The organism is Sphingomonas sp. LR59, from assembly GCF_036855945.1.
Taxonomy (GTDB): Bacteria; Pseudomonadota; Alphaproteobacteria; order Sphingomonadales; family Sphingomonadaceae; genus Sphingomonas.
In genome coordinates this window covers 1033700-1264385 of the sequence record NZ_JASPFL010000001.1, presented here as the reverse complement: position 1 = coordinate 1264385, position 230686 = coordinate 1033700, and the positions used below count along the sequence as shown (strand labels likewise).

Annotated in this window: 159 protein-coding genes, 3 tRNA genes, 20 pseudogenes and 2 riboswitches (2 of these 184 cut by a window edge); of the genes and pseudogenes, 94 read left to right on the top strand and 88 right to left on the bottom strand. The window is 66.4% G+C overall.

Going from position 1 to position 230686, the window contains the following annotated elements:
* The 3 genes from ntrX to hflX form a co-directional block, all read left to right on the top strand.
* A protein-coding gene (gene ntrX, locus QP164_RS05695; protein ID WP_132734059.1) for a nitrogen assimilation response regulator NtrX crosses the window boundary here: on the top strand, positions 1–237 show its final stretch. It extends 1140 nt beyond the left edge of the window; only the last 237 of its 1377 coding nucleotides appear in the window; the start codon falls outside the window, past its left edge; it ends in the stop codon at positions 235–237.
* 87 nt (positions 238–324) lie between these two features.
* On the top strand, positions 325–891 hold the full coding sequence (gene hfq / locus QP164_RS05690; RefSeq protein ID WP_443027477.1) for an RNA chaperone Hfq: 567 nt from the start codon (positions 325–327) through the stop codon (positions 889–891).
* Entirely contained in the window at positions 888–2180 is a 1293-nt protein-coding gene (gene hflX / locus QP164_RS05685) for a GTPase HflX (protein ID WP_333922478.1), read from the top strand. Before hfq ends, hflX begins: the two co-directional genes overlap by 4 nt.
* Here the strand turns inward: hflX and mazG are convergent.
* On the bottom strand, positions 2161–2895 hold the full coding sequence (mazG, locus tag QP164_RS05680; RefSeq protein WP_333922477.1) for a nucleoside triphosphate pyrophosphohydrolase: 735 nt from the start codon (positions 2893–2895) through the stop codon (positions 2161–2163). The two genes, hflX and mazG, sit on opposite strands and share 20 nt — an antisense overlap.
* 290 nt (positions 2896–3185) lie before the next feature.
* Here mazG and QP164_RS05675 point away from each other — a divergent pair, with 290 nt between their 5' ends.
* Genes QP164_RS05675 through QP164_RS05655 form a run of 5 tightly spaced genes read left to right on the top strand, consistent with a single transcriptional unit; the run spans position 3186 to position 7438 of the window.
* Complete coding sequence (locus tag QP164_RS05675; protein ID WP_132734065.1) at positions 3186–3863, top strand: ABC transporter ATP-binding protein; 678 nt, start codon at positions 3186–3188, stop codon at positions 3861–3863.
* The gene (locus tag QP164_RS05670; RefSeq protein WP_333922476.1) at positions 3860–5329 is read left to right on the top strand and encodes an ABC transporter permease; all 1470 of its coding nucleotides are present in this window, start codon (positions 3860–3862) and stop codon (positions 5327–5329) included. Before QP164_RS05675 ends, QP164_RS05670 begins: the two co-directional genes overlap by 4 nt.
* Entirely contained in the window at positions 5329–5901 is a 573-nt protein-coding gene (locus tag QP164_RS05665) for a hypothetical protein (protein WP_333922475.1), read from the top strand. Before QP164_RS05670 ends, QP164_RS05665 begins: the two co-directional genes overlap by 1 nt.
* Positions 5902–5924: 23 nt before the next feature.
* A complete protein-coding gene (locus tag QP164_RS05660; RefSeq protein ID WP_333922474.1) occupies positions 5925–6365 on the top strand; it encodes an ABC transporter permease in 441 nt (146 codons plus the stop codon).
* Complete coding sequence (locus tag QP164_RS05655; RefSeq protein ID WP_333922473.1) at positions 6365–7438, top strand: lipocalin-like domain-containing protein; 1074 nt, start codon at positions 6365–6367, stop codon at positions 7436–7438. Before QP164_RS05660 ends, QP164_RS05655 begins: the two co-directional genes overlap by 1 nt.
* Here the strand turns inward: QP164_RS05655 and QP164_RS05650 are convergent.
* Positions 7414–8631 (bottom strand): MFS transporter, encoded by a 1218-nt coding sequence (locus QP164_RS05650; protein WP_333922472.1) that lies wholly within the window; start codon positions 8629–8631, stop codon positions 7414–7416. The two genes, QP164_RS05655 and QP164_RS05650, sit on opposite strands and share 25 nt — an antisense overlap.
* A gap of 83 nt (positions 8632–8714) precedes the next feature.
* Between QP164_RS05650 and QP164_RS05645 the strand changes: the two are divergent.
* A pseudogene (locus tag QP164_RS05645) lies at positions 8715–10384 on the top strand (formate--tetrahydrofolate ligase).
* A gap of 117 nt (positions 10385–10501) precedes the next feature.
* Here the strand turns inward: QP164_RS05645 and QP164_RS05640 are convergent.
* From QP164_RS05640 to thiS, 3 genes and pseudogenes are all read right to left on the bottom strand, one after another.
* Positions 10502–11155 (bottom strand): HAD-IA family hydrolase, encoded by a 654-nt coding sequence (locus QP164_RS05640; RefSeq protein ID WP_132734075.1) that lies wholly within the window; start codon positions 11153–11155, stop codon positions 10502–10504.
* A gap of 296 nt (positions 11156–11451) precedes the next feature.
* Entirely contained in the window at positions 11452–11634 is a 183-nt protein-coding gene (locus QP164_RS05635) for a CsbD family protein (RefSeq protein ID WP_333922471.1), read from the bottom strand.
* A 111-nt stretch (positions 11635–11745) separates the two neighbouring features.
* Positions 11746–12737 (bottom strand): annotated as a pseudogene (gene thiS / locus QP164_RS05630) (sulfur carrier protein ThiS).
* A gap of 170 nt (positions 12738–12907) precedes the next feature.
* Between thiS and aroQ the strand changes: the two are divergent.
* The 12 genes from aroQ (at position 12908) to QP164_RS05570 (ending at position 25432) form a co-directional block, all read left to right on the top strand.
* Positions 12908–13354, top strand: a complete 447-nt coding sequence (aroQ, locus tag QP164_RS05625) for a type II 3-dehydroquinate dehydratase (protein WP_435368345.1) — start codon at positions 12908–12910, stop codon at positions 13352–13354.
* Between the two features lie 14 nt (positions 13355–13368).
* On the top strand, positions 13369–13857 hold the full coding sequence (accB, locus tag QP164_RS05620; RefSeq protein WP_333922470.1) for an acetyl-CoA carboxylase biotin carboxyl carrier protein: 489 nt from the start codon (positions 13369–13371) through the stop codon (positions 13855–13857).
* Complete coding sequence (accC, locus tag QP164_RS05615) at positions 13857–15209, top strand: acetyl-CoA carboxylase biotin carboxylase subunit (protein WP_333922469.1); 1353 nt, start codon at positions 13857–13859, stop codon at positions 15207–15209. The genes accB and accC overlap by 1 nt, the downstream gene beginning before the upstream one ends.
* 148 nt (positions 15210–15357) lie before the next feature.
* Positions 15358–15693 (top strand): arsenate reductase family protein, encoded by a 336-nt coding sequence (locus QP164_RS05610; RefSeq protein ID WP_333922468.1) that lies wholly within the window; start codon positions 15358–15360, stop codon positions 15691–15693.
* Positions 15694–15895: 202 nt separating this feature from the next.
* Positions 15896–16234, top strand: a complete 339-nt coding sequence (locus QP164_RS05605) for a P-II family nitrogen regulator (RefSeq protein WP_055875939.1) — start codon at positions 15896–15898, stop codon at positions 16232–16234.
* Positions 16235–16377: 143 nt separating this feature from the next.
* Complete coding sequence (gene glnA / locus QP164_RS05600) at positions 16378–17790, top strand: type I glutamate--ammonia ligase (RefSeq protein WP_056490605.1); 1413 nt, start codon at positions 16378–16380, stop codon at positions 17788–17790.
* A 302-nt stretch (positions 17791–18092) separates the two neighbouring features.
* Positions 18093–19688 carry an isocitrate lyase gene (locus QP164_RS05595; RefSeq protein ID WP_333922467.1) on the top strand — a complete coding sequence of 532 codons (1596 nt, stop codon included), beginning with the start codon at positions 18093–18095 and terminating at the stop codon, positions 19686–19688.
* 184 nt (positions 19689–19872) lie between these two features.
* Positions 19873–20841, top strand: coding sequence for a cytochrome c oxidase subunit II (locus QP164_RS05590; RefSeq protein ID WP_333924191.1), 969 nt, complete (start codon positions 19873–19875; stop codon positions 20839–20841).
* The gene (gene ctaD, locus QP164_RS05585) at positions 20838–23732 is read left to right on the top strand and encodes a cytochrome c oxidase subunit I (RefSeq protein WP_333922466.1); all 2895 of its coding nucleotides are present in this window, start codon (positions 20838–20840) and stop codon (positions 23730–23732) included. Before QP164_RS05590 ends, ctaD begins: the two co-directional genes overlap by 4 nt.
* A 55-nt stretch (positions 23733–23787) precedes the next feature.
* Complete coding sequence (locus tag QP164_RS05580) at positions 23788–24408, top strand: cytochrome c oxidase assembly protein (protein ID WP_333922465.1); 621 nt, start codon at positions 23788–23790, stop codon at positions 24406–24408.
* Positions 24405–24878, top strand: a complete 474-nt coding sequence (locus QP164_RS05575; protein WP_333924310.1) for a hypothetical protein — start codon at positions 24405–24407, stop codon at positions 24876–24878. Before QP164_RS05580 ends, QP164_RS05575 begins: the two co-directional genes overlap by 4 nt.
* Entirely contained in the window at positions 24761–25432 is a 672-nt protein-coding gene (locus QP164_RS05570) for a c-type cytochrome (RefSeq protein ID WP_333924190.1), read from the top strand. The genes QP164_RS05575 and QP164_RS05570 overlap by 118 nt, the downstream gene beginning before the upstream one ends.
* Before the next feature lie 4 nt (positions 25433–25436).
* Here QP164_RS05570 and treY read toward each other — a convergent pair whose 3' ends face one another.
* From treY to QP164_RS05555, 3 genes are read right to left on the bottom strand one after another with little or no spacing between them, the layout of a single operon-like run.
* Complete coding sequence (gene treY / locus QP164_RS05565) at positions 25437–27863, bottom strand: malto-oligosyltrehalose synthase (RefSeq protein ID WP_333922464.1); 2427 nt, start codon at positions 27861–27863, stop codon at positions 25437–25439.
* Entirely contained in the window at positions 27860–32395 is a 4536-nt protein-coding gene (treZ, locus tag QP164_RS05560) for a malto-oligosyltrehalose trehalohydrolase (RefSeq protein WP_333922463.1), read from the bottom strand. The genes treY and treZ overlap by 4 nt, the downstream gene beginning before the upstream one ends.
* Positions 32338–33633, bottom strand: coding sequence for a glycogen debranching protein (locus QP164_RS05555; RefSeq protein WP_333922462.1), 1296 nt, complete (start codon positions 33631–33633; stop codon positions 32338–32340). The genes treZ and QP164_RS05555 overlap by 58 nt, the downstream gene beginning before the upstream one ends.
* 172 nt (positions 33634–33805) lie before the next feature.
* On the opposite strand from QP164_RS05555, the pseudogene QP164_RS05550 reads away from it, so the two are divergent.
* Positions 33806–34908: pseudogene (locus QP164_RS05550) on the top strand (NADH:flavin oxidoreductase/NADH oxidase).
* Positions 34909–35087: 179 nt separating this feature from the next.
* On the opposite strand, the gene QP164_RS05545 reads toward QP164_RS05550, so the two are convergent.
* From QP164_RS05545 to QP164_RS05535, 3 genes are read right to left on the bottom strand one after another with little or no spacing between them, the layout of a single operon-like run.
* On the bottom strand, positions 35088–35891 hold the full coding sequence (locus tag QP164_RS05545; protein ID WP_333922461.1) for an SDR family NAD(P)-dependent oxidoreductase: 804 nt from the start codon (positions 35889–35891) through the stop codon (positions 35088–35090).
* Between the two features lie 28 nt (positions 35892–35919).
* On the bottom strand, positions 35920–37761 hold the full coding sequence (locus QP164_RS05540) for a glycoside hydrolase family 15 protein (protein ID WP_333922460.1): 1842 nt from the start codon (positions 37759–37761) through the stop codon (positions 35920–35922).
* Entirely contained in the window at positions 37754–38545 is a 792-nt protein-coding gene (locus tag QP164_RS05535; protein ID WP_333922459.1) for a glucose 1-dehydrogenase, read from the bottom strand. Before QP164_RS05535 ends, QP164_RS05540 begins: the two co-directional genes overlap by 8 nt.
* Before the next feature lie 171 nt (positions 38546–38716).
* On the opposite strand from QP164_RS05535, the gene QP164_RS05530 reads away from it, so the two are divergent.
* A complete protein-coding gene (locus tag QP164_RS05530; protein ID WP_165886423.1) occupies positions 38717–38869 on the top strand; it encodes a hypothetical protein in 153 nt (50 codons plus the stop codon).
* Between the two features lie 18 nt (positions 38870–38887).
* Here QP164_RS05530 and QP164_RS05525 read toward each other — a convergent pair whose 3' ends face one another.
* The gene (locus QP164_RS05525) at positions 38888–39154 is read right to left on the bottom strand and encodes a hypothetical protein (RefSeq protein WP_333922458.1); all 267 of its coding nucleotides are present in this window, start codon (positions 39152–39154) and stop codon (positions 38888–38890) included.
* A gap of 118 nt (positions 39155–39272) precedes the next feature.
* On the opposite strand from QP164_RS05525, the gene QP164_RS05520 reads away from it, so the two are divergent.
* Positions 39273–39362: transfer RNA gene (locus tag QP164_RS05520), tRNA-Ser, on the top strand.
* An 8-nt stretch (positions 39363–39370) separates the two neighbouring features.
* Here the strand turns inward: QP164_RS05520 and QP164_RS05515 are convergent.
* A complete protein-coding gene (locus QP164_RS05515; protein ID WP_333922457.1) occupies positions 39371–40009 on the bottom strand; it encodes a glutathione S-transferase in 639 nt (212 codons plus the stop codon).
* A 121-nt stretch (positions 40010–40130) separates the two neighbouring features.
* Between QP164_RS05515 and QP164_RS05510 the strand changes: the two genes are divergently transcribed.
* Together QP164_RS05510 and QP164_RS05505 are read left to right on the top strand one after the other, a co-directional pair.
* Positions 40131–40334, top strand: coding sequence for a DUF5818 domain-containing protein (locus tag QP164_RS05510; protein ID WP_132734117.1), 204 nt, complete (start codon positions 40131–40133; stop codon positions 40332–40334).
* A gap of 138 nt (positions 40335–40472) precedes the next feature.
* Positions 40473–40988, top strand: a complete 516-nt coding sequence (locus QP164_RS05505) for a MucR family transcriptional regulator (RefSeq protein WP_132734119.1) — start codon at positions 40473–40475, stop codon at positions 40986–40988.
* A 48-nt stretch (positions 40989–41036) separates the two neighbouring features.
* On the opposite strand, the gene poxB is transcribed toward QP164_RS05505, so the two are convergent.
* Positions 41037–42776 (bottom strand): ubiquinone-dependent pyruvate dehydrogenase, encoded by a 1740-nt coding sequence (gene poxB, locus QP164_RS05500; protein WP_333922456.1) that lies wholly within the window; start codon positions 42774–42776, stop codon positions 41037–41039.
* A gap of 328 nt (positions 42777–43104) precedes the next feature.
* Here poxB and QP164_RS05495 point away from each other — a divergent pair, with 328 nt between their 5' ends.
* Positions 43105–45522, top strand: coding sequence for a TonB-dependent receptor domain-containing protein (locus QP164_RS05495; RefSeq protein ID WP_333922455.1), 2418 nt, complete (start codon positions 43105–43107; stop codon positions 45520–45522).
* A gap of 25 nt (positions 45523–45547) precedes the next feature.
* Here QP164_RS05495 and QP164_RS05490 read toward each other — a convergent pair whose 3' ends face one another.
* From QP164_RS05490 to QP164_RS05465, 6 genes and pseudogenes are all read right to left on the bottom strand, one after another.
* Entirely contained in the window at positions 45548–46312 is a 765-nt protein-coding gene (locus QP164_RS05490; RefSeq protein WP_333922454.1) for an MBL fold metallo-hydrolase, read from the bottom strand.
* On the bottom strand, positions 46309–47100 hold the full coding sequence (locus tag QP164_RS05485; RefSeq protein WP_333922453.1) for a TatD family hydrolase: 792 nt from the start codon (positions 47098–47100) through the stop codon (positions 46309–46311). The genes QP164_RS05490 and QP164_RS05485 overlap by 4 nt, the downstream gene beginning before the upstream one ends.
* On the bottom strand, positions 47100–48647 hold the full coding sequence (gene metG / locus QP164_RS05480; RefSeq protein WP_333922452.1) for a methionine--tRNA ligase: 1548 nt from the start codon (positions 48645–48647) through the stop codon (positions 47100–47102). Before metG ends, QP164_RS05485 begins: the two co-directional genes overlap by 1 nt.
* Before the next feature lie 50 nt (positions 48648–48697).
* Positions 48698–49674, bottom strand: a pseudogene (locus tag QP164_RS05475) (AAA family ATPase).
* Between the two features lie 28 nt (positions 49675–49702).
* Complete coding sequence (locus tag QP164_RS05470; RefSeq protein WP_333922451.1) at positions 49703–50866, bottom strand: D-alanyl-D-alanine carboxypeptidase family protein; 1164 nt, start codon at positions 50864–50866, stop codon at positions 49703–49705.
* A 99-nt stretch (positions 50867–50965) separates the two neighbouring features.
* Positions 50966–52009: a lytic murein transglycosylase gene (locus tag QP164_RS05465; protein ID WP_333922450.1), complete on the bottom strand. Its 1044-nt coding sequence runs from the start codon at positions 52007–52009 to the stop codon at positions 50966–50968.
* A gap of 169 nt (positions 52010–52178) precedes the next feature.
* Here QP164_RS05465 and QP164_RS05460 point away from each other — a divergent pair.
* Positions 52179–52255, top strand: a tRNA-Pro gene (locus tag QP164_RS05460).
* 58 nt (positions 52256–52313) lie between these two features.
* On the opposite strand, the pseudogene QP164_RS05455 reads toward QP164_RS05460, so the two are convergent.
* The 6 genes and pseudogenes from QP164_RS05455 to QP164_RS05430 all read right to left on the bottom strand — a co-directional run.
* Positions 52314–53320: pseudogene (locus tag QP164_RS05455) on the bottom strand (zinc-dependent alcohol dehydrogenase family protein).
* A 72-nt stretch (positions 53321–53392) separates the two neighbouring features.
* On the bottom strand, positions 53393–55285 hold the full coding sequence (locus tag QP164_RS05450; protein ID WP_333922449.1) for a S9 family peptidase: 1893 nt from the start codon (positions 55283–55285) through the stop codon (positions 53393–53395).
* Entirely contained in the window at positions 55285–56892 is a 1608-nt protein-coding gene (locus QP164_RS05445) for a M3 family metallopeptidase (protein ID WP_333922448.1), read from the bottom strand. The genes QP164_RS05450 and QP164_RS05445 overlap by 1 nt, the downstream gene beginning before the upstream one ends.
* Before the next feature lie 55 nt (positions 56893–56947).
* Positions 56948–57421: a hypothetical protein gene (locus tag QP164_RS05440; protein WP_333922446.1), complete on the bottom strand. Its 474-nt coding sequence runs from the start codon at positions 57419–57421 to the stop codon at positions 56948–56950.
* 70 nt (positions 57422–57491) lie between these two features.
* Positions 57492–58709 (bottom strand): metallophosphoesterase, encoded by a 1218-nt coding sequence (locus tag QP164_RS05435; RefSeq protein ID WP_333922445.1) that lies wholly within the window; start codon positions 58707–58709, stop codon positions 57492–57494.
* A gap of 947 nt (positions 58710–59656) precedes the next feature.
* Positions 59657–60415: pseudogene (locus tag QP164_RS05430) on the bottom strand (SDR family NAD(P)-dependent oxidoreductase); the annotation flags it as partial.
* A 198-nt stretch (positions 60416–60613) separates the two neighbouring features.
* Between QP164_RS05430 and QP164_RS05425 the strand changes: the two are divergent.
* From QP164_RS05425 to QP164_RS05405, 5 genes are all read left to right on the top strand, one after another.
* The gene (locus tag QP164_RS05425; protein ID WP_333922444.1) at positions 60614–61192 is read left to right on the top strand and encodes a LamG domain-containing protein; all 579 of its coding nucleotides are present in this window, start codon (positions 60614–60616) and stop codon (positions 61190–61192) included.
* A gap of 76 nt (positions 61193–61268) precedes the next feature.
* Positions 61269–64025: a glycoside hydrolase family 2 protein gene (locus tag QP164_RS05420; RefSeq protein WP_333922443.1), complete on the top strand. Its 2757-nt coding sequence runs from the start codon at positions 61269–61271 to the stop codon at positions 64023–64025.
* Positions 64022–65977 (top strand): glycoside hydrolase family 97 protein, encoded by a 1956-nt coding sequence (locus QP164_RS05415; protein WP_333922442.1) that lies wholly within the window; start codon positions 64022–64024, stop codon positions 65975–65977. The genes QP164_RS05420 and QP164_RS05415 overlap by 4 nt, the downstream gene beginning before the upstream one ends.
* The gene (locus QP164_RS05410) at positions 65974–66723 is read left to right on the top strand and encodes an SGNH/GDSL hydrolase family protein (RefSeq protein WP_333922441.1); all 750 of its coding nucleotides are present in this window, start codon (positions 65974–65976) and stop codon (positions 66721–66723) included. The genes QP164_RS05415 and QP164_RS05410 overlap by 4 nt, the downstream gene beginning before the upstream one ends.
* Positions 66720–68216 (top strand): carboxylesterase/lipase family protein, encoded by a 1497-nt coding sequence (locus tag QP164_RS05405; protein WP_333922440.1) that lies wholly within the window; start codon positions 66720–66722, stop codon positions 68214–68216. Before QP164_RS05410 ends, QP164_RS05405 begins: the two co-directional genes overlap by 4 nt.
* A gap of 11 nt (positions 68217–68227) precedes the next feature.
* On the opposite strand, the gene QP164_RS05400 is transcribed toward QP164_RS05405, so the two are convergent.
* The 3 genes from QP164_RS05400 to QP164_RS05390 form a co-directional block, all read right to left on the bottom strand.
* Positions 68228–69466, bottom strand: a complete 1239-nt coding sequence (locus QP164_RS05400; RefSeq protein ID WP_333922439.1) for an ROK family transcriptional regulator — start codon at positions 69464–69466, stop codon at positions 68228–68230.
* 107 nt (positions 69467–69573) lie between these two features.
* On the bottom strand, positions 69574–71388 hold the full coding sequence (locus tag QP164_RS05395; RefSeq protein ID WP_443027476.1) for a DUF885 domain-containing protein: 1815 nt from the start codon (positions 71386–71388) through the stop codon (positions 69574–69576).
* A gap of 81 nt (positions 71389–71469) precedes the next feature.
* Positions 71470–72279, bottom strand: coding sequence for a class I SAM-dependent methyltransferase (locus QP164_RS05390; protein ID WP_333922437.1), 810 nt, complete (start codon positions 72277–72279; stop codon positions 71470–71472).
* A gap of 147 nt (positions 72280–72426) precedes the next feature.
* Here QP164_RS05390 and QP164_RS05385 point away from each other — a divergent pair, with 147 nt between their 5' ends.
* Both QP164_RS05385 and QP164_RS05380 read left to right on the top strand, forming a co-directional pair.
* Complete coding sequence (locus QP164_RS05385; RefSeq protein WP_333922436.1) at positions 72427–72687, top strand: DksA/TraR family C4-type zinc finger protein; 261 nt, start codon at positions 72427–72429, stop codon at positions 72685–72687.
* An 83-nt stretch (positions 72688–72770) separates the two neighbouring features.
* The gene (locus QP164_RS05380) at positions 72771–73652 is read left to right on the top strand and encodes an exonuclease domain-containing protein (protein WP_333922434.1); all 882 of its coding nucleotides are present in this window, start codon (positions 72771–72773) and stop codon (positions 73650–73652) included.
* A 15-nt stretch (positions 73653–73667) separates the two neighbouring features.
* Here QP164_RS05380 and putA read toward each other — a convergent pair.
* A pseudogene (gene putA, locus QP164_RS05375) lies at positions 73668–77272 on the bottom strand (trifunctional transcriptional regulator/proline dehydrogenase/L-glutamate gamma-semialdehyde dehydrogenase).
* A gap of 117 nt (positions 77273–77389) precedes the next feature.
* On the opposite strand from putA, the gene QP164_RS05370 reads away from it, so the two are divergent.
* The gene (locus tag QP164_RS05370; protein WP_132734164.1) at positions 77390–77863 is read left to right on the top strand and encodes an Lrp/AsnC family transcriptional regulator; all 474 of its coding nucleotides are present in this window, start codon (positions 77390–77392) and stop codon (positions 77861–77863) included.
* Positions 77864–77903: 40 nt separating this feature from the next.
* Here the strand turns inward: QP164_RS05370 and QP164_RS05365 are convergent, their stop codons facing one another.
* The 6 genes and pseudogenes from QP164_RS05365 to QP164_RS05340 all read right to left on the bottom strand — a co-directional run bounded on the left by QP164_RS05365 (position 77904) and on the right by QP164_RS05340 (position 86439).
* On the bottom strand, positions 77904–78701 hold the full coding sequence (locus QP164_RS05365) for a formate/nitrite transporter family protein (RefSeq protein ID WP_333922433.1): 798 nt from the start codon (positions 78699–78701) through the stop codon (positions 77904–77906).
* Positions 78698–81069 (bottom strand): annotated as a pseudogene (locus tag QP164_RS05360) (FdhF/YdeP family oxidoreductase). The gene QP164_RS05365 and the pseudogene QP164_RS05360 overlap by 4 nt, the downstream one beginning before the upstream one ends.
* A 170-nt stretch (positions 81070–81239) precedes the next feature.
* A complete protein-coding gene (locus QP164_RS05355; RefSeq protein WP_207894045.1) occupies positions 81240–82283 on the bottom strand; it encodes a rod shape-determining protein in 1044 nt (347 codons plus the stop codon).
* Between the two features lie 430 nt (positions 82284–82713).
* Positions 82714–82932 (bottom strand): hypothetical protein, encoded by a 219-nt coding sequence (locus tag QP164_RS05350; RefSeq protein WP_333922432.1) that lies wholly within the window; start codon positions 82930–82932, stop codon positions 82714–82716.
* Positions 82933–83053: 121 nt separating this feature from the next.
* Positions 83054–85525 carry a TonB-dependent receptor plug domain-containing protein gene (locus QP164_RS05345; protein ID WP_333922431.1) on the bottom strand — a complete coding sequence of 824 codons (2472 nt, stop codon included), beginning with the start codon at positions 85523–85525 and terminating at the stop codon, positions 83054–83056.
* A 65-nt stretch (positions 85526–85590) separates the two neighbouring features.
* Entirely contained in the window at positions 85591–86439 is an 849-nt protein-coding gene (locus QP164_RS05340) for a gamma-glutamyl-gamma-aminobutyrate hydrolase family protein (protein WP_333922430.1), read from the bottom strand.
* A gap of 213 nt (positions 86440–86652) precedes the next feature.
* On the opposite strand from QP164_RS05340, the gene QP164_RS05335 reads away from it, so the two are divergent.
* The 5 genes from QP164_RS05335 to QP164_RS05315 all read left to right on the top strand — a co-directional run bounded on the left by QP164_RS05335 (position 86653) and on the right by QP164_RS05315 (position 94525).
* Entirely contained in the window at positions 86653–87966 is a 1314-nt protein-coding gene (locus QP164_RS05335) for a glycoside hydrolase 5 family protein (RefSeq protein ID WP_333922429.1), read from the top strand.
* A gap of 34 nt (positions 87967–88000) precedes the next feature.
* Entirely contained in the window at positions 88001–89008 is a 1008-nt protein-coding gene (locus QP164_RS05330) for a glycosyl hydrolase (RefSeq protein WP_333922428.1), read from the top strand.
* A gap of 28 nt (positions 89009–89036) precedes the next feature.
* Positions 89037–90098 (top strand): SGNH/GDSL hydrolase family protein, encoded by a 1062-nt coding sequence (locus QP164_RS05325; protein WP_333922427.1) that lies wholly within the window; start codon positions 89037–89039, stop codon positions 90096–90098.
* A gap of 87 nt (positions 90099–90185) precedes the next feature.
* The gene (locus QP164_RS05320) at positions 90186–92711 is read left to right on the top strand and encodes a glycoside hydrolase family 3 protein (protein WP_333922426.1); all 2526 of its coding nucleotides are present in this window, start codon (positions 90186–90188) and stop codon (positions 92709–92711) included.
* A complete protein-coding gene (locus QP164_RS05315) occupies positions 92699–94525 on the top strand; it encodes a glycoside hydrolase family 9 protein (RefSeq protein ID WP_435368343.1) in 1827 nt (608 codons plus the stop codon). The genes QP164_RS05320 and QP164_RS05315 overlap by 13 nt, the downstream gene beginning before the upstream one ends.
* 106 nt (positions 94526–94631) lie before the next feature.
* Here the strand turns inward: QP164_RS05315 and QP164_RS05310 are convergent, their stop codons facing one another.
* From QP164_RS05310 to QP164_RS05300, 3 genes and pseudogenes are all read right to left on the bottom strand, one after another.
* Positions 94632–95243 (bottom strand): cupin-like domain-containing protein, encoded by a 612-nt coding sequence (locus QP164_RS05310; protein ID WP_333922424.1) that lies wholly within the window; start codon positions 95241–95243, stop codon positions 94632–94634.
* A gap of 101 nt (positions 95244–95344) precedes the next feature.
* Positions 95345–95551 (bottom strand): annotated as a pseudogene (locus QP164_RS05305) (cupin-like domain-containing protein); the annotation flags it as partial.
* A gap of 133 nt (positions 95552–95684) precedes the next feature.
* Positions 95685–98984, bottom strand: a complete 3300-nt coding sequence (locus QP164_RS05300) for a TonB-dependent receptor (RefSeq protein ID WP_277982476.1) — start codon at positions 98982–98984, stop codon at positions 95685–95687.
* 361 nt (positions 98985–99345) lie between these two features.
* Here QP164_RS05300 and QP164_RS05295 point away from each other — a divergent pair, with 361 nt between their 5' ends.
* The 3 genes and pseudogenes from QP164_RS05295 (at position 99346) to QP164_RS05280 (ending at position 103863) form a co-directional block, all read left to right on the top strand.
* The gene (locus tag QP164_RS05295) at positions 99346–100866 is read left to right on the top strand and encodes a tryptophan halogenase family protein (RefSeq protein ID WP_435368342.1); all 1521 of its coding nucleotides are present in this window, start codon (positions 99346–99348) and stop codon (positions 100864–100866) included.
* Positions 100863–102164, top strand: a pseudogene (locus QP164_RS19780) (tryptophan 7-halogenase); the annotation flags it as partial. The gene QP164_RS05295 and the pseudogene QP164_RS19780, both read left to right, overlap by 4 nt.
* 166 nt (positions 102165–102330) lie before the next feature.
* Entirely contained in the window at positions 102331–103863 is a 1533-nt protein-coding gene (locus QP164_RS05280; RefSeq protein ID WP_333922420.1) for a tryptophan halogenase family protein, read from the top strand.
* Between the two features lie 73 nt (positions 103864–103936).
* Here the strand turns inward: QP164_RS05280 and QP164_RS05275 are convergent, their stop codons facing one another.
* On the bottom strand, positions 103937–105604 hold the full coding sequence (locus tag QP164_RS05275) for an MFS transporter (RefSeq protein ID WP_132896409.1): 1668 nt from the start codon (positions 105602–105604) through the stop codon (positions 103937–103939).
* A gap of 227 nt (positions 105605–105831) precedes the next feature.
* A complete protein-coding gene (locus QP164_RS05270) occupies positions 105832–107280 on the bottom strand; it encodes a DcaP family trimeric outer membrane transporter (protein ID WP_333922419.1) in 1449 nt (482 codons plus the stop codon).
* Positions 107281–107425: 145 nt separating this feature from the next.
* Between QP164_RS05270 and acs the strand changes: the two are divergent.
* Positions 107426–109380, top strand: a pseudogene (gene acs, locus QP164_RS05265) (acetate--CoA ligase).
* Positions 109377–110000, top strand: a complete 624-nt coding sequence (locus tag QP164_RS05260) for a response regulator transcription factor (protein ID WP_333922418.1) — start codon at positions 109377–109379, stop codon at positions 109998–110000. Before acs ends, QP164_RS05260 begins: the two are co-directional and overlap by 4 nt.
* A 378-nt stretch (positions 110001–110378) precedes the next feature.
* On the opposite strand, the pseudogene QP164_RS05255 reads toward QP164_RS05260, so the two are convergent.
* From QP164_RS05255 to QP164_RS05235, 5 genes and pseudogenes are all read right to left on the bottom strand, one after another.
* A pseudogene (locus tag QP164_RS05255) lies at positions 110379–112097 on the bottom strand (PAS-domain containing protein); the annotation flags it as partial.
* Between the two features lie 1701 nt (positions 112098–113798).
* Positions 113799–116144: a xanthine dehydrogenase family protein molybdopterin-binding subunit gene (locus QP164_RS05250; protein ID WP_333922417.1), complete on the bottom strand. Its 2346-nt coding sequence runs from the start codon at positions 116142–116144 to the stop codon at positions 113799–113801.
* Positions 116141–117127: an FAD binding domain-containing protein gene (locus QP164_RS05245; RefSeq protein ID WP_333922416.1), complete on the bottom strand. Its 987-nt coding sequence runs from the start codon at positions 117125–117127 to the stop codon at positions 116141–116143. The genes QP164_RS05250 and QP164_RS05245 overlap by 4 nt, the downstream gene beginning before the upstream one ends.
* Before the next feature lie 37 nt (positions 117128–117164).
* A pseudogene (locus QP164_RS05240) lies at positions 117165–117647 on the bottom strand (2Fe-2S iron-sulfur cluster-binding protein); the annotation flags it as partial.
* A 168-nt stretch (positions 117648–117815) separates the two neighbouring features.
* Entirely contained in the window at positions 117816–119882 is a 2067-nt protein-coding gene (locus QP164_RS05235; RefSeq protein WP_333922415.1) for a catalase, read from the bottom strand.
* Between the two features lie 169 nt (positions 119883–120051).
* Between QP164_RS05235 and QP164_RS05230 the strand changes: the two genes are divergently transcribed.
* The 10 genes and pseudogenes from QP164_RS05230 to cobJ form a co-directional block, all read left to right on the top strand.
* A complete protein-coding gene (locus QP164_RS05230; RefSeq protein ID WP_333922414.1) occupies positions 120052–120537 on the top strand; it encodes a hypothetical protein in 486 nt (161 codons plus the stop codon).
* A gap of 87 nt (positions 120538–120624) precedes the next feature.
* On the top strand, positions 120625–122679 hold the full coding sequence (locus tag QP164_RS05225) for a TonB-dependent receptor (protein ID WP_333922413.1): 2055 nt from the start codon (positions 120625–120627) through the stop codon (positions 122677–122679).
* Positions 122679–123815: a PepSY-associated TM helix domain-containing protein gene (locus QP164_RS05220; protein WP_333922412.1), complete on the top strand. Its 1137-nt coding sequence runs from the start codon at positions 122679–122681 to the stop codon at positions 123813–123815. The genes QP164_RS05225 and QP164_RS05220 overlap by 1 nt, the downstream gene beginning before the upstream one ends.
* A gap of 30 nt (positions 123816–123845) precedes the next feature.
* A riboswitch (cobalamin riboswitch) is annotated at positions 123846–124063 on the top strand.
* Positions 124064–124272: 209 nt separating this feature from the next.
* The gene (locus QP164_RS05215) at positions 124273–125295 is read left to right on the top strand and encodes a HoxN/HupN/NixA family nickel/cobalt transporter (protein WP_333922411.1); all 1023 of its coding nucleotides are present in this window, start codon (positions 124273–124275) and stop codon (positions 125293–125295) included.
* Positions 125296–125348: 53 nt separating this feature from the next.
* Positions 125349–125562: riboswitch (cobalamin riboswitch) on the top strand.
* Positions 125563–125668: 106 nt separating this feature from the next.
* The gene (cobW, locus tag QP164_RS05210) at positions 125669–126706 is read left to right on the top strand and encodes a cobalamin biosynthesis protein CobW (RefSeq protein ID WP_333922410.1); all 1038 of its coding nucleotides are present in this window, start codon (positions 125669–125671) and stop codon (positions 126704–126706) included.
* An 8-nt stretch (positions 126707–126714) separates the two neighbouring features.
* Positions 126715–129949 (top strand): annotated as a pseudogene (cobN, locus tag QP164_RS05205) (cobaltochelatase subunit CobN).
* A gap of 44 nt (positions 129950–129993) precedes the next feature.
* Complete coding sequence (locus QP164_RS05200; protein WP_333924189.1) at positions 129994–131091, top strand: cobalamin biosynthesis protein CobG; 1098 nt, start codon at positions 129994–129996, stop codon at positions 131089–131091.
* Complete coding sequence (locus QP164_RS05195) at positions 131092–131721, top strand: precorrin-8X methylmutase (protein ID WP_333922409.1); 630 nt, start codon at positions 131092–131094, stop codon at positions 131719–131721. It begins immediately after the preceding gene.
* Positions 131721–132521 (top strand): precorrin-2 C(20)-methyltransferase, encoded by an 801-nt coding sequence (gene cobI, locus QP164_RS05190; protein ID WP_333924188.1) that lies wholly within the window; start codon positions 131721–131723, stop codon positions 132519–132521. The genes QP164_RS05195 and cobI overlap by 1 nt, the downstream gene beginning before the upstream one ends.
* Positions 132439–133182: pseudogene (gene cobJ / locus QP164_RS05185) on the top strand (precorrin-3B C(17)-methyltransferase); the annotation flags it as partial. The gene cobI and the pseudogene cobJ, both read left to right, overlap by 83 nt.
* Here the strand turns inward: cobJ and QP164_RS05180 are convergent.
* A pseudogene (locus QP164_RS05180) lies at positions 133165–133911 on the bottom strand (cobalt-precorrin-6A reductase); the annotation flags it as partial. The pseudogenes cobJ and QP164_RS05180 overlap by 18 nt on opposite strands.
* On the opposite strand from QP164_RS05180, the gene cbiE reads away from it, so the two are divergent.
* From cbiE to bluB, 7 genes are read left to right on the top strand one after another with little or no spacing between them, the layout of a single operon-like run.
* Entirely contained in the window at positions 133901–135109 is a 1209-nt protein-coding gene (gene cbiE, locus QP164_RS05175; protein WP_333922408.1) for a precorrin-6y C5,15-methyltransferase (decarboxylating) subunit CbiE, read from the top strand. The pseudogene QP164_RS05180 and the gene cbiE overlap by 11 nt on opposite strands.
* On the top strand, positions 135106–135471 hold the full coding sequence (locus tag QP164_RS05170) for a cobalamin biosynthesis protein (RefSeq protein ID WP_333922407.1): 366 nt from the start codon (positions 135106–135108) through the stop codon (positions 135469–135471). The genes cbiE and QP164_RS05170 overlap by 4 nt, the downstream gene beginning before the upstream one ends.
* Entirely contained in the window at positions 135468–136253 is a 786-nt protein-coding gene (gene cobM / locus QP164_RS05165) for a precorrin-4 C(11)-methyltransferase (RefSeq protein ID WP_333922406.1), read from the top strand. Before QP164_RS05170 ends, cobM begins: the two co-directional genes overlap by 4 nt.
* A gap of 8 nt (positions 136254–136261) precedes the next feature.
* The gene (locus QP164_RS05160) at positions 136262–137569 is read left to right on the top strand and encodes a cobyrinate a,c-diamide synthase (RefSeq protein WP_333922405.1); all 1308 of its coding nucleotides are present in this window, start codon (positions 136262–136264) and stop codon (positions 137567–137569) included.
* A complete protein-coding gene (gene cobA, locus QP164_RS05155; protein WP_333922404.1) occupies positions 137566–138285 on the top strand; it encodes a uroporphyrinogen-III C-methyltransferase in 720 nt (239 codons plus the stop codon). The genes QP164_RS05160 and cobA overlap by 4 nt, the downstream gene beginning before the upstream one ends.
* Positions 138282–139043 carry a precorrin-6A synthase (deacetylating) gene (gene cobF, locus QP164_RS05150; RefSeq protein ID WP_333922403.1) on the top strand — a complete coding sequence of 254 codons (762 nt, stop codon included), beginning with the start codon at positions 138282–138284 and terminating at the stop codon, positions 139041–139043. The genes cobA and cobF overlap by 4 nt, the downstream gene beginning before the upstream one ends.
* A complete protein-coding gene (gene bluB / locus QP164_RS05145; RefSeq protein ID WP_132734234.1) occupies positions 139040–139690 on the top strand; it encodes a 5,6-dimethylbenzimidazole synthase in 651 nt (216 codons plus the stop codon). The genes cobF and bluB overlap by 4 nt, the downstream gene beginning before the upstream one ends.
* Before the next feature lie 30 nt (positions 139691–139720).
* Here the strand turns inward: bluB and QP164_RS05140 are convergent, their stop codons facing one another.
* Both QP164_RS05140 and QP164_RS05135 read right to left on the bottom strand, forming a co-directional pair.
* Positions 139721–142003 carry a TonB-dependent receptor gene (locus tag QP164_RS05140; RefSeq protein WP_333922402.1) on the bottom strand — a complete coding sequence of 761 codons (2283 nt, stop codon included), beginning with the start codon at positions 142001–142003 and terminating at the stop codon, positions 139721–139723.
* A gap of 205 nt (positions 142004–142208) precedes the next feature.
* Positions 142209–143255 carry a nucleoside hydrolase gene (locus QP164_RS05135; protein WP_333922401.1) on the bottom strand — a complete coding sequence of 349 codons (1047 nt, stop codon included), beginning with the start codon at positions 143253–143255 and terminating at the stop codon, positions 142209–142211.
* A gap of 301 nt (positions 143256–143556) precedes the next feature.
* Here QP164_RS05135 and htpG point away from each other — a divergent pair, with 301 nt between their 5' ends.
* On the top strand, positions 143557–145464 hold the full coding sequence (gene htpG / locus QP164_RS05130) for a molecular chaperone HtpG (RefSeq protein ID WP_333922400.1): 1908 nt from the start codon (positions 143557–143559) through the stop codon (positions 145462–145464).
* Positions 145465–145510: 46 nt separating this feature from the next.
* Here htpG and QP164_RS05125 read toward each other — a convergent pair.
* The 6 genes and pseudogenes from QP164_RS05125 to QP164_RS05105 all read right to left on the bottom strand — a co-directional run bounded on the left by QP164_RS05125 (position 145511) and on the right by QP164_RS05105 (position 153552).
* Positions 145511–146109, bottom strand: a pseudogene (locus QP164_RS05125) (ATP-binding cassette domain-containing protein).
* The gene (gene modB, locus QP164_RS05120) at positions 146099–146788 is read right to left on the bottom strand and encodes a molybdate ABC transporter permease subunit (RefSeq protein ID WP_333922399.1); all 690 of its coding nucleotides are present in this window, start codon (positions 146786–146788) and stop codon (positions 146099–146101) included. Before modB ends, QP164_RS05125 begins: the two are co-directional and overlap by 11 nt.
* A complete protein-coding gene (gene modA, locus QP164_RS05115; RefSeq protein ID WP_333922398.1) occupies positions 146789–147547 on the bottom strand; it encodes a molybdate ABC transporter substrate-binding protein in 759 nt (252 codons plus the stop codon). It abuts the gene before it with no gap.
* A 79-nt stretch (positions 147548–147626) separates the two neighbouring features.
* Positions 147627–149609 carry a polysaccharide deacetylase family protein gene (locus QP164_RS19775; protein ID WP_443027475.1) on the bottom strand — a complete coding sequence of 661 codons (1983 nt, stop codon included), beginning with the start codon at positions 149607–149609 and terminating at the stop codon, positions 147627–147629.
* An 83-nt stretch (positions 149610–149692) separates the two neighbouring features.
* Positions 149693–150994: a glycosyl hydrolase family 18 protein gene (locus tag QP164_RS19770; RefSeq protein ID WP_443027422.1), complete on the bottom strand. Its 1302-nt coding sequence runs from the start codon at positions 150992–150994 to the stop codon at positions 149693–149695.
* A gap of 245 nt (positions 150995–151239) precedes the next feature.
* On the bottom strand, positions 151240–153552 hold the full coding sequence (locus QP164_RS05105) for a TonB-dependent receptor (RefSeq protein ID WP_435368358.1): 2313 nt from the start codon (positions 153550–153552) through the stop codon (positions 151240–151242).
* 294 nt (positions 153553–153846) lie between these two features.
* Between QP164_RS05105 and QP164_RS05100 the strand changes: the two genes are divergently transcribed.
* Positions 153847–154077, top strand: coding sequence for a hypothetical protein (locus QP164_RS05100; RefSeq protein WP_333922396.1), 231 nt, complete (start codon positions 153847–153849; stop codon positions 154075–154077).
* A gap of 289 nt (positions 154078–154366) precedes the next feature.
* On the opposite strand, the gene lepA is transcribed toward QP164_RS05100, so the two are convergent.
* Entirely contained in the window at positions 154367–156187 is a 1821-nt protein-coding gene (gene lepA / locus QP164_RS05095; protein ID WP_056049136.1) for a translation elongation factor 4, read from the bottom strand.
* A 122-nt stretch (positions 156188–156309) separates the two neighbouring features.
* Between lepA and QP164_RS05090 the strand changes: the two genes are divergently transcribed.
* Positions 156310–156386, top strand: a tRNA-Pro gene (locus QP164_RS05090).
* A gap of 176 nt (positions 156387–156562) precedes the next feature.
* On the opposite strand, the gene QP164_RS05085 is transcribed toward QP164_RS05090, so the two are convergent.
* On the bottom strand, positions 156563–158242 hold the full coding sequence (locus QP164_RS05085) for an alkaline phosphatase D family protein (protein ID WP_333922395.1): 1680 nt from the start codon (positions 158240–158242) through the stop codon (positions 156563–156565).
* Between the two features lie 170 nt (positions 158243–158412).
* Between QP164_RS05085 and QP164_RS05080 the strand changes: the two genes are divergently transcribed.
* Together QP164_RS05080 and QP164_RS05075 are read left to right on the top strand one after the other, a co-directional pair.
* A complete protein-coding gene (locus tag QP164_RS05080; protein WP_333922394.1) occupies positions 158413–160812 on the top strand; it encodes a TonB-dependent receptor in 2400 nt (799 codons plus the stop codon).
* Between the two features lie 49 nt (positions 160813–160861).
* Positions 160862–163333 carry a PhoX family protein gene (locus QP164_RS05075; RefSeq protein ID WP_333922393.1) on the top strand — a complete coding sequence of 824 codons (2472 nt, stop codon included), beginning with the start codon at positions 160862–160864 and terminating at the stop codon, positions 163331–163333.
* Between the two features lie 338 nt (positions 163334–163671).
* Here QP164_RS05075 and QP164_RS05070 read toward each other — a convergent pair whose 3' ends face one another.
* On the bottom strand, positions 163672–164064 hold the full coding sequence (locus tag QP164_RS05070) for a MerR family transcriptional regulator (protein ID WP_121885031.1): 393 nt from the start codon (positions 164062–164064) through the stop codon (positions 163672–163674).
* A gap of 13 nt (positions 164065–164077) precedes the next feature.
* The gene (locus tag QP164_RS05065; RefSeq protein ID WP_333922392.1) at positions 164078–165745 is read right to left on the bottom strand and encodes a long-chain-fatty-acid--CoA ligase; all 1668 of its coding nucleotides are present in this window, start codon (positions 165743–165745) and stop codon (positions 164078–164080) included.
* Between the two features lie 131 nt (positions 165746–165876).
* Here QP164_RS05065 and QP164_RS05060 point away from each other — a divergent pair.
* The 5 genes and pseudogenes from QP164_RS05060 (at position 165877) to QP164_RS05040 (ending at position 171995) form a co-directional block, all read left to right on the top strand.
* Positions 165877–167012 (top strand): annotated as a pseudogene (locus QP164_RS05060) (thiolase family protein).
* Complete coding sequence (locus QP164_RS05055; protein WP_333924187.1) at positions 167012–169330, top strand: 3-hydroxyacyl-CoA dehydrogenase/enoyl-CoA hydratase family protein; 2319 nt, start codon at positions 167012–167014, stop codon at positions 169328–169330. The pseudogene QP164_RS05060 and the gene QP164_RS05055 overlap by 1 nt, the downstream one beginning before the upstream one ends.
* 270 nt (positions 169331–169600) lie before the next feature.
* Positions 169601–170011 carry a DUF2147 domain-containing protein gene (locus QP164_RS05050; protein WP_333922391.1) on the top strand — a complete coding sequence of 137 codons (411 nt, stop codon included), beginning with the start codon at positions 169601–169603 and terminating at the stop codon, positions 170009–170011.
* Positions 170012–170066: 55 nt separating this feature from the next.
* Entirely contained in the window at positions 170067–171371 is a 1305-nt protein-coding gene (locus QP164_RS05045) for an OmpP1/FadL family transporter (RefSeq protein ID WP_333922390.1), read from the top strand.
* Between the two features lie 141 nt (positions 171372–171512).
* The gene (locus QP164_RS05040) at positions 171513–171995 is read left to right on the top strand and encodes a DUF2141 domain-containing protein (protein ID WP_333922389.1); all 483 of its coding nucleotides are present in this window, start codon (positions 171513–171515) and stop codon (positions 171993–171995) included.
* Positions 171996–171999: 4 nt separating this feature from the next.
* Here the strand turns inward: QP164_RS05040 and QP164_RS05035 are convergent, their stop codons facing one another.
* From QP164_RS05035 to QP164_RS05020, 4 genes are read right to left on the bottom strand one after another with little or no spacing between them, the layout of a single operon-like run.
* Entirely contained in the window at positions 172000–174336 is a 2337-nt protein-coding gene (locus tag QP164_RS05035) for a TonB-dependent receptor domain-containing protein (RefSeq protein ID WP_333922388.1), read from the bottom strand.
* A 49-nt stretch (positions 174337–174385) separates the two neighbouring features.
* Positions 174386–175384 (bottom strand): FecR family protein, encoded by a 999-nt coding sequence (locus QP164_RS05030; protein WP_333922387.1) that lies wholly within the window; start codon positions 175382–175384, stop codon positions 174386–174388.
* Positions 175374–175931: an RNA polymerase sigma factor gene (locus QP164_RS05025; protein WP_243643157.1), complete on the bottom strand. Its 558-nt coding sequence runs from the start codon at positions 175929–175931 to the stop codon at positions 175374–175376. Before QP164_RS05025 ends, QP164_RS05030 begins: the two co-directional genes overlap by 11 nt.
* Entirely contained in the window at positions 175928–177304 is a 1377-nt protein-coding gene (locus QP164_RS05020; protein ID WP_333922386.1) for a lipopolysaccharide biosynthesis protein, read from the bottom strand. Before QP164_RS05020 ends, QP164_RS05025 begins: the two co-directional genes overlap by 4 nt.
* 111 nt (positions 177305–177415) lie before the next feature.
* On the opposite strand from QP164_RS05020, the gene QP164_RS05015 reads away from it, so the two are divergent.
* A complete protein-coding gene (locus QP164_RS05015) occupies positions 177416–178639 on the top strand; it encodes a hypothetical protein (RefSeq protein WP_333922385.1) in 1224 nt (407 codons plus the stop codon).
* A gap of 64 nt (positions 178640–178703) precedes the next feature.
* Entirely contained in the window at positions 178704–179630 is a 927-nt protein-coding gene (locus tag QP164_RS05010; RefSeq protein ID WP_333922384.1) for a glucosamine inositolphosphorylceramide transferase family protein, read from the top strand.
* On the opposite strand, the gene QP164_RS05005 is transcribed toward QP164_RS05010, so the two are convergent.
* The 7 genes and pseudogenes from QP164_RS05005 to QP164_RS04970 form a co-directional block, all read right to left on the bottom strand.
* Positions 179581–180270 (bottom strand): glycosyltransferase family 4 protein, encoded by a 690-nt coding sequence (locus tag QP164_RS05005; protein WP_333922383.1) that lies wholly within the window; start codon positions 180268–180270, stop codon positions 179581–179583. The two genes, QP164_RS05010 and QP164_RS05005, sit on opposite strands and share 50 nt — an antisense overlap.
* On the bottom strand, positions 180246–180683 hold the full coding sequence (locus tag QP164_RS05000) for a hypothetical protein (protein WP_333922382.1): 438 nt from the start codon (positions 180681–180683) through the stop codon (positions 180246–180248). Before QP164_RS05000 ends, QP164_RS05005 begins: the two co-directional genes overlap by 25 nt.
* Entirely contained in the window at positions 180680–181762 is a 1083-nt protein-coding gene (locus tag QP164_RS04995) for a glycosyltransferase (protein ID WP_333922381.1), read from the bottom strand. Before QP164_RS04995 ends, QP164_RS05000 begins: the two co-directional genes overlap by 4 nt.
* A gap of 43 nt (positions 181763–181805) precedes the next feature.
* Positions 181806–182432, bottom strand: coding sequence for a hypothetical protein (locus QP164_RS04990; RefSeq protein WP_333922380.1), 627 nt, complete (start codon positions 182430–182432; stop codon positions 181806–181808).
* A 3-nt stretch (positions 182433–182435) separates the two neighbouring features.
* Positions 182436–183855: pseudogene (locus QP164_RS19765) on the bottom strand (efflux transporter outer membrane subunit).
* The gene (locus tag QP164_RS04975) at positions 183852–187028 is read right to left on the bottom strand and encodes an efflux RND transporter permease subunit (protein ID WP_333922378.1); all 3177 of its coding nucleotides are present in this window, start codon (positions 187026–187028) and stop codon (positions 183852–183854) included. The pseudogene QP164_RS19765 and the gene QP164_RS04975 overlap by 4 nt, the downstream one beginning before the upstream one ends.
* Positions 187025–188287, bottom strand: a complete 1263-nt coding sequence (locus tag QP164_RS04970) for an efflux RND transporter periplasmic adaptor subunit (protein ID WP_333922377.1) — start codon at positions 188285–188287, stop codon at positions 187025–187027. Before QP164_RS04970 ends, QP164_RS04975 begins: the two co-directional genes overlap by 4 nt.
* Positions 188288–188367: 80 nt before the next feature.
* Here QP164_RS04970 and QP164_RS04955 point away from each other — a divergent pair, with 80 nt between their 5' ends.
* The 6 genes from QP164_RS04955 (at position 188368) to QP164_RS04930 (ending at position 197630) form a co-directional block, all read left to right on the top strand.
* Positions 188368–190371: a hybrid sensor histidine kinase/response regulator gene (locus QP164_RS04955; protein ID WP_443027421.1), complete on the top strand. Its 2004-nt coding sequence runs from the start codon at positions 188368–188370 to the stop codon at positions 190369–190371.
* Between the two features lie 33 nt (positions 190372–190404).
* On the top strand, positions 190405–194430 hold the full coding sequence (locus QP164_RS04950; protein ID WP_333922376.1) for a Pls/PosA family non-ribosomal peptide synthetase: 4026 nt from the start codon (positions 190405–190407) through the stop codon (positions 194428–194430).
* The gene (locus QP164_RS04945) at positions 194427–195026 is read left to right on the top strand and encodes a 4'-phosphopantetheinyl transferase family protein (protein ID WP_333922375.1); all 600 of its coding nucleotides are present in this window, start codon (positions 194427–194429) and stop codon (positions 195024–195026) included. The genes QP164_RS04950 and QP164_RS04945 overlap by 4 nt, the downstream gene beginning before the upstream one ends.
* Positions 195023–195598: a GNAT family N-acetyltransferase gene (locus QP164_RS04940; RefSeq protein ID WP_333922374.1), complete on the top strand. Its 576-nt coding sequence runs from the start codon at positions 195023–195025 to the stop codon at positions 195596–195598. The genes QP164_RS04945 and QP164_RS04940 overlap by 4 nt, the downstream gene beginning before the upstream one ends.
* On the top strand, positions 195595–197082 hold the full coding sequence (locus tag QP164_RS04935; protein ID WP_333922373.1) for a deoxyribodipyrimidine photo-lyase: 1488 nt from the start codon (positions 195595–195597) through the stop codon (positions 197080–197082). The genes QP164_RS04940 and QP164_RS04935 overlap by 4 nt, the downstream gene beginning before the upstream one ends.
* A gap of 101 nt (positions 197083–197183) precedes the next feature.
* Entirely contained in the window at positions 197184–197630 is a 447-nt protein-coding gene (locus tag QP164_RS04930; protein ID WP_277982424.1) for a ferritin-like domain-containing protein, read from the top strand.
* A 120-nt stretch (positions 197631–197750) separates the two neighbouring features.
* Here QP164_RS04930 and QP164_RS04925 read toward each other — a convergent pair whose 3' ends face one another.
* Genes QP164_RS04925 through QP164_RS04910 form a run of 4 tightly spaced genes read right to left on the bottom strand, consistent with a single transcriptional unit; the run spans position 197751 to position 202239 of the window.
* Entirely contained in the window at positions 197751–198032 is a 282-nt protein-coding gene (locus tag QP164_RS04925) for a DUF3325 domain-containing protein (protein ID WP_333922372.1), read from the bottom strand.
* A complete protein-coding gene (locus QP164_RS04920; protein ID WP_333922371.1) occupies positions 198029–199621 on the bottom strand; it encodes a PepSY-associated TM helix domain-containing protein in 1593 nt (530 codons plus the stop codon). Before QP164_RS04920 ends, QP164_RS04925 begins: the two co-directional genes overlap by 4 nt.
* Positions 199618–199932 (bottom strand): hypothetical protein, encoded by a 315-nt coding sequence (locus QP164_RS04915; RefSeq protein WP_132734294.1) that lies wholly within the window; start codon positions 199930–199932, stop codon positions 199618–199620. Before QP164_RS04915 ends, QP164_RS04920 begins: the two co-directional genes overlap by 4 nt.
* 21 nt (positions 199933–199953) lie before the next feature.
* The gene (locus QP164_RS04910) at positions 199954–202239 is read right to left on the bottom strand and encodes a TonB-dependent siderophore receptor (protein ID WP_333922370.1); all 2286 of its coding nucleotides are present in this window, start codon (positions 202237–202239) and stop codon (positions 199954–199956) included.
* A 153-nt stretch (positions 202240–202392) separates the two neighbouring features.
* Here QP164_RS04910 and QP164_RS04905 point away from each other — a divergent pair, with 153 nt between their 5' ends.
* The gene (locus QP164_RS04905) at positions 202393–203274 is read left to right on the top strand and encodes a polysaccharide deacetylase family protein (RefSeq protein WP_333922369.1); all 882 of its coding nucleotides are present in this window, start codon (positions 202393–202395) and stop codon (positions 203272–203274) included.
* 41 nt (positions 203275–203315) lie between these two features.
* Here the strand turns inward: QP164_RS04905 and QP164_RS04900 are convergent, their stop codons facing one another.
* Complete coding sequence (locus tag QP164_RS04900; RefSeq protein ID WP_333922368.1) at positions 203316–205127, bottom strand: DUF885 domain-containing protein; 1812 nt, start codon at positions 205125–205127, stop codon at positions 203316–203318.
* A 220-nt stretch (positions 205128–205347) separates the two neighbouring features.
* On the opposite strand from QP164_RS04900, the gene QP164_RS04895 reads away from it, so the two are divergent.
* A complete protein-coding gene (locus QP164_RS04895) occupies positions 205348–206376 on the top strand; it encodes a YncE family protein (RefSeq protein ID WP_333922367.1) in 1029 nt (342 codons plus the stop codon).
* Positions 206377–206414: 38 nt separating this feature from the next.
* On the opposite strand, the gene QP164_RS04890 is transcribed toward QP164_RS04895, so the two are convergent.
* Genes QP164_RS04890 through QP164_RS04845 form a run of 10 tightly spaced genes read right to left on the bottom strand, consistent with a single transcriptional unit; the run spans position 206415 to position 215182 of the window.
* Positions 206415–208091, bottom strand: a complete 1677-nt coding sequence (locus QP164_RS04890) for a GMC family oxidoreductase (RefSeq protein ID WP_333922366.1) — start codon at positions 208089–208091, stop codon at positions 206415–206417.
* Between the two features lie 50 nt (positions 208092–208141).
* Entirely contained in the window at positions 208142–208975 is an 834-nt protein-coding gene (locus QP164_RS04885; protein WP_333922365.1) for a sugar phosphate isomerase/epimerase family protein, read from the bottom strand.
* Positions 208972–209553, bottom strand: a complete 582-nt coding sequence (locus QP164_RS04880; protein WP_333922364.1) for a gluconate 2-dehydrogenase subunit 3 family protein — start codon at positions 209551–209553, stop codon at positions 208972–208974. The genes QP164_RS04885 and QP164_RS04880 overlap by 4 nt, the downstream gene beginning before the upstream one ends.
* Positions 209550–210179: a 3-keto-disaccharide hydrolase gene (locus QP164_RS04875; protein WP_333922363.1), complete on the bottom strand. Its 630-nt coding sequence runs from the start codon at positions 210177–210179 to the stop codon at positions 209550–209552. The genes QP164_RS04880 and QP164_RS04875 overlap by 4 nt, the downstream gene beginning before the upstream one ends.
* Positions 210104–210379: a hypothetical protein gene (locus QP164_RS04870; RefSeq protein ID WP_333922362.1), complete on the bottom strand. Its 276-nt coding sequence runs from the start codon at positions 210377–210379 to the stop codon at positions 210104–210106. The genes QP164_RS04875 and QP164_RS04870 overlap by 76 nt, the downstream gene beginning before the upstream one ends.
* A gap of 26 nt (positions 210380–210405) precedes the next feature.
* The gene (locus QP164_RS04865; protein WP_333922361.1) at positions 210406–211329 is read right to left on the bottom strand and encodes a hydroxypyruvate isomerase family protein; all 924 of its coding nucleotides are present in this window, start codon (positions 211327–211329) and stop codon (positions 210406–210408) included.
* A gap of 13 nt (positions 211330–211342) precedes the next feature.
* The gene (locus QP164_RS04860) at positions 211343–211729 is read right to left on the bottom strand and encodes a c-type cytochrome (protein WP_333922360.1); all 387 of its coding nucleotides are present in this window, start codon (positions 211727–211729) and stop codon (positions 211343–211345) included.
* Complete coding sequence (locus tag QP164_RS04855; protein WP_333922359.1) at positions 211726–212886, bottom strand: Gfo/Idh/MocA family protein; 1161 nt, start codon at positions 212884–212886, stop codon at positions 211726–211728. The genes QP164_RS04860 and QP164_RS04855 overlap by 4 nt, the downstream gene beginning before the upstream one ends.
* Positions 212883–213947: a sugar phosphate isomerase/epimerase family protein gene (locus QP164_RS04850; RefSeq protein WP_333922358.1), complete on the bottom strand. Its 1065-nt coding sequence runs from the start codon at positions 213945–213947 to the stop codon at positions 212883–212885. Before QP164_RS04850 ends, QP164_RS04855 begins: the two co-directional genes overlap by 4 nt.
* Positions 213944–215182, bottom strand: coding sequence for an MFS transporter (locus QP164_RS04845; protein WP_333922357.1), 1239 nt, complete (start codon positions 215180–215182; stop codon positions 213944–213946). Before QP164_RS04845 ends, QP164_RS04850 begins: the two co-directional genes overlap by 4 nt.
* Before the next feature lie 125 nt (positions 215183–215307).
* Between QP164_RS04845 and QP164_RS04840 the strand changes: the two genes are divergently transcribed.
* The 5 genes from QP164_RS04840 (at position 215308) to QP164_RS04820 (ending at position 220522) form a co-directional block, all read left to right on the top strand.
* The gene (locus QP164_RS04840) at positions 215308–216315 is read left to right on the top strand and encodes a LacI family DNA-binding transcriptional regulator (protein WP_333922356.1); all 1008 of its coding nucleotides are present in this window, start codon (positions 215308–215310) and stop codon (positions 216313–216315) included.
* Positions 216316–216399: 84 nt separating this feature from the next.
* On the top strand, positions 216400–218736 hold the full coding sequence (locus tag QP164_RS04835) for a GH92 family glycosyl hydrolase (protein ID WP_333922355.1): 2337 nt from the start codon (positions 216400–216402) through the stop codon (positions 218734–218736).
* Positions 218737–218863: 127 nt separating this feature from the next.
* Positions 218864–219694, top strand: a complete 831-nt coding sequence (locus QP164_RS04830) for an aldo/keto reductase (RefSeq protein WP_333922354.1) — start codon at positions 218864–218866, stop codon at positions 219692–219694.
* A 7-nt stretch (positions 219695–219701) separates the two neighbouring features.
* Positions 219702–220241, top strand: coding sequence for a metallophosphoesterase family protein (locus tag QP164_RS04825; RefSeq protein ID WP_333922353.1), 540 nt, complete (start codon positions 219702–219704; stop codon positions 220239–220241).
* Positions 220238–220522, top strand: coding sequence for a hypothetical protein (locus tag QP164_RS04820; protein WP_132734328.1), 285 nt, complete (start codon positions 220238–220240; stop codon positions 220520–220522). The genes QP164_RS04825 and QP164_RS04820 overlap by 4 nt, the downstream gene beginning before the upstream one ends.
* Here the strand turns inward: QP164_RS04820 and QP164_RS04815 are convergent.
* Positions 220519–220740, bottom strand: coding sequence for a hypothetical protein (locus QP164_RS04815; RefSeq protein WP_333922352.1), 222 nt, complete (start codon positions 220738–220740; stop codon positions 220519–220521). The genes QP164_RS04820 and QP164_RS04815 overlap by 4 nt on opposite strands.
* A 163-nt stretch (positions 220741–220903) precedes the next feature.
* Between QP164_RS04815 and QP164_RS04810 the strand changes: the two genes are divergently transcribed.
* Both QP164_RS04810 and QP164_RS04805 read left to right on the top strand, forming a co-directional pair.
* Positions 220904–221833: a galactosyltransferase-related protein gene (locus QP164_RS04810; protein WP_332753672.1), complete on the top strand. Its 930-nt coding sequence runs from the start codon at positions 220904–220906 to the stop codon at positions 221831–221833.
* Positions 221830–222915, top strand: a complete 1086-nt coding sequence (locus tag QP164_RS04805) for a glycosyltransferase (RefSeq protein WP_333922351.1) — start codon at positions 221830–221832, stop codon at positions 222913–222915. The genes QP164_RS04810 and QP164_RS04805 overlap by 4 nt, the downstream gene beginning before the upstream one ends.
* On the opposite strand, the gene QP164_RS04800 is transcribed toward QP164_RS04805, so the two are convergent.
* Positions 222875–223945 carry a PepSY-associated TM helix domain-containing protein gene (locus QP164_RS04800; protein ID WP_333922350.1) on the bottom strand — a complete coding sequence of 357 codons (1071 nt, stop codon included), beginning with the start codon at positions 223943–223945 and terminating at the stop codon, positions 222875–222877. The two genes, QP164_RS04805 and QP164_RS04800, sit on opposite strands and share 41 nt — an antisense overlap.
* A gap of 1 nt (position 223946) precedes the next feature.
* On the bottom strand, positions 223947–226094 hold the full coding sequence (locus QP164_RS04795) for a TonB-dependent receptor (RefSeq protein WP_333922349.1): 2148 nt from the start codon (positions 226092–226094) through the stop codon (positions 223947–223949).
* A gap of 169 nt (positions 226095–226263) precedes the next feature.
* On the opposite strand from QP164_RS04795, the pseudogene QP164_RS04790 reads away from it, so the two are divergent.
* The 4 genes and pseudogenes from QP164_RS04790 to QP164_RS04775 form a co-directional block, all read left to right on the top strand.
* Positions 226264–226736, top strand: a pseudogene (locus QP164_RS04790) (nuclear transport factor 2 family protein).
* A 180-nt stretch (positions 226737–226916) separates the two neighbouring features.
* The gene (locus tag QP164_RS04785; RefSeq protein WP_333922348.1) at positions 226917–228368 is read left to right on the top strand and encodes an NAD-dependent succinate-semialdehyde dehydrogenase; all 1452 of its coding nucleotides are present in this window, start codon (positions 226917–226919) and stop codon (positions 228366–228368) included.
* Positions 228369–229025: 657 nt separating this feature from the next.
* Positions 229026–230360: a TonB-dependent receptor plug domain-containing protein gene (locus tag QP164_RS04780; protein ID WP_333922347.1), complete on the top strand. Its 1335-nt coding sequence runs from the start codon at positions 229026–229028 to the stop codon at positions 230358–230360.
* A 65-nt stretch (positions 230361–230425) separates the two neighbouring features.
* Positions 230426–230686: the start of a TonB-dependent receptor plug domain-containing protein gene (locus tag QP164_RS04775; protein ID WP_333922346.1), read on the top strand. Its footprint extends 1044 nt past the window's final position; 261 of the gene's 1305 nt are visible here — the first part of the coding sequence; the start codon lies at positions 230426–230428; its stop codon lies off the right edge, out of view.

Here is a 230686-nt window from a genome sequence, read left to right as displayed (position 1 = left end):
CTTTTGCCCGCCGAAGTGCTTGGCGATCAGGGCGACATGGGCGCGGCGGGCGGCACCGCGATCATGGGATCGCCGCTGCGGGAAGCACGGGAGACGTTCGAACGCGAATATCTCCGCGTCCAGATCCGGCGCTTTTCGGGAAACATCTCGCGGACGGCGAGCTTCATCGGCATGGAGCGATCGGCGCTCCACCGCAAACTGAAGCTCCTCGGCATCACCGAAACACGCGACGAATAAGGCGCCGCAATTTCGCCCCCTCTGGAACTATTGCGGTGGCGATCATAGATCATATACGGTGCCCGGTAACCGGGTGCATCTCCGACGCTGGGAAACAGCGCCTTGCGGGCAAAGTCCCGCCAAAAACAAAGGGTTATCCCATTGGCCGATAAACCAGGCTCGCTTCAGGACCTCTTCCTGAACGCACTCCGGCGTTCCAAGACGCCGGTCACGATGTTCCTCGTCAAGGGCGTGAAGCTCCAGGGCATCGTCACATGGTTCGATAATTTTTCCGTGCTGCTCCGCCGCGACGGCCAGTCGCAGCTGATCTACAAGCACGCCATTTCGACGATCATGCCCGCCGGACCGATGGACGTGTCGGCAATCGTGGACGCGGTCGGAGAGAACCAGAAGAAGCATCCGCTGTTGCAGGACATTTTCCTCAATGCGGTGTGCAAGTCCGAAGACAGCGTGACGATGTTCCTGATCAACGGCGTCATGCTGCAGGGCCAGATCGCCGGCTTCGACCTGTTCTGCATGCTTCTCCAGCGCGAAGGCATGGCACAGCTCGTCTATAAGCACGCGGTCTCGACGATCCAGCCGGCGCGCCCGCTGAACCTCGCCGAGGAACCCACTGATACGGATGATGTCGATGACGCGGACCATGACGATTGAGTAGCGGTTTCGAACGCGATCGGGACGAGTTCACCCGCGGTACGCGCGCGATCGTGGTGTTGCCCGACCAGGGTGACGCATCGCGCGACGTCGATGCTCGCTTGGAGGAGACCGCCGGTCTCGCCGCGGCGATCGGCGTCGAGGTGGTCGAGCGGATCGCTTACCGCGTTCGTCAGCCCAAGCCGGCGACGCTGATAGGCAGCGGTCAGGTCGAACTGCTCGCGACCCAGGTGCGGATGGAAGAGGCGGGGCTCGTCGTGTTCGACGCGAGTCTCAGCCCGGTCCAGCAGCGCAATCTCGAAAAGGCGCTCGAGACCAAGGTCATCGATCGCACCGGGCTGATCCTCGAGATCTTCGGCGAGCGCGCAGCGACCGCCGAGGGCCGCTTGCAGGTCGAACTCGCGCATCTCGATTATCAGGCCGGCCGGCTGGTACGGAGCTGGACCCATCTCGAACGCCAGCGCGGTGGCTTCGGCTTCCTCGGCGGTCCGGGCGAGACCCAGATCGAGGCGGATCGCCGCCTGATCCGCGACCGGATGGCCCGGTTGAAGCGCGAATTGGAGCAGGTCAGCCGCACCCGTGGGCTTCACCGCGAGCGGCGCCAGCGTGCGCCGTGGCCAGTGATCGCGCTGGTCGGCTACACCAATGCGGGCAAGTCGACGCTGTTCAACCGGCTCACGGGCGCCGACGTGATGGCAGAGGATCTGCTGTTCGCCACGCTCGACCCGACGTTGCGGCAGATCCAGTTGCCCGGCATCGACAAGGCGATCCTGTCGGACACGGTGGGATTTGTCTCGGACCTGCCGACGCAGTTAGTCGCCGCGTTCAAGGCGACGCTCGAGGAGGTGGTCTCTGCCGATCTGCTCGTCCATATTCGTGACATCGCGCATCCCGATACCGAAGCGCAGCGCACCGACGTCGAGACCGTGCTGGCCGAGATCGGCGTCGACGAGAACACGCCGCGGTTCGAGGTCTGGAACAAACTCGATCTGCTCGATGCCGATACGCATGACGAGATCGCCGGCCAAGCCGCGCACCGCGACGACGTGGTCGCCATCTCGGCGCTGAGCGGGGAAGGGGTGGATGAGTTGATCCACCAGGTCGCCGCCAAGCTAACCGGCGCGCATCGTCGCTACAGCATTACGCTCGATGCGACCGACGGGGCGGGCGCGGCATGGCTGCATGCGCACGGTGAGGTGCTTGGCAGCTTGGATGACGAACTCGAGACGACCTACGACGTGCGGCTGTCGGAAACCGACTACGACCGGTTCATCCGCCGCGACGCTTGACCGATTGCCACAGGGCTTCCTTCTGATCGAGTGTCATGGCGGCGAAGGCATCGCCGCCATCGGCCTCGATCGCCCGGAACCGCGCCTCGAACTTCGCATTGCCGGCGCGTAACGCCGCCTCCGGATCGATGCCGAGATGACGCGCCCAGTTCGTCACTGCGAACAGCAGGTCGCCGACTTCTTCTGCCACGGTATCTGAGCCAGCTTCGCGAACTTCCTCGATTTCCTCAAAAACCTTCGCGAGCGGCCCTGCCGAATCGGGCCAGTCGAACCCTGTGCGTGCGGCGCGCTTCTGCAGTTTCTCGGCGCGCGACAAGGCGGGCAGGCCGATCGCGACTCCGGCCAAGGCGCTGGGATCGGACTTCTCCGCACGCTCAGCTGCCTTGATCGTTTCCCATCCCGGCGAGATCGCGGCATCGCCGAAGATATGCGGATGGCGGCGCTCCATCTTGTCGCTGATCGCGGCGACAACATCGGCCAATGTGAACGCGCCCGATTCCTCGGCGATGCGGCTGTGGAACACGACCTGGAGCAGCAGGTCGCCCAGTTCGTCCTTCAGATCGGCAGGATCGTCGCGTGCGATGGCATCGGCGACCTCATACGCTTCCTCGATCGTGTACGGCGCGACGGTCGACCAGGTCTGGACGCGATCCCATTCGCATCCGTCGACCGGATCGCGCAACCGCGCCATGATGGACACCAACCGTTCGATCATCGAAATCATCTGCCTGTCATCAACCTATCGTATCGCCATAGCGCGCGACGTCACCAAAGCGCGACGCTCATTGCGCTGCTGACAGGCAATTGGTGGCCGGGGATCACGAACGCTCTGTATCCGGTATCAATCTCACCATCTCTGCAAGATCGATAATATATATTATGTTAAATCAGTTATCGTATTTGGCGGGTGAGGCCCTTGCTCGTCCCGGCATATGCGTCGGAAAAGAAACCTAGCGCACCCTCGCGTCACTGTCGTAAGCTCGGCGCGCATGGCATGAGCGACGTATGATTGACGATAGCCTTCTGCGCGTTTCGGGTCTTGCAAAGTCGGTGCCCGGTGGTCGCGAACTGTTCCGCAATCTCGACCTGGTCGCCCAGCGTGGCCAGTTGATCGCGATCGTCGGCGAGAGCGGCGTGGGAAAATCTACGCTGCTCAATATCCTCGCCGGTCTCGACCGCGCCGATGCCGGGCATGTCGTGGTCGAGGGCGTCGATCTCGGATCGCTCGATGAAGCCGCGTTGACCCGTCTCCGCGCGACGCGGGTCGGCTTCGTCTTCCAGGCGTTTCACGTCCTGCCGTACCTGACGCTGCGTCAAAACGTCGCTTTGCCGCTCGCGCTCGTGTCCGCCGATCGCAAGGCGCTCGCCGCGCGCGCCGACGATATGCTCGATCGCGTCGGTCTCGGCGCTCGCGGCGACGGCTATGCGCGCGATCTGTCGGGTGGCGAATTGCAGCGCGTCGCGATCGCTCGCGCCTTCGTCCATCGCCCAGCAATCATTCTCGCCGACGAGCCGACCGGCAATCTCGATCCCGATACCGCGGCAAGTGTTCTCGACCTGTTCTCAACGGCAGTTCGCGAGGACGGGGCCGCGGCGATCATCGTCACGCATTCCGAAGCCGCCGCGGCGATTGCGGACGTCGTCCTGACACTGACCGCGACGGGTCTGGAACGGCGGCCGTGAGCCTCGTGTCGGCGCGGCTTGCGCTGGGTTGGTTGATCGGCGGGGAATGGCGTGCGCACCCTGCCCGGCTCGCCCTCACCGCGGTTGCGATCGCGATCGGCGTGGCGCTCGGCTTCGCGGTTCATCTCGTCAACGGGTCGGCGCTGACGTCGTTCGAAGGCGCGCTGCGGACCGTCAACGGCAGCGCGGATGTCCAGGTCAACGCGACCACACCGCTGGGCTTTGACGAGGCGCTGTACGCTAGGGTCTCGACTGCGTCCGGCGTCGCCGATGCAAGTCCGGTCGTCGTGCTACGCGCCACAGCCGGCAAGGCGCGCTTCACGCTGCTGGGTCTTGACGTGATTCGCGCGGCTCAGGTTACGCCGTCGCTGGTCGGCATCGCGCCCGCCGGGATCGACCGTCGCACCGACGACGCGTTCGATGAACAAGCGCTGTTCCTCTCGTCAGCGGCGATGCGCGCTATCGGCACCAAGCCGGGCGACAGGCTGACCGTCGCCGCCAACGGTCGGGCCACGCCGTTGCGCATCGCCGGTGCCCTCCCCGGCGTCGCGGAAGGCCAGGCGATCGGCGTCGTCGACATCGCCACTGCGCAGTGGCGGTTCGGCAGGCTCGGGCGGCTCGACCGGATCGACGTCAAGCAGGCCGATGGCGCATCCACAGCCGCGCTCGCCACGATTCTGCCGCGCGACGCGACGATCGGGACCAGCGCGAGCGATGCCTCGCGCAGCGACGCGCTGTCGCGTGCCTATCGCGTCAATCTCGACATGCTCGCGCTCGTCGCATTGCTGACCGGCGGCTTTCTGGTGTTCTCCGCGCAGTCGCTGTCGGTCGCGCGCCGGCTGCGGGCCTTCGCACTGATCCGCACGCTTGGCCTGCCACGCAACGGGATCGTCGCCACCGTCGCGCTCGAAGGTCTCGCGATCGGCGTGATCGGGTCGAGCCTTGGACTGCTGCTCGGTCATGCGCTCGCCTATGCCGCACTGACCCGGTTCGGTGGCGATCTCGGCGCAGGCTATTTCGCCGATGGCAGCGTCCGTCTGACCTTCGCCCCAGCCGCCGCAGTCGGCTTCTTCTCGCTCGGCCTGCTCGCAGCGGTCGCGGGCAGCGTCCTCCCGGCGCGCATCGCCGCCCGCGCCGCGCCAGCTGCGGCGTTGCGCAATGCGGGCGACGTGATCGATCCGCGCACGCCGGTCCCCTGGATCCCTGCCGCGGTCCTGATCGCGGTCGGCGGCGTCGCGGCGCTGCTTCCGGCGGTCGGCGGGCTGCCATTGTTCGGGTTCGCCAGCATGGCGCTGATCCTTGCAGGCGGCATCGCCGGCATGCCCTGGCTCGCGCGGACGTTGCTGAGCCCCTCGCCCGCCGCCCTGACCGCAACGTCGCGACAGGCCTCGCGATTCGTCATCTTCACGGCGCCCCCGGCCAGGCCGCCACCGCGCTGTGCGGGATCGTCGCCAGTACCGCGCTGATGATCGCGATGGCGGTAATGGTCACCAGCTTCCGCGGCGCGGTCGACGAATGGCTCGGCCAGATCCTGTCGGACGACCTGTATCTGCGGGTCGAGGGTGGCAACGGCTATGATCCCGCCGCGCAGGCGGTCCTCCGCGCGACGCCCGGCGTGGCCCGCATCGCGTTCAGCCGTCAGGTGCCGCTTACGCTTCGCGCCGATCGTCCGCCCGTGACTCTGGTCGCCCGTCCGGTCGCTGACGGCGAGGATCCGACGCTGGTATTGCTCGACAAGGCCGAGCGTCTCCCCGCCGGCACGACACCGATCTGGCTCTCCGAACCTGCCGCCCGGCTTTATGGCTGGAAGGTCGGCGCACCTGTCACGCTTCCGCTCGCCGGTCGCTATGCGGTCGCCGGGATCTGGCGGGACTATGCCCGACAGCAGGGAGCGATAGTGATCCGCGACACCGACTATGCGAAGGCGACGGGCGACCTTACCCGCACCGAGGCGGCGATCACGCTTCGCCCCGCCGCCAATTCCCGCGAAGTCCAACGCGCGCTCGCCGCCCGCTCCCTCGCGCGCTCGCCAGCCTGATCTCGATCGCCCAACCGGCGACGTTGCGCCGCTATGCGCTCGAGCTGTTCGACCGCAGCTTCGCTGTCACCTATCTGCTCGAGGCGGTCGCGATCCTCGTCGGGCTGGCCGGGGTCGCTGCGACGATGTCTGCGCAGACCATCGCTCGCACGCGCGAGTTCGGCATGCTCCGCCACATCGGCGTCTCGAAACGCCAGATCATCGCGATGCTGGCGAGCGAAGGCGCGTTGCTCGGGCTGGTCGGTGGGATCGCCGGGATCGCGCTCGGCGGCATCATGGCACAGGTCCTCGTCCACGTTATCAATCCGCAGTCGTTCAACTGGACGATGGCAACGCGGGTGCCCTGGGGTATCGTCGTCAGCGTCGCAGGCGCACTGGTCATTGCCGCCGCCGGCACCGCCACGCTCGCCGGACGCCGCGCGATTGCCGCCGACGCGGTCCGCGTGGTCAGGGAGGATTGGTGATGCGCCGCTCGGTCAAATCCGTTCTCACCGCCGCTGCGCTCGCGCTCACCGCCGCAACGCCCGCCGCGACCGATTATCCCGTCGTCCGCCCCGGCGCGCGCTTCGTCTTCCCCCGCGAGCACGGCGCCCACCCCGCATTCCGTACCGAATGGTGGTACGTCACCGGCCTGCTCAAGACCCGCGAAGGCCGTGATCTCGGCTTCCAGATCACCTTCTTCCGCACCACGCCAAAAACCGACGCCGCCAACCCGAGCCGGTTCGCGCCGAAACAGATCCTGTTCGCGCATGCCGCCCTATCGGACCCGAGCATCGGCCACTTGCTTCACGGCGAGCGCGCGGCCCGCGCCGGCTTCGGCCTAGCTCAGGCGCGGATCGGCGACACCGACATGACCTTGCGTGACTGGCGGATCCGCCGCCTCCCCGACGGTCGCTTCGTCACCAATGTCGCGACGCCCGACTTCGCGCTCGCGCTGACCCTCACCCCACGCCAGCCCCCGCTGCTCGAAGGCCAGGACGGCTACAGCCAGAAGGGCCCCCGCCCCGAACAGGCAAGCTATTATTACTCGGTCCCGCACCTCGCGGTGACGGGAAGCCTCACGCGCGACAGGAAGGCGCAGCCGGTCACCGGCCAGGCTTGGCTCGATCGCGAATGGTCTTCGGATTATCTCGGCGGCGGTGCGGTTGGGTGGGACTGGACCGGGCTGAACCTCGACGATGGCGGCGCGCTGATGGCGTTCCGGATCCGAGGGGCTGGCGGCAAACAGGTGTGGGCGGGCGGCTCGCTCCGTCGCGCAGACGGCCCCGTCGTCCGGTTCGCGCCCGGCGACGTCCGTTTCGATCCGCTCAGGCAGTGGCGCTCGCCGCGCACCGGCGCGCTCTACCCCGTTACGCAACGGCTCAGCATCCGCCTGCCCGAAGGCCTCCGCCGGTTCGACCTGACCCCGCTGTTCGCCGATCAGGAACTCGACGCGCGCCGCAGCGGCATGCCGGTCTATTGGGAGGGCGCGGTCCGCACCGCCGGCGGCAGCGGCTATCTCGAGCTAACCGGTTACGCGGATCCGCTCAGGATGTGATCGCCGCGCGGCTCGGTCAGGAACAGCGCGAACGCCGCCACTGCCAGCCCGCCGCCAACCGCCATCGTCGCGGTCCAGCCGCCATGATACAGGCTGAACGACGCCAGCATCGATCCCGCCGCCCCGCCGAGGAACACGACGGTCATGTAGATCGCATTGATCCGCCCGCGCGCCTCGGGCGCGATCGAATAGATCACGCGCTGGCCGAGCACCTGGTTCAACTGCGTCGCGGCATCGAGCAGCACCGCCGCGAGCGCGAGCACGATCAGCATATGCGCCGCGCCCGCCCAGCCCGCGACCAGGCAGGCGACGATCGCACTCCCCAGCGCGATCCCGGTCCCCATCCGGATATAGCCGCGGTCCCCCAACCGGCCGGCGATCGGCGCGGTCAGCGCACCGCCCGCTCCCGCCAGCGCGAACAGAGCGATACCGACTTGTCCCAGACCGAACTGGCGCGCGAGGACCAGTGGCACCGCGGTCCAGAACAAGTTGAAGATCGCGAACATCGTCGCCTGATACGCCGTCCGCCGCCGGATCGCCGGCGTCCGCGCGAGCAGCCGGAAGCTCGACGCTAGGATCTGGCCATAGCCGAGACCCGGGCTCGGTCGCCGCTCGGGCAGCATCTTGGCCAGCAATAGCGCGAGTGCGACCATCGCAACCGCCGACACCGCGAAGATCGCGCGCCATCCCGCGATCGATGCGAGTCCGCTCGCCAGCGGCCGTGCCAGCATGATCCCGGTGATGAGCCCGGCCATGATGTTGCCGATTACCTGGCCGCGCTTGGCATCCGGCGCCAGGTGCGCGGCGAGCGGCACCATGATCTGCGTTCCGACCGAACAGAAGCCGGTGACGAACGAGAATAGGAGGAAGCTCATGGCGCCGTTGGAGAACACGACGCCGATCAGGCCGACCGTCGTCCCCGCGACCATCATCAGGATAAGCCGGCGATTCTCGACCAGATCGGCGAGCGACACGATCAGCAACAGGCCCGCGCCATAGCCGAGCTGCGTCAGCGTCACGATCAGCCCGGCGGTGCTGCCGTGAAGACCTAGCACCGGCGCAATCTCGCCGATCAGCGCCTGTGCATAATAGAGGTTGGCCACCATCATCCCGCACGCGACCGCAAACACGGTGGTCAAAGCGGGCGTCATTCCGGAGGAAGTCTCGGGCGTCTTGCTGTCGGTATCCGTCATTGCGGTCGCGTTTACGGAAATGCCGTCGCCCGCGCTAGCGTAGCATCTGGAAACCTGTCGCGACCCTCGCTAGGCCGATCCGCATGGACACCGATATCGCCATCGCCCGCAGCGTCGCGCTGCGCCCCATCGCCACCATCGCGGACGGCCTCGGCATCCCCGACGCGGCGATAGAGCCTTACGGCCGCTTCAAGGCAAAGATCGCGCTCGACTGGCTCGAAACGCGGAAGTCGGGCGCCAAGGGCCGGCTGATCCTCGTCACGGCGATCAACCCGACCCCGGCCGGCGAAGGCAAGACGACGACCTCAATCGGTCTCGCTGACGCGCTGCGCCACACCGGGCGCAAAGCGGTTCTCGCGCTCCGCGAACCCTCGCTCGGGCCGTGCTTCGGCACCAAGGGCGGCGCCACCGGTGGCGGCCGCGCGCAGGTCGCGCCGATGGAGGACATCAACCTCCACTTCACCGGCGATTTCCACGCCATCACCGCGGCGCACAACCTGCTCGCGGCGATGATCGACAACCACATCCACTGGGGCAACGCGCTCCAGATCGACGTCCGCCGCGTGGTCTGGCGCCGCGTCCTCGACATGAACGACCGCGCATTGCGCGACATCGTCCAGTCGATCGGCGGCGTCGCCAACGGCTATCCGCGCGAATCGGGCTTCGACATCACCGTCGCCTCCGAAGTCATGGCGATCCTGTGCCTCGCCAGCGACCTCGCCGACATGGAGCGCAGGCTCGGCGATATCGTCGTCGCCTACACCCGCGACCGCAAGCCGATCACCGCGCGTGACCTGAAGGCCGACGGCGCGATGGCGGTTCTGCTGGCCGAGGCGATCAAGCCCAACCTCGTCCAGTCGCTGGAGGGGACCCCGCGTTCCTCCACGGTGGCCCGTTCGCCAACATCGCGCATGGCTGCAACTCGGTGATCGCCACGCGCGCCGCATTGTCGTTGGGTGATTACGTCGTCACCGAAGCCGGCTTCGGCGCGGACCTGGGCGCCGAGAAGTTCTTCGACATCAAGTGCCGCCAGGCGGGTCTCGCCCCCGACGCGGTCGTGATCGTCGCGACCGCGCGCGCGCTGAAGATGAATGGCGGCGTCGCGAAGGCAGACTTGGCGCAGGAAAATGTCGAGGCGGTCCGCAAGGGCGCGGTCAACCTCGTCCGCCACATCGAGAACATCCGCCAGTTCGGCGTCCCCGCGATCGTCGCGATCAACCATTTCTACACCGACAGCGACGCGGAGATCGCCGCGATCGTCGAGGCTGCAGCCCAGCACGGCTCCCGCGCGATCCTGTGCCGGCATTGGGCCGACGGGGGCGCGGGCGCAGTCGAACTGGCCGACGCGGTCGCCGAGATCTGCGAGACGCATGGTGGCGGGTTTGCGCCGATCTATGGCGACGAACTGTCGCTGTTCGACAAGATCGACACCGTGGCGCGGCGGATTTATCGCGCGGAGCATGCGGTCGCGGAGCCGAGCGTGCTCGCGCAACTCAAGCGCTGGGAGGATGCGGGCTACGGCCATCTGCCCGTTTGCCTCGCCAAGACGCAGTATAGCTTCTCGACCGATCCCGCTCTGTTGGGCGCGCCGACCGGTCACATCGTGCCGGTCCGCGAAGTCCGCCTTGCGGCGGGTGCGGGGTTCGTCGTCGCGATCTGCGGCGAGATCATGACGATGCCGGGCCTGCCGCGCGTGCCCGCAGCGGAGGCGATTCATTTGAACGACGAAGGGCTGATCGAGGGGCTGTTCTGAGCCCCAGATGCTACCCTCACCTCCGTCATCCTGACGAAAGTCAGGATCCAGGGTAACCGTCGGTGCGCTTCGTAGCTCTGGATCCTGACTTTCGTCAGGATGACGGCGGGCGGGGCGTCAGTCTCGCGTGACGACCAGACCGTCTGGCCCGACCGCGACCGACAACCCGACATAATCGACCACCGTCGGATGTGACGTCGCGACACCGTGCGAATGCGTGGCGGTAATAACCAGCACATCCGCCCCCGCCGCTTCACCCGCCGCAATCCCTGCGGCGGCGTCCTCGAACACGAGGCAATCGCCCGCCGCAACGCCGAGCCGTTCGGCCGCGACGAGGAAGCAGTCCGGTGCGGGTTTGCCGTTGGGGATGTCGTCGGCGGCGATCATGGTGGCAGGCATCGGCAGGCCGGCAGCCTTCAACCGCACTTCGGCGAGCGCGCGCGGGGCGGACGTGACGATCGTCCAGCGTTCGGGCGGCAGGCTGGCCAGGAACGCGGCAGCCCCGGCGATCGGTTCGATATCGTCGACATCCTCCATTTCGGCGGCAGTGATCGCCGCGGCTTCGGCGACCGGGTCGACGCCGGGGAGGTTCAAGCGGCGGACCGTCTCGACCGACTGCACGCCGTGGATCGTCGGCACGAACGTCGCGGCGTCGAGGCCATGCGCGATCGCCCATTTGGTCCAGGTGCGCTCGGCCGACGCAATCGAGGTGAGGATCGTGCCGTCCATGTCGAACAGGAACGCGGCGTAGGTGCGGGTGGGGAGAGTCATGCGGGTGCTCGTGGGGGAGGTTGGCGAGTTGGGCAAGGCGGTTTGGTTCGGCGCCCGACACGACCTTGGCGAAGGCACTATCTTGGCAAAGGCACCATCCCGGCGAAGGCCGGGGCCCAATTGGCATGGCCGATGTAAGGGCGCGCTGCCCTTAATCAGAACCGTCCCCCAATTGGGCCCCGGCCTTCGCCGGGGTGGTGGCAGTTCTGATGGTGGCAGCAGCCTCAATTGACCGCGCAAAGAAAAGGCCGCTCCGGTTTCCCGAAGCGGCCTGTATTCTCACATCAAGCCAAAGCTTAGATGTCGTCGCCGAGTGCGCCCTTGACGCTGCCCTTGACGTTCTGCGCAGTGCCCTTGGCCTGCTGCGCTTCGCCTTCGGCTACCAGCTTCCCGTTATCGGTCGCCTTGCCGACGGCTTCCTTGACGTTGCCTGCAACCTTGTTGCCTGCTGCTGCGACCTTGTCGGTGAACTCGCCCATCAGAGCCTCCACTTGCTTTTGCGGGCCCGCCAACCGGGCCGCTTGAACTTGCAGAGGTATAACGGCCGTCTTTATCGAGGGTTCCGTGACGTTTGCGTCATGACATATGTTTCAAATCAACCCTGCCAGCGGACTCGACGGATCGGCATAGCGACGCTGCCCCATCCGCCCGGCGCGGTAGGCGAGCCGCCCCGATTCGACCGCGGCCTTCATCGCCGCCGCCATCATCAGCGGGTCCTTCGCCTCGGCGATCGCGGTGTTCATCAGCACGCCGTCGCAGCCAAGCTCCATCGCCACCGCCGCATCGGACGCGGTCCCGACGCCGGCGTCGACCAGCACGGGCACCCCTGCCCCTCGACGATCAGCCGGATCGTCACGCGGTTCTGGATCCCGAGCCCCGAGCCGATCGGCGCCCCCAGCGGCATGATCGCGACCGCGCCGGCATTCTCCAGCCGCTTGGTGGCGATCGGATCGTCGACGCAATAGACCATCGGCTTGAAGCCCTCGTTGGCGAGGATCTCGGTCGCGCGCAGCGTCTCGACCATGTCGGGATAGAGCGTCTTCGCCTCGCCGAGTACTTCGAGCTTCACGAGATCCCAGCCGCCCGCCTCGCGCGCCAGTCGCAGCGTGCGAATCGCCGATTCGGCGTCGAAGCAGCCGGCGGTGTTGGGGAGATAGGTGATCTTCTTTGGGTCGATGAAATCGGTCAGCATCGGTGCGTTGCGGTCCGACACGTTGACGCGGCGGACCGCAACCGTGACGATCTCCGCGCCCGACGCCTCGACCGCGGCGGCGTTCTGCGCGAAGTCCTTGTACTTGCCGGTACCGACGATCAGCCGAGACTTGAACGTCTTGCCCGCGACCGTCCAGCTGTCCTCGTGGTCGCCACCACCGACGAAATGCACGATCTCAAGGTCGTCGCCGTCCTCGACCATCACGTCCGCCAAGGTCGAACGCGGCACGACCTCCATGTTCCGCTCGACCGCGATCTTTTCGGGTACAAGGCCGAGTTCGGTCGCGAGTCCCGCTAGGCTCAACCCGGCCGTCACCCGCTTGTGTTCGCCGTTGACGGTAATGGAGACGGTACCATCGGAGTGGGGCATGCAAAACTTTCCGTTCGTTGCGAGCCCCTCGACATGGCTCGGGACAGGCTGATCGAGAAACCACCCGTCCGCTGCTTGTCTCATGTCTCGACTTCGCTCGACACGAACGGGTAAGGGTGGGACGACGCATATAGGGGGTCGTTCGCAGCCCCCGCAACTAGGAGCTGCCCTTGCCAGATACCGTCACTGCGACAGTGTTCGTCCTGAACGGCCCCAACCTCAACCTGCTGGGAACGCGCGAGCCGGAAATCTATGGCGACGAGACGCTCGACGATATCGCCGGGATGCTGGAGGACCGCGCGCGCGAGCTCAACCTGGAAATCGACATGCGCCAGTCGAATCACGAGGGGCACCTCGTCGACTGGATCCAGGAGGCGCAGGCACGGGGTGCGAAGGCCGTGATCCTCAACGCGGGCGCATTCACGCATACCTCGGTCGCGGTGCACGACGCGATCAAGGGCGTGAAGACTCCAGTGATCGAAGTGCATCTTTCCAATCCCCACAGGCGTGAATCGTTCAGGCATGTGAGCCTGGTCGGCCAAGCCGCAAAGGGCACGATCGCGGGTTTCGGCGCGCTTTCGTATCTGCTCGCGCTTGAAGCCGTCGCACGGTTCTGACAGGAGGCCCCGCCATGAACGATACACCAGAAACCACAGGCGCAATGCAGGTCGACGTGACCCTAGTGCGCCAGCTCGCCGAACTGCTCGACACCACGCAGCTGACCGAGATCGAGGTCGAGGACGGCTCGCGCCGGATTCGCGTCGCGCGCAAGGCCGCGCAGGCCGCACCAGTCGCGCACTACGCGCAGGCGCCCGCCCCGACCCCCGTCTCCGCACCGCTGTCGATCCCGCAGGCCGAGGTCGGCGCGTCCGCTCCCGCGATCAGCGCGAGCGCGGTCAAGTCGCCGATGGTCGGCACGGTCTATCTCGCCGCCAACCCCGAGGCGAAGCCGTTCTCGACCGTCGGCCAGAAGGTCAATGCGGGCGACACGTTGCTTATCATCGAGGCGATGAAGGTGATGAACACGATCGTGGCGCCGTCGGCCGGCACGGTGACCGCGATCCTGGTCGAGAACGGCCAGCCGGTCGAGTTCGACCAGCCGCTGGTCGTGGTGGAATAATGCCGCAAATCAAGAAGCTGCTCATTGCGAATCGCGGCGAGATCGCGCTGCGGATCCATCGTGCCTGCCACGAGATGGGCATCAAGACGGTGGCCGTGCACTCGACCGCCGACGCCGACGCGATGCACGTCCGGCTGGCGGACGAGGCGATCTGCATCGGACCGCCGTCCGCCGCGGACAGCTATCTGAACATCCCGAACATCATCTCGGCCGCCGAAATCTCCGGCGCGGACGCGATCCATCCGGGCTACGGCTTTCTCAGCGAAAACGCACAGTTCGCCGAGATCGTTGAACTCCACAACATCCTGTTCGTCGGCCCGAAGCCCGAGCACATCCGGACGATGGGCGACAAAGTCCAGGCGAAGCGCACCGCGGGCGCGCTCGGCCTGCCGCTCGTCCCCGGGTCGGACGGTGCGATCAGCGACATCGCCGAGGCGAAGCGGATCGCCGAGGACATCGGCTATCCGGTGATCATCAAGGCGGCATCGGGCGGCGGTGGTCGTGGGATGAAGGTCGTCAACGACGCCGAAGACCTCGAAACCCAGATGCAGCAGGCCGGCAGCGAGGCGAAGGCCGCGTTCGGCGATGCCACCGTCTACATGGAAAAATACCTCGGCAATCCGCGGCATATCGAATTCCAGATCTTCGGCGACGGCAACGGCAACGCGATTCACCTCGGCGAACGCGACTGCTCTTTGCAGCGCCGCCACCAGAAAGTGCTCGAGGAAGCGCCCTCGCCGATCATTACCGCCGAAGAGCGCGAGCGGATGGGCGGGATCGTCGCCAAGGCGATGGCCGACATGGGCTATCGCGGCGCGGGGACGATCGAATTCCTGTGGGAAGCGGGCGAATTCTACTTCATCGAGATGAATACCCGGCTCCAGGTCGAGCATCCGGTGACCGAGATGATCACCGGGCTGGACCTGGTGCGCGAGCAGATTCGCGTGGCCGAGGGCCATCCGCTGACGCTCCGCCAGGAAGACGTCCAGTTCCGCGGCCATGCGATCGAATGCCGCATCAACGCCGAGGACCCCCGCACGTTCGCGCCGTCGCCGGGGCTGGTGAAGGTGTATCACGCGCCGGGCGGGATGCATGTCCGCGTCGATAGCGGATTGTATGCGGGGTATCGCGTGCCGCCTTACTACGACTCGATGATCGCCAAGCTGATCGTCTACGGGACGACTCGGCAGGGAGCGCTGCGGCGGTTGCGGCGTGCGCTCGAGGAGATGGTGATCGAGGGCGTCACGACGACGATCCCGCTGCACCGTGCGCTGCTCGACGATCCCGAGTTCCAGGAAGGCGCGTACACGATCAAGTGGCTGGAAGAGTGGCTCGCCAAGCAGGGGGCTTAACGGCCGCCCCACCCCCACCCGTCATCCCAGCAAAAGCTGGGATCTCCCGCTTGGTTTGCGGTGCGACCCGAACGGGGAGATCCCAGCTTTCGCTGGAATGACGGAGGTAGAGCGGGATGACGGGGTGCCAGATGATAACGGAGCATTCGTGAAGGCGACGATCTACCACAACCCGCGTTGCTCGAAGTCCCGCGAGGCGCTCGCGCTGCTGCAAGAGACAGGAGCGGACGTCACGATCGTCGAATACCTCAAGAACCCGCCCTCCCGCGCGGAGCTCGTCCGCCTCTATGACCGGGCGGGCATGACGCCGCGCCAGGGGCTCCGCATGGCCGAGGACGGCGCCAAGGCAGTCAAGCATGGCGACGCCGAGGCGATCCTCGACGCGATGATGATCGATCCGCTGCTGATCGAACGCCCGCTGGTCGAGACCGACAAGGGCGTCCGGCTCGGCCGCCCTATCGCGCGGCTGCACGAGATCCTGTGATCGGCTCCCCTGCCCTTGGATTGCGCACGCACCGCCCAGGTGCCGCAATTTTGGGCAGTGAAATCAACGATATTCCGCGGTTGCCCAAGGGCGCTGCGGCTGGCACGCTTGGTGCAAGGCGCCCTTCAGGGCGTAAACTGGACCCGCAAGGGCGTACAGCTCGTCCGAAAGGGCAAGGGTTTCAACAATCGGGGGCGTACCTGTGAAAAAGATCGAAGCCATCATCAAGCCGTTCAAGCTGGATGAGGTGAAGGAAGCGCTGCACGAGATCGGCGTGAGCGGCATCACCGTGACCGAGGCCAAGGGCTTCGGCCGGCAGAAGGGCCACACCGAGCTGTACCGCGGCGCGGAATATGTCGTCGACTTCCTGCCGAAGGTAAAGCTCGAGGTCGTCGTCGAGGACGGGCTCGCGCAGCGCGTCGTCGAGGCGATCGCGGCAGCCGCGCAGACCGGCCGTATCGGCGACGGCAAGATCTTCGTCATCCCGGTCGAGAGCGCGCTTCGCATCCGCACCGGCGAGCGCGACGACGACGCAATCTAGTTTTGAACCACGCATGAGGCGTTGACGACGAGTGACGACATCGTCATTTGACGCGACGCAACATTGTGTGGAAATCCCGTTCCATACCGCAATTAGATTCCCCGCATGATGCGGCGGAAATCTCAAAACGAAGGGCAAGCATCATGGCGAATTCGGCCTCCGACGTTCTCAATATGATCAAGGACCAGGAGATCGAGTGGGTCGATCTGCGGTTCACCGATCCCAAGGGCAAGTGGCAGCATCTGACGATGGTCGCGAGCCTGATCGGCGAAGACGAGCTAACCGACGGCCTGATGTTCGACGGTTCGTCGATCGAGGGCTGGAAGGCGATCAACGAGAGCGACATGACGCTCAAGCCCGATCTCGACGCGGTCTATGTCGATCCGTTCTCGGCGACGCCGATGATGATCCTGATCTGCGACATCGCCGATCCGTCGACCGGGGAACTGTATTCGCGCGATCCACGCTCGACCGCCAAGCGCGCCGAGGCGTATCTGCTGACCACCGGCGTCGGCGACACCGTGTATGTCGGCCCCGAAGCCGAATTCTTCATGTTCGACGACGTCCGCTTCGAGAACAGCTACTCGACCAGCTACTACAAGATCGACGACATCGAGCTGCCGGGCAATTCGGGTCGCGAATATGAGGGCGGCAACCTCGGCCACCGTCCGCGCGCCAAGGGCGGTTACTTCCCGGTCGCACCGGTCGACAGCGCCGTCGACATCCGCGGCGAGATGGTCTCGACGATGATCGAGATGGGCCTGCCCTGCGACAAGCATCACCACGAGGTCGCCGCCGCGCAGCATGAGCTGGGCCTGACCTTCGGCACGCTGACGCAGACCGCGGATCGCATGCAGATCTACAAGTACGTCGTCCACCAGGTCGCGCATGCGTACGGCAAGACCGCGACGTTCATGCCGAAGCCGATCAAGGAGGACAATGGTTCGGGGATGCACACGCATTTCTCGATCTGGGAAGGCAAGACCCCGCTGTTCGCCGGCAACGGCTATGCGGGCCTGAGCGACATGTGCCTGTATTTCATCGGCGGCATCATCAAGCACGCCAAGGCGGTCAACGCGTTCACCAATCCGTCGACCAACAGCTACAAGCGCCTCGTCCCCGGCTACGAAGCGCCGGTGCTGCTCGCCTATTCGGCACGCAACCGCTCGGCATCGTGCCGCATTCCGTACGGAACTGGCCCCAAGGCGAAGCGCGTCGAAGTGCGTTTCCCCGACGCGCTGGCCAACCCGTATCTCGCGTATGCGGCGCTGATGATGGCCGGCATGGACGGCATTCTCAACAAGATCCATCCGGGCGAAGCGATGGACAAGAACCTGTACGATCTGCCGCCGGCAGAGCTCGCCCAGGTCCCGACCGTCGCGGGGTCGCTTCGCGAGGCGCTCGAATGCCTGCTCGCGGATCACGACTTCCTGCTGAAGGGCGACGTGTTCTCGAAGGACCAGATCGAGAGCTATGTCGAGATCAAGTACGCGGAAGTCGCGCGCTGGGAAATGACGCCTAGCCCGGTCGAGTATGACATGTACTACAGCGGGTGAGGCGCACGGCGCACGCAGCCAGCGTAAGCTGACCGCGAGACGCCGAAGCCCGGCCGGCGTCGCGAAGCGCAACGACCGACGGCGTGGCTTCGCCACGTCGCTAAATAGAGAAAGGGCGCCCGGAGCAATCCAGGCGCCCTTTTTCATATCGGGCCCGCCAATCCTATCCTGTAATCTTCTTTACACAACGACATTGCGCGTCCGCCGCCAGTGACATCCACACCTCATCCCCAACCGCATTCCCAACAAAAACCCTGTCAACAACCCTACACGACGATCAACGCAGCAGCGAAGGATCGCCCGTGACCTACCAGACGCACATCGCCCGGATCACCAACCTCATCGCCGATCAGAACGGCACCTGGGACGCGATCTCGCCCGAATCGGTCGCGCGCATGCGATTGCAGAACCGCTTCGCCACCGGGCTCGACATCGCGCGCTACACCGCCGCGATCATGCGCAAGGACATGGCCGCCTATGACGCCGACCCCGCCAAATACACGCAGTCGCTAGGCTGCTGGCACGGGTTCATCGCGCAACAGAAGATGATCAGCATCAAGAAGCATTTTGGCACGACCGACCGCCGGTATCTCTACCTTTCGGGCTGGATGGTCGCGGCGATGCGCAGCGAGTTCGGCCCCCTGCCCGACCAGTCGATGCACGAAAAGACCAGCGTCCCCGCGCTGATCGAGGAACTCTACACCTTCCTGCGCCAGGCCGACGCGCGCGAACTCGGCATGATGTTCCGTGAGGTCGACGCGGCCCGCGCCGCAGGAAATGCGATCGAGGAACAGCGCCTGCTCAACGCGATCGAGAACCACCAGACGCACGTCGTGCCGATCATCGCCGACATCGACGCAGGCTTTGGCAACGCGGAGGCCACGTATCTGCTCGCGCGGAAAATGATCGAGGCAGGCGCCTGCGCGCTTCAGATCGAGAACCAGGTCAGCGACGAGAAGCAGTGCGGCCACCAGGACGGCAAGGTGACCGTGCCGCACGAGGACTTCCTCGCGAAGGTCCGCGCCTGCCGCTACGCGTTCCTCGAACTCGGCGTCGAGGACGGCATCATCGTCACGCGCACCGACTCGCTCGGCGCCGGTCTCACCAAGCAGATCGCGGTCAGCAAGGAACCCGGCGACCTCGGCGACCAGTATAACTCCTACCTCGACTGCGAGGAGATCGACCCAGCGACCGCGCAGAACGGCGACGTCATCCTCAACCGCGACGGCAAGCTGCTTCGCCCGAAGCGCTTGCCCTCCAACCTGTTCCAGTTCCGCGCCGGCACCGGCGAGGATCGCTGCGTCATGGATTGTGTCGCGTCGCTACAAAACGGCGCCGACCTGCTCTGGATCGAAACGGAGAAGCCGCACATCGAGCAGATCGCCAGCATGGTCGACCGCATCCGCGAAGTCGTGCCGAACGCGAAGCTCGTCTACAACAATTCGCCGAGCTTCAACTGGACGCTGAACTTCCGCCAGCAGGTGTTCGACGCCTGGGGCGAAGAGGGTAAGGACGTCTCCGCCTATGATCGCGCGCGCCTGATGAGCGTCGACTATGACGGCACCGCGCTGGCCGACGAGGCCGACGAGCGCATCCGCACCTTCCAGGCGGATTCGGCCAGACGCGCGGGCATCTTCCACCACCTGATCACGCTGCCGACCTATCATACGGCCGCCCTCTCCACAGACAATCTCGCCAAGGAGTATTTCGGCGAGGCTGGGATGCTCGGTTACGTGAAGGGCGTCCAGCGCAAGGAGATCCGCGAGGGCATCGCCTGCGTGAAGCACCAAAACATGTCCGGCTCGGACCTCGGCGACGACCACAAGGAGTATTTCGCAGGCGAGGCGGCGCTGAAGGCCGGCGGCGCGCATAACACGATGAACCAGTTCGCCGCCTGATCTGGACGCCGGAGCGCAGGCTCCGGCGTCGACTCCGGACGGAGCGAGCCCCGTTCAACGGCGCATCCTGATCGAAGATAAGCGACAGCGCTCCATCCATACATGAAATAATTGTCATTTTCGGGTTTACGCCGCCCCGCCCCCACCGCTAGGGGACGCCCTTCCAAAGGGTGGCAAGGTGATGATGCGGAAGGCTATTTTTCTTTCCGTGGGCGCGTGCCTGCCGCTGTTGGCGGCGTGCAACCGACACCAGTCGACGCTCGCGCCGTTCGGCGAGGAAGCGGACAAGGTCCTCTCGATCACCATCGTTCTGGTCATCGGCGCGATCATCCTCGCGGGTGGGCTCGCGTTGCTGATGCGTCACGCGATGCGCGCACCCGAGGGGCGGCTGACGCACAAGGGCGGGATGAAGCTGGTGCTGTGGCTCGGGGGTATAGGGCCTTCGATCCTGCTGCTAGGCCTGCTGCTCTACGCCCTCCCCGCGATGCGCCCACGTGAAGTTGCGAACAACGATCTGCGGATCGGCGTCGAGGGCGAGCAATTCTGGTGGCGCGTCCGCTATGCCCCGCCGGGCGGATCGGTGGTCGAGACCGCCAACGAACTTCGCCTGCCGGTCGGTCGCACCGTCGAACTGTCGCTGCGGAGTCCCGACGTCATCCACAGCTTCTGGGTGCCCGGTCTCGCCGGCAAGATGGACATGATCCCCGGCCGCACCAACCGCCTCGTCGTCCGCGCGACCAAGGCGGGCACGTACCGCGGCGTCTGTGCCGAGTTCTGCGGGCTCGGCCATGCGCTGATGGCGTTCGATGTCATCGCGATGGAGCCCGCCGCGTTCGCGAGCTGGCTCGCCGCGCAGGCCGGGCCCGCCACCGTCACCGCATCGCCCGGCGCGCGCCTGTTCGCAAGCTACGGCTGTAGCGGTTGTCACAGCGTCCGCGGCGTCGGCCCGGTCGCGAAGATCGGCCCCGACCTCACCCACTTCGGCTCGCGCCCGACACTCGCCGCGGGTGTGCTGCCGATGACTCACGCCAACATTTCCGGCTTCGTACGCGATCCGGGCAAGACCAAGCCCGGCGTGCGGATGCCCGCCTTCCCGCAGATGTCGGCCGCCGAAGCCGACCAAATCGCCAGCTACCTTCAGGGGCTCAAATGACCACCGAGAGCACCCCCTATGTCGCGCCCGATCAGAACGATCCTGCGGTGCGGAAAGGCCAGGAGGATCGCCTGCGTGAAGTGTGGAAGCCGCCGTCGGGCTGGTTCTTCCGCTGGACCGACGTCAACAACAACCGGATCGGCGTGTGGTACACGCTGACCGCGTTCGGCTTCATGCTGTTCGCAGGCGTGCTCGCGCTGATCATGCGCACGCAGCTGGCGGTGCCGAACAACGATCTCGTCACGGCGAACACGTTCAACCAGCTGTTCACGCTGCACGGCTCGATGATGATGTTCCTGTTCGCGGTGCCGATGTTCGAGGCGGTGTCGATCATCCTGTTGCCGCAGCTGCTCGGCGCACGCGACCTGCCGTTTCCGCGGCTGTCGTCGTTCGGATACTGGAGCTTCCTGATTGGCGGCGTGTTCGTGTCGGGCTCGATCTTCTTCGACGCGGCGCCCGATGGCGGCTGGTTCATGTATCCGCCGCTGACGACGCGGACCGACCTGAGCGGGCTCGGCGCGGACATCTGGATGCTGGGGCTGAGCTTCATCGAGGTGTCGTCGGTCGCCGCCGCGGTCGAGCTTATCGTCGGCGTGCTGAAATGCCGTCCGCCCGGCATGCGCCTCAACCTGATGCCGCTCTACGCTTGGTACATCCTGGTCGTCGCGGTGATGATCCTGTTCGCTTTCCCGCCGCTGATCGCGGGCGACGTGCTGTTCGAGATGGAGCGGCTGCTGAACTGGCCGTTCTTCAACGCGGAGAAGGGTGGCGACCCGCTGCTGTGGCAGCACCTGTTCTGGATCTTCGGGCATCCGGAAGTCTACATCGTCTTCCTGCCGTCGATCGCGCTGTTCGCGATGCTGATCCCGACGTTCGCGCAGCGGCATCTGCTCGGCTATCCCTGGATCGTGCTGGCCGCGGTCGGCACGGCGTTCCTGAGCTTCGGGCTGTGGGTCCACCACATGTTCACGACCGGGCTGCCGAAGATCAGCCTCGCCTTCTTCGCGGCGGCCTCGGAAGCTGTGGCGATCCCGACCGGCGTACAGATCTTCGTGTTCATCGCGACGCTCTGGGCAGGCAACGTCAAGAAATCGACGCCTTTGCTCTATGCGACCGGGAGCCTCGCGGTGTTCGTGATCGGCGGGCTGACCGGCGTGATGGTGGCGGTCGCGCCGTTCGACTGGCAAGCGCACGACACCTATTTCATCGTCGCGCATCTCCATTACGTGCTGATCGGTGGCACGCTGCTGCCGCTGTTCGCCGGGCTGTATTATTACTGGCCGCTGATCACCGGCAAGAAGCTCAGCGACAGGCTCGGGCGGATCGCGTTCTGGATCATGTTCGTGGGGATGAACGTGACGTTCTTCCCGATGCATCTCTCGGGCCTGCTCGGGATGCCGCGCCGCGTGTTCACCTATCCCGAGGAACTCGGGATCGGCGGGCTCAACCTCACCTCGACGATCGGGTCGTACATGTTCGCGCTCGGCGTCGTCATCGTCTGCATCGACCTCGCTTTGTCGCCGCGCCGCCCGAAGGCCCCGCGCAATCCGTGGAATGCGGGGACGCTCGAATGGCTCGCGCTGCCCGACGACGAGGACTGGGGTATCCGCTCGGTGCCGCTGATCGAGAGCCGCTATCCGATCTGGGACCAGAAGAATTTCGTCCAGAAGGTCGACGAGGGCCGCTTCTTCCTGCCCGACGCTGAGGAGATGCGGCGCGAGTCCATCGTCACCTCCGTGCTCGACGCGCGTCCGGTGCAGGTGATCCGGCTGGGTACGCCGAGCGTAAAGCCGATGATGACCGCGGTCGCGCTCGCGGGCGTGTTCATCCTGACGACGTACCACCTGTATATCTGGTCGGCGGTCAGCGGCGTCGCGACGCTCGCGTGCGTGCTGTGGTGGCTGTGGACCGGCACCGCCGAGATCCCTGAAAAGCCGACCAAGCATATCGGCCACGGCATCGAAGTGCCGCTCTATACCTCCGGGCCGTCGGCGCCGGGCTGGTGGGCGATGTTCATCACGATGATGGCCGACGCGACCGCGTTCTCGGGGCTGGTGTTCGGCTATTTCTTCTTCTGGACGATCCACAATGATTTCCCGCCGAGCGGGTTCGGGCTTAACGGGCCGGGCGTGTTCTGGCCGATGGTCGCGCTGGCGCTGACCCTGGCCGGCTGGGCCGCGACCGTCGGCGCGCGCGAAGTGCATCGCCGCGGCAACATCGGTGCGGGCCGGGCGCTGCTGGTCGTCGGCATCGTCGCCACGCTGGCGAGCCTGTTCGCCGGGCTTGCCGGGCCTTGGTATTCGGGGCTCGATCCCGAACTCCACGTCTATCCCGCGATGGTCTGGACACTGGCGATCTGGACCGCGGTGCACGCTGCGATCGGGGTCATCATGCAGGGCTATACGTTGGCGCGCAGCCTCGCGGGGAAGATGACGCCGGTCTATGACGCGGACCTGCGCAACATCACCGTGTACCATCATTTCCTCGCGCTGACGGGCATCGTGACGTTCTCCACGATCGGCCTGTTCCCGGGGTCGCATGACGAAGCCCGAGCGCAAGCCCGACGCCGAGCGCAAACACTGGGCACGCGACCTGAAGGTCACGTTGTGGACACTGATTGTCCCGCCGACGATCTGGGCGGTGCATTTCCTGTTCTGCTACCTGTGGGTCGCGGTGACATGCGCGAAATCCTCGGCGCCGGGGACGGCGTTGAACGGCTTCCCGCTGGCGACGCTGATCGCGACGATCGTGGCGCTGCTCGGGATAGTCGCGGCGGGCTATATCGCGCGCGTCCAATCGGAGACACCCGGCGATCCGCCCCCACGAACAGGGCACGGCGATCGACCGCCTCCGTTTTCTCGCGCTGTCGACGCGGTTGCTGGCGGGCCTGAGCTTCGTTGCGGTAATCTTCACGGCGCTCCCGGTCATCATCTTCGGCGATTGCCGATGAGACGCGCGAGCCTCGCACTGGGCGTCGTGCTCGTCCCGCTCGGCTGGGCGTTTGCGGCCGCACCGCTGGGTATGGTCGGGCATATGACCGGACACATGATCGCGGTCGCGGTTGCCGCGCCGTTCCTCGCTTACGGGATCGCCGGCTCGCGCTGGGACCCAGCCGAGCGCTGGCCCGCGATCGTAACCCCGCTCGCGATGTCACTGGCCGAGCTGGTCGTAGTGTGGATCTGGCACCTCCCCGCGCTGAGGCTGCGCGTCGATATGCAGCCACTGGCTTTGTTGATCGAGCAGGCAAGCTTCCTCATCGCCGGCGTCGTCCTCTGGAGCGCCGTACTTGGCACACGCATTGGCGGTGCGACCGACCGTCGCGCATCAGGCGTGGCAGCCTTGCTGCTGACCTCGATGCACATGACCCTGCTCGGAGCGCTGATCGGTCTCGCCCCCCGACCGCTCTACGCGATGATGGCGATGCATCCGGCTACACACGGCCTCGACGCCCTCGAAGACCAGCAACTTGGCGGCGTCGTCATGCTGATGGTCGGCGCGGCAAGCTATTTCATCGGCGGGCTGGCGATGCTCGGCGGACTATTGAAGACACGGAGCGCGACCGCATGACGATCCGGATCACCTGGGCGCGCGCCGCCGCCGCCATCGTCGGGCTGGCGCTTGCCGGGCTGTTGTTCGCCTGGTCGGGCGTGTTCAACATCGCCGCGTCGTCGGGCCATTGGAAGATCACCGACTGGTTTCTCCACTGGACGATGCGCAACTCGGTCCGCACCTACGCCGCCGTCACCGCGCCCGACGATCCCAAGGCGAACGAGGGCCTCGTCAGCGCCGCCGGCCTGTTCAAGGCCAGCTGCGCGTCGTGCCACGGCGCCCCCGGCGTGCGCCCGCTCCCAGTAATGCAGGCGGCGACGCCCCTGCCCCCGACCTGTCGATCAACGCGCGCGAGTGGACCGACAAGCAGATCTTCTGGATCCTCAAGCACGGCGTCAAATACACCGGCATGCCCGGCTGGGCCGCGAAGGACCGCGACGACGAAGTTCGCCGCATGGTCGCCTTCGTCCGCCTGCTCCCCGAAATGACGCCCGCGACCTATCGTTCGCTGACCGAAGTGCCTGACGTTGCAGATGCGAAGATCGCGACCTGCGCCGGCTGCCACGGCGCGGACGGGCGAGGTCGCAACCAGCCCGACATGCCCGTACTCGGCGGCCAGAGCCCGGCGTATCTCCGTGCAGCACTGGAGGCCTATGCGACCGGTAAGCGCCAAAGCGCGGTCATGGCGAACGCCGCCGCGACGCTGACGCCCGCCGAGATGACGCGATTGGCGGATCACTTCGCAGCGATGAAGGGTATCGGCAGCGTCACGCCGTCGGGCTCGACCGAGGCCGCGAAAATCGACCGCGAAGGCCTGCCGAAGGTCCAGCTCCCCGCCTGTGCGAGCTGCCACGCCTCCGGCAAGCCCTACCCCGTCCTCGCCGGCCAGCGCGCCAGCTACATCGCGCAACGCCTCCGTAACTGGCGCGGCGACGAGACGGTGGTCGACGCGCGGAAGTCGCAATCGACGATGCCGGTCATCGCCCGCCGCATTCCCGAGGACATGATCGATCCACTCGCCCACTATCTCGCAAGCCGCTGATCGCTCAGCCTTTTGCGGGCAGCATCTCGATCGACATGGAACGCTCGTCGAGCAGATCGGCGAGCGCTTCGCCGGATGCGAGTGCGGTGTCGCCCCACCAGTCGCGGGCGTCGATCCGGTCGAGATAGCGCTCGGCACAGCGTAGCGGGATCACGCAGCGCAAAATTGCATCCGTACCGATCCGACGAAACGCAATGGCGTGGTCGGCGCGGATACCGCTTAACGCGATGGGCTCGTAACGTCCCTCAGAGAACAATCTCGGATGCGTCCGTCGCAGCCCGAGAAGTTGCCGGATCAGCGCCATCTTTGCTGGCGTTTCACCGTCCAGCGATGCCTGAAGCTGCGTGTAATCGACCGGACGACGGTTGTCGGGATCGACCAGACTCAGATCGGCGATCTCCGTGCCCTGATACAGATCGGGGACGCCGGGAACGGTGTAGCGCAGCGCGACCTGCGCAAGGCCGTTCGCCGCCGCCGCGGGTGCGATCCGCACGACGAACGCGGTCATGTCGGCGAGGAAAGCCTGCGACTGCGCGGGATCGAGCAGCGCGCGTGCCAGATCGTGGCAGCGGCTCTCGTAAGCCTTGTCCGGCGCCTCCCAGGACGAGCGCAGCTTGGCCTCACGCAACGCCTTTTCCTGCCACGCGACGATCCGCTCGGCAAAGTCCGACAATCCTTCTGTATCCGATCCAGTCAGGCGCTCGGGCCAAGCGCCAAACAGCGTCTGGAGCAGCATATACGCGTCGGCGGGATCGACCCCGTCGGCAAACGGCGCGGCGAGTTCGCGCCATCGTTCCACGTGCGCTGGCCAAAGATCGGGCAGTTCGCTCAACACCGCGAGCCGTGCGCGGACGTCTTCGCCGCGCTTGTGGTCATGCGTGGCGGTCGCGAGCATCGCCGCCGGCCAATCGCGGGCGCGCTCGACCATAGCCGCGTGGAAGTCGTCGATATCGAGCGACATGCGAGCGGCGTCGAACCCAACGTCGTTGCGCGAGAGCAGGCGGCCGTACCGATAGAAGGCGGTGTCCTCGACCGCCTTGGCGGCGATAGGCGCGGAGAGTTGCTGGAACTTCCGCACCGCCTCGGCGGCGAGCTTTGCATCCCCAGGCCCCTCGCCTGCCAGCCATGCGAGGATCCGCTCGACCACTGCGTCCTCGCCCGGTGGAACGAACTGAGCCACGCGCTGGCGGACCGTCTCGCGGATCGCGGCGTCCGCTGCTGGGGCGGCATCGCCCGTCCCATAGGTACGATAGACGGGAAAGACGCACAGCAGGCGCTCGATCGCGCGGTCGAGCATACCTCGCGTCAGGCCATCACATTCGGGCGTCGACCGAGCGAGGGCGACAAAGGCGTCGACGCAGCGGCGGTGCTGGCCATCGAACTGCCACGCCAGCAATTCCTGCCGCGCACGCAGTTCCTCGGGCGCGAAGTCGCCAGACCTCTCGCTTATGTCCGCCCAAAGTTTGGCGAGCGGTTCGGCGCCGGCGGGGGCATGGAGCAAGGCCGTGACCTGCTCCATGAAGTCGTACCCGCTGGTGCCGTCGACGCCCCAGTCGGTCGCGAGCGGTTCGCCGTCGGCAAGGATCTTCTCGATGACGATGTAGGCCGAACCGGGCGGCACATCGGCGGGACGTTCGATCGCATCGAACCTCGCACGGAGCTGGCGGCAATAGCCCGCGGGGTCGGTCAGCCCGTCGACGTGATCGACGCGGACGCCGTCGATCAGGCCCTCGGCATACAGGCGGAAATAGAGCGCGTGTGTTGCCTCAAACACGACCGGGTCTTCGGCGCGTAGGCCGGCAAGGTCGTTGATGGTAAAGAACCGCCGCCAGTTCAGTTCGTCATTCGCGACGCGCCAGGAGGCGAGACGGTAATGCTGGCGATCGACCAGCGCAGCGATATCGTCGGTCGCTGCGGTGGGCTGATCTTCGTCGCGGATCGGCAGGCAGTGTTCGCCGTACGCTTCGAGGACATAGCGGCCGTCGACCTGCTCGACCTTGAGCGCGCCGCTGGCCAGCGTTTCGGCGAGCGGATCGCCGAGGATCGGGAGCACGAGCTTCTCACGCCAGTCGATGTCGAAGTAGCGGGCGAATTCGCTGGTTTCACCGTCTGCTAGAACATCATTCCACCACGCATTCTCACCACCGGCAACGCCCATGTGGTTGGGCACGATGTCGATAATGACGCCCATACCGCGCGCGCGGAGTGCTGCGACTAGGTTGCGGAACGCCTCTTCACCGCCGAGTTCGGGATTGATCCGGGTAGGGTCGACGACGTCGTAGCCGTGGGTCGAGCCGCTGCGGGCGGTGGTGATCGGCGAGGTATAGAGGTGGCTGATCCCGAGCGCGTCGAGATACGGCACCAGCGCTTCCGCGTCGGCGAAGGTGAAGTCCTTGTGGAACTGGAAGCGATAGGTTGCGCGGGGGGTCATGATGGTCTCGCGGCGTTGAGCGTGGCGATGCGGGTGGCGACGTCGGGACGTTGCAGGAGCGACTCGGTCGTGCCGGGCATGCGACGGCGCCAATTGGGATGTTCGTCGATCGTGCCGGGGAGGTTCGGTTGCTCGATCAGCCCAGCGAGGTCCTCGATGGGGACGATCGCCAGCGCACACGGGGTCCCGGCGACATGCGCGATCGCCGCGTCAACCACGGGGGCGGTGTCGTCGGCCGCGGGTTGCTCGGTACCGGTGCCAAACGCAGACCAGAGCGCGGCGCGGTCTTCGGCACGAGCGGCGCGGTCGGCGCGTTCGTCTGGCGCGTCGGACTTACGGCCGAGTTCCCACGTCCAGTCGATGTCGCGGCCGCTCCACCACCCAGCGATCGTCGCGAGATCGTGCGTACCGGTCATCGCCACCGCCTCGGGAGACCATTTCGCCGGGGGCACGAAGCCGTCTGTATCGCGCTCGAACCAGAGCACGCGCATCCCGAGCATTGCGCGGACGTCCATCGCCTCGCGGAAGCCGTCGGGGACGGTGCCGAGGTCTTCGCCAATGACGATCGCCTTCGCCCGCTGCGATTCCATGGCGATGATCCGCATCATGTCACCGAACGGCATGTCCAGATACGCGCCCTCTGCGGCTGAGGCGCCTTCGGGGACGATCCAGAGGCGGCGAAGGCCGAACGCGTGGTCAATCCGAATGCCGCCGGCGTGTGTGAGCGCTGAGCGGATCGTAGCAATGAACGGGGCAAAGGCGGTATCCCGCAGCGCTTGCGGATCGAACCCGGTGATGCCCCAGCTTTGTCCATCCGGCCCGAGCGGATCGGGCGGTGCGCCGATCGACAGGCCGGTCAGCAGGTCGCCGCGGCGACTCCAGCCATGACTGCCGCCCGGGTCCATGCCCACGGCAAGATCGGCGATGAGCCCGACCGCCATGCCGGCGTCCTTGGCGGCCGTATGCGCGGCGTCGAGGTCGCGCCGCGCTAGCCATTGGAGGAAAATGTAGAACGTGACATCGTCGGCATGCTCCGCGACGAAGCGGCGGACGGTTGGGCTGGCGGGATCGCGATACTCGGCGGGCCACTGCTGCCATCCGCGTGCTTCCATGGTTGCGAAGAAATGCGCGTGGAGGGCGTCGAACTCGGCGTGGCGTTCGAGGTCGTCGCCACCTTGTCGCCTGAATACCGTTAAGGCTTCTTCAATCTGTGGAAGCACTTGGTCGAAGCTCTTGCGTAGTCGCGCGAGCTTTTCGGGGATCGCGGCGTGCCAGTCGATCAGTTCGGGGCAGTCGCGGCTGTCGAACTTTGCACCAAATGCCGCCGGGTCGCCGTAGAGCCCGTTGAGGAACTGCCGACTTGAGGGTGCGTAGGGGCTGTATCGGCTGGCGTCGGCGGGGAACAACGCGTGCGTCGGACTGATCGCGAGGGCATCGGCGCCGCGCTGGCCAAAGGCTCGGGCGGCGTCTGCGAGCGAAACGAAGTCACCGAACGCCTTCGGCGCATCGGTGCGCAGGCTCGGGATCTGGACGGCGGGCGCCCAGAGTTTGCGGCCAGGTAGCGCATCGGCGATCGTGTAGCAGCGGCGCGGTGCGACGAGAATGTCGATGACTTCGCCATTGATTTCAAGCTTGTGGTAGCCGCACCTGCCTATCGGACTTAACGTGCTGTCATCAACCGTGACGGAGCGCGTCGTACCGTCTTCGAACGTAAGTTCGGCTTTGCCTGATACCTTTGATGCCAGCCGGATCGGGTCTCCGACATCGACGGACAGGAAACGGACACCGTGCGCGTCTCGCGCTTCGATCGCGGCGAGGCTTTCGGCGATCTGCTTTTCGCTTCCGGACGGATGGCCCAGGCAGTCCAGGATCGCCCGCAGCGCATCGTCGGCGACGGTCTGGCGACGACCCGCTGCGTCCTGCCATTCGGGTTGCAGGCCGGCCGCGACAGCGAGTGTTCGGAGGCCGCTCATCGGTCCAGCCAGACTGCCACGCTGGCAGCCCCCCGGTTCGCCCTGGGCGAAGATCGGCGAGGTCTCTAGTGCAGGAAAATCAACGACTTTGTCGCCGAGGTTGAGCGCAATCGTCAGGATTGCGCCGTCGCCCATCTGCCAACGTGCGACGACCGCCCCCTCCCCGATCGCTTCGGCGCCGATCACCGTCGTGCCGCGAAGGCGGGGGATGATCTGCTCGTGTCGGATCTTAAGCAGGGTTCGGTACAGGTCCTGCCACTCGGCCGCATCGGCGCCGGGCCGTGCTCGCGATTGAAGGAAGGTTTCGTGCGCGTTGGGGTCGGGGATCGCCTTGCGTGCTTCGGGATCGGCGAATGCGGCGAACTTGGCGAATTCCTTGCGCCGGCCTTCGCGCACCGCGTCGGCGAGGTCGTCGTGGAAATCGGTGAAGAACAGGAACGGGCTTTCGCTGCCATGCTCGTCGCCCATGAACAGCAGCGGGATCTGCGGTCCGAGTAAGAGCAACGCAGTGGCAGCACGCAGCTTCTGGCGGTCGGCAAGCAGCGTCAGGCGCTCGCCCATCGCGCGATTGCCGATCTGGTCGTGGTTTTGCAGGAACGCGACGAACGCGGTCGGCGACAGGTGTGCGCTGGGCTTGCCGCGCGGCTTGCCGTCGTGGTTGGGGGAACCCTCCCCCTGGTAGATGAAGCCTTCGCCGAGGCAGCGCGCGAGGCGCTCGGCAGGGCGGTCGGCGAAGTCGGCATAATAGGCGCTCGTCTCGCCGGTGAGCAGGACATGGAGGACGTTGTGAAAGTCGTCGTTCCACTGCGCGTCGAACGCGCCAGCGTGGAGCCGGTCGGCGTCGTTGCCCTCGTTTTCGAGGACAAGATGGATGTGGCGGCCTTCGGTCTTCTCGCGCAGTTCGGCGGCCATCGCGTCGAGGAAATGGTCGTTCTCGATCGCGTGGACCGCGTCGAAGCGAAGGCCGTCGAACTTGTAGTCGTTCAGCCACATCAGCGCATTGTCGACGAAATAGCGGTGGACGGGCGCCTGGTCGACCGCGACCGCGCCGCCCCAGGGGGTGTCGACTTCGGGGTGGAAGAAGCCCTTCGCGTAGGCGCCAAGGTAGTTTCCATCGGGGCCGAAGTGATTGTAAACCACGTCGAGGAACACGGCCAAGCCGAGCTCGTGGGCGCGATCGACCAGCGCTTTCAGCTCGTCGGGCGTGCCGTAGCTTTCAGCAGGGGCGTAGGGGAGCACGCCGTCATAGCCCCAGTTGCGGGTGCCGCCGAACGCGTTGACGGGCATGAGTTCGATTCCCGTGATGCCCAGCGTGGCGATCGCCGGGAGGTGGTCCGCGACGCCTGCGAAGCCGCCGAGCGTGCCGACATGGACCTCTTGGATGACCATCTCTTCCCATGGTCGGCCGCGCCAGTCCGGGGTCCGCCAGTCATAGGCGTGTTCGACAACCACGCTCCAACCATGAACGCCGCCGTCCTGTGCACGCGAAGCCGGGTCCGGAACGGTAAGATCGTCCGCAAGTCGGAACCGGTACCGTGCGCCCGCACCGACCGGGGCCTTAGCACTAAACCAGCCCTCCCCCTCGCGGGTCATGGGAACCGCGTTGCCCTCAGCGATCTCCAGCGTCACCGCATCGCGATCGGGTGCCCAGAGGCGGAAGGTCGTCCCGTCCTCGGCGAGTATCGGTCCCCAGGCCGTCATGCTGCTGCGATCGTCCATGTCAGCAACGCCGCACCCTGCGGGGAGCTCATAGCTGTCCTTGATCGGCATGGCGGGCTGGTCGGGCCTGCTGCTGTCGATCAGCACGGTGCGCTCTACCTCGGCCGGGGGTGGCATGTGGAAGGTCAGCGGGCCTTCTGAGGCGTTCAGGAACAGCGAGATCACTTGCACCTCGCCCGAGTCCCGCTCGCACGCGCGGCGCATCACCAGCGCGCGGCCGTTGGTGTTCTCCCAATCTTCCGAAGTCAGTTGCAGACCGCGTTCATCCCACCATTCGATGTCCTTTAGCCCCTCCGCGGGCGTATCTTCACCGTACAGGAAGTTGCCAGCGCGGAGCATCGGATAGTCGCGGCGGAGCGCGATCAGCCGCGCGGTGAAGTCGATCAGTGCGTCGCCCTCGGGGGACTTGGCCTTGTCCCAGTCGAGCCAGCTGATCTCGTTGTCTTGGCAATAGGCGTTGTTGTTGCCGTTTTGCGTGCGGCCGAACTCGTCACCCGCGACCAGCATCGGCGTGCCGAGCGAGGCGAACAGCGTGGTCAGCATTGAGCGCATCACTCGCGACCGGGTCTCTAGGATCGCGGGGTCCTCGGTCGGGCCTTCGACGCCCCAGTTGCGGGAGCAGTTGTTCGAGTGGCCGTCGTTGTTGTCTTCACCGTTCGCTTCGTTGTGGCGTTCCTCGTAGGCGACGGTGTCGGCAAGCGTGTAGCCGTCATGCGCGCCGAGCAGGTTGACGCTGGCCCAGGGGCGGCGGGCGCGGCGGTCGAACAGGTCGGCCGACCCGGTCAGGCGCGCGGCGAGGTCGGCGCGCTGCGCATGATCGCCGCGCCAGAATTTGCGCACGGTGTCGCGGTATTTGTCGTTCCACTCGGCGAAACCGGGAGGAAGTTGCCGAGCTGGTAGCCTCCGGGGCCGATGTCCCACGGCTCGGTGATCAGCTTCAACCGGCCGAGCACGGGATCCTGGCGGAGCACGTCGAAGAAGCCTGCGCCGGGATCGAAGCCGGTATCCGTACGGCCGAGCGTCAAGCCGAGATCGAAGCGGAAGCCGTCGATCCCGAAGCTGGTCGCCCAGTAACGCAGCGAGTCCGCGACCATCTGGATCACCCGCGCCTTGGTCAGGTTGAGCGTGTTGCCCGTGCCGGTGTCGTTGATCGAATAGCGGGGGTCGTCCTTGACCAGGCGGTAGTAGCTCGCGTTGTCGAGACCGCGCCACGACAGCGTCGGGCCCTGTTCCGAGCCTTCGCACGTGTGGTTGTAGACGACGTCGAGGATCACCTCGATCCCGGCCGCGTGGAGGCGGCGGATCGAGCGGCGAAGTTCGTCGTGGCTGTTGGTGGCGAAGAACGAACGCTCGGGCGTAAAGAAATTGAGGGTGTTGTAGCCCCAGTAATTGCGCAGGCCCTTTTCCTGGAGGAAGCGGTCCTGGATGTAGGTGTGGATCGGCAGCAGCTCGATCGCGGTGACGCCGAGGCGCTTGAGGTGATCGATGACCTTGGGGTTGCCGAGCGCCGCGAAGGTGCCGCGTTCGGAGGGCTGGACCTCCTCGAACAGCTTGGTCAGGCCCTTGGTATGCGCCTCGTAGATCACCGTCTCGGACCAGGGCGTGTTCGGGCGCACGTCGCGCGACCAGTCGAAATGGCTGTCGGTCACGACGCCCTTGGGCATCGTCAGCGCGCTGTCGCGCTTGTCGAAGCTCAGGTCCACGCGCGGCGACTTCACCTGGTATCCGTACATCGCGTCGGTCCAGCGGAGTTCGCCGATCATCTGCTTGGCGTACGGGTCGAGCAGCAGCTTGTTCGGGTTGAAGCGGTGGCCCTCTTCCGGCGCATAACGGCCATGCGCGCGGTAGCCGTAGACGAGGCCGGGCTGCGCGTCGGGGAGGTAGCCGTGCCAGACTTCGTCGGTCCATTCGGGCAGCGGATAGCGCTTCAGCTCGCGGCGGCCGGTCTCGTCATAGACGCAGAGTTCGATCTTCTCGGCATTGGCGGAATAGACCGCGAAATTAACGCCGAGACCGTCAAAGGTTGCGCCGAGCGGATAGGCCGAGCCGGCGTCGAGCGTGTCGGGCAGTAGATGCAACGTGAAGACCCCCATCTGTCGTCGCTGCCGCGGCTTTATCGCGGTGCAGCATTCCTTGGCGTGAAACCCGCCCGCCGGTTCCTATGTTCCGCATCGAGCAGCGAGTTTTCGCCGTACTCCTCTACGTATCAAGGGACACGCCCATGCCTTATTCCATCCGATCGATCTTCGCATGAGCGGGCCGAAACTGTTCGAGCCGCTCAAGGTCGGAAATCTCACGCTGGCCAACCGGATCGTGATCGCGCCGATGTGCCAATATTCGGCGAACAATGGCTGCATGAACGACTGGCACCAGATCCATCTCGGCCAGCTCGCGCTGTCCGGCGCGGCGCTGCTGACGATCGAGGCGAGTGCGGTACTGCCCGAGGGGCGGATCACGCATGGCGATGTCGGGCTGTACGACGATGCGACCGAGGCGGCGATGGCGGGGGTGATCGAGAGCGTGCGGCGCTGGTCCGACATGCCGATCGCGATCCAGTTGTCGCACGCCGGGCGGAAAGCGTCGTGCGAGGTGCCGTGGAAGGGCGGACTCCAGATTGCGCCAAGCGAGCCGAATGGCTGGCAGACCGAGGGGCCTTCGACGGTCCCGTTCCTGCCCGAGGAGAACGCGCCGGTCGCGCTCGACGCCGCCGGGCTAGCGCGAGTGCGCGATGCGTTCGTGGCGGCGACGGTGCGCGCCGCGCGGCTCGGCATCGATGCGGTGCAATTGCATGCGGCGCACGGCTATCTGCTGCACGAGTTCCTGTCGCCGCTGTCGAACCGGCGCGAGGACGAGTATGGCGGCAGTCTCGAAAACCGGATGCGCTTCCCGCTCGAAGTGTTCGATGCGGTGCGCGCGGCGTTCCCCGCTGAACGAGCTGTGACGATGCGTGTGTCGGGGACGGACTGGGCCGAGGGCGGCTGGGATTCGGACCAGACTGTGGCGTTTGCCAAGGCGCTCGAAGCGCGCGGGTGCAGTGCGATCCACGTGTCGAGCGGCGGGATCACGCCGGCGCAACAGATCCCCGTCGGGCCGAGCTATCAGGTGCCGCTCGCGCGTGCGGTGAAGCAGACGGTGTCGATCCCGGTCGTTGCGGTTGGACTGATTACCGATTTCGAGCAGGCCGAGGCGATCGTGGGCACAGGTGAAGCGGACATGATCGCGCTGGCCCGGACGATCCTCTACGATCCGCGCTGGCCCTGGCATGCGGCGGCGCATCTTGGGGGAAGGTGAAGGCGCCACGGCAGTATCTGCGGTCGCAGCCTCGGCAGTTTAAGGACTTATTCGAGGGGTAACCCGCCGCCCCTGCAATCCTCCCCCGCCAGGGGGAGGTGGCGCGAAGCGACGGAGGGGGAGGAACACGCACCATCGGTTGCACCTGCCTCCCCCTCCGGCAGGCAAGTGCCTGCCACCTCCCCCTGGCGGGGGAGGATTGCTCGGCTCCGCTCCTGGGGGAGTGGCGATGCCTGAGCGCTCAGCCCGCCACCGTCATCACCGAACCCGAGTCCACGCGGATATTCGCGCCATTGATAAAGCTCGCCCGCTCCGAGCACAGGAACAGGATCGCCGAGGCCACCTCTTCCGCCTTGCCGCGGCGCTTGAGCGTCATCCCGGGACGTTCCTCTTCCAGAAACGTCTCGATCGCCTCGTCGAAGCTCATGCCCTTTTCGTCGGCGCGCTTCCGCATCATCTTATCGGTCATCGGCGTGGCGATGAACGCGGGCGAGACGGTGTTCACCAGCACGTTGTCGCACCCGTAAGCCTTGGAAAGCCCCTTCGACAGGCTCGAAATCCCCGCCTTCGACGCGCAATAGGCGAGCTCGTCGACATAGGGCTGCACCGCGTCCTCTGAACTCATCAGCACGATGCGGCCCCATTTGGCGGCGCGCATCGCCGGGATCGCCTCGCGGCACACCCGCACCGCGCCCATCAGGTTGATGTCGAGCGTCGACTGCCAGCCGGCATCGTCGACGTCGAGAAAGTCGCCGGTCGCGCCGGTCACGCCCGCGCAGCTGACCAGGATGTCGGGCTCGCCGAGCTGCGCGTGTACCTTGGCGAACAACGCCTTAACATCGTCGAGCTTGGTCAGGTCGGCCTCGACCGCGATCACCTCGCCGTGTGCCTTCAGGTCCTCGACACTCGCGTCGAGGTCGCCGCCGGGCTGGTCGGTAATCGCGACGCGGACGCCTTCCTGGAGCAGCATCCGGGCGGTTTCCTTGCCCATGCCGCTGTCCGCGCCGGTGATGAGTGCGATCTTGCCTGCGATATCGAGGTTCATGCTGTCGTCCTTACGTCAGTGAAAATTGTCATGCCCATTCCCGCGGACCGTCGCTGTCGAGCGCACGGTCAAGGTAGAAGGCTGCACTGATGAGCGCCAAATGGCTGAAGCCTTGCGGAAAATTGCCGAGGAAGCTGCCGTCCTGCGCAATCTCCTCGGCGAACAAACCGAGATGATTACCGTGCGCGAGGAGCTTCTCGAAGTTCAGCCGTGCCTCGTCGAGCCGCCCTGCCCGCGCGAGACATTCGACGTACCAGAACGAGCAGGCGACGAACGTCCCCTCCTGCCCCGGCAAACCGTCGTCGATCCGGTAGCGATAGACCTGCCCGTCGTCCGACAGGTCGCTCCCGATCGCCTCCAGCGTCGCGAGCCACTTGGGATCGGTCGCGCCGACGAAGCGGACCAGCGGCATCATCAGCAACGCGCCGTCGACCGCCAGATCCTCGGGCGCATCGCCGATCGCGCGGACGAAGCGGCCGAGATCGTCGTTCCAGAAATTCGCCCAGATATCGTCGTGGATCGCCGTCCGCGTCTCCGACCAGCGGACCAGTGGCGCGGGGAGCGAACGCTTCTGCGCCAGCCGCACCGCGCGATCGACCGCGACCCAACTCATCAGGCGCGAATGGAGATAATGCTTCTTCGGCCCGCGGACTTCCCAGATCCCCGAGTCCGGCGTGTCCCACGTCTCGCAGACCTGATCGACGATCCGCCCGATCGCCACCCAGGAATCATGCGCGATCGGCTCGCCGTATTTGCTGCCGAGATAGGTCGCGTCGAGCAGCGCGCCGTAGATGTCGTGCTGCGTCTGGTCCTTCGCCTCGTTGCCGACGACGATCGGCGTCGCGCCCTCGAACCCGGCGAGGTCCAATTTGCGTTCGTCGGCGATCTCGCCACCGTCGAGCGCGTACATGACGCCGAGATGGCCCTTCGAACACGCCTGCGCGCGATTCATCGCCCAGTGGAGGAAGCCGACCGCCTCGCCTTGGTAGCCGAGCCGGAGCAGCGCGTAGACGGTGAACGACGAGTCGCGGATCCACGTCGCGCGGTAATCCCAGTTGCGGACGCCGCCATGCGCTTCGGGCAGGCCAAAGGTCGCGGCGGCGGCGATCGAGCCGTGCTTGCGCGAGGTCAGCAGCTTCAGCGCCATTGCCGAGCGCTCGACGGTCTCGCGCCAGCGGCCGCGGTAGCGCGACTTGCGGCTCCACGCGCGCCAATAGGCGATGTCCTTCTCGACGATCGCATCGAGCGCGTCGGTGTCGAGCGAGACGTCGTCGGGGTTGCTGAGGATCAGCGAGACGGTGCCGCCTTCGTTAAGGTGGATTTCAGCGGTGAGGTCGCAACCGTCCGCGACGAGCGTCGCGGCGCCATGAACCGCGAGTGCCAGGCCGCTCTCGTGATCGAACCGCCCGCGCGACACGTCCGCGTCGGTGGTCGTGACGGAAGCCTTGCGTCCCATCACGCCATAGTCGAACCGCGGCGCACAGCGGACGCGGACCGTCGCCGACCCACGCGTGCAGGTCAGCCGACGAACGAGCCGCGACGGCGCGTCATCGGCATCGGCATCGTTGCCGACCGGCATCAGGTCGACCAGATCGACGCTCGCCGCGTTCGCCATCCAGCGGGTCAGCAGGATGTTGGTCTCGGGCAGGTACATCTGGACGATGTTCGCATCGGGCAGGTCGGGCTCGACCGAGAAATGGCCGCCCTTCTCGCCGTCGAGCAGCCGCGCGAAGACCGACGCGCTGTCGAGGCACGGCCAGCAGAGGTAGTCGATCGTGCCCGCCGTATCGACCAGCGCGATCGTCTCCAGGTTACCGATCGCGCCGTGATCCGCGATCGATATGGCGGGCTTATCCCCAAGCTCACCCATTATCGCGGAAGCCGGGATACAGGCTCATGCCGCCATCGATCGTCAGCGTCGAGCCGACGATATAGTCCGCGGCATCCGACACCAGGAACAGCGCCGCACGCGCGACGTCCTCGGGATCGCCGATCCGGCCATAGGGGATCAGCTCGAGCAGCTTGTCCTGGTCGGCGGTCGCGTCCTCGTTGATTTCGGTCGCGATCGCGCCGGGAGCGATGCCGTTCACCCGGATGCGGTCGCCGGCGATCTCCTGCGCGAGCGTCCGCATCAGCATCCCGCTGCCGCCCTTCGACGCGGCGTAGTTGGCGTGGCCCGCCCAGGGGATGACCTCGTGCACCGAACTCATGAACAGGATCTTGCCGATCGACCGGCTGACGCCGCGGTCGCCTTGCTTGCGGAACCGCCGCACGGCCTCGCGCGAGACGAGGAACTGCCCGGTCAGATTGACGTCGATGACGCGTTTCCAATCCTCCAGCGTCAGGTCGGCATAGGCCGCATCCTTCTGCATGCCCGCGTTGGCGAAGACGATGTCGACACCGCCGAAGCGCTCGACCGTCTCGTCGAACAGCTTCAGCACCGCGGCCTCGTCCGACGTATCCGCTTCGCACGCAAAGGCTTCGCCGCCCGCCTGCTCGATCGCCTCGACCACCTCGCGCGCCTTGTCCGCGTTGCTGTTGTAATTGACCGCGACCTTCGCGCCGGCCTTGGCAAAGGCGATGGCGGAGGCGCGGCCGAGCCCGGAACTCGCGCCGGTAACGATCGCGGCCTGGCCCGTCAGGTCGATGTGCATGGCTAATCTTTCGCTGGGGGATATCGCTGCTCAACGCGTCCCTGCGAAAGTTTATCCCTCCGCTCCCCATCGACCTGTCGGCGCTATGCCGCTGAACCCGCTCGGCGTTTTGCCGCCAACCTTTGGTTAACGGTTAGCGGGCATGATCGCGGGAGCGAAGGGATCGGACCAATGGCACGCCAACAGGATATTTTCACGCTGGTCGGCAACCGGATGCGCGCGCCTGCGCCCTGCGAGATCGAGTATCCAGCCTTTGAGCGGCCACCGATCGCGGACTTGATCCGGCGTATCGACCAGGCACTCGAGGCTCGTCGAGCAGCCTGACCCCAGTCGTCCGCCTCATCAGTCGTCCGCCTCATCGGACTGGCTCAACATGCTTGCATACATCTCCGCCGCACGTCGCTCGCGTGGATCCTTGAAGGCGAGGTGCGGCGCAGGCGCCTCGCCGGTCGCGCGCAGGACGGCCCATAACGCAAACCGTCGCCCCGGCTCCCGCTCGGTCCCGAATGCGAGCGAGAGGCGGTCCCGCCCTGCCTGCAGTGCATCGGGATCGAGGGTGTCGATATCGGTCGTGCTGAAAAAATGATGCGAGATTGCGTCGAGGTCCATGCGATCGTCATGCAGTCCACGCTGCCTTCGCGCAACACGTGGAGCGGCTTCCTCACCCCGATACCGGAAGTGTTGCGAACCGACCGCGCACCGCCTAGATGCGCTCACCGACTGGCTTGGAAGAGTGTCCGAGTGGTTTAAGGAACTGGTCTTGAAAACCAGCGAGGGTGCAAGCCCTCCGTGGGTTCGAATCCCACCTCTTCCGCCAAGTCAGCATTATTCGGAAGACCGCGCGGGAAACATGGTCGCCGGATGATCGGGTTGCCAGGGCGCAAACCGGACCATCGCGCGCGCGAACAGCGGCGAGCTCAGGAAATCGGTCAGCCAGCGTTGCAGATCGGCAAACGGCAGCGCGTCGAAATACGCCCGGTCGGTTTCGGCGAACTGCCGGACGAACGGGAGTATCGCGAGATCGACGGTCGCCAGCCGTTCCCCGGCCAACGCCGGGCTTTTGCCAAGCCGGGCATCGAGCCGTTGTAGGAACCGGTTCGCCTCGGCCCGGTGGTCGGTCGGATCGTCGGGATACCGATCGGCATATTTGTAGCGATCCAGATGGTGCTTGAACGCCCCGTCGTTGTCGGCAACCAGCGCCGCGTCGTCGGGCGTCATCCCACCGGCATTACCGCTTTCGACCGATGCCCATCGCATGATGTCGAGGCTCTCGTCGATAACCCGGCCGTCTGGCAGCACCAGCACCGGAACCGTAGCCTTGGCCGATACCGCGAGCATTGCCGCCGGCTTGGCCCGCAACGCCACTTCGCGAAGTTCGACTTCCAGCCCGGCGATCAGCAGCGCCAGGCGTGCGCGCATCGCAAAGGGGCAGCGGCGGAAGCTGTACAGGATCGGTGCAGTCATCTGCCGGCGTGTACCTGATCTGGCAGGCATGATCACGGTTGCTCTTTTCCCGCCAGCCGGTCCTGATCGCCGCAGATCGATCGACCAATGATCTTCATGAAAAGCCGCGCGTTGTCGTCGAATGATACAGCCAGGCAACCCGATAGACGAAACAGGAACGCTGATCCGGGAGGGCGGTGCATTCCTATTGCAGCGTGATTCCGGTGGTCGATACCATCTCCAACTCGGCCGTATGCCGGTCGATCATGTCCAGAAACGAGTCCGTATAATCGGGGTCGAAATTGCGCCGGATTTGATCTGCGTCGACGGTGTATCGAGCGCTTGATCGCCACTGATCGAAAGAATTTCACCGCCGAATTTTGTCCCGAATAGTGTCGATTATTTCATAACGTCGTGTCTTTTCATTCTGTTGCGCACGTTGTAGTCACGCCCCCGCCGGGGGCCGTAGAGACAAGGACCGAGTGTGACCGATACATTGAACGCCGTTGAACTGGCCGCGGAACTGACCGCAGCGTGGCTCGCGAATCCGAACACTCGTACGTCGGCTGACGACGTTCCTGCGTTTCTGCTCTCGATGCATGCTGCCGTGGTCAAGCTGACCGATGGCACCGATACCGATGTTGAGGCCGCTCCCGCGCAGAACTACGAGCCCGCCGTCACCGCGCGCAAATCGCTTGCTTCGCCCGATCACATCATCTCGATGCTCGACGGTAAGAAGTACAAGACGCTGCGTCGCCATCTCACCACCAACGGCCTGACGCCCGAGCAGTACCGCGAGCGGTTCAACCTTAAGCCCGACTATCCGATGGTCGCCGCGAACTATTCGGAAGCGCGTCGCGCGATGGCGAAGTCGATCGGTCTGGGCCGCAAGGCTGGCAGCACCGTCGAGAAGGCTGCCGACTCCGCGGTCAAGACGGTCCGCAAGAGCGGCAAGGCTGCGCTCGATGCCGCCAAGAAGACGCTCGGCAACGAAGAGTGATCGTACGCGGGGAAGATCGCTGATCTTCCCCGCATCGTTCCGGATGGCCTACAGGCCGGGCAAAGCCAGCCGCAAGTTGGTCTTGGCCAGTTCGACGACTTCGTCACCGCGCCCGTTTAGTATCGCCTTGGCCATATACAGGCTGAAGCCCTTCGCCTGCTCCGCCTTGATCGATGGCGGCATCAGCAGTTCGTAGGACGCCGTCTTTACCGACACGAGCGCCGGACCGTCATGCGCCAGGGCCTCGCGCAACGCGCTTTCGAGATCCGCCGACTCGGTGACGTTGATACCCAGGATACCCGACGCCTGCGCGATCATCGCGAAATCCGGGTTCTCCAGCTTCACATTCACGTCGAGGAAACCGCCGGCCTTCTGCTCGAGCGCGACGAAACCGAGTTCGCCATTGTCGACGATCACGATCTTCACCGGCAGATTGAGCTGCTTCAGCGTCAGCAGGTCGCCCATCGACATCGCGAACCCGCCATCGCCCGACAGCGAGATAACCTGACGGCCCGGACAGGCCGCCTGCGCGCCGATCGCCTGCGCCAGCGCGTTCGCCATCGACCCGTGATTGGCGGAGAACAACAGCCGACGCTGGCCGTTGACGGTGATGTAGCGACACGCCCAGGCGGTCGGCGTGCCGACATCGGCGGAGATGATCGCGTCGTCCGCCGCCAGATCGCTCAAGACCTTGGCGAGATATTGCGGATGGATCGGGCGCCCCGGCTTGGACGGCGTCGCGAGATCGTCGAGCCCCTTGCGAGCGCTGGCATAATGCTTTCGCGCCGCCTCGATGAAGGTGCGATCGGTCCGTCGCGTCAGCCGCGGCAACAGCGCGGCCAGTGTCTCGCCGACATCGCCGACGATCCCGAGCGTCAGCGGCGCACGCTTGCCGAGCTGCGACGGATCGCGGTCGACCTGGACGATCTTCGCGTCCTTCGGATAGAAATTGCGATACGGAAAGTCGGTGCCGAGCATCAGCAGCAGGTCACCATTCTCCATCGCCTGATAGCCCGATGAGAAGCCGATCAGGCCGGTCATGCCGACGTCGAATGGATTGTCCCACTCGACATGCTCCTTGCCGCGCAGGGCATGGACCACCGGCGCGCCAAGCGTGTCCGCCAATGCGACGACGGCGTCATGCTGCCCCGCACAGCCCGCGCCGGCCAGGATCGTCACCGTCTTGGCCTCGTCGAGCAACGTCACCAGCGTATCGATATCGTCCGCATTGGGCACGATCCGCGGCGGATTGAGCCGTGGGAATGTCCCGGTCGCCCCCTTCGGTGCCTCGAGCAGCGCGACGTCGCCCGGAACGACGATCACCGCGACGCCACGCTTGCCGATCGCCGCGCGCATCGCCCGGTGCATCACCTCCGGCATCTGCGCCGGGTTGGTAACAAGCTCAACGAAGTGGCTGCACTCGCGGAAGAGTTCCTGCGGATGCGTTTCCTGAAAATAGCCGAGACCGATCTCCGACGACGGGATATGCGCGGCGATCGCCAGCACCGGCACGTGGTTCCGGTGGCAGTCGAACAGGCCGTTGATGAGATGCAGGTTGCCCGGCCCGCAACTGCCCGCACATACCGCAAGCTCACCGGTGATCGCGGCTTCGGCGCCCGCGGCGAAGGCGGCCACCTCCTCGTGACGGGTCATCATCCAGTCGATCTTGCCCATCTTCCGAAGCGTCTCGTTGAGCCCGTTGAGGCTGTCCCCGGTAACCCCCCAGATCCGCTTCACGCCGGCATCGGCGAGCGTGAGTGCCATGATATCCGCGATCGTATGAGCCATTGCGCGCTGTTTCCCATGTGATGACCCGCAGGCTTTTCCGTGACCGCTCGTCGACGGGCCTATGCGGTGGTCATCAACGCAAAGCGTCGCCGACGCGATCGGTTCCGTGTGAGCGCGGATCTAACCTAGCGCAAGATCTCCAGCGTCGCCCGGACGACCCTAGGTGTTGCGAAACGGACACGCGGAGATCGTTAAATCGACCTGTCGAAAGGGGCCGACCCGGAATTACCGGCTAGACATCAAACCGTCACTGAAACGTCGCTGCCCGGTAACCTGCCGCGTCGATGGGCGCTGAGAGCGCTGCGTCATGGCAGCGCAGGGGACCATTATGAACCGTCTATCCGGCCTTCTCGCCAGTGTTGCCGTGCTCGCGATCGCCGCACCTGCCGTCGCACAGACCACCGCCGATGCTTCGGCTCCGGTCGCGCAAGCCGATCAGGCGGTGCCGGGCGATAACGCGGGCGCCGACGGTTTGCAGGGCACCCCCGCCGACATCGTCGTGCTCGGCTTCGGCCAGAGTCGCCAGGTGCAGAGCGTCAGCGCGGTCGACCTCGCGCGGCTCACCCCCGGTTCGAGTCCGTTGAAGGCGATTGAGAAGCTCCCCGGCGTCAATTTCCAGGCGTCCGACCCGTTCGGCGCGTATGAATGGGCGGTCCGCATATCGCTGCGCGGATTCAACCAGAACCAGCTTGGCTTCACGCTCGACGGCGTACCGCTCGGCGACATGAGCTACGGCAACGTCAACGGCCTCCACATCAGCCGCGCGATCATCTCCGAGAACGTCGCGCGCACCGAAGTCGCGCAGGGCGCCGGCGCGCTCGGCACCGCCTCGACCAGCAACCTCGGCGGCACGATCCAGTTCTTCAGCGATAAGCCGAGGGACACGCTCAACGTCACGGGCGGCGGCACCTATGGCTCCGACAACACGTATCGCGGCTATGCCCGGCTCGACACCGGCGATCTCGGCGGCGGCCTCAAGGGCTATCTGAGCTATGGCTACCTCACCACCGACAAGTGGAAAGGCGACGGCGTCCAGCGCCAACACCAGGCGAACGGCAAGATCGTCAAGGATCTAGGCAGCTTCGGCAGCCTGTCGGCGTTCGTGAACTTCTCGGATCGTCGCGAGCAGGACTACCAGGATCTGAGCTACGACATCATCCGCCGTCGTGGCCTGCGCAACGACAACATCGCCGATAACTACCCGCTCGCGCTGCAGATCGGCAAGACCTACCAGAACCAGGCGGCACTGGCCTCCTACACCAAGGCGAACAACGGCTCGTCGGTCGGCTTCGTCGCGCCGTGGGCCGGGGTCGGCACGACCTTCCCGACCGGGTTCGGCACGGTCGACGACGCCTATTTCGATGCCGGTGGCGTGCGGCGCGATTATCTCGGTGGCGTGACGCTAAACGCGAACCTGACGCCCGAACTGACGATGGTCACGACCGGCTATTACCACGACAACAAGGGCCAGGGATCGTGGATCACGCCCTATTCGCCAACTGCGGCGGGTGCGCTGAACCAGGACGGCAGCGCGATCACCGCGCCCAGCCCGCTCGGCTTCCGCACGACCGAGTACAGCATCAAGCGCGGCGGGGCGCTCAGCAACATCGCCTATGAGACGGGCGCGAACACCGTCGAGGTCGGCGGCTGGCTCGAGACCAACACCTTCACGCAGGCGCGGCGCTTCTACGGGATGACCGACAGTGCGACCCCGAACCGCGACGTGCTCGAGTTCCAGAAGAACCCCTATGCAACGCAGTGGGACGGCAAATACGGCACCGATACGATGCAGTATCATGTCGAGGATACGCTGAAGCTCGCCGGCGATCGGCTGATCGTCAACGCCGGGTGGAAGGGCGCCTATGTCGTCAACAGCGCGACGATGCTGCCCGACACGACCTCCCCGCTCGCGGTCGGTCGCATCTCGGCGAAGGACTGGTTCCAGCCACAGGCGGGCATCCTGTTCAAGCTGACCCCGGCGGCGGAAATCTTCGCGGACTATACCGAGAACATGCGCGCGTTCGTCTCGTCGGCGACGACCGGGCCCTTCGCCGCGACTCAAGCGGGCTTCAACGCCGTCCGTGGGCGCCTCAAGCCCGAGCGCTCGAAGACCGCGGAAGGCGGCGTCCGCCTGCACAGCGGCCCGTTCCAGGCATCGGCAGTCGGCTATTATGTCGACTTCTCGAACCGCTTGCTCGCGTTTGCGAACGGCGTCGGCATCCTCGGCAACGCGCCGACGCTCAACAACGCGGGTAGCGTGCGGACCTACGGCGCCGAAGTCTCGGCCAATTACCGCGTGTTCCGCCCGCTCTCGTTGTTCGCCAGCTACTCCTACACCAACGCGGAATATCAGGACACGGTCACCGACGCCTCGGGCTCGGTCCAGGTCCGCAAGGGCGATACCGTCGTCGACACCCCCAAGCACATGGTCAAGGGCGAGATCGTGCTCGAACAATCGGGTTTCACCGGCCGGGTCGGCGCAGACTATATGAGCAAGCGCTACTTCACCTACCTCAACGACCAGTCGGTACCGAGCCGCGTGCTGGTCGACGCCAGCATCGGCTATCGGTTCGAGGGCGACGGCCCGCTGCACGGCGTCGCGATCGAGGGCAACGTCACCAACCTGACCAACAAGAAGTATATCGCGACGGTCGGCTCGAACGGCTTCACCGCAAGCGGCGACAACCAGACTTTGCTCGCCGGCGCGCCGCGGCAGTTCTTCGTGTCGCTGAAGAAGGGCTTCTGAGTAGGCGGACGGGCTCGTGCGACCGTCAGGCGGTCAGCACGAGCCCGTCATAGCCGGGCTCGACCCCGCTGGGCAGTTCATCGCGCAACGTCGCGTAATCCATCGTGTTATCCATATGGATTAGTGCGGTCCGCTTCGGCGTGAGGCGGTCAACCCAGCCGAGCACCGCCGACAACTCCATGTGCGTCGGATGCGGTCGCCGGCGAAGTGCATCGACCACCCAGATATCCAGATCTTGATACAGGCCGGCCATATCGTCCGTCATCACGTTGAAATCGGTCGCATATCCGATCGACGTGCCGTCCGCATCGAAGCGCAGGCCGGCAGCGTGGATGCTGCCATGCGGCTGATCGGTCACGCGGATGTCGATCCCGCCGATCCGCAATCGATCCGGCAAGACCTCGGCCGCGATCGTCGGCGGATAGCCGGGGCGACCATGAAAGGCATAGGTGAAGCGCGCATCGAGCGCCGCCAGCGTGAACGGCCGCGCATAGCCGCGGACCGGCGTTCCCATCGCGTGGAAGAGTTGCCGCACGTCGTCGATGCCGTGGCAATGATCGGCATGGTCGTGCGTCCAGAGTATCGCATCGACCCGGTCGATATCAGCCGCCAGCAACTGCTCGCGCATGTCGGGACTGGTGTCGATCAGGATCCGGGTGCCGTCATGCTCGACCAACGCGGACGCACGCGTGCGGCGGTTACGTGGCTCGGTGGGGTCGCACTCGCCCCAGTCGTTGCCGATCCTCGGCACCCCCGAGGATGTGCCCGAACCGAGGATCGTGATCTTCATGCGACCGCCCCGGCCACCCGCGTCTTGACGAACAGCGCGTGGAAGTTCTCGGCCGTACGCCGCGATAATTCCTCGACATTCTCGCCGCGCAGGTCGGCCAGGAATTGCGCAGTATCCGCGACGAAGGCGGGCTCGCCGGTCTTGCCCCGATGCGGTACCGGCGCGAGGAACGGCGCGTCGGTCTCGATCAGCAACCGCTCGATCGGCAGCCGTGCCGCGGTTTCCTGGAGATCACGCGCGTTCTTGAACGTCACGATCCCCGAGATCGAGATATAAAGGCCCATATTCAGCGCCTTGTCGGCAAAAGCTCCGCTCGCCGTGAAGCAGTGGATGACGCCCGGATAGGCTCCCTTCGCCATCTCCTCGGCCATGATCGCCGCGGTATCGTCCTCGGCATCGCGGGTATGAACGACGATCGGCAGGCCCGTCTCGCGCGAGGCCGCGATGTGCGCGCGGAAGCTCGCCTGCTGGCGCGCGCGGTCCGAGGTATCGCGGAAATAGTCGAGCCCGCTCTCGCCCAGCCCGACGACGCGCGGATGCGCCGCACGCGCGATCAGCTTGGCCGCGTCGACGTCGGGATAGGTGTCCGCCTCGTTCGGATGGATGCCGATCGTCGCCCACACGTCCGGCTCGCGCTCGGCGGTGGCGACGATATCGTCCCACTCGCTCTCACGCGTCGAGATGTTGAGCATCGCCGTCACGCCGCGGGCCCGCGCGCGTTCGAGCACCGCCTGCTGGTCCTCGACGAGGCCCTTGTAGTTCAGGTGGCAATGGCTGTCGGCGAGCATCAGGCCTCCGCGGGCATTTCGAGACGGGGAAACACGGGCGATGGCGGCGCGATCCGGAAGTCCGATGCGGCGATCCGGTCGTACCAGCGGTCATCGTCGATCGCGGCGTGGTCGCGCTCGGTCGCGCCGATCTGGTCGAGCACCTTGCCAGCGGACTCGGGCACGACCGGCAGGATCGCGATCGCGAGCATGCGGATCGCGCGGACCAGCGTGCGCAGCACCGCGTTCATCCGCTCGGGATCGGTCTTGCGCAACGCCCAGGGCGCCTGCGCATCGATATACTGGTTGCACGCGAACACGCCGCGCATCCACGCCTCGATGCCTTGCGACAAAGCGAGATCGGTGAAGCCCGACTTGAACCCCGCGCAGGCGACGACGACCTCCTCGATGAGCATGCCGTCGGCATCCTGCACCGTACCCGCGGTGGGAAACTCGCCGCCCAAGTTCTTGGCGATGAACGACAAGGTGCGCTGTGCGAGGTTGCCGAAGCTGTTTGCCAGCTCGGCATTCACGCGCATCACGATCGCCTCGGGCGAGTAGCTGCCATCCTGCCCGAAGCTGACCTCGCGCAGGAAGAAATAGCGCAGCGCATCGACGCCGAACGCATCCGCGAGCGCCATCGGATCGACGACGTTGCCGACCGACTTCGACATTTTCTCGCCGCGGGTCAGCAGGAAGCCGTGGCCGAACACGCTCTTGGGCAGCGGGATGCCCGCCGACAGCAGGAACGCCGGCCAGTAGACCGCGTGGAAACGGACGATGTCCTTGCCGATCATATGGATATCCGCCGGCCAGTATTTCGCCTTGTCGCCGGTCATGTCGGGATAACCGATCCCGGTCAGGTAATTGGTGAGCGCATCGACCCACACATACATGACATGGCCGGGACTGCCCGGCACCGGCACGCCCCAGTCGAAGCTGGTGCGTGAAACCGACAGATCGTTCAGGCCGCCCTCGACGAAGCGCATCACTTCGTTGCGACGGCTCTCGGGGCGGATGAAATCGGGGTTGGCGGCGAACAGATCGAGCAAGGGCTGCTGATATTTCGACAGGCGGAAGAACCACGTCTCCTCCGCGGTCCATTCGACCGGCGTACCCTGCGGCGAGCGGCGATCGTCGCCCTCCCCGGTCAGCTCGGATTCGTCGTAGAACGCCTCATCGCGGACCGAGTACCAGCCCTCGTAGCGGTCGAGATACAGATCACCCGCATCCGCCATCGCCTGCCAGATCGCCGAACTCGCGGCGTAGTGATCCTCGTCGACAGTGCGGATGAAGCGGTCATACGAGATGCCAAGACGGTCGGCCATCGCATGGAAATACGACGACATCTCGTTGGCGAGGTCGCGCACCGGCATGTCGCGGTCACGCGCGGCCTGGACCATCTTGAGACCGTGTTCGTCGGTGCCGGTCTGGAACAGCACGTCGCGGCCCGCCTGGCGCTGGAAGCGCGCGATCGCGTCGGCGGCGACCATCTCGTAGGCGTGACCGATATGCGGACGGCCGTTGGGATAGTGGATTGCGGTGGTGATATAGAAAGGATCGGCCATGCCGCGCTCCTAGAGCATCGCCCCGGTGAGGTGAAGCCTGCTCGGCCCGATCACTGGCGTAATGTCGCGACGATCCCTGCCATCTCGAACACGGTCGCCTGCGCATCGAGCGACAGGCCGATCGCCGCGCCCGCGAGGTCGCGTGCCGCGGCATGCGCGTCGAGCGCGGACCGGAGCGCTGGCCCCGAGCGGGTCCGGGCGGCGTCGGCGATGAATGCTGGCGCACGGTCGAGAAATGCCTCGTACCGCGGTTGCGCTGCCTTGAGCCCAAGCGCCTTGGCGAGCTTCAACCGGCGTCCGTTATCCCGATCGCCGTCCTGCGCGATCGCGGCGATGGCATCGTCGATCGCCGCGATGTCGAGCCCAGCGTAGCGAAGCGCGCGGCCGGGGCCCCGTCGCTCGCGCGAACCAGCGCGACGACCTCACTCTCGTCGGCATTGGGCTGCAACGTCCGGATCGCGGTCGCGACCTCGCCGTCCGAGAGCGCCTCGAACCGCAGCAACCGGCAGCGCGAGCGGATCGTCGGCAGCAACCTTCCCGGCGCATGACTGACCAACAGGAATATCGTCCCGGCTGGCGGTTCCTCGAGGTTCTTGAGCAGCGCATTCGCCCCGCCCCGCTCCAGATCGTCGATCGCGTCGATCACCACGACGCGCCGCGGACTCATCGACGGCGTCGTCGCGAACAGCGGTTGCAGCGTCCGCACCTGTGCGATCGTGATGCTGCGCGCGAGATCCTGATCGGGCTTTTCCGGATCTTTCGGCAGTCGCGCGAGCACGCGGAAATCGGGATGCGACCCGGCCTCCATCAGTGACCGCGTCCGGTTCCCCTCGGGAACCTCCGACCCGGTCGACCCGCCATCGGGATCGGCCGCATCCGCCAGCATCCGCATGGCGGCGGCGCGCGCGAAACTCGCCTTGCCGACACCCTGCGGTCCGGCGATCAGCCATGCGTGATGCAACGACCCGCCGCGCATCGCCGCCATGAAGGCGGCCTGCGCGGCGGAGTTGCCGATGATTGGCGTCATGCCGGCAACGCCGTCGGCGCCGCGGTCATCAGCCGAAAAAGCCGGTCAGTCCTGCCCATGCACGCCCGAAGAAGCCGGCGACCGCAACGTCCTTCTCGGCGACCAGCGGCATTGTCTGCTGGAGACCGTCCGAGGTCGTCACGACGAGATCGGCGACATGCTGGCCCGCCTTGATCGGCGCCTTGATCGGCCCCTGATAGACGACCTTCGCGGTCATGGTCGGCGAGGTGCCGGCGGGCAACGTCACGGTCAGCGCCTTGGGTGCGACGAGGCCGACCGACGCGCTGTCGCCCATCTGGACGGCTGCGGTCTCAACCTTCTTGCCCTTCGCGACGATCGGCTTCGACTGCCACGCACGGAAGCCCCATTCCATGAACCGCACCGACTCTTCCGCACGCTGGCCCGCGCTCGTCAGGCCAGCGACGACCATCACCAGGCGACGGCCGTTCTGGATGGCGGACCCGGTAAAGCCATAGCCGGCTTCCTCGGTGTGACCGGTCTTGAGCCCATCGGCGCCAGCGACGCGGCCGAGGATCGGATCGCGGTTCGCCTGGGTGATGGCGCTGCCGCCCATCGTCTTGCCCCAGGTGAAATCACGCTTCGAATAGAATTGCTTGTAGAGATCGGGATAGTTGGTGATCGTCGCCGCGGCGAGCTGCGCCAGATCATGCGCGGTGACATAGGTGACGCCGTTGTCGGGCCAGCCGTTGGCGGTGCCGAAATGACTGTCCTTGAGGCCGAGTTCGGCGGCCTTGCGGTTCATCCGCTCGGTGAATGCCTGCTCCGACCCCGAAATGCCCTCGGCGAGCACGATGCACGCGTCGTTACCCGACAGCGTGACGATGCCGTAGAGAAGGTTGGCGACGCTGACGTTCTCACCCGACGACAGGAACATCGTCGAACCTGCTGACGGACCATGCCATTTCGCCCAGGTCTCGGGCCGCACCGGCATCATCTGGTCGAGCTTCAGCTCGCCTTTCTTGACCATGTCGAATGCGACATAGACGGTCATCATCTTGGCGAGCGAGGCCGGCGGCATGCGGCGGTTCGCGTCGCGCGCGAACAGCACCGCGCCCGACGACAGATCCTCCATATAGGCGATCGGCGCCGCGGTCTGGAACTGCGGGGCCGCAGCGATGGAGGGATGCGCCAGCGCGAGGGCGACGAGCGGTGCGACGATCAGCTTCTTCATGGGGTATTCCGTGAGCAAAAGGGCGGTCCGTGGGCAGGATGTGATGCAAGTCATAGCCGCGCCCGGCGACCGCGTCACGTATCCGTTGCGCGCAAATTCCTAGCGTTCGACAGCGTCGGCAAGCAGCCCGACCGACAGCGCGTAGAAATTCGAGCAGTTGTAATCGAGGATCACGCGGTAGTTGCTGGTCAGCAGATACGCGGTCGCCCCCTGCCCGTCCGGCTCGAGCAACGTCGCCATCACGCTGTCGGCTGGCAGGCCGCGACCTTGCGGCGAGATCCCCAGCGCGCGCCATTCGGCGATCGTCCGCCAGCCGCTATGCCGCTCGAACACGCGCGGGCAGCGCGGCGACACGAGCCGGTTGCGAACCTGCGACCGGTCGAACCCGGCGGGCACGTTGACCGCGACGCCCCAGGGCTGACCCGCACGCCAGCCCGCATCGACGAAGTAATTGCCGATCGACGCCAGCGTATCCGCCGGGCTGTTCCAGATATCCGCACGGCCATCGCCATCGCCGTCGCGCGCCAGACGCAAATAGATCGACGGCAGGAACTGCGGATTGCCGGTCGCGCCCGCCCAGCTCCCCTTCAACTGGTCGCGCGTCACGCCGCGATCGAGCATCTTCAGCCCAGCGATGAACTCGCCCGCGAACAGCGATCGCCGCCGGCCTTCATACGCCAAGCTGGCAAGCGAGCGGAGCAGATCGAAATTGCCGGTATAGCTACCGTAATTCGTCTCATGCCCCCAGATCGCGACCATGATCGATTCGGGCACGCCCGTCGTCTGCTCGATCCGCTGCAACCGCGAGCGCTGCGCCTGATAGGTCTGGCGACCGCGCGCGATCCGCGCCGCGTCGACATGCTGCGTCCGATACGGTGCGAACGCGGGCACCGCGCTGGGGTTGGAAGCCCCCGGCTGTTGGCGGTCGAGATCGATCACCCGCTGGTTGAGCGTCAGGCCGGGAAACACCGCATCCGCGGTCCGCGTGCTGACCCCCTCGGCAAGCGCCTGCTGCCGGAGCGCGACCATATAGGCCTGAAACCCGGCATCGTCCTGCGCCCGTGCCGGACTGCTGCCGGCCAGCATGGCGACGGCGCCGATCACGAGATTGCGCAGCCGCACGGTTTTCGATGTCCCACCCATCCGAAGGCTCTGCCACAGACGTGCCGCGATCGGAACCTCGCATCGTCGCACCGGGCGCACGCACGACCGTACCGCCCTCGTCGGTGACGTTCTGCCCTCGGTCTTTCATCACGGAGAACACGAAGCCGCTTGCCATCCGGCGAAGGCTGCGGCTAAGGGCCGTCGCAGTCGGGGAGTGGCGCAGGCTGGTAGCGCACCTGGTTTGGGACCAGGGGGTCGCAGGTTCGAATCCTGTCTCCCCGACCATCATCCGGTGCGGTTTCGACCGCACCGGTGTGGATCTCGGGACTTTACACCGACACCCTCACCATTCGACACCGATCTTGCCGAAATGCTCGCCGCTCATCTCGAACGCGAAGGCGTCCGCGAGCCTGTCGAGCGGGAAGCGACGATCGATGATCGGACGGATGCCGGTCGCGTCGAGCGCGCGAACGAACGCCTGTTGATCCGCGCGACTACTGACGATCAGCCCTTGCAGCCGCGCTTGCTTCGCCATCAATGCCGCGGTCGGCACCTCGCCGCCACGCCCCGTCAGCACACCGATCAGCGAGATATGGCCGCCGATGCGTACCGCCGCGATCGATTGCGCCAGCGTTGCGGGTCCACCGACCTCGACCACATGATCGACCCCGCGGCCACCGGTCCACGCGGCTACCTTGTGGCCCCAATCCTGGTTCTCGCGGTAGTTGAGCGTGAAGTCCGCACCGAGCGCCTTGGCACGCGCCAGCTTGGCATCCGACGACGAGGTGATCGCGACGATCGCGCCCATCGCCTTTGCGATCTGCAATGCCCAGATCGAGACGCCGCCGGTGCCGAGCAGCAACACCGTGTCGCCCGCCTTCAACCCGCCATCGACGACCAGCGCGCGCCACGCGGTGAGCCCCGCGGTGGTGATCGTCGCCGCCTCGACCGCATCATCCCGCGCGGCGCGAGCGTAAACGCGGTCGCGGGACGTAGGACATGCTCTTGCGCGAACCCGTCGATCCCGTCCCCCGGCGTGCGGCTGAAATCGCCGATCGTCGGCGGACCGGCCTGCCAGTCGGGAAAGAAGCACGACACGACGTGATCACCGACCGCGAACTCGGTCACGCCGTCGCCGATGCGCTCGACGATGCCGGCCCCGTCGGACAGCGGCACGCGGCCGTCCTCGCTCGGCATCTTGCCGGTAACGACGCCGAGATCGTGAAAATTGAGCGAACTGCCGTGGATCGCCACCCGGATCATGCCGGGGCCGGGATCGCCCGGATCGGCGCGTTCTTCGGGCTGAAGCGTATCGAGGCCCACCGGGGACCGCAGCGTCATGACCTTCATCGCAAACTCCTCATTTGCAGATCACAACGCCCCGGTTCCCCAAACTGTCCCGCCAGTCTGAGTTGGGGCGGCTTACTGCGCCTTCAGATACCGGTCGAACCATCCGACCGATCGCTTGCGGACGTCGGCGGCATTGGCGGGGGCGCGGATGCCGTGGCCTTCGTCGGGATAAATCACCAGGCTGGTCGGTACCCCCAACTCCTTCAGCGCGTGCCAATATTCGATCGACTGGGTCGGTGGCACCTCGATGTCGCGCTCTCCGACATAGATGAAGGTCGGGGTCTTCGCCTGCTTGATGAAGCTGATCGCGGAGACTGCACGATAGGCTTCGGGATCGTCATAGGCGGATTTCCCGAAGAACGGGATCATCCACTGGTCGATGCCGTTGGTGCCGTAATAGCTGATCCAGTTCGACAGCCCGGCGCCCGCGACGATCGCCTTGAAGCGATTGGTCTGGGTGTTTGCCCACATCGACATGAACCCGCCATAGCTGCCGCCGGTGAGTCCGAGGCGCGCGTCGTCGACCGGCGCGATCTTCTCGACCGCGTCGATCCCGGCGAGAATATCGCGCAGATCGCCGCCGCCGAAATCGCGGCGGTTGGCGGCGGTGAACGCCTCGCCCTGGCCATAGCTACCGCGCGGATTGGGCATGAACACGTAATAGCCCGCGTCGAGCAACGCGGCCGGGCCCGATCCGCTGCCGACATAGCTGGGGGTATTCGCCGCCGACGGACCGCCATGGACGATCGTGACCATCGCCGCTTTCCGCGCAGGATCGGCCGATTTGGGGGCGAGCAGCCAGCCCTGGACGTCGAGCCTGTCATTCTTCCACGTCACGCTGCGCGCGGACGCGTTCGCCGGGAGCGCATCATTGTCATGCGTGATCTGGCGGGGTTTCGCGATCGGGCCCGCGAAGATCGCCGGGCCGTGCGTGAAATCCTGCACGGCGGTCGCGACGATCCGGCCGTCCGCGCTATAGGCGGCCTTGCCCTCGCCCGCCGCGAAGCTTGCCGGGCGGCTCCAGCTGACCAATGTCTTGCCGGTCGGATCGAGCGTCGCGATCTCGGCCGCGTCGCCGTGCAGGCGGACCGCACGCAGGCCACCGCCGGTCCAGTCGAGCGAAGTCACCGTCGCCTTCGCGCCCTCGGTCCGGTTGACGGGCACGCCGCCGGCAACCGGCACGGTCCAGACATCGCCGCCGATCGAGCCGAAATCGCTCATGAGGCCGCCGATATACGCAACCGTGCGGCCATCGGGCGAGACGCGCGGCATGTTGAGCTGCGTCGTCGGCTTGGCGATCGTGCGGACGGTGCCGGTGTCCGCGTCGACCGCGTCGAGCGTCGCCACCCACCAATTGTTGTCGCCATTGCCGAGCGCGCTCGTGACGACGAAGCCGCGGCCGTCGGGGGTCCAGTCATATTCGTAGATATAGCGATCGGCCGGCGACACCGGCTTGACCGTGCCGGTTGCGAGATCGACGATCGCCAGGCGCTGTTCGTCGCTGGTCTCGCCGATCTCGCCGACCTGCCGCACGCCAGCCTGCGTCGCACCCGCTTCCTTGGCCGCGCCGAAGGTCGCGAGCAGCGCAAGCCGTTTCCCGTCGGGCGAGAAGCGCGGTGCCTGGGCGATGCCGTCGATCGCCGCGACCTGCCGTGCGCCGCTGGCGTCTGCCAGCATCACCAGCGCGCGGGATTTGCCCGCCTCGCGCGCTAGGAAGGCGATCCGGCCATCAGTCGCAAAGGTCGGCGCGCCGTAGCTGCACGTCGCGCAAACATCGATCGTCTGGACGATGCCGCCGTCCGACACGCGCCGCACGACGATTGCTGCATGCGTGGGCGCGACGGGTTCGATGCTGGCGAGACGGTCCCCCTTCGGCGCGAGCGCGAGCGCACCATATTGATGCACCGACGCCTGCGCGAACGCCGGCGTCGTGACGAGCAGCGCCGCGATGGCAAACCTGCGCATCACTTGGCGTCCGCCGTCAGGCCGCGGTCTTCGAGCATCGGGCCGATATCCGGATCCTTGCCGTAGAACGCCTTGAACATCGGACCGTAATCCTCGGTATGGCCCTTCGACAGGATCATGTCGCGGAAGCGCTGGCCGTTCGCACGGGTGAGGCCACCATGCGCCATGAACCACGCATAGGCGTCGTTATCGAGCATCTGCGTCCACAGATACGCATAGTATCCCGCGGCATAGCCACCCGCCCAGATGTGCGCGAAATAGCTGGTCCGATAGCGCGGCGGCACGTCCTTGGTGTCGAGCCCCATCGAGTTCAGCGCCTTGGTCTCGAACGCATCGACGTCCTGCGGGCCTGCCGAGGCGGGCAGCGAATGCCAGTCCTGATCGAGCGTCGCCGCCGCGACCAGCTCGCCCAGCTCATACCCCTGGTTGAACTTCGCCGCGTTCTTGATCTTCGTGACAAGCGCCTGCGGCATTACCGCGCCGGTGCGATAATCCTTGGCATAGTTCGCGAAAACCTTCGGATCGAGCGCCCAATGCTCGTTGAACTGCGACGGGAACTCGACCCAGTCGCGCGCGGTGTTGGTGCCCGACACCAGCGGATAGGTCTGGTTCGCGAACAGCCCGTGCAACGCATGGCCGAACTCGTGGAACATCGTCGTCACGTCGTCGAACGTGATCAAAGCGGGCTGGCCCGGCGCCGGCTTGGTGAAGTTGCCGACGTTATAGACCACCGGCTTGGTCTTCAGCAGCTTCGACTGGCCGACGAAGTTAGACATCCACGCGCCACCCGCCTTGTTGTCGCGCTTCCAGTAATCGAAATACATCAGGCCCAGCTCGGAGCCGTCCTTGTCGTAGACGGTGAACACGCGGATGTCCGGCTGGTAGGTCGGGATGTCGCGGCGTTCCTTGAAGGTGACGCCGTAGAGCTGGTTGGCGGCGAAGAACACGCCGTCGGTCAGCACGCGGCTGATCTCGAAATACGGCTTGAGCTCGTTCTGATCGAGGTCGTACTTGGCCTTGCGCACCTTGTCCGAATAGAAATCCCAGTCGGAAGGCGCGAGCGGGAACGACGTTCCGGTCGCGTCGATCGTCTTCTGCAACTCGGCCGCCTCGCGACGCTGTTCGGCGGCGGTGGCGGGGACGAGCTGGGTCATGAAGCCCTTTGCCGCCGCCGGGGTCTTCGCCATCTGGTCGTACAGCGAATAGGCGGCATAGTTCGGATAGCCGAGCAACTGCGCCTTCTGCGCGCGCAACTGCGCGATCTTTTGGATCAGCACGCGCGTGTCATTGGCGTCACCACGCTGCGACCGGTTCCAGCTCTTCTCGAACAGCGCGGCGCGGGTCGCACGGTCGCTGAGCGAGGCGAGCGCGGGCTGCTGCGTCGTGTTCTGCAACGACAGCACGTATTTGCCGGGCACTCCCCGCTCCTTCGCGCCCTCCGCCGCTGCCGCGATCTCGGCATCGCTCAGGCCAGCGAGCTTGGCTTTGTCGTCAACCACTAGCGCGCCCGCCTTGGTGCCGGCGAGCAGCTTCTGCTGAAAATCGGTCGTCGCGGTCGAGATCTGCGTGTTGAGCAACCGCAGCTTGGCCTTATCGGCATCGTTCAACTGCGCGCCGGCATGCAGGAAATCGCTGTGATAGATCTCGAGGACTTGGCGTTGCTCAGCATCGAGACCGAGCAGAATCCTTTTTCGCGTACAGCGCCTGGACGCGCGCGAAGAGCTTGGGATCGAGATAGATCGCGTCGCCGTGCTGCGCCATCTTCGGCGCCACCGCGCTGCGGACCTTGTCGAGCGCATCGTTGGTGTTCGCCTGCGACACGCCGAAGAACGCCTGGCTCGCGCGGTCGAGCGTCCGGCCCGAGCGCTCCATCGCCTCGATCGTGTTCGCGAAGGTCGGCGCGGCCGGGTTGTCGGCGATCTTGCGCATTTCGGCGATCTGCTCGGCCATGCCCTGTTCGAGCGCAGGCTGGTAATCGGCGTCGGTGATCTGGTCGAACCGCGGCGCCTGGAACGGCAACGTGCTGGGGACGGTCAGCGGATTGACACGACCGGTATTGGGCGCCGCCTGCGCGGTTGCGGGGCTGGCCAGGCAGCACAGGATGGCGGCGGAACGGAGCAGGCTGGAACGCGGCATCTTCAGACTCACAATGGCAGGAGTGATGACGCTCTTGTTGCATGGAGCGCCAAGGCGTTACAATGTCTCATTATTGATCGTCCGGCAGCGCGCGACGCAGCGTGATCCGCGTCATCTCGGGTGGGCGACCAAGCCGCAGCGCGAAGCCCGGCCACAAGCCGGTGCCGTTGCTGACGTACACCGTCATGCCGTCGACATCATAGCGACCCGAGACGAAGCCGCCATTGGCGAGCGCGAAGATCCGATCGAAGCCGCGGATCATCCCGCCATGCGTGTGCCCCGACAGTTGCAGCGCGACCCCGCGCGACGCCGCCTGTCGCGCCATCTTCGGCTGGTGATCGAGCAGCACGATGGGCGCGGACTTGGGAGCGCCGGCCAATGCAGCGCCAAGATCCGGTCCCGCCTGCCCGACCGCGGGGGCGGACAGATCGGTCACGCCGGCGATCACCAGCCGCGCATCGCCGCGCGCGAGCAGCACATGCGCGTTAGGCAGCATGCGGATACCCATCCCCGCCAGATGCTGCATCCATGCCGCATAATCGAAGAAATACTCGTGGTTGCCAGGGATCGCGTAGACGCCGTCGGGCGCGCGCAGGTCGGCGAGCGGCGCGACGTCCTCCCGCCGCATCGCCACCGATCCGTCGATGAAGTCGCCGGTCACCACGATCAGATCGACGCCCGACGCATTCGCCCGGTCGACGACTTTCCGTGCCCACGCCGCCGGAAACAAGCGGCTGATATGCAGATCGGTGAGCTGCAACAGCCGATAGCCGTCGAACTGCGGCGGCAGGTCGCGGATCGCGACCTCGACATCCACGACCGGCGGCACGCGGATCGCATTGGCGACACCGATCGCCGCAAGCAAAGCCGCCAGCCCAGCGATCGCGTAGCGCACGCTATCCGGGACGACCGTGCCGCGCCGGACGACCAGCATCGCCAGCGTGCCGAGGTCGACGAAGATCTGCAGGATCGCGAGCAACAGGATCGCCCCGAACGCCCAGTTGAACGCGATGACGATCGCGCGCGGAAATTCGGGTGCGAACACCGATCCCGACGAGAGCCGGCTCCACGAATGATATTGCGACGCGAGCAGCAGAAGCACCGAAATGCCGAGCTTGAACGGGATCGCCAGCGACAGCGGCCAGAGCCATCGGCCGATCACGTACAGGCACGGCAGCGAGAAGATCAGCTGGAAGATCGGATTGGTCCTTTGGCGGCGCGCCCCGTCAACCGAGGACAGCGCGCCTCGATAACGCCGGAGCGCCGCCTTCGCTGCAACTTTCGTCATGAAGCCGGTTCGCTCGATCCCCCCGCCAGGGAGAGGATCAAAAACTACCGAGAATACACCCCGATCAGCGCACGCCGCAGCATCCGGTCCTCCAGCGAGAAATACAGCGCGATCCGGTCGCCCTCGATCACCGTCGACGCGGCGAACGCAATATCGGTCGCCTCGCGGCTGAGCGCGGGCGGCGGCACCAGCATCGGCTCGATCCCGCGCCCGGTGACGCGCGTGAACGCCGGATCGAAGCTGATCCAGCCGATCCGCCAGCGCGCATCATGCGTAGCGCCGTTATAGAACATCACCGGGTCGCGGTCGCCGACCTGGATGATCGGCCCGGTCGACAGATGCCAGTTATCCCAGCTGTCCTCGCGGATCCCGAACGGGTCGGGCAGCACGGTCCACGGCCCCTTCGCGGTCGGCGCGCTGGCCATGCCGATCCGCGACGCCTCGTTCGCGGCATATTCGTAGAACAGCCGCCAGTCGCCCGCCGCGGTCTGCGCCAGCGTCGCCTCCTTGATGTTGCCCTCGCCCGGCGGCGCCTTGAGGACCAGATCCTCCTTCGCCAGCGCGGTGAGCTCGCGCCCCGCCGCGAGGATCATCGAGCCCTGCGCCCGCGCCGCATCGACGCCGGTATAATAGACCAGATATTCGCGATCGGTGACGAGCACGGTCGGATCCTCGCACCCGCCGAGATCGGCAGGCCCCGGTCCCGGCACGATCGCCAGCCCCGGATCCATCTGGAAATGCAGCCCGTCCCTGCTCGCCCCGCCGCCGATGATCCCGGTCGGATCATGCGCCCCGAGCGGATGCGGCACGCCGCGGATCATCACGCGGTACAGCTCGCCTTCCTTCCAGACGAACGGACTCATCAGGTCCATCCCGTCGATCGGCGACGCCGCCGAGATCGTCACGGGGTCGAGCTGCTCGACGACATAACTCAGCATCGTATCAGGCCCCTGTGCGACGGTCAGCGACAGCGCGCCGTCGATCGTCACGGTCGTGCCGGTGATATAATCCGCGGCGGGCGACAGCAGGAACACGACCAGCGCAGCGACCTCGTCGGGTCGCCCTGCGCGCTTCCACGGGATCGCCGCTTCCTTCGCCGCCAGTTCCTCCGGATGATCGAGCGCGGACTGATTCATCGGCGTCAGGATCATCCCCGGCGCGACGCCGTTGACCGCGATCCCCTTCGGCGCAAGTTCGAGCGCGAGCGTCGCGGTCAGCTGCGACAGGCCGCCCTTGGCCGAATCATAATCGACCCCGCCGGGACGCGGCGCGCGCTCGTGGATCGACGAGATGTTGGCGATCCGCCCCTTCGCCGCCTTTGCCTCCAGCGCGCGCACCATCCGCCGGCAGGTCAGGAAGGGCCCGTACAGATCCGAGCGGATCACCCGGTCGAACTGCGCCAGTTCCATATCGACGAGGTTGACGCCGGTCATGTTGAGCCCCGCCGAATTCACCAGCAGGTCGACTGTACCGAACGTCTTTTCGGCCGCCGCGAACAGCGCTTCGACCGCGGCTTCGTCGCCGACATTGGTCTGCACTGCGATCGCGCGGCCCTCACCGATCGACGCGCAGACCGCGTTCGCCGCCGCGACATCCTTGAAATAGGTGATGACGACGCGCGCGCCGGCATCGCCCAGCGCCTTGGCGCAGGCCGCGCCGATCCCCGATTCCCCACCCGTGACGATCGCGACCCGTTGCTCGAACATGGCTATTCCTGACGTCTGTTTTCTCAGTCCGTCGCAAGCGCTTAACCGGGGCGCGGTGCAAATGAATTTGCTGTCAGGGCGACGACATGATGCCGCCCTCCGACAATCTGCAATTCAATTTGGCTTTTTCCGACGTCTGTGCTTGATGCGGCGCAGTTCGGCGGGGCGACCAAGATCCCGCTTTCCGGGAGGGTGAGAATGCGCAACCGTCTGTTCGCAAGCACGATTTCGACGCTGGCCTTGTGCGGTGGCACGGCAGCGATGGCGCAGACCTATGGCCCGTTCAACGTCGTCGCGCCTGCTGGCGGCGATAGCGTCAGGACCGCGATCGGCGGGGAGCGCGCGGCAACAATCGACGCGCAGAGCTGGACGATGTCGACCTGGCTCGAACCGAAAGCGATCCCGAACGGTACCGCTCTGGTTGCAGGATTTGGCGACGCCGCGACCGGCGCGCGCCGCTATCTGGCGCTCGATCAGGGTCGCCCGAGCCTCGGCACCGAAGCCGGCATACTGACTGCCAAGAGCCGCATAACGGCAGGCACATGGCATCACGTCGCCGCGACCTTCGACGGCACGCAGGCCCGGCTGTTCGTCGACGGGCGGCAAGTGGCGCAGCGTCGCCTGACGGTTGCGCCGGTCGCCCCGGTCGCGACGATCGCCCCGAGGGAGCCGGTCCGGTCTTCGCAGGCCGCGTCGCCGGGTTCGCGCTGCAGGTCGGCGCGCTTGATGCCGCGGCGGTACGCACGCAGGCGGGCACGGCGCCCGATCCCGCGCTGACGCTGTATCAAAACGGCAGCCCCGACTGGCCGGTGCAGGTCCGCCAGTCGCTCGGCCAAACCGTCCAGCAGGATGCGTGGACGCGCCCCGTTTCGAAGGCCCCTTCCCCGCGCCGGTCGCCAAGCCGCTGCCGACCGGCCCCGCGATCGTCGCGGTCCGTCCCGGCGAATGGACCGTCGCCGGCTGGAAACTGGCCGAGGCGCCCAAGGTGGCCGCGCCGGGCACGACGCTCAGCCGTGCCGGGTTCGATGCCTCGCGCTGGTATGTCGCGACGGTGCCGGGCACGGTGCTGACGACCCTGGTCGACCGCGGCGTCTATGCCGACCCCGCCTACGGTCTCAACAACATGACGATCCCCGAGAATCTCGCGCGGCAGGATTACTGGTACCGTACCGAATTCGACGCGCCGACCGAAACCACGGACAAGCGTCAAATGCTCACCTTCGACGGCGTCAACTACAGCGCCGAGATCTGGCTGAACGGCGCGCCGATCGGCACGATGAAGGGCGCGTTCGTCCGCGGCCGGTTCGACGTCACCGGCAAGCTGCGCCCCGGTCGCAACGCGATCGCGGTGAAGGTCTCGCCGCCGCCGCATCCCGGCATCGCGCACGAGGAGTCGCTGACCGCAGGGGTGGGCGAGAATGGCGGGATGATGATGCTCGACGGCCCGACCTTCGTCGCGACCGAGGGCTGGGACTGGATCCCCAGCATCCGCGATCGGAACACCGGCATGTGGCGCGGCGTGACGCTGACCACGAGCGGCGCGGCGACGCTCGGCGACGCGCAGGTCGTCACGACCTTGCCCAAGCCCGACAACAGCGTCGCGGAGATCGAGATCGGCGTCCCGGTCGCCAATCCCACCGACCGCGCCGTGACCGCGATCGTCCGCGCGGCGTTCGACGGCGTCTCGGTCGAGAAGCCGGTGACGCTCGCACCCGGCCAGACGACGACCGTGGTAATGAAGCCAGCCGACTTCCCGCAGCTGACGGTGCGCAATCCCAAGCTCTGGTGGCCCAACGGGTACGGCGACCCGGCGCTGCACGACCTGACTTTGACCGCAACCGTCGACGGCACGACCAGCGACACCAGGCATGTCCGCTTCGGCATCCGCCAGGTGACCTACGACATCTCGCTGATGGACCAGGACGGCGATCTCGACCGCGTCGGCATCGACCTGTCCAAGGCGCGCCAGCGTGGCGAGCGGATCGTCGACGGCACGCACACCGGCATCCGCAAGGTGTCGAACGGCTGGGCGGCGAGCCTCGTCCCCGGCGCGGAGAAATCGCCCGCGGTGACCCCGATCACGGACCAGGACGGCCTGTCTCCCTATCTCGTGATCCGTGTCAACGGCGTGAAGATCGCGGCGCGCGGCGGCAATATCGGCATGGACGACTTCATGAAGCGCGTCGACCGCGCGCGCCTCGAGCCGTTCTTCCGCCTCCACAAGGACGCGCATCTCAACATTATCCGCAACTGGGTCGGCCAGAATACCGAGGATACTTTCTACGACCTCGCCGACGAATACGGCCTGATGATCCTCAACGATTTCTGGGAATCGACGCAGGATTACAATCTCGAGGCGCAGGATCCGGCGCTGTTCATGACCAACGCGACCGACGTCGTGAAGCGCTATCGCAACCACCCGTCGATCGTCGCGTGGTTCGGCCGCAACGAGGGCGTACCGCAGCCGATTCTGAACGAGGCGCTGGAGACGCTGATCGACACGGAGGACGGCACGCGGCTCTATATGGGCTCGTCCAACCGCGTGAACCTGCAGAATTCGGGCCCGTATAACTGGCGCCCGCCAGTCGAGTATTTCACCGAACACGCCAAGGGCTTCTCGGTCGAAAGCGGCACGCCGTCGCTGCCGACGCTGGAGGCGTGGCAGCGCGCGATCCCTGCGGCGGACCAGTGGCCGATCAGCGACAGCTGGGCGTATCATGACTGGCACCAGACCGGGAACGGCGCGGTGAAGACGTACATGGACGTGCTCGCCACGCGCTTCGGTGCCGGCACCAATCTCGCCGATTTCGAGCGCAAGGCGCAGATGATGCAGTATGAATCGTACCGCGCGATCTTCGAGGGGATGAACGCGCGGTTGTGGACCGAGCATAGCGGCCGGATGCTGTGGATGACACAGCCCGCCTGGCCGTCCTCGGCGTGGCAGATCTTCTCGTCGGACTACGACACGCAGGCCTCGTTCTACGGCGTCAAGACGGCGTCGGAGCCGGTCCATGTCCAGATGAACCTGCCCGACTGGAAGGTCGTGCTGGTCAACAACCGCCTCGCAGATCTGCGAGGCGTCAACGTCACCGCCAAGGTCGTCAGCCTCGACAACCGCACGCTCGCCGATCGCACCGTGACGATCGCCGCGCCTCGCGAGGCGACCACCGACGCGTTCACGCTCGATCTCGCGCCGCTGCTGCAACAGGGCGTCGCGCTGGTCCGGCTCGAAGCCACCGACACTGCGGGCAAGCGGCTGTCGACCAACTTCTACTGGCAGGCGAAGGACGATGCCGCGTTCCAGGCGCTCAACACGCTGGCCGCGGTGACGCTCGGCAGCACCGCAACCACCCGGATCGACGGCGCGGAGACCGTCGCGACGGTGACGCTGACCAACGCCAGCCCGACGCCCGCGATCGAAACCAAGCTGACGGTGATGAACGCCGACGGCACGCAGGTCCTGCCGGCGTATTTCAGCGACAATTACGTCTCGCTGCTCCCCGGCGAGACCCGAAGTATCGAGATCCGCTACCCGACCGCGAAGGCACCGTCCCCCAGCGTCACCCTACGCGGCTGGAACGTCGCCGCGTCGCGCGTGGTGGCACGATGAAGGGCCTGATCCTCGCCGCAGCGTTACTGTCGACTGTCTCGGCCACGGCTTCAGCGCAGTCGCTCGCCTCGCCGGACGGCCGCATCACCGTGACTTTGGGCACCAACGACCAGGACCAGCCGACCTACCGGCTCGATGTCGCCGGGCAGACGCTCCTGTCCCCGTCGACGCTCGGGCTCGAGTTCGAACATTATGCCAAGCTCGCGAACGGACTGAAGGTCGCGACCATCGATCGTCGTTCGGGCGCGGATCGCTACACACTGCCCGCGGGCAAGGTATCGCGCGTCGACGAACGCTATAACGAGATCGTCGTGCATTATGCCGAGGCCGCCGCAACCGGGCGCAAGCTCGATATCGTCCTGCGCGCCTACGACAGCGGGATCGCGTTCCGCTACGCCATCCCGCGCCAGCCGACCCTCACCTCGGTGCGGATCGCCAACGAACTGAGCCAGTTCGTCTTCCCCGCCGATTATGCCTGTCACGGTCTCAATCTCGGCAGCTTCGGCACCAGCCACGAGGGGGAATATGATCCGGTGCGTGCTTCGGCGATCCGCCCGCACAACCTCTACGAACTGCCACTGGTCTGCGCGACCGGGACTGGCGGCCCGGCGCTGGCCTTCGCGGAAGCGGACGTCACCGACTGGCCCGCAATGTACCTGACCGGCACCGAGACCGGCGCGCTCGGCGTCGCCGCCAAGCTCGCCCGCCGCCCCGACGATCCCGATATCGCGGTGAAAGCCGAGGTCGGCGCCGGTCTGCGCTCGCCGTGGCGGGTCGTCATGGTCGGTGCGAACCCGGGTGCGCTCATCGAGAACACATTGCTCACCAGCCTCAACCCCGCGCCAGCCGGCGACTTCTCGTGGGTAAAGCCCGGCAAGACCGCCTGGGACTGGTGGTCCGGCCCGGTCCTCGCGGGCGTCCCCAATGCCGGCACCAACGACGCCACGATCAAGCGCTTCATCGATTTCGCCGCGCAGACGGCGCTGCCGTACATGATGATCGACGATGGCTGGTACGCGAACAGCGGCGACGGCGCGACACTGCGTCCCGGTGCCGATCCGACCAAGCCGATCGCCGCGATCGACCTGCCCGGACTCGTCACCTACGGACGCCAGCGCGGTGTCGGCCTGATCGTCTGGATCCATTGGAAGCTGCTCGACCAGGATATGGACCGGATCCTCGACCAGGTTGCGGCATGGGGCCTCAAGGGGATCAAGGTCGACTTCATGAACCGCGACGACCAGGTCATGATCGGCTTCTACCACCGTCTCGCCGCGGCGACCGCCAGGCGTCACCTGCTGCTCGACCTGCACGGCGCGACGCATCCATGGGGCATGACGCGGACCTGGCCGAACTTCATCACGCAGGAGGGTGTGCTCGGCGCGGAATACAACAAATGGACGCGGCGGATCACCGCGCGGCACAACATCACGCTCGCCTATACGCGGGTGCTCGCCGGGCCGATGGACTATACGCCGGGCGGGTATCGCAACCGCACGCCCGCGACGTTCCGCATCACCGCGACCGCGCCCGAGGTCCAGACGACGCGGGCCGCCGGCCTCGCCATGTACGTAGTCTATGAGAGCCCACTCGGCAGCGTCGCCGACTCGCCCGACGCGTATCGCGGCCAGCCCGGGCTCGATTTCCTCCGCGACGTGCCGGCGACCTGGGACGAGACACGCTTCCTGGCGGGCGACATCGGCGACTATGTCGCGATCGCGCGACGCAAGGGAAAGCGCTGGTATATCGGCGCCATGACCGATGCCGCGCGCACCGTGACGCTCCCGCTCGGCTTCCTCGGCACCGGCAGATATGTCGCGCGTCGCTGGACCGATGGCACCGCGCCGACCGACCTGATAACCGGGCGGACGACCGTGACCAAAGCAGACAGCCTGACCCTCGAACTGGCCGCGTCGGGTGGCGCCGCGGTGATCCTGGAGACCGAACGATGAAGTTCCTGCTCGTTGCATTCTCGCTGATTGCCATGGCCACGCCCGCCGTCGCGCAGACCGAAGACGCCAAGGCCAAGGCGGCGCGCGAAGCCGAAGAGCGGCTGCACACCGACTGGGCCTGGCTCGGCCGCTATCAACAGGCCAATGCGGCGGTCCCCGCCAAGGGCGCACAGCCGCGCGTGGTGTTCATCGGCGATTCGATCACGCAAGGCTGGTTCGACATGGTCCCGGCGTTCTTTGCCGACAACAACCGCTTCGGACGCGGCATCGGCGGGCAGACCACGCCGCAGATGGCGCTGCGCTTTCGCCAGGACGTCATCGACCTGAAGCCGGCGGTGGTACAGATCATGGCGGGCACCAACGACATCGCCGGCAATACCGGGCCGATGACGCCCGATCAGTCGAAGGCGAACATCATGACGATGGCCGAACTCGCGCGCGCGCACGGCATCCGCGTCATCCTCGCCTCGATCCCGCCGGCCGCGAACTTCCCGTGGCGTCCGGGTCTCGAAACCGCCGACAAGATCGCGGCGATGAATGCTTGGCTGAAGACCTACGCCGCGCAGACCAACTCGACCTATGCCGATTACTGGACCGCGCTACATGACGGCAAGGCGTTGCGCGCGAGCCTGACCTATGACGGCGTCCACCCGAACAAGGCGGGGTACGCGGTGATGGGCCCGGTCGCCGAGGCCGCGATCCGCTCAGCGCTTGCCAAGCCTGTACCGAAGGCGATCGCCCGGTGATCCTCGCGCTCGCGCTCGCCGCCGCTGCTGCTCCGACTGCTGCTGGCCCGGTGGTCCGTACCGACGACGGACCGGTCCGCGGTGCCGCGCTCACCGGTGGCGGCGCGGTGTTTCGTGGCATCCGGTTCGCCAAACCGCCGGTCGGCCCGCTGCGCTGGCGTGCGCCCGAGCGCCCCGCCCCCTGGACCAACCCCGTCGACACGATCGCCGAGCATGCTGCGTGCGCGCAGCTCGTCTATGGCGACTGGAATCGCGCTGCCGCCCAGACCAGTGCCGAAGACTGCCTGTTCCTCGACGTCCGCACCCCGAAGCTGGCCGGTGCGGATACGGCGGCCAAGCCCCTCCCCGTCCTCGTCTGGATCCACGGCGGTGCCAACCGCGCCGGCGCCGGCGGCGGCACGGTGGAATCGAAGATCACCGATGCCGGCATCGTCCTGGTCAGCGTCCAGTACCGGCTCGGCGCGCTGGGCTTTCTATCGCACCCTGCGCTCAGCCGCGAACAAGGCGGCCATTCGGGCAATTACGCGCTGATGGACCAGCAGGCCGCACTCGGCTGGGTCCAGCGCAACATCGCGCGGTTCGGTGGCGACCCACGCCGCGTCACGATCGCCGGTGAGTCCGCGGGCGCGCAGGACGTCGCGCTGCACCGCCTCGCCCCAGCCTCGCGCACGCTGTTCGCGCAGGCGATTCAGGAAAGCGGGACGGCCGGCTTCGGTGTCGCGCCCCGGAGCCTTGCACAGAACGAGCGTCTCGGCGCGCTGATCGCCACGACCGCCGGGCTACCCGCGGCGGCGACCGCGGCCCAGCTCCGCACGCTACCGGTGGACTCTATCCTCGCCGCGCAGGACGCGGTCGACGTCCCCAATCTCGACGACGACAGCTTCATCTGGTTGCAGGCGGTGGTCGACGGTCGCGTCCTCACCGATACGCCCGCGCATCTGCTTGCCACCGGGCAGGTCTCGCGCGCGCCGCTGATCGCCGGCGTCAATGCCCGCGAACTGACGCTGCATGGCGGCCTGCCCGCGGCCGCCGCGACCGTTCGCCGCGAATTCGGGGCGTATGGCGCTCGTGCAGCAAGGCTGTACGGGCTCCAGCCAGGCGGCACGCCGGTCGCAGATCCGCGGCTCGGCGACGTCACGATTCAGCTCGCCAACGATCTCACCTTCCGCTGCCCCACCGTCGCGCTCTCGAAGGCTCTCACGCGCGTCGGCGTACCGGTCTGGCACTATCAGTTCGACTATGCCCCGCCCGGCGGGACCGTCAGCCACGCGAGCGAACTCGGCTATGTCTTCAACGCGGCCAAACCCGGCGAGCCGCCGCTCCAGGCCTATTGGGCGAACTTCGTGAAGACGGGCAATCCCAACGGCGCCGGCCTGCCGCACTGGCCCGCCTATTCGGCAGGTGTCCGTGCCTATCTGGCGTTCGATCAGGCCGGCCCGGTCGCCCGCCGCGACCTTCGCGGGCCGATCTGCGATCTACGCGAGACGCCCTGATCAGACCGCGGTCAGGATTTGATCAGGATCGCGTCGGAGGGGAGCATCCGGTCGAGGAACGGCAGGATCGCCGCGCCGACGGCGGGCGCATCGCGCGATAGCGTCGCACGGCGGATCGGTGCCGAGGCCGGGATATTGGGCGCCGCGGCGGTCAATTTGCGCAGCGTTTCGGCCGCCAGACGATCGAGGATCGCATCGGGTAGGCGTCCGCCAAGCAGGATCGCGGCCGGATTGATCAGGCAGTTGATCGCGGTCAGGGCAGGCACGAGCGCGGTCGACGCCTCCTCGATCCAGGTCTCGAGATGCGGCGCGTGGGCCTCGGAGAACATCTGCGTCGGATCGAGTCCGGCGATCGACAGCCCCGCGGTTTCAAGTCGCTCGGCCAACGCCGACAGCGATACGACGTCCTGCAAGACACGCGACGGATCGCCCGCCAGCGGCAGGAAGCCGATCTCGCCGCTGCGTGCATCGGCGCCGCGATAATAGGTGCCGTCGATCACGATCCCGCCGCCGAGGCCGGCGCTGATCAGGATGTAGAAGACGCTGGCGTGATCGAGGCCGCTGCCGAACTGCGCCTCGCCGATCGCGGCGGCGGCGGCGTCGTTGTCGATATGGATCGACCACGGCACGACGTCGGCGAGCAACGCCTGGAGATCGACTTCGCCCCAGCGCTCATACCCCTCGGGCCGGTGCGGCAGGACGACGCGACCGAGGTCGTCGGGCAGCGCGACACCGACTCCGAGCACGCGGTCGGTGCGGATGACGCCGCTCTGCTCGATCTCGGCGAGACCGGTCCGCACGATCGCGACGACGTCTTCGGGCATCGCGAACGCGATCTGCCGCGTGAACCGCGACCGGACCGTGCCCGCCAGATCGAGCGACACCAACGTCACATGGTCGCGGTCGATGTTGAGGCCAATCGCAAAGCAGCCATCGGGATTGATCCGCAACCGTACCGCGGGCTGGCCACGGGCACCGGTGCGGCGGCCGGCATCGACGATCAGCTCGGCGTCGAACAGCCTGGCCGTGATATTGGCGATCGTCGGCGAGGTCAGGTTGGTCATCGCCGCGATTTCGCTGCGGGTGATTTCCGGATTGCGCCGGATCACCTGCAGCACGACGCGCTGGTTATAATCGCCCGCGCGTTCCAGGTTGGTGCCCGACAGGCTCGGCCCAAGCCGCACCGCACGCTCGTCCGCGGTAACCCCGCCTTGGACCGCCGGCTCGAAATCCGAAAAATTCAACCTCATCCCTCCGGCGATCTTGAAAGATCCCATTTTGGTATTGTCGATCGTCCCCCGTCACCGAACCCAAGTCAACATTCAAAAAATCATTTTGGTATTCTTCTGGAATGCCGTCAGCGCGTGGCGCCGCCAGCGGCGATCCAGCGGTCGATCTTCTTCTCCAGCACCGGCATAGGCAGCGCGCCGGTATCGAGCACCTGCGCATGGAAGCCGCGCGGATCGAACTTCGCACCCAGTGCCGCCTTCGCCTTCGCCTTGGTCCGCGCGATCGTCAGCTGGCCGATCTTGTACGCCAGCGCCTGCCCCGGAATCGCGATGTAGCGCTCGACCTCGGCGGTCGCGTCGGTCCGCGCCATCGGCGAGTTGGCGAGCATGTAGGCGATCGCCTGGTCGCGCGTCCAACCCTTGGCGTGGATGCCGCTATCGACCACCAGCCGCATCGCGCGCAGCATCTCGTCGTTTAGCCCGCCCATCCGCTGATACGGATCGGTCTCGACGCCCAGTTCCTTCCACAGGCTCTCCGAATACAGCGCCCAGCCCTCGACATAGGCGGTATTCCCGCCGAACCGCATGAACGCCGGCAGCGCAGTGTTCTCCTGCGCGAGGCTGATCTGGAAATGATGCCCCGGCACGCCCTCGTGCAGGAACAGCGTCTCCATCTCCCAGGTGTAGCGCGACGGCAGATCATAGGTGTTGTAATAGAAAACGCCCGGCCGCGCCCCGTCGGGCGTGCCGCCCTGGTACGAGCCGCCCGCCTCGGTCTTTTCCTTGAACGCCGGCACCGCGCGGATTTCGAGCTTGGTCTTGGGCACCAGCGAGAACTGCTCGGGGATCCGCTTGTAGATCTTCGTCTCGATCGCCTGATAGCCCTCGCGGAGCTTCTCGGCCGACGCAGGCGCGAACTTCGGATCGGTCCGCAGATAGGTGAAGAACTCCGGCAACGTCCCCTTGAAGCCGACCGCCCGCTTCTGCGTTTCCATGTCCTTCAGCAGCCTTGCGACCTCGGACAGACCCAGCGAGTGGACCGCGTCCGCCGACAGCGGCAACGTCGTGTTCTGCTCGATCAGATACGCATACAGCTTCGCCCCGCCCGGGATCGCCGAAAGCCCGACGCTGTCGCGTGCCTTGGCGCGGTATTCGTTGGCGAGGAAATCGCGCATCCGCTGTTCGGCCGGCAGGATCACGTCGCGGATCTGCGTGGCATACGCCGTCCGCAACCGCGCCTGATCCGCCGCGCCGACGCTCGCCGGGAACGTCTTGAGCGGCCCCGCGAAGGTCGAGCGCTCGACACCCTCCTTGATCAGATTGTCGAACTGGCCGATCATGTTGTCGACCACCAGCCGCGGCTGGACGATGCCGTCCTTCATCCCCTCGCGGAACAACCCGATCGCGCGGTCGAGCACCGCGGCGTACTCGGCATTACGCTTCAGATTATTCTCGTAATCGACGAGCGTCTTGAACGGCGCGGCGCCCTGCCCCGACGCGAAATCGGGATAGAAGGTCTGGAACCCCGAGAAATGATCCATCGGCAGGTCGCGCTGGATCTTCAGCAGATCGGGCGCATAGCCGCCCAGCGTGATCCGCGTATTCGTCTCGAACACGTCATACGCGATCTGGTCGACCGCCGAGAGCTTACCGCGATCGATCCGGCCCAGCGCGGCGAGGTCGGCCTCCGCCGCCGTCCGCTCGGCCGCGGTATACGCGTCGGTCAGATAGTCGCCGAGATGATCCGCATAGCGCAGGTCGCCGCGGAAGATCGCCGATACCGGGTTGCGCTTCAGGCTCGCCTCGTCGCTCGCATAGAACAGCGCCTTGAGCTTCGTATCCTCGGCGCTGTCGCCGGCCTGCGCGGTCGGTGGCGGCAACGCCTGTCCGACCGCCGCGCTCGCGCCGGTGGTTGCAAGAAACGCAGCGAGCAGCAGCTTGATCGACACCGGCAAATTCCCCACCGCAAACACGCGGCTATCGGCGAGGATTAGGCCGGGCGTCCAACCGCTGCAAGCAACGCTTTACCGCGGTTTGACGAACTTCAGCGTCATCCGATCGCTCTCGCCGATCGCCGCATATTTCGCGCGGTCGACGTCCTTCAGTGCATAGCTCGGCGGCAGCGTCCAGACGCCGCCCGGCCAGTCCGCGCTGTCCTTCCGATTGGCGTTGACCTCGGACCTGCCCGCCAGCTTGAACCCGGCCGCGGTCGCGAACCCGATCACCGAACTCGGCTTCATATAGCCGCTCTTCTCCTCGGCAGCGACGTCGCGCGTCTCGGGCAGGCGGTGTTCGACGACCCCCAGCGTACCGCCCGGCTTGAGCATCTTGAACATCGCCGCGAACATCGCGCGCGCCTGATCCACGCCGCCGAAGCGCCAGTTGTGGACGTTGCGGAACGTCAGCACGACATCGGCGCTGCCATCGGGCACGCCCGGCTTCCCCGCCTCGGCCGGGAACGCCGCCAGCCGAACCTTGCCATAGGTCGCGGCATTCTTGGCCTGCATCGCGCGCACGCCGTTGAGGCCCTTTTCCCAAGGACCCGCCGCGTAATAGGCACCGCCGCGCGCGGTCAGCGGCGCGAGGATCTCGGTATACCAGCCGCCCGACGGCCAGATCTCGACCACCGTATCGGTCGGCTTCACCCCGAAGAACGCCAGCGTCTGCGCCGGGTGGCGATAGCGATCGCGCGCGACATTGGCCGGCATCCGCGTCGTTGCAGCCACCGCGGCTGTGATCGGCGCAGGCACCCGTTGCGCACTCGCCACGGTCGGTGCGCCCGCGACGAGCAAGGCTGGGGCGGTGCAAAGCATGAGACGGACAGAGCGGTTCATCGTCGACCTTTCGGAATGAGCTGACCCGAGCGTGGCCCGAATGCGGCCGATCCACAAGCCCACAGCCGCAGCCCTGCGCCGTCGACGTCTGGAAAAGGACAGCAGGATTACCCATATTCTTGAAGAGGTTGAACAAAGGACGAGGCAATGGCGGGCGGCTGGACACGCGACGGCGCGGTACAGGATCAGATCGACGACACGGTGATGGACGCCGTGTTGGCCGCGCGTGCACGCATGCCGACCGGCGAAAGCGAGCCGTATTGCGCGGAGTGCGGCGACGACATCCCCGAAGGCCGCCGGTTGGCGATTCCCGGCGTACGCACCTGTGTCGCCTGCCAGAGCGGCCGCGATCGCCCCGCCTCCGCCCTCTTCAACCGCCGCGGCAGCAAGGACAGCCAGCTTCGATAACGTGACGCAAGTCTTCGCCCCCCGATGCCGGGCGAGGATCAGCCCGTCTTTACTTGGCCCAGCTTGATCGTCAGGGCAGACCCATGAGCGACGTGACGCACAGCCCCGCCCCACAAAGCCCCGCCCTACAAAACGACGCCCCCGATTTCGTCGTCATCGACGTCGAGACCGCCTGCTCGCGCGTCAGCAGCATCTGCCAGATCGGCATCGTCGGCTTCAAGAACGGCCGCGAGATCTTCGAATACGAGACGCTGCTCGACCCGCGCGACATATTCGAGGTCTTCAACACCCGGATCCACGGCATCGCCGAGCATCACATCGTCGGCCAGCCGACCTTCGCCGACGTCCACGCCATCGTCCACGGCCATCTGTCGGGCCGGACCACCGTCGCGCACTCCTATTTCGACAAGGGCGCGCTCGCCGCCGCCTGCCGCGTCCACGACCGCGCGATGATCGAGACGACCTGGCTCGACAGCGTCCGCGTCGCCAAGCGCGCCTGGCCCGACCTCGAAAGCCACCGCCTCGGTCTCCTCGCCCGCTATCTCGGGATCACCCACAAGCATCACGACGCGCTCAGCGATGCGCGCGCCGCCGGCTGGGTGATCGTCAAGGCAAGCGAACACACCGGCCTGTCGCTCGACGACTGGCTAGCCCCGCCGCGCGTCGCCGGCCCCGCACCCGCGGCAGCAGCAGACGGACCGCTGAAAGGCGACCGCGTCGTGATCCTCGGCGAACCCCGCGACGGCCGGCTCGCGCACATCGCCGCCGGGCTAGGCGCGCGCGTAATGACCGGGGTCGGCAGTTCGACGACTCTGCTGGTGGTAGCCGGTCGCGAGCCGTTCGGCCGCGCGACCCGGTCGAGCGTCGCCTATTCGAGGGCGCAGGCTCTCCGCGCCGAGGGTTCACCGATCCGGATCATCGCCAGCGACGCGCTGAAAGCGATAGCCGCCAACCGCCGCCCCTGATCCTCCCCAATCGGCTCAGGCCATCGCCATCAGGCTAGCATTGCCCCCCGCCGCGGTCGTATTGATCGAGGTCGACACCTCCTCGACCAGCCAGTCGAGCCGGTAGCCACCCCCGCCTGCGTCAGCACGATCGGCCCCGGCAGCGCGGCAATCGCCTGGTTCAGCGTGCGGACCCGCGCCGCATCCCCCTCGATCAGCGCGCCGGCATAAGGCCCCGCCGCCGCCCAATCCTCGACCCACCGCACGCGAGCGGCAACCGTCTTGGGAAGGTCCAGCGTCAACGCCGCCGCATCGCCGACCACGAGGTCGTTTCCGGAAGCAAGCCCCGCTGCAAGCTGCGCGATCAGGCCCTCCCGCGTTGCCGGAAGTAGCAACACGGTGCCACGCGGATGGATCGCATAGACGTTGGTCTCGCCGACCGGACCAGCCAGTTCCGTCACACCGCCCAGTGGCGACCGCGTTGCGTACTCCCGCACGCTCTGAGCAGCGCCGGCATCACCGCGACCCTCGAGCCAGGACGCAAATTCAGTCGCCACCGGATCGCCCGAACCGCGCGCTCCAACATCCGCCCCCGTCACCAGCCGCCCGAGATACAGCGGCCCGCCCGCCTTAGGCCCGGTCCCCGACAGCCCACGCCCGCCGAACGGCTGCACGCCGACCACCGCGCCGATCACGTTGCGATTGATATACAGATTGCCCGCCTGCACCCGCTGCGTGACGAACGCGATCGTCTCGTCGAGCCGCGTATGCAGCCCGAACGTCAGGCCGTACCCGGTCGCGTTGATCCGATCGATCAGCGTGCCGAGATCGGCACGCTGGAAGCGCACGACGTGCAGCACCGGCCCGAACACCTCGCGCTCCAGATCGGCGAGATCGTCGAGTTCGATGATCGTCGGCGACACGAACGTGCCGTGCGTCGTGTCCCCCGCCGGCGCGATCTGCTCGACCGGGCGTCCGAGCGACCGCATCCGCTCGATATGCCGCTCGATGTTCGTCTTCGCCTCGGCCGAGATCACCGGACCGATATCGGTCGCCAGCGTATCGGTGCGGCCGATCCGCAACTCGCGGAGTGCCCCCTTCAGCATCGCCAGCGTCCGGTCGGCGACATCCTCCTGCAAACACAGGATGCGCAGCGCCGAACACCGCTGGCCCGCGCTGTCGAACGCCGAGGCGACCACGTCCGCGACCACCTGTTCGGCGAGCGCGGAAGAATCGACGATCATCGCGTTCTGCCCGCCAGTCTCGGCGACCAGCGGGATCGGTGCACCGGCAGGCGACACGCGCTTGGCGAGCTCGGCCTGGATCAACCGCGCGACCTCGGTCGATCCGGTGAACATCACGCCCGACGTTTCGGCCGCCGCGACCAGCGCCGCACCGATCGCGCCATCACCCGCCACCAGATGCAACACATCCTCGGGCACGCCCGCCTCATGCAGGATCGCAATCCCTTGCGCGGCGATCAGCGGCGTTTCCTCGGCGGGCTTGGCCAGCACCGCATTGCCCGCGACCAGCGCCGCGGCCACCTGCCCGGCAAAGATCGCGAGCGGGAAGTTCCACGGGCTGATGCACGTCACCACCCCGAGCGGCGTCTGTCCCGCCGGGAGCAGCCGCGCCTGCTGTGCATAATAGCGCAGGAAGTCGATCGCCTCGCGCACCTCGGCCACCGCATTCGCCAGCGACTTGCCCGCCTCGCGCATGACCAGCGGCAGCAATACCGGCATCTGCGCCTGCATCAGATCCGCCGCGCGGTCGAGACACGCCGCGCGCTCGTCGACCGACACCGCCGCCCAACGCGGCGCCGCCTCGGCCGCGGTCCGCGCCATTGCGAGCGCTGCATCCGGCGACAGCTCGCGAACCGTGCCGACGACGTCGCGGTGGTCCGCCGGATTGAGCACCGCCCGCGCGTCACCCTCGGTTCCGGCCTGCACCGGCGCCAGCGCCCCGCGGAACGTCTCGCTCAGCGTCGCCAGCACGCCCTCGTCGCTCGCATCGAGCCCGTCGGAATTGCGTCGCGTCCCGTACAGATCGCGCGGCAAGGCGATCGCCGGATGCGGCTCGCCCGGCACCGGCATCGCGCGCACCGTCGCGACCGGGTCCGCGACCAGCTCGGCGATCTGCACCGCCGGGTCCGCGATCCGGTTGACGAACGACGAATTCGCCCCGTTCTCCAGCAATCGCCGGACCAGATACGCCAGCAACGTCTCATGCGTCCCGACCGGCGCATAGATCCGGCACGGCCGGTTCAGCCGATTGCCCCCGACGACCTCCTCGTACAGCGGCTCGCCCATTCCGTAGAGGCACTGGAACTCGTAATCGCCGATCACGAAGTCGGGCCCCGCCATCGCGTGGATGGTGGCCAGCGTCTGCGCATTGTGCGTCGCGAACTGCGGAAACACCGCATCGCCCGCCGCCAGCAGCTTCCGCGCGCACGCGATATACGCGACGTCGGTATGCACTTTCCGCGTGTAGACCGGGAAGTCGGCCAGCCCGTCGACCTGCGCGCGCTTGATCTCGGCGTCCCAATACGCGCCCTTGACCAGTCGCACCATGATCCGGCGATCGGCGCGCCGCGCGAGATCGACGATCCAGTCGAGCACGAACGGGCAGCGCTTGCCATAGGCCTGCACCACGAAGCCGAGCCCGTTCCAACCGCTCAGATCGGGGTCGGTCGCGAGGCTTTCGAGCAAGTCGAGCGACAGTTCGAGCCGATCCGCCTCCTCCGCATCGATGTTGAGACCGATATCGTAGCGCTTCGCCAGCAGCGCGAGCGCCTTCACGTCGGGCAGCAGTTCGGCCATCACGCGGTCCGCCTGCGACCGGGCATAGCGCGGGTGCAGCGCCGACAGCTTGATCGAGATCCCCGGCCCGCCATAGATCCCGCGCCCGGCGGATGCCTTGCCGATCGCATGGATCGCCGCGACATAATCGCCGTGATAGCGCCGCGCATCCTCCGCGGTCGTCGCCGCCTCGCCGAGCATGTCGTAGCTGTACTGGAACCCCTCCGCCTCGGGGCCACGTGCGTGCTTCAACGCCTCGGCGATCGTCTGGCCGGCGACGAACTGCTCGCCCATCATCCGCATCGCCATCGCCACGCCGCCGCGGATCACGGGTTCGCCCGCGCGCGCGATCAGCCGGGTGAGCGCGGCGCCGAGCCCCTTGTCGTCGACGCTCCCGGTCAGCTTGCCCGTCAGCGCCAGCCCCCAGGTCGCCGCGTTGACGAACAACGACCGCCCCTCGGCGAGATGCGACGTCCAGTCACCACCCGCGATCTTGTCACGGATCAATGCATCACGCGTCTCGGCATCCGGAATCCGCAGCATCGCCTCGGCCAGGCACATCAGCGCGACGCCCTCCTGGCTCGACAGCGCGTATTCCTGGACGATCCCCTCGACCCCGCCGCCGCGCTTTTTAGCCCGCAGCGCGGTGATCAGCGAGGTCGCGGTGCGCGTCGCATCCGCTGCCGTTGCGTCGTCCAGCGTCGCCTGATCGAGCAACGGCGCGAGGCATTCGGCCTCGGGACGTCGATACGCGGCGGTAATCGCATGGCGCAGATCGCTCTGCGCACGGATCGGCGGGGCGAAATCGGCAAACAATGGCGAAAGCGAAGATGTGTGCGGCATGCGGCGAGCCTCGTCTGGAACCTGACCAGACCGTAGCATGGACGCGATTGGCGATCCGCCTTATCGATGGCTTTATATCGGTCGGTTCGACCATTTTGAGAAGGCAGGAGCGGCGGAATGCCCGATAAAGTGGATCACGCCAGTGAGATCGACCAGTTCGACCGCCGCATCATCGACCTACTGCGCGACGACGGCCGGATGTCGGTCGCCGAACTCGCGCGCCGCGTTGGCCTGTCGAAGACGCCCTGCCAGGTCCGCCTGAAACGCCTGCTCGACCAAGGCTATATCCGCGGCTTCCGCGCGGTGCTCGATCCGGTCAAGCTCGGGCTCGATCACATCGCCTTCACCGAGGTGAAGCTATCCGACACGCGCGAGGCGGCGCTCGACGCGTTCCGCCGCGCGGTGCTCGCGATCCGCGAGGTCGAGGAATGCCACATGATCGCCAGCAGCTTCGACTATCTGCTGAAAGTCCGCACCCCCGACATCCGCCGCTACCGCGAGGTGCTGGGCGAGCGCATCTCGAGCCTGCCGCATGTCGCCAGCACCTCGACCTTCGTCGCGATGGAAACGATCCGAGACGGGGCGATGTGATCGAGTTTTAAGATCCTCCCCCGCCAGGGGGAGGATCAGGTCAGCCCCGCTTTGCGGGCGCGACGACCCCATCGGTCTTCGACGCGACCAGATACCCGCCGACGACGAACACCAACGCGCCAATCGTATTCCCGACCGTGACGATAGCCAGATTGCGGACCATACCGGCGAGATCGATCGACGCATGCGGCACCAGCAAGCCAAGCGTCAGTGCAGTCATGTTGGCGACCGAATGCTCGAACCCGGCAGCGACGAACGCCAGCAGGATCCAGGCCATCGCGATGCATTTGGCGGCATCGCCCGTCATCCGCGCCGCGGTCCAGATCGCGAGGCAGACGAGCCAGTTGCACAGGATCGCGCGTGCCAGCAACGCGGTCGCATCGACCGACACCTTGTGCAGCACATAGCCGTGGAACATCGCATCGGCATTGGCGAAGATCGCCCCGCCCCCGCCTGCCGCGAACACCAGCGACAGCACGACGCCGCCGATAAGGTTGCCGATCCACACCACGACCGCCAGCTTTAGCGCGTCCCCGATCGTGATCGTCCGCCGGGCAAGGCCGAAGCCGAGATACATCACATACCCCGTGAACAGTTCCGCGCCGGCAAACACCGTCAGGATCAGCCCGAGCCCAAAGGTCGCGCCCATCACCAGCGGGCGCACGCCGGGCTCGAGCCCCGACGCGGTGCTGAGCGCGAGGATCATCGCGATGCCGATATACGTGCCGGCGAGGATCGCGCCCGCGAAGAATCCCGCAGGCGAGCGCCGCAACGCCTCCGCCTTGGTCGCCGCGAGGGTCGCGTAGGTGTCGATCGTCGACGAATAACCAGTGCTCATGCGGGGACTTTGCTCTCGTGGCCGACGATCCCCGCGCGCACCACGCCGCGATCCGACCCGAGGTCGGCAGCAGCGGGACGGACGGTCACCGGAATGGATTTATAGGAGGGGTGAAGCTCTGCGGATCGTGATCCTCGAGCGCGATCAGCGGCTGCGTCTCGGGGTAATAGGAGGCGACGCAACCATCGGGCAGCGCGTACCGCACCAGCATCAGCTTCTGCACGACCCGGTCGGGCCGCGCGAACTGGAGCGCGGTGGCGATATCGACGACATCGCCTTCCTTGTGGCCAAGCCGCGCCATGTCGCGCTCGTTCATGAACAGGATGTCGCGTCGCCCGAACACGCCACGATAGCGATCGTCGAGGCTGTAGACGGTGGTGTTGTACTGGTCGTGCGCGCGCAGCGTGGTGAGCCGCAACACGGTCGGATCGCCCGCGCCCTCGTCCTCCTCGACGCCCTTGGTCACGAGGAAGTTCGCCTTGCCGCTGTCCGTCTTCCATTCGCGCATCGCCGCAGAATTGGGGAGGTGGAACCCACCCGGCTTGCGGATCCGTGCGTTGTAGTCGGCGAACGCAGGGAACACCGCCTCGATCTTGTCGCGGATCAGGCTGTAGTCGCCGACATACGCGTCCCAGTCGATCTCGACCGGCGCGCGGCCCTTTGCGGCGAAGGTCGCCTTGGCGATCTCGCCGACGATCCAGATCTCCGACTTCACGTTCTCGCCCGGCGGCATCAGGAAGCCGCGCGAGGCGTGGACCATCGACATCGAATCCTCGACCGTCACCGATTGCTGACCGGTCGCCTGCATGTCGAGTTCGGTTCGCCCCAGGCACGGCAACACATAGGTAGCCCTCGCCATCAGCAACTGCGTGCGGTTGAGCTTGGTGGTGATGTGCACCGCCAGATCGAGATTGCGGAACCCTTCCGCGCACGCCTGCGGATCGGACGAGGCAATCGCGAGGTTGCCGCCGAGGCAGACGATCGCCTTGGCCTTGCCGTCGCGCATCGCCGCGATGCTCTCGACCACCGAATGACCGTGATCGCGCGGCGGCTCGAACCCGAACACATCGCGCATATTGTCGAGCAGCAAGGGCATCGGCCGCTCGGTGATACCGACGGTGCGGTCGCCCTGGACGTTGCTGTGGCCGCGCAGAGGACAAATGCCCGCGCCCGGCTTGCCCATGTTGCCGCGCAGCAGCAGCAGATTGGCGATTTGCTGGACGTTGGTCGTGCCCGTGCGATGCTGCGTGACGCCCATGCCGTAGCAGCAGATCGTCGACTTCGACTTGGAGTACGCCAGCGCGACCTCTTCCAAGTCACTGCGCGAGAGCCCGCTGGAACGCTCGATATCCGCCCATTCGGTGGTGGCGAGATCGGCGATATAGTCGTCGAGCCCCGCGGTATGCTCGGCGATGAACGCATGATCGAGCGCGTGCTCGCCACCCGATATCTTGGCCGCCTCGTCGAGCGCGACCAGCGCCTTGGCGATACCCTTCAGCGCGGCCGCATCGCCGCCGACCTTCACCTGGTAATAGCTGCTCGCGATCGGCGTCGCCGACATCGTCGCCATCTCGACCACCGACTGCGGCGATTCGAAGCGTTCGAGCGAGCGTTCCTTGAGCGGGTTGAAGACGATGATCTTGCCGCCGCGCTTCGACACTTCGCGGAGCGTCGCCATCATCCGCGGATGGTTGGTGCCGGGATTGTGGCCGATCGACAGGATCAGGTCGGCGTGATCGAAATCCTCGAGGCTGACGGTGCCCTTGCCGATCCCGATCGACTTCGGCAGCCCGACCGAGGTCGCCTCGTGGCACATGTTCGAGCAGTCGGGGAAGTTGTTGGTGCCGTACAGCCGGACGAACAGCTGGAACAGGAACGCCGCTTCGTTCGAGCAGCGCCCCGAGGTGTAGAACTCCGCCTGGTTCGGATCGGGCACGGCCGCCAGCCCCGCGCCGATCTCGCGCATCGCGTCCGCCCAGCTCACGACCTCATAGTGATCGGTCGCCGCATTGTAGCGGAGCGGTTCGGTGACGCGGCCCTGGTCCTCGATCCAGTGATCGCTCTGCTTCCAGATATCCGACACGCTGTGCTTGGCGAAGAACTCCGCACCGATCGTCTTCGCGGTCGACTCCCACGCGACGGCCTTGGCGCCGTTCTCGCAGAATTCGAACGACGAGGTATGCTTCGGATCGGGCCATGCGCAGCTCGGGCAGTCGAAGCCATCGGGCTGGTTGGACTTCAACAGCGTCTGGCCGCCACGCACGACGATCTGCTGCGCTTTCAGCGAAACCGCGACCGCTTTCAGCGCACCCCAGCCCCCTGCCGGGCCTGTATAGTCGGCAATGCCGTCTGGACGTTTGGTCGCCATGTCGCTTCTCCCGCTGACAGTCGCGCTTCCGACAGCTAGGTCAGCGACGCATACATATCCTGCGCCCTACGAGCTTAGCCAACACGCGCTAAGGCAATAATTCCCCACTCCGTGATCGTGATATTTCGTAAGTGTTATCGCAGGTTACCCCGGCAGCCTGGCACGACGCGTCAGGCCTCGGTCATCACGCCCTGGTAAATCGGCTCTTCCATCGCCCGGCCCGCACCGATCGCGACGCAGGTCAGCGCATTCTCCGCGACGATCACCGGCAGCCCGGTCGCATCCGCCAGCACCTCGTCGATCCGCGCGAGCAACGACCCGCCGCCGGTCATCACGATCCCCTGGTCGCAGATGTCCGCCGCCAGTTCGGGTTCGGTCTTCTCCAGCGCGGTCAGCACGGTCTCGACGATCTGGCCGATCAGATCGCCCAGCGACCCGGCGATGTCGCCTTGCGTCACCTCGATCTCGCGCGGGACCCCAGCGCGCAGGTCGCGCCCCTTGACGCGCATGATCTCGCCGACCCCATCGTCGGGCATCCGCGCCATCCCGACCGCGAGCTTGACGCGTTCGGCGGTCGCCTCGCCGATCATCAGATTATGCTTGCGGCGGATCATCGACGCGATCGCATCGTCCATCTTGTCGCCGCCGACCCGCGCCGACGTGCTGTAGGCGAGCCCCCGAAGCGACAAGACCGCGACTTCGGTCGTGCCGCCGCCGATATCGACGATCATCGCGCCGACCGGCTCGGTCACCGGCAACCCCGCGCCGATCGCCGCCGCCATCGGCTCCTCGATCAGGAACACTTTCCGCGCGCCGGCATTGGACGCCGCCTGACGGATCGCGCGGCGCTCGACCAGGGTCGCGCCCGACGGGATGCAGATCGCGATCTCGGGATAGCGCGGCATCCGGCTATGCCCGCCATGCGCCTTGTCGATGAAGAACTTGATCATCTGCTCGGCGACGTCGAGATCGGCGATCACGCCGTCGCGCATCGGCCGGATCGTCTCGATCCCGTCGGGCGTCTTGCCCATCATCAGCTTGGCCTCGGCGCCGACCGCACGGACCTGTTTCACCCCGCCCCGCGTCTCGATCGCGACCACCGACGGCTCGTTGAGCACGATCCCCTGCCCGCGCAGATAGACGACGGTGTTCACCGTGCCGAGATCGATCGCCATGTCACTGGAAGCACGGCTGAACAGACGAGGAAGACGCATCGGCTTTGACATTCTGCAACAAGGGCGCGCGGTCATGCCGACCGTCGCCATAGAGACCCTCAGCGCTGTGCGTCCGCGCGATCCGCGTCAATCCGCCTGCGCCCGACCGGGCGATCCAGACGACGATTACGAAAAATGGCCCGGCAGAGGGGTTCCGCCGGGCCACGAGGATCCGTCCAGGGAGCTTCACTTCGCCTCGACGTTACTTCGGTGTAATGCATACCAATCAAATAGGAATACAATTCCGCAAAGAGTACGACGAAGCGACCGTAAAATACGATCGAGCAAGTTTCCAATAAACCACTGACATAGACTGTAAACACAAACAGATAACGCCCCCTTTTGATCGGGAGGCATTATCTGTTTGATCCGTTCAGGGCGAAGTCTACGATCTTAGCGCGCACTACGAGAACGCGCTACGACCGGTCGATCAGAACGTGTTTCCGGTCGTGTTGGTCTCGGTGGTGTTGATCAGATCGGTCGAGTTTTCGGTTGCGACGCCATCGACCGCTGAGAAGTTCGCATCCGATTCCTCGACGAACGTGTTGCTGTCGATAGCCGAAACGTTCGACGGCTCGGCAGTCTTCGAGCAGGCCGCAAGGCCAAGTGCCATGACTGCAATCATGGGCACGATCGTGATTTTCTTCATGAACTGGTCTCCGTGGTGACGACGTCAGAACTGCAGTCGCATAGCGCAACATTGGCTCTGGAACCGAAAGCTACCGCCGATGATCGCTCGGCGCAATACCCTATCGCGGAGATAGGATTTATCACCAGCTCAAGCCGGCGCGGGCATACAGATAGCGACCGTTGAACCCGAACGGCGAGTAATAGGGGAAGCCGATCACCCCGGTGCTATTGTTCGCGGGGATGGTCGCGTCGGGATACACGTCGAACAGGTTGCTGACGCCGAACCCCAACTGCGCGCCCTTGGTCGCCTGATAGCGGAGTTCGATATCGGTGATGACGTGCTTGCCGCTATGAACGTCGGCAGCGGCCGTCGTGCCCGGCTGGTTGACGTCGCCGTAATAGGTCACGCGGGCAAGCGCGCCGAACTGTTCGAGCGACCAGTCGATTGATCCGGTCACCTTCTCGCCGGGGGTGCCGTCCTCCAGCGTCAGGATACGACTGCGCGCGAACAGCGTCGGCGCGGGATTGAGCGCCGATGTCGAGGTCGGCACGCGCGTGACTTTCGAATCGTTGATGTTGCCGGCGATCGTCAGGTCGAACGTCCCCACGGAGTCGGTCGGCATGCGGTAATGTGCGACCGCGTCGATGCCCTTGGTGGTCGAGGCAAGACCGTTGAGGAAGAACCGCGCGGCGGTGGCGCCGGATCCCGCCAGAAGGTTGGCGATCTGCGTATTGACCGCGACGGACTGGGTCGGCGACGTCGATATATTCTCCGACAGGCCGATCTGGTTGCGGATGTGGATGCGATACGCATCGACGGTCAGATCGAACCGGCCGGCACGGATGACGGCACCAGCCGACAGGTTGGTCGACTTTTCCGGCTCGAGCGGAAGGCCGCCGAGCCGGCTGGCGACCGGGCTGATCGACGGAAAAGTGCCGGTCTGGATCGGATTGCCGTTCTGGATGACGGTCGCGATCGAGGTGAAATATTGCTGTTGCAGCGCCGGTGCGCGGAACCCGGTCGAGGCGGTGCCGCGCAGCGCGAACCAGCGCGCGAAATCATAGCGTGCGGAAAGCTTGCCGGTCGCGGTCGAGCCGAAATCGGAATAGTCCTCGCCGCGTCCGGCAAGGCCAACCAGGAACTTGTCGGTCACCTGCGCTTCGACATCGAGATAGACGCTGCCGTTGCGCCGGCTGCGCTCGATCGCGTTGGCGGGCGAGAAGCCGCCAAACCCCTGCGCGCCCGGCGCAGCGGTCGCGGCCGCCCCCGTCACCGTGCCGGCCGCGGGATAGCCATAGGAGGCGAGCTCACCCGCCTCGATCTTGAACCCCTCGCGGCGCCCTTCAAGACCGAACGCGACGTTGACGCCCTGCAACAGGTCGAACTTGCGGTCGACATCGAGCCCGACGATGTACTGGTCGTAGATCAACGCGCCGTCGGAAAAGTCCTTCGGCGTGGTGCTGCCGAACGCGTAATTCGCCGAATTGAGCGTGCGGAAGCCGATCTTGTTGCGGCCATAGCTCGCGTTCAGGTCGACGTTCCAGTCGGCGACCACACCCTTGATGCCGACCGCCGAATTGATGTCGCGCGACTTGGTGTTGATCAGCGGCAGGAAGCCATCCAGATAGCCGGCCAGCGCGGTCGTCGCGTTCGCCAGGCGTGGGAACGCCGCGCTGCGCGTATCGCGGTCCTGATAGCCGAGCCAGCCATACAGCTTCCACGTCCCCGTCAGCGTCGTGCCGGCATTGGCGAATATGCTGTATTGCTCGACTGCCGGATCGCCGAACCGACCCGTCACGCGTGTTCCGGGGACGCGCGGATCGAAATCGGCGCGGTTGGTCGCCTGACGGTTCAGATACTCGCCCGACAGCGTCAGAAATCCGTCTTCGCCGAAGCCGAGTCCCTGCCAGCCCGAGACGGTGACGGCATGTTCGCCGGTCCTGCTGCGGCTACCGCGCGCGGTGTCGATGTCGGTGTTGTAGAAGCCGTAATTGACCGTGGCCGCGCCGCCCGACCGCGCCTCGCGCAGGCGGAGGTTGATCACGCCGGCGATCGCATCGGAGCCATATTGCGCCGATGCGCCGTCGCGGAGCACTTCGATCCGGTCGAGCGCGACGGTCGGAATGGTGTTGAGATCGACCGCCGCCGAGCCGCGCCCGACCGAGCCGCCGACGTTGAGCAAGGCCGCGGTATGGCCGCGCACGCCGTTGACCAGCACGAGCGTCTGGTCGGGCGACAGGCCGCGCAGCGTCGCGGGGCGGATCGCATCGGTGCCGTCGACCGCCGAGGGCCGCGGGAAGTCGATCGAGGGTGCGATCGCCGCCAGTGCCGCGCCGAGTTCGGTGGTGCCCTGGCGCTGGATCGCGGCCGAACTCAGCACGTCGACCGGCGACGCGCTGTCGAGTCGCGACCGGCCGACCGCGCGCGTACCGGTGACGATGATGTCGTCCTGCGTGTCGGGCGCAGCCGCGGCGGCAGGATCGGCCGAAGGATCGGCGGCAGTCTGGGCCGGAACGTTTTGGGCCGGAACGTCCTGGGCTAACGCGGCTTGCGCGCCGACGAGAGCGAAGGTCGAGGCGGCGAACGCCAACGCGGTACGGTAAGCAGTCATGTCTTGGTCCCTGATAGTGGATCGTTCTGCGACGACCTCTGCGTGTGTGGTACGAATGAAGGCGATCAACGGTCCCGACAGGTCCCGAGCGATCGCCCGATAAGCGAGAAAAAGGCCTGGCTCGCGGCGCTGGCGGCGACATCCCATTCGGGATGCCACTGCACCGCCAGCACATCGCCGCCGCACGGCCGTGCCGAGAACGCCTCGACCAAGCCGTCCGAGGTCGCCAGCGCCTCGATATTGAGCCCGGACCCGAGCCGATCGATCCCCTGGCGGTGAACCGAGGTGACCGAGAGGCTGCGCCGTTGCGTCACCGTCGCGAGCATCCCGCCCGCCTGCAGGTCGACGTCGTGGACGTGATCGAACAGCGTTTCATACGCGGTCGCGTCTTCGGTCGCCCGGTGGTGTCCCGCGTCGAGCGTATCGGTCAGCGTGCCGCCGAACAGGACGTTGAGTTCCTGCAATCCGCGGCAGATCCCGAACACCGGCCGCCCGCCCTCGATCATCCGCCCTGCGAGCTCCATCGCTACCGCATCGCGGTCGAGATCGAGCGCTTCGTCCGCCGCGCCGGCCGCTGCATCGGTCTTGCCATAGCGCGCGCCCGCGACGTTGGACCGCGACCCGGTCAGCAACAGCCCGTCGAGCCGCCCCGCCAGCGCGCGCGTATCCATCGCGTCCGCGACCGCGGGCACCAGCAGGACGGTCGCGCCGGCATAGCGGACCAGCGGCTCGACGAACCGCGTCGCGACCGCCTGGATCGGGCGATCGGCGATTTCGTTGCAGCACAATACGCCGATCACGGGCTTGATCGGCCCGTCATCGCTACGGCAGCATGCAAAGCGCATCATGCGGCGTGGCCGCACATCGTCGAGCGTCGTTGTTTCCTTTGCATCGCGGTGGCCTTTCGCGATCAATATCCATCGATCGCGTCGGATATTGGAGCGCTATAAGCTTTGGCACGGCCAAAAATTCATTGTCCGCACCGGACCGCTCGTAAGTGCCTACGAATTACCCAAATGAATTTCTATTTTCGCGGATATCCGCATAGACCGCAGCCGTCTGATTCGGCAGATATCGCGATGCGTGCAGCAGACACGGCGTGGGATGGATGGGAGTATGATATGACGATGAACCGGCGCACGGCGCTTTTGACCGGGGCAGCGATCACCAGCGGTGCGCTTCTTTCCGCCTGCGCAACCGTGACGCAGCCGGTTGGTCGGGCCCAGCCATCGGCGTTCGTCACCGTCGTCGGGCATGGCTTCGAACGCAATGGCAAGCCGTATCGGTATGCGGGTGCGAACATCTGGTACGGCGCGTGGCTCGGCGCGGACACCGCCTATGGCAATCGTGCGCGGCTGGCACGCGAACTCGATCGTCTGAAGGCGCTCGGCGTCCGCAACCTCCGCATCCTGGGGTCGGCCGAACTGTCGCCGCTCAAGAACTCGATCACCCCGGGATTTCGCGACCAAAGCGCGACGTACAACGAGGACCTGCTAAAGGGCCTCGACTGGACGCTCGCCGAAATGGCGAAGCGCGACATGACCGGCGTGATCTACCTGACCAACTTCTGGGAATGGTCGGGCGGGATGATGACGTACCTGTCGTGGGTCAACGGCGGCAAGTTCATCAACATGAACGACCCCGCGCACCCCTGGCCCGAGTTCGCCGACTGGAACGCCGCGTTCTATACCAACGGTCAGGCGCAGGCGATGTACCGCGATTACATCCGCGCCGTCGTCTCGCGCACCAACACCGTGACGGGCGTTGCCTATGCCGCGGATCCGACGATCATGGCATGGCAACTCGCGAACGAACCGCGTCCGGCCGGCGGCGACAAGGTCGCGGTGCCTAATCTCTCGCATTTCTATCGCTGGATCGACGAGACCGCGCGCTACATCAAAACGCTCGATCCCCATCACCTCGTCTCGACCGGCTCGGAGGGACTGAAGGGCTCGATCGAGCGCGAGGATGTCGTGCTCGCCGCCCACAAGTCGCCCTCGATCGACTACCTCACCACGCATATCTGGCCGAACAACTGGACCTGGATGGACGCAGGCAATCTCGCCGGCACCTATGACGCCGGTGCAGCGAAGGTGGCCACCTATATCGACGCGCATATCCGGCTCGCCACGACGCTCGGCAAGCCGCTGGTGATCGAGGAGTTCGGCTACCCGCGCGACGGCCAGGCCGCCTATGATCCGTTCATCACGACCGAATATAAGGACCGCTTCTACCGCCAGATCTACGCCGCGATCGAGGCCAATGCGAAGGCCGGCGGGCCGCTTGCAGGCTCCAACTTCTGGGCCTGGAACGGCGAGGCGCGCACGCCGCATGCCGACCACCGGTTCCAGCGCGGCGACCTTGGCTACATGGGCGACCCCCGCATGAACCGCAGGGCTGGTACGGCGTGTTCGACAGCGATGCCTCGACCCAGGCCGTGATCCGCGCGCACGCCGCGGCGATGGCGGCGCTCTGATGCTCAACCGTCGCGAGACGCTCGGCATGACCGCGGCGCTTGGCTTGCTTCACGGCGTGCCGGCGCTGGCGGCGGTCCCGAACCGCAGCTTGAGCAACCCGAAGGCTACCCCGGCCGCGCGCCACCTCTATGCCTATCTGTGGAGCCAATACGGCAGGAAGACGCTGACCGGGCAACAGGAGCAGGGCTCCGCGCCGCCCAATCCGCACGGCGAACTCGACTATCTCCAGCGCGTGACGGGCAAGCTCCCCGCGATCCTCGGGCTCGACTATATCGATCCGCGCGACAACGACGCCGTCAACGACCGGGCGACCGCCTGGGCGCGGTCGGGCGGGATCGTCACCCTGTGCTGGCATTGGGGCGCGCCCGACATCGGCACCGGCTACGAGAATTCGAAGAAGGATTTCGACGTCGCCGCCGCGCTGAAACCGGGGACGCCGCAGAACGTCGCGATGATGCGCCAGATGGCCGAGATCGCGCGGCTGTTGAAGGTCCTGCAAGACCGCGGCGTCGCGGTGTTGTGGCGCCCGTTCCACGAATTCAGCGGCGACTGGTTCTGGTGGGGCAAGCACGGCCCCGCCGCGTTCAAGGCGCTCTGGGCGCTGATGCACGACCAATTTACGCGTGTTTTCGGTCTGAACAACCTGATCTGGGTGCTCGGCTGGGCAGGCCAGAACGTCGACCCAACCTGGTATCCCGGCCGCGCGACGGTCGATGTCGCCGGCGCGGACATCTATGCGAACGACCATAGCGACCTCGCCCCGATGTTCGCGCAGGTGAAGGCCATCGTCGGCGACACGCTGCCGATCTGCCTGCACGAGAACGGCCCCGTTCCCGACCCGGCGTTGCTCGGCCCCACGGCGGACTGGCTCTGGTTCATGACCTGGCACACGCGCTGGCTGACCGGCGCCGACCAGAACACGCCGGAGCAGTTGCGCCGCGACTTCGCCTCGAAGCGCTACGTTACCAAGGATGAACTCCCCGCATGGCTGAAGGTGAAGGCATGAAGACGATCCTCGGCCTGTTCGCGGCAACGTGGCTTTCGACATCGGCGACCGCCGCTCCGCCGACCGTGACTCCGACCACCACGAAAGCCGGCGCCCCCTCCCCGTCCACATCGGCGGCCGCGTCGAGCGGACCGCGGATGGCTATAAGCGACAATGGCCGGGCACCTATTTCGAGGCGGCGTTCCGCGGCCCGAGCGCGCTGTTCCGCATCGGCCAGGGCGACGTCATCCTCCGCGTGTCGGTCGATGGCGCGCTTGCTGCCAAGCTCATCAAGCCGAAGCCCGGCCTCTACCGCATCGCCGGCCTGTCGAACGGTCGCCACACGATCCACGTCGACGTCGCCAGCGAAAGCCAGGCCGCCCCGACCGTCTTCGGCGGCTTCTACGCCGACCGGGGAACGCGTGCCCGCCCCGCGCCCGCCCGCACCCGCCAGATCGAGTTCATCGGCGATTCGCACACCGTCGGCTATGGTAACGTCTCGACCAAGCGCGACTGCACGCAGGACGAAGTCTGGGCGACCACCGACACCGCACAGGCCATGCCCGCGCTGACCGCCCGCCGATACGATGCCGACTACCAAGTCAACGCGATCTCGGGCCGCGGGATCGTCCGCAATTACGACGGCATGGCCGCTGACACCGTGCCCGTCGCCTACCCCTTTACGCTGTTCGACAAGGCAAGGCGCTACGCCGACCCCGCCTGGCACCCCAGCCTGTTCGTGATCGCGCTCGGCACCAACGACTTCACCACAAAGCTCCACCCCGGCGAGCCATGGCAGACACGCGACGCGCTCCACGCCGACTACGAGGCAAAGTACGTCGCCTTCGTCAAACGCCTGCGCGCACGCGACCCCGACGCGCACGTCGTCCTGTGGGCAACCGACCTGGCCGATGGCGAGATAGCCTCCGAAGTCGGCAAAGTCGCCGCGCGCCTCAAAGCCGAGGGCGAGCGCAACATCGCCTTCGTGCCCGTCACCGGCCTCGCTTTCAGCGGCTGCCACGCGCATCCTTCGACCGCGGACGACGCGCGTATCACAACGGCGCTATCGACCTATATCGACGCGCATCCCGAGATCTGGGCGCAGAAATAAGCAAATGATTTGCACATTGTAGCGCTAACCCGGTAGCAAGGATGCCAAGGTGCGGATCACGATCGCGCACCGACCGGGGAGAGTATGATGTCGGCAGGGTTTTCCACGTTCACGATCGCGCTTCTGCTGCAATCCGCAGCGACGCCGGTAGCGCAACCAGCGCCGCTTTCTGCCGTTGCGCATCCGGAAATCTGGCCAACCGCCAACGCGCGTCCGTTGCGCGATCCGAAGGTCGAGGCGCGGATCGACGCGATCATGAAACGCATGACGGTCGCGGACAAGATCGGCCAGCTGATCCAGGTCGACATCGCCAGCATTACGCCCGACGACCTGCGGACCTACAAGCTCGGCTCGATTCTCAACGGCGGCAATGCCGGCCCTGGCGGCAACGACCTTGCCCCACCCGTCGAGTGGCTGAAGCTCGCCGACGCATTCTACGACGCGTCGATGGCGCGCAGCGACGGCCGCCCCGCGATCCCGGTGATCTGGGGCACCGACGCGGTCCACGGCAACAACAACATCCCCGGCGCGACGCTCTTCCCGCATAACATCGGCCTCGGCGCAGCGCGCGACCGCGACCTGATGCGCGAGATCGGCCACGTCACCGCGATCGAGACCGCCGCCGCCGGCATCGACTGGACCTTCGCCCCAACGCTCGCCGTCGTCCGCGACGATCGCTGGGGCCGTACTTACGAGAGCTATTCGGAAGAGCCGACCGTACAGGCGGATTATGCCGGCGCGGTGATCGAAGGCGTCCAGGGTAAGGTCGGCACCAAGGAGTTCCTCGCTCCCGACCACGTCATCGCGACCACCAAGCATTTCCTTGGCGACGGCGGCACCGGCGGACGCGACCAAGGCGACGCGCTCATCCCGGAGACTACCCTGCGCGACATCCATCTCGGCGGTTACCCTGCGGCGATCGAGGCCGGCACGCAGTCGGTGATGGCCAGCTTCTCGAGCTGGAACGGCGCCAAGATGCACGGCAACAAGAGCCTGCTGACCGGCGTGCTCAAGGACCGCCTCCACTTCGATGGCTTCGTGGTCGGCGACTGGAACGGCCACGGCCAGGTTGAGGGTTGTTCGAACGAGAGCTGCGCCGCGGCGATCAACGCCGGCCTAGACATGTTCATGTACTCGGGCAGCGGTTGGAAGACGCTCTACGACAACACGCTGAAGCAGGCGCAGTCGGGCGAAATCCCCGCCGCACGCCTCGACGACGCGGTCCGCCGCATCCTGCGCGTAAAGATCCGCGCCGGCACGTTCGATCGCGGTCGCCCGTCGTCGCGCGCACTTGCCGGCAAGATGAACCTCATCGGTGCCGCCGACCACCGCGCGATCGCCCGCCGTGCAGCACGTGAGTCGATGGTCTTGCTCAAGAACGAGGGCGGCCTGCTCCCGCTGAAACCGTCTGCCAACATCCTCGTTGCGGGCGGCGGTGCGGACAACATCCCGCAACAGGCCGGCGGCTGGTCGCTGACCTGGCAGGGCGGCGGCACCACCAACGCGAACTTCCCCAACGCCGAGACGATCTGGTCGGGCATCAGCGCCGCGGTCAAGGACGCCGGCGGTACCGCGACGCTGTCGGCGGACGGCAGCTTTGCAAAGAAACCCGACGCGGCGATCGTCGTGTTCGGCGAACAGCCCTATGCCGAGTTCAAGGGCGACCGCCCGAACCTCGAATACAGCGCCGAGGACAAGTCCGACCTCGAACTCCTCCGCAAATTGAAGGCCGCAGGCGTGCCGGTCGTCGCGGTGTTCCTGTCGGGCCGCCCGCTTTGGGTGAACGCCGAACTGAACGCCTCCGATGCGTTCGTCGCGGCGTTCCTGCCGGGCAGCGAAGGCGGCGGCGTCGCCGACGTACTGTTCCGCAAGAAGGACGGCAGCGTCGCCAACGACTTCCGCGGCAAACTGAGCTTCTCGTGGCCAAAGCGTCCCGACCAGTATGTCCTCAACCGCTCCGACGCCGGCTACAACCCGCTGTTCGCGTTCGGCTATGGCCTCAGCTACGCCAAGCCGGGCACCGTCCCCAAGCTCGACGAAACCCGCCCTGCCGGCATGGCCGCGTCGTCGAACGGCACGATCTTCGGCAAGGGCCGCGTTCCCGAGGGCTGGTCGCTCACCCTGGTCGAGCAGGACCAGTCGAAGGTTCGCCTGCTCGGCGTCAACGCGACGACCGCAACCAAGCGCCTCACCGCCTCCGCAGTCGATCGCCGTCGCCAGGAGGACGCACGTGCGCTCGTCTGGACCGGTGGCGCTGCGGACGCCCGCGTCGAGGCCTCGGGCCCGCTCGACCTCACGCGCGAGAGCAATGGCGAACTGAGCCTCGTCGTCGACGTCCGCGTTGATCGCGCAGCCAGCGCACCCGTCGGTCTCGGCATGGTCAGCAACGACGGCAAGGCGGTCACCGTCCCGATCGGCAAGACGCTCGCGGCGGGCAAGCCCGGCGACTGGCAACAGGTGATCGTCCCGCTTCAGTGCTTCGCCAAGCGCGGCATCGACATGGCGCACGTCACCGCGCCGTTCGTGATCGCCACCGACGGCAAGCTGGGCCTGTCGATCTCCGACGTGAAGATCGACTCCGCACCCGTGCCGATGGCGAAGTGCGGCGATTGAGCCGGCTCCTGCTCAGTGCGGCGGCCGTCCTGCTGACGACTGCCGCCACGCAAGCCCCGCCCGCACCGATCCGGATCGACCAGACCGGGTTCGAGACGACCGGCCCCAAGCTGGCGGTCCTGCCATCTGCGCAGACGAAACCGCTCGCATGGACGCTCACCGACGCGCGCGGCAAGATCGTCGCGTCGGGGCAGACGATACCGGTCGGTCCCGACGCAGCCTCGGGCGAAAGCGTCCACCGGATCGACTTCGGCACGTTCCACACGCCCGGCACCGGCTATCGCCTCCACGTCGGCGCGGACGCCAGCCACCCGTTCGCGATCGCCGATCGCCCGTTCGCGGCCGTGGCGACCGCGGCGATGGCCTTCTTCTACCAACAGCGCAGCGGCGTCCCCATCCTGCCCGCCTACGTCGAACGCAAAGACCTCGCCCGCCCCGCCGGCCACGCCCCCGACATCGCGACGTGCTTCGGCGGCGTAGACCAGAAGGGCGTCAAATGGCCCGGTTGCGACTACAAGATCGACGCGACCGGCGGCTGGTACGACGCGGGCGACCAGGGCAAATACGTCGTCAACGGCGGCGTCTCGACCTGGACCTTGCTCGACCTCCACGAGCGCCTGGCCGCGTTCGGTGACGCCGGCGCGTTCGCCGACGGTCGGCTCGCGCTGCCCGAACGCATCAACGGCAAGGACGACCTGCTCGACGAAGCGCGCGTCGAAGTCGCCTTCCTGCTCGCAATGCAGATCCCCGACGGCACCAAGCTAGCCGTCGCGCCCGACGCAGGCGTGGCGGGCAAGGCGATCACCCGGTTCGAGACAATCGACGCAGGCGGGTTGGTTCACACCAAGATCGCCGACGAGAATTGGACCGGACTTCCAACCGCCCCCGCCGACGATCGCGAACGCCGGTTCCTCTACCCACCATCGACCGCGGCAACGCTCAACATGGTCGGTGTCGCGGCGCAGTGCGCGCGGATTTGGCGGACGATCGATCCGGCCTTCGCTACCAAGTGCCTCGCCGCAGCCCGACGCGGCTGGGCGGCGGCACTCCGCCATCCGAACCTCCTCACCAGTTCCGACTTCATGGGCAGCGGGGGCTATGGCGACCCGGATGTCCGCGACGAGTTCACCTTCGCCGCCGCGCAACTCTACGCGACCACCAACGAAGCGGCTTTCCTCGATCGCCTGCGCAAGGACGGCATCTTCACCGATCCCGGCACGGATATCGGCTGGGGTTCGCTCAGACTGGCGGGCGCACTGACGCTAGCCACCTTGGGCGACTCGCTACCCGCGGACGACCGTGCCAAACTCCGCACCCGGATCACAGCGCTCGCCGACGGCTTCGTCGCCGAGGGAAAGCGCAGCGGCTACGGCATCCCCTTTGGCGGCACCAACTACCCCTGGGGCTCGAGCAGTTCGATCCTCAACCGCGCGATCGTGCTCGGCGTCGCGTGGCAGATCGACCACAAGCCCGCCTATCGCGACGCGGTGGTATCGAGCCTCGACTACATCCTCGGCCGCAATCCGCTCGACCAATCCTACGTCACCGGTATCGGCACGCGCCCGATGCAGCACCCGCACCACCGCTTCTGGGCGGCCGCGGCGGACAAACGCTATCCCGCGCCACCCACCGGAGTCCTCTCCGGCGGCCCCAACTCGGCCGCCGCGAACGAGCCCGGCCCGATGAAAGGCTGCGCGCCACAAACCTGCTGGATCGACGACTACCGCGCGTTCACCGTCAACGAAGTCGCAATCAACTGGAACGCCCCGCTAGTATGGACCGCCGCCTTCCTAGACGCGACGCGGGGGCGCTAGAAATCATCACAACCGTCATCCTGACGAAAGTCAGGACCCAGGATACCAAGCGGAGCATTCGTGGCTCTGGGTCCTGACTTTCGTCAGGATGACGTATAACGTCGCACTACAGCCGCTCCAACGTTCGCGCGAGGTATCCGCGGATCGCGTCGGTCCGCTCCGGCGACGGGCTTCCGAGCACGCCGCGCATCGCTTCAGGCAGATGCGCGGCCGCGTCCTGCGCCGCGTCTCCAAACACGTATTGATCGAACCAGCCGCGCACCGCTGAGCGCTCGCCCTCGGGCAAGTCGCGGATCGCGAGGATCGCGTGGATTAACGCGGGGAATGGCGAGGCTGCACCCGCCTGCCCCCACCAGTAGTTGACCAGCACGTTGAACCGCCCGAGCGCCTTGACGTCATGCCACCACATCGACGGGATGAAGATCGCATCGCCCGGCTCCAGCACCGTCACCTGCATCTGCGCACGCGCCTCGGCAAATCGCGGATACCGCTCCAGATCGGGCGCTTCGAGATCGACAAGGCTGACCGGCTGTCCGGCGATCGTGACATCGAGCGGACCGACATACAGGTTGGGCCCCTGCTCGGGCGGAAACAGGCAGAACCGCCGCCGCCCCGCCACCACGACAGCGACGTTGCTCGACACGTCGTAATGCGTCGACACCCGGCTCTCGTTTCCAATCCACACCCGCGGCACCGCATCGGGCGTGGGCAGCGGCAACACGTTCGCCTCAGCCCAGCCCGGCAGGAATTCCCCGCCGCCGCCGCCCCGGCATAGATGGCCGGCGCGCCGGGCACCCCCTGCAACGCGATCAACTGGTCGACCAGCGTCGGGATCGGCGCCTTGGCGCGCTCGAAATTGAAGCCGCTCAGGTCGTCATTGTAGAAGAACCGCCCGCGTACGTCACTTTGCGCGACCATGACGTCGGCGGAGCGCCCGCCATCGAACGACACGATATGCTCGCCGATCGCGCGATCGGAGGCGCGGGCGGCGCGTACCGCCGGCCAGTCCGCGGCCAGCCCGCGCATGACGACCGGGCGATACCCGCGTGCGATCTCGGCTTCGAACCGTACTGCGTCGATCGCGCCGGTTTCGGCAACCGGGAGGCCAAGGATCTCACTCATCGCGTGCGTGTAATCCCTGGCCTCGTCTCCCGCTACCTCAGAAGGTCATGCGCGCCGACAGCGTGTACGACCGGTCGTTCTTGAAGAAGCTGCGCGGTGCCTCGAGCCCTGCGCCGTTCAACAGGAAGTTGGTCTTGGTCGTCTCGTCGAGCAGGTTCGACGCGGTCACGCCGAGCTTGAAATGCTCGTTCACCGTCACGAACGCCGAGGCATCGAGCTGTCCGGTCGGCAATGCGTAGACCGGCAGGAACGGGAAGCAGCAATCGCGGTTGGTCAGCAGGAACTTCGAGCGCCAGCTATATGCGACGCGGGCATAGAACGGACCCTTGTCGTAGAAGCCGGCGACGTTGACGGTATGCTTCGACAGGCCCTGGAGTGGGAGGTTGTCGTACAGACCGGCGACGTCCTGCGGCGGACGGCTGCCATCCGCGGCGCCATTGGCGGGCACCGGGTTAGGGATCTTGCCCGCCTTCACATAGGTGTAGTTGGCTTGCAGGCCGAGACCGCCGAGCGCACCGGGCAGGAAGTCGAAGGTCTGCTGGTACGCGATTTCCGCACCCTTGATCCGCGACTTGCCGTCGACATTGGCAGGACCGTTGACCTGCACGTCGAACGTTTGGCCGTTGTTGGTCAGCGTGCGCGTGTAGCCCAGATTGTCGACGATGATGTTCGACAGGGTCTTGTGGAACACCGTCGCGGTCAGCGAGCCGACCTTCGAGAAATACCATTCGCTAGTCAGGTCGAACTGCAACGCCTCGACCGGCCGCAGATACGGGTTCCGCGACGTCGCCGAGAACTGGTAGTTGCCCGCGGTGTTGCCCGACGACACACCGACGCCGACGAAGTTGCGCAGATCGCCGAAGTTCGGACGCGAGATCGCCTTCGATCCGGCGGCGCGGAACAGCAAGGTCGGCGTGACCTGCAGCTTCACGTTGGCGCTCGGCAGCCAGAAGTTGAACTTCTGCCGGGCGACATCCGGGATCGATCCGGAGTTCGCATAGGCGAGAATCGCCGCCTGCTGGGCTGCGGGCACGGTGCAGATCGCGTTGATCGTCCCAGACGCCGGCGGCTTGTCGCGCTGCGACTGGCAGAACCCGGCCAGCGTCTGGGGATACGCGCCGCCGGTCGGGGTTGCCGGCAGGTTGGACGCATCGAAGATGCTGCTCTGGTTCGGGAAGGTGATCGCGCCGTTCGAGCTGTCCTTGGTATTGACGAAGCGCACGCCGACGTTGCCGGTCAGGCTCATGCCGTTGCCGAAATCCTCAACGCCGAAATCGGCGCGGACATAGGCGGACTTGGTCTGCTCGCGGTTACGATAGAGTTCGCTGTTCAGGTACGCGCCATCGTTCAGCGGGCTGCCATCGCCGTTCTTGCGATCTTCGAGCGCGGTATACCCGCCGCCGCCCAGGGTCGTGATCTTGCGCAGCAGATCGGTGAAAGCGTCGTGATCGCGCAAAATGTCTTCGGAGACGAACGTCGCGCTCGGCGGCGTGTTGGTCTGACCACGGAAGAAATTGGTGAAATTGTGCAGGCTCTGCTCGTTCTGACCAAGTGCCGCATAGCTCACCGGCCCCTTTGCCGACCACGTCTCGGACAGATAGCCCCAATTGTTGTAATCCGCCGACCGCACGAGCTGCTTGCGATCCGCATACCGGCCACCGACGCGGACGTTGCGCAGGAACGCGGTGTCGCTGACGTCGAACTGCGCATCGCCGCGGAAGGCCCATTCGTGGCCATCGTTATCCTGGCGACCGTTGAAGGCGTCGCGGAAATAGATCGAGTTGGGGTTGGCGAAATAGCTGGTCGTATCGAAGCCCGGTGTGATCGACGTGATCTGCGGGATGCTGCCGCGCAGGTCGATCGCGGTCTGGCTGAACGTCGCGGTGTCGAGGATGTCGTCGCGAACCTTGACCTTCGAAGTGGCGTATTGCCCGTCGAAATTCAGGTGGAGGCGCTCGATCGGCTCGAACTTGATGTTGAGCGACTGATCCTGCGAGATCGACTTCGAGAAGAAGTGACGGTTGGATTCGGTCGTGAACACGCCGTTCGGCGAAAACTGGCTCAGCACGCCGTACCCGTTCGGGCCGTTGCCCTGCACCGCGCCGGTGCGCTTGCCGAGCGTGCCGCTCGTGAAGACGCCGTTGTCGTCGTAGGTGAAGTCCGAGCCACCGACCGGGAACACCGTGTTGGCATCGCCGTAATAGACGTTGGGCTCGACGGTGTGCTCGAGCCAGTCGTCGGTCGATTCGGCGCGGACGAACTGTGCGGTGACCAGCAGGTTGCCCGACGCGGTCTCATATTGCGCGGCGCCCGAATAGCCGATGCGTGTGCGGTCGAAATCCTGCGAGCGCGAACCGGCGCCCAGCGGTGCGTATACGACGTTGCGACCGGCCGGCAGCGGGAAGGTATCGAACAGCGTCGACTGGAACGGCGTACCCGCGTTCAGCACGCGGCCTTCGCCGGCATCCTGGACGCCGTTGCCGTTCTTGTCGTCGTTATAGCGCGGCAGCATCGACGAGATGAACACCGAGTCCGAACGGCTGTAGAGCTTCTGGTAGGTGCCGCTAGCGAGGATGCCGAACCGGCCTGCGCTGCCCAGGTCGAACTGCTTCGAGACGAGCCCGACGAACTGCGGCGCGCCGCGCTTCTCGAGATCGCCGAGGTTCATGCCCGCCGAGAGGAACAGCAGGTCCTTCTTCGAGTCGAACGGCTTGCGCGTGTTGATGTTGACGGTACCGGCGATGCCGCCCTCGACCAGATCGGCGGTGAGGTTCTTGAACACCTCGACCGAGCCGACGATTTCCGCAGGGATGTCGTTGAAGCCGATCTCGCGACCGCCGCCTGCGGCAAACGCGTCGCGGCCGTTGAACTCGCCGCGGACATAGCTGAGGCCGCGGATGACGACGCCCGAACCCTGTGCCGAGTAATGCGCCGAGTCGCTGGGGGCGGCGAAGCGGCTGATCGACACGCCGGGAACGCGCTGCAGCGCTTCGTTGACCGACCGATCGGGGAGCGCACCGATGTCTTCCGCGGTGATCGCGTCGACGACGGTGTCCGAATTACGCTTGATGTTCTGTGCGTTGGCCAGGCTCTGGCGAATGCCGGTGACGACGATCTCGCCGCGGTCGGTGTCCGGGGTCGGATTACCGGCGTCCTGCGACGCACCCGAGGTGCCGGTGGTGTTGCTAGCCGAGCCGGGGGCCGTACCCGCGGTTGCCGAGTCGAGACTGGCCGAACCCGACGTCGTGCTGGCGACGCCCGAACCGGCCGGCGCCGGCACTGCCTGCGGATCAGCTGCGGCAGGATCGGCGACCTGCGCGAAGGCTGAGGGTGCCATGACGGCAATTGCGATTACCGAAACGCTTGCGCCAATAAGACGCGACGCGCGAGCGATCGCCCGCGATGATGCAACACCAGCCATGATAAACCCCTAAGCATCCTTCAGCGCGATCGCCGCCGCTCTTCGAGCAGACGATCTAATCGCACATCTCCAGATCGACGAACGTCCTTCGCTCGCCTTACCAAGGTGTTAGGCAGCAAAATTACGGATCACAAGACGAATAAGACAATTTGAAAGACAGATGTGTCAGACGTTGCCGAGGTGTGGCCAAAGTGTAACAGGCTCGGAACGGTCCTACTGATAAGAAGCTGTCGGAAGAGACTGTGCAGACAGTGCTGGCGAGAGGATGAAGGCGGGGATGGAGACGGGCGGAACGCGGGTTGTCGTGGTCGGTGGCGGAACGGCGGGATGGATGACGGCCGCAGCGCTGGTCAGGCTGTTGCCGACAGGGTGTAGCGTCCATCTGATCGAGTCGGCAGAGATCGGCATCGTCGGCGTCGGCGAAGCGACGCTGCCCCATATCCGCGCCTTCGTGGAGCGACTGGGTCTCGACGAGGCCGACTTCATGCGGGCTACGCATGCGACCTTCAAACTGGGAATCGACTTCCGCGACTTCGGCGCGATCGGCGACAGTTATATCCACCCGTTCGGCACGTTCGGCCGACCGCTCGACGATGTCGGCTTCCACCATTACTGGCTTCGGCTCGCGGCGGAGGGACGCGCAGGGCCAATCGGCGACTATTCGGTCGCGGTCGCCGCTGCGAAGGCGCACCGCTTCGCGATTCCCGATGGCCCGGCGGACGATCTCGCGGCGAGCTTCGGCTATGCCTATCAGTTCGATGCGACCTTGTTCGGCCCCTATCTCCGCCGCTTTGCCGAAGCGCACGGCGCACGCCGGACCGAAGCGCGGATCGTGTCGGTCGACCAGGATCCGGTGAGCGGCGACGTCCGTGCGGTCCGCCTCGACAATGGGGAGACGGTCGAGGGCGACCTGTTCGTCGATTGCTCCGGCTTCCGCAGCCTGTTGCTCGGCAATGCGATGGCCGAGCCGTGGGAGGACTGGTCGCGCTGGCTGCCGTGCGACCGCGCGGTCGCGATGCCGTGCACCTCGCCCGAGGGACCGATCGAACCCTATACGAGAGCGACCGCGAAACCGGCCGGGTGGCAGTGGCGGATCCCGCTCCAGCACCGCGTCGGCAACGGCTATGTCTATTCCAGCGCGCATATTGCGGATCAGGCCGCTGCGGATGCGCTGGTCGCGTCGGTCGAGGGCACGCCGCTCGCCGATCCCCGCTTCCTCAAATTTCGCGCCGGTCGTCGCAGCAACAGCTGGGTCGGCAACGTCGTCGCGATCGGCCTCGCCTCGGGCTTCCTCGAGCCGCTCGAATCGACCAGCATCTACCTCGCGCAGATGGCGATCACGCAGTTGATCGAACTGTTTCCGCAGCGCGCCGGATCGGAGGGTATTTCCGCGACCGACCGGACCGAGTTCAACCGGATGGTCGACATGGAATATGACCGCATCCGCGACTTCCTGATCCTGCACTACCACGCCACCACCCGCGACGATTCGGACTTCTGGAATCATGTCCGGACGATGGACGTGCCCACGACGCTCGCCGACAAGATGGAGCTGTTCCGCCGCGCCGGTCGCGTGACGCAGTATAGCGAGGGGCTGTTCCTCGAACCGAGCTGGATCGCGGTCTATCTCGGGCAGGGAATCATCCCGCAAGCATGGGACCAGCGTGCCGATCGCCCCGGGCTCGACGGTCTCGACCGCGCGGTCGCCAGCCTGCGCGATCATGTCGCCGCCACCGCGACCGCGATGCCCGACCATGCCGCGTTCATCGCCCGCCGCAACGCGACGATTGCCGCGTGACCAGCCGCACGCCGATCGCGAGCATTGCCGTGCTGGGTGCCGGGGTCGTCGGCCTGTCCGCGGCGATCGCGTTCGCACGCGCGCTGCCGGGGCTGGCGGTGACCCTGATCGAGACGCCGGATGACGCTGCCGCGCTGACCGATCGCCTCTCGGGCACGCTGCCGTCGATCACTGCGTTTCACGATCGGATCGGCCTGCGCGAACGCGATCTGCTCGCGGCGGGCGCGACGCACCGGCTCGGCACGCGGCTGTCGGACTGGAGCGCGGACGGAACGCCGGTCGTGCTGGCGCAGGGCGAGCGCGGCGGGGCGATCGCTCCCGGCGCATTCCACCAGCATTGGCTGAATGCACGCCGCGCCGGGAAGACAGCGGCGTTCGATGCCTTCTCGGTGCCCGCGGTCCTCGCCGCCGCAGAGAAATTCGTCCATCCGTCCGACGATCCGAACTCGCCGATCTCGGGCTTCGGCTATGCGCTACGGCTCGATCCACCCCGCTACCGCGACCTGTTGCGCGCGCTCGCCCGGCATATTGGCATCGTCCCCGTGCCCGGCGCCTTTGCGGGTGTCGAGCGCGGTGAAGACGGGCGGGTATCGGCATTGTTGCTAGCCGATGGGCATCGCGTGGTCGCCGATCTGTATGTTGACTGTTCCGGCCCCGCTGCTCCGTTGCGGTCGGCACTTGATACGCGGTGGGACGATTGGCGACGCTGGCTTCCGGTCGATCGTCTGTTGCTGGGGACGGCGCCGGTGCAGACCCTGACACCGACCGACGATCTGGTCGCCGTGCCGGCCGGCTGGCGGTTCGCAAGCCGGTTGCGCGACCGTACGCTGGTCGGGCTCGCCTACGCGGCGGATCAGACCTCGGATTCCAGCGCGCGGCGGATCCTGCCGGCCGGCGACACCATCGTACCGCTCACGCCGGGCGCGCGACCCGAGCCATGGAAGCACAACGTTCTAGGGCTGGGTGATGCCGCGGTCGTGCTCGATCCGCTTGCCGACGCCAACCTGCACCTCGCCCATGCCGCGATCCTCCGCGCGATCGACCTGCTGCCGGGTCGCGACTGCGCACCGACCGAACTCGCCGAATATAATCAGCGCAGTTACCGCCAGGCCGCTCGGGTCCGCGACTTCCAGGCTGCGCATTACCTGCCGACCGGTCGCACGCGCGGCCCGTTCTGGAAGCATGCGTCCCGCCTCCCCCGCCCCGACAGCCTCGCACACACGCTCGAACATTTCGCGCATCGCGGTCGCCTGCCGTTCTACGAGGATGAAAGCTTCGACAAGGACGACTGGCACGGCTTGCTGCTCGGTCTTGGCATCATCCCCCGCATCGCCGATCCAATCGCATCGGCCAGCCCGCCCGAAACGATCGACGCGACGCTGAAACGGCTCGCCGAGGCAACTGCCGCGTTGCCGGCGCGCCTGCCCCCTATCCCCTGTATCTCGCGCAACTGGAGCGTGGACGATGACCGATTCGAACCCTGGCCCTATCCGCAAAGTCGTCATCGTCGGCGGGGGGACCGCCGGCTGGATGGCCGCCGCCGCGGCTGCCCGCTATCTCGACGATGGCCAGCGCCAGGTCGTCCTGATCGAGTCCGACGCGATCGGTACGGTCGGCGTCGGCGAGGCGACGATCCCGCCGATCCTCGGCTTCAACGCGCTGCTCGGGATCGACGAACGCGACTTCCTCCGTGCGACCGGCGCCACCTTCAAGCTCGGCATCGAGTTCGTCGGCTGGGACACCGGCGACGATCGCTACATGCACGCTTTCGGCGGGCATGGCCGCGACATCCAGGGGCTCGCCTTCCACCAGCTCTGGCTGAAACTGCGCGATCGTCCCGGTATCGGCACGCTCGAGGAATATGCCCCCTCCGCGGTGGCGGCCTATCTACACAAGTTCGGCCAGCCTGGCGGCCAGCCACCGCTCGCCTACGCCTATCATTTCGACGCCGGGCTCTACGCGACGTTCCTCCGCCGCCGTGCCGAGGCCGGTGGCGTCACCCGGATCGAAGGGCGGATCACCGGCACCGATCGCGATCCGCTGACCGGCCATGTCCGCGCCGTTCGCCTCGAAGGTGGCCAATCGGTCGACGGCGACCTGTTCATCGACTGTTCCGGCTTCCGCAGCCTGTTGCTCGGCGAAACGATGGGCGTGGCGTTCGAGGACTGGTCGCACTGGCTCCCCTGCGATCGCGCAGTCGCGGTGCCGACCGAACCGAGCACGCCGCTATTGCCCTATACGCGGGCGACCGCGCGCACCGCCGGCTGGCAATGGCGGATCCCGCTCCAGCATCGCACCGGCAATGGCCATGTCTATTCCAGCGCGCACATCTCGGATGACGAGGCGACCGCTACGTTGCTCGCCAACCTCGACTCGAAACCGACCGCCGAGCCGCGCCAGTTGCGGTTCAAGGCGGGGCGTCGGGAAAGGCTGTGGGAGGGCAACGTCGTCGCGCTTGGCCTCGCCGGAGGGTTTCTCGAGCCACTCGAATCGACCAGCATCCACCTGATCCAGACCGGTATCTCGAAGCTGTTCGCGCTGTTCCCCGACTGCGGTTTTGCCGATGTCGAACGCGACGAATACAACCGCCTGATGGGTGACGCCTATACCTCGGTCCGCGACTTCATCATCCTGCACTATCACGCCACCCGGCGCGACGATTCCGCGTTCTGGCGGCATGTCCGGACGATGCCGATCCCCGATAGCCTGACGCGCAAGCTCACGCTGTTCCGCAAAAACGCCCGCATCTTCCGCTACGACGATGAACTTTTCGGGATTTCGAGCTGGGTGCAGGTGCTGCTCGGGCAGGATGTCGTCCCGGTCGGTTATGATCCGATCGTCGATGCGCTCGATGCCGACCGCGTTGCGGACGCGGTCCGTCAGATCCGCGGGGCGACGTTGCGCACGGCGCAGGCATTGCCCGGCCATGGCGACTTCGTTGCGGCACATGGCCGGTTTGAGGGCGTCCCGCCCATGCGGTCCCCAGTTCGAACCTGACGCCCAAAACATTTCGGCCCCGAGGCGCGCCTAAGCGCCCCGGGGCCGATCAGGTTGTCGGTAACGCAGCAGCTCAGCCGTGCAGCGACCGGCGGAACGTCTCCGGCAGGAACACCAACCCGACCAAGGCCGTCACCGCGCAGGCGACGATCGGATACCAGAGCCCGTAATAGATATCCCCGGTCGCCGCGACCATCGCGAACGCCGCGGTCGGCAAGAACCCGCCGAACCAGCCATTGCCGATATGATAGGGGAGCGACATCGAGGTGTAGCGTATCCGCGTCGGGAACAGCTCGACCAGCAACGCGGCGATCGGCCCGTAAACCATCGTCACGTACAGCACGAGCAGGACGAGGATCGCGACGACCATCGGCTTGTTGATCTGCGCCGGATCAGCCTTTTCGGGGTAACCCACCGCGGTCAGCGCGGTCTTCACCTCGGTCTGGAACGCCTTGATCGCCGCCGCCTTATCAGGCCCAGACACGACCGCCGGGTTGACGACCGGGATGGTCGCGCCGCCGATATGGATCTGCGCGACGGTGCCCGCGGGCGCGATCACATTGGCGTACGAAATGCCGGCCTTCGCCAGATACGCCTTGGCGATGTCGCACGAGCTCTTGTCGAACTTGTTCTTGCCGACCGGGTCGAACTGCACCGAGCATTCGTCGGGATTGGCGACGATGCTCACCGGCGAATTGGCCTGCGCCGCATACAGCGCGGGGTTGGCGGCCTTCGACAGCGCGTGGAACAGCGGCATGTAGGTCAGCGCGGCGAGCGCGCAGCCGGTCAGGATGATGTATTTCCGCCCGATCTTGTCCGACAGCCAGCCGAAGAAGATGAACGCGGGCGTTGCGATCAGCAGCGCGATCGCGATCAGGATGTTGGTGGTCGGCCCATCGACGCGCAGGTTTTTCTCGAGGAAGAACAGCGCGTAGAACTGGCTGGTGTAGAACACGACGCCCTGCCCGACGACCGCACCGAACAGCGCGATCAGCACGACCTTTAAATTGCTCCACTGCCCGAACGCTTCGGTCAGCGGCGCCTTCGAGGTCTTGCCCTCGTCCTTCATCTTCTGGAACACCGGGCTCTCTTCGAGCTGCATGCGGATCCAGAGCGACACTGCCAGCAATGCGATCGAGACGATGAACGGGATACGCCAGCCCCATGCCGCGAACGCCTCTTCGCCGACCAGGGTCCGCACGCCGATGACGATCAACAGCGCCGCGAACAGCCCAAGTGACGCGGTGGTCTGGATAAAGCTGGTGAACAGCCCGCGCTTCTTGTCGGGCGCGTGCTCTGCGACATAGGTCGCAGCCCCGCCATATTCGCCGCCGAGCGCTAGGCCCTGCAACAGCCGCAGCACGACCAGCGCGATCGGCGCGGCGACGCCGACCGAGGCGTAGCTTGGCAGCAGGCCGACCAGGAACGTCGACAGGCCCATGATCGCCATCGTCACGAGGAAGGTGTTCTTGCGCCCAACGACATCGCCGATCCGCCCGAACACCAGCGCACCGAACGGCCGCACCGCGAACCCGGCCGCGAACGCCGCCAGCGCGAAGATGAACCCGGTGGTCTCGTTGACGCCCGAGAAGAACTGCGCGGTGATGATCGTCGCGAGCAGGCCGTAGAGGTAGAAATCATACCATTCGAACACCGCGCCGAGCGACGACGCGATGATAATCAGCGGCTGGCTCTGCTTCACGTGCCCAAGGGGCGAAGCATCCCCGGTTGTCGTCGCCATGGCGGTATCCTCTCAGAAGGGTTGGGTGGAACAGCCGATCGTCGCCGGCTTATAAAAACTGAAGCATCCTCGATGTAACGAGGTGGGCTCGCCATCCTCCCCCACCAGGGGGAGGTGGCTGGCACGTGCCAGACGGAGGGGGCAGTAGGCGATGACGTCGGTGTCGCATCCTCCCCCTCCGTAACCTAGCGTGTCTCCCTGACAGGGACGCATCGTGGCATCATGCCCTAGAACGAATACCGCGCAGCGAGTTCGCCCCGGTCGAGTTTGCCGACCTGCCCATCGACAAGCCGGCGTTCCGCGTGACGGAACTCCACGCCGAGATCGATCGCCTTGACCGGCGAGAAGAACAGATTGGCGGACGTGCTCCACGCCGATGCGCTGGCACCGATCGGCTCGCCGCCGGTCGGATAGTCGATCGACTGCACGCTGCCGATGAACGTCGAGCGCAGCTTGTCGGTCCAGCCCAGCTTTAGCGCGGCGAACCCGGCGGTCAGGCTCGGCGTCTGCAATTCCGCGCCCCGCACCGGCACGAACACCGCGTCGGGCGCAAGGTTCAGGCCGACGTAGCGGCCGATACCGTCGCCGTGCGTCACCATGAAGCGGATGTCGGAATGGCCCGATGCGTCGAGCGGCACCTTGCCCGCGAACGACACGCCCCAGCCCGTCGCACTCTCGTTCAACGGCCCCGTATCGATCGTCAGTTTCCGCGCGAGACCTGCCAGCGAGAACTCGCCGAACGCCGTCTTGTAGTTCAGGCGGGCAGCGACGTCGGGAAGCCGGTCGTCGGCGTTCTCGACGACGGCTGCGGACACCAGGTTGGTCGACGCGGTCTCGGGATTCTCCGCCGCGATCGACAGCGACAGCGTATCGCTCAGTTTCCGCGTGTAGCGAACCTGCGCCTGGCGGACGAATACGCTGCCTTCCGACGGCCCGATAAAGTCGGTCGTCTCGGGTAGCGCGCCGATATACTGAAACGTCGTCCACTCCTGGCCGAAAAGCCAGTTGTCGTAGGTGAAGAACGCGCGACGCAGGCCGGGGTTATACCCGCTGACGACGCGCTGGTTGCCCTGCGTGCCCGGCACCACCTGGAAATCGAGTTCGAGCAGCCCCTTCAGGCTGTGGCCCGCGATCGGCGTATCCGTCGCCAGCACGATCCGCGTCTGCTTGGCGTGCGATTCGAAGCTGTTGCCTTCGTTGCGCCCGCCAACCGGGGTCATGCTTGGGAAATAGAAGTCGCGGCCGACCGATTCCGGCGCGATATTGCCGCCGCTGTACCGGCTGACCGACGCCCAGGTCTTGAAGAAGCCGTTGAGCTTGACCGTCGTCCCCGCGACCTTGAACCCGTCGGTCGGCGCCGCGGCCGGCGCTTTCGCCTCGGCGAGCGCAGTGGGTGCGGTCGGTCCGGCGGGGGCCATCGGATGCAGGTCGTTAGACGCGGAAGCGACCGCCGTCGGTGCCTGCCCGGTGGACGAAGGTTGTGGCGCAGTCGATGCCGTCGCCCGCGCGGCGTTCAGTTCGCCGCGCAGATCCTGCACCGCCGCTTCGAGCGCCTTCAACCGCGTCTCGAGCTCCACTTCGCGCGCCGTCTGTGCCTGCGCCATGCCTGGCACCAGCGCGGCGCCCGCCAGCAAGGCGGTCAACGCCAGCCGTGTCCTGAGTGCCATCCGTGTCATCCCCGTCTCCGCGCTCTCCCACTGGTCTTACGCGTGGAATAAGCCTCATGATCATGGCGCATTGCGTCCCTCCGTACACCCCTTACTTTGGTGAGGGATGATCGTGCCGACACGACCGCGTACAGCGCGGCAAAAGGAGAGCCAGATGACCGAGGCAAGCTATCCCGTCCCCGCGGCATGGGCGAAGGACGCCCTGATCGATGCCGCCGCCTATGACCGGATGTATGCCGAGGCCGCGACCGATCCCGACGCGTTCTGGGCGAAGGAGGCCAAGCGGCTCGACTGGATCGTCGCCCCGACCAAGATCAAGGACACGTCGTTCGACGAGAGCGACTTCCACATTCGCTGGTTCGAGGACGGGCAGCTCAACGTCGCCGCGAACTGCGTCGATCGCCACGCCGACGCGCGCCCCGACGCGACCGCGATCCTGTGGGAAGGCGACGACCCCGCCGACGACCGCAAGATCAGCTATGCCGAACTGCGCGACGAAGTCTCGAAGCTCGGCAACGCGCTGAAGGCGAAGGGCGTCAAGAAGGGCGACCGCGTCACGATCTACCTGCCGATGATCCCCGAAGCGGCGTTCGCGATGCTCGCCTGCGCGCGGATCGGCGCGATCCATTCGGTGGTGTTCGGCGGCTTCTCGCCCGAGAGCCTGTGCAACCGCATCCACGATTGCGACAGCCGGATCGTCATCACCGCCGACGAAGGCCTGCGCGGTGGCAAGACCGTGCCGTTGAAGGCGAACGTCGATGCCGCGCTCGACCACGGCGATCTCGCGGTCGAGACCGTCATCGTCGTCCGTCGCACCGGCGGTAAGGTGACGATGACCGAAGGCCGCGACTGCTGGTATGCGGAGTGCGTCGAGGGCCAGTCGACCGACTGCGCACCCGAACCGATGAACGCCGAGGACCCGCTGTTCATCCTCTACACCAGCGGCTCGACCGGCCAGCCAAAGGGCGTACTCCACTCGACCGGCGGCTATCTGGTGTGGGCGTCGATGACGCACGAATACGTCTTCAACTACCGTCCCGGCGAGATCTTCTGGTGCGCCGCGGATGTCGGCTGGGTCACCGGCCACACCTATTCGCTGTACGGCGCGCTCGCCAACGGCGCGACCACCGTGATGTTCGAGGGCGTGCCCAACTACCCCGATCACAGCCGCTTCTGGAGAATCGTCGACAAATACCAGGTCAACATCCTCTACACTGCACCGACCGCACTCCGGTCGCTGATGCGCGAGGGCGACGACTGGGTCACGCGCACCAGCCGCAAGTCGCTGCGCCTGCTCGGCTCGGTCGGCGAACCGATCAATCCCGAGGCGTGGAACTGGTATCACAACGTCGTCGGCGACGGCCGCTGCCCGATCGTCGACACCTGGTGGCAGACCGAAACCGGGGGCCACATGATCTCGCCATTGCCCGGGGCCACTGCGCTCAAGCCCGGCAGCGCAACGAAACCCTGTTCGGCGTGATGCCCGAACTGGTCGATGCGGACGGCAAGGTCCTCGACGGCGCGGTCGAGGGCAACCTCGTCATCGCCGACAGCTGGCCCGGCCAGATGCGGACCGTGTGGAACGATCACGAGCGCTTCTTCCAGACCTATTTCTCGACCTACCCTGGCAAGTATTTCACCGGCGACGGCTGCCGCCGCGACGAAGACGGCTACTACTGGATCACCGGCCGCGTCGACGACGTCATCAACGTCAGCGGCCACCGCATGGGCACCGCCGAAGTCGAGAGCGCGCTGGTCGCCCACTCGAAGGTCGCCGAAGCCGCGGTCGTCGGCATGCCACACGACGTGAAGGGCCAGGGCATCTACGCCTACGTCACGCTCAACGCGAACGCCGAGCCGAGCGAGGAGCTGCGCAAGGAACTCGTCCAGTGGGTCCGCCGCGAGATCGGGCCGATCGCCACGCCGGACATCCTCCAGTTCGCGCCGGCGCTTCCGAAAACGCGGTCGGGGAAGATCATGCGCCGCATCCTGCGGAAGATCGCGGAGAACCAGCTCGACCAGCTTGGCGATACCTCGACGCTCGCCGATCCAGCCGTGGTCGACGCCTTGATCGCGGGCCGCGAGGAGGCCATCCCCGTACCGGCATGACGCGCACGATCCTCATCGCCGACGATCACCCGCTGTTCCGCCAGGCGCTCAAACTGGCGGTCAGCCGCGCCGCGCCTGATGCGGTGGTGATCGAGGCGGGGCAACTCTGCGAGGCGGTCGATGCAGCGCGCGGGGCGGAACGGCTCGATCTGATCCTGCTGGACCTGCGGATGCCAGGATCGGAAGGGTTCGCCGGTGTCGCGCTGCTCCACGCTGAACGCCCCGACACGCCGATCATGGTGATCTCCTCGGCCGACGAAGCCGAGGCGGCACCGCGTGCGAGGGCCTATGGCGCAATCGGCTTCGTCTCAAAAACCGCCGACCTCGCCACCCTCGAAAACGCGGTCGCGCGAGCTCTCGCCGGCGAACGCGACGCGCCAGCCGAAGGCGCCCCCGTCGACGAAATGTCTACCCGCGTCGCCAGCCTTACCCCCACCGAACTGAAGGTGCTCCTCGGTGTCCTCGCCGGTCGCCTGAACAAGCAAGTCGCCTTCGACCTCGGCATCTCGGAAGGTACGGTGAAAGGTCACATGACCGCCATCCTCCGAAAACTTGGGGTGCAGAACCGGACGCAAGCGGTCCTCGCGGCGAGGGCGATGGACATCCACTTCGCCGACTGAGGCAGGCCATGCCGCCCGGACAAGAGCCATTTCGCATCCCCGGCAGCACATAATTCCTTGTTCTCTCGCGAAGGCGGGAGCCCAGTCTGGATCCCCGCCTTCGCGGGGAAACATATCTTGCGCGCAAGGTAAGAGTGCCGACTGGTTTCGAGAGCCGGCGCTCCAACTGAATGCCACCCCCATTTCAATCCTCCCCCGCAAGGGGGAGGTGGCGCCGAAGGCGACGGAGGGGGAGGAACACGCAACCGACGTTACCCTTTCCGCCCCCTCCGTCTGGCAAGAGCCAGCCACCTCCCCCTGGCGGGGGAGGATTCTACGAGGCTCAACTCCCCGCGCCGCGGCCGCCGAAGCCTCCTCGATGAACCGCCACAGATCCGCCGGCACCACCGGTTTGGTCAGCACGACGAGCCCCGCACACCGCACATCCTCCACGACCGCGCGGTCCGCGGTCACCAGCGCAATCGCCGGCGGAGGCGTCATCGCCCGCAACCGCGCGACCACGTCGAGTCCATCCTCCGCTTCGTCCAAGTGGAAGTCGACCAGCGCCACATCCGGCTCCTCGTCCGTCGCTAGTTCCATCGCCTCGGCGATCGTCGCCGCCAGCAACGGCACGCACCGCCGCGCGCGCAACGCCGCGTCGAGCGCCGCCAGGATCGTAGCATCATTGTCGAGGCACATCACCCGCAACCCCGGCACCAGCGCGCGCGGCGCCGAGGGCGTCGGCAACGCCACATCCAGCCCGTCAGGCGCCAACGGCACCCGCACCGCAAACGTCGTCCCGCGCCCCGGAGCCGACCGCAACTCCACCGCCACCCCGAGCAACCGCGCGATCCGCCGGACGATCGCCAGCCCCAGCCCGACGCCGCCGCCCGCGCTGCCCTTGCTTTCGAGCCGCTCGAACTCCTCGAAGATCCGCTCGCGGTCCCCAGACGCAATCCCCGGCCCGGCATCACGCACCTCGATCAGCACGTCGTCACCCCGCCGCCGCGCCCCGATCCAGATCCGCCCATCCGCCGAATAGCGCACCGCATTCGACAGGAAATTCTGCAATATCGACCGCAGCAACGACCGATCCGTCGCCACGCTGAACACTCCCGGATGCGATGCCAGCACCAGCCCCCGCTCCCCCGCCAACGGCGCGAACTGCACGGCCAGTTCCTCGATGAGCGCCCCCAGCGCAAACCGCTCGACCTTCGGCACCACGCCCCCAGCATCGAGCCGCGACACGTCGAGCAACGCCCGCAGCAACGTGTCCGCAGACCCGATCGCGCCGTCGATCGCGCGCACCAGCTCAGCCTGATGCGGCGCCTTCCCCTCGTCGAGCGCCGCACAGAACAACCGCGCCGCATGCAGCGGCTGCAACAGGTCATGGCTCGCCGCCGCCAGGAACCGCGTCTTGTCGCGCGTCGCGGTCTCGGCGATCGCACGCGCCTCGCCCAGCATGTGGTTCGACCGCGCGAGATCCTGCGTCCGCGCGACGACCCGCGCCTCGAGATCGGCCTGCGCCTCCTTCTCCGCGGTAATGTCGGTGAAGCTCTGGACGTAGCCCCCGCCCGGCATCGGCCGCCCGACCATCTTGATCCACCGCCCCGACGGCCGTTGCCGCTCGAAACTGTGCGGCGTGCCGCGCGCGAGATGCGCCACCCGACGCCCGACATGCGCCGCGATATCGCCCGCGATGCCCTCGCGCTCGGCATTGTAGCGGATCAGGTCGGCGATCGCACGCCCGACCACGACATAGCCCTCGGGATAGTCGAACATCTCGACATAGCGCGGATTCCACGCGACCAGCCGCAGGTCCGCATCGATAACGCTCACCCCCGGGTCGATCGTCTCCAGCGTCGCGGACAGCAACGTGCGCGAGAACCGCAGCGAGCGCCCGCGCTGGTCGAGCAGGCGGACCACGTCGCTGACGTCGATCGCCGACCCGGCGATGCTCGACGCGACAATCTTCCGGGCCGACGGTGCGCCGATCACGCCCGCGATCAGCCGCTCGGCGGTGCGCGCCGCAGGGCCGTCGATCGGCGCGCGCTGATCGGGTGACGCCACACCGATCGCCTCCGCCTCGCCGTCGCCGACGAACCGCGCGACGAGCATCCGCAATTCGCCGAGCGTCGTGACATGGTCGAGCGCGGCGTTCCCCCGATGCCGCTCGCGCACGTGCAGCCCGGCCATCAGCGCGACGTTGACGCCGAGGCTCCACACCGTGCCGTTGACCAAAGGTGAGCCGATCCGCCACCCAAGCAACGCATCCGGATCGAGCCACGCCCGCGTGAACTGCGCTAACGCCGGCCCAACACCCTCGCCGATCGACGGCAGCAACAGGCAGTAGATCCAGACGACCACGCCACCGATCAGCCCAGCGCGCGCCGCTGTGTGATTGGCGAAGTTCCACCCGACCGTCGCGATCAGCGCAGGTGCGAACTGCGCCACACCGGCGAACGCGATCAGCCCGATCGACGCCAGCGGCAGGTCCGCACCCAGGCTCCGGCCATATAGCAGCGCGACCGCGACGATCGCGGCGATGATGACCCGCCGCACGCGCAGCATCCTTCGGCCAAGCTCGCCCTCGCCCGCCTCGCCGTGCCGCCGGAGCAGCAGCGGCGCGAGCAGATCGTTGGTCGCCATCGTCGACAGCGCGATCGTCTCGACTACCACCATCGCCGTCGCGGCCGAGAACCCGCCGAGAAACGCGATCAGCGCGACCAGGTTTTCGCCCTGCTGCAGCGGCACCGCAAGCACGTACAGATCCGGCTCGGCATCGCCCGGCAACAGCGTCATCCCCGCCAGCGCGAGCGGCAGCACGAGCAGCGAGATCACCACCATGTACGCGATGAACGGGCCCCGCGCCCGGGCGATCGCGTCGGGGCCGCGGGCCTCGATCACCCCGACATAGAATTGCCGAGGGAGGCACAGGATCGCCAGCGCCGACAGCAGCGTGCGCACCCAGAAATCCGACGATAGCGCACCCCAGGTGAAGCCCGCCTCAAGCCGGGCCAGCGGCGGCGCCAGCGCCTCCGCCGGCACGTCGACCAGCAACGCCACCGTCACAACCCCGAGCACGACGAAGCACAACAGCTTGATCAGCGACTCCGCCGCGATTGCCGCGACTACGCCAGGGTTGCGCCCCGCCACCTCATACCGCCGGGCGCCGAACAGGATCGCGAACACGGCGAGCAGCAGCGCGACCAGCACGCCAACCTCTGCCGAACTGCCGACGCCGGCAATCGCGCCGAAGCTCAGCGTCACCGACCGCAACTGGAGCGCGATATACGGCACCGATGCGAGCAACGCCGTCCCCGCGACGATCGCCGCCGTCCCCCGACTGCGGCCGTAGCGTGCCGAAATGAAGTCGGAGATCGAACTCGATCCCTCCTCGCGCGCCAGCCGCACCAGCCGCGCGAGAAACTTCGGCGCGAGCAGGAACACCAGCGCCGGCCCGAGATAGATGGCGAGGTAATCCCACCCTCGCGTCGCCGCGGTGCCGACCCCGCCGAAGAACGTCCAGCTGCTGCAATAGACCGCCAGCGACAACGGATACGCGATCCGTCCGAGCCGCTGCGACAGCCCACGCCGATCCACCACCCACGCGATCCCGAACAACAGCGCGCCATAACCGAGAATGGCGAGGATGATCATCGGTCGTGTGATGGATGCGCTCCAGTCTGGCGCCGAAGCGCGGTGTCACGACGCAACATAGCGCCGATCCGCGCGGTCGGCGACAGCCACCCGGCGTAAACCGAGTGGTTGTCGCTCGCCTCGATCCTCCCGCCAGGAGGAGGATACGCAGGTGAGAAGCTAGAGCAGCTTGTCGAGCGTGATCGGCAGGTCGCGAACGCGTTTGCCGCAGGCATTGTAGACCGCATTGGCGACCGCCGCGGCGACGCCGGTGATGCCGATCTCGCCGATCCCGTGCGCGCCCATCGGCGTATGCGGGTCGGCGATGTCGGTCCAGATCACATCGATCTCGGGCACGTCGAGATGCACCGGCACATGATATTCGGCGAGGCTCGGGTTCATGATCCGGCCGTTGCGCTCGTCGAACTGCGTCTCCTCCATCAGCGCCATGCCGAGCCCCATGATGATCCCGCCGCGGAACTGGCTGCGCGCCGTCTTGGGATTGAGGATACGCCCGGTGTCGAACGAGCCGAGAAAGCGGCTGACGCGCGTCTCGCCGGTCACGCTATTGACGCGCACCTCGCAGAACATCGCGCCGTAGGAATGCATCGACCAGTGCATCAGTTCGAGCGGCTGCGACGCCTCTTCGGTGACGGTCACGCTGTCGCGCTGCGCCCGGGCGAGGATCGAGGCATAGCTTTCGCGCCGCGCCGGATCGTCGAGCTTGGCAAGACCCGCGTCATCGCTGCCGACCTCGTCCACCGACAGCCCGGCAAGCGGGGAGTCGTTGCCGGCCAGCTTGAGCAACTCGCTCACCAGCGCGTTGTGCGCGGCGATCACCGCCGCCCCGATCGCCGCGGTCTGCTGCGATCCGCCGGCAAGGATCGCGCCGGGAATGATCGAATCGCCATAGCGCACCTCGACCGCGTCCATCGGCAGCGCGAGCCGCTCGGCCGCGACCATCGCCGTGGTCGTCGCGGTGCCCATCCCCATTTCCTGCGCGGACACTTCGACGATCGCGGTCGCGGCCCCCGTCCCCGATGCCGACAGCGTGATCCGCGCCGCAGCGCCCGGCATCCGGTAATAGGGGTAGGTCGCGGTCGCGCAGCCCATCCCGATCAGCCACTCGCCGTCGCGGCGCAGGCCCGGCTCGGACGACCGTTGGTCCCACCCGAACTTCTCCGCGCCAGCACGCCACGCTTCGACCAGATGCCGCGAAGAGAAGGGCAGACCCGAAAGCGGATCGGTTTCGGGCTCGTTGCGGATGCGGAGGTCGATCGGATCGATACCGAGTTCTACCGCAAGTTCGTCGATGCCGGATTCGAGCGCGAAGGTGCCGACCGACTCGCCGGGCGCGCGCATGAACGTGTTGGCGAGCATGTTGAGCCGGACGACCTCGACCGACAGTTTCACGCTGTCCGCCGCATAACCCGATTTAGAGCCGACGATGAACGGCTCGGGCATGTCGTTGTGCGGCGTCGTCGCGGTCGTGCCTGCGTGGATCATTGCCTGGAAATGGCCATCGGCGGCAGCGCCGATCGCGACGCGCTGTTCGGTCAGCGTGCGGCCACCGACGATCCGGTAGACACCCTCGCGACTGAGCGCGATCCGCACCGGCCGCTGCACGAGCTTGGCCGCAGCCGCGCCGAGGATCTGGTGATCCCACAAGCACTTTCCGCCAAAGCCGCCACCGACATAGGGCGACAGGACATGGACCTGGTCGGCGGCAAGATCGAACACGTTGGCGATCGTCGCGGCCTCCGCGGTGACCAGCTGGCTCGCATCGTGGATCGTCAGGCGATCACCATCCCAGACCACCGTCGACGCGTGCGGTTCGATCGCATTGTGGTTGTGGCGCGGCGTCCGATAGACGTTATCGACCGCATGCGGTGCCGCCTTCAGCATCGTCTCGGCGTCACCGACTGCGGCCTGCAACGCCTGTCCCATGAACGCACCGGGCTCCGCCCCCGCGGCCTTGGCCTCGTCGAACGAGGTCAGCGCCGGCTCCGCGTCATAATCCGCGACGATCAGCGACGCGGCATGATCCGCCTGCTCCTGCGTCTCGGCGAGCACGACCGCGATCGGCTGGCCGTTCCAGTGGATCCGGTCTCCCTGCATGATCGGCAGGTCGGCGGGGCCGGCAGCGGTCGGCGACGTGCCGAACACCGCCGGCCGGTTCATCCGTGGCGCGTTGCGATGCGTCATCACCAGCACGACGCCGGCCGCGGCCTCGGCAGCTTCCGTATCCAGCCGCGCAATCCGCCCGCGCGGGATCGTCGCATAGGCCAGCGCGGCATAGACCATCCCCGGCAGCGGCACCTCGGCGGCAAAGCGCGCCGCACCCTGCACCTTGGCCGCGCCATCGAGACGCGACACCGGCGTCCCGATCAGCCCGTGCTGGCGGCGGATCAACGGATCGGGAACGCCCCCTGGAATCCAGCTGTCGGGTGCCAGCGGCACGAGTTTCTCCATCGCGCCCTGCACCACGGCTTGCGTTGCGCCCTTGACGCTGTCGACGATGCTCATGCGCTTGCTCCTGCGAGATCGCCGAGCACGGCGACCAGCGTCCGCTTGACGAGTTCGATCTTGAAGCCGTTGTCGCGCAAGGGATGCGCGTCGGCCAGTTCGGCCAGCGCCGCCTCGCGGAACAGTTCCTCCCCCGGTACCGCACCGCGCAGGATCGCCTCCGCCTTCAGCGCGCGCCACGGCTTGTGTGCGACGCCGCCAAGCGCGATCCGCACGTCACCGATCTGGCCGTCCTCGATCCGCAACGCCGCGGCGACGGAGACCAGCGCGAACGCGTAGCTCGCCCGATCGCGTACCTTCCGGTAGGTCGAGTTCGTCGCGAACGGCATCGGCGGCACTGTGATCGCGGTGATCAGTTCGCCGGGCGCGAGCACCGTGTCGCGGTCCGGACTATCGCCCGGCAGGCGGTGGAGGTCGACGAACGGCAGTGTTCGCGCGCCTGCGACGCCATCGATATGTACGGTCGCATCGAGCGCAGTGAAGGCGACACACATATCCGATGGATGCGTCGCGACGCAGGCGGGCGATGCGCCGAGGATCGCGTGGATCCGATTGAACCCGCCCGCCGCATCGCACCCCGACCCGGGCTGGCGCTTATTGCAGTTCGAGCCGTCGGTATCGTAGAAATAGGTGCACCGCGTGCGTTGCAGCAGATTGCCGCCGACCGTCGCCATGTTGCGGATCTGCGGCGACGCCCCCGCCAGGATCGCGCGCGCCAGCACGGGATAGCGTGCGCGTACCACCGGATGCTCGGCGAGTGCGGTGTTGCGGACCGCGGCACCGATCGAAAGTCCGCCGTCCTCGGTTTCGGCGATCTCGGCGGAGAGGCCGGTGACGTCGACCACGCGATCGGGCCGGGCGATCGTCTCGCGCATCAGGTCGACCAGGTTGGTGCCGCCGCCAAGATAGGCCGTGGCCGGGTCGGCGCCGAGCTTGATCGCATCGGCAATGCCGTCGGCGCGTGCGTAGGTGAACGGCGTCATGCCACCCCTCCGCGACGCCGGTTCGCTCCGCGTCGACGGTCTGCGCGATCGCGTCGATGATGCCGTTATGTGCACCGCAGCGACACAGATTGCCGCTCATCCGCTCCTGGAGTTCCTCACGCGTCAGCGTGACGAACGCGGACAAATCCGCCGTGGCATGGCTCGGCAGGCCGCGCTTGGCCTCGCTCGCCATGCCGATCGCCGAACAGATCTGCCCAGGCGTGCAATAGCCGCACTGGAAGCCGTCATGATCGATGAACGCCTGCTGCAACGGATGCAGCGCGCCATCGGTCGAGAGTCCCTCGATCGTCGTGATGCTGCGCCCGGTATATTGCACCGCCAGCGCGAGGCACGACACGATCCGCTCGCCATCGACGAGCACGGTGCACGCGCCGCATGCGCCCTGGTTGCAGCCCTTTTTCGTACCCGTCAGATCAAGATGTTCGCGCAGGAAATCGAGCAGCGAGACACGTGGATCGGCCGGCGGTTCGGCCGTCGTGCCGTTGATGGTCATCGACATCGCGATCTCCTGACTTCTGGTATTTTCTCGTTCGTGCCGATCTATCCGAAGCCGCGTCCCACCACCATAGATCGATGGTCGTGACGGCCGGACCCCGCCAAAAAAAGGACCGGGACGCATGGTCTGCACCCCGGTCCTTTTTCACTTAGTCAGCCGTCACGTCGGCGATTAGGCCAGCGTGCGGACGTTGGGTTCGCGATCCCAATAGCGCTTCGTGCCCGCGGTCGCGATCTTGCCGAGATCGACGACACCGGCATCCGGCTCGACGCCAGCCTTGTCGAGCAGCGGCTTCGATGCCGCGTTGGCCGCAACCGCCTTCAGATGCCCGAAGGCGTCCATGACCCACTGAACCGCGGCGCCTTCCTTGAGCAGCGTCTTGCATCCGTCCTCGGAGAGCACCACCGCGACCGCGTCGAAGATCTGCGACGGGCTGCCCGCGAGCTGGCCGTGCGCCTTCTTCTTGCTGCCATCGGCAAGCTTGGCGCCACCGACCTTCGGCGCGACCAGCACGGCCTTGCCGCCTGCTCCCTCGACCGCGCTGACGACCGCATCGATCTCGGCGCCATCCGACCCGTCGGCGATCAAGATGCCGACCTGACGACCCTCGAGCGTCTCCTTCATCGACTTCTGGATCGACAGGGCGTCGCTTGGCTTCATGTCGACCGGCTCGCGGAAGGCAGGGTTAGCTGCCGGCAGGTCGATCCCGAGACCGTCGGCAACGCGCGATGCCAGTTCCTCGTTCACGTTGCGCAGGTTGGCGACGGTGCGCTCCTGGACGTGCGCGAGGCCGACCTTCGACAGTTCGAACGTAAAGGCCGACGCGATGTGCGCCTTCTCGTTGTCCGTCGCCGACACCCAGAACAGCCGTGCCTGGCTGTAATGATCGCCGAACAACTCGGCGCGCATCCGCAGCTTCTCGCCCTGTTCGTCCGCCCCGGTCGGGTTGGTCGTCGTCACGAAGCCGTTCGGCGACTCGCGCGGACCACCATCCTCGCCGACCACCGACAGGCTGTTCGGCTCGTAGTTCGCCCGGCCCTTCGGCACCTTGGTCTGCATCATCCCATCGCGCTGGAAGTTCTGCGCGTCGTTGCGCGGCGCGTTGACCGGGATCTGGTGGAAGTTGGTCGTCCCGAGACGCGACTTTTGCGTATCGAGATAGCTGAACAACCGCCCCTGAAGCAGCGGATCGTTCGAGAAATCGATCCCCGGCACGATGTTGGTCGGCAGGAACGCAACCTGCTCGGTCTCCGCGAAGAAATTATCGACGTTCCGGTCGAGCACCATCCGGCCGATGATCCGGACGGGGACGTCCTCCTCGGGGATCAACTTGGTCGAATCGAGCACGTCATAGGGCTGCGCTTCGGCGAATGCCTTGTCGAACACCTGAATGCCAAGCTCCCACTCGGGGAAGTCGCCGGTATCGATCGCTTCCCACAGATCGCGACGATGATAGTCGTTGTCGGCGGCCTGGAGCTTGAGCGTCTCGTCCCAGATCGTCGACTGGAGCCCGAGCTTGGGCTTCCAGTGGAACTTCACGAAGCTCGACTTGCCCTCGTCGTTGACGAGCTGGAAGGTGTGGACGCCGAAGCCTTCCATCATCCGCAGCGAGCGCGGCAGCGTGCGGTCGGACATCGCCCACATCTGCATATGCGTCGATTCCGGGGTCAGCGACGCCCAGTCCCAGAACGTGTCATGCGCCGAGCCGGCCTGCGGATAGGCGCGGTCGGCCTCCATCTTCACCGAATGGATCAGGTCGGGGAACTTGATCGCGTCCTGGATGAAGAACACCGGGATGTTGTTGCCGACGAGATCCCAATTGCCTTCGGTCGTGTAAAACTTGACCGCGAAGCCGCGCACGTCGCGCGGGGTGTCGACCGACCCGGCGCCGCCTGCAACCGTCGAGAAGCGCGTGAACAGCTCGGTCTTGGTGCCCTTCTTGAACACCGCCGCCTTGGTCAGGTCGGAGATGTCGTCGGTCGCCTCGAAATAGCCGTGCGCGCCCGAGCCGCGGGCGTGGACGATCCGCTCGGGGATCCGCTCGTGATCGAAGTGGAAGATCTTCTCGCGCAGCACGAAATCCTCGAGCAGCGTGGGACCACGCGCGCCGGACTTCAGGCTGTTCTGGTTGTCGGAAACGGGCACGCCGTGGTTGGTCGTGAGCACGGGCACGTCGCCGCCGGCGCGCTGATGGGTTTCGCCACCATTGCCGGGATTGCGCTCTGCGGGGTCGCTCATTGCAAATCCTTGGTTATCAGTCGGAGTTCTGGGCAGTTAACGAACGCTGCGAGAGCCTGGGTCCACGCACACGAAAGAATTCCTGACCTATCGCCAGCCCCGATCGCCCCCGACCACGTGGACAGGATGTCACAGTGACAGCCATGGGCATGCCGTCTACCGGTACGCGGTGTCCGCACTGCGCCGCCTCATCCTGTCCCGCCCGCTGCTGATGGGATGGCTGTGCGTTGCGGCGCTGGCGCTGAAACTGCTGGTGCCGTCGGGCTACATGATCTCCGGCGAAGGCGGCCGCGTCGCGATCATCCTGTGCTCGGGTGTCGCCCCGTCGATGGCTGCCCCGTCGATGGCCGGCCCATCTACAACCGGCGCATTGAGCACTGCGTCGCCGGGCATGGTCATGGGCGATCACGTCATGTCCGGCCATGCCATGCCGGAACACGATCCCTCTACCAGCCACGGCAAGATGGAGATGCCCTGCGCGTTCTCCGGGCTCTCGGCGCAGGCGCTCGCGGGCGTCGATGCGACCCTGCTGGTGGCGGCGATCGCGTTCGTCATGGCGATCGGCATCCGTCCCGTCCGCCCGCTGGTGCGAGCCCGCCCGCCCTATCTGCGCCCGCCTTTACGCGGCCCACCGATCGCCCTCTCGACCATCTGACCCGAGCCGCCCGTCCCGCGGGACGCGGCTCGTCACATTTGCCGACGCGCATCGTCACGGTCGCGCGCCTGTCGAAGGCTCCTGCATATGTTTCGTACTCCGCCTCCATTCGGGGCGGCGATGGCCGTCGTCCTCGCCGTTCCCGCCTGCCTCGTCGCACCTCCCGCGGTCGCTCAGACAACCACCCCTACCCCCGCCCCTACCGACACCGACACGCGCTTCACGATCGGCGACGTCGTCGTCACCGCACCGAGCATGGCGCGGTCGACCGAGACGATCCTGACGTCGGTCGACATCCTCGGCGGCGACATCGCGCAGCGCCAGTCGGTCGACAACACCTGGGAGCTGTTCGCTCGGCTGCCCGGCGTCGTGGTGACCGACTTCAACCAGGGCACCACCTCGGGCCGCTTCTCGATCCGCGGGTTCAACGGCGAAGGTGAGATCAATGCGGTCAAGCTGATGATCGACGGCATTCCCAGCAACGACAATGCCGGCGGGATGACCGGAATCGACATGGTCTCGCCGCTCGATATCGCCGCGATCGAGCTGGTCCGCGGCACCGCCGATCCGCGCTGGGGGCTGAACGCGATCGCCGGCAGCGCCAACATCCTGACGCGGATCGGCGGCACTTACCTCGACGCGCGACTGATCGGCGGCGCGTTCGGAACGGTCGACGGACAGGTCTCCGCCGGAGTCGAACGCGGCGGGTTCAGCCAGAACTATTTGGTCGGATACCGTCGGACCGATGCCTATCGCGACCATGCCGATCTCGACCGCCTCAACCTGGCGGGCAAATGGTTCTATGATTTCGGGTCTACCCGCCTGGGCGCGATCGTCCGCTACTCGACCGCGACCGCCGACGAACCTGGCTATCTGACCGACGCCGACGCCTATACCGACCGCCCGAAATCCTATGCCGTGTCCGCCACCGATGGCGGCACGCGAAGGATCGGCCAATATAGCCTGCATCTCGATTCCGACCTCGCCGACACGCTTGCGCTCAGCGCCAAGGGCTATGCCAACAGCCTGCACGACGATCGCTATGTGCGCTTCTCCGCGAGCGTCCCGCAGCAACGACGGCTGACCGAGGAATGGCAATATGGCGCGACCGCCGCGCTGCATTATCATCCCCAGGTCGACTTCCTCCACGGCCTGATGATCGAGGCTGGCGGCGACGTGCAGGTGCAGGACAATAAAAGCCTGCGCTGGCTGACCGATCGCCGCATGCTCACCAGCCAGACACGCGACCAGGATTTCGGGCTGACCGTGTATGGCGGCTATCTCCAGGCGGTGATCGAGCCGACTGACTGGCTCAAGATCACGCCGGCATGGCGGCTCGACCGCGTCGCCGGCGATTTCACCAACCGCCTGGCGGGCACGACCGCGCCGATCAACGATTACGGCACGATCAGCCAGCCCAAGCTGAGCGTCGCGATCACGCCCGTGACCGGCATCACCGCCTACGCCAATTACGGCCGCACGTTCCAGATCGGCGCGGGCTCGGGTGCATATCTGGTGGCGCCGCGAACCACTGACGTCGCGCCGTCGATCAACGAAGGCTATGAGGCGGGCCTGAAGCTGACCCGCGGCCGCTGGCTCGAAGCCCGCGTCGCACTGTGGCAGCAGACCGCGAGTGGCGAGCTGAAGCGACGGCTGAACGATCCGTCGGGCGATGTCGACAATCTCGGCCGGACGCGCCGCCGCGGCATCGATCTGCAGCTCGACGTGAAGCCGCTCCGCACCGTCGCGCTCTGGGGCAGCTATTCGCACCAGACCGCGCGGATCGTCACGCCCGACCCGGCCACCCCGTCGCAGGCCGGCAACGCGATCGACCACGTCCCTCAGAACGTCTTTTCGGGCGGGCTCGACGTTACGCCCGATCCGAAGGTGCGGCTGTCCCTGTGGGGCAACGGCCAGTCGAGCTACGAACTCGACCCCGCCAACACGCAGGGACGCTACGGCGATTATGTCGTGCTCAATGCGGAGGTAGCGTACAAGCTGACGCCGACGATTGAGATCTCCGCGCAACTCAAGAACCTGGCGAACGAGCGCTACGAATATGTCTGGTACGACGGCACTCAGCGGCTGCACGCACCGGCGGATCCAAGATCGCTGTTCGGTGCGGTCCGGTTGACGCTCTGATGACACGCCGGCCACCGCTGCGCGTGATCGTGCGGCGCATCCACCTCTGGCTGGGGCTGTCGATCGGCGCGCTGTTCGCGTTCGCCGGGCTGACCGGCAGCATCCTCGTCTTCTATCCGGAGATCGACGCGGCGCTCAGCCCGGCGTTGCGCGCGATACCGAACGGTGCGCGGCCGGTATCGTGGCAAGCGGTCGTCGACACGCTCCACCGTGAGCATCCGGGTCGCACCGGCGCGTGGCGGATCGAAGTCACGACGGATGGCGGCGCGATCCCGGTCCGCTATTATAAGCCCAAGGAAACCACCGGTCGCGACTTCGCGCCCCTGCTTGCCTGGATCGACCCGGTGCGGCTGACGACGATCCGCACCGGCTTCTGGGGCGATACCATCGTCACCTGGATCTACGACCTCCATTACCGGCTGCTACTTGAGAAACCCGGTGGCATCGTCATGGGGATCGCAGGAATCGTTATGCTGCTGATGATCGCCAGCGGGATCTGGGCGTGGTGGCCGCGCCCCGGCGGCTGGTGGCGCGCGCTCCGCTTCAAGCGCGACGCCGCCCCGATCCGGCGGCTGTACGACTGGCACAAGCTGATCGGCGTGGCCGGCGCGATCCTGCTGCTCGTCGTCACCGCGACCGGGGTGATGCTCGACCTCCCCGACCAGACGCGCTCCGTAATCGGACGCGCCTCACCGCTATACCACATGCCGTCGCTTAAGGTTGTCGCGCCGGGCGAGCCCTTATCGGTCGACCGACTGGTCACGGTCGCCGAGCGCCGCTTTCCCGGTGCCGCGCTCGCCTGGATCGAAACCCCCGCCTCGCCGACCGGCACCATGCGGATTAACCTCGCGCAGGACGGCGAGCCAAGCCGCCGCTTTCCGCGCACTAACGTCTGGCTCGATCCCTATACCGGCGCCATCCTCGCGACCCGCAACGGCCTCGCCGAGACACGCGGCGACACCGTGATGAACTGGCTCCACCCGCTGCACGGCGGCGAGGCGTTCGGACTGCCAGGACGCGTTCTCGCCTTCGCCGCCGGGATCGTCCCGATCGCGCTGTTCGTAACCGGCGTGCTGCGCTGGCAACGACGGCGGCACCCGCAAAGGACGATTGGCACCCGGCACGAACCCGGCTAGCACGACGCCCGAGCGGCCGGTTCGACCGGTGGCTTGCTAGATCGCGTCGGTGCCCGGAAGGGCTTGATTGGGAATGCGGTGCGGACGGTTCGCCGTCTTATGCCGCGGCTGTCCCTGCAACTGTAAGCGGCGAGCGAAGCGCACGAGCCCTCTGCGCGAAGGCAGCCACTGGGCCGCAAGGCCTGGGAAGGCGGTGCGCCGAGCCTTGACCCGCGAGCCAGGAGACCTGCCGGCGTCTGGTCGCTCTTGTCCCGGTCCAGGGGGTGGCCGAGGCACGGTGAACGCCGCCTGCGTGACACTGGCTGAGCGACGACCATGTGGCGGGGGCCGCATCGGCGTCGTGCGTCGGCCGCTCATGGCGTCCGGTCGTCGTATGGCCCGGCCGTTCGCGGCAGGCCCCCGTCCTCGTCGGACGCTGCGGGGCTATTGCATGACGACTTTAACGATTGAGCGACCGATGCGAGTTTCGACACGCAAGCGCATCGGCTGGATGTTCATTGGGCTAATCGTGGCCAACATCGCCGCCTGGTGCTGGGCATTCTCGCTGTTCCATGCGCAACCGCTGATGCTAGGCACGGCGTTATTGGCCTGGGGTCTCGGCCTGCGCCACGCGGTCGATGCGGACCACATCGCCGCGATCGACAACGTGACGCGGAAGCTCATGCAGGACGGCCAGCGGCCGATCGCGGTCGGCTTCTGGTTCGCGATCGGCCATTCGGGGATCGTGCTGATCGCTGCCGTCGCGATCGCGCTCACCGCCAGTGCGCTGTCGCAGTTCGAGGCATTCAAGCAGGTCGGCGGCGTGGTCGCGACGACGATCTCCGCGCTGTTCCTGTTCACGATCGCAGCGATGAACCTGATCATACTCCGCTCGGTCTGGCGCACCTTCGGTCATGTCCGCAGCGGCGGGACGTATGTCGAGGAGGATCTCGACCTGCTGCTCGGCAACCGCGGGCTGCTCGCACGGCTGTTCCGGCCGATGTTCCGGCTGGTCACGCGCAGCTGGCATATGGCACCGCTCGGCTTCTTATTCGGGCTAGGCTTCGACACCGCCACGGAGGTTGCGATCCTGGGCCTTTCCGCCAGTCAGGCCGCCGACGGTCTCTCGATCGGCATCGTCCTCGTGCTCCCGGTGCTGTTCGCGACCGGCATGGCGCTGGTCGACACCGCGGACGGCGTCGTCATGCTCGGCGCGTACGAATGGGCGTTCGTGAAGCCGATCCGCAAACTTTATTACAACATCACCATTACGCTGATCTCCGCGATCGTCGCGATAGCGATCGGCGGGATCGAGACGCTCGCGCTGCTTGGCGCAAAGCTCGGCCTGACCGGCGGCATCTGGGATCTGGCAGCCGCACTCGGCGAGAACTTCAACGGCCTGGGCTTCGCGATCATCGGCCTGTTCGTGCTGTGCTGGGTCCTGAGCTTCGCCATCTACCGCTGGAAACGCTTCGATGAGATCGAGGTCGTGCACGGATAGCTGGCGGCGTGGCGGAAAGTCCTCTAACCCACCCCCGAGGCTCGGTTTCACCGAACCTCACAGATCGCGCCGGTGCCCGGAAGGGCTTGAATGGGAATGCGGTGCGGGAGGAGTCCTCCCAATGCCGCGGCTGTCCCTGCAACTGTAAGCGGTGAGCGAGACGCACACGTCCTTCGTTTCGGAGGGCAGCCACTGGGGAAACCTGGGAAGGCGTACGTCGAGCCTCGACCCGCGAGCCAGGAGACCTGCCAGCGTTATGGTCGCTCTTGCTACGATCCAGGGGATGGTCGCGGCACGGTACTCCGTCTGAGCGACGAACGCGTGCGACCGAAAGGTCGTGCGTGCGTGTGCTTTAGACGTCGAGGAAATAATCATGTCCGATCTTTCAAAGGTCCCCGTTACCATCGTCACCGGCTTCCTGGGCGCCGGCAAGACTACGCTCATCAGCCACCTGATCCGTCATGCGAACGGCCGCCGGCTCGCCGTCGTCGTCAACGAGTTCGGCACTCTGGGGATCGACGGCGACATCCTCAAGGGCTGCGCGATTCCGGATTGCCCGGCCGAGAACGTCGTCGAGCTGGCGAACGGCTGCATCTGCTGCACCGTGGCAGACGACTTCATCCCGACCGTCGAGACGCTGCTCGCGCTCGACCCGCGCCCCGACCACATCCTGATCGAGACGTCCGGCCTCGCGCTGCCCAAGCCGCTGCTCAAGGCATTCGACTGGCCCGCGATCCGCTCACGCATCACCGTCGACGGCGTCATCGCACTCGCCGATGCCGAAGCGGTCGCCGCCGGTCGCTTCGCACCCGACGTCGCCGCGCTCGATGCACAACGCGCTGCCGACCCGAGCGTCGATCACGAGACGCCTTTGTCGGAAGTGTTCGAGGACCAGCTCGCCTGCGCCGATCTGGTGCTGTTGACGAAGGTCGATCTCGCCGGACCCGAAGGCGTCGCCAAGGCGCGCGCGGTGATCGCTGCCGGGTCCGCACGACCGCTGCCGGTCATCGACCTCACCGACGGCATCATCGATCCGCGCGTGATCCTGGGCCTCAACGCCGCTGCCGAGGACGACATCGCCAGCCGCCCCTCGCATCACGACGGCGAAGACGATCACGAGCATGACGATTTCGACAGCGTCGTCGTCGAGCTGGGCGAGATCGCCGACCCCGCCGACCTGACCGCGAAGATCGAGGCGCTCGCCCGCAGCGCGGACATCCTCCGCGTGAAGGGCTATGCAGCCGTCACCGGCAAGCCGATGCGCCTGCTCGTCCAGGCGGTCGGCGCGCGCGTCCGCACGCAGTACGACCGCCCATGGCGCGCCGGCGAACAGCGCCGCACGCAACTGGTGGTCATCGCCGAGCACGACCGCATCGACGAGGCCCGCATCAAGGCCGCGCTGGACGCCTGAGGCCGACGATGCACGTCGTCTTCCGCGAGACCCACGGGCTGGAGGAAAGCGCGGTCCCGCAGGACCTCGCCCAATCCCCTGCGGACCTCGTCGTCCTTTCCTTCTCAGACGGTGACCTCGGCGCATTCGCTGCGGGCTGGAGACGTGCGGACGCTGCCGGAAGCCGATTGCCGTCGCTACGCCTGGCGAACCTGACCGCGCTCCAGCATCCACTCTCGGTCGACACCTATGTCGAGCAGACGCTGGCGGGCGCGAAGGGCATCCTGATCCGGCTGATCGGCGGGCGCTCCTACTGGAGTTACGGCCTGCAACAGGTCGAAAACCTTGCGCGGGAGAAGGGCATCGCGCTGGTCGTCCTCGCCGCAGACGGCCGCATCGACACGCGCCTCGACGCCGCCTCGACGATCCCGCTGTCGACGCTGCGCCGTTTGGCGCATCTCTGCGACACCGGCGGCGCGGTCGCGGCGCAGGCGGCGCTGGCCCAGTTCGCGCTGGCTGCGGGGTGCTACGCCGGCCCCGTCACCGGCGTCCGCGCGATTGCCGATGTCGGCGGCTGGCAGCCACATGACGGCGTGACATGCCCGGCCGCGTTCGCCCTGAACGCGACACGCCCCCGCGTACTGACCGTGTTCTACCGCTCGTATCTGACCGCCGCGGACCTCGACCCGATCGAAGCGCTCCACGTCGAACTTTCCGCGAGAGGGTTCGACGTCATCGGCCTCTTCGCGCCTTCGCTCAAGGCACCGGATGCAGCCGGCTGGATGAGCCGCTGGGTCACAGCCCTGAAGCCCGCTGCGATCGTCAACGCCACCGCCTTCTCCGCCCGCAGCGCGGCCGATACCACGCCGCTCGACGACGCGAACGTCCCCGTCTTCCAGATCTCGCTCGCCACCTCCGACCGCGCAGCCTGGGCCGGCGCCACCCGCGGCCTGTCGCCCGCCGACCTCGCCATGCACGTCGTCCTCCCCGAAGTGGATGGCCGCCTCTTCGCAGGCGTCGCCAGCTTCAAGGAAGCCGCGACCAGAGACGGCGACCTAGAATACACCCGCCGCGAACACCGCGCTGACCCGGCACGCATCAACGCCATCGCCGCGCGCATTGAGGCCTGGACGAAACTCGCCAGCAAACCCGTCGCCGACCACCGCATCGCGATCGTACTGTCGACCTACCCCGGCAAGGCGTACCAGATGGCGCACGCCGTCGGTCTCGACGCGCTCGCCTCGACGCAAGCAATCCTCGCTGACCTTACCGAAGCCGGCTACGCGATCACCTCGGACGCCAACGATCTCACGACATCACGCATTCACTGGCCACTCGAAGAGTATCGCAAAGCCCTCGCGCAACTGCCCAAAGCGCTCCGCGAGGACCTCCGGCAAAGCTGGGGCGACCCCACCGAGGACTTCACCTTCACCGCGATCGATCACGGCGGGGCGCTCGTCGCCCTCCAACCCGAACGCGGTCGCTCCGAGCAACGCGCCGAGGAGTATCACGACCTCTCGCGCTGCCCCTGCCACGCCTATGTCGCCTTCTATCTGTGGCTCCGCACGCGCGGCACCGACGCGCTGGTTCATGTCGGCGCGCACGGCACGCTCGAATGGCTCCCCGGCAAGTCGGTCGCGCTGTCGGACGCTTGCTGGCCCGAAGCGCTCGTCGGCGCCATGCCCGTCATCTACCCGTTCATCGTCAACGACCCCGGCGAAGCAGCCCAAGCCAAGCGTCGCATCGGTGCGGTGACACTCGGCCACGTCCCGCCGCCGCTCGAACGAACCCGTACCGGCGCAGGTCTCGGCCGCCTCGAAGCCTTGCTCGACGAATTCTCCAACGCGGACGGCCTCGATCCCGCACGCCGCGACCGCCTGCAACGCGACATCCGCGACGAAGCCACCGCCACCGGCCTCGCCGCAACGCTGGGCCTCGACGACGCGCAATCCCAGTCGGAAGCGATCACCCGCATCGACACGTTCGTGTGCGACGTGAAGGAAAGCCAGTACGGCGACGGCCTCCATATCTACGGCCGCGGCGAGCACGGCGACGCCGAACGCGCCGGATTGCTGTCGGCTCTCCAGGGCAAACGCGTCGCACCCGGCCCCTCCGGCTCCCCGTGGCGAGGCCGCGCCGACGTCCTCCCGACCGGCCGCAACCTCTACACCACCGATCCCAGAGCAGTCCCCTCGCGCGCCGCCCACACCCAAGGCGTCAAACTCGCCAACGAGTTAGTCCGCCGTCATTTGCAGGACCACGGCGACTACCCCCGCAACCTCGTCGTCGATCTCTGGGCTTCCGCGACGATGCGGACAGCCGGCGAGGAGTTCGCGATGGCGCTTCACCTGCTCGGCGCAGAGCCCGTCTGGGACCTGCAGTCCGACCGCGTCACGGGCGTCGAGATCCTGCCGTTGGCGAACTTCGATCGCCCCCGCATCGACGTCACGCTGCGGGTCTCCGGCCTTTTCCGCGACGCCTTCCCGACGCTCTGCACGATGTTCGGCCAAGCCGTCCGCGCGCTTGCCGCACGCGACGAACCGCAAGACTGGAATCCCTTCGTCGGCAAGCCAACGACCGCCCGTGTCTACGGCCCCGAACCCGGCCGCTACGGCCTGAGCATGGGCGACGCCGCCGAAACCTACACGCCAGCAGCGCGAGATCGAAGCTGGCAACGCGTGGCTATCTGCCTCCAGCCACGCGCTCGACGACGGCGTCGACAGCTTCGACCCGACCGGCATTCGCGACCGCGTCGCTGCCGCCGATGCCTTCGTCCACGTCCAGGACCTGCCCGAAACCGACCTGCTCCTCGCCGCGGACTATGCCGCGCACGAAGCCGGCTTCGCCGCCGCGCAATCGGTCGCCGGAGGGAGCGCCACGCTCTACCACCTCGACGCACGAGACCCCACGCAAGCCAAGGCGCGCCCGCTCAAGGAAGAGATCGCCCGCGTCGTCCACGCCCGCGCCGCCAACCCGGCGTGGGTCGACGGCATGATGCGCCACGGCTTCCGCGGCGGTGCCGAGATCGCCGCCACGCTCGATCACCTCGGCGCCTTCGCGCATCTGGCCAGCGCGGTCCGCCCAGAACTGATCGACCTCTATTACGACGCGACGCTAGGCCGCGACGACGTCCACGCCTTCCTCGCCGAAGCCAACCCCGGCGCACTCGCGGCGATGCAGGCCCGTTTCGCGGCGCTCCATGCCGCGGACCTCTGGCCGACCCGCCGCAACTCGATCCTCGCGCGCCTGGATTTGCCGTCGTGAGCGCATTCGAGGTCAAAGGCTGGTGCCCCGACGCGTGGCGCCCGATGATGGCGGGCGACGGTCTGTTGGTACGCGTTCGCCCTCCGCTCGGTCGCCTGACGCGCGTTCAGGTGCTCGGCCTGTGCAAAGCGGCAACGGAGCACGGCAACAGCCAGATCGACGCCACCACCCGCGCCAACCTCCAGATCCGCGGCGTGCGCGAGGACAGTTGGCGCCCGCTGATCGACGCGCTTCTCGATCTCGGCCTGATCGATCCCGATCCGACCCATGAAACCCGTGCCAACATCCTCGTCGCACCCGACTGGCACGCAGGCGACGACACCTACCGCATCGCCGAAGAATTGCGCGCTCGCTTGTCCGAACTGCCCGACCTCCCCGGCAAAGTCGGTTTCTCGATCGACGCAGGCGCTGCGCCGATGCTGCAAGACGCGCCCGCGGACTTCCGCATAGAACGCGCCGCGTCCGGCCAACTGATCCTTCGCGCCGACGGTCGCGATCTCGGTGCGCCGCTGTCTTCCAGGACCGAAGTCGACCAGCTGATCGCGCTGGCCCACTGGTTCGTCGAGAGCGGCGGCGCGGTGAGCGGTCGCATGGCACGACACGACGCGCCGCTTCCGGACTGGGCCGTTGGCAGAATACCCCCTGCGGCATCGGCGTACAGGCTCCAGCCCGGCGGGCACCCGTTCGGCATCGCGCTCGGCCTGCCATTCGGTCGGGTCGCAGCAACCGCGTTGAGCCGCTTCGTCGAAGCCGAAACCGTGATTGAAGCGATCCGCCTGGCTCCTTGGCACATGGCGATCTGCGAGACGGATGTGCCGCTCGCGGGGTATCCCGACCCGGCCGACTTCATCACCGATCCATCCGCGCCGATCCTCCGCGTGGATGCCTGCGTTGGCGCGCCGGCGTGTCCGCAGGCCAGCGTCCAAACCCGTGACCTCGCTTATCGGCTCGCCCCTCATATCGCCGGTCGGCTCCACGTCTCCGGATGCGCCAAGGGATGCGCGCGCGCCGCTCTGGCCGACGTGACGCTGACCGGACGCGACGGTCGCTACGACCTCGCCTTCGACGCGCGTGCCGGCGCGCCACCCTCTTGCGCGGGCCTCGACGCCGCGCAGATCCTCGCTCATTTCGGAGCCGCCTGAATGCCGTACGCCTATGAAACCAACGGCGCGGCGATCTACCGCCAGTCCTTCGCGATGATCCGCGCGGAGGCCGACCTCGCTCGGTTCTCGCCCGAGGAAGAACCGGTCGCCGTCCGCATGATCCACGCCGCCGGACTGGTCGGCCTCGCCCAGCACCTCCGCTTCTCGCCGACCTTCGCCGTCGAAGCCCGCCGCGCGCTGCAGGCCGGCGCCCCGATCCTCTGCGACGCACGGATGGTCACTGAAGGGATCACGCGAGCGAGGCTGCCGGCCGACAACCGCATCGTGTGCACGCTTCACGCTACCGAGACGCGGGAGCTCGCCCGGGCGATGGGCAATACGCGATCGGCAGCGGCACTCGAACTCTGGCGTCCGCATCTCGCCGGTGCGGTCGTGGCGATCGGCAATGCGCCGACCGCGCTGTTCCACCTGCTCAACATGCTCGAATACCCCGATTGTCCGCGTCCGGCGGCGATCATCGGCTGCCCGGTCGGTTTCGTCGGCGCGATCGAATCGAAGGCGGCGCTCTGGACCGACCAGCCAGTCCCCTGCGTCGTCGTCGAGGGCCGGATGGGCGGCAGCGCGATAACCGTCGCGGCGATCAACGCGCTAGCGAGCGGTACCGAGTGATACCCGGCACGATCCACGGCGTAGGCCTAGGCCCTGGCGCGCAGGACCTGATGAGCGTTCGTTCGGATCGCCTCGTTCGCGGCGCGCGTCATGTCGCCTATTTCCGCAAGGCGGGTCGGGCCGGGCAGGCGCGGAAGATCGTCGACGGCATGCTCCGCGCCGACGTGATCGAGTTCCCGATGGAATACCCGGTCACTACCGAGATTCCGGTCTCCGATCCGCGCTACAATGACTGCTTGTCGGCATTCTACGAAGGCTGCATCGAACATTTGGCCTCGCTGGCCCGCAGTGGCGAGGATATCGTCGTGCTCTGCGAAGGCGACCCGTTCTTTTACGGCTCGTTCATGCACCTCTACACGCGGTTGCAGGCGATCGCACCGGTGCAGGTCGTCCCCGGCATTACCGGCATGTCCGGCGCATGGACCGCAAGCGGCGCGCCGATCACGTGGGGCGACGATGTGCTGACGGTCCTGATGGGCACGCTCCCCGAGGAGGATCTGATCCGTCGGATCCGCGACACCGACGCGCTGGTGGTGATGAAGATCGGCCGCCACCTCGACAAACTCCGCCGTGCCGTCGCCGCCGCCGGACGCGAGGGCGAAGCGTGGCTGGTGGAATACGCCGCAATGGCCGATCAGCGCGTTACGCGGCTCTGCGAGGCGGACGCGATCACGCCGTATTTCTCGATCCTGCTGATCCACGGCCAGGGCGTCGCCCATGACCGGGTGGCTCGCCATCGCAGGCCTCGGACCGGGCGATTTGAACCTCGTGACTCCCGAAGTCACCGCAGCGCTCGCTGAAGCGACCGATGTGATCGGCTACATTCCGTATGTCGCTCGCATCTCGCCCCGTGATGGCCTGACGCTTCACCCGACCGACAACCGCGTCGAACTCGATCGCGCCACGCACGCGCTCCGGCTCGCGGCCCAAGGCCACCGCGTGGTCGTCGTGTCCTCGGGCGATCCCGGCGTGTTCGCGATGGCTGCGGCGGTGTTCGAAGCGCTCGAAGCAGGTCAGCCCGAATGGCGCGACCTCGACATCCGCGTCCTGCCCGGCATCACCGCGATGCTCGCCGCGAGCGCGCGTGCCGGCGCACCGCTCGGCCATGATTTCTGCGCGATCAACCTGTCGGACAATCTGAAACCCTGGCCGCTGATCGAACGCCGCGTGCGTCTCGCCGCCGAAGCCGACTTCGCGATCGCCTTCTACAACCCGCGATCGAAGGCGCGCCCCGATGCCCTGATCCGCGTCTTCGAGATCCTCCGCGAGACCTGCCGCGACGACCGCCCCGTGCTGTTCGCCCGCGCCGTCTCCACGCCTGATGAGACCCTCCGCATCGTCCCGCTACCCGAAGCCCGCGCGGACATGGCCGACATGCGGACGATGATCATCATCGGCTCCAGCCTGACGCGGATCATCGATCGCCCGGCCGGCCCGATCCTCTACACCCCGGTCGGCGCCATGATCGAGCCAGCGCAGCACATCTTCCGCGGCATACGCTTCCAACCGCGCAGGCAGGACGGGACGATCGATCATAATCACCGGCAGCCCGAGCGCACGCGCCGCGCCCAGCTTGGCCTGCGCGCCCGACCCGCCCGCATTCTTGCAGACCACGATCTCGATCCCGTGCGTTGCCATCAAGCGCCGGTCGCCCTCGACGTCGAACGGTCCGCGATTGACGACCAGATGATGCCGCGGCAACCCCGGCGGACGATCGGGCGCATCGACGAACCGCAACAGATAGTCATGCTGAGGCTGCACCGCGAATGCGTCGACATGCATCCGCCCGAGCGCCAGCATGACGCGCCGAGCGGGGCCGGCCAGCGCCGCGACCGCAGCCTCGATATCGGCCACGCGCGTCCATCGATCGCCCGTAACGGGAGCCCAAGCCGGCCGCGTCAAGGCAATGTGAGCAACGCCCGCACGCGCCGCAGCAACGACGGCATTCGCGCTCATTCGCGCCGCGAACGGGTGCGTCGCGTCGATCAGATGCGTAACGCCGTTATCGCGCAGATACGCGACCAGCCCCTCGACGCCGCCGAAGCCACCGACGCGTACCGGGATCGGCTGAGCCTTGGGGTGGGCAACACGCCCGGCATAGCTCAGCACCGCCGCATCGCCTCGCGCCGCCAGCAAGGCCGCGAGCGCGCTAGCCTCGGTCGTGCCCCCCAGCACCAGGATGTTCGACATGGCTGACACTCCCTGGCTGACGATCGTCGGCATTGGCGAAGACGGTGCGGCCGGCTTGTCCGCCTCGGCAAAGGCAGCGCTGGCGGATGCCGAGATGGTGACCGGTGCGACCCGGCATCTGGCGCTCCTCCCCGAGCTTACGGGCGAGGTCGTGCAGTGGCCAGTCCCGTTCAACGCGGGTATCCCCGGACTGCTCGATCGCCGCGACCGAAAAACCGTCATGCTGGTCTCCGGCGATCCGTTCTGGTTCGGCGCAGGCACGTCCGTCACCCGCCATCTCGCGCCGACCGAGTGGATCGCGTACCCGGTGCCGTCGACCTTCGCCCTCGCCGCGGCACGTCTCGGCTGGCCGCTCGACGATACCGCCTGCCTCGGGCTGCACGCGGCGCCATTCGCACGCCTGCGCCGATACATTGCCCCGACCCGCCGTGCCATGGTTCTGGTCCGCGACGGCGAAGCGGTTGTTGCACTAGCGCGGTATCTGACCGAACTCGGCTTCGGCGGGTCGCACTTGCATGTCCTCGAAGCGCTCGGTGGCCCCCGTGAACGGATCCGCGAGATGGTCGCCGCTGCCCCCGCGTTCGAAGACATCGCGCACCCGGTGGCAGTCGGCATCGCCTTCGCAGGAACCGGAGCGGTTCTGCCCCACGCTTCCGGCGTGCCCGATGCATGGTTCGAGCATGACGGCCAGATCACCAAGCGCCCGATCCGCGCGTTGACGCTGTCCGCGCTCGCGCCGAAGCCGGGCGAAATGCTGTGGGATATCGGCGCAGGCTCCGGCTCGATCGGCATTGAATGGCTGCTCGCCCATCCATCCATGCAGGCCATCGCGTTCGAAGCCGATCCAGTCCGCTTCGGCCGTATCCGAGGCAACGCCGCTGCGCTGGGTGTCGATCGCCTGCGGGTGGTCGGAGGCCGCGTCCCCGACGTCCTCGGAAGTCAGCCGGAACCGGACGCGATCTTCATCGGTGGTGGTCTGTCGGACGTGCTGCTCGAACGGCTCTGGTCCGAGCGCGCGTCCGGCACCCGTCTGGTCGCCAACGCCGTCACGCTTGAGTCCGAAGCGCTCCTCACCCGCTGGCACGCGGCGAAGGGTGGCAGCCTTCTGCGCATCGGCCTGTCCGAGGCCGTCCCGCTCGGCACGCGGCGGGGCTGGCGGGCGAGCTATCCGGTCGTGCAGTGGAGTGTCGTGCTGTGATCGTCGCCGGCTTCGGATTTCGCAGCGGGGCAGACGTCGCCGCGCTGCGTGCCGCGCTTGCCTGTGCGCAGGCGGGGCACCCTCCGGTCACGGCATTGGCAGCGCCGGACGACAAGCTCGCGTTGGTCGCGGAGCTTGCCGATACGATGGGCCTACCCGCTATCGCAGTATCGGCCGACGCGCTGCAAGGCCCGCGAACGCCGACCCGGTCGATCGCCAGCCTGTCCGCGCGCGCGACCGGCAGCGTCGCCGAAGCCTGCGCACTCGCCGTCGCCGGCCCCGGTGCGCAGTTGCTCGTCACCCGCCACATCTCCCCCGACCGGATGGCGACCTGCGCCATTGCTCAAGGACCTGCCACATGACCGTCCACTTCATCGGCGCAGGCCCCGGCGCGCCAGACCTGCTCACACTCAGGGGCCGCGACCGGATCGCAGCATCGCCGGTCTGCCTCTACGCCGGGTCGCTGATCCCAGCAGCGATGCTCGATCACTGCCCGCCCGGCGCGCGGATCGTCAACACGGCACCGTTGTCGCTCGACGACATCATCGCCGAGATCCAAAGCGCGCACGATGCTGGCCACGACGTCGCCCGGCTTCATTCGGGCGACCTGTCAATCTGGTCGGCGATGGGCGAGCAACTCCGCCGTCTGCGTGCGCTCGACATCCCGTTCTCGATCACGCCGGGCGTGCCCGCCTTCGCCGCCGCCGCCGCCGCGCTGGAGGTCGAACTGACGCTTCCCGAACTCGCGCAGTCGGTGGTGCTGACGCGCACGCCCGGTCGCGCCAGCACGATGCCGCCCGCCGAGACGTTGACCGCGTTCGCCGCGACCGGTGCGACGCTCGCGATCCATCTCTCAGTGCATAATCTCGCGCAGGTCGTCGCGGATCTGATGCCGCATTACGGTTCGGACTGCCCGATCGCGATTGTCTGGCGCGCGAGCTGGCCCGACCAGCAGATCGCGCGTGGCACGCTGGCGACGATTGCGGATGCGATCGCAGGCAAACCCGATCGCACCGCGTTGATCCTCGTCGGGCAAGCACTCGCCGCGCAGGACTTCGCCGAAAGCAGCCTCTACGCAGCAGGCTATGACCGCCGCTTCCGCCCGCAATCGGCGGACTCGAAGTTCGCAGGACACGACATATGACACCGGATATGACCCTGGGCCTCCTCATCGCCGCGCCCGCCTCGGGCACCGGCAAGACCACAGTCATGCTCGGCCTCCTTCGCGCGCTTCGCGACGATGGCCTCGTGGTGCAGCCGTTCAAGAGCGGTCCCGACTATATCGACCCCGCGTTCCACCGCGCCGCGAGTGGTCGCGCGTCGTTCAACCTCGACAGCTGGTCGATGGGGGCGGCGATGCTCGACATGCTCGCCGCCAAGGCCGACGACGCCGACTTCGCGCTCGCGGAAGGCTCGATGGGGTTGTTCGACGGCGTCGCGAAGCCTGGCGCGACTGGCAATGGTGCGAGCGCAGACATCGCGCGGCGGATGGGCTGGCCGGTGGTGCTGGTGATCGACGTCTCGGGCCAGGCACAGTCCGCCGCCGCCACCGCGCTGGGGTTCAGCCGATACGACCCGAGCGTCCCGATCGCCGGCGTCATCCTCAACCGTGTCGCCAGCCCGCGTCACGAACGGCTCGCGCGCAGCGGGATGGAGGCGGTCGGCATCCGCGTGTTCGGGTCGCTGCCACGGCGCGGCGACCTGAAGCTGCCCGAACGCCACCTAGGACTGGTGCAGGCCGCCGAACACCCCGATCTCGACGCCCGCATCGACGAATATGCGGCGTTCCTCCGCGCGCATGTCGACATCCCCGCCCTCCGCGACGCCGCTTCGGCCGTCGCGCGTCCGTTCAATGCTCAGACCTGGATCCGACCGCCCGCCCAGCGGATCGCACTCGCGCAGGACGCAGCGTTTTCCTTCACATATGCACATGTCCTCGAAGGCTGGCGCAAAGCCGGCGTCGAGATTCTGCCGTTCTCGCCGCTCGCCGACGAAGCCCCGGCCGCACACGCCGATCTGGTCTGGCTTCCCGGCGGTTATCCCGAACTCCACGCCGGCAAGCTCGCCGCCGCCGCGACGTTCCGCGCAGGTCTCGCCGAGCATGCGCGCACGCGGCCCGTCCACGGTGAGTGCGGCGGCTATATGGCGCTGGGCGAAGGCCTGATCGATGCCGACGGCACGCGTCACCGGATGGCGGGACTGCTCGGCCTTGTGACCAGTTACGCCCAGCGAAAAATGCATCTCGGGTATCGCCGCGCGACGCTCCACGCGCCGATGGGGGGCTTCACCGCTGACACAGCGCTGACCGGGCACGAGTTTCATTATTCGACGATCATCGACCAGCCCGACGCGCCGCTCGCGCACGTCACCGATGCCGAGGGCAATGCGGTGGCCGAGACAGGCTCATATCGCGGGCACGTCAGCGGCAGCTTCTTCCACATGATCGCCGCCGCGTCATGACCGGGTTCGTGTCGTTCGTCGGCTCGGGGCCGGGCGATCCCGAACTGCTGACGCTGAAGGCCGTCGCGCGGTTGCAGGCGGCGGACGCCGTGCTGTTCGACGATCTGTCTTCGGCCGTGCTCGGTCATGCGCGCGCTGGGGCCGATCTCGTCGCGGTCGGCAAGCGTGCTGGGCGCCCGTCCCCAAGCCAGGCGCACGTCTCGCAACTGCTGGTCGAATACGCGCAGTCCGGTCTTCGCGTCGTCCGCCTCAAGTCGGGCGACGCGGGCATCTTCGGCCGCCTCGAAGAGGAGATCGTCGCACTGAGGGCGGCGGGTATCCCATTCGAGATCATCCCCGGCGTCAGCGCCGCAAGCGCCGCCGCGGCCGCCGCGAATATTCCGCTGACCCGGCGCCTAAGTGCGCGCCGCGTCCAGTTTCTGACCGGTCACGACGTCACCGGCGATCTGCCCGAACAGCGTAACATGGCCGCGCTCGCCGATCCTGACGCGACCACGGTTGTCTTCATGCCCAAGCGCACCTTCCCCGCGCTGGCGGCGTCACTGATCGCGCATGGCCTGTCGCCGGACACGCCCGCGCTGATCGCGGAGAATGTCGGCCACCCCGATCAGACCCTGACCCGCTCGACAATTGCCGAGCTTGCCGCCCAGTTGCAGGACGGCTTCTCCGGCAAGCCCGCCCTGATCCTCTACGGTCCGCTGATGGAGGCGGAATGATCGACCTCCAGCTGATCGGCATCGGTACCGGCAATCCCGATCACCTCACGCGCGCCGCGATCAAGGCGATGAATGCCGCCGACCTGATCATCCTGCCCCGCAAGGGCGATGCGAAGTCCGACCTGCTCAACCTGCGCCGCGCGATCTGCGCGGACGTCCTGATCGGCACCACGAAGGTCGTAGAGTTCGACCTGCCTGAGCGCGACGTGGCCGCGCCATACTGCGACGCCGTTGATCGATGGCACGACGCGATCGCCGCCGTCTGGGCCGAGCAGATCGCCCGGCATCTTCCGAACGGTGGCCGCCTGGCGCTGCTCGTCTGGGGCGATCCCTCGCTCTACGACAGCACGCTGAGGATCGCCGACCGCCTGCGCGCCGACGGCCTGCCGTTGACGGTGACGGTCGTCCCCGGGATCACCAGTCTCCAGGCGCTAACCGCCGCGCATGCGATCCCGCTCAACGATCTCGCCGCGCCGGTGCTCATCACCACCGGCCGCCGCCTGCGCGAGAGCGGCTGGCCGGACGCGGTCGATACGCTCGCGGTAATGCTCGATGGCACATGCGCGTTTGAGACGCTGGATCCGGCAGGCGTCTCGATCTGGTGGGGCGCTTATCTCAGCATGTCGTATGAAGCACTTGCGACCGGCCCACTCGCAGACATCGCCGCGCACATCGTCAGCGAGCGCGCAAGACTGCGTGCTGCCCACGGCTGGATCATGGACATCTATCTCCTGCGCCGCACACTGATCCGCGTATGACCGCCGGCACCCCGCCGGTGTTCGAGGCCGACTTCGCCGCGCAGTTCGACACGCTGCTTCGCTGGCGCCGTGACGTCCGTCATTTCCTGCCGACAGCGATCGCCGATGCCGATCTCGACGCCCTGCTCGAAACCGCCGCGCTCGCGCCATCGGTCGGCAACGCCCAGCCCTGGCGGTTCGTCCGCATTCGCTCGCCAAGCATCCGCGCAGACCTTGCCGATCACGTCGATGCCGCGAACGCCGTTGCGGCAGATGCGCAGCCCGACCTCGACCGCCGCGCGCGTTATCGCACCTTAAAACTCCACGGGCTGCGCGAGGCCCCGGTGATCGTTGCCGTCTTCTCGGACGAGGCGCCGCTCGCCGGCCACGGCCTGGGCCGGACGACGATGCACGACACGCTGCGCTATTCGACGGTGATGGCGATCCACACCCTCTGGTTGGCCGCAAGGCTGCGCGGGATCGGCCTCGGCTGGGTTTCGATCCTCGATCCGGCCGCCGTCGCCACGATGCTCGACGTCCCGCGCGACTGGACGCTGATCGCGGTCCTCTGCCTCGGCTATCCCGAGCATCCCTCGACCATACCCGAACTCGAACGCCGCGACTGGCAGCACCGCGAACCCGTCACGGACCGGATCATCGAACGCTGACCTCGCGCTCGACGATCCGCCCTCGTCATCTCAGAACGCAACCTTGAACTGGCCGCCGATGATCCGCGGTTCGTTGATCATGCCGGTCAGGTTGTTAAAGTCGATCGCCGAAATGCTGCGATACTGGTTGGTGATGTTGCGGACGAACGCGCCGACCTCATACCCCTGCGGCGATTTATAGCCGACCTTGAGACCGCCTTCGAGCGACGACTTGCCGGTGAACTCGACCGCTTCGTACAGGAAGAAGTTGACGCGGCTGCGGTAAACCCAGTCGGTATAGGCATAGACCTCGCCGCCATTGCCCAGCGGGATGCCGTAGCGCGCGGTCCAGTTGGCGATCCAGCGTGGCGCCTGGGGAAGGTCGTTGCCGTCGATGATCGCGAACCCGTTCACGATCGGGTCGAGTACGGTGCAGGTCGCGCAGACCCCGACGCCGATATTCCGATCGCGGATCTCGGTGAAGTTGTAGCTGCCGCTCGCGGTCAGCGTCAGCTCGGGGAGCGGCCGCGCCTCGAACTCGCCCTCGACGCCGTAGCCGATCGCCTTGTTCGCGCTGATCAGCCGTGCCGAGTTGCTGCTGCCGCCCACCGCGGTGATCTGCAGGTCCTTGGTGCTGTACCAATAGGCGTCGAGCGAGAAGTTCACCTTCCGATCGAGCAGTGTGCCCTTGAACCCGCTCTCACCCGAGAAGGTGGTCTGCTTGGGCGCGGTGCTCTGGACGCTGCCGAATGTCACGCGGTCCTGGATCGCGGGGCCCTGATAGCCGGTCGCGAGCCGCGAATAGACGTTGATCGCGGGCGTCAGTTCATAGGTCGCGCTCGCATCCCAGGTAACGTTCGAGCCGCGGACGACCGCGCGCGCCGGCAGCGTGTCGCTGATCCCGCTGCCCGGAATCGGTGCGGTGACGAGGTCGTTGCGATAGTCGTGCGAATAGCGGACGCCTGCGCGCAGCGTCAGCAACTCGGTCGGCTTGGCCTCGATCGACGCGAACGCGCCGTAATTCTCGTTGCGATTGTCGTGGAAGATATCCTGCGTCAGGTCGGTCGCGCGCGATCCGCTACCGCCGAACGCATAGTCATATTGGTGATAGCGCAGCGTCTGGTGGAAATAATACAGCCCGCCCTGAAGGCGGATGCCGTTCATGTCCTCGCTCGCGTAGCGCAGTTCCTGGCTGAACTCCTTCGGCTTTGTCAGGCCGCCGGTGTTCGACGGGAACAGCCCGACGCCGATCGCACCGATCGTGCCGCCAAGGAACGTATAGTTGTTGCCGCCGTCGACGTCGCCCGTGCTCTCGACCTTGGCCTGCTCGTAGCCGGTGACCGAGTAGAATGTGCCGATGCCGTCGAGATGATAGTCGAGCCGGAGGTTGGTGCCCCACTGCGTCAGGCTCTGGCTGGTATAGCCGTCGAGCGTGGCGTGCTTAGGGTCGAACCCAGTGTTGAAGTCGTTCGTGCCCGGCTTGAACAATCCGGCGCGGAAGATGCGCGGCGATCCGGTGAGGTCGCGAACATGGACGTTCAGCAATGCGTTGAAGTCGCTGCTGGTGTAGCCAAGCTGGAAGCGGCCGGCGACATCGCGATAGCCCTCGAGCTTGCGGTCGGCGTTGCCCGTCGTGGAGTCGTTCTTAACCCAATCGTCGCGCGACTGGATGATGCCCGAGGCGCGGAACGCGAAGCCGTTGCCGATCGGCAGGTTCAGCGCCGCCTCGCCGTTGATCGTGTTGTAGGTCGCCCAGGATCCAGTCGCATAGCCCGAGACCTTGTCGGGGTTCGGCTTGGCGGAATCTATCTTCACGACGCCGGCCGGGGTGTTGCGGCCGAACAGCGTGCCCTGCGGCCCGCGCAGCACTTCGACGCTTTGCAGATCGAAGACCGGGAACGACTTCAACATCGGATTCTCGAGTGCGACGTCGTCGTACACGACCGAGACCGGCTGCGCGGCGTTGGGATCGAAATCGGTGTTGCCGAGGCCGCGGATATAGAAGCGCGGGAACGTGCGGCCGAACGACGATTCGACCTGAAGGCTCGGCGTGCGGCCAGCGAGAAAGCGGATATCGAGACCGCTCGAATTGAGCACGTCGAGCTTCTCGCCGCTGATCGCAGTGACCGCGAGCGGCACGTCCTTCGACGATTCCTGACGGCGTGTCGCGGTGACGACGATCTCGCCAAGTCCCTGATCGCCGGCCGGATCGCTGGCAGTCTGGCCAGTTGGCGCTTGTTGCTGCGCGACGGCGGGCGCGGCGAAGACGAGGAGTGGCGCGCTGGCGGCCAACAACCGGGCGATGGCAGACGTACGAACGGGCAAGCGAATCATGGATGGTCCCCCCTTGGGCTTCGAACATCCTCCGGCGTCGATCCGTGTGACCCGGATCCGTCCCCGATCGGTAACACCGCTGTAACGTGCTGCAATAGGCGCGATCGGGCACGATGCATTTTTGCCGGGCACCGCGACATCTTTGCCCCAGTCGGCGCTGCCGACGCGGTGATGGTCAACGTCGGCGCTGCCGACGCGGCGATGGTCAGCGCTGCGGAGGTCGGGTATACAGCGTCCGCATGGCCGCCTCCATCTTCGCGCGGTCGACTTGCAAGACGACGGTCTGCGCGCGTTCGCCAAGGTGGGGCCGGTACGCGTCGTGCCAGGACAGCGTATCGCCGTACCCGGCGGTCTGGCTCGTATCGAAATCGATGTAGAGTGTCTCGGCGCGCGTGACGATGGCGGGCTCCAGCCAGGCCATCGCCGCAATCTCGTCCCACATCGGAAACCCCGGCTCGAGCCCGGTCTGAAGTGCATCGGTGAGCGGGGTATGCGCCGGTTTCACGCTGTCCAGAAAGCCGCGCGTCCACTGCGTCCCCGTCGACGGGTCGATCGGTACCATCGTAACCTTCAGCCACGCGCCGTGCGCCATGATCCGCGCCGCTTCGGGATCCCAACGGATGTTGAATTCGCGCCGCGGCGTGTTGACGAACTCACGCGCAAATTCCGCAGCCGCCGGCGTGTCGAGCGTCTGCTTCGGATTGAGACTGCCGCCCATGTAGACCAGTTCCTTCACGTTCGCAGCAAAGCCCGGATCGAGGCTCTGCGCGATCGCGATGTTGGTCATCGGTCCCGTCGCGAACAGCGTGATCTGGTGCGGATGTGCGCGCACCATCCGGACGAGAAACGCGGCGGCGATTTCACCCGACGGCTTGGTGACCGGATCGCCGATCGGCAAGCTCGGGACGATTGCGGGCGACGGCGTACCCGGGGCCGGCTGGATCTCGGCGCCGGAGGCAGGCTCGGTCCACGGCCCTTTGAATTCGAGCCGACCATATTGCCCCTCCCACCGCCTGGTTGCCTCCTGCGTGTTGAGGAGCGGAAGGGTTGCGCCTGGTACCACCGGCACATCGGTACGCCCGAGGATCTCGACCGTCCGCAACGCATAGGCGGTCGCGGTATCGCGCCAAACCGAGCCACTGGTCGTGGTGATCCCCAGCACGGCGACATCGGGCGCCTGGAGCAGCAGCGCGGGGGCACCGTTCAGTCCCACCACGTCGTCGTCGATCAGGACAAGGCGCTTGGCCGGCATATCCTTAGCCACGCCCGCGATGGGAAAGGCCAGCGCCATGAGCGCCGCGAGACAAGAGGCCGAAACTGTTCGCATGGGCACGCTACACTCTTCTCTGCGGATGATGTCTACGGATGATCGGCGCGATCATCCCCTGCCCGCATCGCAGCCGTCAATTGCAAAGCGGCAGCTCCCCTTTTCAGTCGCTATCGAGGGTGCACGATCAAGGCATGGGCGACATGTGCGTCGGCGGCCTCTTGAATTCGTTTCGGTGCCCGTCCAACTCTCCGCCACGAATATTCAGCGAAGGTCGTTCCGTACCATGACTCCAGACACCGCTTCCATCGAACCCCAGACGACGACGCCCCACACTCACGCCTTCGAGGCGGATGTCGCGCGGCTGCTGCACATGATGGTGCACTCGGTCTATTCGGATAAGACCGTGTTCCTGCGCGAGCTGATCTCGAATGCTGCCGACGCGTGCGAGAAGCTGCGCTACGAGGCGTTGAGCGCGCCCGAACTGCTCGGCGACGAGACCCGCACGCAGATCGCGATCACGCTCGATCCCGAAGCGCGCACGCTCACGATCGAGGACAACGGCATCGGCATGACCGCCGACGACATGGGCGAGGCGCTCGGCACGATCGCGCGCTCGGGCACCAAGGCGTTCATGGACCGCATCGCCGCCTCCAGCGGTTCCGAAGGCGCGCAGTTGATCGGCCAGTTCGGCGTCGGCTTCTATTCCGCATTCATGGTCGCCGAAAAGGTCGACGTCGTCTCGCGTCGCGCAGGCGCCGAAACTGCGTCGGTCTGGTCGTCGGACGGCCTCGGTACCTACACGATCGCACCCATCGACACTGCCGAAGCACCGTCACGCGGCACTCGCGTCGTGCTCCATCTGCTCGAGGACGCGACGTCGTTCACCGATCGCTTCACCGTCGAGCGGCTGATCAAGGATCAGTCGGGGCATGTCCCGGTCCCGATCACCCTGCGCGAAAAGCCCGATGCCGAGCCGGTCGACATCGCCGATGGCGCCGCCTTGTGGACCAAGCCCAAGTCCGAGATCAGCACGGAAGATTATGCCGATTTCTACCGCAGCGTCTCCGGCCAGTTCGACGAGCCCGCGCTGACGCTCCACTACCGCGCGGAAGGCGTGCACGAATATTCGGTGCTCGCGTTTGTGCCGGGCGCCAAGCCGTTCGACCTGTTCGATCCCGACCGCAACGGCCGGATGAAGCTGTACGTCAAGCGCGTCTTCATCACCGACGATGCCGAAGTCCTGCCGCGCTATCTTCGCTTTATGCGCGGGCTGGTGGAATCGTCGGATCTGCCGCTCAACGTCTCGCGCGAGATGATCCAGGAAAGCCCGATGCTCGCCGCGATCCGCAAGGGCGTGACCGGCCGGGTGCTGAGCGAACTCGACAAGCTCGCGACACGCGATGCCGACGCGTATGCAAAGATCTGGGAGAATTTCGGCGCGGTCCTGAAGGAAGGACTGTACGAGGATTTCGAACGCCGCGAGGCGCTGCTCAAGCTCGCGCGCTTCAAGACCACGACGTCCGGCGGCGCATGGCGTTCGGTCGCCGACTATGTCGGCGCGATGAAGGAGAACCAAACCGCGATCTATTACGCGGTCGGCACCGACCTCGACCGTCTTGAAGCCTCGCCGCAGCTCGAAGGGTTCCGCGCGCGGGGCATCGAGGTCTTGCTGCTGCCGGACTCAGTCGACGGGTTCTGGGTCACGGCGGGCATCGACTCCGACGGCAAGCCGTTCAAGTCGGTCACGCAAGGCGCTGCCGATCTCGGGCTGATCCCGCTGGTCGATGGCGCGGAGGCCCCCACCGCCGATGCCACGCCCGCAGTCGCGGACTTCATCACCTTCGTGAAGACCACGCTCGGCGATGCGGTTTCCGAAGTTCGCGCGTCCGAGCGGCTCACCGACAGCGCGGTCTGCCTGGTCGCGGCGGATAGCGGGATGGACCGCCAGCTCGAACGCATCCTGGCGGCCAGCGGTCAGGCGATGCCCGCCGCCAAGCCGGTGCTGGAGATCAACCCGCGCTCGGCGTTGATCGCCAAGCTGGCAGCGCTCGGCGAAGACGAGACGGCGCTGCGCGAGGATGCCGCACACTTGCTGTTCGACGAAGCGCAGATCGCCGATGGCGAGCGGCCGCTCGATGCGCGGGCCTTTTCGGCGCGGCTAAGCCGGCTGTTCACGCGCGCGCTTGGGTAACCGGTTTGCCTTCTCCCCACCCTGCAAGGTGGGGAGAAGGCCGGTCTCACATCCGGACCACGCGCGTCCCGATCCGTTCCGCTTCGGCCGGGTCATGCGTCACCATCAGGATCGGCAACTTCAGCACGTCGCGAACGTGTTCGATCGCAACGAGCACTTCCTCGCGTCGGGCGCGATCCAGCGAGGACAGCGGTTCGTCGAGGAGCAGAAAGCGCGGGTGGCTAAGCAATGCGCGGCCGATCGCGACGCGTTGCGCTTCGCCGCCCGACAATGTGCGTGGCCAGCGATCCAGAAGGTGACCGATGCCGAGGAACCCGATTTGCTCCTCGAACGCATCATGCTCGCGGCCAGCGCCGTAGAGGAGGTTCGCCCGGACACGCATGTGCGGGAAGAGGCGTGCGTCCTGGAATACATAACCGGCGCGGCGGCGTTCGGGGGGACGTCGATGCCGTCCCCGAACAGCGTGTCGCCGTCGACCGCGATGCGGCCGCGGTCGGGGCGGAGCAGTCCGGCGATCATGTTGAGCACACTCGACTTGCCGATACCGGACGGGCCGAACAGCACCGTCGCGCCTTCCCCCGCGTCCAGCGTCAGCGTGACCTGTGCATCGCCAAGACGCTTCTCGATATCGATCTCAAAGGACATGGAGCCCCCGTCCCGCGCGTCGCGTCAGCAGTTCGGACGCGATCAAAGCGATCAGCGACAATCCCACCGATACACACGATAATCGCCATACCAACGCGTCGGCACCAGGCTGCTGAAGCGCCGAATAGATCGCGAGCGGCAGCGTCTGTGTTTCGCCGGGCACATTGGAGACAAACGTGATCGTTGCCCCGAACTCGCCGATCGATCGCGCAAAGCCGAGCACAGCACCGGCGAGGACGCCGGGAACACTGAGCGGTAGTGTCAGCGTCCAGAAGACGCGCCATGGGCCTGCGCCCAGCGTCCTCGCGGCGTTTTCAAGTCGCCTATCCACCGCTTCGATCGAGATTCGCATCGCCCGCACCATCAGTGGCAACGCCATGACACCGGCGGCAATCGCCGCGCCCGTCCAGCGGAATAAGACCGTCACGCCGAACCAGTCCTGCAGCCACGCGCCGATCGGGCCATTGGGACCGAACGCGAGCAGCAGCAACCAACCGGTCACGACCGGCGGCACCACCAGCGGCAGATGGATCGCCGCGTCGACCACGACCTTCCCCGGAAAGCGGACCCTTGCGAGCAGCCAGGCCAGCGCGAACGCGACCGGCAGGGTCACCGCCATCGCCACGCCGCCGACCTTGAGCGACAGCGCGACGATACCCCATTCGGTTGCGTCGAGCATCTAGCGCGCGGAGAACCCGTAGCGGACGAAGATCGCCTTGCCCGCGGGCGAAACGAGGAACCGGCGGAAGCCCTCTGCCTCTGGGTTCGTCGATGTCTTCAGCCGCGCGATCGGATAGGTGATCGCGGGGTGCGTTGCGTCCGGGAAGACGCCAGCGATACGAACCTTGGCCGATGCCTTGGCATCGGTTGCGTAGACGATCGCGAGCGGCGCCGCGCCGCGCTCGACCAGCGCCAGCGTTGCGCGGACATTCTCCGCACGCACCACTTTCGGCGAAACCTGCGCCCAGACGCCGAGCTTTTCCAGTGACGCCTGGCCGTACTTGCCGGCCGGGACTGCGGTATCCGCCATCGCCAATGGCCCGGCCGTGAGAACGCGAACAAGGGCTGCGGGCGGGCGCACCGGGATACGGACCTTGCTGCCCGCCGGCGCCGCGACGACAAGGCGGTTGCCGAGGAACGTCACGCGGGTACTGGCGACGATTAGATTCTTCGTAGCGAGCGCGTTCATCCAGTCCTCGTCCGCCGACACGAACAGATCCGCGGGCGCACCGGCCTCGACCTGCCGTGCGAGCGCCGATGACGCCGCGAACGAGATTGTCGGCTTTACATGCCCCCTCTTCGCCCATGCGTCGGCAGCGGCAGTAAGCGATTCCTGTAGCGAGGCTGCAGCGAGCACTAGCGGCGGGCGCTGCTGTGCCTGGGCACCCGTCGCGCCAAGGCCGACCGTCATCACCAGCGCCGACGTCAGATACCGCATGCTGCTTGCCCCTCGAACTTTGCGCATACCGATATATAGCGCGGGACCATAACGCTAGCCGGTTCGATATGTTGCGCGCTTAGTTCGCCGTGACGCGTCCGGTCCGCGCGAGCTTGCCCCAACCGACCAGCGGCCCCCGCAGAGCCTGCGCGATCGCCTTCAGCACGACGTAGTACATCACCTGACGGTAGCCGATCCGCTGCGGGATCAGCAGCCAGAGCAGCCGCCAGCGTTCCTTGCGCTCCAATGCGAACGCGATCGTCGCGGCGAGCAGGTCGATCGCGGTGAAGATCAGCCAATAGGCGAGCATCGTGTAGACGTCGTGGCTGGTCTGCTCCCAGCCATGCGCCTGCACCGCGACATAGGTCGACGCGAAGCTGACCAGCAACGCGAGATCGATGATCGGCGAGATCGACGCGAGCACGATCTGGAACACGATCGCCTGTGGCAACCCGACCCAGCCGAGCCCGCGCGGATGCGACCGGCCGATCGCCGAGCGGTGCTTGTAGAGGCACTGCAGCGTCCCGAACGCCCAGCGGAACCGCTGTTTGGCGAGCGCGCGCATCGTCTCTGGCGCCTCGGTCCAGGCGATCGCGAACTGGTCGTACTGGACGGTCCAGCCATGCCGCTGGATCGCGATCGTCAGGTCCTGGTCCTCGGCGAGCGTATCGTCGGGATAACCGCCGACGCTGCGGATCGCCTCGAGCCGCCACGCGCCGACCGCCCCCGGCACGACGGTCATCGCGTTCAACCGCGCAAGCGCACGCCGTTCGAGATTCTGCGCTGTGATGTATTCGAGCGCCTGCCATTTGGTGATCAGGTTGACTCGGTTGCCGACCTTCGCGTTGCCCGCGACCGCGCCGAGCTTGGGATCGTCGAACCAGCGCGCGAGCCGTGCGATCGTCATCGGTTCGAACTGCGTATCGGCGTCGAGCGCGATCACGATCTCGCCACGCGCCAGTTCGAGCCCACGGTTGAGCGCGCGCGCCTTGCCGCCGTTTTCCAGCGTCAGAAGGCGGACGCGGTCGTCGCCGGCGAACGCCTCGGCGACGACGCGGCTGGTGCCGTCGCTCGATCCGTCGTCGATCACGATGACCTCGATCGCGACGTCGTTCGACGCCAGCACGCCCTCCACCGCGCGGACGATCACGCGCTCCTCGTTGAACGCGGGGATCATCACCGTGACGAAACGCGACGGATCGATCGCCGGGAACACCGTCTTCAACTCGCGACGTGCCTGGATCAGAGCGAGCGCCGACAGTGCCAGCGCGCGGATGATGCCGATGGTGATCGCGATTCCGAAGATCCAGCGGAGCGCGACGACGATCCCGCCGAGCGTGCTGAACAGCGCGAGATCCGCCACCGCGGCGACGCGGTCGCTCGACGAGATCACCGGCATCGACTGGTTGCGCGACAGCCCCGCAAGCGTCGAGACGGGGACGAAGCTGTAGCCCATCGCGCGCAGCCGCTCGATGATGATCGGCAGCGCGGCGACGGTCTCGGCGCGGTTGCCGCCGGCGTCGTGGAGCAGGATGACGTTGCCGCTGCGCTCGGGATTGCCCGCCTCGACGCCGGCGATCGTCCGGTCGATGATCGCCTGAACGCCGGGGCGCTTCCAGTCGTCGGGATCGACGTGCAGGCCGACCGAGATATAGCCGCGCTGCTGCGCTTCGAGCGCGGGCAGGATCTCGTCCGCGGTGCTCGGCTCGGCATCGCCGAAATAGGGCGCGCGGAACAGCCGGAGCGAACGCCCGGTGAACGCCTGGAACAGCCGTTGCGTGGTGTTCAACTCGTATTTCACCTGCCGCTGCGAAACGTTGGCGAGGTTGGGATGCGTATAGGTATGGCTGCCGATCTCATGGCCTTCGTCGACCATCCGCTCGAGCAGAGGGCGCTCGGTCAGCGCATTCTCGCCGATGACGAAGAACGTCGCGGGCGCATGTTCGCGCTTGAGCACGTCGAGGATCTGCGGCGTCCATTCGGGATCGGGGCCATCGTCGAACGTGAGCGCGAGCTGTTTCGGGCGATAGCCGGTCCGCTCGACCACATAGGGCGACGGCATCCGTTTGAAGACGACGTCGGCGAGCGTACCGTCCTTGGCCGGCACCGCGTCGCGGATACCGGTGACCGGCTCGGCGGCGATCTTCAGGATCTCGCCGCTGCCCTCGATATCGACATTGGTGCCCGCCGGCATGTTGTCGATCGCATCGGGGATCGGCAGTTTGCGATGGTCACGACCCCAGATCGACCAGAGGCCCGGATCCTCCGAGCCGAGACGCCAGAGCGCGACGCTGCCCAGGCCCGCCTTTTGCAGGAACGCGATCTGGTTGTAGGCCGACGCCGCATCGAGCAGCCAGACCTGATGCTGCACGCCGCCTTCGGAATAAGCGAAGCTGCTGTTGCCGCTCGCCTTGTCGAAGGTCGGCATCGTGCCCGAGTCCGCCGCGTTCTGCCACGCTTCCTCGACATCGAGTGCATCGCCGTTGCCCGCATCGGCGCCCGCGTGCCAGTCATACGCGTACGAGCCGATCGCGACGACCAGCTTCGACGGGGGATACCGCGCGCTGCGTCGGCGACCATGCGCGCGAACCAGCGCTGCGAGGCGATCGGGCCGGGCGCGCCGCTGGTCTCGTGCTCGTCATACGCCATCAGGAAGACCTTGTCGGTCACCTTGGCGTAGGCGGGCAGGTTCCAGTCGGGGTTGCCGACCGGCGCAGCGATCGCGACCACCCAGCCGCGGCTCGCGAACCGCGCGCGCGTTTCGGCGAGGAACGTGCGGTAGTTGGGCTGCGCCGACGCGGGCAAATCCTCGAAATCGTAGAACACGCCGCCGGCATGGTTCGCACTGAGGAACGGCACGAGCTTGTCGAGGAAGGCCGCACGTGCCTTGGGATCGGCGAACAGCGACGCGCTGCCGGCGCCATCCCAGTTCCCGTCGACCGCGTTCTGCACCATCGGCAGGATCATCGGCCGGTGGACCGCCTTGTTGAGGATGTCGCGCCCGGCCTGGTCGCGGAACACGGTGATGTGGTGATCCTTGCCGGTGATCGAGACCCAGCCGGGGATCAGCCAGTCGAGTTGTTCGACGTGCCGCGCGAGGCTGGCGGTGCTCGCCTCGTCCCACGGCGCGTGGAAGGCGATCGCGAGCGCAGGGTTGGCGCCATTGCCGACACCGGGCTTGGCCGCGCTCGTTCCGAACAATTGCTTGGCGTAGTAATTGAGGTCGCGCCGGGTCTCGCGGAGGATGCCGCCACGCGGTGCGGGCAGCTTGTGGAGCGCGGGGTGCTCGGGCTCGATCGGCAGCAACGGCGCGGTCGGCACCGCGCCGATCGAGACGGCGAACACCGCGATCGACAGCAGCAGCAGCGCGATGAACGCCGCGACGCCGAAGGTGAACCGCCGCCGACGACGGCCGCTTGCATCATAGAATACGGGATTGAGCGACATGGTGCGAGTATCAACCGGCCGAAGGAAAACGGCAACTCGCCGCAATAATTCGCTACAATGCCGTTTGCGTGAGCGCTGCTGAAAAATGCGTCACGCATAGTTTAGGTAACGACGCGGTTACTACTGCATCCCCTCCCGCAAGCGGGAGGGGACCGAGGGTGGGCACCCGGCTCGAACACACGCCGCGCTTGACGATAGCGCGAGCCCACCCCCACCCCCTCCCGCTTACGGGAGAGGGGAAGAAATCAGCGGAACTTGCCGCTGAGCGAGACGCCGATGATCCGCGGCTCGTTGAACACCGCCGCCATGTAGTTCTCGATCACGCCCTTAAGGTTCTTCTCGCCAGTGATGTTGCGCGCGAATACCGCCAACTCATACGCATCGTCCGGCGCCGCGTAGCCGATCTTCAGGCCACCCTCGAAGTTGCCGTTCGCGGTGAACTCCTTGGTCTTGTACAGCACGAACTGCGTGTAGCCCTGGATGTTGAAGTCGCCCGCGATGAACGCGCGACCGCCATTGCCCAGCGGCTGGTCGTAGCGCGCGGTGAGGTCGACGTTGTATTCCGGCGCATTCGGCAGCGGCTCGCCGTCGATCTTGACCAGGTATGTCGTACCGAACGGACCGACGATCGCCCGCGGCGTCCGCGATGGCGTGCAGACCACGACGCTGTTGAGCGCGCAGATCTGTACCTCGGTGGTCTTGTCGCGGATCGCGCTGTGCAGCAAGCTGAGCCCTGCGCCCAGCGTGAGGTTCGGGACAGGCTTCCAGTTTGCTTCGGCTTCCATGCCGTAGGCCTCGGCCTTGTTGCCGTTGAACAGGATGCCGTTGCCGTTCACATCGTTGCCGTTGAGCTGGATGTCGTTGACGCGGTAGCCGAACACCGTTGCGTTGAGGCTCAGCGTGTTGTCGAGCAGACGCGTCTTGATCCCCGTCTCCCACGACAGGATCGTCTCCGATTTCGCGGTCGAGAAGTCGGAGTTGAACACCGCCGAACGCCCCTGGATCGTCGGTCCGCGGAAGCCCTGAGCTACGCGCGAATACAGGCTAATGTCGGGGTTCGCCTGATACAGGATGCTCGCATCCCAGCTTGGCTTGGTCGACTTCAGCGTGACGTCGCGACGGAAGCCTGCCGGGTACTGGTTGACGCCCAGCGCATTCTGGACGGTCTTCAGCAGTTGCGTACGCTTCTTGTCCTCGGTGATGCGACCGCCGAGCGTGACCGTCAGCTTGTCCATCAGCTCGTAGCTGACTTGGCCGAAGCCCGCCCACGACGTGTTGACGTCGTGCAGCCGTACCCAGTTGTTGGGGTTCGGCCGGGTTCCGTTCACGTCCGGCGCGGTCAGGAAGAACGTCCGCTGGTAGAAATCGGTGATGTCGCGGTTGTCGAAATACAGGCCGCCGAGCTGCCAATTGAAGCGGCCGCCGGGGGTGCCGGCAATACGCAGTTCCTGCGACCATTGGTCAAGATCGCGGATCTGCCCCTGCGACTCGCCAAAGCCGTTCGCGCGCCCATTGAACGGAAAGCTGACGGCCGCACCACCATCGGTATCGCCGCGGCTGAAGCCCGACGTCGTCTCGTACGCAGTGATCGAGGTCAGCGTGGCCGGACCGAAGTCGTAGGCTGCGCGCGCCGAGCCGCCATAGGTGTTGTAGCTCTGCGGATTGTCGTTCCCCTCGTCGAGCGCCACCGTATTGCGCGGTTCGGCCGACACGTCGTTCGAGCCCTTTTTCAGCGCGCCGCGGTGGAACAGCGTCGAGGTGCCGTCATACCAGCGGGCATGCCCCGACAGGTCGAGCGTGAAGCGCTCGCCCGGGGTCAGCATCAGCTGGACGCGGACGTTACGGTCGTCGAAGCCGCCCATCGCATTGTTGCGCGGCGTCGCGGTGCTGTCCGCGCTGACGCCTGCGAACCGGTTGTCGATATAGTTTTCGCGGTGCTGGATCAGCGTCGAGAGACGGATCGCCAGCAGGTCCTTGATCAGCGGACCACCGACACCGGCGTCGAGGCTGACGCTGTTGTACGAGCCGACCGAGGCCGACGCGCGGCTGTCGAACTCGTTGGTCGGCTTGTTGGTGTCGAACTTGATGATGCCCGCAGTGGTATTGCGCCCGAACAGCGAGCCCTGCGGACCGCGCAGCACTTCGACCTGGCGGACGTCGAACACCGGGTTCGACTTCAGCACGACATGCTCGAGGATCACGTCGTCCTGGATGATCGTGACCGGCTGCGACGCGCCGAGGTAGAAATCGATGTTGCCGAGACCACGGATGTAGAAGCGCGGGAAGATGCGGCCGGTGGTCGATTCGACGTACAGTCCGGGAACGCGGCCCGACAGCGCGAGCAGCGTGTCGTCGCCGCCGGCGGTATAGGCGCGCAGCGCGTCACCCGATGCGACGCCGACCGACAGCGGCACCTTCTGGAGGTTCTCGGACCGGCGCTCTGCGGTGACGACGATATCGCCGAGCCCTTCTTCGGGAGCAGCCTGCTCCTGGACCGGCGCTGCCTGCGCGAACGCGGCCGTACCACCCACAAACGAACCAAACGCGACGCCGAGCATCAGCGCCGACTTAACGACCGAAATCTTCAAGATGAAATTCCCCAATCGTGCGGCGCCGTCCCTGACGACAAGCCGCACATCCCAAAATACAACGTCGTTGATCGTCCTCGACCATCCTCCCCGGACGGCACGACGACGCCTCGCGACGCTCACTCCCCAGGCCGGCGGTTAGGTCGGGATTGTGTTAGGATGATGACAGTTGGTTGCGGCGTTTTGGGGCTGGCGCCGGTTTGCAACACGGTGCGATATTTTTGCCGATGGCAGGGAGCGGGAACGCCATGCTAGCTTCGCCCTATGGGCTTGGTGATGCGATTTTGGCTGACCTTTCGGCGTTCGGGTTGGTTCGAGCCCAGTGCGACCGGCGGCCTCTTCCCGTTCCCTTTCGCCTGGCAGGCCTGGGCGATTATGGCGGCGTTTATCGCCGCGATCGCGGCGAGCGTCGTACTGCACGGCGAAGCGGCCTGGCTGACCCGGATTATCCTGTGCGTCGGCTACATCGCGTTTGGGATCGCAACGTACGAGTGACGGCGACGGGCAGATAATGAGAGAGCGGCTTGGGTGTAAACGATCCCTCCCCCGTCATGCCAGCGAACGCTGGTATCTCCCGGTTCGAGCCGGACGTGCGCCCCGGAGATACCCCAGCATTCGCTGGGGTGACGGCGGTTGGCGATGGGAGGACAAGAGCGGACTGCCGTTCGAACGCAACCTCAGTCGCGCCGCGGCAAAACCGCGCCGTCGGACGACACGACCGAGTACGAGCTCGGCCGGTCGCCGTCCGGCTAGACGCTTATCCTCGTCCAAGCAAAGCTTGGCCTCAGGCGTCGTCGCCCATCCTCAGCGCCGCAATAAACGCCTCCTGCGGGATGCTGACAGACCCGTATTCGCGCATCTTCAGCTTGCCCTTCTTCTGCTTCTCCAGAAGCTTCTTCTTGCGGCTCGCGTCGCCACCGTAACACTTCGCGGTCACGTCCTTGCGCATCGCGCTGATCGTCTCGCGCGCGATCACCTTGCCGCCGATCGCCGCCTGGATCGGGATCTTGAACAGATGGCGCGGGATCAGCTCCTTCAAACGCTCGACCATGCCGCGACCGCGGACTTCGGCGGTGCCGCGGTGGACGATCATGCTGAGCGCGTCGACCGGCTCCTCGTTGACGAGGATACCCATCTTGACGAGGTCGCCCTCGCGGTAGCCGATCTGGTGATAATCGAAGCTCGCATAACCCTTCGACATCGATTTTAGCCGATCGTAGAAATCGAACACCACTTCGTTCAGCGGCAGCTCGTAGGTCGCCTGCGCGCGACCGCCGACATAGGTCAGGTTCTTCTGGATTCCGCGGCGGTCCTGACAGAGCTTCAGGACGCTGCCGAGATACTCGTCGGGGACGTAGATCGTCGCCTCGATCCACGGCTCGCTGATCGTCGCGATCTTGTTCGGCTCGGGCATGTCGGCGGGGTTGTGCAGCTCGATATGCGTCGTGCCGGACGGATCGGGGTGGGTCAGCTCGATCTCATAGACGACGGAAGGCGCGGTGGTGATCAGGTCCAGATCATATTCGCGCGTCAGCCGCTCCTGGATGATCTCCAGATGCAGCAGCCCGAGGAACCCGCAGCGAAAGCCGAAGCCCAAAGCCGCCGACGTCTCCATCTCGAACGAGAAGCTCGCATCGTTCAGGCGCAGCTTCGAGATGCTCTCGCGCAGCTTCTCGAACTCGGCGGCATCGACCGGGAACATCCCGCAGAACACGACCGGCTGGACTTCCTTGAAGCCCGCGAGCGCTTCGAGCGCAGGCCGCTTCGCGTCGGTGATCGTGTCGCCGACACGGGTCTGCGCGACTTCTTTGATCTGCGCGGTGATGAAGCCCATCTCGCCGGTGCCGAGCTCGGTCAGCTGCTCGATCTTCGGGCGGAAACAGCCGACCCGGTCGACCAGATGCATCGTGCCGGTCTGCATGAACTTGATCTGCTGGCCCTTTTTCAGGACCCCGTCGATCACGCGGACAAGAATGACGACGCCGAGATACGGATCGTACCAGCTGTCGACGAGCATCGCCTTCAGCGGCGCCTCGGGGTCGCCGCTGGGTGGCGGGATCTTGGTGACGATCGCCTCGAGGATCTCGACGATGCCGATCCCGGACTTCGCCGACGCCAGCACCGCCTCCGACGCGTCGATGCCGATCACGTCCTCGATTTCCTTGCGGACCTTCTCGGGTTCGGCAGCGGGAAGATCGATCTTGTTGATCACCGGCACGATCTCGTGGTCGTGCTCGATCGACTGGTAGACGTTGGCGAGCGTCTGCGCCTCGACGCCCTGCGCGGCATCGACCACCAGCAGCGCGCCTTCGCACGCGGCCAGGCTGCGGCTCACTTCATAGGCGAAGTCGACATGGCCCGGCGTGTCCATCAGGTTGAGGACGTAATCGAGGCCGTCCTTGGCGTGATACGCAAGGCGCACGGTCTGCGCCTTGATCGTGATCCCGCGCTCCTTCTCGATGTCCATGTTGTCGAGCACCTGCTCGGACATTTCGCGCGCGGTGAGGCCGCCAGTTTCCTGGATCAGCCGATCGGCGAGCGTCGACTTGCCGTGGTCGATATGGGCGATGATGGAAAAATTGCGGATGCGGTCGAGCGGAGTCATGCCGCGCTCCTAGCAGTGCCGTTCCGTGTGCGATAGATCGCACCAACACTCGACAGGGAGCAGCTGATATTTGTCTTGCCCGGACTTGCTGTCGCGGCTAGGGGGCTCACCGGCAATGTTGTCGGGGCGTGGCGCAGTCTGGTAGCGCACTGGTCTCGGGGTCCAGGGGTCGTAGGTTCGAATCCTATCGCCCCGACCATTGCCGATTTTTCGGGGCAAGTGCCCCCTTCCCCGAGCTGAATTTCCGATCGACGTGTCGCACGCCCCCTAGGGGCCCCGTGGTCGGACATCCGCGTCGATCTCGATCCATGCGCCGAACCGTATCGACCCTCCCCCGCCAAGGGGAGGATCGTAGGAAGGGCATTGTCGGCGGGCTCAGGCGATTTTTTCGAGCGGCGCATCGGGACGGTCCGCGTGCGCACGGAAGCGCGCGGCAGTGGCTTGCGTGTAGGGCTTGGCCATTACCGTCGACACCGTCACCGAGTCCGCCGTCGCATGGTCCGGCGTGAGGGTGAGCAGCGTGAACCCCTTGCCGTCCTGGTCGCAGAAGCGGACTTCACCCTTGTTGGCGTCGGCTATCAGTGTGCCGATGCCGGGGAGTAGCGAGCCATAGGACGGGCTGGTGATCGCGGTGCAGCCGAACTCCGCGGCGACCAGCTTGCCCGATGCGTCGTGCAGATCGTTCGCCCACGCCGCGTGGCTGTCGCCCGAGAGCACGATCGGCCGCGACTTCGCGCGCTGGAACGCCGCATACAGACGCTCGCGGGCGGGCGGATACCCGTCCCAGCTGTCGAAGCCGAACGGCAGGCCGGCACGATACGAGGCGATGCTCGCGGTCAGCCGCTCGCGCCAGATCGCGGGCAGCTTCGCCATCGTCTCGGCGAACTTTACCGGCCCGAGCTGGCGCTCCATGTCGGGGCCCGCGACCTTCGCCATCACCACCTGGTTGCCGAGCACCTGCCACGGCTTGCCCGCCGCGACCGAGGTCGCCATCGTCTTCTCGACCCAGGCCAATTGCGCCGGTCCGAGCAGTTCGCGATCGGTGCGCGCGCGCTCGGCGAGCATCGGTGCATATTCGGCGGGTGTGATCTCCTCGCTCTTCGACACGACCTGATGGCTGCGCGCGAGCAGCCGCGTCTCGACCATCACCAGCGTCGCGAGATCGCCGAAGTCGAAGCTGCGGTTGATCGCGGCCCAGGGCTGGCCGGGCTTGGGATCGCGGATCGGCATCCACTCGAAGTACGCCTGCATCGCCGCCGCCTTCCGCGCGTCCCAGTCGCCTTCGGTCTTCGGATCGTGATTCTCGGCACCGTGCATCCAGTCGTCGTTGGCGACTTCGTGATCGTCCCAGACGCAGATGAACGCGGCGCGGGCGTGGGCGGCCTGCATGTCGACGTCTCGCTTCACCTGCGCGTGGCGCATACGATAATCGGCGAGGCTGACGATCTCGTGGCGTGGCTCGACCAGGCGGCCGATCTTCTTGGCGATGTCTGCGCCATAGCCGTCGACGCCATATTCGTAGATGTAGTCGCCAAGGTGGAGCACCGCGTCGAGCCGATCGAGCTTGGCGATCGCGTCATAGGCGTTGAACAGCCCGCCCGCGTAGAGCTGGCACGAGACGACGGCCATCACGACATCGGCGACCTTGCCCTTGGGCAACGTGCGGAACCGGCCGACCGGCGAGCGCGTGCCGTCGGCGGCGTCGAACCAGTAGCGATACTCGCGGCCCGGCTGGAGGCCGGTTGCGTCTACCTTAGCGGTGAAATCGCGTGCCGCACGCGCCTTGACGGTGCCCGAACGGAGCGACTTGCCGCCCTCGGTCTCCGCAACGTGCCACGTCAGTGCGATGTCGCGGGCTTGCGTCGCCTCGGCCGGAGTCGCACGCGTCCAGAGGATCGCGCCGTCGATCGCGGGATCACCGCTCGCGACACCGTGATCGAAGCGTACCTTCACTGCGCCCGCCGCCCGCGATGCGACTGCGGGCAGCACAAGCGTGGCACCGGAGCCGGCGAGTTTGAGGGCGTTCTTCAAGGCATCGCGGCGGTTGATCGTCATCGGCTCAAGCTTTCGTGTCGGGTGTTGGCCGCCTGCTACCTCTGATCGAAGACACCCCGGTGGCAGCGATGTGACACGCGCGTTACGCAATAGTCATCTTGCTTTCATCATTGCGACGTCGAAACGTCACGCGCCGCCCCTAGTGCCTCCCCAACGACACGGGGGACTTAATGACACGCATCTTCACGCGGCTCGCAGTTGCGACGCTCGCCACGACCTGCTCGACCGCCGCGCTCGCGCAGGCGTCGGCACAGGCGGCCGCAGGGGCCGACGTCCAGGCCAGCACGCCAAACGATGAGATCGTCGTCACCGCGCAGAAGCGCGAACAGCGGATCGCCGATGTCCCCGTCACCGTCACCGCAGTGACCGGCGCGAAGATGGCCGCGATCGGCGTCAATTCACTGACCGAGGTCGCCGCCTATATTCCCGGCCTGCAGATCCAGGAGCAGAGCGCGAACAATCCGGGCTTCGTGATCCGCGGCATCACCTCGGACAACGGATCGTCGCAGCAGGGCGCCCGCGTCACGCTCTATTACAACGGCATCGACATCAGCCGGTCGCGCGGCGCGTATCAGGACCTGTACGATCTGGAGCGGATCGAGGTCGTGAAGGGCCCGCAGGCGACCTTGTTCGGCACCGCCGCCGCGGTCGGCGCGATCAGCGTCATCTCGGCAAAACCGCAGCCCGGCGTGTCGGGCGCGATCAACGGCTCGTACGGCAACTTCAACCGCACGCAGGTGTCGGGCTTCCTCAACGCCGGCAACGACGTGCTCGCCGGGCGGATCGCCTTCGCCTACAAATTCCGCGACGGCTATGTCCGCAACATCGCCGGCGACGCGAACGTGCCGAACCAGAACCAGGGTGGCGTCGACCAGGACGATCTGAACGGCCAGGACCAGCGCGGCATCCGCGGATCGCTGCGCTATCGCCCTAGCGACAGCATCACCGCCGATCTCGTCCTGACCTATGACGGCCAGCGCAATCCCGGCACCGCGTTCAAGAGCCGCGCGCATGCCCCGACCGGCGGCCAGACCGGCGACTATGGCTATGCCGAACTGTCGGGCTCGCCGTACAGCGCGGCGGTGCTCGGCGCTCGGAAACTCGGGCTCGACCGCAACGTCTACGACGCCAATTTGACGATCACCGCGGAGCTGTCGCCGGGGATCACCTTCACCACCGTCAACGGCTATCGCCGGTTCGACGCACTTGAGATCTTCGACGCTGATGGTGGCCCCGCCGCCTATCTCGAATTCGCCGAGGATGCGAAGGGCGACCAGTGGAGCCATGAAAGCCGCTTCGCCTTCGAAGGGCCGAAGTATCGCGCCTCGGTCGGCTGGAACGCGTTCTTCGAGAACGGCTTCCAGCGCGTTCCGTTCGCGACGGAAGAGGGCACGTATCTCGCCTGCTCGGTTGCCGCGGCGTATCAGCCGATCCGGACCGCGCTCAACCGCGCGGGCATTCCGACCGAGACCGGCTGCGTCGCCGCCAACGGCACGATCCCGGCCACCCGCGCGACGTCGATCCTGACCGGCGGACGTGCCACCGCAATACCTTACGCGGCAGAGTTCACGAACTTTGGTAGGAACAATACCTACTCGGTGTTCGCCGACGCGACGTATATCCCGGTGCCCGCGCTCGAGCTGACCGCCGGCGCCCGCATCCTAATCGAGGATCGCCAGTCGGGGTATTCCTCGGTCCAGCCGAACTCGGTGATCCTCGCATCGCTCGGTATCCAGTCGAGCCTGCTCGGCACGGTGAACACCAACGGCAGCAAGTTCGTCGCCGAGAGGAGCTTCACCGCGATCCTGCCGCGCTTTAACGCGCTGCTGAAGCTCAACAGCGCGGTCAATCTGTACGGCACGATCAGCAAGGGCCGACGCTCGCCGGTGGTCCAGCTTGCCGCACAGCGCACCGCGTTCGGCGTCGGTCCCAACCTCCAGATCATTCCGGAAGAGAAGGTCTGGAATTACGAAGGCGGCATCAAGGGAAGCGTCGGACCGTTCAGCGGCGCCGCCTCGGTGTTCTACCAGACCTATGACGGCTTCCAGTTCTCGGTGACGAGCAACGGCGTGACGACGGTCCGTAGCGCGGACTCGGCCAACAGCGTCGGCGTCGAGCTCGAAGGCAATCTGAAGCTCGCGTCGTATCTCTCTGCCTTCGCGACGTTTGCGTATATTGATGGCGGGATCGGCGACGACGTCGCGAACGGCCCCTATGCCGGCAACCAGTTCCGCCTTCAGCCCAAGACGACGGCGTCGGGCGGCCTGATCCTGCGCGCGCCAGTGGGCGGCGTGACCGTCTACGCGACCCCCAGCGTGACCTACAAATCGAAGGTCTTCTTCGAGCTGCCGAACACCGAGGCGGTCAGCCAGAGGGGCTATACGCTGGTCAACCTCCGCGCCGGGCTGGAGTTCGCGCAGGGCCGCTACAGCGTCGGCGGCTTCGTCCGGAACGCGACCAACAAGCGCTACCTGATCGACGCGGGCAACACCGGCGGGGGCTTCGGCATCCCGACCTACATCGCCGGCGAGCCACGCTTCTACGGCGTCGAGCTGGGCGCGAAATTCTAACTCTCACGCATCGTTACACACCACGCAACCATCCCCGGGGGGACCAAGCATGACGTTCGAGACCATCTATACCGACGGCGATATCGATACCAATCCGACCGCGAACCCGCATCTCAACGACCTGATCGAGGTGCGCTATTCGCGGCGCCAGACCTTGATGGGCGGTATGTCGGCGACGGCCGCCGCGGTGTTCGGCGGCATGTTGCTGACCGGGTGCGACGACGACAATAACGGCGGCTCGGACCCTGTCACGGTGACCGCGACCGCCGGGGGCAGTTCGACCGCCGGCCGCGTCGCAACGCTGACCGGTGCCGCGATCGGCCAGGTCGACAGCGTGAGCTGGACGCAGACGGCTGGACCGACGGTAACGCTGGCAGGCGCGACGACGACGGTTGCGACGTTCGTCGTGCCGGGTGCCACCGCAGGCACGGTGCTGAGCTTCCTGTTCACCGCCGTTTCGGCAAGCGGATCGGTCACCGCGACGACCAGCGTGACGGTCGGCGCGGCCTCGCTGGGCTTTACGGCGGTTGCGAAGAGTCTCGCCGATGTGGTTGCAGTACCGTCGGGATACGCCGTCACCGTGTTGTATCGCCTCGGCGATCCGATCGGCAGCGGCGTCGGCACCTATGCCAATGACGGCACCGATGCGACCTTCTCGAAGCGCGCGGGCGATCACCATGACGGCATGAGCTATTTCGGGATGTCCGCCACGGGTACGCCGGATGCGAACGGCAACACGCGTGGCCTGCTCGTGCTCAACCATGAGAACATCACGCAGGCCTATCTGCATCCGAACGGTGCGACCAATAGCGGCGGCGTCCGGCCCGAAGCCGAAGCGCTGAAAGAGATGGAGTGCCACGGCGTGTCGGTGATCGAGATCAACCGCGCCGCCGCCTGGAGCTACACGACCGCGTCGTCGTTCAACCGCCGGATTACGCCGCTGACGCCGATGAGCTTCTCGGGGCCGGTGCGCGGTGCCGACAGCCTCAAGACGCGCTACTCGCCCGATGCCACGACCGGCCGCGGCACGATCAATAATTGTGCCAATGGTACAATGCCTTGGCACACGTATTTGACGAACGAAGAGAACTGGGTTGGCTATTTCAAGCGTGAAGTCGGCGATGCCGCGCGCCGTGCGGCGACCGGCGCGGTTGGTGTGAAGGCCAACACGTCGCTGACGCGATATGGCAAGTCCGAGAGCAATACCGGCGGCAATTACGGGTGGTCGACAGTGGCCCCGGCGGACACGACCAGCACGTTGTATTCGCGGTGGAACATCACCGCGCAGGCCGGTGCTCCCGCCGACGGCTCGGGCGATTTCCGAAACGAGATCTTCCAGTACGGCTGGGTGGTCGAGATCGATCCGTTCGATGCTACCTCGACGCCGCGCAAGCGGACTGCGCTGGGTCGCATGAACCACGAGGGCTGCCAGATCGGCCGGACGATCGCGGGCGTGAAGCCGGCCTTCTACATGGGCGACGACGCGCAGAACGAATATATCTACAAGTTCGTGTCGGCCACGCCGTGGTCTGCGGCGGATGCGAGCGCGGCGAACCGCTTGGCGATCGGCGACAAGTATCTGGATACCGGAACGCTTTACGTCGCCAAGTTCGCAGCGGATGGCAGCGGGCAGTGGATGCCACTGGTGTTCGGCCAGGGCCCCCTCACCTCCGCCAATGCGGCCTATTCGTTTGCAAGCCAGGTCGATGTGCTGATCAACACGCGTCTCGCTGCCGATGCGCTGGGTGCGACGCGGATGGATCGGCCGGAGTGGACTGCGGTCAATCCCGCGACCGGCGAGATGTATTGCACGCTCACCAACAACTCGTCGCGGACCGTGGCGACGACGGATGCGTCGAACCCGCGGGCCTATGTCGATCCGAAGACTACCGGCGGGCAGACCACGGGTAACGCCAATGGGCACATCATCCGCCTGCGCGAGACGGGGGATACGTCCGAGGCGCTGACATTCGCCTGGGACATTTATGCGTTCGGCGCGGGCTCCGATCTGGATGCTACCAACATCAACCTGTCGGGGCTCGATGCGACCAACGACTTCTCATCGCCGGACGGCCTGTGGTTCGGCCTGCCAAGCAACGCCTCGGGGACGATCGCGCCGGTGATGTGGATCGAGACCGACGACGGCGCCTATACCGACGTCACCAACTGCATGCTGCTCGCGTCGGTGCCGGGGATCGTCAACGACGGTGGCACGCGGACGGTGACCAACACGATCGGCGCGGCTACCGGCAGCGTCACGACCCGGATCGGCAAGGCGCCGGGCGCGGCGCTGCGGCGCTTCCTGGTCGGGCCGAAGGAGTGCGAGATCACCGGCATCCATACGACGCCGGATGGCCGGTCGCTGTTCGTCAACATCCAGCATCCGGGTGAGAATGGCGGGCCGACGAACATCACGAGCAGCTGGCCGGCAAACCAGGCAGGTGCGGTGACGACGCCGTCGCGGCCGAGGTCGGCGACGATCGTGATCACGAAGAACGATGGGGGTGTGGTGGGGCTTTAATCGAAGGCCCGTACGATCCTCCCCCGCCAGGGGAGGTGGCACCGAAGGTGACGGAGGGGGAGGATGCGTAACAGAGGTTTCCCTTTCCGCCCCCTCCGTCTGGCAAGCGCCAGCCACCTCCCCCTGGCGGGGGAGGATTGTAAGAATTCTCCAAGGTACGATGTGCCCCGCCCCGGCGGAGGCCGGGGTCCAGTTGGGAGACGTCGCCAACTGAGTGCTGCGCGTCGTTATTACCACCTTTCCAACTGGGCCCCGGCCTTCGCCGGGGAGGTAGATGTTCGTTGCGGTCTTATCGTTTCAATTGGTTGGCGCTCGTTCCTAACGAGCGATCACAGGCGTCAGACCGACCCTGCCGGAATCCGCGCCAGCGCCTCCTGCTCGATCTTCTCCAACTCATCGCGCGTCTGGACGATCGCCTCGCGTTGCGCATCCAGCAGGTCGATACGCTGCCGACAGCGTTCCGCCAGCGCGCGCATCTGTTCCACATGCTGCGGATCGGCATCGTAGAGGTCGAGGAACTCCTCGATGTCGCGCAACGTGAAGCCGAGACGTTTGCCGCGCAGGATCAGCTGCATCCGTGCCACTTCGCGCCGCGTGTAGACGCGCGTCGTCCCGATCCGGCAGGGCTCAATCAGTCCCTTGTCCTCGTAGAAGCGGAGCGTCCGCGCGCTCACGCCGAGCATGCGCGAGACCTCCTGTATGCCGGTAAGATCGTCCTGTCGGTCGTTCACGCGTCCACTCCCCTCACCTCCGTCGCTGCGGCCTTTGCGGCCTCTTCTGCGACAAGCTCCTTTTGGATAGCTTGCCGATCAGCGTCTTGGGGAGACTGTCGCGGATTTCTACCTCGCGGGGAAGCTCGATCTTGCTGATCTTGTCGCGGAGAAAATCGCGCAGTTCGAGCGGGGTAGCGACCGCGCCTTCGGCCAGCACGACGAACGCCTTGGGGGCCTGGCCGCGGTATTTGTCGAGCACGCCGATCACGACCGCTTCGAGCACCGCGGGGTGTTCGTACAAGGCCTCCTCGATCACGCGCGGATAGACGTTGTAGCCGCCGGCGAGGATCAAATCCTTGATCCGGTCGACGATGAACAGATAGCCGTCCGCATCGAGATGCCCGACGTCGCCGGTGCGCAGCGCGCCGTCCGCGAACAACTCGGCGGTGGCGGCGGGCTTGTGCCAATAGCCTTGCGTGATCTGCGGACCACGCGCGCAGATCTCGCCATTCTCACCTACGGGCAGCAGCCGGGTCGGATCCTCGCGGTCGCGGATCTCGATCGTCGTGCCGGGAAAGGGCAGCCCGGCGGAGCCCGGCTTGTTGAGGCCATCGATCGGGTTGCAGGTGATGATCGGCGAGGCTTCGGACAGGCCATACCCCTCGCACAGCTTGGCGCCGGTCGCCGCCTCGAACGCGATCCGCACCTCTGCCGGCAGCGGCGCACCGCCCGAAATGCAGGCGTGGATCGAGGACAGGTCGATCTTCTGGGTTTCGGCCGCGGTGGTGATCGCGGCGTAGATCGTTGGGACCGCGGGGAAATAACTTGGCCTGGTGCGTGCAATCGTCTTGAGCAGCTGACCGAGTTCGAAGCGCGGCATAAGGATCATTTCTGCGCCCGCGCGGATCGAATAGGTCAGCACCGTCGTCAGCGCGAAGACGTGGAACAGCGGCAGCGCCCCGAGCACGCGGTCCTGGTGGGGCTGCTCGCCGCCGACGAACACCATCATCGCATCGGCGTTCGACACCATATTCGCGTGGCTGAGCATCGCCGCCTTGGGCTCGCCGGTGGTGCCGCCGGTATATTGCAGCACCGCGACCTCGTCCGGCGTGACCGTGACGGGGGTTGGCGCACCTTTCGCCTTCAGCAGCGAGTCGAACGTGCAATGGCGCGCGTCAGTCGGTGCCCGACCGATCTCGGCGCGCTTGAAGATGCGGTAGGCGATCGACTTCAGCGTCGGCAACGCACCGGCGATCGGGCAGGTGATGACGTGCTTCACGCCCATCTGCCCCGCGACCTTCAGGACACGCGCGTGGATCTCCGAGATGTCGCAGGTGGCGATGATCGTCGCGCCCGAATCCTCGAGCAGATGCGCGAGCTCGCGCTCGACATAGAGCGGATTGACGTTGACGACGATCCCGCCCGCCTTGAGGATCGCGAAGAACAGGATCGGGTAATAGGGCGTGTTCGGCAGGCAAAGCGCCACGCGCGTCCCCTTCACGACGCCAAGGTCCTGGAGCCCCTTCGCGGCCCGGTCGACCTGCTCGCCGAGCTCGGTATAGGTCAGCGTCCGGCCCATGAAGTCGAGCACGTTGCGCGACCCGAACCGGCGCACCGACGTGTCGAGCATGTCGCCCAGCAGGCGTGGCTCGCCCTGCAACGGCATGCCGATCGCCTTGCCCCCGGAAGTGTCCTGCATCTCGCTCTCCATTACTCGATGTGCGTAAGCCATATTGTCGGCCGCTTCACCTTGACGTAAAGGTGAGGTATCGCACCTTAAGGGTAACCCGCAAGCGTTAACCGGGTCGACCGCAATATGAGAGGATCATCGTGACCAACGTCGTCATCGCCGGGTACGCCCGTTCGCCGTTCCACCTCGCCGGCAAGGGCGAGCTCGCCCGCGTCCGTCCGGACGATCTCGCCGCGCAGACGATTCGCGGGTTGCTCGACAAGACCGGCGTCGATCCCGCCGAGATCGAGGACATCATCCTCGGCTGCGCCTTCCCCGAGGGCGAGCAGGGCCTCAACGTCGCCAAGCTGATCGCGCAGATCGCCGACCTGCCGATCTCGGTCGGCGGCATGACGGTCAACCGGTTCTGCGGTTCGTCGATGAGCTCGATCCACATCGCCTATGGCCAGATCGCGGTCGGCGCGGGCGAGGCGTTCATCTGCGCGGGGCTCGAATCGATGAGCCGCGTGCCGATGGGCGGCTACAACCCCTCCCCAACCCCGAGCTCGCGAAGAAGAGCGCCGGCGCGTACATGGGGATGGGCGAGACCGCCGAGAACGTTGCGCGGCAATACCAGATCACGCGGGCCGAGCAGGACGCGTTCGCGGTGAAGAGCCAGGACAAGGCCGCCGCGGCGCGCGCCGATGGCCGGCTGTCGGACGAGATCGTGACGATCCAGACCAAGGCGGGGCCGGTGAGCCAGGACGGCACGATCCGCGCCGGTACGACGACCGAAGCGCTCGCCGGCCTAAAGCCTGCGTTCAGCGCGGATGGGTCGGTGACCGCTGGCACGTCGTCGCCGCTTACCGATGGCGCGTCGGCGGTGCTGGTCACCTCGGAAGAGTTCGCCAAGAAGCACGGGCTGACGATTCTCGCACGGATCAAGTCGATCGGCGTGTCGGGTTGCGCGCCCGAGACGATGGGGCTTGGCCCGATCGGTGCGTCGAAGAAGGCGCTGGAACGTGCCGGGATCACCGTCGCGGACCTCGATGTGGTCGAGATCAACGAGGCGTTTGCGAGCCAGGCGATCGCCTGCATCCGCGACCTCGGCCTGAAGGACGAGACGATCAATCTCGATGGCGGCGCGATCGCGATCGGTCATCCGCTCGGCGCGACCGGCGCGCGGATCGTCGGCAAGGCGGCTGCGCTGCTGTCGCGCGAGGGTGGCCGCTATGCGCTGGCGACCCAGTGCATCGGCGGCGGTCAGGGCATCGCGACGGTGTTGGAGCGCGCATGATGGTCGATCAGGTCAAGAAGGTCTGCGTCATCGGCGCGGGCGTGATGGGTGCGGGCATTGCGGCGCAGGTCGCGAACGCCGGCATCCCGGTGCTGTTGCTCGACATCGTTCCGCGCGAGGGTGACGATCGAGACGCAGTGGCCAAGGGCGCGGTGGCCAAGATGCTCAAGACCGACCCCGCCCCCTTCATGTCGAAGCGCGCGGCCAAGCTGGTCGAGACGGGCAACATCGACGATCATCTGGGTCGGGTCGCCGAGTGCGACTGGATCGTCGAGGCGATCGTCGAGCGGCTCGACATCAAGCAGGCACTCTATGCCAAGCTCGAAGCGCTCAAGCGTCCGGGCACCGCGGTGTCGTCGAACACCTCGACGATCCCGCTCGGCAACCTCGTCGAGGGATGTTCGGACCAGTTCAAGGCCGACTTCCTGATCACGCATTTCTTTAACCCGCCGCGCTACATGCGGCTGGTCGAGATCGTTCGCGGTGCGCACACCGACGTCGCGGTCGCGGAGAAGGTCGAGGATTTCGTCGATCGCTTCATGGGCAAGCGGATCGTGCGGACGAAGGACACGCCGGGTTTCATCGCCAACCGCATCGGCACCTACTGGCTGGCGATCGCGATTAACGCGGCGATGGACCAGGGGCTGACCGTCGAGGAAGCCGACCAGATAGGCGGACGTCCGATGGGCGTGCCGAAGACCGGGATCTTCGGGCTGGTCGATCTCGTCGGCGTCGACCTGATGCCGCTGCTGTCGAAGAGCCTGTCGTCCACGCTGCCCGCTGGCGATCCGTATTTCAATACGGTGCGTCCGCTGCCGTTGGTCGACAAGATGATCGCGGAGGGCTTCACCGGCCGCAAGGGCAAGGGTGGTTTCTATCGCTTCGACAAGGCGACGCGAACGAAGCTGTCGCTCGACCTCGCGACCGGCGAGTATCGTTCGGAAGCCAAGCCCGCGGAGTTGCCCGGCAAGACCGGCAAGGATCTCGGTGCACTGATCGCCGAGCCCGGCAAGATCGGCACCTATGCGTGGTCGATCCTCGGCAACACGCTGTCCTACGCGGCGATGCTCGTCGGCGAGGCGGCGGATGATATCGTCGCGATCGATGACGCGATGAAGCTCGGCTATAACTGGAAATACGGGCCGTTCGAGCTGATCGACCGGATGGGTCCCGGCGTGCTCGCCGCGCGCCTTGCCGAGGAAGGGCGCGACGTTCCTGCGATCCTGACGACCGCGGGCGATCGTCCATTCTACCGCGTCGAGAACGGCCAGCGTCAGTATCTCACCGCGGGCGGTGACTATGCCGACGTGCCGCGCGCAGACGGCGTCGAGCTGCTGGAGGACATCAAACTCCGTTCGCAGCCGATTCTCACGAACCTGTCGGCGTCGCTCTGGGACGTCGGCGACGGCGTCGCGGCGCTCGAATTCCACACCAAGATGAACGCGCTCGACGATCAGGTCGTCGCGCTCATCAACGAGGCGATCCCGATCGTCCGCGAGCGGTTCAAGGCGCTGGTGGTGTATAACGAAGCCTCGAACTTCTCGGCGGGTGCAGATCTTGGCGCGGCGATGTTCGCGGTTGGCGCGGGCCTTTGGGACATGGTCGAGGCCAGCGTCTCGGGCGGTCAGCAGGCGTACAAAGCGCTCAAATACGCGCCTTTCCCGGTCGTCAGCGCGCCTGCCGGGCTCGCGCTCGGCGGTGGCTGCGAGATCCTGCTCCACTCGGACGCGGTGCAGGCGCATGCCGAGACCTATGCAGGCCTCGTCGAATGCGGCGTCGGGCTCGTCCCCGGCTGGGGCGGCAATGGCGAGATGCTCGACCGCCGGACCAAGTCGCGCACGCTGCCGAACGGGCCTATGCCAGTGCTGACCAAGGTCTTCCAAGCTGTCTCGACAGCGCAGGTCGCCAAGTCGGCGGCGGAGGCGAAGGAGATGATGATCCTGCGCAAGGCCGACGGCATCACGATGAACCGCGACCGGTTGCTGGCCGATGCGAAGGCCAAGGCGTTGTCGCTGGTCGAGGGTTATGAGGCACCGGAGAAGCCGACCTTCCGCCTTGCCGGCGAGAGCGGCCGGACGGGGCTGAACATGGCGGTGGCGGACTTCCACAAGAAGGGCATGGCGACCGAGTACGACCTCGTCGTCGCCGATCGTCTTGCCGAGGTTCTCACCGGTGGTGAAGCGGATCTCGTCGACACCATGACCGAGGACCAGTTGCTCGACCTCGAGCGCGCGGCGTTCATGTCAAGCGTCAAGGATCCGCGCACTCAGGCCCGCGTCGTCCACATGCTGCAGACGGGCAAGCCGCTACGCAACTGACCCTGTTTCCCCGCGAAAGCGGGGCCCAGGATCAAGCAGCGCCGCGTTCGTTGCCCGGGGCCCCGCGTGCGCGGAGGAACGATAAGTCCATGAAAACTTTTTCACCCGCTGGAATCGGTAAGAAGACTTGACTTGTCTTCGTACAATTCTAGTCGGGACCAATAACTGCCGTATACGGCAACAAGGTCGCGATAACGTCGACGACCTGACGAGACATTTGGTGACCGTACGCATACGGCGCCATCAAACGACACTAGGAGAGGATAGAAGATGTCCCTGTTGATTATCGGTGCTCTGCTCGCTGGCGCTTCCGCGACGCCCGAGACCGTCATCGGTCGCTGGAAGACCGAGACACACAATGCCATCGTCGAGATCGCCCGCTGCGGCCCGTCGATCTGCGGCAAGATCCTCACCTCCGACGCACTCCGCGCCAATCCTTCGATGAAGGACGCGAACAACGCGAACACTGCGCTGCGCAATCGCCCGATCCAGGGCATGCAGATGCTGAGCGGGTTCAAGCCCGACAAGGACGGCATCTGGAGCAGTGGGCAGGTCTACAATGCCGAGGACGGCAAGACCTATAGCGGCAAGATCACGCCACTCGGTGCGAACCAGCTGAAGCTGCGCGGCTGCGTGTTCTTCCCGCTCTGCAAGACGCAGACCTGGACGCGCGTGCGCTGAGGCCACGCCTCCGCCTTCGCCTTCCCCTATCAGTACAGCTTTCAGGACCTTACCCATGACAGTTCGCAACAAAGCTCCGCTTCTCGCGGTATCCGCTCTCGTGTCCGCCTTCGGCTTCGCCAGCACCGCCTATGCCGACGCATTCTATCTCCAGGCGCAGTCCGCACGCGGCGCAGGCCGTGCGTTCTCGGGCGAAGGCGCCGACACAGGTCCTGACTCGCTGTGGTGGAACCCGGCCGCGATCGCCGGCATCCGCGACGGCAGCGCGACGCTCAGCGCGTCCGCAATTCTGCCGAAGGGCGACGTGGTCGACACCGGCACGCGGATCTGCCGCCCGGGCCAGGCCTGCACCGCGATCAGCGGCCAGTCGAACTCGCGCGATCCGATCAACAAAGGTGTCGTGCCATCGGGGTCGATCGCCTATCCGCTGACCGACCGGATCGCCGTCGGCCTCGCGGTGACCTCGCCGTTCAGCTTCACAACCAACTATGATGGGGATAGCTGGGCCCGCTACAGCGCCGACAAGACGCGGCTGCGGACGATCGATATTCAGCCGTCGGTTGGTGTCGTCGTGACCGACTGGCTCCGCGTCGGTGGTGCGCTGAACGTCGAATATACCGACGCAACGCTCAGCAACGCGCTCCCCAACCTTTCCGCGGCGCTGCCCGATGGTCGCCAGGAACTGAGCGGCGACGGTTGGGACTTCGGCTGGACCGCGGGCGTGCAGCTCCACAACGACTTCGCGACGGTCGGCGTTAGCTACAAGTCGAGCATCCGGCACAATCTGAAGGGTGATCTCACGGTCAGCGGCCTCGTCGGTCCGCTTGCGTCATCGAACACGACCGTGTCGGGCGCCAAGGCTGCCTTCAACACCCCGGGTCAGGTGATCGTCGCAGGCCGGTTCCGTGGTACCGACAAGCTGACGCTCAACGCGCAGGTCGTCGCGTATAATTGGAGCAAGTTCGACACGATCGATCTCGGCGCACCGCTGAACACCGCGATCCCCGAGAACTACATGGACAGTTGGAGCCTCGCGGGCGGGCTCGACTATGACGTCACGCCGAAGCTCACCGTGCGGGCAGGTCTGCAGCGCACCAAGTCACCGACGCAGGACGGCTCGCGCGACGCACGCGTGCCCGACGCCGATCGCTGGACCTATGCAGCGGGTGGCTCGTATCAGCTGTCGTCGCACATCGCGCTCGACGCCGCTGCGCAATATGTCGACTTCGAGAACACGACGATCGACCGCATCACGGCGGCGTATGTCGGCACCGCCGCGCAGACCAACATCCTGACATCGGGTGCGCTGCGCAACGCCTCGGCGGTCGTGCTGTCGCTCGGCGGACGTGTGAGCTTCTGATGTCGGACGGGGTGCGTCGCCGGTAGCGGCGCACCCCAAAGCCGGCACCCCGGACTGAGGTGGGTAACAGAGGCGCACGGTGCTCCGCATCTTGCACAAGGCTGCCGACGCCCCACTTCCACAGCCATGGTAAGCTTATATTTGGCGGCGCTGTTGATGGCGCCGAGCGCGGCTGTCCGGCCGATCGGCCCGGACGCTGCACAGTGTTCGCCCGGTAGCGCCCATCCCGCGCTTCTGGTCGAGGTCACCGGTTTCAAGTCGCGCGCCGGGACCGTCCGCGTGCGCGTGTTCGGTGGTGCGCCGTCGAGCTATTTTGACAAGAAGCATGCGTTGCTGCGGACTGAGATCGCCGTACCGCGTGACGGCATCGTCGCGGTCTGCATGCCGGTCGCGCGGCCTGGCGTGTATGCGGTCGACGTTCGCCACGACTATAATGCGAACGGCAAGACCGATCGCAGCGACGGCGGTGGCGCATCGGGCAACCCGCACGTGACGTTGTTCGACATGCTGTTCTCGCGCAAACCAGATCCAAAGACCGTTCAGATCCGCGTCGGGAACGGTACGACGGTCGTCCCCGTGACGCTCACCTATCTCCAGGGCGGATCGCTCAAGCCGATCCGCTAGGTCATCACCACGCGATGCTGCCACCGAGTCTAACCGTGCGCGGTCGCAGCGGGGTGTATTCGGTGCGCGTGGCCAGGACGAACGGGTTACCGCCGGCAAAGCGATCGCCCTTGACGTCGAACACGTTCTCGATCGTAACGCTCAGCCGGACGCGTCCTTTCGACCATGTTGTACCGAAATGCGTAGAGCCATACTCGCCTTGTGACACGTCGAGCGGCGCTTGCGTCCCGATCGTCGAGCGGCCGACATAGCGCCAGGTGGCGTTGGTGCTCATGTGTGATTCAGTGCCAAGTACCCAGGTGTAGCTTATGCCGCCCGATACCGCGAAAGGCGGCGTATTGGGCAATCTGGTACCGACCTGACGCCGCAGCGCGGGATTGGGGTCGGTGACCCCCGTGTCGTTGAGGAACATCGCCGCGTCGAGGCTCAGCCCCGCCACCGGTACCCAGTCGAGGCTCGCCTCGGCCCCACGAATGTGGCTGTTGCCGAGATTGGTGGTGAACGGAAAGCCCGATCGATCGACCAGATCAGCCTGGATATGCCGCCAGTCGGCCACGGAAAAACCGATCGATCCGGCCAGCCCGAGCGGCCCCTTGCGTTCCCGGCGAAGTCCGATCTCGCCGACATGGATGCTGTCGGGCACGAGATCGGCGACCCGGCCAACACCCGGGGCGACGGTGATCCCGCCGGTCCGGAAGCCGGACTGATAGCGCGCGAACGCGGCAAGTCCGGGAGTGAGGAGCCAGGACGCGCCAAGCGTCGGATCGACCCGGGTGACGCTTCGGCCGCGGATGAAATTGGTTGTACGCAAGCTGGCGATCGGATCGCCGTCGCTCCGTTGGTGGGTCAGGCGTCCACCAGCCGTGATCGTCAACGCCGGTGTCACCGCGACGCCGACGTCGCCGAACATCGCGGCATCGAACGTCCGGTTGGTGACGCCGACGATATCGCGCAGCCGGTCGGGAACGCCGTACATGCGGGCATAGGCATCGCGGGCGTGGATCACCGCGACCCCGACCAGCCACCCGGCGCCGTTCGTCCCCGTCCGCGACAGCCGCGTCTCGTGCGAGAACAGCCGGCTGCGCTCGTCGGTATCATAGGCGATCGGCAGGGTCGGCTGACTGGGTTTGGTGGCATCGAACCGGCTTTCGGCGTCACGGTGGACCAGACCGGTCGCAGAGACCAGATGCAGGCCGTCGTCCCACTGCTTGTCGACGACGAGGCGACCGAGGAAATACTGCTGCTCGAAGGGTTGGGCGAGCAGCGAGGCTCGCGCCAGCGGACCGGCACCGCGTTCGGCATATTGAAGGTCGGGCGCGGACACGTTTTGCCCGACGATCCCGGCGTCGATCGTCCAGCCTCGCGCTGGTGCGACCCGCACGTCGAGGCGTCCGCCGGTCGTCTCCACACGATTGACGTTGCGCAAGCCGCGGCGCACGTCGTCGATATAGCCGCCCTCGACGAGGGTGTAGCCAATTGCGCGCACGCCGACGACCTCAGTGCGGATCGGCAGGTTGATCATGCCGGCGAGATCACCGCCCGGAGCCCCTGATCGGGTGGTGCTGACGCCGCCCGACAGGCTGCCGGCCTGTCGTGTCAGATCGACCGGGTGCGGAACCAGGCGGACGATACCGCCGATCGCGCCGGCGCCGTACAGCGTTCCCTGCGGCCCTTCGAGCACCTCCACCTGATCGACGTCGTACAGGTTCAGCCCGGGGTCCGGGCCGTTATAGGCGACCGGCACCTCACCAAAATAGACATTGGCGGTCGCTTGCGTCGGGCCGGTAAAGCTACTGTCGGCGACGCCGCGGATGAACAGCTTGTTGCGGCCCGCCCCGAGCGCGGTCCCCTGAAGGATCGGCGTGGCGGTGATCGCGCGGTCCATCCCGCCGGTTGCGTCGGCGCCGATCAGCGCGGTGCCATCCGCGCGCAAGATCGTCAGTGCTCCCGGAAAACGAAGGCGGGAGGTCGCGCGCTTCGTCGCGGTCACAACCACATCGGGCGTCGGCTCGGCAACGGCCGGCATGATCGGCGGCCGGTCGGGCGCTACGGACTGGGGCGAACGCCGCACCGGACGTGGCGCAATCCGGCGACGAACGATCCGAAAACTTTCCGGGACGAGCCGTTGCGCGGTGTATCCCGTACCCGCGAGCAGTCGATCGAGCGCATCGGCGACGGTCAGCCGTCCCTGGACGCCGCGCGCGCTGACCTGCCCCAACCCAGGCTCGGCACTGCCGATATCGACCCCGGTCTGCTGTGCGAGCACACCGATCGCACGATCGAGTGGACCCGGCGCGATGGCGATCGGCCGTCGCGCCGCCGCCTGGAGGGGAGCGGGCACGGACAATGCGAACGACGGGGCGACAAGCAGCGAAATGGCCAGGCGAAGTTTACGGACCGGCATGGCCTCCAACCAGACGCCAGCGACCATCGACGTGCTCGGCCCGAGCCCCGATCAGCGAGGCCACGCGGGGGATCAGGCGATCCGCGCCGCCCGTGACTCTGATCGATCCGGTGAACGGCGTGTCCGCCAGCGCCGGTGCGACCCTGACAACCGTCCCGGTGCTGCGCTCCAGCGCGGCGACGACCAGCCGTACCGGAGTCTGCTGAAATACGAGCCGTCCCTTGCGCCAGCTGCCGACATCGTCGACCGCGACTCCCGACAGACGCGGCGCCTGACCGTCGAGATGCGACAGGGCCGCGCCGGCGGTCAGCATGATCCGCTCGTCATCGGGCTGGAACATCACCGCACCTTCGGCCACCTGGACGCCGAGATGCGCGCCGACGCGTGCAACATTGAAGACGGTACCGACGTCCTGGAGCCGCATTTCGCCCGACTGGACGACGAACGGGTGCGCAGGATCGTGCGTGACGTGAAAGGTCGCTTCGCCGCGCTCGAGCGTCACCCGCCGTACGGCACTCTGGTCGATCGCCAGTCGCGTGCCACCATTCAGGTCGATCCGGCTGCCATCGCCGAGCATGACCGCGCGACGGACGCCACGCGCCGTCTCGACGATCCGCACCGCGGGGTCGGTCTCCAACGGCAGCATCACACCGGCGATACCCGCGGCGGCAAGACCACCCAATGCCGCAAGCGCCCAGCGACGGCGCGGTGCGGGGCGATCGTCGTTGGCCGCGACGCGGGACGTCGTCTCCGACCAATCGCGGGGCGTCGTCTCCGACCAGTCGGGTGGCGTCAGCGCATCGCCCAGTTCCGCATCGGCGCGGGTCAGCGCATCATAGGCATCGGCATGCGCCGGATCGGCTTCGAGCCATGCGGTGAACGCCAGCCAGTCGTCCGCATCGGCGGAGGGCAAGCGAAGGTGCCACGCCACCGCCTGGTCCGCCGCTGCGCCTGCTCTGCCCTGGTCGGTCCACTCATCGACCATCGCGCTGGTCCTCCTCATGAGGGAGACGTTTGGCCGGCGTGATATCCACACCGGAATTGCTGCGCTGCAAGTGGATTCTCAGATAGGCGCGGTGCAGCAGCTTCTCGACGCCGCTGACGGTGATACCCATCCGTTCGGCGATCGCCTTCTGCGGCAGGTCGTCGAACCGGTACAGGCGGAACGCCGTTGCGACACGGTCGGGCAGGCCGGCAAGCGTCGCCTCTACCCGTGCAAGCCGGTCGCGGGCGATCAATGCGCGTTCGGCGTCCGGATGCTCGTCCGCGGTCGCCTGCGTTTCGAGCCAGTCGGTATCGCGATCGGTGCGCCGCACCGCGCGACGACGCCGGTCGACCGCGATGTTGTTCGCCATCCGGCAGATATAACCGAGCGGTTCGGCGATCGGGCCGCCGGTGACCGTCTCCAGCCGCAGCCAGAGATCCTGCAACGCGTCCTCCGCTTCCTCGACGCTCCCGAGCCGCGCGATGAGCAACCGCAGGAGCATCGCCCGCTCGGCGAGGAAAACCGCACGGAGCCCGCCTATGGTCATGCCGGTCGACCCTTTGCGTCGCTGCGGAACATCAGCGCAAGCGCGACGATCGCGGCACCGTTCTGGAGCAGCGCGTGCCATCCGGCCCCATCGGTGCCGAACGCCCAGAGCATCGCCGGCAACAGCGGGTACAGCGCGAGACTGGTCACCACCCCGACGGTCATCGATCGGCCCGGCAAGCCAAGCGCGGTCAGACCCGATGCGAGTGGTGCGCTTGCTAGCCCCGCGGCACGCGCGCCGGCGATCAGGATCAGGAGGACGGTACCGCCGCCGAAGCTCGCGCCGCCCAGCGCGACCAAGAGCCGATCGCCGGCAAATGCAAGGGTCGCCACGATCGGCACTGCGATCGCGAGTGCCAGACCGGCGCTCCGCCAGACGGTATGCCGGAGCGCGGCCAGATCCTTGCGGGCTACCTGGGCGGCAAGCACGGCGTAACTTGCCTGACTAAGCAATACGGTCGGCTGGGCAAGCAGCGACGTGGCGCGCTGGGTTAGCGCGAGCAAACCTGCGGCCGCCGGCCCGAGCAACCAGCCGACCGTCAACGGGGCGAGATTCGGCGCGAGCTCGCGCACGGTGATGTCGAAATTGGTGATGAGGATGAAGCGCCTGAGGCCATCGGTGTCGCGGGCGGCGTGGCGCCACGGGCCGCGCAACGGTTCCCCGGCGGCCAGCTTGCGCCATGCCACCCAGCCGAAACCCCACATCGCCAACCCCTCGGCAACGGCCGCGATCAGCCAGACCGCGATGAAGCCGATCAACCCGCCGCCCGCGAACCATACCCCGAGTGCGCCGACGAGCCGGATCAGCGGCGACACCGCCTGGTGGATGCCGATCAGGTCGAACCGATTGGCGATCTGGAGCAGGCCCTGCGGGGTCGCGCGGACCGTCGCGATCACCGCCAGACTATACGGAATGGCGATCCGAATAGTGTCCGGCGACCAGCCGAGCCGCGGCCCGATCAACGGGACCAGCAACGCGGCGACGATCACCGCCACCGCGCCGCAGCCAAGTTCGATCACCGCGAGGAACCGGACGATCCGCGCGAACCCGGCACGATCGCCCGCTTCGAGCGCAATCCCGCCATAGCGCACCACGCCGTGAAACCCCGAAAATGCCAGCACGCTGCCGATCAGCACCGCATAGGCGTTGACCAGCACCAGCACGCCGTACTCAGCCGCCCCCAGCCGGTGCGTCACGAGCACCAGATAAACGAGGCTCATCACCCCCGCGGCCGCCTTGCCCCCGAGCAGATGACCAAGGTTCGCGAGGACGAGCCACAGGCCGGACCGCGTTTCAGCCGTCCGTTCGAACGCCCGTTCGGGTTTCGCGGGTCGCACCTCACGAGACGTCATACGGTTGAGGAGCGAGCGCATCGCGAGCGCTTAGACTCCTCCTGTTGCAGCGACGAACAGAAAGTTCCGCCCAGCCCGCAAAGTGACGAAATATTTAATGAGGATCGGCCGCTTCGGGAACGTCTACCGGCCATGAAGATCGGTTTTCTGTTCAATCACGACCAAGTGCATCAGGTCGCGCACGCCCTACCAACCGCGTTGGCGATGGCGGAGGGCTATCCGGATGCGGAGATCGTCGTCGCGACCACCAATGCCCGGCTGACCGACGAAGTCCGGCGGCTGTGCGCAAGGCTGGGTGTCAGCATTCCGCTCGTCGAACTCGGCTTGCGCCGCACGTCGACGCGCGCGCTGGCGAACACGCTCGAATGGGCGCTGCCGGTGACCAAGATCGGCATCTATCGCGACAATCTCGATTTCTTTCGATCGCTCGATGCGCTGGTCGTTGCCGAGAAGACCTCGCTGCTGCTCAAGACGCGCTACGGTCTCGACGATCTCAAGATCATCCACACGCGGCATGGCGCCGGCGACCGCGCGATCGGCTTCAACAAGCATAGCGCAACATTCGATCACGTGCTCGTTTCCGGTACCAAGATCCGCCAGCGCCTTCACCGCGAGGCCGGCGTGCCGTTCAACCGGATGAGCCTGATCGGCTATCCCAAGTTCGACCTGATGCCGGAGCCCGCGCCGCGTCTGCCGTTCCAGGCGAACGGCAAGCCCACGGTGCTGTATAATCCGCATCCGTCGCCACACCTGTCGTCCTGGTATGCGCAGGGCCGTGCGGTGCTCGAGCATTTCCTGCACGACGACCGCTACAATTTGATTTTCGCGCCGCACGTCATGCTGTTCCACCGCAAGTTCGTGCTGACGATCGACAAGTTCCGGATCGACCGTGCCGGCGTGATCGAGCAGCGCTTCCTCGATGCGCCGAACATCCATGTCGATCTGGGCAGCGCGGCCTCGACCGACATGACCTACACCGCGGCGGCGGACATCTATCTCGGCGACGTCAGCAGCCAGGTGTACGAGTTCCTCCACACGCCGCGGCCATGCCTGTTCCTCGACGCGCATGCGACCAAATGGGACGGCGATGCGAACTATGCGCACTGGCAGGCGGGCGAGGTCGTGACCGGCACGGACGGACTCGGCGATGCGCTCGACCGCGCGGTGGCGCAGCATGATCGCTATCGTCCGGTCCAGCGTGCGCTATTCCAGCGGAGCTTCGAGCTGACCGCGGAGCGCTCCGCGGTGCGTGCGGCGCGCGCGGTGATGAGCGTGCTTGGCGATACGATTCCGAGCGTGCTGCCGGAGCGCGAACCGGAGACGGCGATCGGATTGCAGGGGTTGCGCGTAGCCTGAACCGCCGCGAGAAGGCCGGCGCGGCGTCCTTGGCGGGCGTGGCATTTGGGATCGATCGACCACCGTGGCTTTACGCAAGGATATCTGGCGCCCCGCCATCGTGATGGCGACTGCCGAGGCGATCGTCGCACGGGGTTCGATCGAGGGCTTGCCGATGATGTGGCTGCCGCCGATGGGCAGCTTCCAGTTTCTCGCGGACCCGTTCGGGCTGTGGCGCGACGGACTGTTGCACGTGTTCGTCGAGACCTACGACTACCGCGTGCGGATCGGGGCGATCGAAGTGCTGGTCTATGACGCCGACTTCCGCTTGGTCGACCGCCAGCCGGTGTTGAACGAGCCCTGGCATCTGTCCTATCCGCTAGTGTTCGAGGCGGAGGGGGAAACGTGGATGCTGCCCGAAGCGCACCGCTCGAACCGGCTGACGCTGTACCGTGCGGTCGACTTCCCGACCCGGTGGGAGCCGGCGCACGTGATCGAACTCGATCACGTCGCGGTCGATGCGACGCCAATACTTCACGGCGGGCTCTGGTGGCTGTTCTATACGTCGGCGGACCGCGAACCGGACAAGATGCGTGCTCTGCACGTCGCCTATGCCGAGCGACTGGCGGGCCCGTGGATGCCGCATGCCGCCAATCCGGTGCGCGTGGACGTTGCGAGCGCCCGCCCCGGCGGGATGCCGCTGGTGGTCGACGGCCAGATCGTGCTGCCGGTGCAGGATTGCAGCCGGACCTATGGCGGCGCGATCCGGCCGCTGACGATAACGACGCTCACGCCGGAGCGGTTCGAGGCTGAGATCGGCGATGCACTGGTGCCGCCGGCATCGTGCGCGCCGTATGTCGAGGGGTTCCACACGCTGTCGGCAGCGGGACCGGTGACGTTGGTCGATATGAAGCGCACCGAATTGTCGTTGCACGGGCTTTCGATCGAAGCCGTCCGCGAAGTCAGGAAACTCGGTCGCGCAGTCCGAAAGCGCGCATCCGTTCGAGGATAGCCAGCCCGGTCGCGGCGAACCGCTCGGGTCCGAAGGTGGCCAGAACGCGGGTGCGTGCGGCCTGCCCCATCGCCGCCAGTTGCGCCGGCCTCGCCAGCATCGATGACAGCGCCCGCGCCAACGCGACGGGATCGCCGGGCGGAACGGTAAAGCCGGTTTCGCCCTCGACGATCGTGCCGGGGAGTTCGCCGACCGCCGAGGCGACGACCGGCAACCCCGCCTGCATCGCCTCGTGCGCGGCAACGCACAACCCCTCCGATCGCGACGGCTGCACATAGACATGACAGTCGGCGAGGAACGCTGCCGGCTCGGCCATGTAACCGGCGAACCGCAGCGTCTTCAGCCCGAGCGCTTGGGCGCGGGCTTCGAGCGCCGCGCGTTCTGCTCCGTCGCCGGCGATGACGATCTCGTACGGCGTGCGCGTTTCGATCAAGGCGAGCGCCTCGATCAGCACGTCGTAGCCCTTGACCGGGTGGAGACGGCCGAGACTGCCGATGCGTACGGGCTGCCCTTCCTGCCACGGGGTTGCCTGTCGCGCGTTCGGATCGGCGCGGAAGATCGACCATTGCACCAGACGCGCGGACGGAACGTGAAGCCGTTCCGCGGTCAGCCGGGTTACCGCGGTAGAATCCCTACCCACAGCCGCGACAGACGCTGCATCGCGCGCAGCAGGACGCGGTTGGCGGGCTTGAGGAACGCGGCGTGCTGCCAACTGACGACCGGCCAGCCGCGACGCAGGCCGACCATCTGGCCGAGCAGCGTCGCGCGGGTCAGCGACGTCCAGAGATGCGTCGGCGCCCAGTCGCGGAGTGTCGCATCGAGCCACCAGAGCGCCGCGACGTGATCGGTCTCGCCGCCGTCGCGCACCTGCACGTCGAACCCGGCGGCGCGCATCGCCGTCTCGCCGCGGCGGTCGCGTGCGGTCAGCGCAAACACGGCCACCTCCGCCCCGCCGTCGCGCAATATCCCGAGCACCGCGGGCACCGGCGACGCGGCCCCGCCGCCTTCGACCGAGTTGATCACATAGGCGATCCGCATCGGCAGAGCGCTCACGCGCGCACCGCCGCGAACAGATCGAGATAGGCTTTAGCGACCGCACCGATCCGGTGGTGCGCAACCGATGCTGCCAGTTGCGCCGGATCGGGCGGCGATTGGGACAGCATCTGCGTGATCGCCTGCGCCAGGGCGACGGTGTCGCCAAGCGGTACCACCTTGCCCGCCCCCGGTGCGTCGAGCAATCGCGTCGCTGGCGTGCAATCGGTCGCCACGACCGGCCTGCCCGCCGCCAGCGCCTCGACAATCACGGCCGGATAGCCCTCGAAATCGGACGGCAGCACGAACAGCCGCGCAACATCGAGCCAGGGTCGGATGTCTGCGACATAGCCCGGGAATGCAATCCGATCGGCGATCCCCAGCGTCTCGGCTTGCCGCCAAAGCGCGTGCGCTTCCGGGCCGCCGCCGGCGATCACCAGCCGGGCCGATTTTTCGGGTAACGCGGCGAACGCTGCGATCAGTCGCGCAAACCCCTTCTCTGGCACCAGACGCCCCGCCGCCAGGATCGCCGGGCTCTGCGTTTCCGGGATTGGGATCGGCGGCACACTATCGTCGGCCAGCGCGGGCAACGCGATCGTCGTGGCGACGCGGCGGCGGAGGATCCGCTCGGCCTGATCGCGCGCGACGTCGGACAGCGTGACCACCGCCTGCACGTGCCGTAGCAAATATCGCATCCGACGCTCGAACGCCCATTGCCGCACTCGACCGCGCTGCGGCTTGTCGAGCGCGGCGCTGACCTGCGCGATGACGGGTATGCCCGATCCGGCCAGCGCGGCGGCGACGGGCCAGTGGAAATTACCGGGGATGAAGACGCCGTCGAACCGGCGCAGTGCGACGAAGGCGCGGGCCGCGTGCGCAAGACGACGGCGCGATCCGCGGCCGCGCGGAATCGGCGGATCGGCAATCGCGACGTCTACCCGGTCCCCCGCCAGACCGCGGAGTGGCCCTGCGTCCGATCCGGCAAAGATGGTGACCTGGACACCGCGCTTTGCCCACGCTTCGGCGAGCCGTACGGCAACGCGTTCGGTACCGCCCAGGGCGAAGTCATGAAGAACGATGAGGATCGACAGGGCGGCCATGACCGCGCGGTTAGCCCCGACCTTGCCCCGAAGCCAAGCCTAGTTACATCGCGACCCAGATCCGGTCGTGGCCGAGATCGAAGATTACCCGCATGTCCTCGAACGCGCTGAGCCCGACCGTTGGGCTGGGGCCGTGCACGACGATGGCGGTCTTGAGGATCGAATGGCCGAGCGCGACGGCGCTGGCTACGGTCGGGGCGGTCACGGCGGTGGCGTGCGCAAGGTCGAGTACCGCAGCGGTCGGTGGCGCGGCGTCGAGCGTCAGCGGCACCGTCATCGTGCCGTCCGCCTGGTGCGTGACCGGGATTGCGGTCATGCCGCATTCGGCGCGCGCTGCCTCGCCCGGCAGCAACAGGCGGAGTTCGTGATGCGGGAAGTCGATCTCGATCGGGTGCGCGTCGAGGATATCCTGGCCGATCCGCAGGTCCGCACCGTCCGCCGGGGCCGGTTCGACCGCGGCGATCGGCGCGTAGAGATACTCCGCGCGAATACCGATCTTGACCCGGTCGCGGTGTGAGATCCGATCGGCCAGCCTCGTGCCGATCGCCGAGCGCGGCGCGCCGGGGACGATGGCGATCGTCGTAGGCGCGTTGTCCACCCGGCCGTGGAACAGCAGGGCTGCCGCCATCAAGACGAACTTGCCGCTCGTCGCGCCTATCATGCCGCCCATCAGTTATCCTCCTGTGACGCCGCCGCCCGCGGCCTGAAATAGCGCAACCGTGTCGGCCAACCGGGCGGCACGCGCCTGCACCGCCTGCCCGCGTGCCTGCGCGTCGGTGGCGGTCGCGTTGAGCAATGCGGGGGTGCCGACGTCGCCGAGCGCGAGTTGGCGGCGGACGAAGTCGAGCGCCCGGCCGGATGCGTCGGTCGCGCGCGTGGCGGAGTCGAGCGCGTCGGCGTCGGTGCGCAGACCGGTCAGCGCGTCGGACACGTCGCCGAATGCCTGGAGCACCGCGGCACGATATTGCGCCTTCGCCCCATCCAATGCGGCCTCCGCAGCATGCTGTTGATGACGAAGCGCGCCGGCATGGAAGAGCGGCTGGGTGATGCCGCCGATCAGCGTCCAGAACGGGTTGCCGCTCTTGAACATGTCGCCGAACCGCTCGGCGGTGCCGCCCGCCGATCCGCTGAGCGAAATCGCGGGGAGCCGTGCGGCAATGGCAGTGCCGACATCGGCCCCTGCCCCCTCGAGTTGCGCTTGCGCGGCCAGCACGTCGGGGCGTCTTGCGACCAGATTGGAGAGGACTATCAGGGGCAGATCGCGTGGAAGGGTCAACGACGCGAGCGTCGGTAGCGGCGGCATGTCCGAGCCTGCCGAGCGCCCGATCAGCGTTCCGATGACCACGCGCTGATGCGCTTCGGCGCGGACCAGCGGGGAGTGCGCCTTCGGCCGTCGCGAGTGCCGCCTGTTGCGTGGAGACGTCGGCGGCGCCGACGGCGCCGAGTTGCTGGCGCTTGACCAGTGTCTGCAGGATGTCGCGGTTGACCGCGATCGCGGTCTGCGCCGCGACGATCTGCTCGGCGAGCGAGGCGCGCTGGATCACCGCCTCGACCAGGTTGGCGATTACCGTCATCCGTGCCGCCGCGAGCCGCTGCCGCTGCGTCTCGGTCGCGGCGCGCGCGGAGCGGATTTTCGACCGCGTGCCGCCGAACAAGTCGGGCGCGTAGCTGACCGTTACCTGCGCGGTGTGGAGCGTGTAGAGCTGCTGGTTCTGGTCCGCGACCGCGGGCGACAGCGCGTTCGAGATCCGCGTGCGCTCCGCCTGATAGTTCACGTCGGCCTGCGGCAGCGCCGAGCCCGCCGTGGCGGAACCCTGCTCGCGGTATTGCCGCAGCGTTGCCTCTGCCACGGCGATGTCGGTCGCGTGCGCCTGCGCCTCGGTCACCAGCATGTCGAGCTGCGCGCTGCCGAAGGTGCGCCACCATTCGGCCGGTACTGCCGGAAGCATGGTAGCCTGGGTCGCGCCACTAGAAGGCGCGAAGGTCTGCGCGGCGGGCGCCGGCGGAAGGCTGGCGTGTGCGTCCAGATGGTGAGGCCCCATCGTGCAGGCGCTCGTAACGCCGGCGAGCAGGAGGATGGCGAGACGCTTCATGCTTGGACCTCCGGATGGGCGTGATGGCCGACGTCACGCCCGTGTGCGCCGCGATCCTCGGGCGGCACGCGCTTCGAGAAGCGGTCGATCAGCACCGGCAGAACCAGCAGGATCAGGATCGGCGCGAGCGTCATCCCTCCGACGACGACCAGCGCGAGCGGCTTCTGCACCTGGCTGCCGATCCCGCTCGACAAGGCAGCGGGGAGCAGGCCGATCGCCGCGACGAGGCACGTCATCACGACCGGGCGCAGGCTGTGACGCACTGTCGTCGCCAGCGCATTCTCCCGCCGCGCGCCCTCGTCGACGGCGTGATTGTAGGTCGTGACCACCAGGATTCCGTCCATCACCGCGATCCCGAACAGCGCGACGAAGCCGATCGCGGACGAGATGCTGAATGCGGTCCCGGTCAGCGCAAGCGCGAGCACGCCGCCAATGATCGCCATCGGGATTGCCGAGAACGCCAGCAGGCTGTCGCGGATCGAGCCGAAGTTCGCATAGAGCAGCAGCAGGATCACCAGCAGGCTGATCGGCACCACCACTTCCAGGCGCGCGACCGCGTTGTTGAGGTTGTCGAGCTCGCCCGCCCATTCGAGATGATAGCCCGACGGCAGATGCACGGTCTGGCCGATCCGCGCATGCGCCTCGTCGACCGCCCCGCCGAGATCGCGGCCGCGGACCGAGAACTTGATCGGGATGTAGCGCTCCTGATGCTCGCGGTAGATGAACGAGGCACCCGTCGTCAGCTTGACGTCGGCGACTTCCGACAGCGGCACCTGGATCGTGCCCGCGCCATCGGGCGACGGCGCACCGATCGTGATCCGGCGGATCGCGTCGATCGTGTCGCGCTGTTCGGGTTTCAGGCGGACGACGATCGGGAAGTGGCGATCCGTCCCCTTCTCGTACAGATCGACGTTCGACTGCCCGCCGATCGCCGCGGCGACGGTCGCGTTGATGTCGTCGGGTGTCAGGCCGTAGCGCGAGGCACGCGCGCGATCGACGTCGATCCGCACGGTCGGCTGGCCGAGCGACTGGAACACGCCCAGATCCTCGATCCCGCGGACCTTGCCCATCTGCGCCTTGATCTGGTCGGCGTATTTTTCGAGCGTCGCGAGATCGGGGCCGAACAGCTTGATCGAGTTCGCGCCCTTCACGCCGGACGCCGCCTCCTCGACGTTATCTTCGATTATCTGCGAGAACGAGAAGTCGACGCCCGGATATTTGGCGGTCAGACGCTTCGACAGTTCCTCGGTCAGCGTTTCCTTGGTGACACCGCTCGGCCAGGTGTCGAACGGCTTCAGTGGCACGAAATATTCGGCGTTGAAAAAGCCCGTCGAGTCGGTGCCATCGTCGGGGCGACCGTGCGCGGACAATACCGCCTGCACCTCGGGATATTGCATCAGGATGCGGCGGACGCCGTTGACCACCGGCTGCCCCGCCTCGAGGCTGACCGACGCGGGCAGCGTCGCGCGGATGTACATGTTGCCCTCTTCGAGGTGCGGCAGGAACTCGATCCCGAGCGAGCGCACGCCGACCAATGCGAGCAGCATCAGCAACGCAGCGCCACCGATCGCGACGACCCGGTTGCCGAGCGCGAACGCCGCGGCGGGTTCGTAGACGCGGCGCAGTTTCCCGACGATCCACGTCTCCACTTCGGACAATTTGTCGGGCAGCAGCAACGTCGCCAGCACCGGTGCGACCGTGAAGGTCGCGATCAGGCCGCCGGAGATCGCATAGGCATAGGTCTTCGCCATCGGCCCGAAGATGTGCCCCTCGACGCCGGTCAGCGTGAACAGCGGCAGGAAGCTGGCGATGATGATCGCGGCGGCGAAGAAGATGCCGCGGCTGACCTCCGAACTCGCGCCGAGCACCGCCGAGAAGCGGTTGGCCAAGGTGTAATGCCCCTTGCCGCTTTCGACATGCGCGGATCGCTCGACCATGTGGCGGAAGATGTTCTCGACCATGATCACGCAGGCATCGACCACGAGCCCGAAATCGAGCGCACCGACCGAGAGCAAATTTGCGCTTTCCCCCTGCAACACGAGGATCAGGATCGCGAAGGCGAGCGCGAACGGGATCGTCGCCGAGACGATGATCGCGCTGCGCAGATTGCCGAGGAATATCCACTGGAGCGCGAAGATCAGCAGGATGCCGACCACCATGTTCTCCAGCACGGTGTGGATCGTCAGGTGGATCAGGTCGGAGCGATCGTAGATCCGGTCGAGATGGACGCCCGGCGGCAGGATTCCCGACGCGTTGATGTCGGACACTTCCTTCTGCACGGCCAAGATCGTCGGCATCGACTGCGCGCCGCGCTGCATCAGGACGATGCCCTGGACGATGTCGTCCTGGTCGTTGTAGCCGGCGATCCCAAGCCGTGGCGCGTTGCCGATGCGGACGTGCGCGATGTCCTTCAGCAGGACGGGCTGGCCACCGCCGGTGCCGACGAGCACGTTCTCGATGCCGCCGACCGACTGGATCAGCCCGATGCCGCGGACGATCGCCGCCTGCGCCCCGAAGTTGATCGTCTGGCCGCCGACATTGCCGTCGCTCTTGGCGAGCGCGGCCAGCACCTGCGATACCGTCACATTGTGCGCGGCGAGGCGATCATTGTCGATCACCACGTCGTAGGTGCGCAGCTTGCCGCCCCAGCCGGTGACGTCGATCACGCCCGGGATCCGCTTGAACCGGCGCTGGAGCACCCAGTCCTGCAACGTCTTGAGGTCCATCACCGAATAGCCCTTGGGCGCGGTGATCTTGTAGCGGAAGATCTCGCCGACCGGGCTGGTCGGGGACAACGTCGGCTGCGCGCCACCCTGGAGTGGCGGCAGCTGCGACAGGCGGTTGATGACCTGTTGCTTGGCCTCGTCGTTGGTCAGGTCGTAGCTGAACTGGATCTTGATGTCCGACAGCCCGAACAGCGAGATCGCCCGGATCGCGGTCAGATGTGGGATGCCCGCCATGCCGACCTCGATCGGGATGGTGACGTTGCGCTCCATCTCCTCGGCGGAGAGGCCCTGCGTCTGGGTGATGATCTCGACCATCGGCGGGACCGGATCGGGATACGCCTCGATGTTGAGATTGTAGAAGCCGACGCCCCCCGCCACCAGCATGGCGACGAAGATGCCGACGATCAGCAGCCGCTGACGCAGCGCGAATTCGACGATCCGGTTCATTCGCCGAGGCCGGCTTCGTTGACGAACAGCGCACCCGCGGTGACGATCCGCTCGCCCGATCGCAGACCGGCGGTGATCGCGACCTTCCCGTCCTGCTCCTCGCCCGCGGTGACGTTCCGCGCGATCAGCAGGCCCTCGGGGCGCACCACCCACACGCGCGCGTCGTCGCCTTCGTGGATCACGGCGGCGGCCGGGACTAGCAACGCATCGCCACTGTGCGAGCGCTGGATCGAGAAGCTCGCGAACATCTGCGGCTTCAGCGCTCCGTCGGGATTGGCGATCGTCGCACGCACCGGCAGGCGACGGCTCTGCGGATCGAGCGCGGCACCGACCAGGTCGATCGTCGCGTGGAAGCTGCGGCCCGGCAGCGCCGGCGTCGTCACGGTGACGCTGTCGCCGCGATGCACTGCGCTCGCGTCGTTCTCGGCGAGTTGCGCGATCAGCCAGACGTGTGAGGGGTCAGTGATCGTCATCACCGGCTTGTCGCCGCCCTGCGAGAGATACTGCCCCGCGGACACGTCGCGCGTCGCGATCAGCCCGGAGATCGGCGCGTGCAACGTCGTCACGTCGTGGATCCCGGAGACTTCGCCGACATTTTCCAGGCGCGAGATCTCGCCTTGCGACTTGCCGAGGATCGCCAACTTGTCGCGCGCCGCACCGAGCGACGCCGCCGCCGTCCGCGCGGTCGCCTGCGCGGCGGCGAGATCGGTCTTCGCCTGCTGATAATCCTTCAGCGCGCCGCCCGCCGTTTCGTACATCAGCCGCTGGCGTTCGGCAGTCCGCTCGGCCGTCGCAAGTTGCACCTGCGCGTTCTGTGCAGCGGCGCGCGCTGCGAACAGCCCGCTGCGCGCATCGACGAAATCGCTCGTTTTCACCAGCATCAGCGGCTGGCCCTCGGTCACGTGCTGCCCCGCATCCGCGAGCACGCGCACCACCTGCCCCGAATAGGGCATCAGCACCGGCGTGCTGCGATCGCCGTCGACGGTGATCGCGCCGCTCGCGAGCGTCCGCGCATCGGACGCGCCATAGCCGACGCGCATCGTCGTCAGCCCGGCCATCTGGTCCCTGGTCGGCCGGAACGTCCCCGCCGGCGTGACCGGCGCCGACGCAGGTTCGTGGTGCGTGAGCTTGCCGATCAGCACGACGATCAGCACCAGCCCGGCGATCACGCCGGCCGCGATCCCGAGCCAGCGTAACTGCGCGGATCGCGAAAGCTTGGCGGCGGGAGGGAGCGTTTCGGGTGTCGTCGATGCGTGCATAATCAGCCCCTTGGGGATTAGACTGGAGCCGGTAGCGCCGCTGGCTTACAGCGCGCTTACGGATGCTGCGCCGCGGCAAGATGAGGTCGAGTCCGATGCGCGTGCTGTTGATCGAGGACGACGCAGACCTGGCGCAGGCGCTGACCGCAGCGCTGGCCCCGCGCGGGTTCGCAGTCGATCTCGCGCGCACTATCGAAGACGCCGAAGCGTATCTGAAGGATGGCGACTACGCCGCGGTCCTGCTCGATCTCGGCCTGCCGGATGAAGACGGACTAGCACTGCTTCACCGGATGCGGAGCCGCGGCGACACTCGCCCAGTGCTAATTCTGACGGCGCGTGGCACGATCGACGCCCGCATCCGGGGCTTGAACGAAGGCGCCGACGATTATCTAGTGAAGCCGTTCGACGTTGACGAACTCCACGCCAGGTTGCTCGCGGTGATGCGGCGCCAGGGCGGGTATCTCGGCCGCTCGCTGACGTGCGGACGGCTGGTGTTCGACGTCGAGATTCTGCGTCGCACACGTAGAGGGTACGACGATCGCGCTGTCGGTACGCGAGACCGAACTGCTCGAACTGCTGCTGCGTCGCGCCGGCAACGTCGTCCCCAAGCGGATCGCCGAGGATCACCTGTTCGGGCTCGGCGGAGACCTCGGATCGAATGCGGTCGAGGTCTATGTCCACCGCCTGCGCAAGAAACTCGACGACGCATCGAGCAGCGCGCGGATCGAGACGGTGCGCGGCGTCGGCTACATCATCGTCCCCAAGCCATGAGACTGCGTCTGCCGCGTTCGCTATTGGGCCAGTTCGTCGCGCTGCATGTCGTGACGGCGCTGATCGCCACGATCGCGCTGTCGCTCGGCGTCGCTGCGCTGCTTCACAGCACCGCGGATCACTACCAGCGCCGCCTGCTCCGCCAACAGGCCGCCATCGTCGCGAATGCCCTGCCGCTGATCACGCTACCCAGCGACGTCCTGACCGACGGCATGGCGGTCGCGATCATCGACCGCCGGCGCACCGTCCTGATGGCGAAGGGCCCCGCCCGGCCGCGAATCGTTGCCGCCGTGCCGATGGACCACGGCGCGCACTTTTTCCGCCGCGGCGTGATCGAGGCCTACAGCGTGCCGGTATCCGGCGGCCGCTGGATCGTCGCATCGCAGGACAGCGCCGCCCCCGAAGTCATCACCGACGACATCGTCAGCGCCTTCCTCAAACGCTTCGCGCTGCTCGTCCTGCCGATCGCCGCGCTGGTGCCGCTGATCGGCGCTTTGCTAACCCGCCGCCTTACCCGGCGGATGCAGGCGGTGTCGGCGACCGCCGCCGCGATCTGCCCACGCACGCTCGACACGCGGTTGCCGCGTGGCACGCTGCCGTCCGAGGTAGAGCCGCTCGCCGCCGCCACCAACGAAGCGCTCGACCGGCTCGAAGACGGGTTCCGCACGCAGACCGCGTTCGCCGCCGACATCGCCCACGAGCTCCGCACACCGCTTGCGGTGATCCGGCTGCGCGCCGATGCAGTCGGCGACGCAGCGGTGAAGGACGCGCTGCTCGCATCGGTGGACCGCGCCGCGCGCGTCGTCGCGCAACTCCTCGCGCTCGCCGATCTCGAACGCCCGGTGGAAGATGCCGGCGAACCGCTCGACCTCGCCGCGCTGGCCGAAGCAGTGGTCACGAATCGGGCACCGGGCATTCTGGCCGACGGCCGAACGATCGCCCTAGAGAATCTGTCGGCAGACGCCGCGGCCATTGGTTATTCCGGCGCAATTCTCCTCGCACTGGAGAATCTCGTCGACAATGCGGTTCGCCACACGCCGCCCAGTACCGCGATCGTCGTGAGAGTCGGCCCCGGCGCGCGGCTCAGCGTCGTCGACGACGGCGATGGCGTGGCGCTCGAGCACCTCGCGCGGCTCAAGCATCGCTTCTGGCGCGGCGACGGAACTCGGTCGGAAGGCTCGGGGATCGGTCTGTCGATCGTCGATCGCGTGGCGCGTGCGCATCACGGCGTTCTCGACGTTGCACCTGGTCCCGGCGGCAAGGGACTGTGCTTCGAGATCGCGTTAGGATCGATTACGCCGCGACGCAGGTAGCAAATCACGCGACAGTTCGGCTAAGCACCCCGGATGCAGCACGACACTTCGGTAACCCCCTCGGATCATGCCATTTTACCGCAGCGAGGCGTCGCGTCGATCGCTCCCGCGCCGGCGTTGCGGGCGGCCGAGCCGTATGCGCGTGACGAACTGTTGCACGAACTGTTCGACACGACGCGTGTCGCGCATCCCGACGCGACCGCGCTGCGGTTGATCGGGGCGGACGAGGAATACGACCGCAAGACCGAGTGGAGCTACACCGATCTCGCCACGCGGAGCCTCGCGCTCGCACACCGCCTACGCGCGATGGGGATCGGCCGGGGCGACCGTGTCGTGCTGTGCCTGCCGCGCGGGCTCGACCAGTATATGGCGATCCTCGGCGTGCTGCGCGCTGGCGCTGCCTATGTGCCGGTCGACTGGGGCTATCCGCAGGACCGCATCGACTTCATCGTCGAGGACAGCGAGGCCGCGCTGACGATCACCGTCGCCAGCCGCGTCGCCAATCTGAAAGGGAAAACGCTCGCACTCGATGCGGCGCTGGGCGATCTCGCGGCTGAGCCGTCCGAACCGATCGGCCGCGACGTCACGCAGGCCACCCCGCAAGACCTCGCCTACATCATCTATACCTCGGGCACGACCGGTCGTCCCAAAGGCGTGATGATCTCGCACGGCAATGCCTGCCACCTGGTCCGCTCCGAAAGTGCGATTCTCGATCTAAACGCCGATGACGTCGTGTTCGGCGGGTTCAGCCTCGCGTTCGACATGTCGGTCGAGACGATGTGGAGCGCGTTCTTCGTCGGTGCGGTCGTGCTGGTCGCGACCGAGGCGCTGGCGACCAGCGGGCCCGACGTGGCGATCGCGCTGGCCGAGGCGAACACGACGATCTGGCACGTCGTCCCCTCGCTGATCGCGCTGGTCGAGCATCCGGTGCCGACGCTGCGCCTGCTCAACATGGGCGGCGAAGCGTGCCCGGCAGACCTGCCACGCCGGCTCGCGCGTCCCGGATTGCGGTTGCTCAACACCTACGGTCCGACCGAGACGTCGGTCACCGCGACCTGGACCGAGGTGTTCCCGGGTCAGCGCATCACGATCGGCAAGCCCCTCCCCGGCTACACCGCCTGGGTGGTGGACGAGCATATGCAGCCGGTCCCCGACGGCCAGGAAGGCGAACTCGTGATCGGCGGGCCGGGCGTCGGCGTCGGCTACGTCAACCGCCCGGACCTGACCGCCGAGAAGTTCATCATGACGCCGTTCGACGGGCCTTCCGGTGCCCCCGAACGGATCTACCGGTCGGGCGACTTGGTGAAGCTCGACGCGGCGGGCGACATCGATTTCGTCGGGCGCATCGATACGCAGGTGAAGATCCGCGGCTTCCGCGTCGAACTCGCCGAGATCGAAGCGGTGATCGGCGAATGGCCCGGCGTCGCGCAGACCGTCGTCCAGCTCTTTACCGACGACGACGGCTCGGAGTTCCTCGCCGCCTTCCTGATCGCGCGTCCGGCGGAGGAGATCGACATGGTCGGCCTCAAGGCCCGCGTCGCCGAGCGCCTCCCCAATTACATGCGCCCGGCGGGCTACCAGTTGTTATCGCACCTGCCGACGCTCCCCGCATCGGGGAAGGTCGACCGCAAGGCGCTGGTGAAGCCCGAGATCACCGTGACCTCTGACCGCGAGATGGTCGCCCCCGCCACCCCGCTGGAGGAAAGCCTCCACCGCGTCTGGGCCGAGGCGTTCGCGCCGCAGCCGGTATCGGTGCTCGACGACCTGTTCGAGGATCTGGGCGGCCATTCGCTGAAGGCGGCACGGCTCGTATCGGCGGCGCGGAAAGTGCGCGGCCTCGAAGGCTTGTCGCTCGAAGACGTCTACGCCGCGCCGACCATTCGCGCGCTCGCGCTCCGGATCGGTGGCACCACGCCGGTCGCGATTCTCGACGCGACCAGCTTCCATAACATCGCGCCGTGGAAGCGGCGGCTGTGCGTCGCCGCGCAGACACTCGCGCTGCTGCCGATCTACACGCTGGCGGGGCTGCAGTGGTTCTCGCCCTATCTGGCCTACACGCATCTCGCGGGCGACATGCCACGGGTCGACGCGCTGATCCTCAGCGGGCTGTTCTTCACGGTCGTGCCGATCGCGTCGATGTTCCTGTCGATCGCGCTGAAATGGCTGATCGTCGGGCGGTTCAAGGCGGGCGATTACCCGCTCTGGGGCAGCTATTATTTCCGCTGGTGGCTGGTCCGCCGGATCATCGGCGTCACCGCGACGCCGTATCTCGCGGGCACGCCGATGATCCGCGGCTATTACCGGATGATGGGCGCGAAGATCGGCGAACGCGTCCATATCGGCACCGGGATCATCGACACCGCCGACCTGCTCCATGCCGACGACGATGCGATCATCAGCGACCAGTCGGTGCTGTCGACCAGCTCGGTCGAGCGCGGGTTGCTGCGGCTTGGGACGGTCAAACTTGGCAAGGGCGCGTTTGTCGGGTCGATGGCGGTGGTCGGCCGCAACGCCGCGCTTGGCGACGACGCGATGCTCGACGACCTGTCCGCGCTGCCCGCCGACACCGTCATCCCCGCCGGCCAGCGCTGGGCCGGCTCACCCGCCGCGCATGACGGCGATGCGCCCCGCCGGCCGGCCACCGCAGCGCCGCGCAACGCGGGCCCCGCGATCGGACTGTTCCTGTGTGCGCTGATCCTGCCGCTCGTCGCGATCCTGCCGATCGCACCGGGCCTGATCGCGCTGATCGAGCTCGACTGGGCGACCAGCGGCTATGCCTATGTCGCAGTCGCGCCGCTGCTCGCGGTCACCTATGTCGTGATGATGTGCGTGCTGACGGTGGCGGCCAAGCGCCTGATCCTCGGCCGCGTCGCGCCCGCGGTCTATGCGCTGAACAGTGGGTTCTACGTCCGCTACTGGTTCGTGCAGCAGATCAACGACCTCGCGCTGCGCCTGCTCCACCCGATCTTCGCGACGCTGTACGTGGTGCCGTGGTACCGCGCGCTCGGCGTCAAGGTCGGTCGTCGCGCGGAAATCTCGACCGCCAGCGCGATCGTGCCGGACTTGGTCGAGATCGGCGAGGAGAGCTTCATCGCGGACTCGGTGATCTTCGGCGCGGCGCGGATCGGCCACGGCACGATCGAACTCGCGCATACCAAGATCGGCCGCCGCAGCTTCATCGGCAATTCCGCGCTGCTGCCGAGCGGCACGCAGATCGGCGACGAAGTGCTCGTCGGCGTCCTCTCGAAGCCGCCGAGCGATCCCGCACTCGCCACCGAGGCGGGCAGCACGTGGTTCGGCTCGCCCGCGATCAAGCTGCCGGTACGACAGGTCAACACGATGTTCGACGAGGGCGCGCGGTTCAATCCGTCGCGCGCGCTGATCGCCACGCGCCTGTCGATCGAGGCGGTTCGCACCACCTTGTCGCTGACTGCGTTCCTGGTGTACTTCAGCCTGCTTCTGTCGGTGGTCGGCGACCTCGACGATCTCGACAACGGCGCGCTGGTCGTCGCGGCGACCTTCCCCTTCCTGTACGTCGGCTTCTGCCTCGCCTGCGGGATTTTCGTCCTCGCGCTCAAATGGCTCGTCGTTGGCCGCTACAAGGTCACGACCGCGCCGCTGTGGAGCACTTTCGTCTGGCGCACCGAACTGGTGACCGCGACGTACGAGAATCTCGCCGTCGCCAACCTGCTCGAGCCGTTGCGCGGGACGCCGTGGATCGGGCTGTACCTGCGGCTGATGGGCGCCCGGATCGGCAAGCGCTGCTATATCGACACCACCGACCTGACCGAGCACGACCTCGTCGATATCGGCGACGACGTCGCGCTGAACGACTTTGCGGGGCTGCAGACGCATCTGTTCGAGGACCGCGTGATGAAGGTCGGCGCGATCCGCGTCGGCGACCGCGCGACGATCGGCTCGCTCGCGATCGTGCTGTACGACGCGGAAATCGGCGCGGATGCACAGCTCGGCGATCTATCGGTGGTGATGAAGGGCGAGACCTTGCCCGACGGCACGAGCTGGGACGGGAGCCCGGCGCGGATCGCCGTCGCGACGTGACGCCGATCTGGCACGACGGTCCGCTCTCCGACCTTGCTTGGGACGGTCAGTCGCCAGTCGCATGGAGTGTTGCCGAGACCGGACCGTACGCCGCCGGCCTGCAAGGCGATGCGCGCGCGATTCGGCAGGGTCTGGCCGCCGCCCTGATCCACAAACTGGCCGGCGACACAGACGACGTTCGACTGATACGCAGTCCGGCCGGCGCGCCGATCGTTTCCGCCCCCAACGGCTGGTATCTCAGCCTCTCCAGCCGCGGCGCGCACGCCCTGATCGGCGCTGCACGCCAGCCGATCGCGGTCGACCGCGAGGTCATCGACGACCACGCTCCGCTCTGGGACATGCTGACCCCGACCGAAGCCGACGCGCTCCGACGCCTGCCCACCCTCGCCCAGCCCCGCGCGTGGCTCCGTTGCTGGACGATCAAGGAAGCGCACGCGAAGCTCATCGGCGAACCGCGCCGCATCCGCCCCGAGTCGATCGACACCGTCGTCACCGATCCAATCCACGCCACCGCGACGTTCGAAGGCACTTCGCGCTGCTGGAGCCGTTCCACCACCGACGCGATCGAAACCATCGCGCAGTGGAGCCAGCCATGACCAGAATCCTGACCCGCCGCTACGAGGAGAAGGACCGCGCCGCCGTCTTCGCAATCTTCGACTCGAACCTCCCCGAGTATTTCGGCGCCGGCGACCGCGAATGGCTCGAGGAAACGCTCGACGAGCCCGACGGCCCGGCGTTCATCGTCGACGTCGACGGCATCCCCAGCGCGTTCGGCGGCTATGAGATCTGGGAGCATTACAACAAGGCGTTGCTCTTCTGGGGCATGGCCGCGCGCGCGCATCACGGGTCAGGCCTCGGCAAGCTGCTGCTGTTCGAACGCCTGCTCCACGTCGCCACCAGCGCAGAGCCGCCCACGCGCTACGTTACTGTCGATACCTCGCCAGAGGTGTCGCCGTTCTTCCAGCATTGCGGGTTCGAACTGACCAGCGTCTGGCCAGGCGGCTACCGTTCCAGCATGGACATGCACGAACTCCGCTTCGACCTTGCGGGGATATCGCTCGCGGAACTCGAGGCAAGACGCGACGCAGCGCTTGCCCGATGTGCGACATTCTCGACACCGACCGTGGCCGGGGATCGGTCGCAGCCCCTAATGGTTGGACAGCCATGACCAATCCTCTTCCCGACGCGCTTGCAACCTGGGCCGAGGCGGCGCGCGTTCGTTCGCTGAACGCGCACGGTGTCCGCCCCGCTGCGCGCTATGTCCTGTGCTGGTTGCAGCAGGCGTTGCGCGCGCGGGACAACCCGGTGATCGATGCCGCGATCTGCCTCGCGAACGATCTGGGTCTTCCCGTCCTCGTCTATCACGGGCTGCGCGAGGATTATCCCTACGCGTCCGATCGCCTGCATCGGTTCATCCTGGGGGCCAGCCGCGATCTTGCCCTGGAATGTCGGCAGCGTGGCGTGGCGTGCATCCAGTATGTCGACCGGGCCGAGAAGCGCGAAAAGGGACTGGTCTATCGGCTGGCGGCGGAAAGCGCCGCGGTGCTGGTCGAGGATCAGCCGACGTTCGTCGCGCGCTGGCAATCGGAACGTTTTGCGGCGCGGACGGATCGCGCCGTCCTCGCGGTCAACGCTGCCTGCCTGGTGCCACCCGCCATATTCGGCGGCGACATTGGTTCGACGACCGCGTTCCGGCGCCGTCATGAGCCGCTGCGCGCGGACTGGCTGACCGCGTCCGACCTGATGCCCGAGCTAGCCCCCTATGACGGCCCGCTCCCGTTCGTCCCCGATCGGCTCGATACCAGCACCGATGCGGACATCGATCGGCTTGTTGCCGCAGCCGCAATCGACCATTCGCTGCCGCCGAGCCCGATATTCCCGCTTGGTCGAGGCGGCGCGTTGCAGAAGCTCGAACGGCTGATGGACACGGTGCTGCCGACCTATGCCGCCGTGCGCAACGATGCGACCAATCCGGTCGGCGCCAGTACGCTGTCGCCCTATCTTCACTTCGGCGTCGTCGGCCCACGCGAGATCATGGCCACGGTCGAGGCCGCCGCGGCACCGGCCGGCGCCAAGGACAAGTTCGCCGACGAGTTGCTGACGTGGCGGGAATGGTTCCATTATCAGGCGTCCGCGCTGGTGGCGCCGGAACGTTACGATCGGATTTCCGGATGGGCACGCGAAACGCTTGAAGCGCATGCGGCGGACCCGCGGCCGGAGCTCGAGACGCTAGACGCGTTGCTGCACGGTGAGACGCGCGACGAAACCTGGAACGCGTGTCAGCTGCAGTTCCTCGTAGATGGCTGGATGCACAACAATTTGCGGATGTATTGGGGCAAACGGATCATTGCCATGACGCCGGACCCGCAGACCGCGTGGGCGACGGCGTGCTACCTCAACGATCGACTGAGCCTGGATGGTCGCGATCCGTCAACCTATGGCAATATCGCGGCTTCGTTCGGCGGGGGATCTCCCGGTCGGGAGGGCCCCGCCGTCTACGGCAAGGTACCGACGCGATCGGACGGATCGACACGCCACCGCCCCGATGGTCCGGCCTGGCTCGAGGCGGCCGCGGCGCGACCGCGACCCGAAGTGGCTGTGCCAGCCGATCTCCCGGCGGACTTGTACCTGGAGGGAAGAGCGCCGGCCTGAGGGATTCTGCGACAACTTTGGCGAAATTCATCGCAGGAGATACTTGGCACGCGACTAAATTCCCGGGCGATCGTTGAGCGGACTTCATCACAGGAGCTACCATGAGCAACGACCACGACGTGTCCGTCCTGAACGGCCTGATCAAGACCACCCTCGACAGCATGAAGGGGTATGAGGACGCCGCGAAGGATGCCGAGAGCACCCAGTATGCAACGATGTTCGCCGACTTCGCGCGCGATCGGGCCCAGGTTGCCACGCAGCTTCAGGGCCAGGTCCGTACGCTCGGCGGCGAGCCGGAAATGGAGTCGAGCATGCTGGCCGCGGCGCATCGCACGTTCATGGATCTGAAGCAGGCGCTGACCGGCAAGGACGACAAGGCGATCATCCTCGAAGTCGAGCGTGGCGAAGATCACATCAAGGCCAAGTACGAAGAGGCCATGAAGGATACCGACCTGTCGTCGGCAACGCAGACCGCGATCTCGGACGGCTATGCGTCGGTCCGCGAAGGCCACGACAAGATGAGCGCGCTGAAGCACAGCCTCACCTGATCGATCCGAGGCGGCAGGCATTGGCTTGCCGCCTTGGCTGTTGGCGTGGGGAGTGGCCCGACGGGCCATCTCCCCCGCTTAAAAATCGAAGCGTCCTCGGTAAGTGTAAATGGTCGTATGTTACCGCGGTGGAGATTGCGAGACGATCAAGTTGAGTGACAGGAACGCGACCCCCGCCCCTGCCATAACCGCAGCGATCCAGAGGATCGGACCAAAGATCCAGCCGCGGGCCGATATTGCCGGTGCGACGCTGACGATCAGAACGCCCCACCCCACGTTCCGCAACAGACTGCGTCGTTGGCGCGAAAGTCCCGCACCGAACCGGCGCCGATACTGCGCGTCGGTGGCGAGGCCGAGCAGCAAGAAGGCTGTAGTCGTCAGGATCAGGACGACGATACTCATTCGACCGATTCCAATAGTTTGGGGACCGCATGAGTTCGTGACGGTCGGACTCGTCGGGCCGGCGGGCGATAGTTCGCGACGCGTCTGGCCAGCAGAAGGAACGTGACACCGAACGCCAGCAGCGTTGCGTCGATCCCGGCGATCATGAGATCTCCGATCGCGATCATCGCAAACAGCCCCCGATCCGTCGCGATGATATCATACAGCGGTAGCGTGACGAGCAGCAGGCCGGTCGCGGCGAACAACGTCGGCCAGACCCGCGACGGCTTGGCAACAACCGCGGCCAGCGCGGCCATACCCCAGGCGATGAACAGCGCGTGGACTTCCCAGGCCGCACGACCGCTAAAGACAAGAGGCAGCAGTCGGTTCGCCCAGAAGAAGCAGGCGATGCCGAATGGAAAGCCGCCGACCACCGCGACGTTGAGACGCTCGACCAGCTGAAAGCCGAAATGCGGTCGGGTCGGGTTGGGGAGGCGTTCACGGCGCTTCACGGTCCACAGAACGAGCCCGCTCGCGACCATCAGCGTCCCGGCGATCCCGCACAGGAAATACAGCCAGCGACCGCCATAGCCGGCAAACCGTCCGGCGTGCAGGCCGATCATCGCGCCCGCGGTCTCGGCCGCCGCACCGGGCGGAGGCGAACGCCACACGAGGCGTCCCGATACACCGTCATAGGTCAGTCGGGGCGTCCGCGACGACAGCATCGAATGCGCACTCTGACTGACCGAGACGCGCGCCGATGCATCGCCGGGATCGCTTACCTCGATGAAGCTCGCCGGTGCGCCGAGCCGGCGTTCGGCGTCAGCAGCGATCGTTCGGAGGTCGATCAGCGGTGCTGGCCGACCGCTGCGATCGACCGCAGCGGCGGTGGGGAACAGCGTCTCCGACACGGTACGTTCGCTGGTGTAGTTCGCCACGACCGCCCACGGCATCAGCAACGCCATCAGCGTGACGAGCCCGGTATAGGTGATCATCAGATGGAACGGCAGTGCGAGCACCGCGGTGGCGTTATGGCCATCGAGCCAGGACCGCTGGCCCTTGGCACGCCGCAGCGTGAAGAAGTCCTTGAAGATCTTCTTGTGCGTGACGATCCCGCTCATGATCGCGACCAGCATCATCATGGTCGCGAAACCGACCAGCCACCGTGCCCAGATCACCGGCATGTACTGAAGATCGAAATGGAACCGGTAGAAGAACTCGCCGCCACGCGTGTCGCGGGCGTTCGCAGGCTTGCCGTCGGCACCGATCAATGCCTGCGTATCGCGACGGCCGCGCCGGCCACGCCCGCCCGTCTCACCGGGCTTGGGCTGGGGTATCCAGAACAGCTGTGCGCCCGGTGACTGGTCGGTCGCCACGGCGATGATCCAGCTCTTCGCATCCGGCGCCTTGCCGGCGAGGAACGCTTGCGAGCCGGCGAGCACGCGCATCGGCTGTTCGACACGTGCGAGCTCGGGCCGCATCCAGCGGTTCAGCCCTTCGCGCCAGAACGCGATCGTGCCGGCGACGAACACCAGGAACAGGATCCAGCCGAGCAACAGCCCAGACCACGTGTGCAGGAACGCCTGCGACTGTCGGAACCCCTTGCTCATAGCCGCCCCGACGCATCGATCGAGATCCACGCGATCGCACCACCGACCGCGCCGGCAACGACGAGGGTCCAGAGTGCGCGCCAGCCGCTACGGGCTGCGAACGCCCACATCGCCGCAATCGCGCACAGCATGAGGGCTATCAGCGACGCGGTGACACTCGCCTCGGCTCGGTCGCCGGGCAGCAGCCGCGCGATCGCCATCGCCCATAGGCTGGCCGTCGCATAGCCGAGCGGCACCGCCGCGACGACGCGCAACCCGATATCGCCACGCCGTGCCCAACGTGCGCGGGCATGCGCATCGCCCGCGGTCATCGGCCGCTCCCCCGACCGCGATCATTCGAACGTGTACCGAAGCGTCGCGAACGCGGTGCGCGGACTTCCGTAGTAATTGCCGCGGCCGGTGGCGGCGATGCGCGCATAATAGGTCTTGTCGAGCACGTTGTTGACGTTGACCGATACGCCGAGCCGTTCGCTCAGTCGGTAGCCTGCTCGCAGGTCGAGGACCGCATAGCTCCCCTGGCGAACGATCGTCGACGGACGGAACGATCCACTGGCGTTAACCCCCGCCGCGACACCTCCATAGGTGCCGCTGAACCACGTCACGCCGCCGCCAAAGCTCACGCCTGCCAAGGCGCCGTTGGTAGGCGCATAATTGGTGAATGCCTTGGCCATATGCTTCGGGATGATCGGGACCAGCGGCAGGCCTTCGTTCGCGGTAGTCTGGTCCTCAAGATAGCGGGTCTTGGTATAGGTATAGCCACCATTGATCCGCCAGCCGGGCAGGATTTCGCCAGACGCCTCGGCCTCCAAACCCCGCGCCCGGACCTTGCCGGTCTGGAGTACCACGGTCGCGATATCGGGATCGTTGAACAACCGGTTGGTCTGCGTGATCTGGTAGACCGCCGCCGACAGCAGCAACCGGTCGTTCATCAGCGAAAGCTTGGTCCCCGCCTCATATTGCGCACCGACCAGTGGTTCGATCCGTCCACCATCGGGCCGCGCCCGTCCGACCGGGGCTGCCTGCGGCGTGAAACTGTCGGCATAGCTGGCGTAGAGGTTCAGGGTGCGCGTGACGTCCCAGACCAACCCGGCATAAGGCGTGAAGCGATTGTCGATTCCGTACCGTGTCGGCGCCGGCAGCACCCCGCTCGGTGCGAGCAGCGTCGCGGTCGTCGTATCCCACCAGGTCAGACGCCCGCCGCCGATCAGCGTGACGCCATCGACGGGACTGAGCCGCATCTGTCCGTACAAGCCATATTGCTCGATGTCGGTCGATGATCCGCCATAGACCTGCAACACGCAATTCGCCGGCGCGGGGACGATAGCGGCACTGGCATTGGGGCACGTCGCGCCACTGCCTTGCACCGGATAATAGCGCGACGCCGCGTAGGGGTCGAGCGGCGGTTCCAGTGGCGAGACCGGGTTGTACACGTCGATCCGCGCATAATTGGACAGGCGGGTGGCGTAGGAGGTTCCCGAACTCGCCTGGTAGTCCGCCCCTAGGATGAGGACCTGATCACGCCCGAATAGCGGAAAGCTGCCCACGCCGTTGAAATCGAACGAGCGAGTCCGCTGCTTGCTGTCGCCACGATAGGCGATGTGGCTGGTCGTGCCGTTGGTCGCCGTGACCGGCTGGTTGCCGATATAGCTATAGATGTCGACGCGATCGACATCGGTGAACAAGCCCGTCGCACGCAATGTCCAGCGATCGCTGATCTTGTGCGTGATCTCGGCGAATCCGGTCCAGGTCTCGGCGTTGAACCGATTCCAGTCGGCCCCGAGATAGGTCGAGCGCTTCACGTCGAGCAGTCGGCCGTCGCTACCGTCCAGGCCTCCGAGGATGCCGGGCAGTCCCGACTGGACCGCGGGCCGAAAGCGATCGTAATTGCCGCCGACGGTCAGCGTGGTGCGATCGCCGATCTCAAGCGACCCCACGGCGAATGCGCCGATGCGGTTGCGGTGCGCGGTGTCGAAGAACTGGTCCTGATCCTGCGCCATGACGCCGACGCGAAGCCCTGCTTTCGGACCGATCGGTGCGGACACATCGAGTTCGAACCGGGCATTGTCGTAGGTGCCGTAGCCCGCGCTCGCCTGCATCTTGAACGAGTCGAGCGGGCGCTTGCGGATCATGTTGATGCTGCCCGCGGGATTACCCGAACCGCTGAACAGTCCCGCCGGACCGCGCAACACCTCGAGCCGATCGTAGAAGAACAGGTCCGGGACGGCGGACGGGAAGTTGAACGCGAACGTGGGGACGCCATCGATCAGGTAATTCGAGATCGCGAACCCGCGCGAGAAGAACGATGGATCCTCGCTGCCAACGCCGTTGACGGTGATGCCGTTGGTGGCGGTCAGCGCATCCTCCAGCGTGAACAGGTTCTGCGCCTCGATCTGGTCGCGCTCGATCACCGTGACGGTGTTGGGCGTGTCCTTGAGCGGCGTGACCGTCTTGCCGACCTCGCGACCGTAGCTCTTGCCGAGAACCAGGATTTCGTCCGATTTCTGCGCGTCGTCGGGGCTTTCGGCATTGGTCAAATCCCGCGCCGGCGCAGCCGATATGGCCGCTTCCGGAATACCGACGAACGCTGCGCCAGCCAGCAATATACTCGATACACTCATTATGAACCCCCGTGTTGGAGGCGCTCCTAGATCAATCGCTTTTGCGAGTCACTATCAATCTAAATATTTTGTCATGTTTGTTCGGCATCTCCCTCTCATGACGATTTTTACAGGTCCCACGCATCGCATCGCCTGTCGGCACGTTGCGACGGGATGAGTCACACCGCTGCTGTCCGCTACCCCTATCGTCCGATCACCGATCGACCCGACTATGACTGGCCTGAAGGCAAGCGGCTCGCGATCTACTTCGGCGTCAATCACGAGGTGTTCGACTTTGGCGGCGGACTGGGTGCCGAGTTGGCGCCATCGCAGACCGAGCCCGACGTGATGAATTACGCGTGGCGCGATTATGGCAACCGGGTCGGCGCGTGGCGGCTGTTCGACCTGTTCGACAGACTCGATCTGCGTACGACCGCATTGTTGAACGCCGACATACTCGATCGCTGTCCAGGCCTGGCCGAAGCCTGTCGCGATCGTGGCGACGAGATTGCGGCACACGGCCTGACTAACGCGACCGCGCAAGGGACCCTGTCCCGATCAAGCGAACGCGCGATGATCGCCGATGTGACGCAGCGACTGGCGACGCTGGGTGTCCGTCCGACGGGGTGGCTCGGCCCTTGGATTTCGGAGAGCAAGGATACCCCCGATGTGTTGGCCGAGGAGGGCTATCGATATGTGCTGGACTGGGCACATGACGATCAGCCGACCCGCCTCGCCACGACGCACGCCAGCCTGTTGTCGATACCCTATTCGCAGGAGATCAACGACTTGCCCGCGGTGATCCAGCGTCATCGCGAGGCCGAGGACTTTGCGGCGATGATCCGCGCCGCAGTCACGCAATTGTTATCGGAAACCGACCGCCGCCCCTCCGTTTTGGGGATCGCGCTGCATCCCTATATCATGGGACAGGCACACCGCGTCCCGGCGCTGGCCAGGATATTGGAGGAGCTTCGCGAGGCGAACGATCCGCGCATCTGGTGGACGACAGCAGGCGCCATCGCCGACCATGTCGAGACGCACGATCTGGCGGTTTGACCCCGCGACCGAACGCCCCGCTGACTTTAACGGGGCGGGTTTCAGCGGCGGCGGTCGGCGATATACCGGTTCACCTGTTCGTCGAGCACGTCCAGCGGGAGCGCACCCTGGCTCAAAATCGCCTCGTGAAAGTCGCGAATGTCGAAGCGGTCCCCGAGTTCGCGCTTGGCACGATCGCGCAGTTCGGTGATCTTGAGTTGGCCGACCATGTAGCTGGTGGCCTGCCCAGGCCAGTTGAAATATCGGTCGACCTCGCGGCCGATATCCGTATCCGATACCGAACTGTTCGCCTTGAAGTACGCGACAGCTTGGTCACGGGTCCACCGCTTCGAATGGATGCCGGTGTCGAGCACCAGCCGGATCGCGCGCCAGACCTGCAGCGATAACATCCCGAACCGGTCATAGGGTGTCTTGTAGACCCCCATCTCGTTCGCGAGCCGTTCCGAGTACAGCCCCCACCCCTCGACATACGCGCCATAGCCACCGAATTTGCGGAACTTGGGAATGCCGACGAGCTCCTGCTGGCGAGCGATCTGGAAATGATGACCGGGCGCGCCCTCGTGCGCGGCGATGCCAGCGACCTGCACCTTCTGCGTCTGGTTCATGTCGACCAGATTGACGTAGTAGATGCCAGGACGCGTGCCATCCGCGGACGGCGGATTGTAGAATGCGGTCGACGCGGTACCTTCACGCCACTTTTCCACTGCGCGAACCTCGAGTGGCGCCTTGGGCAGCTTCCGGAAATAGCGCGGTGCCGCGACCATGACCGAGGCGATCACGCCGCGGGCATCGCCGAGATACTGTTCGCGACCTTCTGCCGTGTTCGGATATTTGAACTTCGGATCGGTCCGGATCTGATCGAAGAATGCCTCGAGCGTGCCGGTGAAGCCAACCTCGCGCTTGACCGCCTCCATTTCCTGGCGGATCGCGGCGACCTGCCTCAGACCCAGTGCGTGGATCTGGTCGGCGGTCAGGTCCGTCGTGGTCGAGTTCTTCAACCGATCGGCATAATAGGCCGCGCCATTCGGCAGGCTCCAGGCACCGAAATTGCCCTTGGACTGGGGTTCGATCTCGTCGAGCGTGGTCAGCAACACGCCGTACCCCGTGCGAAACGGTCCTGTCAGCGCGGCACTGCCATCTGCCAGGAGTTTCGCCTTGACGGCGGCCGGCGCAGCCAACGCACCGACCTTCTTGCGAAAGTCCGCCCACACGCTCGAGTCCGGGCCGGCGTCGAACGGTGCACCGGTTATGATCGCCTTCGCATCGCCGCGCGCCGGCGCGAAGTTCACCTTGTTCGGGACGATGCCCGAGGCCGCCTGCGCGCGCATCGTCGCCGACACCTCGCGCATCACCCGCTCGGTATCGTGAAGGCGGGCGATGTACGCCGTCGCATCGGCGACCGTCTCGACCTTGTGATTGTTGATAAGCAGAACGGGGATCTCGCCCGCCGGACTGCCGTTGGTCGATACGGGGAACCGCAACTTGCGAAATTGCAGCGACTGACGGCCGCGCTCGACCTCATATTCGAACAGGCGGTAGCTCACCCGCGCGCTTTCGCTCAACTGTTCCGGCTTGAACTGAGCGTGCATCGCCGCCAGCTGCCGTTCGGCGAGCGCTTCGGCGCGCAGCGATGCGGCGTCGGTATAATCGTCGAGCCGGTCGTAATTGGTTTTCAGGCCCAGCTGGGTCTGCGATTCCGGACTGAGCGCGAGTTGCTCGTCATACGCACGATCGAGGAACGCGAGCAGTGCGGCATCCTGCACGGTCGAACGCGTTACCGCATCCGGCGCCGCGAGATTGGCCTGTAGGAGCGGAACGGCCGGCAGCAGGACGAGGGCGAAAGCTAGACGCATGAAATCTCCGATCAGGCTGCTTGTCGCCCGCCACTGGATGCATTGCAATCGTCTCCTGCCCGTTCGACGAACCGGCCCGAGGCCGAACCTCGCAACGCGCGACATCTTTCGTGCTCGCACTTGCTTCCGAGGCTGGAACGATGGTCGACCCGACGGCGCGCGAATGTCGCGGAACCCGTCCGTCGCTCATGTCTTTGAAAGACAAACAAGGAGTTTCGACATGTCGCTGATCAATCGCCGTCAAGGTCTGTGGACGCTTGCAGGGGGCGCCCTAGCCGCAACCGTGATCGGTACGCGCGCAGCCGCGCAGATCCTGGCGAAACCAGCGGCGAAGATGGAAACGCTTGCCGTGGTCGAAAAGAACGAAGGTCGCGTCGCCTTCTACGCGGTTCCCGGCGGCAAGCGCGTCGGTGTCGTCCCATTGGGGACGCAACCGCACGAGATCGTTGCCGACCCCGCCGGCCGCTATGCGTTCGTCGGCGATTATGGCGTCGAAAGCTGGAAGGCGCCGGGCGTCGGTGGTCATCGCGTCTGGGTCATCGATCTCGAGAAAAGGACTCTTGCACGAACCATCGACCTGACCCCGTTTGGCCGGCTGCACGCGGTGCGGATGGACTCGAAGGGGCGGTTGTATGTCTTGTCCGAGAAAGACAGCGTATTGGCGCGGTTCGACACCCCGCAGACGGATGATGCACCCGCGCGACTGGTGCCGGTCAATGGAGCGCGAAGCCATTACCTGGTCATCCGCCGCGACGGCGCCCGCGGCTATGTCGCCGACACGCTGAGCGGTGCGGTCATCATGGTCGATACGGACGACATCGGCGTAGCCCCGGTCCGCCAGCATATCGGCGTCGCCCCCGAAGCGATGACGTTGAGCGCGGACGAACAGACCCTGTTCGTCATCGATCGCCCCAGCGGCACGCTGCATGCTCTCGATGCGACATCGCTGACCCGGCGGATGCAACGCACGATGCGCGGTGAAGCGGTCAGGATCGTGACCCAGACGGACGGCAAGCTGGTCGTATCGAATACGCAGGACAAGAGCTTGTCGAGGCTGCACCCGACGACGTTGGCCGAGGAGGACTATCTCCCGCTTCCGGCGGCGGCACCGGGTCTGAATATCGTCGGCGACACGGTCTATGCGTCGTTGCAGAACGACCGGGTAGCAATCGTCGATCTGCGCGCGTGGAAAATCGTCGGCGGCTTCGCGACGGGATCGGCACCGGACTCCGCAGTCCTGATGCGGTGAAGCCGCTGGCTCCACCGCACTGAATTACGACATCGCGCTCAGGCCTTCTTCATCTGGCGCACCGCATGATCGGCGGCACGGGCGGTGAGCGCCATGAAGGTCAGCGACGGGTTCACGCACGAGATCGACGCCATCTGCGCGCCATCGGTGACGTAGAGGTTGGACGCCGCATGCGCCTGGCTCCATTCGTTGAGCACCGACGTGCGTGGGTCGCGGCCCATGCGCGCACCGCCCATTTCGTGGATCGCATCGCCGGGGACGTGCTCGCTTTCCGAACTCTTGACGTTGGTCAGGCCCGCCGCCTTCAGCATCGCCTCGCCCTGCGTTCGCGCGTCGGCCATCATCTTCAGTTCGTTGTCACGGAAGCGCACGTCGAACCGCACCAGCGGCACCCCGAACCGGTCGACCTTGCTCTGATGGAGCGAAACCTTGTTGTCCGCATAGGGAAGGCATTCGCCAAATGCGCCCATGCTAAACCGCCACGGCGCGTATTTGCGCATGCCCTGCTTCATCGATGCGCCGAACCCAACAGGGGCGGCAGGGTTGCGATAGGCGCTGCCCTGATAGCCATAGCCGCGTTTGAAGCCGACGCCCTCGTCGCCGCCGATATTGCGGAAACGCGGGACGTAGACGCCGCCCGGACGACGACCGAATTCGATGAACTCTTCCATCCCGGGGATGTCGCCCTCGACCCCGACACGGAAGATGTGATCCATCACATAGCGCCCGAGCGTGCCGCTCTCGTCGAAATAGCTGCGGTCGCTGCCCGGCGCGCGCGAGTTGAGCAGGATCTGCGTCGACGCGATCGCCGAGGCACAGAGGAATACGAGGTCCGCGTTGACGGTTTCCGCCTGGCCGGTCTTGGCGTCGATATAACGGACGCCGGTAACCTTTTTCCGCGCCGCATCGTACACTAGGTTGGTGACGACCGAGTCCGACTTGAGCGTCAGGCGACCGGTCGCGCGCGCGGCTGGCAGGGTGACGGCCTGGGTCGAGAAATAGGCGCCGAACGAGCAGCCATTGCCGCACTGGTTGCGGAACTGGCACTTCGTGCGGTTCTGGTCGGGCTTGTCCTCGGTCATGTTCGACAACCGGGTGTTGATCAGTTTCCGGCCGGGAAACTTGGTTTCGAGATTCTGCTTCAACCACTTCTCGGCGACGTTCATCGGCATCGGCGGCTGGAACTCGCTGTCGGGCAGATAGGCGAGGTTCTCGCGCGAGCCCGAGACGCCGATGTATTTCTCGACATAGCTGTACCAAGGCGCGACGTCGTCATAGCGGATCGGCCAATCGCCATCGATGCCGTCGCGCTTGTTCGCCTCGAAATCGGCGGGGCTCCAGCGGAAGCACCAACGGCCCCAGATCAGCGACTTGCCACCGACCGCGCCGGGCCGGATCCAGTAGAACTTGCTGCCCTCGTCATAGGCGTACGGGTTCAGCCGGTCGTCATTGTGGAACTCGCGGTTGCTGGGCTGGACATAGCCGTGCTTGGCGATGAAATAATCGCTGTCCAACAGTGCCTTGGGCATGATGTTGCGTGCCGGCACCTCGTAGGCGGGCTTGCCGTCATAGGTGTAGCCTTCGCCGTGCTCGACCATCTTGCCGCGGTCAAGCATCAGGACCCGCAGGCCCTTCTCGGTCAATTCCTTCGCAGCGAACCCGCCGCTGACGCCCGAACCAATTACGATCGCGTCGAACCTGTTGGTCTCAGCCATGATCTTCCTCTCCTAATACTCAGAAACACGCCCCGTCAGGAGCGCCTCGTTTAAAAACGAAGCGCGCGCAGTGTCCGGAAGCTCGTGGTGATGTCGGGCAGATACGGCGCGGGGGCCTGATCGTTCTCGACGTAGAAATGGCGCACGCCGGCGCTGCCCTTCAGCTTGAACAGCGCGGCGAAATCGACCGTGCCCGCGCCGACTGCCGCCATGCTACGATCGGGCCGCATGTCCTTGACGTGATAGGCGTAAATCCGCGTCGACAGCCGCTCGATCAGCGTCGTCAGGTTCTCGCCGGCATGCAGCGCCCAGTAGAGATCGAGTTCGAGCTTCACGAGTGCGGGATCGGTCTCCTTGAGCAACCGCTCGTACAGGCTGACGCCACCCGGCTTGGTGATGAATTCGAAGTCGTGGTTGTGATAGGCAAAGCCCAGGCCGGCCTTTTTCAGATCGGTCGCGAACCGGTTGAAGTTCGGCAGCGCCGCGGCCCAGCCCGCTTCGTTGCGATGCTCGTCGGTCATGTACGGCAGCACGACGGTGGTCGCGCCGAGCGTCTTGGCCATCGTCACCGACTGGTCGAACTGCTTGAGCAGCGCGTCGTAGCCGATATGCACCGAGGGCGCGGTCAGGCCGAGCTTGTCCATCGTCCGGCGCAGCATCGCATGATCCATGCCGTCATAGCCGCCGCCGCCGAACTCGACCTCGCGGTAGCCGATCTTCGCGACCTTGCCGAGCGTGCCGACGGGGTCCTTCGAGAAGATGTCGCGGATCGTGTAGAGTTGCAGGCCGATCGCCTTCAACTGGGCAGCCGACGCGGTCGGCACGAACGCGAGCGCTGCGACCGCACCGGAGCCGGCGAGCAGGTTTCTACGGCTGAGGATCATGCGGAATACACCTTGTTGACCTGAGAATAGGGAAATGCGCCGTTATACTCGCCCGGCACCGGCAGATATTCGCGCTCCTGCGTCATGCCGATTTCCGACGTGTAATAGCCGGTGATGACGAGCTGTCGGAACGCCTCGAAGAAGACGCCGCCCGAGGGGATCTGGTCGTTCATCGCGAGCGTGAGCAGCGCGTCCTGCTGCGCCGCGGTCGCCTTTGCGCCGGCGACCTTATAGTCTTTCAGGCTGCGTGCCTCGATCGCGTCGAGCCCGGCGAGGATCGGCACGCGGTCGGCCGGGGCGGCCCAGTCGGCGAGCAGCTTCTCGATATAGGCCGGGACACCCGCGGCGATCGCGCCCGGCGTGTCGGTGGTCGGCAGGACGCGTTCGCTGAGCGCGGTCATCAGCGCGCGCTGGGAGGCCGTGAAGACCGCGACGCTGGGCGGGCCTTCGCTGATGACGGGGATGCCCGCCGCTGCGCCGGGCGCCTGCGCAACACCGGCGGCGCGCGCGATCGGCGCGTACAGGGCCGTGCCGAACATGGCGACGACCCCGGCGAGTGCAGTTCTGCGATCGATCATTTACCGTCCTTCTTCAGGTCCTGCGCGATCGCCGCCTCGGGCAGCGGACGAACCCAGATGTTGCGGAACGACACCGGCGAATCGTGATCCTGGAGCTGGATCGGCGCGGCATCGGCGTGCGCGGTGTAACTCGCCACCTTGCGCCAGATGGTCGTGCCGAGCATCGCCTGATGGTTCTGGACGAGCACGCCGTTCAGCAGCGCGGTGACGTACGCAGGGCGGAGCAGGCTGCCGTCGGCGGCGAAGCGGGGCCGCTCGAATACGACATCGTAGGTCTGCCACTCACCCGGTCGACGCGCGGCGTTTACCAGCGGCGGCTTCCAGCCGTAGACCGCGCCGACCGTGCCATCGGCATAGGTCGGATTCTGCGAGCCATCGAGGATCTGCAATTCATAGCGCTGCATGAACCAGATGCCGCTGTTGCCGCGATCCTGCGAGGTCTTGGTCGGCGGGTTGGGCGAGCGGAATTCGAGGTGCATCTGCACGTCGCCGAAGCTCTGCTTCGAGACGAGGTTGTTCTCGCCACCGCTTGCCGCGCGCGACGGGATCGTCAGGATGCCGTTATCGATCGGCCAGGCAATCCGGTCCGGCTTCCACGCATCGAGCGAGCGCCCGTCGAACAACACGACCGCATCGGCAGGCGCACCGCCGGGGTCGCGGCCGGTGCGACCACGATCGGCGCAGGACGGTCGGCATCATGGACGCGCCACTGGCCGCCGGGCAGCATCGGCGTGTCCTTGAAGCCGGGCTTCTCCTGGGCCGCGACTGGCCCCGTCGTCATCAGCGCCATCGCCGTGACAGCGCTCGCCATCAAACAGGTGTTCATGCGTCTTCCCCTCATCCCCGTTTCCCTCATGCCGAATCGATCTCGCGGTAGGCGGCGATCAGGCGGTCCTCGCCCGCGCGGCCGGCAATCAAATTGCCGTGTTCCATGCCGATCACGCCGGTGTAGCGTTTCGCCTTCAGCCACTTCACGATCGACTTGAAGTTGATCTCGCCGGTCGAGGGTTCGTTGCGGCCCGGATTGTCGCCGAACTGGATATAGCCGATCTCGTTCCAGCAGGTGTCTAGCGTCGGGATCAGGTTCCCCGACTGGATCTGCTCGTGATACAGGTCGGCGAGGATCTTGACCGCCGGGCTGTTGGCGCCGCGCGCGACCGCATAGCCCTGCGAAATCGACTGCATATAGACGCCGGGATGGTTGGTCCGCGTGTTGAGCGGCTCCATCACCATCGCCGTGCCCGATCCCGCGACGATGTCGCCCGCGCGGCGCATGATGTCGATCACGCGCGCCGTCTGGATATCGACCGGCACCTTCGGATCCATGAAGCCGGTGACGACGGTCATGTGCTTCGCGTTCAATCGCTTGGCGACGTCGAGCGAGGCGCGGATGTCGGCAAGGAACGCCTCGCGCTCGGCGCCGTCATTGGCGCCGAGCAGCGGCCGCGACTGCGACCATTTGGGCATGCTGGCGACGAACACGCCCATCGTCATGCCGCGCTGCGCCAATGCCTTGGCCATCTGCTCCTGCTCGGCCACCGACCGCGTCGCCGCCTCGTTGTCCTCCCAGGCGGTGAAGCCCTGATCGGCGGCGTAGGCGATCTGCTCGATCCGTCCCCCGCGGCTGGCGAAGCTGCCCTCGTGCGGGGCGTAGCCGAGCGCAAAGCGCGCAGCGTTCGAGCTGCGGCGTTGCCCCCCGGCCATGCCTGGCACCAGCGAAGCGGCGGCGCCGGCCGCGAGCCCAGCCCCGAGCAAATTTCGGCGGGAGAGCGTCATGCGACCATTACCGTCATTTCGAGCCCTCGGCCCTGAGATACGCGATGATCGCGGCACGCTTGGCCGGATCGGGCGTCGCGATCGGCATGCGCGTGCCCGGCACCTTCTTTTGCGGCGCGGTCAGATATTCGTTCAGCGTCTTCTCGTCCCAGCGCAGCTTGGATGCCTTCATCGCGGGGGAGTAGTTGAAGCCCGGCGCCGCAGCGGCGGCGCGGCCTACCACGCCGTACAAGTTCGGACCGATGCCATTCCTGCCGCCCTTCACGACGGTGTGACAGGCGCGGCACGCGGCGAAGGCGGGCGGTGCGGCCGCGGTGGATTGCGCGGTGGTCGGCGCCGAGACCGTGACGGCCGCAACCACCGCGATACTTCCTGCGACCAGAGCCATGAGCAGCTTCATTCATTCTCTCCCGGATTTACTGAAGTCCATTTCCGATCTGCGCCGGCGTTGGCGATCACCGCCTCGATGAAGCGCATCGTGCGCAGGCCATCGGTCACGCCCGGAAACCAGCGGCCGTATCCTCGACTGCCGTCGCCATCACCGCGGATCGCCGAGGCGAACGCGCGGTACAGGTTGGCGAACGCCTCGATATAGCCCTCGGGATGACCCGCGGGTGTACGCACCAGCGAGGCGGTAGCGTCGAGCATGCCCGGGCCACCGGTCCGGACGATCTCGGCCGGGCGGTCGAGCCAGCGGAGCGTAAGCGTGTTGGGTTCCATCTGCGACCAGTCCAAGCCGCCGCGTTCGCCGTGGATGCGCAGCCGAAGCCCGTTCTCCTCGCCTGCCGCGACCTGGGTCGCCTTGAGCGTGCCGCGGGCGCCGCCCTCGAACCGGAGCAGTGCGCTGACGTCGTCGTCGAGCCGGCGGCCCTCGACATGCGTCGTGAGGTCCGCCGAGACCGATTGCACCGACAGGCCGGAGACATGCTCGGCGAGCTGGAACGCGTGCGTGCCGATGTCGCCGAGGCAGCCGCCGAGTCCGGCGCGCGCGGGATCGGTGCGCCATTCGGCCTGCTTGTTGCCGTCGGTATCGATCGGTTGGCTGAGCCAGCCTTGCAGATATTCGACCTGGACCAGACGGATCGCGCCGAAATCGCCGCGTTCGACCCGCGCGCGCGCCTCTTCAATCATCGGGTAGCCGCTATAGGTGAACGCCAGCGCGAAGTGGCGGCCGCTGGCCTTGGCGGCGGCGGCGATCGCCAAGGCCTCGACGACGCTCATCGCCATCGGCTTTTCGCAGAAGACGTGGAAGCCGGCCTCCAGCGCGGCGATCGCCATCGGCGCGTGGAGGTGGTTCGGCGTGACGATCGCGAGCGCTTCGATGCGCTGGTCCGCGGGCAGCGTAATCTCGTGCGCGATCAACGCGTCGAGCGATGGATAGACCCGCTGGGGATCGAGACCGAGCAGTGCGCCGGTGCGCGTGTTGCGCCCACCATCGGTGCTGAACGCCCCCGCGACGAGGTCCCAGTCGCCGTCGAGCGCCGCCGCCATCCGGTGGACGGCGCCGATAAAGGCCCCCTCCCCGCCGCCGACCATGCCGAGACGAAGCCGGCTCATGCCTGCCCCTCGGACAGTCCGAGCAGCTTGCGGATCGCGGCGCGATCGATGCCGCTGGCGGCGAAGTCGTCGAACGGGCGGTCGGTCAGCCGGATGATGTGGTCGCGGATGAACGGCGCGCCTTCGCGGGCGCCGTCGTCGGACCGTTTCAGCGCGCACTCCCATTCGAGCACTGCCCAGCCGTCATAGCCATATTGTGCCATCTTGCTGAAGATAGACGAGAAATCGACCTGCCCGTCGCCGAGCGAGCGGAACCGGCCGGCGCGGTCGACCCAGTCCTCGTAGCCGCCATAGACGCCGGTACGCCCGTTCGGGTTGAACTCGGCATCCTTGACGTGGAAGCACGAGATCCGGTCGTGATAGCGGTCGATGAAGTCGAGATAGTCGAGCTGCTGCAACACGAAATGCGACGGATCGAACAGGAGGCGCGCACGCGGGTGGTTGTCGACGGCCGCCAGGAACCGCTCCCAGGTCGCGCCGTCATGAACGTCCTCGCCCGGATGGACCTCGAACGCGCAATCGACGCCGACCTCTTCGAACACGTCGAGGATCGGAGTCCAGCGCCGCGCGAGTTCGGCGAACGCTTCCTCGATCAGCCCGGCGGGACGTTGCGGCCATGGATAGACGTACGGCCAAGCCAGTGCGCCAGAGAAGGTGGCATGCGCGGACAGGCCCAGATTGGCGCTGGCGCGGGCGGCGAGCTTGACCTGTTCGACCGCCCAGAGCTGGCGCTCGGCGGGCTTGCCGTGGACTTCGGGGGGCGCGAAGCCGTCGAACAGCGTGTCGTACGCCGGATGGACCGCGACCAGCTGGCCTTGCAGATGCGTCGACAGCTCGGTGACTTCGATGCCGTGCCTAGCGAGCGTCCCGCGAAGGTCGTCGCAATAGGTCTTGCTCTCGGCGGCGAGCTTCAGGTCGATCAACTGCGCGTTGCAGGGGATCTGGACGCCGACATAGCCGAGCCCTGCCGCCCATTCCGCCAGACCGTCGAGCGTGTCGAACGGCGCTTCGTCGCCAAGGAACTGGGCGAGGAATATTCCGGGGCCCTTCATGCCGGTCATGCTGCACTCTTTCTGGTGTCGTCGCGGAACGTGAACTGGAACAGCAGCGCGATCACCGCGGCGGCGATCGCGGGATACCACCACATATGCTGCCAGTCGGCGATGGTCGGCGATGCGGGCAGCTGCGCATACAGAAGCGCGCCGATCTGCGACCCGAGCAGCATCCCGACGCCGTAGGTGAACAGCGTCAGCATGCCTTGTGCCTGCGCGTTGACGCCCTTCGGCGTGGCGATCGTACCGGTGTAGATCGCACCTGCGACGAAGAAGAAGTCGTAGCACACGCCGTGCAGCGCGACGCCGAGATAGACTGCCCAGATCGAAGAGCCGCCGTCGCCGATCGCGAACAGAGCATAGCGCAACGCCCATGCGGCCATGCCTACCAGCAGCAGCGGCTTCACCCCGAACCGGCGATACAGCCACGGCATCGAGAACATGAAGACGAGTTCGGACATCTGGCCGATCGCGAGCGTGCCGCCGACGTTGCTGATGCCGGTCGCACCGACATAGGGCGAGGCATAGGCGTAATACATCGCGAGCGGGATCGAGATCAGCGTCGCGCAGGTCATGAAAATCAGGAACGAGCGCTGCTTGAGCAACCCGAACGCCTCGACGCAGAACACCTGGCGGAGAACGCTCTCGTCGCGTGGCGCATCCGCCGTGACGTTCGGCAGCGTGAAGCTGTAGAAGCCGAGCACGATCGACACTACGCCTGCGACGCGGAAAATCTCCGGGCTCGCCGACAGGCCCGCCCAGCCGATGAGGAGGCCAGCGGTGATCCAGCCGAGCGTGCCGAACGCGCGGACGAACGGGAACTTGTCGGTCCGCTCGCCAAAGCTCTTCAGCGCGATCGTGTTCGCGAGGCCCACCGTCGGCATGTAGAGGATCATGTAGCAGAGCAGCAGCCAGACGAAGGTCCGCCCATTCTCCGGCGTCACCAGCGACGGCAGCACGAACAACAGCACGCCGCCGACCAGGTGCAGGATCACCATCAGCATCCGCGGGCTAACATAACGCGCCGCAGCCATGCCGAGCAGGAACGAGCCCACGATCGACGCGATCGGACCGACCGAGAACGCGTTGCCGATAAGGTTTCCGATCCCGACCGTCTGCATGACGAGGCCGAGGGTTACGGTCCAGGCGCCCCATACGAAGAACTGCATGAACATCATGGCGCTCAGGCGGCCGGTTAGCAGGCCGCCGGTCGTGGCTTGGGGCCCAGTGTCTGCACGCGCCATTCGCTACCTCTCCGATCGCAGTTTTACTGCTTGTCGACCCGGAAGCTACGGAGGCTCGAAACGAATGTAAAGGATTACATCGGATATATATCGACAGTGCCGACGACCGGATCCATGACGACCCTATGCCGACGATCATCGAAGTGGCCGCTCTCGCAGGCGTCTCGACCGCCACGGTTTCGCGCGTTCTCAGCCGCCCCGAACAGGTGTCCGAGGACACGCGACGGCGGGTGCTGGCGGTCGTTCGCGAGTCCGGATACGCGCCCAACGTCGCCGCGCGGAGCCTGCGGACGTTGCGCGCGGCGAAGATCCTGCTGACCGTCCCCGATATCTCGAACGCGTTCTTCGCCAGCGTCATCCGCGGCGCCGAAGAGGCCGCACGCGATGCCGGTTACTCGGTCGTGGTCGGCGACACGCGGCACGATCCGGACGTTGAAGACCAATATGCCGACATGCTCTCCCGCCGCGAAGTCGACGGGCTGATCTTCCTCGGTCACCGCCTGCCAACCAGCCTTGCCCCGCTGATGGCGCGCAAAGGGACTGCCGCGCCGATCGTCAACGGCTGCGAATACAGTCCCGACCTCGGCGTCCCGAGCGTCCATATCGACAATGCCGCCGCCAGCGCGGATGCGATCGAGCATCTGATCGCGCTCGGCCATCGCAGGATCGGCGTCGTCACTGGCCCCGAGATCAGCCCGATCAGCCGCGACCGCCTCGCCGGCGCGATCGACGCTGCGACCCGCGCGGGCCTTCGCGACAGCCTACACATCCGCGTCGGCGACTATTCGGCCGGCCCCGCCGTCGACCAGACCCGCGACCTGCTCGCCCAGGACGTCACTGCGATCTTCTGCTTCAGCGACGAGATGGCGATGGGCGCACTCAGTGCGATCGGCGACGCGGGACTATCGTGCCCGAAAGACGTCTCGGTGATCGGTTTCGACGACCTCCCGCTCGCGCGCTATTTTCAGCCGCCATTGACGACGATCGCGCAGCCCAAGGCGATGATCGGCCGCCGCACCGTCGAGTTGCTCGTCGATATCCTGCGCGGCGTAGACAGCCCGTCGCGACAGGTCACGCTGGATCACGAACTCATCGTTCGCGGCAGTACTGCACAGCCAGCTTCGGCTCGCTGACCGATTAAATCGGGCGGCGCTTCTCAGATCGACGATCGCCTGCAATATTCCGCGGCAATCTCTTCCTCCATACGGGCGATCTCGATGTCGGTTTTCAAGCGATCACGCCTTGCGGGCGCCTTGCTGGGTTTGTTTCTCTCCACCAGCGCCAATGCCCAGGACGCGGCCACGCCGAGCGATGCGGTCGATCCGTTCATCGGCACCGGCGGCGAAGGGCACACGTTCCCAGGGGCGGTCGCACCGTTCGGCATGGTCCAGTTGTCCCCGGACACCGATACGTCCTGCGTGATCCGCACCTGTTACGGCCACGCCGCCGGCTATCGCTATGACGATCCGACGATCGAGGGGTTCAGCCACACGCATTTCTCGGGCGCAGGGCATTCCGATCTGGGCGACATCCTCGTCATGCCATTATCGGGCGACACGGTGCCGATGGACCCCGGCATGCCCGCCGCGCCCGGTTATCGCTCACGCTTTTCGCACGCCACCGAAGTGGCGAAGCCGGGCTATTACGCGGTGACGCTGGACGGTCCCGGCGTGCGCGCGGAAATGACGGCGGGCACGCGGATCGGCGTGCATCGCTACAGCTTTCCCAAGGGCAAGGCCGCGCATCTCGTCGTCGATCTGCGATCGTCTCTTTATAATTACCCTGGCAAGATCCTGTGGTCGGGGCTGCACCTGCGCGACGACGGCGTGCTCACCGGCTTTCGCGAGACGCGCGGCTGGGCGCCCGGGCGCAAGCTCTACTTTGCGATGCGGTTTTCTGCGCCGCTAGTGGGTCACGCGCTGGTCGATCGCGACAAGGACATCGCGTACAAGGGATTCCAGGGTCCGGGCCGTGGCAGCGATACGCTCGCAGAAAAGCTGGGTCGCGCGCTGGAGGCGCGGCTCGATTTCGGCCCGCTCGACGCTCCGCTCGAAGTGAAGGTCGCGATCTCGGGAGTCGACGAGGCCGGGGCCCTCGCCAATCTGGACAGCGAACCCGGCGGCTTCGACGCGGTCCGCACCAGGACGCAGGGCGAGTGGGATACCGCACTCGGCGCGGTCAAGTTCGAGGCTGCGGCACCGATGCGCCGGATCTTCGCGACCGCGCTCTACCACAGCCTGCTCGCGCCGAGCGTCTGGAGCGACAGCGACGGGCGGTATCGCGGGCCCGACGATCAGGTGCATCAGGCCGATGGCTTCACGGTCCGCTCGACCTTTTCGCTATGGGACACGTTCCGCGCCGAACACCCGCTGCTGACACTGATCCAGCCAGAGAAAACCAATAGCGACATCGTCCGATCGCTGATCGCCAGCCAGCAACACAGCCCCGACGGCATCCTCCCGGTCTGGCAATTCGCCGGGCGCGAGACGTGGACGATGATCGGTTATCATGCGGTCCCCGTTATCGCCGACGCGTATATGAAGGGCATCGGCGGCTTCGACGCGGACGCCGCGTTGCAGGCGATGGTCGCGAGCGCCGACCATGCGTCTTACGGCGGGCTCGGCGAGTACATCCAGCGCGGATACGTCCCGATCGACAAGGAGCCGGAGGCCGCGTCGAAGACCGTCGAATACGCCTATGACGACTGGACGATCGCGCGGATGGCGCGGCGGATGGGCAAGACCACCATTGCCGAGCGGTTCGAGAAGCGCGCGGGCAATTGGCGCAACAGCTTCGACGCGAAGTCCGGCTGGCTGCGCGCAAAGCTCGCGAACGGCAGTTTCCGCACGCCCTTCGACCCCACCGCGATCAATTACGGCTCCGATTATACCGAGGGCAATGCGTGGCAATATAGCTGGTTCGTGCCGCAGGATCAGGCGGGTCTGTTCCGGCTGCTCGGCGGCGATGCGAAGACCGTGAAGAAGCTCGACGCGATGTTCGACTTCGACAATTCGAAGGTCGATTACAGCCATGCGGAGGATATCGCCGGGCTGATCGGCCAGTACATCCACGGCAACGAACCGAGCCACCACGTCGCCTATCTCTACAACTATGCCGGCGCACCGTGGCGGACGCAGGAGCGGCTCGGCCAGATCGTGCGGAGCCAATATGGCGCCAAACCCGAGGGGCTGAGCGGTAACGACGATCTCGGCCAGATGTCCGCATGGCTGGTGTTCACGGCGCTCGGCTTTTATCCGGTCGCGCCGGGGTCGAACGAGTATGTCATCGGTCGCCCGTTCCTGTCGCGGGCGACGCTCGCGCTGCCCGGCGGCAAGCAGTTCGCGATCCGGACGGACAATCTGTCGGACGCGAACCCGTATATCCGGTCGGTCACGCTGAACGGCACGCCCCTCACCCGCAGCTATCTGCGCGACGACGAGATCCGGCAGGGTGGCGAATTGCGGTTCGTGATGGGCGCGCAGCCGAACAAGCTCTGGGGCAAGCGTGCGAAGGCCCGGCCGCTTTCGTCCTCGACTGCCGCCCTGCGCCACTGATCTGCCCCGCTGATCTGCGTCCGTCCTATGGCGGAGCGGGTCGACATTGCGGAGACTGGGTGGAGCTATGCGCCCGAACGGCCCCTTCCGCGTTATCCTCTGGAACCGATATCTCGAGAGACAGACCATGAAGAGCGTGACGCTTCCAGGCGGAGAAACGGTACCGGCGCTTGGCCAGGGTAGCTGGATGATGGGTGAGCGCGCCGCGCACCGTGCCGACGAGATCGCCGCGCTGCGCCGCGGCGTAGAGCTAGGCATGACGCTGATCGACACCGCGGAAATGTACGGCGATGGCGCAGCCGAGACGTCGATCGGCGAAGCGCTGGGCAGCGTGCGTGACGACCTGTTCCTCGTCAGCAAGGCGTATCCGCAGAACGCATCGCGCACGCGGCTGGCGGCGGCATGCGAAGCGAGCCTCAAGCGGCTGGGGACCGACCGGCTCGACCTGTATCTGCTGCATTGGCGCGGATCGGTGCCGCTCGCCGAGACGGTCGAGGTGATGGAAGCGCTCAAGGCGGCGGGCAAGATCCGCCATTGGGGCGTGAGCAATCTCGATACCGACGACATGGCCGAACTGATCGAGGGTGGCGGCGATCGCTGTGCGACCGACCAGATCCTCTACAATCTCTCGCGGCGCGGGCCCGAACTCGACCTGATGCCGTGGCTGGCCGAGCACGGCATCCCGGTGATGGCCTATAGCCCGGTCGAGCAGGGCCGGTTGATCGCAGATCCGACATTGGCGCGGATCGCGCGGACGATCGGCGCGAGCCCGGCGCAGGTCGCGCTCGCCTGGGTGCTGAACCGTGACGGCGTCATCGCAATTCCGAAGGCCGGCACGGTGGCGCATGTGCAGGACAATCGTGGTGCGGCGGACCTGCGGCTGTCGCCGGACGATCTGGTCGCGCTGGATACCGCGTTCGCAGCGCCACGGACGCGTCGCCCACTCGAGATGCTGTGAGCGTCGGATGACTGTGTATTTTACGGCGGATACGCATTTCGGCGATCATCGGACGCTCAATATTCACCGTCGTCCGTTTGCCAGCGTCGCCGAAATGGACGCCGCGATCGTCACCGGCTGGAACGCGGTCGTTGGTCCCGCGGACACGGTGTGGCATCTCGGCGATGTCGCGCGCCGCCCGTCGGACGTATCCGACCTGCTGGCACAATTGCACGGGACCAAGCACCTGATCCGGGGCAACAATGATCCGCCCGCAACCGGCGCGGCCGAAGGGTGGGCCAGCGTGCAGGATTACGCCGAACTGACGCTCGACGGGACGGCTCTGGTGCTATGCCATTACCCGTTCAGCCGCTGGAACGGGCAGCATCGCCGGTCGATCAATCTGCACGGGCATAGCCACGGCAAGCTCAAGCCGGTGCTGCGCCAGTTCGATGTCGGCGTCGACCCGCGCGGCTTTCGCCCGGTAACGCTTGCCAATCTGCTCGACCGTTCGCCACGTACCGAAATCCACGATCCGATCATCCGCCGAGGGACTGCAACCGCATGAAGACGTCTTCGCCACACCAGACGGCATCGGACGATTACGCCCATGGCCGACGCGACGGGTTGCGGCTGGCGCTGTCGATCCTCGCGGGCGAGGAGGCGAAATGGGCGGCGCTGCTGGGAGAAAGCTCGTCGTGGCGCACCAATGCGATCCGCGAAGTCCGATACAAGACGTTGCAGGTCGCGCAGAGCCGGATCCACACGGTACTCAATCGCATGACGCCGAAAACGGGTGTCGCGATCGATCCGGAGATCGCCGCCGCGCTCGAAAAGGCGGGACTCTAGCGCCGCAACGTGCAGCGCTCCCGGTCGGCTGTGTGAAGATCCGGGGCAAAAATGCCGTCGCCCAAACCGGGGGTGGTGATTTTGTTCGTCAATCGTTCTGGCTCGGCAACCATGTCGGCCTTCACGTCGTTCTCGACGCAACCCGGGTTTTCGACGCACTCCGGTTTCTCGAAGCATTCCGGGCTCTCGACGCAATCCGGCAATCCTGTGCGGATCACACTGCTTGCCGTGGAAAGACGGGCCTTATGCCGAGTACGACGACCGGATTGCCGCCGTGCCCGCGATGATCGCCCCAATCCCTAAACCGCGCGGCGCTGACCGAGCGGACCGCCTGCCACGCCTGCCCTTTTGCACCCCTCCCCTTCACGCAGAGCTATCATCATGACCGAAGTTTCCGTCGTCACCCTGGGCAAGGGGCGTCCCGATCATCTCGTCAACGTGGTCCGCGGACTGATGCGACAAACGCTGATGCCGGTCGAGCTGATCGTCGCGGTGATGCAGGACGATCTGTACGACCTGCCCGAGGCGCCGTTCCCGATCCGCCAGATGCGGATCGTCGCCGACGCGTTGCCGCTTGCCTCGGCGCGCAACGTCGCGGCGCGGGCGGCGACCGGCGAGGCGATCGTCTTTCTCGACATGGACTGCATTCCGACGCCGAGTCTGCTGGCGGATTATGCCGGGTTCCTCGATAGCTTCGACGGTCTGTTGATGGGTGAGGTCCTGTACCTGCCGGGTGGCGCGACCGCGGGCGACTGGTCGTATGAGCGGTTCGCGGAGATTGCGGTTAAGCATTCGGATCGTCGCGGCCCGCCGCCGCAGGGAATCGAGATCTGCACCGATTATCGCTGTTTCTGGTCGCTCAATTTCGCGATGCGGCGGGCGACGTTCCTCGGCCTTGGCGGCTTCGACGAACGCTATGTCGGCTATGGCGGCGAGGATACCGATTTCGGCAAGGCACTCGACGAGGCGGGCATCCCGATCGCCTGGATCAAGGGCGGTCTGGCGTATCACCAATATCATCCGCACCACATGCCGCCGGTGCATCATCTCGACAGCGTGGTGCGCAACGCCGAGCTGTTCGAGACCAAATGGGGGTATCGGACGATGGGGCATTGGCTCCAGGCGTTCCGGCTGATGGGGCTGATCGATCCGACCCCGGGCCGGCCGATCCGGATCCTGCGACGCCCCGATGCCGCCGATCTCGCGCTGACCGGACAGCAGAGCCACCAGCCCTATGCCAATACCGCGGTCGTGATCCGCCTGCTGGAAGACCGGCTGGCGGCGAGCGAGAGCGCCGAGGCGGCCGAATGAGGATCGCCGTCCTGTGCCATGTTCGCCAGCCGATCGCCCAGCCCTTTGCCGGCGGGATGGAATCGCAGTGCTGGCAGCTGGCGGCAGGATTGCAGGCACGCGGCCATGACGTCGTGCTGTTCGCATCGGGTGACAGCGACCCGCGGTTTGCGCTCGATGCGGTGATCCCGGAGGCTTACGAGCGGAGCTTTCCCTGCGCCGAGCATCGCGGCGTCGCAGCGCTGATCGCGCATCTCGATAAGGGGTATGCAGCCGCCTGCGACCGGATCGCCGGGGGTGGCTTCGACGTGGTGCACAACAACAGCCTGCACCGGTTTCCGCTCGAGCCGGCGCGGACCGCTATGGTGCCGACGGTCACGTCGCTGCACGTGCCGCCTTACGATGCGCTGCGCTGGTTCGTGCAGGCGAGCGTGGCACCGACGCACCGCATGACCGCGACCTCGGCCCGCCAGCTAGCTGCCTGGTGGCCGGAGGGGTCCCCGCGCGAGGCCTCGGTGCTGCACAATGGCATCGATCCCGACGCATGGCCGTTCGTCGCGCGGGGCGACGGCAGTGCGGTCTGGTGCGGCAGGATGACGCCCGACAAGGCACCACACCTCGCGGTCCAGGCGGCGCGGATCGCGGGCGTCCCGCTGACGCTGTTCGGACCGATCGAGGATCGCGACTATTGGGACGCTGCGGTGGTGCCGTTGCTCGACGGCGACGCGCGCTACGGCGGACATCTTAGCGGCGCGGCGCTGGCGACCGAGCTGGGACGGGCTTCCGTCTTCGTCTTCACGCCGTGCTGGGACGAGCCGTTCGGGCTGGTCGCGGTCGAGGCGATGGCATGCGGCCTGCCGGTCGCTGCATTCGATTCCGGTGCGGTCCGCGAGATCATCGGCGAAATTGGAGCGTTCGCGCCCGCGGGCGATGTCGCGGCGCTCGCCCGCGCGATCGTCGCTGCGCTCGACGCACCCCGCGCGGTGCAACGCGAGCGGGTCGAGGCGGCGTTCACGCGCGACCGCTGGCTGGACCGCTGCGAAGCCTTGTACCGGGCCGCCCTCAGCGGCGCGGCGGCATCGACGACCGGCGCGGCCGCTTGAACCAGAAGCTCCAGACGCTGAGCGTCCCGAGCAGGCCGAGCACGAGCCCCGACAGCGTCATCACGAGGCGGTAGCCGAGACCGCCGACCTTCGCCGCATGGAGCGGGTACAGGATGTTGTAGGCCGCGACCACGCGTGAGAGCGACGCGGCGTCGCGTGCCGCCAGCAGATGGCCGTCATCGGCGGCGAACCACAATGTCGTGCGGCCGTTCGGGAGCCATTCCGCCGGTCGCTTCATGCGCAGCGTGACGACGCCGCTGCCGTTGCGCGGAAGCGACAGGCTGCGCAGTTCGGCGTCGGGAAAGCGCGTCCGCGCGGCGATGATCATGCCCCGCCAGTCGAGATGGTCGGCGAGCGCGACCTTGGCGCCCGTCGGCGGCTTCAGCGCCGCGTCGATCGTCGCGGGTGCGGCGGGCCCGAGGAACACCGCGGTCAGCGGGCGGAACACCAATGTCGCGCCGGTCAGCAGCGACAGCACCAGCAGCGGCGCCGCGACTATCCCCAGATCGCGGTGATGCCGGACGATCGCCGGACGACTGAGCCGCTTCGGCAGCAACCGGAACGCAAACGTCTTGCGCGTCCGCCACCACAGGATCGTGCCGGTGATCACGAAGAACAGCCCCGCCACGCCTGCGATACCGATGATCGTCTCGCCCGTGTCGCCTGAAAAGAGATGATGATGCAGGTCGAACAGCCACAATTCGGGCCGCGCCCATTGGCTCTGCCACTGGCTGACGATCGTGCCGACCTGGTCGGTATAGGCGCCTGCCCCCTTGCCGAAATCGAGCCGGTCCACGCCGAGATTGGCGTTGGCGAACGTGATGCTCTGCGGCCGGGTCGCGGGGTTCGCCATCAACCGCTCGGTGGTCTCGGCAAGCAGGCGCGTATCCTGGATCTGCGCATCACCGGCATGGGGCACCATGATCCACGCATCGCGGTGAACGAGGATCGCGCCGGTCAGCCCGAGGATCGCGAGGACCAGTCCGAGAAACCCGCCGGTCCAGCGGTGCAACGTGTCGAGCAGCGCCATGCTAGAACCTGACGTCCCAGCCGAGCGTGAAATTGCGGCCGCGTCCGGAGAAGAAATGCGCGTTGTCGGTCGGCCGCACCGTGTCGCTGTAATAATCGATGTAGAAATGGTCGAAGATGTTCTGCGCGCTCAGCGTCAGCGCGCCGATCGGCAACGCGTAGCGTATCGATGCATCGGTGACAGTGTAGCCACTGAAGTCATTGGCAGCGGGCAGCCCGGCATATTTACGCGCGAGATAGAATTGTTGTTGGACGCGGGCGGACACCTTGCCGCGGACATAGCTGGCGGCGAGGTTCAGGCGATCGGGCGAGATGTTCGCGCCGTCGAGATCGATATCGACCGCGCCGTCGTCGTTCGAATCCGTCCGCCCGACCAGATGCGCGAACCCGGTCGACAGCGTCAGCCCCGGTAGCGGCATCCGTGCCTCCAGATTGACCTCGATGCCCTGGATCTCGACACGCTGCCGTTGCGCTTCATACGCGCCGCCGGTGAACACCAGAACCTGTCCGCGCGTGCTGGTCGACCAGAAATAGGTCGCGCTCGCGTTCATCGGCCCGCGCTTCACCTCGACGCCGAGTTCGCGGTTGTTCGACACGATCGGCGCGATGTCGACATAGCTGTCGAGGTCGACCCCGTCGCGGTTGATCGCGCGTGAGATGCGGCCGACATCGGGCACGGTAAACCCTTGCGCATAGCTGCCATAGGCGCGGATGCCGGGGATCGGCTCGACGATGACGCCGCCGTTGAGCAGCGCCTTGCTGAAGCTCGGGCTGCCGCCCGCCACCGCGTGGCTGCCGTAGGAAGCGAGCGTGGTGTAGTCGTCGATGACGATCTTCACATTCTCGTAGCGCGCGCCGCCCGCGATCCGGACGACCTTGTCGAACAGCGCGAGATTGACCTGTCCGAACGGCGCGAGGCTGCGAAAGTCGGCGGGTGGCACCCAGACGCGGTCGGTCGCGATCAGGCGTTGTTCGGTACGGTCGTACAGCGCGTCGAAGCCGAGCGTTGCGGTCAGCGCCTCGAAGCCGGGAACGGCGCGCTCGTAACTGAACTTGCCGCCATATTTGCGCGAGCGATTCTGCGACTGATCGAACAACTGGCCGACGGGTGCGAGCCGCACGTCCTGAAACGTCGCGATCGGCGCGACCTCGCCGCCGAACGTGTCGCGCGACCGGTTGAAGAAGACCTGGGTCACGAGATTGCCGCCCCACAGATCGGGATCGGTGAGCGACAGCGCGATGCTCTCGGTCCGGTTCTCGGCCGGATCGCCCGGCGGGGTGCCGCGCACCGACGTCGTCGGCAGGTTCGTGCGGAAATTCCCGTTGCTGGCGATGTAATTGCCGCCGCCCTTCAGTTCGAAGCGATTGGCGATCAGGTCGATCCGCGCGGTATCGGTGAGCGCATAGCCGGCGCGTGCGAATACCGACCAGCTGCGCGAATCCTGCGTCTCGCCCTGCGTCAGGTCGGTGCCGACGCGGTTGCCGTGACCGTCGTAGAACGCGCCGCGCTTGTCGTATGCGCCGCCCGCCATCACGTCGAAACGCCCCGACTTCCACGCGAGCAGCCCGGCGACCTTGCCGCCATTGCCGTCGCCGCTGAAGCCGGTGTCGGTCGTCCCCTGCACCAGCGCGCGGCCCGACAGCCCTTCGGTGCGCGGCGGCTGTACGGTCACCTGGTTGACGATCCCACCGGTGCCGCCGATCCCCTGCAGCGCGTTCGAGCCGTAGATCAGCTCGACCCGGTCGATAAAGAAAGGGTCGATCGTGAAGCCGTCGCGCGATCCATCGCGCAGCGGCGTCGACTGCGGGATGCCGTTGATCGCATAGAGCGGCGAGCGCCCGCGCAACGTCTCGCCCGCGCCCGACAGCTTCTGTCGCGTCGGCGAGAAGGACGGCGTCAGGTTCGAGACCGCATCGACCACCGATCCGCCGATCGCGACCTGCTGATCGAGCGCCGCACGGTCGATCACGTCGATCGTCAGCGGCAATGCGTTGGGCGGCAGGATGCTGCGTGTCGCACTGACGATGATGTCCGGTGAGGGTTGATCCTCGGTATCGCCTGGCGCCGAAACCGTAGCGACCTGCGCCGCCACCGGCGCCGTCGTGCCGATGATCGGCAGCGTCAATATCCCGAGAAGTCCGTACCGCATGATGTCCCCCGATTGCGGTTGCGCCCTAGCCGGACCGGAACGCTAATGCAAATCGTTCGCACTTGTCGTTTAGGCTGCGCAGTAATTTGTCTTTGTCGTCAGCTGGCGCTGTCGCTCGTGGTCGAGCAGGATATAACGGGCACCGGACACGAACTCGTTTGGAACCGTCATGACCAGCCTTCGCCTGCCGATACCGCCCTTCACCGCCGAAACCGCGATCCAGAAGGTCCGGGCGGCCGAGGATGGCTGGAATGGCCGCGATCCGTCGCGCGTCGCCAGCGCCTATACCGCCGACAGCGCATGGCGAAACCGGGACGTGTTCATTACCGGACGCGACGCGATCACCGCGTTCCTTGCCGACAAATGGACCCGCGAGCAGGACTATCGCCTGATCAAGGAGCTATGGGCGTTCACCGACGACCGGATCGCGGTGCGCTTCGCTTATGAATGGCATGACGGCGCAGGAAACTGGTTCCGGTCCTATGGCAACGAGAACTGGGCATTCGCCGCGGACGGGCTCATGCGCGAACGGCACGCGAGCATCAACGACGTCGCGATCACACCGGGTGAACGGCTGTTTCACTGGGATCGCGCGGGGTTCGGCCAGCGGACCATCCCGGCCTTTCGGACCTGGGACTCTGATCCGCGGGCGAGATCGCGCTCGACCGGTCGGGCGATTGCCACGCACGATCTCTTGATCGCGCAGCGGGGCTTATCGCGGCGCACCGGGACAACGACATCCAGAACAGCGAAATCCCAGAAACGACATCCCAGAAACGACATCATCGTTCAGCTACCTTTACGCCACAACGGAGACGATTCATGACGACGGCCTATGATACCAAGCTCGGTCTGTATATTGCCGGCGAATGGCTGAGCGGCGACGGTCGCGACACGCGCGACGTGCTCAACCCAGCGACCGGTTCGGGTCAGGCGGCCTTGCCGCTCGCCAATGCCGCGGACCTCGATCGCGCGCTCGAAGCGACGCAGCGCGGGTTCGTCGCTTGGCGCGCGACGCCGCCCGAAAAGCGTGCGGCGATCCTGGTACGGACCGCGCAGCTGTTGCGCGAACGCGGCGATCATATCGCGCGCATCGCGACGCTGGAGCAGGGCAAGATCCAGGCCGAGGCGAAGGGCGAGGTTGCGTTCGCCGCAGCGCTGCTCGATTTTCACGCGGCCGAGGCGCAGCGGATCTATGGTCGCGTCCTGCCGCGCCCATCGGGGTCGCGCAGCCTGGTCCTGCACCAGCCGGTCGGGCCGGTCGCGGCGTTCTGCGCCTGGAATTTCCCGATCATGAACGTCGTGCGCAAGATCGCCCCCGCGGTCGCGGCCGGGTGCACGATCATCATCAAGCCATCGGAGGAAACCGCGGGTAGCGCGGTCGAGGTCATGCGCTGCTTCCAGGATGCCGGGTTGCCGGGCGACGTCGCGCAGTGCGTGTTCGGCGTACCCGACATGGTGTCGCGCCATCTGCTGGCCTCGCCGATCACGCGCAAACTGAGCTTCACCGGATCGGTGCCGGTTGGCAAGGCGCTGATGAAGCTGGCGGCGGACACGATGATGCGGACAACGATGGAGCTTGGCGGGCATGGCCCGGTGCTGGTGTTCGACGATTGCGATCTCGACAAGACGCTCGACACGCTGGTCGCGCACAAGTTTCGCAATGCCGGGCAGGTCTGCGTCGCGCCGACGCGGTTCCACGTCCAGGACGGCATCTACGACCGGTTCGCCAAGGGCTTTGCAGAGCGGACGCGGACGCTGAAGATCGGCGACGGCATGGATGCGGCAAGCCAGATGGGCCCGATGGCCAATGCCCGCCGCCCCGATGCGATCGCCGAGCTGGTCGGCGACGCGACCGGGCACGGTGCGAAGCTGCTGGCGGGCGGCGACTATGGTGGTGGAAGCGGGGGCGGTGATGGCGGGTTCTTCTTCCAGCCGACGGTGCTGGGCGACGTTCCGCTGTCGGCGCGCGCGATGAACGAGGAGCCGTTCGGCCCGCTCGCCTTGCTCAGCCGCTTTGGGTCCGACGAGGAGGCGATTGCCGAAGCCAACCGCCTGCCGTTCGGTCTGGCGGCCTATTGCTTCACCGAGAATGGCCGTCGCCAGAACCTGCTCGGCGACGCGATCGAGGCGGGGATGATCGCGATCAACAATGTCCGGCTGAGCTATCCCGACAGCCCGTTTGGCGGCGTGAAGGAAAGCGGGCACGGATCCGAGGACGGTCCCGAGGGTATCGCTGCGCATCTCGTCACCAAGGCCGTGCACATCAGCTGATCCGGCGACGTCGTCCGGCCGCTGGCCCGACGACCCCGTAGCACATCACGCCGCAGGGCTTTCCGTTCCAGGACGGAAAGCCCTGCGTTTCTGCGCGCGTTCGGCGGCGATCGAAGGAGGTCGGCGGATCGGCGCACTTGCGTCTTCAAGGTCGCTGGTGAAGCTCGACCGCGAGTCCCCCGCGCGTCATCACATGAGATAAAAATGCAACAAAACGGCAGAAGGAATGTCTTCTGCCGCATTTTCTATTGTCAAACCGCCCCCGCTATGGCGAATTGTTGCAATAATGTTTCTCGGTCCACGCGATCGGGAACCATCGGTTGTCGCCTTGGCCCGGGAAGGAAGGTTTGCGTTGCAGTCTGCCGTTCGTCCTCCTAGCCCGATGCCGTCCGCATGTGGTTCGATCAGGGCTCTCGTCCCTGTTCCACCGACCCATGCCGACACCGCCGCCAGTGTTCATCGCCGCACGACCGTCGCGCGAGACCGTGCCCAGTTTGCCGTTTCGGCCGAGGGGCTCGCACCGCGCGCGCTGCCGCGCCGTGCCCGTCGCACCGAGTATAAAGACACTTGCAAACACGCCGAGCGCAATCGGCGGTCCAAAGCGAGGACGCGTTAGGGAAGGATCCTGAAAGCCACTTTTCAAGGGGGCTAAGGATAATGAAGTACACGACCTCAACCGTCGCCATGGCGGTCGCATTGGTATCCGGATCCCAGGCATATGCCGTCGGCCGAGCACCGCCGCAGGACTCCGTCCCCGCATCCGCGCAGGATACGGCACCGCAAGCCGTCGCGCCGGTCGAAGCCGAACCCGCTGGTGACATTCTCGTGCTGGGTACGCGCCGCACCGATCGGACGCTGGCAAACTCGGCCTCGCCGGTCGACATTATCAGTTCGGCCGACCTGACGACGCAGCCTGCGGCGAACATGATCGATGCGCTCAAGAATATCGTGCCTTCGTTCTACGCCGGTCAGAATTCGATCTCGGACGCGTCGACCTTCGTCCGCTCGCCGTCGCTGCGCGGTCTTTCGGGCGACCAGGTGCTCGTGATGCTGAACGGCAAGCGCTACAATCGTTCGGCGTTGGTGCAGGTCTATGGCGGCAGCGACACCGGGCTCGGCCGCGGTGCGCAGGGCCCCGACATCTCGGCGATCCCGTCGCTCGCGATCGGCAACCTGCAAGTGCTGCGTGAAGGCGCCACCGCGCAATATGGCTCGGATGCGATCGCCGGCGTGCTGAACTACGGGCTGCGCGAGGACCAAGGTATCGAACTGGTCGGACGCACCGGGCAATATTATGCGGGCGACGGCGAAAGCTATCAGATCGCGGGCAATGCCGGGATCAAGGGCGATTGGGGCTTCATCAACGCGACCGGCGAATATGTCGATGAGGGCCAGACCAGCCGTGGCCGGACCCGCCCGTCGGCGGCGAACTTCGCGCAGAACTTCCCCGAACTGGCGTCGCAGCTGCCCAATTATCCGCTGCCCGTGCAGATCTGGGGCAATTCGCCGTCGCACGGGTTCAAGTCGGTGCTCAATGCGGCGATCAACGTCACCCCCGACAGCAAGCTGTATTTCTTTGGCAACTACGCCGAGAACAAGGGTAACCAGAGCTTCAACTATCGCGCTTCGGTGAGCAGCACCGCGGTCGACACGAATGGCGTCGTGCGCAATCAGGGGGCCAATGGCGCGTTCAACAACACGTTCTTCCTGACCCCTGCCCCGCTGGCAGCGCGACCTGCAAGGCGGGTGGCTTCGTGCGCGACGGCAACACCTTCAAGTTCAACCAGCTCTACCCCGCCGGCTTCACGCCGCGCTTCGTCGGCAAGACTCAGGAGCTCTACGGCGTGCTCGGCTACAAGGGGACCAGCGGCGACTTCAGCTACGACCTGTCGGGGACGCTGGCGCGCAACAAGCTGTCGCTGTCGATGTATGACTCCGCCAACTTCTCCTACGGGCCGGCGACGCAGACGAGCTTCGACTTCGGGGACCTGATCCAGCGGGAAGTGAACTTCAACGCCGACTTCACCTAGGCGGCCGAGGTCGGATTGGCGGCGCCGTTGACGATTTCGGCGGGCGGCGAATTCCGCAAGGAAACCTATGAGCAGACCGCGGGCGACCTGCAATCCTATGCCGCCGGTCCCTATGCCGTCGCGCAGCAGCTCTACACGCAGACCGCGCCGGGCGTGTACGTCGATTCGGGCACGACCGCGGCGCAAGGCGTCGGCGCCAGCGGCTATGCCGGCACCAGCGAGGCGACCGCTGGCAAGTTCGACCAGAAGGCCTATGCCGCCTATCTCGGTCTCGAAACCGATCTCACC

Coding starts and splice junctions, on each gene's coding strand:
- QP164_RS05385 (WP_333922436.1), top strand. CDS start 72,427: ATGGCGGGCGGCTGGACACGCGACGGCGCGGTACAGGATCAGATCGAC.
- QP164_RS04820 (WP_132734328.1), top strand. CDS start 220,238: ATGAAGACGTCTTCGCCACACCAGACGGCATCGGACGATTACGCCCAT.
- QP164_RS05260 (WP_333922418.1), top strand. CDS start 109,377: ATGACGCGCACGATCCTCATCGCCGACGATCACCCGCTGTTCCGCCAG.
- glnA (WP_056490605.1), top strand. CDS start 16,378: ATGGCGAATTCGGCCTCCGACGTTCTCAATATGATCAAGGACCAGGAG.
- QP164_RS04975 (WP_333922378.1), bottom strand. CDS start 187,028: ATGAACCGGATCGTCGAATTCGCGCTGCGTCAGCGGCTGCTGATCGTC.
- QP164_RS04990 (WP_333922380.1), bottom strand. CDS start 182,432: ATGGGCGGCATGATAGGCGCGACGAGCGGCAAGTTCGTCTTGATGGCG.
- poxB (WP_333922456.1), bottom strand. CDS start 42,776: ATGGCTCATACGATCGCGGATATCATGGCACTCACGCTCGCCGATGCC.
- QP164_RS04865 (WP_333922361.1), bottom strand. CDS start 211,329: ATGACGCTCTCCCGCCGAAATTTGCTCGGGGCTGGGCTCGCGGCCGGC.
- cobM (WP_333922406.1), top strand. CDS start 135,468: ATGACCGTCCACTTCATCGGCGCAGGCCCCGGCGCGCCAGACCTGCTC.
- QP164_RS04935 (WP_333922373.1), top strand. CDS start 195,595: ATGACCAATCCTCTTCCCGACGCGCTTGCAACCTGGGCCGAGGCGGCG.
- QP164_RS05355 (WP_207894045.1), bottom strand. CDS start 82,283: ATGCGTCTTCCTCGTCTGTTCAGCCGTGCTTCCAGTGACATGGCGATC.
- QP164_RS05030 (WP_333922387.1), bottom strand. CDS start 175,384: ATGGTCGATGAGTGGACCGACCAGGGCAGAGCAGGCGCAGCGGCGGAC.
- modB (WP_333922399.1), bottom strand. CDS start 146,788: ATGCTCGACGCAACCGAATGGGGTATCGTCGCGCTGTCGCTCAAGGTC.
- QP164_RS05525 (WP_333922458.1), bottom strand. CDS start 39,154: ATGGACCTCGACGCAATCTCGCATCATTTTTTCAGCACGACCGATATC.
- QP164_RS05250 (WP_333922417.1), bottom strand. CDS start 116,144: ATGAGCATCGTCGACAGCGTCAAGGGCGCAACGCAAGCCGTGGTGCAG.
- QP164_RS04880 (WP_333922364.1), bottom strand. CDS start 209,553: ATGATCGATCGCAGAACTGCACTCGCCGGGGTCGTCGCCATGTTCGGC.
- QP164_RS04825 (WP_333922353.1), top strand. CDS start 219,702: ATGACTGTGTATTTTACGGCGGATACGCATTTCGGCGATCATCGGACG.
- QP164_RS05590 (WP_333924191.1), top strand. CDS start 19,873: ATGCGGAAGGCTATTTTTCTTTCCGTGGGCGCGTGCCTGCCGCTGTTG.
- QP164_RS04995 (WP_333922381.1), bottom strand. CDS start 181,762: ATGGCCGCCCTGTCGATCCTCATCGTTCTTCATGACTTCGCCCTGGGC.
- QP164_RS05220 (WP_333922412.1), top strand. CDS start 122,679: ATGACACGCCGGCCACCGCTGCGCGTGATCGTGCGGCGCATCCACCTC.
- QP164_RS05100 (WP_333922396.1), top strand. CDS start 153,847: ATGGGCTTGGTGATGCGATTTTGGCTGACCTTTCGGCGTTCGGGTTGG.
- QP164_RS04870 (WP_333922362.1), bottom strand. CDS start 210,379: ATGAACACCTGTTTGATGGCGAGCGCTGTCACGGCGATGGCGCTGATG.
- QP164_RS05575 (WP_333924310.1), top strand. CDS start 24,405: ATGACGATCCGGATCACCTGGGCGCGCGCCGCCGCCGCCATCGTCGGG.
- QP164_RS05490 (WP_333922454.1), bottom strand. CDS start 46,312: ATGAAGATCACGATCCTCGGTTCGGGCACATCCTCGGGGGTGCCGAGG.
- QP164_RS05330 (WP_333922428.1), top strand. CDS start 88,001: ATGCTCAACCGTCGCGAGACGCTCGGCATGACCGCGGCGCTTGGCTTG.
- QP164_RS05225 (WP_333922413.1), top strand. CDS start 120,625: ATGTTTCGTACTCCGCCTCCATTCGGGGCGGCGATGGCCGTCGTCCTC.
- QP164_RS05320 (WP_333922426.1), top strand. CDS start 90,186: ATGTCGGCAGGGTTTTCCACGTTCACGATCGCGCTTCTGCTGCAATCC.
- QP164_RS05045 (WP_333922390.1), top strand. CDS start 170,067: ATGACAGTTCGCAACAAAGCTCCGCTTCTCGCGGTATCCGCTCTCGTG.
- htpG (WP_333922400.1), top strand. CDS start 143,557: ATGACTCCAGACACCGCTTCCATCGAACCCCAGACGACGACGCCCCAC.
- QP164_RS04955 (WP_443027421.1), top strand. CDS start 188,368: ATGAGGTCGAGTCCGATGCGCGTGCTGTTGATCGAGGACGACGCAGAC.
- QP164_RS05275 (WP_132896409.1), bottom strand. CDS start 105,604: ATGGCGACGACAACCGGGGATGCTTCGCCCCTTGGGCACGTGAAGCAG.
- QP164_RS05135 (WP_333922401.1), bottom strand. CDS start 143,255: ATGCCGGCCAAGCGCCTTGTCCTGATCGACGACGACGTGGTGGGACTG.
- QP164_RS04805 (WP_333922351.1), top strand. CDS start 221,830: ATGAGGATCGCCGTCCTGTGCCATGTTCGCCAGCCGATCGCCCAGCCC.
- QP164_RS04930 (WP_277982424.1), top strand. CDS start 197,184: ATGAGCAACGACCACGACGTGTCCGTCCTGAACGGCCTGATCAAGACC.
- QP164_RS05140 (WP_333922402.1), bottom strand. CDS start 142,003: ATGATTCGCTTGCCCGTTCGTACGTCTGCCATCGCCCGGTTGTTGGCC.
- cobA (WP_333922404.1), top strand. CDS start 137,566: ATGACCGGGTTCGTGTCGTTCGTCGGCTCGGGGCCGGGCGATCCCGAA.
- QP164_RS04850 (WP_333922358.1), bottom strand. CDS start 213,947: ATGACCGGCATGAAGGGCCCCGGAATATTCCTCGCCCAGTTCCTTGGC.
- QP164_RS05530 (WP_165886423.1), top strand. CDS start 38,717: ATGGCACGCCAACAGGATATTTTCACGCTGGTCGGCAACCGGATGCGC.
- QP164_RS04915 (WP_132734294.1), bottom strand. CDS start 199,932: ATGACCGCGGGCGATGCGCATGCCCGCGCACGTTGGGCACGGCGTGGC.
- QP164_RS04970 (WP_333922377.1), bottom strand. CDS start 188,287: ATGCACGCATCGACGACACCCGAAACGCTCCCTCCCGCCGCCAAGCTT.
- QP164_RS05105 (WP_435368358.1), bottom strand. CDS start 153,552: ATGCTCGGCGTCGCGTTTGGTTCGTTTGTGGGTGGTACGGCCGCGTTC.
- QP164_RS05335 (WP_333922429.1), top strand. CDS start 86,653: ATGAACCGGCGCACGGCGCTTTTGACCGGGGCAGCGATCACCAGCGGT.
- QP164_RS05415 (WP_333922442.1), top strand. CDS start 64,022: ATGAAGGGCCTGATCCTCGCCGCAGCGTTACTGTCGACTGTCTCGGCC.
- QP164_RS04925 (WP_333922372.1), bottom strand. CDS start 198,032: ATGAGTATCGTCGTCCTGATCCTGACGACTACAGCCTTCTTGCTGCTC.
- accC (WP_333922469.1), top strand. CDS start 13,857: ATGCCGCAAATCAAGAAGCTGCTCATTGCGAATCGCGGCGAGATCGCG.
- QP164_RS05300 (WP_277982476.1), bottom strand. CDS start 98,984: ATGGCACCCTCAGCCTTCGCGCAGGTCGCCGATCCTGCCGCAGCTGAT.
- QP164_RS05655 (WP_333922473.1), top strand. CDS start 6,365: ATGCGCCGCTCGGTCAAATCCGTTCTCACCGCCGCTGCGCTCGCGCTC.
- QP164_RS05065 (WP_333922392.1), bottom strand. CDS start 165,745: ATGCAGGACACTTCCGGGGGCAAGGCGATCGGCATGCCGTTGCAGGGC.
- QP164_RS05635 (WP_333922471.1), bottom strand. CDS start 11,634: ATGGGCGAGTTCACCGACAAGGTCGCAGCAGCAGGCAACAAGGTTGCA.
- QP164_RS05345 (WP_333922431.1), bottom strand. CDS start 85,525: ATGACTGCTTACCGTACCGCGTTGGCGTTCGCCGCCTCGACCTTCGCT.
- QP164_RS05020 (WP_333922386.1), bottom strand. CDS start 177,304: ATGCGCTCGCTCCTCAACCGTATGACGTCTCGTGAGGTGCGACCCGCG.
- QP164_RS05545 (WP_333922461.1), bottom strand. CDS start 35,891: ATGAACCTCGATATCGCAGGCAAGATCGCACTCATCACCGGCGCGGAC.
- QP164_RS05085 (WP_333922395.1), bottom strand. CDS start 158,242: ATGACGATCAACCGCCGCGATGCCTTGAAGAACGCCCTCAAACTCGCC.
- QP164_RS04855 (WP_333922359.1), bottom strand. CDS start 212,886: ATGAGCCGGCTTCGTCTCGGCATGGTCGGCGGCGGGGAGGGGGCCTTT.
- QP164_RS05390 (WP_333922437.1), bottom strand. CDS start 72,279: ATGAACCGCTCTGTCCGTCTCATGCTTTGCACCGCCCCAGCCTTGCTC.
- QP164_RS04910 (WP_333922370.1), bottom strand. CDS start 202,239: ATGAGTGTATCGAGTATATTGCTGGCTGGCGCAGCGTTCGTCGGTATT.
- QP164_RS05055 (WP_333924187.1), top strand. CDS start 167,012: ATGGTCGATCAGGTCAAGAAGGTCTGCGTCATCGGCGCGGGCGTGATG.
- accB (WP_333922470.1), top strand. CDS start 13,369: ATGAACGATACACCAGAAACCACAGGCGCAATGCAGGTCGACGTGACC.
- QP164_RS05440 (WP_333922446.1), bottom strand. CDS start 57,421: ATGCCGCGTTCCAGCCTGCTCCGTTCCGCCGCCATCCTGTGCTGCCTG.
- metG (WP_333922452.1), bottom strand. CDS start 48,647: ATGGCCGATCCTTTCTATATCACCACCGCAATCCACTATCCCAACGGC.
- QP164_RS05370 (WP_132734164.1), top strand. CDS start 77,390: ATGCCCGATAAAGTGGATCACGCCAGTGAGATCGACCAGTTCGACCGC.
- QP164_RS05425 (WP_333922444.1), top strand. CDS start 60,614: ATGCGCAACCGTCTGTTCGCAAGCACGATTTCGACGCTGGCCTTGTGC.
- QP164_RS05365 (WP_333922433.1), bottom strand. CDS start 78,701: ATGAGCACTGGTTATTCGTCGACGATCGACACCTACGCGACCCTCGCG.
- QP164_RS05075 (WP_333922393.1), top strand. CDS start 160,862: ATGACGTTCGAGACCATCTATACCGACGGCGATATCGATACCAATCCG.
- QP164_RS19770 (WP_443027422.1), bottom strand. CDS start 150,994: ATGTCGCTCAATCCCGTATTCTATGATGCAAGCGGCCGTCGTCGGCGG.
- QP164_RS04845 (WP_333922357.1), bottom strand. CDS start 215,182: ATGGCGCGTGCAGACACTGGGCCCCAAGCCACGACCGGCGGCCTGCTA.
- QP164_RS05270 (WP_333922419.1), bottom strand. CDS start 107,280: ATGACACGGATGGCACTCAGGACACGGCTGGCGTTGACCGCCTTGCTG.
- QP164_RS05650 (WP_333922472.1), bottom strand. CDS start 8,631: ATGACGGATACCGACAGCAAGACGCCCGAGACTTCCTCCGGAATGACG.
- QP164_RS04795 (WP_333922349.1), bottom strand. CDS start 226,094: ATGCGGTACGGACTTCTCGGGATATTGACGCTGCCGATCATCGGCACG.
- QP164_RS04885 (WP_333922365.1), bottom strand. CDS start 208,975: ATGATCCTCAGCCGTAGAAACCTGCTCGCCGGCTCCGGTGCGGTCGCA.
- QP164_RS05280 (WP_333922420.1), top strand. CDS start 102,331: ATGACCGATTCGAACCCTGGCCCTATCCGCAAAGTCGTCATCGTCGGC.
- QP164_RS05245 (WP_333922416.1), bottom strand. CDS start 117,127: ATGACGCCGTTCACCTACGCACGCGCCGACGGCATTGCCGATGCGATC.
- QP164_RS05450 (WP_333922449.1), bottom strand. CDS start 55,285: ATGCGCAGGTTTGCCATCGCGGCGCTGCTCGTCACGACGCCGGCGTTC.
- QP164_RS05580 (WP_333922465.1), top strand. CDS start 23,788: ATGAGACGCGCGAGCCTCGCACTGGGCGTCGTGCTCGTCCCGCTCGGC.
- QP164_RS05050 (WP_333922391.1), top strand. CDS start 169,601: ATGTCCCTGTTGATTATCGGTGCTCTGCTCGCTGGCGCTTCCGCGACG.
- QP164_RS04800 (WP_333922350.1), bottom strand. CDS start 223,945: ATGGCGCTGCTCGACACGTTGCACCGCTGGACCGGCGGGTTTCTCGGA.
- cobF (WP_333922403.1), top strand. CDS start 138,282: ATGATCGACCTCCAGCTGATCGGCATCGGTACCGGCAATCCCGATCAC.
- QP164_RS04785 (WP_333922348.1), top strand. CDS start 226,917: ATGACGACGGCCTATGATACCAAGCTCGGTCTGTATATTGCCGGCGAA.
- treY (WP_333922464.1), bottom strand. CDS start 27,863: ATGACCCCCCGCGCAACCTATCGCTTCCAGTTCCACAAGGACTTCACC.
- modA (WP_333922398.1), bottom strand. CDS start 147,547: ATGCGGTATCTGACGTCGGCGCTGGTGATGACGGTCGGCCTTGGCGCG.
- QP164_RS04810 (WP_332753672.1), top strand. CDS start 220,904: ATGACCGAAGTTTCCGTCGTCACCCTGGGCAAGGGGCGTCCCGATCAT.
- QP164_RS04835 (WP_333922355.1), top strand. CDS start 216,400: ATGTCGGTTTTCAAGCGATCACGCCTTGCGGGCGCCTTGCTGGGTTTG.
- QP164_RS05640 (WP_132734075.1), bottom strand. CDS start 11,155: ATGACTCTCCCCACCCGCACCTACGCCGCGTTCCTGTTCGACATGGAC.
- QP164_RS04895 (WP_333922367.1), top strand. CDS start 205,348: ATGTCGCTGATCAATCGCCGTCAAGGTCTGTGGACGCTTGCAGGGGGC.
- QP164_RS04940 (WP_333922374.1), top strand. CDS start 195,023: ATGACCAGAATCCTGACCCGCCGCTACGAGGAGAAGGACCGCGCCGCC.
- cobW (WP_333922410.1), top strand. CDS start 125,669: ATGTCCGATCTTTCAAAGGTCCCCGTTACCATCGTCACCGGCTTCCTG.
- ctaD (WP_333922466.1), top strand. CDS start 20,838: ATGACCACCGAGAGCACCCCCTATGTCGCGCCCGATCAGAACGATCCT.
- QP164_RS05350 (WP_333922432.1), bottom strand. CDS start 82,932: ATGAAGAAAATCACGATCGTGCCCATGATTGCAGTCATGGCACTTGGC.
- QP164_RS19775 (WP_443027475.1), bottom strand. CDS start 149,609: ATGCCGTCGCCCTATGTGGTCGAGCGGACCGGCTATCGCCCGAAACAG.
- QP164_RS05235 (WP_333922415.1), bottom strand. CDS start 119,882: ATGAGCGACCCCGCAGAGCGCAATCCCGGCAATGGTGGCGAAACCCAT.
- QP164_RS05025 (WP_243643157.1), bottom strand. CDS start 175,931: ATGACCATAGGCGGGCTCCGTGCGGTTTTCCTCGCCGAGCGGGCGATG.
- QP164_RS04780 (WP_333922347.1), top strand. CDS start 229,026: ATGAAGTACACGACCTCAACCGTCGCCATGGCGGTCGCATTGGTATCC.
- QP164_RS05400 (WP_333922439.1), bottom strand. CDS start 69,466: ATGAGGTTGAATTTTTCGGATTTCGAGCCGGCGGTCCAAGGCGGGGTT.
- QP164_RS05470 (WP_333922451.1), bottom strand. CDS start 50,866: ATGAAGAAGCTGATCGTCGCACCGCTCGTCGCCCTCGCGCTGGCGCAT.
- QP164_RS05295 (WP_435368342.1), top strand. CDS start 99,346: ATGGAGACGGGCGGAACGCGGGTTGTCGTGGTCGGTGGCGGAACGGCG.
- QP164_RS05080 (WP_333922394.1), top strand. CDS start 158,413: ATGACACGCATCTTCACGCGGCTCGCAGTTGCGACGCTCGCCACGACC.
- QP164_RS04890 (WP_333922366.1), bottom strand. CDS start 208,091: ATGGCTGAGACCAACAGGTTCGACGCGATCGTAATTGGTTCGGGCGTC.
- QP164_RS05200 (WP_333924189.1), top strand. CDS start 129,994: ATGATGGCGGGCGACGGTCTGTTGGTACGCGTTCGCCCTCCGCTCGGT.
- QP164_RS05380 (WP_333922434.1), top strand. CDS start 72,771: ATGAGCGACGTGACGCACAGCCCCGCCCCACAAAGCCCCGCCCTACAA.
- QP164_RS05535 (WP_333922459.1), bottom strand. CDS start 38,545: ATGCACATCGACCTGACGGGCCAGGCCGCGATCGTTACCGGCGCGAGT.
- mazG (WP_333922477.1), bottom strand. CDS start 2,895: ATGATCGAACGGTTGGTGTCCATCATGGCGCGGTTGCGCGATCCGGTC.
- QP164_RS05665 (WP_333922475.1), top strand. CDS start 5,329: ATGATCGCGATGGCGGTAATGGTCACCAGCTTCCGCGGCGCGGTCGAC.
- QP164_RS04900 (WP_333922368.1), bottom strand. CDS start 205,127: ATGCGTCTAGCTTTCGCCCTCGTCCTGCTGCCGGCCGTTCCGCTCCTA.
- QP164_RS05465 (WP_333922450.1), bottom strand. CDS start 52,009: ATGGGTGGGACATCGAAAACCGTGCGGCTGCGCAATCTCGTGATCGGC.
- QP164_RS04830 (WP_333922354.1), top strand. CDS start 218,864: ATGAAGAGCGTGACGCTTCCAGGCGGAGAAACGGTACCGGCGCTTGGC.
- lepA (WP_056049136.1), bottom strand. CDS start 156,187: ATGACTCCGCTCGACCGCATCCGCAATTTTTCCATCATCGCCCATATC.
- QP164_RS05485 (WP_333922453.1), bottom strand. CDS start 47,100: ATGCTCGCCGACAGCCATTGCCACCTGAACTACAAGGGCCTCGTCGAG.
- QP164_RS04920 (WP_333922371.1), bottom strand. CDS start 199,621: ATGAGCAAGGGGTTCCGACAGTCGCAGGCGTTCCTGCACACGTGGTCT.
- QP164_RS05540 (WP_333922460.1), bottom strand. CDS start 37,761: ATGGGTGAGCTTGGGGATAAGCCCGCCATATCGATCGCGGATCACGGC.
- QP164_RS05195 (WP_333922409.1), top strand. CDS start 131,092: ATGCCGTACGCCTATGAAACCAACGGCGCGGCGATCTACCGCCAGTCC.
- bluB (WP_132734234.1), top strand. CDS start 139,040: ATGACCGCCGGCACCCCGCCGGTGTTCGAGGCCGACTTCGCCGCGCAG.
- QP164_RS04905 (WP_333922369.1), top strand. CDS start 202,393: ATGAGTCACACCGCTGCTGTCCGCTACCCCTATCGTCCGATCACCGAT.
- QP164_RS05215 (WP_333922411.1), top strand. CDS start 124,273: ATGCGAGTTTCGACACGCAAGCGCATCGGCTGGATGTTCATTGGGCTA.
- QP164_RS04860 (WP_333922360.1), bottom strand. CDS start 211,729: ATGAAGCTGCTCATGGCTCTGGTCGCAGGAAGTATCGCGGTGGTTGCG.
- QP164_RS05515 (WP_333922457.1), bottom strand. CDS start 40,009: ATGACTGCACCGATCCTGTACAGCTTCCGCCGCTGCCCCTTTGCGATG.
- QP164_RS05495 (WP_333922455.1), top strand. CDS start 43,105: ATGAACCGTCTATCCGGCCTTCTCGCCAGTGTTGCCGTGCTCGCGATC.
- QP164_RS05410 (WP_333922441.1), top strand. CDS start 65,974: ATGAAGTTCCTGCTCGTTGCATTCTCGCTGATTGCCATGGCCACGCCC.
- QP164_RS05675 (WP_132734065.1), top strand. CDS start 3,186: ATGATTGACGATAGCCTTCTGCGCGTTTCGGGTCTTGCAAAGTCGGTG.
- QP164_RS05015 (WP_333922385.1), top strand. CDS start 177,416: ATGAAGATCGGTTTTCTGTTCAATCACGACCAAGTGCATCAGGTCGCG.
- QP164_RS04950 (WP_333922376.1), top strand. CDS start 190,405: ATGCAGCACGACACTTCGGTAACCCCCTCGGATCATGCCATTTTACCG.
- QP164_RS05510 (WP_132734117.1), top strand. CDS start 40,131: ATGATACAGCCAGGCAACCCGATAGACGAAACAGGAACGCTGATCCGG.
- cbiE (WP_333922408.1), top strand. CDS start 133,901: ATGTTCGACATGGCTGACACTCCCTGGCTGACGATCGTCGGCATTGGC.
- QP164_RS04840 (WP_333922356.1), top strand. CDS start 215,308: ATGCCGACGATCATCGAAGTGGCCGCTCTCGCAGGCGTCTCGACCGCC.
- QP164_RS05160 (WP_333922405.1), top strand. CDS start 136,262: ATGACCCTGGGCCTCCTCATCGCCGCGCCCGCCTCGGGCACCGGCAAG.
- QP164_RS05435 (WP_333922445.1), bottom strand. CDS start 58,709: ATGACGAAAGTTGCAGCGAAGGCGGCGCTCCGGCGTTATCGAGGCGCG.